This window comes from Microbulbifer maximicatervae (SeqCode) (genome assembly GCF_052467325.1).
Genome location: NZ_CP174310.1, coordinates 3,115,300 through 3,345,985, shown reverse-complemented (window position 1 = coordinate 3,345,985; position 230,686 = coordinate 3,115,300). Strand labels below are relative to the sequence as shown.

183 protein-coding genes and 1 pseudogene (2 of these 184 running past the window's edge) are annotated in these 230,686 nt (G+C 47.8%); 88 read left to right on the top strand and 96 right to left on the bottom strand.

Annotated features, from left to right (window positions below):
* The 3 genes from tfpB to ACJJIE_RS14850 all read left to right on the top strand — a co-directional run.
* Positions 1 to 1,661 carry the 3' portion of a type IV pilus assembly ATPase TfpB gene (gene tfpB, locus ACJJIE_RS14860; protein ID WP_444892200.1) on the top strand. 115 nt of this gene lie to the left of the window's left edge, so 1,661 of the gene's 1,776 nt are visible here — the last part of the coding sequence; its start codon lies beyond the left edge, outside the window; the stop codon is at positions 1,659 to 1,661.
* A 169-nt stretch (positions 1,662 to 1,830) separates the two neighbouring features.
* Positions 1,831 to 4,674, top strand: a complete 2,844-nt coding sequence (gene glnE / locus ACJJIE_RS14855) for a bifunctional [glutamate--ammonia ligase]-adenylyl-L-tyrosine phosphorylase/[glutamate--ammonia-ligase] adenylyltransferase (RefSeq protein ID WP_444892199.1) — start codon at positions 1,831 to 1,833, stop codon at positions 4,672 to 4,674.
* Positions 4,675 to 4,733: 59 nt separating this feature from the next.
* Entirely contained in the window at positions 4,734 to 5,687 is a 954-nt protein-coding gene (locus ACJJIE_RS14850) for a branched-chain amino acid transaminase (protein ID WP_282930997.1), read from the top strand.
* 52 nt (positions 5,688 to 5,739) lie between these two features.
* On the opposite strand, the gene ACJJIE_RS14845 is transcribed toward ACJJIE_RS14850, so the two are convergent.
* Positions 5,740 to 7,083, bottom strand: coding sequence for a UDP-glucose dehydrogenase family protein (locus ACJJIE_RS14845; protein ID WP_282930998.1), 1,344 nt, complete (start codon positions 7,081 to 7,083; stop codon positions 5,740 to 5,742).
* A gap of 24 nt (positions 7,084 to 7,107) precedes the next feature.
* Entirely contained in the window at positions 7,108 to 8,385 is a 1,278-nt protein-coding gene (locus ACJJIE_RS14840) for an O-antigen ligase family protein (protein ID WP_444892198.1), read from the bottom strand.
* 353 nt (positions 8,386 to 8,738) lie between these two features.
* Here ACJJIE_RS14840 and ACJJIE_RS14835 point away from each other — a divergent pair, with 353 nt between their 5' ends.
* On the top strand, positions 8,739 to 9,626 hold the full coding sequence (locus tag ACJJIE_RS14835) for an ELM1/GtrOC1 family putative glycosyltransferase (RefSeq protein WP_444892197.1): 888 nt from the start codon (positions 8,739 to 8,741) through the stop codon (positions 9,624 to 9,626).
* On the opposite strand, the gene ACJJIE_RS14830 is transcribed toward ACJJIE_RS14835, so the two are convergent.
* Together ACJJIE_RS14830 and ACJJIE_RS14825 are read right to left on the bottom strand one after the other, a co-directional pair.
* Positions 9,623 to 10,288 (bottom strand): YrbL family protein, encoded by a 666-nt coding sequence (locus ACJJIE_RS14830; RefSeq protein ID WP_282931001.1) that lies wholly within the window; start codon positions 10,286 to 10,288, stop codon positions 9,623 to 9,625. The two genes, ACJJIE_RS14835 and ACJJIE_RS14830, sit on opposite strands and share 4 nt — an antisense overlap.
* Positions 10,281 to 11,411 carry a glycosyltransferase family 4 protein gene (locus ACJJIE_RS14825; RefSeq protein WP_444892196.1) on the bottom strand — a complete coding sequence of 377 codons (1,131 nt, stop codon included), beginning with the start codon at positions 11,409 to 11,411 and terminating at the stop codon, positions 10,281 to 10,283. The genes ACJJIE_RS14830 and ACJJIE_RS14825 overlap by 8 nt, the downstream gene beginning before the upstream one ends.
* 237 nt (positions 11,412 to 11,648) lie before the next feature.
* On the opposite strand from ACJJIE_RS14825, the gene ACJJIE_RS14820 reads away from it, so the two are divergent.
* Both ACJJIE_RS14820 and waaA read left to right on the top strand, forming a co-directional pair.
* On the top strand, positions 11,649 to 12,569 hold the full coding sequence (locus ACJJIE_RS14820) for a glycosyltransferase (RefSeq protein ID WP_444892195.1): 921 nt from the start codon (positions 11,649 to 11,651) through the stop codon (positions 12,567 to 12,569).
* 104 nt (positions 12,570 to 12,673) lie between these two features.
* Positions 12,674 to 13,999, top strand: a complete 1,326-nt coding sequence (gene waaA / locus ACJJIE_RS14815; RefSeq protein ID WP_282931004.1) for a lipid IV(A) 3-deoxy-D-manno-octulosonic acid transferase — start codon at positions 12,674 to 12,676, stop codon at positions 13,997 to 13,999.
* A gap of 14 nt (positions 14,000 to 14,013) precedes the next feature.
* On the opposite strand, the gene ACJJIE_RS14810 is transcribed toward waaA, so the two are convergent.
* Entirely contained in the window at positions 14,014 to 15,537 is a 1,524-nt protein-coding gene (locus ACJJIE_RS14810; RefSeq protein ID WP_444892194.1) for a TolC family outer membrane protein, read from the bottom strand.
* 351 nt (positions 15,538 to 15,888) lie between these two features.
* Here ACJJIE_RS14810 and ACJJIE_RS14805 point away from each other — a divergent pair, with 351 nt between their 5' ends.
* From ACJJIE_RS14805 to ACJJIE_RS14790, 4 genes are all read left to right on the top strand, one after another.
* Positions 15,889 to 16,542: a paraquat-inducible protein A gene (locus ACJJIE_RS14805; RefSeq protein ID WP_282931007.1), complete on the top strand. Its 654-nt coding sequence runs from the start codon at positions 15,889 to 15,891 to the stop codon at positions 16,540 to 16,542.
* Positions 16,543 to 16,651: 109 nt separating this feature from the next.
* The gene (locus tag ACJJIE_RS14800) at positions 16,652 to 17,215 is read left to right on the top strand and encodes a paraquat-inducible protein A (protein ID WP_444892193.1); all 564 of its coding nucleotides are present in this window, start codon (positions 16,652 to 16,654) and stop codon (positions 17,213 to 17,215) included.
* On the top strand, positions 17,208 to 19,592 hold the full coding sequence (locus tag ACJJIE_RS14795) for a PqiB family protein (protein WP_444892192.1): 2,385 nt from the start codon (positions 17,208 to 17,210) through the stop codon (positions 19,590 to 19,592). The genes ACJJIE_RS14800 and ACJJIE_RS14795 overlap by 8 nt, the downstream gene beginning before the upstream one ends.
* Before the next feature lie 22 nt (positions 19,593 to 19,614).
* Positions 19,615 to 20,166, top strand: a complete 552-nt coding sequence (locus ACJJIE_RS14790) for a DUF4136 domain-containing protein (RefSeq protein WP_413663548.1) — start codon at positions 19,615 to 19,617, stop codon at positions 20,164 to 20,166.
* A gap of 69 nt (positions 20,167 to 20,235) precedes the next feature.
* Here the strand turns inward: ACJJIE_RS14790 and ACJJIE_RS14785 are convergent, their stop codons facing one another.
* Both ACJJIE_RS14785 and ACJJIE_RS14780 read right to left on the bottom strand, forming a co-directional pair.
* Positions 20,236 to 21,288 (bottom strand): glycosyltransferase, encoded by a 1,053-nt coding sequence (locus ACJJIE_RS14785; protein WP_444892191.1) that lies wholly within the window; start codon positions 21,286 to 21,288, stop codon positions 20,236 to 20,238.
* 37 nt (positions 21,289 to 21,325) lie between these two features.
* A complete protein-coding gene (locus tag ACJJIE_RS14780; protein ID WP_444892190.1) occupies positions 21,326 to 22,366 on the bottom strand; it encodes a glycosyltransferase family protein in 1,041 nt (346 codons plus the stop codon).
* Positions 22,367 to 22,512: 146 nt separating this feature from the next.
* On the opposite strand from ACJJIE_RS14780, the gene ACJJIE_RS14775 reads away from it, so the two are divergent.
* From ACJJIE_RS14775 to asnB, 10 genes are all read left to right on the top strand, one after another.
* Positions 22,513 to 22,965 (top strand): NUDIX domain-containing protein, encoded by a 453-nt coding sequence (locus ACJJIE_RS14775; protein ID WP_444892189.1) that lies wholly within the window; start codon positions 22,513 to 22,515, stop codon positions 22,963 to 22,965.
* A 29-nt stretch (positions 22,966 to 22,994) separates the two neighbouring features.
* Positions 22,995 to 23,174, top strand: a complete 180-nt coding sequence (locus ACJJIE_RS14770; RefSeq protein WP_444892188.1) for an NUDIX hydrolase — start codon at positions 22,995 to 22,997, stop codon at positions 23,172 to 23,174.
* Between the two features lie 87 nt (positions 23,175 to 23,261).
* Positions 23,262 to 23,783, top strand: a complete 522-nt coding sequence (locus ACJJIE_RS14765; RefSeq protein ID WP_413663544.1) for a DUF1249 domain-containing protein — start codon at positions 23,262 to 23,264, stop codon at positions 23,781 to 23,783.
* Positions 23,784 to 23,824: 41 nt separating this feature from the next.
* Positions 23,825 to 24,649 carry a 3',5'-cyclic-AMP phosphodiesterase gene (cpdA, locus tag ACJJIE_RS14760; protein ID WP_444892187.1) on the top strand — a complete coding sequence of 275 codons (825 nt, stop codon included), beginning with the start codon at positions 23,825 to 23,827 and terminating at the stop codon, positions 24,647 to 24,649.
* A gap of 344 nt (positions 24,650 to 24,993) precedes the next feature.
* Positions 24,994 to 25,668: a hypothetical protein gene (locus ACJJIE_RS14755; protein ID WP_444892186.1), complete on the top strand. Its 675-nt coding sequence runs from the start codon at positions 24,994 to 24,996 to the stop codon at positions 25,666 to 25,668.
* A 102-nt stretch (positions 25,669 to 25,770) separates the two neighbouring features.
* On the top strand, positions 25,771 to 26,364 hold the full coding sequence (locus ACJJIE_RS14750; RefSeq protein WP_413663541.1) for a YqiA/YcfP family alpha/beta fold hydrolase: 594 nt from the start codon (positions 25,771 to 25,773) through the stop codon (positions 26,362 to 26,364).
* Positions 26,365 to 26,376: 12 nt separating this feature from the next.
* Positions 26,377 to 28,263: a DNA topoisomerase IV subunit B gene (gene parE, locus ACJJIE_RS14745; RefSeq protein WP_282931020.1), complete on the top strand. Its 1,887-nt coding sequence runs from the start codon at positions 26,377 to 26,379 to the stop codon at positions 28,261 to 28,263.
* Between the two features lie 502 nt (positions 28,264 to 28,765).
* Complete coding sequence (locus ACJJIE_RS14740; RefSeq protein WP_444892185.1) at positions 28,766 to 29,269, top strand: hypothetical protein; 504 nt, start codon at positions 28,766 to 28,768, stop codon at positions 29,267 to 29,269.
* Between the two features lie 1,374 nt (positions 29,270 to 30,643).
* Positions 30,644 to 32,299, top strand: coding sequence for a hypothetical protein (locus ACJJIE_RS14735; protein WP_282931022.1), 1,656 nt, complete (start codon positions 30,644 to 30,646; stop codon positions 32,297 to 32,299).
* 436 nt (positions 32,300 to 32,735) lie between these two features.
* The gene (asnB, locus tag ACJJIE_RS14730) at positions 32,736 to 34,670 is read left to right on the top strand and encodes an asparagine synthase (glutamine-hydrolyzing) (protein WP_444892184.1); all 1,935 of its coding nucleotides are present in this window, start codon (positions 32,736 to 32,738) and stop codon (positions 34,668 to 34,670) included.
* 150 nt (positions 34,671 to 34,820) lie between these two features.
* Here the strand turns inward: asnB and ACJJIE_RS14725 are convergent, their stop codons facing one another.
* Positions 34,821 to 35,612 (bottom strand): SDR family NAD(P)-dependent oxidoreductase, encoded by a 792-nt coding sequence (locus ACJJIE_RS14725; protein ID WP_444892183.1) that lies wholly within the window; start codon positions 35,610 to 35,612, stop codon positions 34,821 to 34,823.
* A 111-nt stretch (positions 35,613 to 35,723) separates the two neighbouring features.
* Between ACJJIE_RS14725 and ACJJIE_RS14720 the strand changes: the two genes are divergently transcribed.
* Both ACJJIE_RS14720 and ACJJIE_RS14715 read left to right on the top strand, forming a co-directional pair.
* Positions 35,724 to 36,080 carry a winged helix-turn-helix transcriptional regulator gene (locus ACJJIE_RS14720; RefSeq protein ID WP_444892182.1) on the top strand — a complete coding sequence of 119 codons (357 nt, stop codon included), beginning with the start codon at positions 35,724 to 35,726 and terminating at the stop codon, positions 36,078 to 36,080.
* Positions 36,081 to 36,140: 60 nt separating this feature from the next.
* Positions 36,141 to 36,854, top strand: coding sequence for an NUDIX hydrolase (locus ACJJIE_RS14715; protein WP_444892181.1), 714 nt, complete (start codon positions 36,141 to 36,143; stop codon positions 36,852 to 36,854).
* 20 nt (positions 36,855 to 36,874) lie between these two features.
* Here the strand turns inward: ACJJIE_RS14715 and ACJJIE_RS14710 are convergent, their stop codons facing one another.
* The 3 genes from ACJJIE_RS14710 to ACJJIE_RS14700 all read right to left on the bottom strand — a co-directional run bounded on the left by ACJJIE_RS14710 (position 36,875) and on the right by ACJJIE_RS14700 (position 40,452).
* Entirely contained in the window at positions 36,875 to 37,714 is an 840-nt protein-coding gene (locus tag ACJJIE_RS14710) for an ADP-ribosylglycohydrolase family protein (protein WP_444892180.1), read from the bottom strand.
* Between the two features lie 34 nt (positions 37,715 to 37,748).
* The gene (locus ACJJIE_RS14705; RefSeq protein ID WP_444892179.1) at positions 37,749 to 39,164 is read right to left on the bottom strand and encodes a nicotinate phosphoribosyltransferase; all 1,416 of its coding nucleotides are present in this window, start codon (positions 39,162 to 39,164) and stop codon (positions 37,749 to 37,751) included.
* A 205-nt stretch (positions 39,165 to 39,369) separates the two neighbouring features.
* Positions 39,370 to 40,452: a bifunctional nicotinamide-nucleotide adenylyltransferase/Nudix hydroxylase gene (locus ACJJIE_RS14700; protein ID WP_444894773.1), complete on the bottom strand. Its 1,083-nt coding sequence runs from the start codon at positions 40,450 to 40,452 to the stop codon at positions 39,370 to 39,372.
* Positions 40,453 to 40,621: 169 nt separating this feature from the next.
* Between ACJJIE_RS14700 and ACJJIE_RS14695 the strand changes: the two genes are divergently transcribed.
* Complete coding sequence (locus tag ACJJIE_RS14695) at positions 40,622 to 41,017, top strand: FAD-binding oxidoreductase (protein ID WP_444892178.1); 396 nt, start codon at positions 40,622 to 40,624, stop codon at positions 41,015 to 41,017.
* 57 nt (positions 41,018 to 41,074) lie between these two features.
* Here ACJJIE_RS14695 and ACJJIE_RS14690 read toward each other — a convergent pair whose 3' ends face one another.
* Positions 41,075 to 41,989: a LysR family transcriptional regulator gene (locus ACJJIE_RS14690; RefSeq protein WP_413663530.1), complete on the bottom strand. Its 915-nt coding sequence runs from the start codon at positions 41,987 to 41,989 to the stop codon at positions 41,075 to 41,077.
* Between the two features lie 117 nt (positions 41,990 to 42,106).
* Here ACJJIE_RS14690 and ACJJIE_RS14685 point away from each other — a divergent pair, with 117 nt between their 5' ends.
* Together ACJJIE_RS14685 and ACJJIE_RS14680 are read left to right on the top strand one after the other, a co-directional pair.
* The gene (locus ACJJIE_RS14685) at positions 42,107 to 42,829 is read left to right on the top strand and encodes an SDR family oxidoreductase (RefSeq protein WP_444892177.1); all 723 of its coding nucleotides are present in this window, start codon (positions 42,107 to 42,109) and stop codon (positions 42,827 to 42,829) included.
* 130 nt (positions 42,830 to 42,959) lie between these two features.
* Entirely contained in the window at positions 42,960 to 43,490 is a 531-nt protein-coding gene (locus tag ACJJIE_RS14680) for a hypothetical protein (RefSeq protein WP_444892176.1), read from the top strand.
* A 67-nt stretch (positions 43,491 to 43,557) separates the two neighbouring features.
* Here the strand turns inward: ACJJIE_RS14680 and mmsB are convergent, their stop codons facing one another.
* Positions 43,558 to 44,451 (bottom strand): 3-hydroxyisobutyrate dehydrogenase, encoded by an 894-nt coding sequence (mmsB, locus tag ACJJIE_RS14675; protein WP_444892175.1) that lies wholly within the window; start codon positions 44,449 to 44,451, stop codon positions 43,558 to 43,560.
* A gap of 18 nt (positions 44,452 to 44,469) precedes the next feature.
* Entirely contained in the window at positions 44,470 to 45,981 is a 1,512-nt protein-coding gene (locus ACJJIE_RS14670; RefSeq protein ID WP_444892174.1) for a CoA-acylating methylmalonate-semialdehyde dehydrogenase, read from the bottom strand.
* Positions 45,982 to 46,307: 326 nt separating this feature from the next.
* Between ACJJIE_RS14670 and ACJJIE_RS14665 the strand changes: the two genes are divergently transcribed.
* A complete protein-coding gene (locus tag ACJJIE_RS14665; RefSeq protein ID WP_444892173.1) occupies positions 46,308 to 47,351 on the top strand; it encodes a hypothetical protein in 1,044 nt (347 codons plus the stop codon).
* Between the two features lie 175 nt (positions 47,352 to 47,526).
* On the top strand, positions 47,527 to 47,751 hold the full coding sequence (locus ACJJIE_RS14660) for a DUF7661 family protein (RefSeq protein WP_444892172.1): 225 nt from the start codon (positions 47,527 to 47,529) through the stop codon (positions 47,749 to 47,751).
* 211 nt (positions 47,752 to 47,962) lie between these two features.
* Here the strand turns inward: ACJJIE_RS14660 and ACJJIE_RS14655 are convergent, their stop codons facing one another.
* The gene (locus ACJJIE_RS14655) at positions 47,963 to 48,565 is read right to left on the bottom strand and encodes a GNAT family N-acetyltransferase (RefSeq protein WP_444892171.1); all 603 of its coding nucleotides are present in this window, start codon (positions 48,563 to 48,565) and stop codon (positions 47,963 to 47,965) included.
* 460 nt (positions 48,566 to 49,025) lie between these two features.
* Here ACJJIE_RS14655 and ACJJIE_RS14650 point away from each other — a divergent pair, with 460 nt between their 5' ends.
* The 3 genes from ACJJIE_RS14650 to ACJJIE_RS14640 all read left to right on the top strand — a co-directional run bounded on the left by ACJJIE_RS14650 (position 49,026) and on the right by ACJJIE_RS14640 (position 56,339).
* The gene (locus ACJJIE_RS14650) at positions 49,026 to 50,498 is read left to right on the top strand and encodes a DEAD/DEAH box helicase (RefSeq protein WP_282934631.1); all 1,473 of its coding nucleotides are present in this window, start codon (positions 49,026 to 49,028) and stop codon (positions 50,496 to 50,498) included.
* Positions 50,499 to 50,780: 282 nt separating this feature from the next.
* Entirely contained in the window at positions 50,781 to 53,126 is a 2,346-nt protein-coding gene (locus ACJJIE_RS14645) for an FG-GAP repeat domain-containing protein (protein ID WP_444892170.1), read from the top strand.
* Between the two features lie 303 nt (positions 53,127 to 53,429).
* Positions 53,430 to 56,339 (top strand): PKD domain-containing protein, encoded by a 2,910-nt coding sequence (locus tag ACJJIE_RS14640; protein ID WP_444892169.1) that lies wholly within the window; start codon positions 53,430 to 53,432, stop codon positions 56,337 to 56,339.
* Between the two features lie 40 nt (positions 56,340 to 56,379).
* Here ACJJIE_RS14640 and ACJJIE_RS14635 read toward each other — a convergent pair whose 3' ends face one another.
* Complete coding sequence (locus ACJJIE_RS14635) at positions 56,380 to 57,681, bottom strand: amidohydrolase (RefSeq protein ID WP_444892168.1); 1,302 nt, start codon at positions 57,679 to 57,681, stop codon at positions 56,380 to 56,382.
* Between the two features lie 729 nt (positions 57,682 to 58,410).
* Between ACJJIE_RS14635 and ACJJIE_RS14630 the strand changes: the two genes are divergently transcribed.
* Genes ACJJIE_RS14630 through ACJJIE_RS14620 form a run of 3 tightly spaced genes read left to right on the top strand, consistent with a single transcriptional unit; the run spans position 58,411 to position 62,760 of the window.
* Entirely contained in the window at positions 58,411 to 60,768 is a 2,358-nt protein-coding gene (locus ACJJIE_RS14630; RefSeq protein ID WP_444892167.1) for an efflux RND transporter permease subunit, read from the top strand.
* Positions 60,749 to 61,564: an outer membrane lipoprotein-sorting protein gene (locus ACJJIE_RS14625; protein WP_444892166.1), complete on the top strand. Its 816-nt coding sequence runs from the start codon at positions 60,749 to 60,751 to the stop codon at positions 61,562 to 61,564. Before ACJJIE_RS14630 ends, ACJJIE_RS14625 begins: the two co-directional genes overlap by 20 nt.
* Before the next feature lie 11 nt (positions 61,565 to 61,575).
* Entirely contained in the window at positions 61,576 to 62,760 is a 1,185-nt protein-coding gene (locus tag ACJJIE_RS14620) for a hypothetical protein (RefSeq protein ID WP_444892165.1), read from the top strand.
* Between the two features lie 67 nt (positions 62,761 to 62,827).
* On the opposite strand, the gene ACJJIE_RS14615 is transcribed toward ACJJIE_RS14620, so the two are convergent.
* The gene (locus tag ACJJIE_RS14615; protein ID WP_282931047.1) at positions 62,828 to 63,421 is read right to left on the bottom strand and encodes a TetR/AcrR family transcriptional regulator; all 594 of its coding nucleotides are present in this window, start codon (positions 63,419 to 63,421) and stop codon (positions 62,828 to 62,830) included.
* 341 nt (positions 63,422 to 63,762) lie between these two features.
* On the opposite strand from ACJJIE_RS14615, the gene ACJJIE_RS14610 reads away from it, so the two are divergent.
* The 6 genes from ACJJIE_RS14610 (at position 63,763) to ACJJIE_RS14585 (ending at position 70,900) form a co-directional block, all read left to right on the top strand.
* Positions 63,763 to 64,026: a hypothetical protein gene (locus ACJJIE_RS14610; protein WP_282931048.1), complete on the top strand. Its 264-nt coding sequence runs from the start codon at positions 63,763 to 63,765 to the stop codon at positions 64,024 to 64,026.
* A 92-nt stretch (positions 64,027 to 64,118) separates the two neighbouring features.
* The gene (locus ACJJIE_RS14605) at positions 64,119 to 64,430 is read left to right on the top strand and encodes a cupin domain-containing protein (RefSeq protein ID WP_282931049.1); all 312 of its coding nucleotides are present in this window, start codon (positions 64,119 to 64,121) and stop codon (positions 64,428 to 64,430) included.
* 328 nt (positions 64,431 to 64,758) lie between these two features.
* On the top strand, positions 64,759 to 65,067 hold the full coding sequence (locus ACJJIE_RS14600; RefSeq protein WP_282931050.1) for a DUF1272 domain-containing protein: 309 nt from the start codon (positions 64,759 to 64,761) through the stop codon (positions 65,065 to 65,067).
* A gap of 191 nt (positions 65,068 to 65,258) precedes the next feature.
* Positions 65,259 to 66,221, top strand: coding sequence for a glucokinase (gene glk, locus ACJJIE_RS14595; RefSeq protein ID WP_444892164.1), 963 nt, complete (start codon positions 65,259 to 65,261; stop codon positions 66,219 to 66,221).
* 170 nt (positions 66,222 to 66,391) lie between these two features.
* Positions 66,392 to 69,253 carry a TonB-dependent receptor gene (locus ACJJIE_RS14590; protein ID WP_444892163.1) on the top strand — a complete coding sequence of 954 codons (2,862 nt, stop codon included), beginning with the start codon at positions 66,392 to 66,394 and terminating at the stop codon, positions 69,251 to 69,253.
* Positions 69,254 to 69,388: 135 nt separating this feature from the next.
* Positions 69,389 to 70,900: a tryptophan halogenase family protein gene (locus ACJJIE_RS14585; RefSeq protein ID WP_444892162.1), complete on the top strand. Its 1,512-nt coding sequence runs from the start codon at positions 69,389 to 69,391 to the stop codon at positions 70,898 to 70,900.
* Positions 70,901 to 70,990: 90 nt separating this feature from the next.
* Here the strand turns inward: ACJJIE_RS14585 and ACJJIE_RS14580 are convergent, their stop codons facing one another.
* The 5 genes from ACJJIE_RS14580 to ACJJIE_RS14560 form a co-directional block, all read right to left on the bottom strand.
* Positions 70,991 to 71,290, bottom strand: coding sequence for a hypothetical protein (locus ACJJIE_RS14580; protein ID WP_282931055.1), 300 nt, complete (start codon positions 71,288 to 71,290; stop codon positions 70,991 to 70,993).
* Between the two features lie 31 nt (positions 71,291 to 71,321).
* On the bottom strand, positions 71,322 to 73,238 hold the full coding sequence (locus tag ACJJIE_RS14575) for a VCBS domain-containing protein (protein ID WP_444892161.1): 1,917 nt from the start codon (positions 73,236 to 73,238) through the stop codon (positions 71,322 to 71,324).
* 297 nt (positions 73,239 to 73,535) lie between these two features.
* Entirely contained in the window at positions 73,536 to 75,707 is a 2,172-nt protein-coding gene (locus ACJJIE_RS14570) for a tetratricopeptide repeat protein (RefSeq protein WP_444892160.1), read from the bottom strand.
* Between the two features lie 3 nt (positions 75,708 to 75,710).
* A complete protein-coding gene (locus ACJJIE_RS14565; RefSeq protein WP_444892159.1) occupies positions 75,711 to 77,708 on the bottom strand; it encodes a DUF3857 domain-containing transglutaminase family protein in 1,998 nt (665 codons plus the stop codon).
* A 397-nt stretch (positions 77,709 to 78,105) separates the two neighbouring features.
* Positions 78,106 to 78,954, bottom strand: coding sequence for a DUF3014 domain-containing protein (locus ACJJIE_RS14560; RefSeq protein WP_444892158.1), 849 nt, complete (start codon positions 78,952 to 78,954; stop codon positions 78,106 to 78,108).
* Positions 78,955 to 79,224: 270 nt separating this feature from the next.
* Here ACJJIE_RS14560 and ACJJIE_RS14555 point away from each other — a divergent pair, with 270 nt between their 5' ends.
* Positions 79,225 to 80,871 (top strand): alpha-amylase family glycosyl hydrolase, encoded by a 1,647-nt coding sequence (locus ACJJIE_RS14555; protein ID WP_444892157.1) that lies wholly within the window; start codon positions 79,225 to 79,227, stop codon positions 80,869 to 80,871.
* Positions 80,872 to 80,938: 67 nt separating this feature from the next.
* Here the strand turns inward: ACJJIE_RS14555 and ACJJIE_RS14550 are convergent, their stop codons facing one another.
* The 3 genes from ACJJIE_RS14550 to ACJJIE_RS14540 form a co-directional block, all read right to left on the bottom strand.
* The gene (locus ACJJIE_RS14550; RefSeq protein WP_108734685.1) at positions 80,939 to 81,790 is read right to left on the bottom strand and encodes a universal stress protein; all 852 of its coding nucleotides are present in this window, start codon (positions 81,788 to 81,790) and stop codon (positions 80,939 to 80,941) included.
* 471 nt (positions 81,791 to 82,261) lie between these two features.
* Positions 82,262 to 82,801, bottom strand: a complete 540-nt coding sequence (locus tag ACJJIE_RS14545; protein WP_444892156.1) for a hypothetical protein — start codon at positions 82,799 to 82,801, stop codon at positions 82,262 to 82,264.
* A gap of 485 nt (positions 82,802 to 83,286) precedes the next feature.
* Positions 83,287 to 83,685, bottom strand: coding sequence for a hypothetical protein (locus tag ACJJIE_RS14540; protein ID WP_444892155.1), 399 nt, complete (start codon positions 83,683 to 83,685; stop codon positions 83,287 to 83,289).
* 257 nt (positions 83,686 to 83,942) lie between these two features.
* Here ACJJIE_RS14540 and ACJJIE_RS14535 point away from each other — a divergent pair, with 257 nt between their 5' ends.
* Positions 83,943 to 84,131, top strand: a complete 189-nt coding sequence (locus tag ACJJIE_RS14535; RefSeq protein ID WP_444892154.1) for an ADP-ribosylglycohydrolase family protein — start codon at positions 83,943 to 83,945, stop codon at positions 84,129 to 84,131.
* A gap of 898 nt (positions 84,132 to 85,029) precedes the next feature.
* Positions 85,030 to 87,579 (top strand): alpha amylase C-terminal domain-containing protein, encoded by a 2,550-nt coding sequence (locus ACJJIE_RS14530; RefSeq protein WP_444892153.1) that lies wholly within the window; start codon positions 85,030 to 85,032, stop codon positions 87,577 to 87,579.
* Positions 87,580 to 87,626: 47 nt separating this feature from the next.
* Here the strand turns inward: ACJJIE_RS14530 and ACJJIE_RS14525 are convergent, their stop codons facing one another.
* The 3 genes from ACJJIE_RS14525 to ACJJIE_RS14515 all read right to left on the bottom strand — a co-directional run bounded on the left by ACJJIE_RS14525 (position 87,627) and on the right by ACJJIE_RS14515 (position 92,887).
* The gene (locus tag ACJJIE_RS14525; protein WP_444892152.1) at positions 87,627 to 87,974 is read right to left on the bottom strand and encodes a hypothetical protein; all 348 of its coding nucleotides are present in this window, start codon (positions 87,972 to 87,974) and stop codon (positions 87,627 to 87,629) included.
* A 506-nt stretch (positions 87,975 to 88,480) separates the two neighbouring features.
* The gene (locus ACJJIE_RS14520) at positions 88,481 to 90,394 is read right to left on the bottom strand and encodes an alpha-amylase family glycosyl hydrolase (protein WP_444892151.1); all 1,914 of its coding nucleotides are present in this window, start codon (positions 90,392 to 90,394) and stop codon (positions 88,481 to 88,483) included.
* Positions 90,395 to 90,445: 51 nt separating this feature from the next.
* On the bottom strand, positions 90,446 to 92,887 hold the full coding sequence (locus tag ACJJIE_RS14515; protein WP_444892150.1) for a glycoside hydrolase family 31 protein: 2,442 nt from the start codon (positions 92,885 to 92,887) through the stop codon (positions 90,446 to 90,448).
* 186 nt (positions 92,888 to 93,073) lie between these two features.
* On the opposite strand from ACJJIE_RS14515, the gene ACJJIE_RS14510 reads away from it, so the two are divergent.
* Both ACJJIE_RS14510 and ACJJIE_RS14505 read left to right on the top strand, forming a co-directional pair.
* On the top strand, positions 93,074 to 94,591 hold the full coding sequence (locus tag ACJJIE_RS14510) for an MFS transporter (RefSeq protein WP_444892149.1): 1,518 nt from the start codon (positions 93,074 to 93,076) through the stop codon (positions 94,589 to 94,591).
* 177 nt (positions 94,592 to 94,768) lie between these two features.
* Positions 94,769 to 96,172, top strand: coding sequence for an alanine/glycine:cation symporter family protein (locus ACJJIE_RS14505; protein WP_444892148.1), 1,404 nt, complete (start codon positions 94,769 to 94,771; stop codon positions 96,170 to 96,172).
* Between the two features lie 66 nt (positions 96,173 to 96,238).
* On the opposite strand, the gene ACJJIE_RS14500 is transcribed toward ACJJIE_RS14505, so the two are convergent.
* Both ACJJIE_RS14500 and ACJJIE_RS14495 read right to left on the bottom strand, forming a co-directional pair.
* Positions 96,239 to 96,685 (bottom strand): L,D-transpeptidase family protein, encoded by a 447-nt coding sequence (locus tag ACJJIE_RS14500; RefSeq protein ID WP_238152069.1) that lies wholly within the window; start codon positions 96,683 to 96,685, stop codon positions 96,239 to 96,241.
* Positions 96,643 to 96,966, bottom strand: coding sequence for a hypothetical protein (locus tag ACJJIE_RS14495; protein WP_444892147.1), 324 nt, complete (start codon positions 96,964 to 96,966; stop codon positions 96,643 to 96,645). The genes ACJJIE_RS14500 and ACJJIE_RS14495 overlap by 43 nt, the downstream gene beginning before the upstream one ends.
* An 812-nt stretch (positions 96,967 to 97,778) precedes the next feature.
* Between ACJJIE_RS14495 and ACJJIE_RS14490 the strand changes: the two genes are divergently transcribed.
* Positions 97,779 to 99,248 carry an aryl-sulfate sulfotransferase gene (locus tag ACJJIE_RS14490; RefSeq protein ID WP_444892146.1) on the top strand — a complete coding sequence of 490 codons (1,470 nt, stop codon included), beginning with the start codon at positions 97,779 to 97,781 and terminating at the stop codon, positions 99,246 to 99,248.
* 80 nt (positions 99,249 to 99,328) lie between these two features.
* On the opposite strand, the gene ACJJIE_RS14485 is transcribed toward ACJJIE_RS14490, so the two are convergent.
* The gene (locus ACJJIE_RS14485; protein WP_444892145.1) at positions 99,329 to 99,949 is read right to left on the bottom strand and encodes a hypothetical protein; all 621 of its coding nucleotides are present in this window, start codon (positions 99,947 to 99,949) and stop codon (positions 99,329 to 99,331) included.
* A 736-nt stretch (positions 99,950 to 100,685) separates the two neighbouring features.
* On the opposite strand from ACJJIE_RS14485, the gene ACJJIE_RS14480 reads away from it, so the two are divergent.
* Complete coding sequence (locus ACJJIE_RS14480) at positions 100,686 to 101,000, top strand: cupin domain-containing protein (RefSeq protein ID WP_282931074.1); 315 nt, start codon at positions 100,686 to 100,688, stop codon at positions 100,998 to 101,000.
* Positions 101,001 to 101,888: 888 nt separating this feature from the next.
* Positions 101,889 to 103,694 carry an Ig-like domain-containing protein gene (locus ACJJIE_RS14475; RefSeq protein ID WP_444892144.1) on the top strand — a complete coding sequence of 602 codons (1,806 nt, stop codon included), beginning with the start codon at positions 101,889 to 101,891 and terminating at the stop codon, positions 103,692 to 103,694.
* 91 nt (positions 103,695 to 103,785) lie between these two features.
* Here ACJJIE_RS14475 and ACJJIE_RS14470 read toward each other — a convergent pair whose 3' ends face one another.
* From ACJJIE_RS14470 to ltrA (ACJJIE_RS14400), 15 genes are all read right to left on the bottom strand, one after another.
* On the bottom strand, positions 103,786 to 104,619 hold the full coding sequence (locus tag ACJJIE_RS14470; protein WP_444892143.1) for a polyphosphate kinase 2 family protein: 834 nt from the start codon (positions 104,617 to 104,619) through the stop codon (positions 103,786 to 103,788).
* A 39-nt stretch (positions 104,620 to 104,658) separates the two neighbouring features.
* Positions 104,659 to 107,184 carry a plasma-membrane proton-efflux P-type ATPase gene (locus ACJJIE_RS14465; RefSeq protein ID WP_444892142.1) on the bottom strand — a complete coding sequence of 842 codons (2,526 nt, stop codon included), beginning with the start codon at positions 107,182 to 107,184 and terminating at the stop codon, positions 104,659 to 104,661.
* A 514-nt stretch (positions 107,185 to 107,698) separates the two neighbouring features.
* Positions 107,699 to 108,085 (bottom strand): Imm50 family immunity protein, encoded by a 387-nt coding sequence (locus ACJJIE_RS14460; RefSeq protein ID WP_444892141.1) that lies wholly within the window; start codon positions 108,083 to 108,085, stop codon positions 107,699 to 107,701.
* Between the two features lie 66 nt (positions 108,086 to 108,151).
* Entirely contained in the window at positions 108,152 to 108,589 is a 438-nt protein-coding gene (locus tag ACJJIE_RS14455; RefSeq protein WP_282931079.1) for a DUF8479 domain-containing protein, read from the bottom strand.
* A gap of 49 nt (positions 108,590 to 108,638) precedes the next feature.
* Positions 108,639 to 109,931 (bottom strand): group II intron reverse transcriptase/maturase, encoded by a 1,293-nt coding sequence (gene ltrA / locus ACJJIE_RS14450; protein ID WP_444892140.1) that lies wholly within the window; start codon positions 109,929 to 109,931, stop codon positions 108,639 to 108,641.
* 595 nt (positions 109,932 to 110,526) lie between these two features.
* Positions 110,527 to 111,300, bottom strand: a complete 774-nt coding sequence (locus ACJJIE_RS14445) for a potassium channel family protein (RefSeq protein ID WP_444892139.1) — start codon at positions 111,298 to 111,300, stop codon at positions 110,527 to 110,529.
* An 810-nt stretch (positions 111,301 to 112,110) separates the two neighbouring features.
* On the bottom strand, positions 112,111 to 112,422 hold the full coding sequence (locus ACJJIE_RS14440) for a hypothetical protein (RefSeq protein WP_444892138.1): 312 nt from the start codon (positions 112,420 to 112,422) through the stop codon (positions 112,111 to 112,113).
* A gap of 89 nt (positions 112,423 to 112,511) precedes the next feature.
* The gene (locus tag ACJJIE_RS14435) at positions 112,512 to 112,829 is read right to left on the bottom strand and encodes a hypothetical protein (RefSeq protein WP_282931099.1); all 318 of its coding nucleotides are present in this window, start codon (positions 112,827 to 112,829) and stop codon (positions 112,512 to 112,514) included.
* A gap of 786 nt (positions 112,830 to 113,615) precedes the next feature.
* Positions 113,616 to 114,344 carry an AAA family ATPase gene (locus ACJJIE_RS14430; RefSeq protein WP_282931103.1) on the bottom strand — a complete coding sequence of 243 codons (729 nt, stop codon included), beginning with the start codon at positions 114,342 to 114,344 and terminating at the stop codon, positions 113,616 to 113,618.
* A gap of 90 nt (positions 114,345 to 114,434) precedes the next feature.
* Complete coding sequence (locus ACJJIE_RS14425) at positions 114,435 to 114,944, bottom strand: hypothetical protein (RefSeq protein ID WP_444892137.1); 510 nt, start codon at positions 114,942 to 114,944, stop codon at positions 114,435 to 114,437.
* An 825-nt stretch (positions 114,945 to 115,769) separates the two neighbouring features.
* Positions 115,770 to 116,252: a hypothetical protein gene (locus ACJJIE_RS14420; protein ID WP_444892136.1), complete on the bottom strand. Its 483-nt coding sequence runs from the start codon at positions 116,250 to 116,252 to the stop codon at positions 115,770 to 115,772.
* 75 nt (positions 116,253 to 116,327) lie between these two features.
* The gene (locus ACJJIE_RS14415; RefSeq protein WP_444892135.1) at positions 116,328 to 116,858 is read right to left on the bottom strand and encodes a hypothetical protein; all 531 of its coding nucleotides are present in this window, start codon (positions 116,856 to 116,858) and stop codon (positions 116,328 to 116,330) included.
* Positions 116,859 to 116,958: 100 nt separating this feature from the next.
* Complete coding sequence (locus ACJJIE_RS14410; protein WP_282931086.1) at positions 116,959 to 117,345, bottom strand: recombinase family protein; 387 nt, start codon at positions 117,343 to 117,345, stop codon at positions 116,959 to 116,961.
* Between the two features lie 451 nt (positions 117,346 to 117,796).
* Positions 117,797 to 118,090 carry a hypothetical protein gene (locus ACJJIE_RS14405; protein ID WP_282931087.1) on the bottom strand — a complete coding sequence of 98 codons (294 nt, stop codon included), beginning with the start codon at positions 118,088 to 118,090 and terminating at the stop codon, positions 117,797 to 117,799.
* Positions 118,091 to 119,233: 1,143 nt separating this feature from the next.
* A complete protein-coding gene (gene ltrA / locus ACJJIE_RS14400; RefSeq protein ID WP_282931929.1) occupies positions 119,234 to 120,532 on the bottom strand; it encodes a group II intron reverse transcriptase/maturase in 1,299 nt (432 codons plus the stop codon).
* A gap of 723 nt (positions 120,533 to 121,255) precedes the next feature.
* Here ltrA (ACJJIE_RS14400) and csrA point away from each other — a divergent pair.
* Entirely contained in the window at positions 121,256 to 121,444 is a 189-nt protein-coding gene (gene csrA / locus ACJJIE_RS14395) for a carbon storage regulator CsrA (protein ID WP_444892134.1), read from the top strand.
* 123 nt (positions 121,445 to 121,567) lie between these two features.
* Here the strand turns inward: csrA and ACJJIE_RS14390 are convergent, their stop codons facing one another.
* Positions 121,568 to 122,014 (bottom strand): hypothetical protein, encoded by a 447-nt coding sequence (locus ACJJIE_RS14390; RefSeq protein ID WP_444892133.1) that lies wholly within the window; start codon positions 122,012 to 122,014, stop codon positions 121,568 to 121,570.
* A gap of 868 nt (positions 122,015 to 122,882) precedes the next feature.
* Here ACJJIE_RS14390 and ACJJIE_RS14385 point away from each other — a divergent pair.
* The gene (locus ACJJIE_RS14385) at positions 122,883 to 123,002 is read left to right on the top strand and encodes a hypothetical protein (RefSeq protein ID WP_444892132.1); all 120 of its coding nucleotides are present in this window, start codon (positions 122,883 to 122,885) and stop codon (positions 123,000 to 123,002) included.
* Between the two features lie 189 nt (positions 123,003 to 123,191).
* Here the strand turns inward: ACJJIE_RS14385 and ACJJIE_RS14380 are convergent, their stop codons facing one another.
* Entirely contained in the window at positions 123,192 to 123,587 is a 396-nt protein-coding gene (locus tag ACJJIE_RS14380) for a hypothetical protein (RefSeq protein WP_444892131.1), read from the bottom strand.
* Between the two features lie 454 nt (positions 123,588 to 124,041).
* Here ACJJIE_RS14380 and ACJJIE_RS14375 point away from each other — a divergent pair.
* Positions 124,042 to 125,180 (top strand): annotated as a pseudogene (locus tag ACJJIE_RS14375) (IS3 family transposase).
* Here the strand turns inward: ACJJIE_RS14375 and ACJJIE_RS14370 are convergent.
* The 4 genes from ACJJIE_RS14370 to ACJJIE_RS14355 form a co-directional block, all read right to left on the bottom strand.
* The gene (locus ACJJIE_RS14370) at positions 125,118 to 125,687 is read right to left on the bottom strand and encodes a hypothetical protein (protein ID WP_444892130.1); all 570 of its coding nucleotides are present in this window, start codon (positions 125,685 to 125,687) and stop codon (positions 125,118 to 125,120) included. The pseudogene ACJJIE_RS14375 and the gene ACJJIE_RS14370 overlap by 63 nt on opposite strands.
* Entirely contained in the window at positions 125,687 to 126,145 is a 459-nt protein-coding gene (locus tag ACJJIE_RS14365) for a hypothetical protein (RefSeq protein WP_444892129.1), read from the bottom strand. Before ACJJIE_RS14365 ends, ACJJIE_RS14370 begins: the two co-directional genes overlap by 1 nt.
* A 697-nt stretch (positions 126,146 to 126,842) precedes the next feature.
* Positions 126,843 to 127,712, bottom strand: coding sequence for a hypothetical protein (locus ACJJIE_RS14360; RefSeq protein ID WP_444892128.1), 870 nt, complete (start codon positions 127,710 to 127,712; stop codon positions 126,843 to 126,845).
* An 803-nt stretch (positions 127,713 to 128,515) separates the two neighbouring features.
* On the bottom strand, positions 128,516 to 129,016 hold the full coding sequence (locus tag ACJJIE_RS14355; protein WP_444892127.1) for a hypothetical protein: 501 nt from the start codon (positions 129,014 to 129,016) through the stop codon (positions 128,516 to 128,518).
* Between the two features lie 668 nt (positions 129,017 to 129,684).
* On the opposite strand from ACJJIE_RS14355, the gene ltrA (ACJJIE_RS14350) reads away from it, so the two are divergent.
* Positions 129,685 to 130,956, top strand: a complete 1,272-nt coding sequence (gene ltrA / locus ACJJIE_RS14350) for a group II intron reverse transcriptase/maturase (protein WP_444892126.1) — start codon at positions 129,685 to 129,687, stop codon at positions 130,954 to 130,956.
* 72 nt (positions 130,957 to 131,028) lie between these two features.
* Here the strand turns inward: ltrA (ACJJIE_RS14350) and ACJJIE_RS14345 are convergent, their stop codons facing one another.
* From ACJJIE_RS14345 to malT, 9 genes are all read right to left on the bottom strand, one after another.
* On the bottom strand, positions 131,029 to 131,433 hold the full coding sequence (locus ACJJIE_RS14345) for a hypothetical protein (RefSeq protein WP_444892125.1): 405 nt from the start codon (positions 131,431 to 131,433) through the stop codon (positions 131,029 to 131,031).
* A 105-nt stretch (positions 131,434 to 131,538) separates the two neighbouring features.
* Entirely contained in the window at positions 131,539 to 132,045 is a 507-nt protein-coding gene (locus ACJJIE_RS14340) for a hypothetical protein (protein WP_444892124.1), read from the bottom strand.
* Between the two features lie 70 nt (positions 132,046 to 132,115).
* On the bottom strand, positions 132,116 to 132,526 hold the full coding sequence (locus ACJJIE_RS14335; RefSeq protein WP_444892123.1) for a DUF6896 domain-containing protein: 411 nt from the start codon (positions 132,524 to 132,526) through the stop codon (positions 132,116 to 132,118).
* A gap of 124 nt (positions 132,527 to 132,650) precedes the next feature.
* On the bottom strand, positions 132,651 to 132,857 hold the full coding sequence (locus ACJJIE_RS14330) for a hypothetical protein (protein WP_444892122.1): 207 nt from the start codon (positions 132,855 to 132,857) through the stop codon (positions 132,651 to 132,653).
* A 129-nt stretch (positions 132,858 to 132,986) separates the two neighbouring features.
* Positions 132,987 to 133,517, bottom strand: a complete 531-nt coding sequence (locus ACJJIE_RS14325; RefSeq protein WP_444892121.1) for a CbrC family protein — start codon at positions 133,515 to 133,517, stop codon at positions 132,987 to 132,989.
* A gap of 113 nt (positions 133,518 to 133,630) precedes the next feature.
* Complete coding sequence (locus ACJJIE_RS14320) at positions 133,631 to 133,843, bottom strand: hypothetical protein (RefSeq protein ID WP_444892120.1); 213 nt, start codon at positions 133,841 to 133,843, stop codon at positions 133,631 to 133,633.
* A 143-nt stretch (positions 133,844 to 133,986) separates the two neighbouring features.
* Positions 133,987 to 134,319, bottom strand: coding sequence for a hypothetical protein (locus ACJJIE_RS14315; protein WP_444892119.1), 333 nt, complete (start codon positions 134,317 to 134,319; stop codon positions 133,987 to 133,989).
* A gap of 969 nt (positions 134,320 to 135,288) precedes the next feature.
* Positions 135,289 to 136,932, bottom strand: coding sequence for an alpha-amylase family glycosyl hydrolase (locus ACJJIE_RS14310; RefSeq protein WP_444892118.1), 1,644 nt, complete (start codon positions 136,930 to 136,932; stop codon positions 135,289 to 135,291).
* A 222-nt stretch (positions 136,933 to 137,154) separates the two neighbouring features.
* Positions 137,155 to 139,869 carry an HTH-type transcriptional regulator MalT gene (gene malT, locus ACJJIE_RS14305; protein ID WP_444892117.1) on the bottom strand — a complete coding sequence of 905 codons (2,715 nt, stop codon included), beginning with the start codon at positions 139,867 to 139,869 and terminating at the stop codon, positions 137,155 to 137,157.
* A gap of 434 nt (positions 139,870 to 140,303) precedes the next feature.
* Here malT and ACJJIE_RS14300 point away from each other — a divergent pair, with 434 nt between their 5' ends.
* The 9 genes from ACJJIE_RS14300 to ACJJIE_RS14260 all read left to right on the top strand — a co-directional run bounded on the left by ACJJIE_RS14300 (position 140,304) and on the right by ACJJIE_RS14260 (position 147,037).
* Complete coding sequence (locus ACJJIE_RS14300) at positions 140,304 to 141,197, top strand: hypothetical protein (RefSeq protein WP_444892116.1); 894 nt, start codon at positions 140,304 to 140,306, stop codon at positions 141,195 to 141,197.
* 50 nt (positions 141,198 to 141,247) lie between these two features.
* Entirely contained in the window at positions 141,248 to 141,898 is a 651-nt protein-coding gene (locus ACJJIE_RS14295; RefSeq protein WP_108734664.1) for an MBL fold metallo-hydrolase, read from the top strand.
* Between the two features lie 55 nt (positions 141,899 to 141,953).
* Positions 141,954 to 142,568, top strand: a complete 615-nt coding sequence (locus tag ACJJIE_RS14290; protein ID WP_444892115.1) for a DUF2799 domain-containing protein — start codon at positions 141,954 to 141,956, stop codon at positions 142,566 to 142,568.
* An 83-nt stretch (positions 142,569 to 142,651) separates the two neighbouring features.
* The gene (locus ACJJIE_RS14285; protein WP_444892114.1) at positions 142,652 to 143,080 is read left to right on the top strand and encodes a hotdog fold thioesterase; all 429 of its coding nucleotides are present in this window, start codon (positions 142,652 to 142,654) and stop codon (positions 143,078 to 143,080) included.
* 33 nt (positions 143,081 to 143,113) lie between these two features.
* The gene (locus tag ACJJIE_RS14280) at positions 143,114 to 143,821 is read left to right on the top strand and encodes a M48 family metallopeptidase (RefSeq protein ID WP_413663460.1); all 708 of its coding nucleotides are present in this window, start codon (positions 143,114 to 143,116) and stop codon (positions 143,819 to 143,821) included.
* A 41-nt stretch (positions 143,822 to 143,862) separates the two neighbouring features.
* Positions 143,863 to 145,224, top strand: a complete 1,362-nt coding sequence (gene rlmD / locus ACJJIE_RS14275) for a 23S rRNA (uracil(1939)-C(5))-methyltransferase RlmD (RefSeq protein WP_444892113.1) — start codon at positions 143,863 to 143,865, stop codon at positions 145,222 to 145,224.
* A 61-nt stretch (positions 145,225 to 145,285) separates the two neighbouring features.
* Positions 145,286 to 145,654 (top strand): DUF2750 domain-containing protein, encoded by a 369-nt coding sequence (locus ACJJIE_RS14270; RefSeq protein ID WP_108734659.1) that lies wholly within the window; start codon positions 145,286 to 145,288, stop codon positions 145,652 to 145,654.
* A 55-nt stretch (positions 145,655 to 145,709) separates the two neighbouring features.
* On the top strand, positions 145,710 to 146,084 hold the full coding sequence (locus tag ACJJIE_RS14265) for a VOC family protein (protein WP_444892112.1): 375 nt from the start codon (positions 145,710 to 145,712) through the stop codon (positions 146,082 to 146,084).
* A gap of 23 nt (positions 146,085 to 146,107) precedes the next feature.
* Positions 146,108 to 147,037, top strand: coding sequence for an SDR family oxidoreductase (locus ACJJIE_RS14260; protein WP_282931114.1), 930 nt, complete (start codon positions 146,108 to 146,110; stop codon positions 147,035 to 147,037).
* A gap of 17 nt (positions 147,038 to 147,054) precedes the next feature.
* On the opposite strand, the gene mnmH is transcribed toward ACJJIE_RS14260, so the two are convergent.
* A complete protein-coding gene (gene mnmH / locus ACJJIE_RS14255) occupies positions 147,055 to 148,146 on the bottom strand; it encodes a tRNA 2-selenouridine(34) synthase MnmH (RefSeq protein WP_444892111.1) in 1,092 nt (363 codons plus the stop codon).
* An 809-nt stretch (positions 148,147 to 148,955) separates the two neighbouring features.
* Between mnmH and ACJJIE_RS14250 the strand changes: the two genes are divergently transcribed.
* The 3 genes from ACJJIE_RS14250 to ACJJIE_RS14240 all read left to right on the top strand — a co-directional run bounded on the left by ACJJIE_RS14250 (position 148,956) and on the right by ACJJIE_RS14240 (position 152,912).
* A complete protein-coding gene (locus tag ACJJIE_RS14250) occupies positions 148,956 to 149,546 on the top strand; it encodes a hypothetical protein (RefSeq protein WP_282931117.1) in 591 nt (196 codons plus the stop codon).
* 807 nt (positions 149,547 to 150,353) lie between these two features.
* Positions 150,354 to 150,944: a hypothetical protein gene (locus ACJJIE_RS14245; protein WP_282931118.1), complete on the top strand. Its 591-nt coding sequence runs from the start codon at positions 150,354 to 150,356 to the stop codon at positions 150,942 to 150,944.
* Between the two features lie 126 nt (positions 150,945 to 151,070).
* On the top strand, positions 151,071 to 152,912 hold the full coding sequence (locus ACJJIE_RS14240; protein WP_282931119.1) for an SLC13 family permease: 1,842 nt from the start codon (positions 151,071 to 151,073) through the stop codon (positions 152,910 to 152,912).
* An 11-nt stretch (positions 152,913 to 152,923) separates the two neighbouring features.
* Here ACJJIE_RS14240 and ACJJIE_RS14235 read toward each other — a convergent pair whose 3' ends face one another.
* Positions 152,924 to 153,370 (bottom strand): CBS domain-containing protein, encoded by a 447-nt coding sequence (locus ACJJIE_RS14235; RefSeq protein WP_282931120.1) that lies wholly within the window; start codon positions 153,368 to 153,370, stop codon positions 152,924 to 152,926.
* A 550-nt stretch (positions 153,371 to 153,920) separates the two neighbouring features.
* On the opposite strand from ACJJIE_RS14235, the gene ACJJIE_RS14230 reads away from it, so the two are divergent.
* Together ACJJIE_RS14230 and ACJJIE_RS14225 are read left to right on the top strand one after the other, a co-directional pair.
* Positions 153,921 to 154,397 (top strand): DNA binding protein, encoded by a 477-nt coding sequence (locus ACJJIE_RS14230; RefSeq protein WP_282931121.1) that lies wholly within the window; start codon positions 153,921 to 153,923, stop codon positions 154,395 to 154,397.
* A 169-nt stretch (positions 154,398 to 154,566) separates the two neighbouring features.
* Positions 154,567 to 155,130: a SixA phosphatase family protein gene (locus ACJJIE_RS14225; RefSeq protein ID WP_444892110.1), complete on the top strand. Its 564-nt coding sequence runs from the start codon at positions 154,567 to 154,569 to the stop codon at positions 155,128 to 155,130.
* Here the strand turns inward: ACJJIE_RS14225 and cobB are convergent.
* The 3 genes from cobB to ACJJIE_RS14210 all read right to left on the bottom strand — a co-directional run bounded on the left by cobB (position 155,127) and on the right by ACJJIE_RS14210 (position 159,830).
* Positions 155,127 to 155,837 carry a Sir2 family NAD+-dependent deacetylase gene (gene cobB / locus ACJJIE_RS14220; protein ID WP_444892109.1) on the bottom strand — a complete coding sequence of 237 codons (711 nt, stop codon included), beginning with the start codon at positions 155,835 to 155,837 and terminating at the stop codon, positions 155,127 to 155,129. The two genes, ACJJIE_RS14225 and cobB, sit on opposite strands and share 4 nt — an antisense overlap.
* 195 nt (positions 155,838 to 156,032) lie before the next feature.
* Positions 156,033 to 157,340 (bottom strand): NAD(P)/FAD-dependent oxidoreductase, encoded by a 1,308-nt coding sequence (locus tag ACJJIE_RS14215; RefSeq protein ID WP_444892108.1) that lies wholly within the window; start codon positions 157,338 to 157,340, stop codon positions 156,033 to 156,035.
* A gap of 207 nt (positions 157,341 to 157,547) precedes the next feature.
* On the bottom strand, positions 157,548 to 159,830 hold the full coding sequence (locus ACJJIE_RS14210; RefSeq protein WP_444892107.1) for a slr1591 family oxidoreductase: 2,283 nt from the start codon (positions 159,828 to 159,830) through the stop codon (positions 157,548 to 157,550).
* Positions 159,831 to 160,088: 258 nt separating this feature from the next.
* On the opposite strand from ACJJIE_RS14210, the gene ACJJIE_RS14205 reads away from it, so the two are divergent.
* The 4 genes from ACJJIE_RS14205 to ACJJIE_RS14190 all read left to right on the top strand — a co-directional run bounded on the left by ACJJIE_RS14205 (position 160,089) and on the right by ACJJIE_RS14190 (position 167,243).
* Entirely contained in the window at positions 160,089 to 165,287 is a 5,199-nt protein-coding gene (locus ACJJIE_RS14205; protein WP_444892106.1) for a DUF748 domain-containing protein, read from the top strand.
* 486 nt (positions 165,288 to 165,773) lie between these two features.
* Positions 165,774 to 166,145, top strand: coding sequence for a hypothetical protein (locus ACJJIE_RS14200; protein ID WP_282931127.1), 372 nt, complete (start codon positions 165,774 to 165,776; stop codon positions 166,143 to 166,145).
* Positions 166,146 to 166,237: 92 nt separating this feature from the next.
* Positions 166,238 to 166,645, top strand: a complete 408-nt coding sequence (locus tag ACJJIE_RS14195) for a GFA family protein (protein WP_444892105.1) — start codon at positions 166,238 to 166,240, stop codon at positions 166,643 to 166,645.
* 292 nt (positions 166,646 to 166,937) lie between these two features.
* Complete coding sequence (locus ACJJIE_RS14190) at positions 166,938 to 167,243, top strand: hypothetical protein (RefSeq protein WP_282931129.1); 306 nt, start codon at positions 166,938 to 166,940, stop codon at positions 167,241 to 167,243.
* 71 nt (positions 167,244 to 167,314) lie between these two features.
* Here ACJJIE_RS14190 and ACJJIE_RS14185 read toward each other — a convergent pair whose 3' ends face one another.
* The 3 genes from ACJJIE_RS14185 to ACJJIE_RS14175 form a co-directional block, all read right to left on the bottom strand.
* Complete coding sequence (locus tag ACJJIE_RS14185; RefSeq protein WP_444892104.1) at positions 167,315 to 168,115, bottom strand: ABC transporter permease; 801 nt, start codon at positions 168,113 to 168,115, stop codon at positions 167,315 to 167,317.
* Positions 168,112 to 168,717 (bottom strand): ABC transporter ATP-binding protein, encoded by a 606-nt coding sequence (locus ACJJIE_RS14180; RefSeq protein ID WP_444892103.1) that lies wholly within the window; start codon positions 168,715 to 168,717, stop codon positions 168,112 to 168,114. The genes ACJJIE_RS14185 and ACJJIE_RS14180 overlap by 4 nt, the downstream gene beginning before the upstream one ends.
* Before the next feature lie 707 nt (positions 168,718 to 169,424).
* Entirely contained in the window at positions 169,425 to 169,613 is a 189-nt protein-coding gene (locus tag ACJJIE_RS14175) for an ABC transporter permease (protein WP_444892102.1), read from the bottom strand.
* Between the two features lie 731 nt (positions 169,614 to 170,344).
* Here ACJJIE_RS14175 and ACJJIE_RS14170 point away from each other — a divergent pair.
* The 4 genes from ACJJIE_RS14170 to ACJJIE_RS14155 all read left to right on the top strand — a co-directional run bounded on the left by ACJJIE_RS14170 (position 170,345) and on the right by ACJJIE_RS14155 (position 174,951).
* Positions 170,345 to 170,806 carry a DUF2846 domain-containing protein gene (locus ACJJIE_RS14170; RefSeq protein WP_282931133.1) on the top strand — a complete coding sequence of 154 codons (462 nt, stop codon included), beginning with the start codon at positions 170,345 to 170,347 and terminating at the stop codon, positions 170,804 to 170,806.
* A 236-nt stretch (positions 170,807 to 171,042) separates the two neighbouring features.
* A complete protein-coding gene (gene parC / locus ACJJIE_RS14165) occupies positions 171,043 to 173,292 on the top strand; it encodes a DNA topoisomerase IV subunit A (protein WP_282931134.1) in 2,250 nt (749 codons plus the stop codon).
* 137 nt (positions 173,293 to 173,429) lie between these two features.
* Positions 173,430 to 173,879 carry a MarR family winged helix-turn-helix transcriptional regulator gene (locus tag ACJJIE_RS14160; RefSeq protein ID WP_413663442.1) on the top strand — a complete coding sequence of 150 codons (450 nt, stop codon included), beginning with the start codon at positions 173,430 to 173,432 and terminating at the stop codon, positions 173,877 to 173,879.
* A complete protein-coding gene (locus tag ACJJIE_RS14155; RefSeq protein ID WP_282931136.1) occupies positions 173,872 to 174,951 on the top strand; it encodes an HlyD family secretion protein in 1,080 nt (359 codons plus the stop codon). The genes ACJJIE_RS14160 and ACJJIE_RS14155 overlap by 8 nt, the downstream gene beginning before the upstream one ends.
* Before the next feature lie 63 nt (positions 174,952 to 175,014).
* Here ACJJIE_RS14155 and ACJJIE_RS14150 read toward each other — a convergent pair whose 3' ends face one another.
* The 3 genes from ACJJIE_RS14150 to ACJJIE_RS14140 all read right to left on the bottom strand — a co-directional run bounded on the left by ACJJIE_RS14150 (position 175,015) and on the right by ACJJIE_RS14140 (position 178,629).
* Positions 175,015 to 175,434 carry a DUF2147 domain-containing protein gene (locus ACJJIE_RS14150; RefSeq protein WP_108734638.1) on the bottom strand — a complete coding sequence of 140 codons (420 nt, stop codon included), beginning with the start codon at positions 175,432 to 175,434 and terminating at the stop codon, positions 175,015 to 175,017.
* Between the two features lie 183 nt (positions 175,435 to 175,617).
* Positions 175,618 to 177,084, bottom strand: a complete 1,467-nt coding sequence (locus ACJJIE_RS14145; protein WP_444892101.1) for a protein adenylyltransferase SelO — start codon at positions 177,082 to 177,084, stop codon at positions 175,618 to 175,620.
* A 72-nt stretch (positions 177,085 to 177,156) separates the two neighbouring features.
* A complete protein-coding gene (locus tag ACJJIE_RS14140) occupies positions 177,157 to 178,629 on the bottom strand; it encodes a Ppx/GppA phosphatase family protein (RefSeq protein ID WP_444892100.1) in 1,473 nt (490 codons plus the stop codon).
* A gap of 385 nt (positions 178,630 to 179,014) precedes the next feature.
* On the opposite strand from ACJJIE_RS14140, the gene ppk1 (ACJJIE_RS14135) reads away from it, so the two are divergent.
* Both ppk1 (ACJJIE_RS14135) and ppk1 (ACJJIE_RS14130) read left to right on the top strand, forming a co-directional pair.
* A complete protein-coding gene (gene ppk1, locus ACJJIE_RS14135) occupies positions 179,015 to 181,063 on the top strand; it encodes a polyphosphate kinase 1 (RefSeq protein ID WP_444892099.1) in 2,049 nt (682 codons plus the stop codon).
* Between the two features lie 360 nt (positions 181,064 to 181,423).
* Positions 181,424 to 183,475 (top strand): polyphosphate kinase 1, encoded by a 2,052-nt coding sequence (gene ppk1 / locus ACJJIE_RS14130; RefSeq protein ID WP_282931141.1) that lies wholly within the window; start codon positions 181,424 to 181,426, stop codon positions 183,473 to 183,475.
* A gap of 125 nt (positions 183,476 to 183,600) precedes the next feature.
* On the opposite strand, the gene ACJJIE_RS14125 is transcribed toward ppk1 (ACJJIE_RS14130), so the two are convergent.
* Positions 183,601 to 184,110, bottom strand: coding sequence for a hypothetical protein (locus ACJJIE_RS14125; RefSeq protein WP_282931142.1), 510 nt, complete (start codon positions 184,108 to 184,110; stop codon positions 183,601 to 183,603).
* Positions 184,111 to 184,166: 56 nt separating this feature from the next.
* A complete protein-coding gene (gene aceK, locus ACJJIE_RS14120) occupies positions 184,167 to 185,921 on the bottom strand; it encodes a bifunctional isocitrate dehydrogenase kinase/phosphatase (protein ID WP_282931143.1) in 1,755 nt (584 codons plus the stop codon).
* Between the two features lie 156 nt (positions 185,922 to 186,077).
* On the opposite strand from aceK, the gene ACJJIE_RS14115 reads away from it, so the two are divergent.
* Positions 186,078 to 186,686, top strand: a complete 609-nt coding sequence (locus tag ACJJIE_RS14115; protein ID WP_282931144.1) for a MarC family protein — start codon at positions 186,078 to 186,080, stop codon at positions 186,684 to 186,686.
* A 149-nt stretch (positions 186,687 to 186,835) separates the two neighbouring features.
* Positions 186,836 to 187,570 carry a sulfite exporter TauE/SafE family protein gene (locus ACJJIE_RS14110; RefSeq protein ID WP_444892098.1) on the top strand — a complete coding sequence of 245 codons (735 nt, stop codon included), beginning with the start codon at positions 186,836 to 186,838 and terminating at the stop codon, positions 187,568 to 187,570.
* 395 nt (positions 187,571 to 187,965) lie between these two features.
* Here ACJJIE_RS14110 and ACJJIE_RS14105 read toward each other — a convergent pair whose 3' ends face one another.
* Complete coding sequence (locus ACJJIE_RS14105) at positions 187,966 to 188,325, bottom strand: putative quinol monooxygenase (RefSeq protein WP_444892097.1); 360 nt, start codon at positions 188,323 to 188,325, stop codon at positions 187,966 to 187,968.
* 927 nt (positions 188,326 to 189,252) lie between these two features.
* Here ACJJIE_RS14105 and ACJJIE_RS14100 point away from each other — a divergent pair.
* Positions 189,253 to 191,115 (top strand): sensor domain-containing diguanylate cyclase, encoded by a 1,863-nt coding sequence (locus ACJJIE_RS14100; RefSeq protein ID WP_282931147.1) that lies wholly within the window; start codon positions 189,253 to 189,255, stop codon positions 191,113 to 191,115.
* A 1-nt stretch (position 191,116) separates the two neighbouring features.
* Here the strand turns inward: ACJJIE_RS14100 and pstS are convergent, their stop codons facing one another.
* Both pstS and ACJJIE_RS14090 read right to left on the bottom strand, forming a co-directional pair.
* The gene (gene pstS / locus ACJJIE_RS14095) at positions 191,117 to 192,199 is read right to left on the bottom strand and encodes a phosphate ABC transporter substrate-binding protein PstS (RefSeq protein WP_282931148.1); all 1,083 of its coding nucleotides are present in this window, start codon (positions 192,197 to 192,199) and stop codon (positions 191,117 to 191,119) included.
* Positions 192,200 to 192,310: 111 nt separating this feature from the next.
* Entirely contained in the window at positions 192,311 to 194,233 is a 1,923-nt protein-coding gene (locus tag ACJJIE_RS14090; RefSeq protein ID WP_444892096.1) for a PhoX family protein, read from the bottom strand.
* Between the two features lie 229 nt (positions 194,234 to 194,462).
* Here ACJJIE_RS14090 and ACJJIE_RS14085 point away from each other — a divergent pair, with 229 nt between their 5' ends.
* Together ACJJIE_RS14085 and ACJJIE_RS14080 are read left to right on the top strand one after the other, a co-directional pair.
* Positions 194,463 to 197,066, top strand: a complete 2,604-nt coding sequence (locus ACJJIE_RS14085) for a TonB-dependent receptor (protein WP_444892095.1) — start codon at positions 194,463 to 194,465, stop codon at positions 197,064 to 197,066.
* A gap of 131 nt (positions 197,067 to 197,197) precedes the next feature.
* Positions 197,198 to 199,078 carry a phytase gene (locus ACJJIE_RS14080; protein ID WP_444892094.1) on the top strand — a complete coding sequence of 627 codons (1,881 nt, stop codon included), beginning with the start codon at positions 197,198 to 197,200 and terminating at the stop codon, positions 199,076 to 199,078.
* Here ACJJIE_RS14080 and ACJJIE_RS14075 read toward each other — a convergent pair.
* The 5 genes from ACJJIE_RS14075 to ACJJIE_RS14055 form a co-directional block, all read right to left on the bottom strand.
* Positions 199,056 to 199,493: a VanZ family protein gene (locus ACJJIE_RS14075; protein ID WP_444892093.1), complete on the bottom strand. Its 438-nt coding sequence runs from the start codon at positions 199,491 to 199,493 to the stop codon at positions 199,056 to 199,058. The two genes, ACJJIE_RS14080 and ACJJIE_RS14075, sit on opposite strands and share 23 nt — an antisense overlap.
* A gap of 591 nt (positions 199,494 to 200,084) precedes the next feature.
* Positions 200,085 to 200,795, bottom strand: coding sequence for an outer membrane beta-barrel protein (locus ACJJIE_RS14070; RefSeq protein WP_444892092.1), 711 nt, complete (start codon positions 200,793 to 200,795; stop codon positions 200,085 to 200,087).
* Positions 200,796 to 201,012: 217 nt separating this feature from the next.
* Positions 201,013 to 201,675 carry an outer membrane beta-barrel protein gene (locus ACJJIE_RS14065; RefSeq protein ID WP_444894772.1) on the bottom strand — a complete coding sequence of 221 codons (663 nt, stop codon included), beginning with the start codon at positions 201,673 to 201,675 and terminating at the stop codon, positions 201,013 to 201,015.
* A 189-nt stretch (positions 201,676 to 201,864) separates the two neighbouring features.
* Positions 201,865 to 202,530 (bottom strand): replication protein P, encoded by a 666-nt coding sequence (locus tag ACJJIE_RS14060; protein ID WP_108734620.1) that lies wholly within the window; start codon positions 202,528 to 202,530, stop codon positions 201,865 to 201,867.
* Positions 202,442 to 203,749, bottom strand: coding sequence for a DnaT-like ssDNA-binding domain-containing protein (locus tag ACJJIE_RS14055; protein ID WP_444892091.1), 1,308 nt, complete (start codon positions 203,747 to 203,749; stop codon positions 202,442 to 202,444). Before ACJJIE_RS14055 ends, ACJJIE_RS14060 begins: the two co-directional genes overlap by 89 nt.
* Before the next feature lie 200 nt (positions 203,750 to 203,949).
* Between ACJJIE_RS14055 and ACJJIE_RS14050 the strand changes: the two genes are divergently transcribed.
* From ACJJIE_RS14050 to gbpA, 4 genes are all read left to right on the top strand, one after another.
* Positions 203,950 to 206,193: a heavy metal translocating P-type ATPase gene (locus ACJJIE_RS14050; RefSeq protein ID WP_444892090.1), complete on the top strand. Its 2,244-nt coding sequence runs from the start codon at positions 203,950 to 203,952 to the stop codon at positions 206,191 to 206,193.
* Positions 206,194 to 206,562 (top strand): cupredoxin domain-containing protein, encoded by a 369-nt coding sequence (locus ACJJIE_RS14045; protein ID WP_282931156.1) that lies wholly within the window; start codon positions 206,194 to 206,196, stop codon positions 206,560 to 206,562.
* Positions 206,563 to 206,717: 155 nt separating this feature from the next.
* Positions 206,718 to 207,545 carry a DUF417 family protein gene (locus ACJJIE_RS14040; RefSeq protein ID WP_444892089.1) on the top strand — a complete coding sequence of 276 codons (828 nt, stop codon included), beginning with the start codon at positions 206,718 to 206,720 and terminating at the stop codon, positions 207,543 to 207,545.
* Positions 207,546 to 208,327: 782 nt separating this feature from the next.
* Positions 208,328 to 209,980: an N-acetylglucosamine-binding protein GbpA gene (gene gbpA / locus ACJJIE_RS14035; RefSeq protein ID WP_444892088.1), complete on the top strand. Its 1,653-nt coding sequence runs from the start codon at positions 208,328 to 208,330 to the stop codon at positions 209,978 to 209,980.
* An 89-nt stretch (positions 209,981 to 210,069) separates the two neighbouring features.
* Here gbpA and ACJJIE_RS14030 read toward each other — a convergent pair whose 3' ends face one another.
* The gene (locus ACJJIE_RS14030; RefSeq protein ID WP_444892087.1) at positions 210,070 to 210,681 is read right to left on the bottom strand and encodes a TetR/AcrR family transcriptional regulator; all 612 of its coding nucleotides are present in this window, start codon (positions 210,679 to 210,681) and stop codon (positions 210,070 to 210,072) included.
* Positions 210,682 to 210,815: 134 nt separating this feature from the next.
* On the opposite strand from ACJJIE_RS14030, the gene ACJJIE_RS14025 reads away from it, so the two are divergent.
* Positions 210,816 to 211,892, top strand: a complete 1,077-nt coding sequence (locus tag ACJJIE_RS14025) for an MBL fold metallo-hydrolase (protein WP_444892086.1) — start codon at positions 210,816 to 210,818, stop codon at positions 211,890 to 211,892.
* A 163-nt stretch (positions 211,893 to 212,055) separates the two neighbouring features.
* On the opposite strand, the gene ACJJIE_RS14020 is transcribed toward ACJJIE_RS14025, so the two are convergent.
* The 9 genes from ACJJIE_RS14020 to ACJJIE_RS13980 all read right to left on the bottom strand — a co-directional run bounded on the left by ACJJIE_RS14020 (position 212,056) and on the right by ACJJIE_RS13980 (position 220,110).
* A complete protein-coding gene (locus tag ACJJIE_RS14020; protein WP_444892085.1) occupies positions 212,056 to 213,075 on the bottom strand; it encodes a hypothetical protein in 1,020 nt (339 codons plus the stop codon).
* Positions 213,076 to 213,595: 520 nt separating this feature from the next.
* Positions 213,596 to 213,820, bottom strand: a complete 225-nt coding sequence (locus tag ACJJIE_RS14015) for a hypothetical protein (protein WP_444892084.1) — start codon at positions 213,818 to 213,820, stop codon at positions 213,596 to 213,598.
* Between the two features lie 49 nt (positions 213,821 to 213,869).
* The gene (locus ACJJIE_RS14010) at positions 213,870 to 215,141 is read right to left on the bottom strand and encodes an alpha/beta hydrolase (protein ID WP_444892083.1); all 1,272 of its coding nucleotides are present in this window, start codon (positions 215,139 to 215,141) and stop codon (positions 213,870 to 213,872) included.
* A gap of 146 nt (positions 215,142 to 215,287) precedes the next feature.
* Entirely contained in the window at positions 215,288 to 216,034 is a 747-nt protein-coding gene (locus ACJJIE_RS14005) for a copper resistance protein B (protein WP_444892082.1), read from the bottom strand.
* The gene (locus tag ACJJIE_RS14000) at positions 216,027 to 217,817 is read right to left on the bottom strand and encodes a copper resistance system multicopper oxidase (RefSeq protein ID WP_444892081.1); all 1,791 of its coding nucleotides are present in this window, start codon (positions 217,815 to 217,817) and stop codon (positions 216,027 to 216,029) included. Before ACJJIE_RS14000 ends, ACJJIE_RS14005 begins: the two co-directional genes overlap by 8 nt.
* A gap of 11 nt (positions 217,818 to 217,828) precedes the next feature.
* On the bottom strand, positions 217,829 to 218,317 hold the full coding sequence (locus tag ACJJIE_RS13995; RefSeq protein ID WP_444892080.1) for a DUF411 domain-containing protein: 489 nt from the start codon (positions 218,315 to 218,317) through the stop codon (positions 217,829 to 217,831).
* 108 nt (positions 218,318 to 218,425) lie between these two features.
* A complete protein-coding gene (locus tag ACJJIE_RS13990; RefSeq protein WP_282931166.1) occupies positions 218,426 to 218,773 on the bottom strand; it encodes a hypothetical protein in 348 nt (115 codons plus the stop codon).
* A gap of 82 nt (positions 218,774 to 218,855) precedes the next feature.
* Positions 218,856 to 219,653, bottom strand: a complete 798-nt coding sequence (locus ACJJIE_RS13985) for an oxygen-binding di-iron domain-containing protein (protein WP_282931167.1) — start codon at positions 219,651 to 219,653, stop codon at positions 218,856 to 218,858.
* A gap of 13 nt (positions 219,654 to 219,666) precedes the next feature.
* Positions 219,667 to 220,110, bottom strand: a complete 444-nt coding sequence (locus tag ACJJIE_RS13980; protein ID WP_413663411.1) for a pseudoazurin — start codon at positions 220,108 to 220,110, stop codon at positions 219,667 to 219,669.
* A gap of 261 nt (positions 220,111 to 220,371) precedes the next feature.
* Here ACJJIE_RS13980 and radA point away from each other — a divergent pair, with 261 nt between their 5' ends.
* Positions 220,372 to 221,766, top strand: coding sequence for a DNA repair protein RadA (radA, locus tag ACJJIE_RS13975; protein ID WP_282931169.1), 1,395 nt, complete (start codon positions 220,372 to 220,374; stop codon positions 221,764 to 221,766).
* Between the two features lie 82 nt (positions 221,767 to 221,848).
* On the opposite strand, the gene ACJJIE_RS13970 is transcribed toward radA, so the two are convergent.
* From ACJJIE_RS13970 to ACJJIE_RS13955, 4 genes are all read right to left on the bottom strand, one after another.
* Positions 221,849 to 222,955, bottom strand: coding sequence for a YHYH protein (locus ACJJIE_RS13970; protein ID WP_444892079.1), 1,107 nt, complete (start codon positions 222,953 to 222,955; stop codon positions 221,849 to 221,851).
* 56 nt (positions 222,956 to 223,011) lie between these two features.
* The gene (locus tag ACJJIE_RS13965) at positions 223,012 to 223,269 is read right to left on the bottom strand and encodes a hypothetical protein (RefSeq protein WP_282931171.1); all 258 of its coding nucleotides are present in this window, start codon (positions 223,267 to 223,269) and stop codon (positions 223,012 to 223,014) included.
* A gap of 388 nt (positions 223,270 to 223,657) precedes the next feature.
* The gene (locus ACJJIE_RS13960; RefSeq protein ID WP_444892078.1) at positions 223,658 to 224,716 is read right to left on the bottom strand and encodes an AraC family transcriptional regulator ligand-binding domain-containing protein; all 1,059 of its coding nucleotides are present in this window, start codon (positions 224,714 to 224,716) and stop codon (positions 223,658 to 223,660) included.
* A 737-nt stretch (positions 224,717 to 225,453) separates the two neighbouring features.
* Complete coding sequence (locus tag ACJJIE_RS13955) at positions 225,454 to 227,055, bottom strand: AbgT family transporter (RefSeq protein ID WP_444892077.1); 1,602 nt, start codon at positions 227,053 to 227,055, stop codon at positions 225,454 to 225,456.
* A gap of 316 nt (positions 227,056 to 227,371) precedes the next feature.
* On the opposite strand from ACJJIE_RS13955, the gene ACJJIE_RS13950 reads away from it, so the two are divergent.
* On the top strand, positions 227,372 to 228,073 hold the full coding sequence (locus ACJJIE_RS13950) for a glutamine amidotransferase-related protein (RefSeq protein ID WP_444892076.1): 702 nt from the start codon (positions 227,372 to 227,374) through the stop codon (positions 228,071 to 228,073).
* Between the two features lie 653 nt (positions 228,074 to 228,726).
* On the top strand, positions 228,727 to 230,686 hold the 5' portion of the coding sequence (locus ACJJIE_RS13945; protein ID WP_282931175.1) for a TonB-dependent receptor. It continues 1,055 nt past the right edge of the window; only the first 1,960 of its 3,015 coding nucleotides appear in the window; it begins with the start codon at positions 228,727 to 228,729; its stop codon lies beyond the right edge, outside the window.

Genomic DNA, 230,686 nt, shown 5'->3' with positions numbered 1-230,686 from the left:
GCACTGCTGAGCAGGCCCAGATGCACCCGCTTAGCTATATCGCCAGTTGTGATCTTGCCAATCAAAAGCAGCCCGGCAGGCTTCTGAATAGTGAAACCCTCAGTGCCTGGCTGGCGGATATTTCCTCTCACCCCTTGTATCATATTGATCCGCTGAAGATTAATGTGAGCGCTGTCACTGAGGTGATGAGCTTTCAGTTTGCCAAGCGTCACCAAATCCTTTGTGTCGAGGCGGGCGCTGAGGAGCTGTTGGTGGCAACTGCCCAGCCGTTTACCCATGGTTGGGAAGAGCAGCTGGAGCATACCAGTGGCCGCAGGGTGCGCCGTGTGGTGGCTGATCCGGCTGATATCAAGCGGCATTGTGTTGAGTTTTATTCGCTTTCCAACTCAATCTCCGGTGCCAGCGGCCTTCAGGGAACCTCAGTAGCCAATAATTTCGAGCAGCTACTGGAGCTGGGCGCTTTAAAGGACCCGGAAGCCAACGATCAGCACATCGTCAATATTGTCGATTGGCTTTTGCAGCACGCCTTTGACCAGCGCGCCAGTGATATCCATATTGAACCTCGCAGGGAGGTGGGGCGTATTCGCTTCCGCATTGATGGCGTGTTGCACCCGATCCACGAGCTACCTGACCAGGTGAATGCCGCGATTACCAGTCGCCTGAAAATTCTTGGCCGCATGAACGTGGCGGAGAAACGCAAACCCCAGGATGGACGTATCAAGACCAAAAGACCCGATGGTAGCGAGGTAGAGTTGCGCCTCTCCACGCTACCCACTGCTTTTGGCGAGAAGCTGGTTATGCGGATCTTCGACCCGGAGGTTCTCGCGCGATCTTATTCTGACCTGGGGTTAGGTGGTGACGACTTGGCTCGTTGGAAAGCGATGCTGTCACGGCCGAATGGTATTGTGTTGGTTACGGGCCCTACCGGTTCGGGTAAAACCACAACTTTGTATACTGGTCTTAAGCAGTTGGCCACCAGTGCAGTGAATGTTTCCACGATTGAAGATCCTATCGAAATGGTGGAAGAGAGCTTTAACCAAACCCAGGTTCATCACTCTATCGGCTTTGATTTTGCTGCAGGTATCAGAACCCTGATGCGCCAGGACCCCGATATCATCATGGTTGGTGAAATTCGTGACCTGGAAACCGCTCAGATGGCGGTTCAAGCGGCACTGACAGGCCACCTGGTTATCTCAACCCTGCATACCAATGACGCTCCAACAGCGGTTACCCGCTTATTGGATCTGGGCTTGCCGCATTATTTATTGAAGTCCACCATTCTCGGGGTGATGGCCCAGCGCTTGGTACGGACACTATGTCCCAGTTGCAAACAGGAGGACAAAATTGAAGAGGTCGATTGGCAGTCTCTGGTGAAACCCTGGAGAGCGCCGTTGCCGGACAAAGTCTACCGGCCGGGAGGTTGCCTGGAGTGTCGTAATACGGGTTATCGTGGGCGTCAGGGAATTTATGAAATCCTGCCATTTAGCGAATCGGTACAAGCTATTGTCACCTCCGATTGTGATCTACAGCAACTGCGGCGCCAGGCGATGCGCGAAGGTATGAATAGCCTGAGGCTTTCCGGCGCGAAAAAAGTAGCGGCGGGTTTGACCACTGTGGCAGAGGTATTGAGGGTCGCCCCACCGCCGGATATCGCTTTTTAGCTTGGGTGGCCTCTCTGAGATAACTGTTTGAAGATGTAGAGGCCAGTGAAGTGACGCGAGGGGCGGGCTTGCTCGGCCACTCATCATTATCCGATACCACCGCTAGCTATCGGAATGCCGATAGCTAGGCAGAATTGCCCGCTGATATTCGCACCAAGGATCGACCCTCATGTTTGACAACATTCAGTGCCCAAAACCCATCCGCGCTCAACTTCAGTCACTTTGGCATGACTGGTGTGAACTGGCGGAGGCCGCGCTTGTTGTTGAGGTGGAGAGCTTGCTGGCAGAGCCATTGCTTGCGCAAGGAGTGGCTCGGAGCTTAATTGGTTCAGAATTTTTTTATCAACAGTGCTGTCGCCGCCCAGAGCTTTTACGGGATTTGTTGCTTAAACAAGATCTTGGACTCTCCCTGCCGACCATAGAAAGTGATGAGGGGTTAGACCTTCAATTGCGCTTATTGCGCAACCGGGTAACGACTGAGGTCATATTTCGCGATTTTGCCGGACAGTGGGATATTCCCCAGGCATGTCTGCGCCTCAGTGAATTGGCAGAGCTATCCATTCGTACGGCGATGCAATGGCACCATGAGAAGTTAGTTGAACGCTATGGCGAGCCTCGTAGTAGAGCTGGCGATAGTCAGTCGATGGTGGTGTTGGGAATGGGCAAATTGGGAGCCCGGGAACTCAACCTCTCATCGGATATCGATTTGATTTTTGCCTACCCTGAGCCCGGTTATACCGATGGTGAAAAGAGCATAGAAAATCAGCAATTTTTCCAAAAACTTGGCCAGCGCTTGATTAAATCATTAGATGGAATCAATGCGGATGGTTTTGTCTTCCGTGTAGATATGCGTTTGCGCCCCTATGGTGACAGTGGCCCCTTGGTAAGCCATTTCGCCGCTCTGGAGGACTATTACCAGACTCAAGGGCGTGAGTGGGAGCGCTATGCCATGGTTAAAGCTCGCCCAGTTGCTGGCAGGGAGGAGTTTGCTGAAGAGTTGATGGAGCTATTGCGCCCATTTACTTATCGCCGCTATATCGATTTCAGTGCTATTGACGCTTTGCGCGAAATGAAAGCCCTGATACAGCGGCAGGTACGCGCTCGCGGTTTAACAGACAATATCAAACTTGGGCGGGGTGGCATTCGAGAGTTGGAATTTATTGCCCAGGTATTTCAGTTAATTCGCGGAGGGCGGGAGCCCGCGCTGCGCGAGCGCAGTTTGCTCAAATTACTACCCCTTTTGGAAAGTGATGGCCATGTTGAACCGGGTGTGGCCAGTGAATTGACCAGTTGTTATTTGCTGCTGCGGAGAGTTGAACACGCTCTTCAGGCATGCCGGGATCAACAAACACAGGCGCTCCCAGCGGAGAAGGAAGAAAGGGAAAAATTGGCATTTGCCCTGGGCCGTGACAACTGGGAGCAACTGGAGAGTGAGCTGGTCGCCGTTCGTTCCTTAGTTGAACGGGAGTTTGACACAGTGATCGCTCCACCGGAGGAAATGGCTGCCCCCAGTGTGGCTGAGGAGTGGCAGGGACTCTGGGCAAGTTGCGCCGATGAAACTGCTGATGAAGAGAATTTGCAGATTTTGGAGAGTGCAGGGTTTCTTCCGCCACCGCAGGCGCTCGAGCACTTAAAAGAGCTGTGCCAGTCAACAATGGTTGCAGCACTACCGGCTTCTTCCCGTGCGCGCCTGGACCAATTTATGCCTACCCTACTGGCCGCAGCGGGGTTACAGGCTGACAGCTCGTTAGTGCTAACCCGTGTTTTACCTCTAGTGCGATCAGTACTACGTCGCAGTGCCTATCTCGTCCTGATCAATGAAAATCCCCCCGTGCTCAACCAGCTGGTACGCCTCTGTAGCGCCAGTCCATGGATTGCTGAGCAACTTGCGCGCCATCCAATCCTGCTGGATGAGCTGCTGGATTCGCGCAGGTTATTGGCACCCTCTACGGCGGCAGATATTGCCAATGAGCTGCGTCTCGAATTGTTGCGGATTGATCCCGAAGATCTGGAATTGCAAATGGAGGCGCTGCGATATTTTAAACAGAGTCAAAGCCTGCGCATTGCGGCACAAGAAGTGAATGGTGCCCTGCCTTTGATGAAAGTCAGTGATTCCCTTACCTGGTTGGCTGAGACGATATTGCAGCAGTCATTGCAACTCGCCTGGGCACAGATGGTGGATAAATATGGTGTGCCTGCGGGGGCCTCGGCTGAGGACATGCACTTTGCCATTATCGCCTATGGAAAGCTGGGGGGATTGGAGCTTGGCCACGGTTCTGACTTGGATATTGTTTTTGTGCACGATGCGGATGCGATGCAGGTTACTGACGGTAAAACTAGTATTGATAACTTGAGCTTTTTTACTCGATTGGCACAGCGACTTATCCACATATTACAAACCCGTACATTGAGCGGGCCTCTTTATGAGGTAGATACAAGACTGCGCCCCTCGGGTAATTCAGGACTCTTGGTGACTTCAGTTGCTGCCTTTGAAAAATACCAGAGGGAGAGTGCCTGGACTTGGGAGCATCAGGCTCTGGTGAGAGCCCGATCTGTCGCCGGTAGTCTCCGCCTGAGTGAGTCGTTCCAACAGTTGCGTACGAAATTGCTTTGCCAGTCGCGAAAGAGCGATAAATTGCGTGATGAGGTGGTGGAAATGCGCAATAAAATGCGTGCGCACCTCGATAAGAGCAACGATAAAAAATTTGACCTAAAGCACGGTGAGGGCGGTATTGTCGATATTGAATTTATGGTTCAATATGCTGCTCTGGCCTGGGCAAAAACTTCGCCCTCGATCGTGCGGTATACCGATAATATCCGCATTCTCGAAAGTCTAATTGACGCGGGCCTGATGCCGGCCCAACAAGCCGGACATCTGATCGACGCCTACAAAGCCTACCGATCTGAAGGTCATCGCCTGGCACTACAACAACTGCCAGGGATTGTGAGCGATGACCAATTCACAGCGGAAAGAAAGACCGTTCAAACAAACTGGCAGCAATTACTCGGTTAATACCGGGTTTCCACCTGCTGCCCGATTAAACTGTTTTTCAGGATTTGTAGGAGTTACCCATGTCTTTTGCCGACCGCGACGGCGTTATCTGGTTTGATGGTGAATTGGTTCCCTGGCGCGATGCCCGGGTGCATGTCCTCACTCATACCCTGCACTATGGAATGGGGGTGTTTGAAGGCGTACGGGCTTATGAAACCGACACTGGTACCAGTATCTTTCGTTTGCAGGAGCACACCCGTCGGTTGTTTCGCTCCGCGAAAATAATGAATATCTCGATGCCCTATAGTGCCGATGAGTTGAATGAAGCTCAGCGACTTGTGGTGCGCGAAAATAACTTGCGGCAAGCTTACTTGAGACCAATGGTATTTTACGGGTCAGAGGGAATGGGATTGCGTGCAGAAAACCTGTCAACTCATGTGATTATTGCTTCCTGGGAGTGGCCCAGTTATATGAGCCCCGAGGCCCTGGAGCAGGGTATTAAGGTGAATACCTCCTCATATACCCGACATCATGTGAATATCAGCATGTGTAAGGCGAAGGCCAATGGTAACTATATAAACTCGATGCTGGCGCTACAGGAAGCTGTGCGCAATGGCTGCGAAGAGGCGTTGTTACTGGACCCCGAGGGTTATGTTGCTGAAGGTAGCGGAGAAAATGTCTTCATTGTTCGCGACGGGACGATATATACGCCAGAGCTGACGTCGTGCCTGGATGGAATTACCCGCGACACAGTTATTGAGCTGGCACGGGAGTGCGGCTATAGGGTGGTAGAGAAGCGTATTACCCGAGATGAAGTTTATATCGCTGACGAAGCATTTTTTACCGGTACGGCGGCAGAAGTATTGCCGATTAGTGAATTAGATGGGCGCTCCATCGGCAGCGGTCGCCGTGGCCCTATCACCGGGCGTTTGCAAAATCTTTATTTTGATGTGGTACATGGGCGGAGTGCCGCGCATCGGGGGTGGCTCAGTGATGTGGCGGGTCAGGCTGAAGTGAAAATGCGTATAGCATGAATCAAAATAAAAACCCGGCAGATGCCGGGTTTTTATTTTGAGTAAGGTTTACTTAATAAGAGCTGGTGGTGTCCGGGCGTCCCACGCAGTAATAATCAAAGCCTGCCTCGCGCATTTCCTCTGGCTCGTACTGGTTGCGTCCGTCAAACACAACCGGCGCACTGAGAATGGCGCTAACTTCATCAATATCCAGAGATTTGAACTGTTGCCATTCGGTCGCGACAATCAGGGCATCGGCACCTTGTAAGGCCTCTGTTTTGGAGTCGCATAGAGTCAGGTCTTCGCGATCGCCAAAAATTCGCTGGCACTCCTCCATAGCCTCTGGATCAAATGCCCGTACCTTCGCACCCTGCTCCCATAGTCGAGCTAACAGTACGCGGCTGGGGGCTTCGCGCATATCATCTGTATTGGGTTTAAATGACAGTCCCCAGAGCGCGAAAGTTTTGCCCTGAATATCTCCCTTGAAGTGGCGCAGGATTTTTTCGGCGAGATAGTGTTTTTGACGCTCGTTGCGAGATTCCACGGCAGCGAGAATATCTGCGGCAATGCCCAGTTGTTGGGCTGAGGAAATCAGGGCTTTCACATCTTTCGGGAAGCAGGAGCCACCGTAGCCGATACCGGCGTAGATAAACTGGTAACCAACTCGCGGATCTGAACCTATGCCTGCCCGAACTGCCTCAATATCAGCGCCCACTTTATCGGCAATATTTGCCATTTCATTCATAAAGCTGATCTTGGTTGCCAGCATACAGTTGGCGGCATACTTGGTCAGTTCCGCACTTTTAACGTCCATCACCAGGATCTTTTCGTGATTGCGGTTGAATGGCGCATAGAGGTGGCGAAGCTTCTGTTCTGATTCTGCTTCGGAGGTGCCGATAATAATTCGGTCTGGCCGCATACAGTCATTCAGTGCCGAACCTTCCTTGAGGAATTCAGGGTTGGAAATAACATCGAATGGCATATCGGACTTATCCCGCTCGGCCAATTCTTCCTCAACAGCAGCTCGTACTTTGTCGGCCGTACCCACAGGTACTGTGGATTTGTTGATGATGTATTTCTTGCACTCCATGTGCTTGGCAATGGTTCTTGCAACAGTCAACACATGTCGAAGGTCTGCTGAGCCGTCCTCATCTGGAGGAGTGCCCACGGCTATAAAAATCAGCTCACCGTGTTCTACACCGAAGGCCGCATCAGTTGAAAAAGATAGATTGCCAGTGGTGATACTGTTCTTCACCATAGGCTCCAGGCCTGGCTCATAAATAGGGATAATACCCTGCTTGAGGCGGTTGATCTTGTCCGCGTCTATATCGATACAAACTACTTTATTGCCAGCTTCAGCTAAGACTGCTGCTTGCACCAGGCCCACATAGCCGGTGCCAAATACGGTTACATTCATCAGTGTGACTCTATCTCTCAGCGGTTACTGTTTTTGAGGGTTACTTTCCTGGATAGTTTTATATTGACTCAAACCCCGATCTTCAATGCTGCTTCGTGCCAGCAGGATAGCTAGGGGAATCCAGTAAAAGAACCAAATATAATTGGGCTTTGCCAAAGGTTGCTGGGCGTATGTCAGCATTGCTAGTACGCCGAATAGGAACCAGGTGAAATACAAGCCTGGAATCCAGCTCAAAAGTCTCTCCCTGGATCTCACTGTCCACAGGGTTGTAAGCCCCTGCCAGGCACAGGCTGCCAGCCCCAGTAGTCCGCTAAAACGCGCGATATCCAGAAGGAAGTTGTGAGGATGGGGTACCATCCTGTTTAGCTCAATAAATTTCTTGTGCACTAACCCCTGGCCAAGTAGCGGGGCTTGCAGGAACTCCTCAAAGGCTTTTTGCCAGAGTGTCAGGCGAACAGAGTAGGCACTACCCCGATGTAAAAGGGGCAAGTCACCGTACAAGGCAAAATAGGCCAATGGCAGTACACAGACGATAGCCACAACAACTAATATTTTCAGCAGGCGCGAAAGATTGCCGAATACAACCAAGAAGATTGAGAAGCCCGCCATAACAATCGGGACCTTGGTCTGTGACAAAACTATATAGATGCAGGACGTAAGTAAGCCTGCTCCTGATAACCAGCGCCAAATGCGGGGTTTTTGGTAGAGACCGTAGCAGCAAAAAAGAGCGTGGAAGCCAAACAGCATTCCTGTTTTATCAATATTACCCTCGAGAGATATACCGCCAATCCGGCGCAGATCCTGTAATCCGCCGTCAAGGGAGTAATAAATTAATGAGGCAACACCGGATAGCAATCCAATCACAATAAGTGAGAGCAATAGCTTATGGAGGATGTTGTCACCGTACTGCTCTAACAGGAAGAAAACAGCGCAGTAGAATAGAGCTAGGTATAACACCAATTTCCAGTAGTAATCAGGCTGTCTATAAACATCTGCGGTATCCGGTGAGGCCCACAGCGTTGATAGAGCTAGAATGATTGGCAGGCTACAAAAGGTTAGGAATTGCCAGGAAATTAAGAAACGATAGCTCTTTCTCCATGCCAGCAGTAGAAAGGCTGTGGGTAGTAAAGTTAGATAGAAGCTGGTTTGTACCCCTGATACCTTAGGGGAAACATAGTAGCCACATACCAGCAGAAATAACCCGAGAAAGGCCCATTTGAGGAGACCTGAAATCCACAGTGAGCTTTGCTGGCGATAAACGGGCTGGGAAAGCTTGTTTAGAGTACTTCCAAGTTCAGGCATAGGTGCAACTGTCGGCCATTCAGAAAATATTGTAATGATGTGCGCGGAAATAGGCTGTATGGGTGGGTACTATATAAAAGTCTGTTGTCCATGAGCGCTCAAATTTTGCTTTTTGGTGATAATTGTGGGGCTTTACACAAAGTAATAGCGGATATCTATTTGGCTGAGCGCTTTAACGGGGCCTCCTTAGGTATAGATTCACTAGGGGCACCCTTTGGAGCTCCCTGGAAGGGTATGGTAGGCAGTATACTGGATGTTTTGGGGCTCCCATAGCCTTGTTACAGTAGCTCCACTGGCATGCGCTATGTACACTGCGCTATCTCCTCGATGTTTTAGTAGTTTAGGGTTCAATATTGCAACTTACTGTTTGGCGTTTTCTGGATGGCAACCGGGCTCATGAAAAGCAGAGTGCTGCTCTCATAGAAGGGTTGCGCAGGAGCTTTGCCGGGAAGTTACAGGCCTTCGACATACCGCCTGAGTACAGTGCCAATCGTATTGTTTTTAAACCAGGAAAGTGGCTGGAAAGCCTTCCAACCCCTGATTTTCTGATTGGTACTGGCCGACGCAGTCGTCTTCCCATGTTGTCCGCGCGTTACAGGTTTGGTGGTCGCGCAGTAGCAATTAACCGTCCGTTGTGGCCTTATCGCTGGTTTGATTTTGCCATCGTTCCAGAACACGACCGTCCCCCGCCGCTACCCAATGTCATTGTGAGTCAGGGCGCCCTGACCGAACCTTTACAGGAAGGTGCACTGCAAGCTGGCAAAGGGCTTATTTTATTGGGTGGGCCCAGTAAGCATTACAGCTGGAATTCAGACTCAATCCGGGAGCAGGTTGATAAGTTATTGGCTCAACCCTTGGACTGGTGTATTTCTGACAGTAGGAGAACTCCGGAAGGCACAATGGTGGAGCTGGGGAGGGGGCGCGCGAAGTTGGTTGATTGGCTTTCGTGTCCGGCGGGTTGGCTTCAGGAGCAATTGTCTCAAGCAGAGAGAATCTGGGTTACTGAGGACAGTATCTCCATGCTATTCGAGTCGCTGCAAAGTCGAGCCCAGATAGGTGTGATTCGGGTTCCGAGCCGCAGTCAATCAAATAAAGTACGATCAGCGGTTTTAAGGCTTTTGGACCAAGGATTGGTCAGCGAACGGTTTGAAGTGAAAGAAGGGGCTGGGCGGGATCCCCTTAACCAATATCTGCTTTGTGCCCAAGCATTGCTACGCCGATCAGGATTGCCAAGTCGCTAGCGTTTGAGCCCCTCGGCTTCAAATTTTCGCCAAGGGGTTTCCTTATTGGATATTTCCCACTCGACTCTCAGCCACATACGCGCGATACGACGGTGGATATAGCGTTTTGCGAAGTAGCTGGAAACTTTTGGTAAGGGTAGGAAAGAGGCGCAGCCCAATCCATCAATCAGGTAGGTCTGCAGTTCTCCATTTTCCTTTCGTAGGACCAGATTGTGGGCAATTAGGTTTTTGGTGAGTACTTCATATTCAAGTAGCCACTCGGAAAAGCGCTGTAAAGAGGCACGTACTTCAGTATCAAGGCCATATTCATTCAGGTATTGGCGCAGAGTGGATGCTGGACTGCCATCGCGATCGAGAATCATGTCGGTAACTGCTGCGGGCCCCAAGTTAGTCTCTTGTATCCCATACCACCTTGGCAAATGCTGCCAAAGTCCATCTCGATTACTGGCAAGAGCTCGTTGGCTATAGCCCTCCAGCTCACGAAGATTGTCATCAAAATAAGACTCCCCACGCCAAGTTTTGTACCAGGGCGCCCGTCCCAGTAGCTCAGAGGTTCGCCCTGGTCGCATCACTTTGACGCAGATTTCTGGTCTTTGCGGATGTCGGTAGCAAAAGCGATTGCCTCCACTGGCAAACGGCTCGCTCTGGCTCAAATCAATCACTCGGGCTGGCTCCGGTACGCTCTGTGAGTAGGCTCTTGTAGATTTCAATGGTGTGTTCGGCCTGTCTACCCAAAGTGAATTCGGTAGAAAGGTGAGGCTTCTGTTCAGGGCTGCCGAGCAGCTCTTGAGTACGCGTGAGTAAAGCTTTTGAATCATTGATATCAACTAACCCTTGAGGGAAACAGGCATTCAGCGACTCTGCCGGGCCCCCAATGTTATAACCGATAATAGGAGTGCCAATCGCGGCGGATTCTATAACGGTTCTGCCAAATGGCTCGGGTCGACGTGATAGGTTATACACCAAACTGGACGCACTATACCAGTGACGTATATCACTACGATGACCAACCAAAGTGAGGTGATCCTCAAGCTTCAATGAGCGAATTTTCTGCTCTAATTCATCGGCGTAATGCTGTTTATTCTTTTCTGCTCCACCAAGAATAACACCGTGTATATCTGTTCGGCTTTTGATCAGCTGATGGATGAGGTCGATAAAGTCTTCCTGCCCTTTCCAGCGGGTCAGTCGGCCTGGCAAGAGAAGCCAGCATTTGCCCGCAAGCTCAGGGAATTCCTGGTGTATTTGTTGGTACCAGGTCTCAGGTGGGTAAGTATTGGGTTTGAATTCATCTGTATCTACCCCCCGGTAGACAATCTGCGGAGGGCGTTGCAAGTATTCCGCGTAATTTTCCAGTAAGTAGTTGTTCACACACTCAGAAATGGCAATGACCTGCTCTGTCTGCGCCATGATGGCACTGTAGCGGTTAATTGAGTAGAGGCCGTGAGCCGTGCTGACAAGGCGGGGGCGTTCAACCGGGTCAAGTTTTCTCCAGGCCAAGTAAGTTAGCCATGCTGGAACTCGGGAGCGTACGTGAAGGATATCGGGCTTTTCGCGGGAGATGATTTCCCGGAGTGGCCTGACTTGAAGGAGGCTGAAAAGGGACTTTTTGTGAATTGGTAGCGCAATATGGCTTGAGCCTTCAGCTTTGAGCTGCTCGACCATTGCCCCCCCGCTGGAGATAACGACTGACTGATGCCCTTCTGCTACCAGGAAACGGGCAAGATCAACAGTTCCCCTTTCAACCCCCCCGGAGTTCAGGGCGGGCAAAAGCTGCATAATTTTCATGGGGAGATATACCGGCAGTTAAGGAGGTTGTTTATTAAACTAATTTGACTAGTGAGTTTTGTTTTAGTGGGGAAGGTCGGGCGCAAGCGTATAATGTGGAGCATAGATGCCCTGATAAAGCATTTGGCAAAAGTGGTATTATAGACAGGTCATTGTTAAGGGTATAGGCTGATTCTTTTTTAACCCAATTCAGATGCCTATAACCGACCTGTATTTGGCCGTAATCTGGAGTTTACATTGCACCCCTTGTTAGTGATCTGTATTTGCACCTATCAGCGACCAGAGCGGCTTCGCAACTCCTTGCAAAGCTTGGCCAAACTCCAGCTGCCTTCAGATTTAAATGTGGCTGCACTGATTGTCGATAATGATTCGGATGCTCAGGCGGGTAGGAAAGTTGTAGACGAACTGTCGGAGAGCTTCCCCTTTCCCCTCAATTGTGCCGTGGAAGAGCAGCGAGGTATTCCCTGTGCCCGCAATCGTTGTATCGACGAGCTCAATAATATGGGGGCTGACTACTTGGTTTTCATCGATGATGATGAATGGGTAGAGGCCGATTGGTTAATCCAGCTTTATGATTATTCGCAGAAGCTGGGGGGCAATAGTGTAGTTTGTGGTAGCGTTATTCGACGTTGGCCCGATTCTGTTCCTGCATACTATTCCCATATTTTTTATCGGCAAAAGCGGAAAACTGGTGAAGAGCTCAATTACTGCGCGACCAGTAATGTGCTAATACCGATGAGCAGTATTCGCTCATTAAGTTTGAGATTTAATGAACAAGACCCTCTCGGTGCTGGTACAGATGTGATTTTTTTCACAGAGTACAAAGCAAAGGGGGGAGAGATTCTCTACTGTCTGGAGGCTAAAGTATACGAAGCTGTACCAGAGAGTCGGGCCAATATGCGCTGGTTATCGCGTAGGAAATTCTCAGCTGGTATTACTCTGGCGAAGCATAAACTTGCCAAAGGTCGCAGCCATCCCAGTATCTTTGTATCTGCATTGGGACAGTTATTGATCTCCAGTTTAGGCTGTATTTTAGGAATGGTTATTGGTGGCAAGCGTTTGGGGTCTGGGCCCTGGCTTCGCGCTTGCCGCTCTGCGGGTATGGCCTGTGGTGTTTTTGGAGTGCGTTCAGAGTTTTACCGGGTGGTAGATCACTAATTAGTTTTGGGGCGTCTCTAAGAGGGTGTTTTCCACAGAAGAGATAACCGTCATCATAGCGCCTCCTTTGGTGGCAATATTGATCTTTTGGTGACGCCCGCTCCATGCAAACACTTTATTCCTGGCTCTTCCGTCTGTTTTTACCTGTTGTCCTGCTGCGCCTCTGGTGGAGAGGGCGCAGCCAGCCTGCTTACCGGCAGCGTTTGAGAGAACGATTGGGTCAGGTGCCCAAAAGGCATAGCAGGGCACCGTTGATTTGGGTTCACTCTGTTTCTGTAGGTGAGACCCTGGCCGCTGTACCAGTGATTTCTAAGCTGGCTGCTCGGCACACAGATTGGCAATGGCTGGTAACGACCACAACCCCCACCGGATCTGAGCGCGTTCATGAAGCCCTGAAGCCAATTCTTGGCGGCCGCCTGCTTCACTACTACCTGCCTTACGACCTGCCCGAGTGCCTGGTGCCATTTCTCAATGCGCTAAATCCTAGTGTTCTAGTGATTATAGAAACTGAGCTTTGGCCTAACTTACTCAAGCTCTGCTCAAGTAGGAAGATCCCCACTTTACTGGCTAACGCGCGACTTAGTGAAAAATCTGCGCGGGGCTACGGCCGCTTTCCCTCTTTAACTTGCAGGATGTTGGGTTATCTTGATCGTGTTGTGGCTCAGTATCCTGCCGATATGCAGAGGTTTATCGATCTGGGGTTGCCAAGCGAGCGGGCAGTGGCCAATGGCAATATTAAGTTTGACCTCAGTATTGACTTGGGGTTGGCAAGTGAAGCCCAGGCATTGGCGCACCAGTGGCGGGGGAAGTCAGGCAGGCCTATATGGTTGGCTGCGAGCACTCATGTGGGAGAGGATGAGGTTGTTTTGGAGGCTTTCTCCATCCTAAAGAAAAAATTTAGTGATTTGCTGCTGGTTCTGGTTCCTCGGCACCCTCAGCGATTTGACGGTGTTGCTCGCCTGTGCAAAGAGCGAGGGTTTAGACTCACTCGCAGGAGTGAAGGCACGGCCGTAGAAGCTTCTGATGAGGTTCTCCTGGGAGATACCATGGGGGAATTACTGCGCTTTTATGGAGCCTGTGACATTGCCTTTGTGGGGGGCAGCCTAGTTTCTGTTGGTGGCCATAATATGATTGAACCTGCTGCCTGGGGTGTGCCGGTTATTTCTGGCCCGCATCTGCACAATTTCTCCACCGTATCCAGCTTACTGCAGGAGGCCGGGGCCATGGCTGTAGTTGAGGATGGTGAGTCGATGGCATTACAGGTTCAGGTCTGGCTGGAAGATGTAGGACAGAGAATGGCTGTCGGGCAGAGAGCGAAGGCGGTGGCTTTAGAAAATAGTGGCGCTTTGCAGCGTTTACTGGAGGAAGTGGAGAGCTTAGCAATTCGAGATGGGGGCCAGAGAGAGGATAAAAACCCTGCTCTCTGGTAGTCGCAATTGGGCAGTTACTTCGAGGGAGCTGGAAGGCTAGTGCCGCCAGTTTCCTCGACGCGGGAGACAACGTTTGCGGGATTCAACATCATATCCAGATCTTGAAGATCTTTGGGTGATAGGAGCCCCGCAGCTTGTTTCAAGCTCAATGAGTTCAAGATGTAATCGTACAGTGAGTTGGCGTAATCGGTTTGTGATTCGAATAGGGTCCGCTGTGCCAGAAGCACATCTACAATATTTCGGGTGCCCACTTCATACCCCGCCTGAGTGGCATCCAGGGCACTCTTAGCAGAAACAACAGCCTGCTCTCTGGCTGCGACCCGGGAGACATCAGTGACAACTGCGCGGTGAAGGGTGCGGGTGGTTTGTATAGTATCTCTCTCTGTCAGGATACTCAGGTCTTGGGCCTCGAAGGCTTGGTTTCGAGCTTGCCGACGATTCGCACTGAGGAGACCGCCGGTGAAAAGCGGCATAGTTACGGTAACTGCTGCTGATGATTCCCAAGATTTTGTATCTTGCGGAAATCTATCGAACTGAGTCCCAGATACATCAGTGGTACGGGCCTTTTGTTCTCCAGTAGCGGTGAAATTTGAGTAAGCAAGTGTCCCTGTAACTGTGGGAAGGTGCTCACTGGCTACTGCTCGGGCATTATATCGGGCTGCGTCAGCTCCCAGGCGTGCAGCTTTCAAAACAAAATTATTTGCTAAGGCAAATTCAACCCAGTCGGCGCGATCCGATGGAGTAGGGGGGGTTACCTTAAAGTCGGCAATTAGAGGTGCCACTTCGTCATGATAGCCACCAGTCAAAACAGATAAGGCGTCAAAATTGCTGAGTAAGTCATCCTGAGCGGTGAGGCGGCGGGCGACAGAGCTGTCATAAGCCGCTTGGGAGTCGTAAACGTCAGTAATTGCAGTGAGTCCCACTTCAAAGCGTTGCTGAGTCTGTTCCAGCTGTTTGGCTAGAGCCTGCTCTTCAGCAATCGCAGCTTCTAGAACATCGTAAGCGCGTAACACGTCAAAATACGCAGTGGCAACACGAATCATCATTCCTTGCTGGTTGGCGCTAAATTCTGCCGTTGCCTGTTCCGTAAGTCTCTTGCCCCGCTGGAAATCGAACCAGGCTGGAGCATCAAAAATAGCTTGATTCAGGGTGGCAGCGTAGGTTCTTTCTTGTACGGACTCAGTGACTCTGGGTCTGAAGTTAATCAGTTGAATATCTTCGTCTTCACCCTCTCCACTGACATCCACGAGCTGGAAGTTATTTGCGGCGCTATAGGTATGGCTTCTTTCGGCTATATAGTTGGCTTCCACTTGAGGAAGCAAGAGTGCGCGAAACTGGTACTTAGCCTCGATACCTGCATGGTAAGCAGCGCGATCTGCGGCCAGCTCGGGATCATTCTCCAGGGCCTGTGTATAGATATCCCACAGGGTGTCGGCTTGTGCCTGCATAGCGCCCAGGCCCAGCAGCGTAGCGGCGATTAGTTTTTTCAGCGGACGCAACTTGCGGCCTTGCGGCTCTGTGCGGTTACTTCTTTTCATCTGTTTCGACTTCCTGTGGAGGGTACGGTCTTCAAGCTTTTGCAAGTTATTTGGAGCTGGTGTCATGTAGTGGGGATATAGAGGGCTCCAGCTTGCGGTTATTACTAATATTGCCAGTCTCCCCAATAGCAGTCGCGAGAGTTTACCCGGGGTCAAACCGACCGTCGAGACGGCTTTCGGCTTTTTGCTATATCTTCGTTAAACCGACACCTATGTGCGTTTATCGGTAATTTCTTGGCAATAATACGGGCCCATTGAATAATGGTTGAGGGCCTATATTTCAATAGACGCGCCTCATAAGCATTTGGATGCGGCAAAAATTGTGCAGAATAAGGCAAGGACTGACTGTCCATGAATGAGGAGCACAACGCGGTGCTGACCGATTGGCAGAGAGTCTGTCACGAATGCGATCTACTTTTAACCGGCAGCTTGGCGCCCCCGGGGCAAAAGCTGGTTTGTCCCCGATGTCGCTGTACTTTGCATCGCAATGGCAATCACAGTATTTACTACACCCTGGCTCTCAGCCTCACCGGCCTCTTATTATTTATTCCCTCTGTCAGCTTGCCGCTGCTCGACTTTTCCCTGTTCTCATTTGGTGCAGAAAGCACTTTGCTTAATGGCGTTTACTCTCTTTTCAAGGCGGGATTTATTTGGCTCTCGGTGCTAGTGCTTTTCTGTAGCGTTATAGCTCCGGTAGGTAAATTTGCCCTGTTGTTATTTATTTGTTGGGGCAGCGCATGGGCCTGGCTTGACCGGCCGGTATCTAATGCTATTCGCTTTTACCAGCACATAAAAGAGTGGGGCATGCTCGATGTCTATATGCTCGGAATTTTGGTGGCGCTGATTAAATTACGGGATTTGGGCAAGATGGAGGTAGAACCGGGGCTGTACTGTTTTGGTGCCATGATGCTACTGGCAAATCTCTCTTCCCTGAGTTTTGACCAAACAGCAATTTGGCACCGCTTGGCACAACGTCGTGCGCTTAAAGGACAAGCTTGTGAATAGCGTACCAATTAAAGGTTTAAAGAAAGGCTTAACCAGCTGCCTATGCTGTCATCAATTAATTATTCTTCCCCAAATTGGTCGTTGTCGATGTCCGCGCTGTGGAGCGAGAGTGCATAGCAGAATTGAGGGAAGCTTGATGTTGACCTGGGCTCTGACGATTACTGGCACTTTATTGCTTTTACCTGCCAATGTGTTGCCGATAATGACCGTAGTTTATTTAGGTGCCGGTGATCCCAGCACCATCATTAGCGGGGTTATGCAACTCTATAACTCGGGAATGTGGGGAATAGCTTTAGTTGTCTTTGTTGCCAGTATTGCAGTGCCTGTGATGAAGCTGCTGGGACTGGGGCTGCTCCTGATTCAAATCCAGTTGCGTATGTCCTTCGATCCAATTCAGTCCATGAAAATATTCCGGGTGGTTTCCGGCATTGGCCGTTGGTCACTTTTAGACTTATTTATGATTTCAATTTTGGTATCACTAGTGGATATGGGATTTATTTCCCAGGTAACTGCTGGAGCTGGTGCTACGGCTTTTGCCTCTGTGGTAGTGGTGACCATGTTGGCGGCACGAACCTTCGATCCCCGACTAATTTGGGATGCCTACGATGGAGATCTGTATCAGTCTGCTGTAGAGCCGGAGACGGCCCATAGGAGTGCTGCAGAGAATGGCTGAGGAACTGCCCCCGCAGGACATAAGTGAAGAACCTCGCCTGGATGGTGGTGCCCAGCGGGGAGTGGTGCGTACAAGTAAGGGATTGCCTTTGGTGTGGATTTTGCCCTTGATTGCAGGGCTAATTGCACTTTGGTTACTTTATCAGGATTTTTCTGAGGGGGATGTTAAGGCCACTATTCTATTTCACTCCGGTGATGGCCTAGTAAAGGGCAAAACAGTAGTTAAGTATTCTGGAGTCGATATTGGGGTGGTTCAGGATGTTCGTTTGGTACCTAATGCGAAGGAGTTGAATGGTGCTGATGGAGTTTTAGCTGAGGTTAGTTTAAATCGCAGTGCAGAATATTTACTGGTGGAGGGAACTGAGTTTTGGGTAGTAAAACCAGAGCTTTCCATTACAGGGATTAGTGGTTTAGAAACATTGCTATCAGGGAATTATATTGCGGTTGAATCAGGCAGTGGAAATCGCAAGCGCAATTTTGTCGCCCTGGACCAGCCCCCCGCGTTTATTCGTGGGGATGGTTTACGTGTCGTTTTACAGTCCCGTCGCTTGGGCTCTTTAAGTCGCGGGTCGCCGGTATATTATCGTCAATTGCGAGTCGGGCAGGTAGCGGATTACCGTTTGGATCGAAATGGAAGCGAAGTCAGTATCGAATTATTTATTCGCCGCGAATATGCTTATCTGGTCCACCGGGGTAGTCGCTTTTGGAATAGTTCTGGAATTTCTATTGAAGGTGGCATCAGTGGAATCAGCGTCAACTTGGAATCTCTCGCAGCACTTTTTGCTGGCGGGGTCAGTTTTTACACCCCGGAAAATCAACGCCAATCTCCACTTGCTGTAAATGGTAGTGAATTTAAGTTATACAAAAATTTTTCTGCAGCGGATGCGGGAATTCCAGTGACATTGAATTTTGATCAGGGGGTCAATGTCACTCCTGAAACTACAAAAGTTTATTATCAAGGTATCCAGGTCGGGGAAGTCAGCGCTGCCAAAGCGAATAACCGTTTAAATGGTATGGAAGTAAAAGTCCTTATGGATCCGACTACCGATGAATTACTCACCGAAAATACTCGCTTCTGGTTAGCTCCTCCTACCCTGGATTTTACCGGCGGGCTTAATGATCTAATCCAGGGAAATCGTATAGAAGTGGATCTGCGTAAAGGGCAGCGCTCACAGCGGAATTTTACTGCTCGGACATCTGCACCACCGATGGATCCTCGTGTGCCAGGGCTACACTTACGCTTGACTTCGCGTAACCCAGGATCATTGCAGCGCGGTGCTCCAGTTTATTTTCGCCGTATAGAAGTGGGAAAAGTTCAGGGAATGGAGCTACGAAGGGATGGCGAAGGCGTAGAAGTTTATGTCGTGATAGAGCCCCGCTATGCCCACTTTGTGCAGGAAGGCGTTCGGTTCTGGAATGTGAGCGGATTGCGGGCTACAGCAAGCTTGACCGAGGGGGTGGAAGTGGAGGCAGATTCGCTGATGTCACTTCTGCGTGGCGGTATCGCCTTTGGCATACGCCGGGAAGACCTTGGAAAAGGCGGGCAGGCAAAAAATGGAGACCAGTTCCCTCTTTTCAGCAGTCGGGAAGCGGCTATGGAGGGGGGAATACAAATTCAAGTCAGCCTTGTCAGTGCCGAGGGGCTGAGAGTTGGAGCACCGTTGCGCTACCGCGGGGTACAAGTTGGAGAGATTACTCGCCTGAGACTCGATCGCTCTTTGGGCGAGGTGTGGGCCAGGGCCAAGCTTTATCATCGCGGAGAGCAGTTTGCTCGGGAGGGCACACGTATATGGGTGGTTTCCCCGCAAATTAGTATCGATAAGATTGCCCATCTGGATACCCTGATTACAGGGCGCTACCTGGCGCTTGAGCCTGGCTTAGGAGATCCACAGACAAAGTTTTACGCTTTGGAACAGGCACCGGAAGAGGATCTTGCAGAAACTTTTACTCGCCCTGGACTGGGAATTATCCTGGATGCTGCGAGGCGAGGATCTCTGGTAGCAGGGAGTCCGGTTTATTATCGCCAGGTAAAAGTGGGAGAGGTTACAGGTTTTTCCTTGGGGGAGTATGCTGATCGAGTGTATATCTATGTTCATATCGAACCCCAATACCAGCCCCTGGTGCGAGAGCACACGGTGTTTTGGAATGCCAGTGGCGTCGATGTGAATTTCGGTCTGAAAAGTGGGCTTAATATCAACACAGAATCGGCTCAGGCCCTGTTGCAGGGGGGGATCGCATTTGCCACGCCAGAAGCCCCTTTTATGGGATTTGAAGTGGAGTCGGGCAGCCATTTCCCTCTCTACCCGAAAGCTGAACCCAAGTGGTATACCTGGAGTCCTAAGATAGAACTTTACGGCACGGTCGAACCAGTAAAATAAGTACGGGAATGTAGGAGTTTTTATGCGCTATTTATTAACAGGCTTGCTGAGTATCTTGGTATTGGCGGGTTGCCAGGAGATACAGGTTGAAAAAGCCGCTACCGGGGAGCCACCGGTTGCCTTTGCCACGTATAAATGGGGGGTAGCGCCGTTGAGTGGCTCAGAAGATGCCTCTGCCCAGCTGGTGGAGTTGGATGAAGAAATGCGGGATACCGTTGCCGCAGAGTTACAGCAACGAGGATATCGCCAAGTCTCCCAGGACCAGGATGCGGATATGGTGGTGGATTACCAGGTTGCGGTAGTCGATGAGTTTTTCTCCGGTGATACCCGAGATCCCAGCTGGGACAAACAGTTTGATAGCAATGCGCCACAGGATGTGGTGGAACTACCGCCCCTGACAGATGCCCCCTTGGTGATTATGAGTGTGGGTATTGGGCGCCCGGGCGGGGCTGTGATTTGGGGGGGGAGAGCCAGCGAATTGTTAACACGCCCCGATAGTATTGAGCAGCGTCAACGACTGATCGCCAATGGGGTTAGCGCTCTTTTGCGGGATTTGCCCCCGGCCTATCAATAAGTACGATTTGGCACGAAACGAAAAACAAGATTTAGCAGCCGCCGGGTTAAAGGTGGCTGCTATTCACCGCTAGCGCCCTTTCTTCATCAGGTTTTCGTATAGATCGATATAGGAGTCGACGATAACCTGTTTCGCATAAGTCGTTGCGTACTCCTCGGCCGCATTTTCGATCAGGCTTTGGCGCAATTCCGGCGACTCGATAACGGACTTCATGGCTTTGGCCAGTTCATCGGCATTATCGATAGGGGTAATCAGACCGGTTTTGCCATTGGTAATCACTTCTCCAGGGCCCTGAGAGTCTGTCGCTACTATAGGGCAGCGATGGGCCCAGGACTCCATCACAATAGAGCCCAGGCCCTCATGTCGAGAAGGGCACACGAACATATCCGCAGTGCGCATCAGGGTGGTGACATCATTGCGCCAACCGAGGAAGCGAACCCGCTCTTCCAGGCCGAGTTGATGGCACAGGGATTTCAACTTGCTCTCCTCAGGGCCACTACCTGCAAGCCACAGAGTGGCGTTGGGTACCTGGGTGAGTGAATGCAGGAGGGTGTCGAACCCTTTATTGATATGTAGGCGGCCTGCAGCCAGGATCAGGGGCCGGTCTTCCGGAGTATTGAAGCTATTTCTAGGCAGCGGATTAACAGGTGTCTCATCGGCAAAATTGGGGATATGGAAAATCTTATCCTTGGGGATGCCTCCGTCCCTTAAATGCTGGCAGATACCTTTGCTGATGCCGATCCAATAATCTGCGTGACGGTAATACTTCAGGTTGTAATAGTGCCCTAGGCGGCTTACCAATCGGTATTTTTCAGAGTTGGGGGTGATTGAAGTGGCACGTCCCATCCAAGTCATCACGATATCCGGTTGCCATTGGTTCAGGGCATCCCGATATTTTTTTCGGCCGAGAAAATCCAGCTTGCCACCAAATTTAAAACCTTCGGTTTCAACACTGTTGCTACGCAGTGCCTGTACCCGGTGATCGTGGTTGCGAATAAACGCTTTTTCTGTAATTTCGCTGCGGGGATTTAATCCACTGACGAGACGCACAAAGAAATTCTCAGCACCACCGTGCTCAGCACCGGCGAGTATTTGTGCGACTCGAATTGGGTTATTACTCATAATCTATTGCATCTGATCGAATAGAGTGGGTGCAACACTACCTGAGTGTGCCATCCAGATTGATATCTTGAGCCCAAGCATAGTCGTGGCTAAAAGGCTGTAAGCTTGTGGCTTCGACAATGTACTGAGCGTAGAGCTTCGAGTTCATTTCATTGTGGAAAAACTCCCTGGCCCGTGCGGCCCAGGCGCGTCGCTTGGCATCGTCACCGTTAAATTCGCGGATTTTTTCTAATAGGTCCTGCTCATCGGAGAAATAAACGACGCTCTCAGCAGGCAACAAGTCGTCAAAATGTAATTTATCACTGGTGAACTGCAAAATACCGTTGCCCGCCAACTGCGCCATGCGTGCTGAGGAATACCAGTAATGGGTATCTTGGCGATTGAAATTCAGTCCCATTTTGGTTTGAGATAGAGCGTGGTCGTAGTCGCGGCCCCAAACGGGAGCCTCGCCGAAGCTGCCATAGGTTTTAAAGTTCAGCGAATCCCCCAAGGCATCTTTCAGGTTTTTAACCATTTGCAGACGCTTGGTGAAATTATTGCTGTTACTGCAGAAAAGCAGGTCGATGGCTAAATCTGTGCGTTCAGCGTTATTGAGGTTTTCAATCGAGGGTTCAACTGGGTTCGGCATGTGATAAACACGAGCACCAAAGCCCTCAAATATTTTCAGTTCTCTTCGCCCGGTGGATACAAAAACTGCATCGGCGACTTCCGCGCGGTATTTGATTCGTTCGACATTGCTGGGAACAAAGAGGGGATCATTATTGCAGTGAGCGATAAAGCAATTGGGCAGGCGTTGCTTAATGGCCTTCAAAGTGTCGTTAGTGATCATATCGCAGTGGCCTGCAATGATGAGGTCTGGCTCAAAGGCCTCGACAGTTTCCATCAAGCGTCGGTTCGCCTTTTTTACACCCAGGTCGCGAATACCAAAGGGTGCCTCAAATGCGGCGATATCGCGGTCGCTGAACACTTGGGTGTAGTGGTCATTTTTAATCAGGCCGAAGGTGAGCTTTTGTGCCCAGCTAACCCTTGTCTTGCCATAGCGCCGTAGCTGCTGATAGGCGATATTCAGCACTCTCATGTTGTGTACTCTCGAAATTCAACACGGAAACCCGGATAGCCTCTGCAGTCAGCGGCTGGTACGGTGGGCGCAGAGTATAACAGCTGGTACCCCGGTCTTGTCGCGGAAGCAGCGCGGCAAAACCGAAACCTAGGGAAAGACGAACCATGCCACAAGATAACAGTCGAACTGATTTAAACCCGGAGTTCACCGCTGATTCGGTAGACATAATTTCCAGGGAAACCGTGTTTAAGGGATTTTTCACTATGGTGCGCCTGCGATTGCGCCACCGCTTGTTTCGCGGGGGTTGGAGCAATGAAATAGAGCGGGAACTGTTTCAGCGCGGAGAGGCCGTTGGAGTCTTACTTTACGATCCTGTCAGGGACCTGTTGGCACTTACCGAGCAATTCCGCACTGGTGCCCTGGGGCGCCCAGCAGGGCCTTGGTGTCTTGAAGTGGTAGCCGGTATGGTGGAGAAAGGGGAGAGTCTGGAGGATGTAGCGCGCAGAGAGGTGTTGGAAGAATCTGGATGTACTGTGGACGCCCTGCATTTTATCCACAGTTATATCCCCAGCCCAGGGGCAGCTCGGAGCGGATACATCTGTATTGTGCCCTGGTAGATTTGGAGCAGGCCGAGGGCGTATTCGGCTTGGCTGAGGAAAATGAGGATATCCGTTTGCGGGTATTCCCGAGGCAGAACGTCGTAGATGCGATGCGGGGGAATTACGGCCCGGGAGAAAACCCGATAGACAATGCCACCACACTGATTTCGGTGCAGTGGCTAGAGTTAAATCGGAAGCAGTTTACTCATATGACGCCACCCTCCTGAGCGGTCACAGCTCTTTGCGCTACTTTACCCGCACAAAAGGTAAACTGAGATGTAAGTCACGGCGGCAAATGAATTGGAGTGTTGATAATGGCTCTAGTACGTGAGGTAGGTGCGCGCCAGCGCAGGCAGATGAAAATGTCGCCAAATGGCAACGGTAAAGCAGTATATCGCGTCGATTTACCGTCTTATCATGCCGACTGCGACGCTAACTACCTACGTCTACTGAGGCTGCTACCTGAGCTTTCAGAGAGAGAGCAATGGTGCTATCAAATCCCTGGTGGCAGCTTAAAGCTGAGAGTGGTAGCGAGATCCAGGTACACCACAGAAGTGTCACTGGACGCAGAGGTAAATCTCAGTGAAAGCCACTGGCTGGCATCTCCCAACCTGACCGCTCGTCTCTATCACGATGCGCGGATGGCAGAGGTGATAGCAGTTAATGGCTGTGGACCGGTAGGTGGTAAAGGAGTGGATATCGCTTACCCAAATTCCCGTATGCAGCGCGCAGATGAGAGGCCTCAGGCCAACCGTTTTCTCGGTGAGTGGCTTGAGTACTGTCTTGCAAATGGTCGCGCAGAATTTCAATTAGTGCTGGATGGCCGAAAAATTTAATTCTGCGGTAGAACACATGGATGTGATTACAAGGTGAGCAAGTGATTCGCGAGCACAATGAGCCTAGCAGGTCCGATAAGACCAATTCATATCGTCTGATCCAAATAACAGACCCACACATTGGCAGCCGGCCGGATTATCAATTACTGGGTTTGGATACCGGTCATACTTTGGATGAGGTACTGTCCGCAATCGTTTCCAGACAGCAGGCAGCGCAACTGCTGGTGGCGACAGGAGATATTAGCGCGAATGGGGCCGAGGCCTCTTACCGCCGGTTTCTTCAGAAAATGCGCAGGGTGCAGAAACCTTGGTACTGGCTACCGGGGAATCACGACTTAAGCTCTCGTATGAAACAGCTAGCCCCACAACGCTGTACAGAAGTGGTTGCCCTAGGAAATTGGCGCCTCTTGCTTCTCGATACCAGTGTTGAAAACCAGATATGTGGCGGTCTCAGCGAAGCTCAGCTTGAGCGTTTGCAGCTGCTGCTTTGGGAAACCCGGGAACACCCGGTAATGATCATGATGCACCACCAACCGGTACAGGTGGGTAGTAAGTGGATTGATGGCCATATGTTGCGCGATGGACGTGAGCAACTCTTGCAAATGGTATCCAAAGCGCCCCAAGTCAAAGCGCTCGTGTGGGGCCATGTACATCAGCAGTTTGATAATCATGAGGGTCGGGTCGGCTTACATGCGACACCTTCCACGTCTGTACAATTTACTCCGGGTAGTGGGCCTTTTGCTGTAGACGACGAGATGCCGGGATATCGTTGGTTCGATTTATATGATGACGGTAGCTATAAAACCGGGGTCGAACGGGTTGAGGTTTCAAAATACTCTGTCGATTTTGCGTCTTCCGGCTACTGAGTCACTTCTCCTTGAAATGTGCCTACTTTTTTGAAGTCCCACTTTGTGGGATTTCTATCGTTTTATTTGAGAGTTTCTAGCTCGCCTTTATTTGTAAAGCCTCCCTTTGCGAACTTACCATTATCTTTTTTGTCTTCTGACCGTACAATGAAATTTCCCCAGACTTATGATCATTGATGATATTTGTTTAATGGGGCATACCAGAATCAATAGTAGTATTTGACAGTTGATAAAATACGCTAATAGGTACTGGGGTTTTATTTGTGCTACTGCCCCTCATTTCATGCGTATTTTGCAGCTACTCCGTCAGTTAAGTGGATAACATCGGGAAGTGAGGAATAATAATGAACAGAATATTTGTTTTACCGCTCATTGGCTTGGCGTTATTAGTCGGCGCCTGTGCACAGAACCCCAGTAAGGTGGGAGAGTCAAAGCTGGCAGTGCAGGAGGATAGCCAAGGTTTGGTTCCCAGATCCAGCTCGTTGGATGAAGTTGCTGCGGCCTTTGCTTTTGATATGAGCGGCTCCAAAGTGTTTATTGCCCCTGTGCAAATTGGCTACACCAAGCGCTTTTCTTCGGTGCCGCGCACCCGCTACAGAGAGAAAGATTACGAGCTGGATGATAGGGACCTACAGCAGATGAATGCACTGTTGGTCAAAACGTTTGCCGAGAAGTTTCTCGAACCCCGTAACAGCGTGATAGCAGAGGAGCAGGAAGAGGCAGATTATACATTGTCCTTATCCCTGGAGAAATTTTCGGTAGCTGCGCCACTGGACCCCTCTCCCTGGACCTGGCGCGTCTACACCGAGCAGAGTGCCTATGGTGTACTGGTTGGAACTCTTTATGATCGAGAGGGCAATGCAGTGATGCGCTTCCGGGATCGCCGCGATATCGGTGAGAACTTTGGTGCCTATGGCCCGGGTGGACGCTTGGAGCGCTTTACCAGTGTTACTTTCTGGTCTGATATGCGTGTAGATATGGGGCGGGCCTTTGCCAGTTTGAATCGCACATTGCTGTGATTCCCACACGGTTTGAGGCTTCTGGTTACATAGCGCCCCCGATTGACGATATGGGCGCTATAATCACCGCCTATGCAAACTAATGATCTTCAGGGAAGGCCGGTGCTGATATATCTGCACGGCTTCCTTTCATCACCACAGTCCTTCAAATGCCAGTTGATGCGGGAACGGCTCCAGGCCCAATACCCGCATGTTACCTTCTGTGCACCGCAGATTCCTCCCTATACAGAGGAGGCGCAGAAATCTTTGGTGGCTCTTGTGGAGGATCTCCTTCGGCAGTCCGATAGGGGGCCCATTGGACTGGTAGGGAGTTCTATGGGGGGCTTTTGGTGCACTTACCTTGGTGAGCGCTTCCGATTGCCCGCTGTACTGATAAATCCTGCAGTGCGCCCCGCGCGCTTTATTCCAGCCTATGTGGGGAAGGTTTTAAAACCCTATAGCGGTGAAGAAGAGGAATTCCGTCTTACCCAGGTTGATGTAGATGCCATGCAGCGGGTACAGGCTGAATTGGAGAAGCCATTACAGAGTCGCTACTGGTTACTCGCCCAGCGCGGGGATGAAGTTCTGGATTATCGCGATGCGCAGGATTTCTACCAAGGGCAACGCCAGACCATTGAAGACGGTGGCGATCATAGTTTTCAGGAGTTCGCACGCTATTGCGACCCTATCACCGAATTTCTATTTAACGAGCAGTAATCAATAAGAATTATGGCTAATTATTCCGCCGAAGATATTGAGGTACTCACGGGACTAGATCCGGTGCGTAAGCGCCCCGGGATGTATACCGATACCGCACGCCCAAATCACCTGGCTCAGGAGGTAATCGACAACAGTGTCGACGAAGCCCTGGCCGGACATGCCAAGAAAATTGAAGTGGTGTTACACAAGGACCACTCGCTTTCTGTCAGCGACAACGGCCGCGGTATGCCTGTCGATATCCACCCTGAGCAGGGACGGCCTGGTGTAGAGGTTATCCTCTCCACTCTGCACGCCGGCGGTAAGTTTTCCAATGATAATTACCAATTCTCCGGCGGCCTTCACGGCGTCGGTGTTTCGGTGGTTAATGCCCTCTCAAAAGTGCTGGAGGTTACTATCCAGCGAGATGGCAAGGTTCATCGCATTGGCTTTAAGGATGGTGAAAAGGCCTCCGACCTGGAAGTAGTAGGTGAGTGCGGCAAGCGCACAACAGGCACCAGTGTTCGCTTCTTACCAGATCCCCAATATTTTGATTCCGCTAAATTTTCAGTGGTGCGCCTACGACACCTTCTGCGTGCCAAGGCGGTTCTCTGCCCGGGTCTCACGGTTACGTTTATCAATGAGCAGGATGGCGAGTCCGATGAGTGGTATTACGAAGATGGCCTAAAGGACTATTTGGCCGCTGCAAATCAGGGCTGGGAAGTACTGCCAGCAGAACCATTTGTAGGCAGTTTTGCAGCTACTACTGAGGCGGCAGACTGGGCGGTCCAATGGTTACCAGAGGGCGGAGAGGTCACCGCTGAGTCCTACGTAAACTTGATTCCCACCGCTCAGGGCGGTACCCATGTCAACGGTTTGCGGGCTGGCCTGCTGGAAGCAATGCGCGAATACTGTGAAATTCGCAATCTGCTACCGCGCGGAATTAAATTGGGACCAGAAGATATTTGGAGCCAGTGTTCTTACGTTCTCTCTGCCAAGCTGGCTGACCCTCAATTCTCTGGCCAGACAAAAGAAAGGCTTTCCTCCCGTGAAGCGACTGCATTTATTTCCGGTGTCGCCAAAGATGCATTCAGCTTGTGGCTGAACCAGCATACGGAAGAGGGCGATAAACTGGCGGAACTGTGTATTGGCAACGCACAGAAGCGCATGCGCTCCGCGAAAAAAGTTGCACGTAAAAAAGTTACTCAGGGACCGGCCTTGCCTGGCAAACTGGCAGACTGCTCCAGTGGCGATACCACGCGCTCCGAACTCTTTCTGGTGGAGGGTGATTCGGCCGGTGGCTCCGCCAAGCAGGCGCGAGATCGGGAGTTCCAGGCTATCATGCCTCTGCGCGGTAAAATCCTGAATACCTGGGAAGTTGACTCAGGGGAAATTCTCGCTAGCCAGGAGGTACATGATATTGCTGTAGCCCTCGGTGTGGACCCGGGCAGCGATAACCTGGAAGGCTTGCGTTACAACAAGATCTGTATCCTCGCCGATGCCGACTCAGACGGACTGCATATTGCTACGCTGTTATGCGCGCTTTTCTTACGTCATTTCCGGCCGTTGGTCACTAACGGTCATGTCTATGTGGCCATGCCCCCACTGTTCCGAATTGATATCGGTAAAGACGTTTATTATGCGCTGGATGAATCTGAGAAACAGGGCATTCTCGATCGTATCAGTGCAGAAAAGAAAAAGGGCAAGATTCAGGTAACCCGATTTAAGGGATTGGGAGAAATGAATCCTATGCAATTGCGTGAGACTACGATGGATCCCAATACCCGACGTCTCGTACAGCTTTATATAGATTCAGGAGATGACAGTAATCAACTACTAGATATGCTCCTGGCTAAAAAGCGTGCTGGAGACCGCAAGCAGTGGCTGGAAAGTAAAGGGAATCTGGCTGAAGTGGGTTAAGCCCTTAGCTTTCTAACATAGATATTGGTGTTGCCTTAGTGTACTAAGGCAACAGATCAATGCATATGATTAATATGGAGCGCTCTTCCTTTTGAGGGGCTCTATCTCTCTTTCAGAAGTTGTATCAGTTATTCAACTTAATGGATGCCATTTCAGCTGGATATTATTTAATTCCTTTAGTTTAAATTTCTTGTTTTAGAATTATACTTATTTAAAACAGGCAGCTTCATTGATGCGAAAATATATAGCCTTAGCATCTATGTGATATTTTCGATAAAAAAGAAGTGCACAAATCAATCCATTCTATTTGGTTTTACTATTTTGTCCTTTTCTAATTACCTATAGTCTAAATATTTTTAAAAGATGAAATAAGCACCATGTGACAAGTGCCTATATAATGTCTTGACAGTGAGACTAGCAGTTTCGGGTATTTTCAAAGTCTAAAGCGACAGCATCAAAAGTTATATAATTAATGCCTGCTTGACGAGATTAAGTTTTGAGTATGCTGTGGGATACATTAAGTGCCGTTGGTGAGCTTGTTGGTGCCTTTGCGGTTGTCGCATCTTTAGTCTATCTTGCCGCTTTAATAAGAGTTCAGAATAAAGAATCGAAGATCGCTTCTATGCATGAAATATCCATTGCTCATCGAGAAGCTGTGGCAGCAATTTGTGACGGACCAATGGCAGACATCTTTGCGAAGGCGATGAAGGATTTTGATTCTTTGTCGAGTGCCGATACTTTAAGGATCATTGGTTTTGTATATCGTTTTTTTAAGATCTGGGAAGAAGCTTATTTCCAATACAAGGCAAACAGGTTGGATTTTACTATTTGGGACTCAATGACTCGTCAATATACAGCATACTTATCAATGGCACCTTTTAAAAGGATATGGGAGTTGCGCTCTGAATATGTGGCTCCCGAATTCCGTGATTATGTTAATTCAAGGAAGCCAGTAGAGTTGGTTTTGCCAAATTCAATTAGAAATATGGGTGATTCCAAAGGTTAATCTTAAATCATGCCTTAATAGGGAGTTGATATATCTAGCTGTTGTAATAGGAATGGTCATATTAAATTTAGCTACTGGTAGTATCACTCTCAACAAAATCAATAATAACCTAATTGTGAAAGAGGTATTTTTCTTCCTGAGTACCAGTGGGAGTTTGTATGACCGAAAGTCAACCCAAAATATATAATGAAAATTGTGAGGTCATGGGATTTGATAAATCCTGGATGAAACCGTGGATTCGAAAAATACGTGCAGAGCGAGCTAGAAGAGTAGTTGAGTATCTAATAGCTTGAGTTCCAAATAAGTATTGGAATGCTCATAGATTTTTTGTCATAAGAAATGACTAATACACCTTTTTAAGCTGCTTTCATGCGTAAAAGGTATGAGATGCGATAAAAATAGTGCTCTATTATTTAAGCGGCTAGAAATCCATATTTCTTCTTTTTGATGCACGAAAATTTTTAAGCTGTCATCTCCTCATCGATTTATTTTGTGCAATCATGTGGGGTATCTGGCTTTAAATTTCTAAAAATATATCCGTATTTTTGTTTGCTAAGAAATTTTGAGTCACATTTCTTTATGAACATGTACCCTCAAGTTCGGACAGATGTCTAGCCATTTAAGACTTTTAGTTGGATCTGTAGTTCTAATTCAGGGAGTAAAAATATTTTTTTTAAAAAAAGTTCACTCTGTCATTTGAATCTTGTAGGCTGCTTAAAAGTAGCAGAATATTTAGATGGCAGTTTCATTATGAGTGACTTATAAAGTCTTGGCTGCAATGTGAAGAGTGATAGTTTATAGGTTAAATTAACAAGTTATGTTTATAGGTATTGCTATTGATTTTGTATTGGTCGGTTGCTCCATTTGGTGTGCAGGATAATTGGTGCAAACCCAACAATAAAAGATAAATAGTATAGACATTGATGAGAATTTTCCACTTTGTTTGGCAGTTATTACTGCCGGATGCTGAACAAAGGTATAAGTAATAATGTCTGCTCGTCTGAGTGTTTGCTTTATATGTTTTTTATGCTGGTTATTTCGGCGTTAAAATTCATGTAAGCTATTGTGAGTTCAAGAAGTGAAATTCTAAATCTTAATTGGCAAATTAATAGTGCAGTCTGAGCCCTTAATCCTGCAAGGCTCTAAAAGAGAATAAAGCCTTTATCTATAAAAGAGGCTATTTATTTGCGAATATATGCGAAATTTATTCTAATTTTACTTCTCGCATTAGTTCTTGTTGGAGATATTTTATTGCTAAGGCGATGCGAGAGTAGTCTGTATTGTCTGTATTTATAATGAAAATTATATCTACTCCAGCACCAAGAATAAGAGAGTTTTGAAAAATGACACGATGACCTATAAGGAAAACATACGGTGAGATTTAATATTAACTTGGCAATTTTGATGTTCAGTGCATATCTTTCAGGTTGTAGTGGGTCTTCGAGCGGGGGAGATGATCCAGACACAGGTGGCGAGCTTGCAGCTGCTGCGATGGCGGTCCATTATGAGAAACCTAAAACGCTAACCTTTCGCTGGAGCGATGTTTCTGGGGCAACTTATTATCAGTTATTTGAAAATGCTGATGGGCACTCTGGGTTTGAACCTATTGGAAATCCCATTGCGCCAAAAGAAGAGCGCATTGAATTAGTGGTGCCTTTATTCAAAAAGCTTAATGCCCAATACTTATTGCAAACCTGCGATGATCAGAGATGTATCGATTCTGATGCAGTAGCGATTGATCAGGATGTGATAGGTAGTATCGGTTATTTTAAACCCAGTAATACGGATGCTGACGATCAGTTTGGTTGGAATCTAGCAATTAGCGATGATGGCAACCTGCTTGCAGTAGGTGCTCCTCGCGAAGATAGCGGTGGTGACCAAGAGGATAACCTGACACCTGATTCAGGTGCAGTTTATATTTTTAGTCGGGAAGATGGCGAATGGACACAGCAAGCCTATCTTAAGTCTCCAGATCCTCAAGAAGCTGCAGAGTTTGGAACTGCATTGAGCCTTAGCGATGATGGTTATACGCTTGCAGTAGGGGCATTCAAGGAGAATGGGGAAAATGATAATTTTTCTGCGGGCGCTGTTCATATTTTTTCCCGAAGTAATGAAGGTTGGGTCCATAGCGCCCGACTTCAAGCGGACAATCAAGGAAATAATGACCTATTTGGTTATGCCCTTAGCCTTAGTGGGAATGGTTCTACTTTAGCAGTAACCGCACCCAGTGAAGATGGTGGTCTTGATGGCGATTCTATTGAAGATTCTGGAGCGGTATATGTGTTCCTTAATGAGGAGGGAAGTTGGTCACAGTATGCCTATATTAAGGCTGCTGATAGTTCTGAGGGGTTAGGTTTTGGTTCTTCGATAAGCCTTGATGATGCCGGGGCTTCATTCGCAGTTGGGGCTTATGCTGACAATACAGAGGCAGGTTCCGTTTATCTATACCAGTTGGATGGTGAATCCTGGGTAGAAGATAGCAAGATATCGGCTAGTAATCCTGTCGCTGGTGATTGGTTTGGATTTGCGCTCAATTTAAGTGGTAATGGGCAAACTCTAGCAGTTGGCGCCCCATTACAAAGTGGATCTAACAGTGGCGCTGTCTACATTTTTTCTCGAAAAGAAAACGCTTGGGAGCAAACTGCCTATTTGAAAGCTTCCAATCCTCATGTATCGGCTTACTTTGGAGAGGCGGTAAACCTGAGTGATGATGGCAGTTTTATAGCCGTGGGAGCATGGGGAGAGAAAAGCTATAGCCAAGGATTGTTCGGAGATAGTACAGACGAATCTTCAAATAAAGCAGGAGCAGTTTATACCTATATATTTAATGGCGTAGACTGGTCTAGTGAGGCTTATATTAAGGCGAGCAACACAGACTCGGGAGACAAATTTGGTGGCTCTGTTGCGCTAAGTGGAGATGGAGCTAGTTTAGCAGTAGGGGCGAACGGTGAAGGAAGTGCCGATAGTGGTTTGCTCGCAAGCCCTGAGAACAATGAAGCTTATTCTGCAGGAGCGGTTTATATTTATTGATTGGGCTGTATAATTTGTATTTACGTATAAAGTTAGTTGTTTGAGTTTAAATGGTATTGTTATCATTAATATAGACCGAACGGAATACGTACAATGTAAATTTTAGAGATCTTTATTCTAAGTATAGATTTTAGGCTGCTCAGGTAAATCAAAAGATTTTCCTAGAGCAGCAATATATCTAGAGTTTTAGCTAAAGCTTAGCTGAATAGTGAAAGAAAAGGATATCTTTAATATTTATAACTCTCTTTAAGTCTGAGCTTGTAATCAAGCTCAGCTAGTGAAATGTGAGTTTGGTTCTAAATTTTAATCTCATACTTATATTTAGTTCAATTCTTTAATGCATAAGTATTTGTTCGCTTTTTCTTGAGTAGATGGCGCGAAGTACTTTTTTGCTAATCTGAGGCAGTCCTTCTATCGATATTGGGGAGGCAGCAAAATGTGTGGGCTGCTAGCTGTATTTTCAAATACCGTTGTATACAACCGGGAACAGATTTATCGAGCATTACAGACTCTTTCCCATCGAGGGCCTGATGGTGAAGGGTTCTGGTCATCAGGAGATGGACGGGCCTGGCTGGCTCATAAGCGCCTCAGTATTATTGACTTGGAAGGTGGTCAGCAGCCACTATTGAGTGATGATGGAGAGGTAGCCTGCATTGTTAATGGTGAATTTTATAATTATTTAGAGATAAAAGATGATTTGATAAGGCGGAACTATCGTTTTCTTACACAATCGGATAGTGAAATACTTATCGGCCTATATCAAGAGTTTGGTGTTTATTGCCTGGAATATCTACGAGGAGAATTTTCTTTCGTACTTTACGATAAAAGAAAAAACTTAATATTTTCTGCTCGAGATAGGTTTGGAATAAAACCTCTATTTTATTGTTGGGTAGATGGATGCTTGTGTTTTGCATCAGAAGTTAAGGCCTTCAAAGCGCTTGGCTTGCCGATAGATTGGAATCCACATACTTTTTGGCAAGAAATTAGCTTCTTGCATGCTCCAGCTTCTAGTTTGTTTAAAAATATTCATGAGCTTCCTCCTGGTCATTATGGTTTGGCCTATTTGGATGATCTACAATTTTCGACTCATATTTATTGGAATTTACACTTCCCCACTATTGCGGAACAAGGAAGTAATGTTTTCGATGAGAAAGAGGTTATTAGTGAGGTGCGCAAGCGCTTCTCTGAATCGATTAAGTTAAGGCTCAAAGCTGATGTACCTGTTGCCTGCTATTTGAGTGGTGGCATAGATGCCTCTTCCGTGCTTGGTATAGCGCAAGGTATGGTGGATAAGCCGATCGATGCATTCACCTTATCTTTTGATCATCCGGCCTATGATGAGTCCTCTAACGCAAAATCCATGACTGATTACTTGGGAAGTAATTATCACCCTGTTGAAATTGATAGTGACACACTGATCAGTTGCTTTGAGGATACTGCTTATACCGGCGAAAAAATGTTCTTTAACGGTAACGCTATCACTAAATATGTTCTAAGCCGAGTTGTTCGAGAGCACGGTTATAAAGTGGTTCTTACTGGGGATGGAGCAGATGAAGTATTTGCTGGTTACGGTTGGTTCAGGCAAGATTTTATCGAATATTATTTAGATACAATTCCAAAAAAAGAAAAGCAAGCTATCTTGCAGAAATTGCAGTCTGGTGATCCTGTTTCCGAAGGCGTTTTTATGGCCTCTACAAGACTGCATCAGTCACAGGTGGTGAAGTCAGCCCTTGGCTTCTTTCCAAACTGGATGCAGAGCTTTATGGATATGGGCAAAAAGATATTCCCATTGTTTTGTGAGGATTATGCCAAGTATATACAGCACTTACAGCCTGCAGAAACCCTGTTGGAACACTTGGGAGGTGCCTTTTCGGTTAAGAACAGGTCTATTTTATCAAAAAGTCTATATACCTTTACCAAGTCTATGCTGCCCCACTATGTTCTTACAATGATGGGGGATAGAACAGAAATGGCTCACTCTATCGAAGGGCGCCAACCGTTTCTGGATCATCACCTGGTTGAGTATGTCTCAGTATTGCCGGATAAATACAAGATTCGCGGGTTAACGGAGAAATATATACTCAGAGAAGCCATGAAACCTGTGTTAACAGAGCAAGTATACAAGAAGCAAAAACAGCCTCTTTGGACTCCGCCACTTACGGATAAGAAAAACAGGAAACTTTATGAATATATGAAGGATATTGTTCATAGCCGTGCTACTTTGGATATGCCGTTTTTGGACCATAAGAAGGCAATTAGATTTTTTGAGAAGAGTGATAGCTTATTGAAAGCCGATCAGAATGTTGTTGATGCTGTAAAATACCTTATCGTGAGTGGCATTTTGTTGCACAAGCGATTGGTTATGTCTTAGGATTTAATTTTCTACTTTTGATGGTTTTGATGGTTTACTCCAGATATTAAAATAAAAGGTAAAATAACCATTCTTTAGCAGGAGCTGCAGTGCAGGAGTTTCTCAAAATTGAGCCCGAATAAAATACTTCTATCCGGGCGTTTTGGTATTCTAGTTTCTCCCAGCAATTACCCCGCCATCAGCGTCCCAAATGGCTCCAGTTACCCAACTTGCTTTGTCGCTTAAAAGAAAGTCTACGACATCAGCGATGTCCTTGGGGGTACCAACTCTGCCAATAGGGTGAAAGCTATCGAAGGAGGCAAGTACTTGGTCTATTTCCCCTGGATCGATAAAGGATTCATAAATAGGCGTCTTAACCACCGCAGGGGATACTGCATTAACCCGAATATTGTGATCGGCCAGCTCCATCGCCATATGTTGGGTGAGCGAATGTAAACCGGCTTTGGCCATTGAATAGGCAGAGGAGGGTGTCGCCTTTACCGATTGCTTGGCCCACATGGAGCCAATATTCACTATACTCCCTCCGCCGTTGTCTACCATGTTTCTTGTTACGGCCTGGCTAATAAAGAAGGTGGCACGGTTGAGGTCGAGATAAGTGTCGTAGTCTTCCCGGGTATGTTCAAGAAATGCAGTAGGATTAAAATATCCAGCGGCGTTTACCAGGTATTTAAAATGATGATTGCTGGATTTTATATATTCGATAATATTGCTGATATCAGCCTGTTGATAGAGGTCTGCCTGAAGTGCTTCTGCAGAGCCCATCTGAGTTAATTCGTTGTGGGCTCTTTCAAGTTTGTTGAGATTATTGCCAATAATAACTGTGTGAATTCCCTGTTTCACCAGCAGGTTTGCAATGGCGAGTCCTATACCACTGGAACCACCAACGATTAAGGCAACTTCTTTTTGTTCAGTAGAATCTGGTCTTTTAGTGGAGTCACTCATATTATTTCCTCACTGAGATATGCTCATTACGTGAGTGGAGTTTAGAAAAGAACCGGATAGGTTGAAAAGTAAGCACAAAATGGTGTACTAGTTACTTTTTGGTAAGTATTGATGAAATCAGAGAAAAATATGCTCACGCGAAAGCGCCCGTCCAAGAGAAGTGCCAGAATGGTTGAGACTATCTATGGCTGTAAATGGTCCCTTACTGTCTATCAGCTTCTGGCTAGAGGGGTAAATCGACCGGGGGAAATGGTTCGCAGCGTTGAGGGTTTGACTACCAAAGTCCTGAATGAATGTTTACGTAGAAATATGGAGTTCGGGATACTGGAGCGGATCAGCTATGCAGAGATTCCTCCCCGTGTGGAATATAACGTTACAGAATTTGGACAGAAATTCCTGAGAATTCTGGACGACTTGGAAAAGCTACAAGAAGAAATTGACGGCTCAGATTTATCTGAAAGTAAATAACTTTATCCCACCAATACCTTCGAGTTACACTAAGTGTCTAAATGATACTTGTCGCTCCCTATGAATGAAAAAGACTATATAGCTCGTTATGAGAAGCTTAACTTTGACGCTCCTTTAGTTACTGTGGATGCCGTTCTATTTACCTATCACGAAGGCTTTCTCAAGGTGTTATTGGTTAAGCGCTCTGCTCACCCAGAGAAAGGGAAGTGGGCTTTGCCAGGTGGGTTTGTCTCTGAAACCGAAGATAATAGTCTGGAGGCGACAGCTAACCGAAAGCTAAAAGAAAAGACATCAGTTATACCGCCCTATTTAGAGCAGCTTTATACTTTTGGAGGCCCCAGCAGGGATAAACGGGGGTGGTCGGTAACGGTTGCCTATACTGCCTTGATTGCCCACCAATGCTGTGCAAGTGCAATCAATACTGTGTCAAGTGTGGACTGGTTGCCTTACTCTCAGATATCTCAATTATCTCTGGCTTTTGATCATCAGGAAATTATTCGTCGTGCCCATGAGCGTTTGGTTCAAAAAGCGCTCTATACGATTGTGCCTGCATTTGCATTACCGGAAACTTTTACCTTGCCAGAGTTGCAGCAAGTACATGAGGCAATAATTGGGAAACCAATACAGAAAAAATCATTTCGCAGGCGAATTGAGCAGGCAAATCTGTTAGTAGATACTGGTGAAAAACGTTCAGAAAAAGGCCGGCCTGCAGCGCTCTACCGTTTGAGTGAAAGCTCCGCTGATCATAAATTTATAAGAAATTTAGAGCTTTAACTGAAAAATAGTTTAGATTCTTAAGATAAAAAATTATTAACTAATTTTTTATCTAGCTCAATCAAGTATTGGTATCCATAAGTACTATTTTCCAGGCCAGAGAGTAAACTGAAAGGAAGTTCCGAATCGTACTCTCTGGTAAGTGCTGCAAGCCCGCAGGCAATTGCGGCGACACTATCAGTATCACCACCAAAATCTATACAGGTCTTCAATAGTCCAAGGAAGTCTCGATTACTTTGTAGTGCTGTATTTACCGCAGCCAAGGTTTCTAAGGCATCACAGTTGACCTTGCCAGACCAGCTTCCTATTAATTTTAGATTGAGCTTTTTCTCAATAAGCTTGGGCAACTCAATTAGAGCTGATTTTTGGTAGATTAATAGATGTGCCATTAGGGCAACTGCTTGAGCAGATAAGATCCCCTCTTCGGTATTGTGCGTAACGCTAGCTTGGCATTTAGCCACTGTTAGTAGTTGATCAATATCGGGAATGAGCCCAAGGGGTACTGAGCGCATTGCAGCTCCGTTACGTTTGCTGTGAGGCCTTATCTTGCGAGTTAAATCCTTTCCAGTTTCACAGCTATCGAGAAGGCCTTGAAAGCCTGATGCATATCCAAGGCGAGGATCACGCTTATAAGTGTGGATAAAAGCTTGTGCAAAGTCCGACTCTTGGGGATTCGAATTCTCAAGAAGGAGCTCAGCAATAGCCAAGCTCATCTGAGTATCGTCGGTATAATAACCGGGTTTGATGCCAAGGGGATGAGAGATATACCCGTTAGCATGATTGTTATTGTTAATAATCTCACGGCTACAAAACTCAAATCCGGCTCCGTAGGCATCTCCAACTGCAATTTCGAATAACATCAAAGCCCCCTAAAAGATTACCGATTAGTTAATATTAACTGGCAACAGCCAATATATCTCTACCCTCAACAATAACTGCCCGTTTCCGAATAGTTTCCAGGTCTTGTTCTATAAGTAATTTCCCGTTGCGGTAGACGGTTTCCAGCAGATTATTACGGCTACCAATATCTTGCTCACGAATAGTGTAGGGCGTTCCGTCGGTACGATTTATTAATGCCAAGCGCCCTCTCTTGGAGCGCTTGCCGCTATCGGTGGCGGGGTCTTTGTAAACATCCCGCCATAGGCCATCGACTCGAACCGCACTGGCTTTCATGGCGAACCTCATGGTATCCCGGTTAACTTTTTGTAAAAGCTCACCTCCCATACCGAAGCTAATATTTTCAGCGCTCTGTTTTCTGGCCTTCATTGCGCTGAGGATGCCCTCAATGGTGTGTAGAGAAATCCCGTCACCCTGGATCACCCGAATAAAGTCAGGAAGTACTCGGAAACCTTTACTATTAATGGTCGCTCCGAATATTCTCATCAAGCGCTCAATAGTCTGAGTGACTATATCAACGGGATCGCCGCTATCCGGGCGAATTACCAGGGTGCCGCCATTATTTTCTACCCTCTCTTTTAATTCACCGCCCCAGATATTCTCGATAGCACTCCAAAGATCGTAGCTGTCACTCACTACGGCGACCAGACGATTGTCACCGCTGAATTGCGTCAGCATATTTTCATAGGCTTTGGCTTCCTGCTCGGGTCCCCAACTGGTCATGGTGCTGTGCTCTGCAGCGGGTATTGAAAATCCGGCCATTGGGGCTGCGTAGTAGCGGCGGCCGGCGAGTACGGCGGCAATGGTGTCTGTGCCTTGGAAATTTACCAGGTGGGCCAAGCCCCCAATTGCAGCTGTCTCTTCGCTGCTAGCACCGCGTGCGCCAAAGTCATGTAGCTTGAAGGGCAGTGAGTCGAGACCCTCAGCAGTTTCCAGTAAATATCGTTGAATGACCTTTTTGGCTTCCCGGCTTTGGGTGGCAACTGTGGTGGGGTACCAAATTGCGCGCAGCAGGGCGGTTTCGATATAGCTGGTTAGCCAGAAGCACTGAGGGTCTGTATTGACTATTTGGGCTAAGACATTCCTAGTCGGGATAACGCTGCCCTCGGGAACTGCTTGAATCTCAATGGGCAGGTAACCCTGATGCTCTTGGAGAATGTATTCCCATCCCTCGCGATTAAATGGCAGGCCATGGCCCAGACAGAGCTCCTCTGCCTCTTCGATGTGCTCTGCGTTGATCGGCGTAGTCAGGTACTGCTTGATAAATGCCTGTAGGCCAAAGAAAACAGCCTCTTTGAACTGGCCACCCCGGCTCTCGATATAGCTGCTGACATACTGGGTTCCCTCTGGGTACTGAAGGTAGTGGCTGGTTTTATAGCTGTCGACATTCAGGATTGGGTTGTACTGGTTCATCGCGGAAATCCTCCGTGAGTAGTTGTTAGCACCGGTCTTTCCAGTGCGGGCCTTGCCAATTATTGTCTAAAGGACACTAATAGGGCTAATGGTGTCTTTTAGATACTAAGCTGTCAAGTGTCAGCGTGTCTTTTTGGGGTATTGGTGGAGGTAATGCGAGCTGTTGAATGTGCAAGAGGTGGCAATTGGCCACCTCCTACCAGCTTTAGGCACCGCCAATCAGGGATTGAATGATGTAATAGTGGTCTTCAAATAGCTGCTGAGGGTCCAGATCAGCGAGGGGAACCCAGCGGGCATGGCGAGCGTCGTCACCGCCCTTTACCTTAGGCAGCTGTTGGCTGGGAGCCAGTTCTATGTAATAGGCGTGTGTGATAGTCCTTCCTCGGGCCGAGCGATAGGGTTCATCGAATACATCCTGCCGGCGTATAGATCCTTTCAACACTGGTGTCGGGACTTTAAGGCGTGTTTCCTCTCGCAATTCTCGCAGGCAAGCATCGATCAGTCGCTCACCGGGGTCGACAAAACCACCGGGCAGCGCCCATAAACCCCGCCCGGGAAAAGCTCGTCGCTCTATCAGCAGGATATGGCCAGATTGGACCACTACAGCATCGACAGTAACGTGAGTTGGCGGATAGGGAGCGGTGGCCCAGGAGGATCTGTAGCGCTGGATAAATGCCATTTCTTCGCGCATTTCGCCGTAGGCTGGATTGGTCTCCACAAACTCTCTTAAAGCGCCAATAGTGCCCTCTGGCAATTGCATTTCCTGACCGAGTGAATTCAACAAGCTATCGGCGCTGTCGGTAAATAGTGCCTCCCTAAAGGGGGTTGCACTGATTTCGTTGTGATTCTCCACCCCAAGGGATTCCCACTGGGGGAAGAGGTTGAGGTAAAAACCGCTCTGGTCTTTCTGGTGCCCGATTAATGCAATTTGGGGTGGCTTGTGGGGAATGCTGTGATGAGCAGTCACTATGCCGTTAACTGAGTTTTGTACATTGCGTACCCACAGTTCATCATTGTAAGGCACATCCATTAAAGGTAGGCAGGTCAGGCGCTTGTTGTCACTCTCGCTTAAGCTTTTCCTGATAAATTGTTCCCGCTCGCGATGAGTCCAGGGGTTGCGAGGATTGCGGGGCTGGTTGGCGGAGCCAATCAGGATAATCAGGTGCTGGGCCTGAGCTAATCCGCACTGGACTACTTTTAGATGTCCGGAATGGAATGGCTGGAATCGACCGATAAAAACGGCAAAATCGTAGTGCTGGGCCATAGCAGCAAGCTCCTTGCTGTGAATAAACCCCGGTCTCTCCAGGGCTTGAATAATGGGTCTTGAAATATTATGTGTCTAATAGACACTAATGGCAAGTGGGCTTAAATTCAATTTTTAGTGGTTTATCGAAGAGGTGGGGTTATATTTCAGTGTCCGAGCCGATTTACTTTTTTTGAGTGTATGAGTAGAACTGATGTGCCGCTGGTTGTTGTTCATTTCCTTATTGAGTTTGGAAGCCTTTGCGCAGGAAATAGAGCCATTTACTACTGATGGTTGTAGCGCATTTCCCGATGGAACTTTTGATCAACAGGAGTTGTGGCTCGACTGCTGTATTGCCCATGATTATGCCTACTGGAAAGGGGGCACATACGAAGAACGCGAGCAGGCGGATAAAGATCTGGAGGTCTGTGTAACTGGAACCGGGGAAGAAGAAGTTGCACTAATGATGTTACTGGGAGTTCGGGTTGGCGGTACGCCTTTTTTACCCACCCCATTTCGCTGGGGGTATGGCTGGCCCTATTTGCGTGGCTACAAGGCTTTGTCACCGGTGGAATTACAGGCAATAAAACAATCAGAGGGTGAACTTTGACGGTAATCAGGAAAAGATAGTCACAGAGACAAATTGTTCGCGTTTATTTGAGGTACTTTATTCAATGGGACTAACAGCTAAAGCCTGTAAATAAATATCTGCAAAACCCTCCTTGAGCCACTGCATCAAATTGCGCACCCGTAATAATTGGTGGCGTAGGGGCGGGCATACCATCGAGAGCTCGGTAGACTCAGACCAGCCGGGCAGAATTTCAACCAGGCGTCCACTGGCAATATCTGCCTGGACATAGATATCTGCTAGCCGGGTTATTCCAAGTCCCTCAATTGCAGCGCGATGCATTACCCTTCCGCTAATCAATTTAGTGCTGTTTTCAACTTGCACAACCTGTTGATTCTTACCTCGTGTTAGCAGCCATTGATCCACACTGCCGGAAATTAGCGGTACAGATGCTAAGTCAGCAGGTTTTTCTATAGGTCCATATTCTTGAAGGAACTTTGGGCTGGCTACGTATCGGGTTTTGATAGTGTGAAGTTTACGCACGATTAGAGAGGAGTCCGGCAAACTGCCCATACGAATAACCAAATCGTACTGGTCTTGAATCAAATCTACTCGGGTGCTGGAAAAGTCCAGATGAACTCTAACTCCTGGATTGGCCTGCTGAAACTTGATCACCAGCGGAGCAATTAAGCTCTCTCCGATAACGCCACCGACAGCGTTGATGCGGATGTTTCCCTCCAGTCCTCCCTTTGATTCACTGGCCCACTCGGCGGCTGAATCCAACTGCTGCATCGCTTGTTTGCAACGCAAATAGTAACCCTCACCAATCTCGGTAAGACGCAGTTGTCTTGTCGTGCGGTAGAGAAGCTGTATATCCAGGGTTGTTTCCAGCTCTGTGACCAGTTGGCTCAAATTGGCCTTGGAAAAGCCGCTGTCCCGCGCTGCAGCGGTGAAGCTTCCGGCATCGGCCACCTGAATAAATGCACGAATAGCGCGCCATGAGATATTGTTCATAAAAACCAAACAATGTTTTCCGATTGGTTGGGCTAATCATATTAGTCGGAATTCCTATACTGGGTCTACTTAAACAAAACTATCCGCCGGGATAACTCATTGAAGGAGAGAGAGCCCATGTCCAAACCACTCGTTGTTATTACTGGAGCCAGTTCAGGTATTGGTGCTGCCATTGCCCAACATATGTCTGCTGCCGGGCATCCTTTATTATTGTTGGCAAGGCGTGTGGATAAACTGGAAGCTTTAAATCTGCCAAATACCCTTTGCAGGAAAGTGGATGTGACTGATATGGCAGCCTTGCGCGGGGCAATTCGTGAGGCTGAGACTCAGTTCGGTCCGGTTGACTGTCTGATTAACAATGCCGGCAAAATGTTACTGGGCAATATTGAAACCCAGAACCCCGATGAGTGGCGGCAAATGTTCGATGTGAATGTATTGGCCTTGCTTAACGGTATGCAGGCAGTTTTGGAAGATATGAAAACTCGCCATTCCGGGACCATTATCAATATCAGTTCTATTGCTGGAGTAAAAACATTTATCAATCATGCTGCGTACTGTGGTACCAAATATGCTGTCTCTGCTATTGGTGAAACCGTGCGCGAGGAAGTGGCGCCTACCGGGGTACGTGTAATGACCATATGTCCCGGCGCGGTGGAAACTGAGCTGCTAAGCCACACTACCTCAGCAGAAATTATTGAGGCCTATCAACAATGGAAAGAATCTATTGGTGGCGCAATTAATGCAGAGGATATTGCTCGCACAGCACTGTTCATGTACTCCCAGCCCCAGCATGTGAATATTCGAGAGGTTCAAATTGCAGCAACAGGGCAGGGACAGTAATTCTGATTTTGTACCGCCCAAGCACTAATCGTTTTTCCAAGTAATATTTCTTTTGTTAACATCGCCAGCTTAAGCCAGCTAATCGGAGTGGCTTAGGCTGGAAGGGATAGTAAAAGACATGGAGATACCAGTGCGAAGAACGATTTTAATTGCCGGCCTGATTTTATGTTCCTCTGCGTTTGCACAGCAAAATACAGATGAGCAAGAGAGTGGCGTTGCGGAAGCGGCAAAATCAGTGATGTCTAACATCGTCAGCTTTGGTAAAAACCTGATGGATGGCGCCAGTGAAGGTGTGGTTGATGGGCGTAAATCAGGGCAGAGTACTGATGGTGCTGTTCTTATTAATACGTTGGAAGATCTCAATAAGTATCTGGAAACCGATGTTATCGCAGTGACCGCCCATGCAGAGAGTGGTTGCTGTGTTGAAGTTGGTTTTAAAAATCAAAATGACTTCCCCGTGAGGTTAATCGACCTGGATAGCTCCGAGGCAGTGATCCTTATTGACCAGGATGGCTATGCAACCAACTTGTTTAGGGGCAAAGGAAACCCTGAAGAACTCACGATCCCCAGTAATGCTGGACGCAAACAAAAATTCTACTTTGCTATAGAGTGGGATCAAGTGCGTGAAATCCGAATTCTCGGTAAAGTCATGCAACCATAGCCAGTAACTGGTGCTGGAGAGAAGTGGAGCTGCGGCTGGGGTTGTGGATACCCAGCCTGCTACGCGGTTAATCCACTTCTTGAAATAGCTTTTGAATAGATGAGAAGTCCAAATCACTACCTCCCCGCAAATTAAGAATTCCATAGAGATTACGTGCCATTGAGCCGAGAGGCGTATAGCTCTTACTCTGAGTGGCGGCTTCCTGGGCCAATCCCAGGTCCTTACACATAAGTCTTACCATAAAGCCACCGCTATAGTTTTTACTCGCTGGAACTTCGGGCATTACTCCGGGATAGGGATTGTAATTTTGTAGGGACCAGTTGGCTCCTGAACTCTTTAACATAATGTCGGAGAGCACATTGGGGTCGAGTCCATTATCTACCCCCATTTGTAGGGCTTCAGCGGTACCAATCATATGAATAGCCAGCAGCATATTGTTACAAATCTTTGCTGTTTGGCCAGCACCCGCTGTTCCGGCATAGAAAATATTGCTACCCATTGGCTCTAGAACTTCCCGGGCCCTGTCGACATCACCGGCCTCTCCCCCACACATAAAACTTAGAGTTCCTTTGGTAGCACCCGCCACTCCCCCGGAAACAGGGGCTTCAATGGCTTGTAGGCCTTTGATTCTGGCTTCACGAATAAGGCGCTTAGAACTGTTGGAAGAAATAGTGGAGCAGTCGATAATCAAACAGTCGCAAGAAATACTGTCGAGTAGTTTGTCGGTATCAATATACAGGCACTCAACCGCCGCGCTATTAGGAAGCATGCTTACCACAAAATCTGCTTCCTCAACGGACTCTTGGGGAGAGGAACACTTTTTGATACCGCTTTCTACAGCGGCATCCAGTATTTCAGTGACCGGGTCAAACCCTTTAACTTCAAAGCCCGCCTTGACCAGATTGATGGCCATAGGCAGTCCCATATGGCCCAACCCTAAAAATGCGACTGTTTTAGTCATGCTGCTCTCCGGTTAACATTATTTGAGCTGTATGGTTAAGTTGGTGTGCTCTGCATGCTCTATATCACTGTCAAACCAGCGTGCCGTAACAGTTTTGGTTTCGGTGTAAAACCGTACAGCTTGTTTTCCATAAGCGTGTTGGTCACCATAAAAAGACGCTCGCCAGCCGGTAAAGCTGAAGAAAGGTAATGGCACTGGAATAGGCACGTTAATACCGACTTGCCCCACTAGTATTTCGTGTTGGAACTTACGTGCGGCAGCGCCACTAGCCGTAAATATTGAGGTGCCATTGCCATAGGGGCAGTTATTGATTAATTGGATTGCTTCTTCCAGGGAATCGGCATTTACCAGGCAAAGTACGGGACCAAAAATCTCGTCGGTATAGATCGACATGTCCGAGGTAACATCGGCAAATAGGGTGGGACCAACCCAGTTCCCATTGGGAAACCCTTCGACAGTAATTTCAGAGCCATCTAACACACAGCGGGCGCCTTCCTTTTTGCCCTGGGCGATATACCCAAGTACCCTCTCACGAGCAGCGGGTGATATTAGTGGGCCGAAGCCCGCTTGCGTATCCTTCCAATGACCGGGCTTGATAGCTGACATAGCGTCTTTAATGTCGTCTACCCACTGTTGTGTCTCCCCAACAAGTACAGCGACGGAAATCGCCATGCAGCGTTGCCCGGCAGCTCCGATGGATGATCCAACAATATTATTAATAGCCGCAGCCTTATTGGCATCGGGCATCACGACCATATGATTTTTGGCACCGGCAAAAGCTTGAACTCGCTTTAGGTGCTGGGTACCTGTCTGGTAAATATGCCGCCCCACGGGGACTGAACCAACGAATGAAATGGCCTGAATACCGGGATGTGTTAGAAGAAAATCTACCTGTTCGCTGCCGCCATGTACTACCTGTAAAACACCTGCTGGAGCCCCCGCTTCAGCAAATAATTCGGCCAGTTTGCAAGGCGTGACAGGGTCCTGTTCAGAAGGTTTCAGAATAAAAGTATTCCCACAGGCAATCGCCATTGGAAACATCCACAGTGGAATCATTGCGGGGAAATTAAATGGTGTGATCCCCGCACAAACTCCAATAGGTTGTAGATAGGAGTAACAGTCGATGGTGTTGGCAACATTCTCTATGGTTTCACCCATCATTAGTGAGGCGATATTGGCTGCATGTTCAACAACCTCAATACCGCGCCAGACGTCTCCTTTGGCATCCTCAAAAGTTTTACCTGTTTCCTCGCTGAGGATTTCAGCCAGCAGCTCCTGATTTTCTTTCAGAAGTGCCTGGTACCTCAACATAATCCGTGCTCTTGCGGTAACCGGCGTATTTCGCCATTGGTCAAATGTTTCTTTGGCGGAAATTACTGCATTCTCTAGTTCAGTCTGGGTAGACAATGGCGCCTGTGTAAGAACATCGCCGGTAGCGGGGTTGGTTACATCCAGCCACTCAGTACTTTTAGACTGAATCCACTCACCACCAATCAATATTGGTAACTTGGAAGGAATATTCTTATTCATGTTAATTAAAGCGCCGAGAGGAGGGGATTTTATCCAACAGTTTAGGCGTTTTTTCGCGATTAAAGAGGAATATCACGCTGCTTTTATGACTATCCACTTTTACTGAGTAAAAGGTTGATTGACCAAAAAATTAAAATAAATGTATTTGATTATCTTTGTAGAATAGATCGCAAATAATTAATACCCATAAGAAATGAAAAATAATCTTGCACTGTACGGCTAGTATCTTGTGGCTGGCAATTCGGCATTTGGATTAATGCCTAGCTTAAATGTTGTTGTCGTAATGTAACTAGTGAAGAGTAAAAGAGGATTATTCAATGTGTTTTATGATAAAAAGAATACTAATTGTAATCGGATTAATGATATCTCCCATATTTGTTGTTGCTACCACTCTAAGTGACTTAAGTGCACATGAGCCTAGCTCTGACGAAACCTGGGCCGAGCAATGGTTCTATAACATTGCAATTCCCGATGTGGGATATTTCAAAGTTAGTTTACAAACCTATATTGCACCTGACTTTGCAGTTGCCAAGCCTAAAGCCTATATCCATTTAGCTTTTTCTTCAGAGACCGGAGCTACCACGAAGTATGATCTCTTTTTTGATGAAGTGATCTTGAAGCACCCCGAAGGTATTGATGAGTTCTACTATGAAGTACCGGGAGTAGTTGTGGCCGATGAGCAGGGTGTACAGGTCTTACATCCAGATTTCCTGTTTAATATGGAGTGGGCTGGTGAACACCACCATTACTGGCATGGGTTAAACCCCGGTCAAACCCCTTTTGGATTTATTCCTGAGATACCTGGGGTAGGAGGAAAGTGGTTCCTATATACGGTCGGTACGCCAGTCAATTACAGTTATTTTGATGGTTCTATGTCTCTAGCCGGTGCTGGCTATGCGCAATTGGATAAGGGCTGGTATGACAAAGAATCCAGTGCCGGTATGATCTATTCAATGGGGCTAACAGATGACCTCTACTATATGATTACCGGAGCTAAACTGGGTGACTCAGAGATTGAAATGTGGGCGGGGCGATATGTTTCTGAAGAGTATGACCTGATTTTTTTACCGGCTTTTAATGGTTTCTCTGTTAAGCGGGAAGAAGATGCCTGTTCAGGTTATCTACAAGTTGAGCTTAACAAAATTTCATACAAGTTAGTTGTCGAAGCAAAAGCAGACATTGCCAGCTTTTATCCGCTGGAGTTTCCCTCTGTAATTATTTTTGGTGGTGAGCAGAGTTATATGAAATCCATGCAGGCAGATGTCAACTTCTATCTGTATCAATTTGGACAGTTGAAGGAGCAAATTCAAATGCCTCAGGCCTTGCTCGAATTTAGTGGGCCATTGGCGTGTGATGATTTTTTTGACTAAAGAAGAGTGATATAAAAGAAGAACTTATTGGGTTTGCAGGAGTTAAGTTAACTCCTGCAAATATTTTATTGTATCTGATGGAGAGCGTATTGTATCCATGCAAAGAAAATAGGTTTGTGAAATTTGTGTGAGCAATTGCAAAGCTTTGAGATATTTTAGTTGTACATAGTTCTTTATGAAAAAGCTTAAATTCAATGTTTTTGGTAGAGAAGTCTTGATCGAAAGGCAGTCGAATAGCTGGGCCACATTCTATCAGGGCAATGAAGGTAAGCGTCGCAGTGCCGGGATATCAATACCTTCGGAAATTAGTGAGAAAGATTTAGCCCAATACTTGGCAGATATCTGCCATGAATGGGCAAGTGAGCGGTACCCTGCTGTGGAGCTTATAAATACAAAATAAGTATATGGAAATTTGGCGGACGGTGGTGATCCAACTTTTCTTGAGGTCGTATTATAAAAGACCAATAACTGTAAGTAATTTGAGGTCGCCAAGGCTGTATTAGGAAAACGATGTACAGTTAAGTAGAAAATAGGTGAAGCAAGTACCAAGGGCACCTGCTTCATATAGATAAATAAATATAAATATGGACTTAAATTCTTAAATTACTCACTTACTCCAAATTTATTCGGGAAACTTCCTCTTTGTGACTAAAGCCATTAGTCTTAAGATTAGTTTTCAATTCTAGTGTATAGGTGAGCAGGGTATAGTCTTTGGCATCGGCTTTACAGGTAAAGCCCATGGATTTTGCGAAACTGTCCACTCGTCTATTTTGTGCTGACTCAATCGAATAGATTCGTTCAAGCCCCTGATCCTGAGCGCAGTTGATGAGTCGCTTTAACATTAAGCGTCCCAAACCTAACCCCTGCCAGTCATCGCTCACCACAACGGCACACTCACAAGCGCGTCCGTCAACGTCAAGTGCGTAGTGTGCTATAGCAACAGCTCTTTGTGCTCTGTCACTACTGCAGAGTGCAATAAAAGCTTCATGTACATGGTGGTCGTTATCTGTGAGTAACTCCAATAGCTTTTGGCTGGCTTTACAGCTTCCGCCAATAAAGCGATCGCGGCGAGTTTCTGGAGACAACTGTTCAATTAGTTCTTTCTCAAGCTGGCCATCACTGCGACAGATGGGGCGTATTGAGACTTTGCGTCCATTGCCGAGGGTGATCAGCTCAACTTGGTGTTCAGTATTCACACTGTTGTTGGGTGACATAACGGTTCCTATCCTGGCTGCTTTGAGCAGCTTTGTTTTACAAGTTCGCAACGGGATGGGGTACCTCAAAGATAGACGCTCGCGCTGCGAACGTGAAACTATGTTACGGTCCTGAAGACGACCTCCCCAACAACTGCTCTGTATAAACCTATAAATGAAAGGAGTTTGGCTGGGTGAAACTATACAGTCAGCCTTTGTGTGGTATAGTACCGCCGCTGATTTTTCTCAGCTGCGTCATTTGTAGGCCGGTGATCCGCCGGTAGCCCCTCCGGAACTTTTCAAAAATTCTTCCAGGAAATTTCTACTGAATGCCGCGCGCCGGTTATGAGGACTGGCGATTAGACGGCTGTACACGCTGGGAGCAATACAGGCTCCCGATGTCGACTCCGATTTCTCTCTTCATTCCCTCAGGGGAGTGAGTGTGTTTGATTGCGCCTGCGGCGCAGTTCGAGGTTTTTTTATGTTGTTTGAAGATCTGGGCCTTGCCCAGGAGATTGCCCGTGCCGTTGCAGAGCAGGGATACACTGCGCCTACGCCAATCCAGGCACAAGCTATTCCAGCGGTAATGAAGGGCAGCGATATTATGGCCGCAGCCCAAACTGGTACCGGTAAGACGGCTGGCTTCACTTTGCCGCTGTTGCATCGTCTTAGCCAGGGGGAGCGCGCTAGAAAAGGGCAAGTACGCGCACTGGTACTCACTCCAACCCGTGAATTGGCGGCTCAGGTTTTCGATAATGTGCAGGGGTACAGCCAGTACCTGCCTATGCGCCATGCGGTGGTGTTTGGTGGTGTGAAGATCAACCCCCAGATTTCTCGTCTGCGAGGCGGAGCGGATATTTTGGTAGCTACCCCTGGGCGCTTGCTGGATCTGCACAATCAAGGGGCAATTCGCTTCGATCGCTTAGAAGCCCTGGTACTTGATGAAGCAGACCGCATGCTGGATATGGGCTTCATTCACGATATCAAACGAGTATTGAGGATTTTACCGGCTAAGCGTCAGAACCTTCTATTCTCCGCAACTTTTTCACCAGATATTCGTCAGCTGGCGAAAGGCTTGGTAAAAGACCCGCTGGAAATTGATGTCAGTCCACGCAACTCCACTACTAAAACGGTGCGACAGAAACTCCATCCTGTGGATAAGACTCGAAAAACGAAACTGCTTAGTCATTTGATTAGGGTGAATAACTGGCACCAAGCCTTGGTCTTTAGTCGAACTAAACATGGTGCCAACAGGCTGGTGAAGCAGCTCGAAGGTGACGGCATCCTGGCAGCAGCCATTCATGGTAATAAAAGTCAAAATGCACGAACTCGTGCCCTGGCGGACTTTAAGGCTGGCAAGGTTCAGATTCTTGTGGCGACTGATATCGCGGCCCGAGGCATCGACATTGACCAACTGCCCCAGGTAGTAAATTTTGATTTGCCCAATGTGCCTGAGGACTATGTCCACCGTATTGGCCGCACAGGGCGTGCGGGCGCTCAGGGGCAAGCGGTATCCCTTGTTAGCGCTGATGAGATTAAGCAGCTTCGGGATATTGAGCGCTTGATCGGCAAGCCAATTCCGCGTGAGGAAATTGAAGAGTTTGAGCCGGACCACCAGGTGCCCGCCTCCGGTAATCCAAAGCGGGGTGGGTTGCAAAAGCCCGGCTCCAGCAAGCGCCCTGCGAGTAACTCTCAGAAGAGTGAAGGGCGGCGTGAAGCGCGCGGCAATAGCGAGGAACGTCGGGGCAACCGCGGCAATGGACGCGGTAAGCCTGAGGGGCGTGGAAATTCTAGCGGCCGCAGTGGTAACGCCTCTGCGGGTAAAGGGGCCCCAGCTAAGCGCACGGGCGGGAACGGTAAAGGGCGCGGTGCTGAGGCTGGTCGCAGTGATGGACAGAAACCACAACGAGCTCCGAGACGGCGTCCTAGTAGAGGACGTTCGGAAAGCGCTTAGCGTGTTTAATTAAAAGAAATAAAAAAGCGGCTTAGGCCGCTTTTTTATTTCTTAGAAAAAATCTAGGAGGTCCCTTTTAACTTCATCTATTTGCCTGCCTAATTTACTTAAAGAAATACATTTTTTTGTTTTGAAGGTTAATTTCTAAATTTATTTTTCGGTACTAGTGTCTGCTTTTGTGTCTTTTTCTTGATATTTTATTTCATAATTGATCACACTTCATTTTCACATTTTGTGCTAATTTGCTTCCGCTTTTGAAGCGATTTTACACAAGGAGATGTTGTGAAGCTTAAGTTACTCTCGAAATTCTTTGTTCTACCCTCTATTACCTTTCTATGTGCAAGTGCTGTGAGCGGGGAAGTTCAATTTCAGCCAGCAGAGATTTATTCGACAGGGTCAAGAGCGGAGGCTGTCGCCGTTGCGGACTTGAATAATGATGGTCGTGATGATGTGGTAGTGAGTACCTCCAGTAATTTTGATCCTGAGAATGATTTTAAGCTAAAGATATTTTTACAAGATGAGTATGGACAGTTACAGGAGCCCGTAGATTATTTACTGGATGGAGATGGCACAACTCTACCAAAATCAATTGATGTTGGGGATTTAAATGGTGATGGACTTCTGGATATTGCAGTTGCATTTGATGGTGAGCGAATAGATATTTTCTTTCAGCTTCATGATGGGACACTAGTGTTAAATGAATCTATCAGTTCATCTCGATCTAGCAAAATAGCTGTTGCAGATGTTACGGGGGATGGAGTTGACGATATTGTTGGAATAGGTTCTGAGGAAGTTGGACTTGCCATTTATGCTATGAAGGATGATCCGATAAATAATCGTTTGTCCTATATATATCTTATGGAGCCTGATGATTCAATCAGCTTGGCTCTCAAAGATATGAACAGAGATGGTGTTGAGGATGTTATTGCAGTTGTCAAGCAGTCAGAACGTAGTGCTTTGGCTGTAATGCTTTCCGAGTCAAATGGAAGTTTTGCTCCAATACAATATTATGAAATTGATGAGGCATTTTCAGTAAATAACATTTCAGTTGATGATTTGAATAGTGATGGTCGTGCTGATATATGGCTTTCTGTCGATGGAGAAGATTCTGATACTACTGAAATGGTTTTTTATCAAAAAGATAATGGGATATTAGAAAATACTATCTTTGCTTCAGTTGAGGATGCATATGGAATGTTGCTGGCCTATGACTTAAATAATGATTTAAGTAGCGAATTTATAGCGGTTCCTTTGCAGGGTAATACGATATCTATTCATAGAAAATTAAGTAGTGATAGGATATTGGAGCATTTTTCATATGATATACCAGAAGATTCTTATAATAATTTTCAGGGGATAGATGTAGGAGATATTAATAGCGATGGAATTCCCGATGTTGTTATTGCAAGCCCCTCTACCGGTTTGGTCTTATTGAAGGGAAATACCCAGGGTATTAACTTGGCACCTTTAGCAGATGCAGGAGATGATCAAGAAACCAGAAAAGACCAAATAATACTGTTAGATGGCACCCACTCAGCTGATAGAGATGGAAGTATTGTAGATTATCGCTGGAGACAGGTGTCAGGTTCCCCTGTAACATTAAATGACACGAGTAATGGGTTTGCTACTTTTCTTGCACCTTTATCTAAATATTCGTATTTGGGTATGGATGAATCTTTGGTTTTCGAATTAGAAATTGAAGATAATGAAAATATAGTTTCTGTTGATAAAGCAATCATTACTTTGGATGGAAATATTCCTCCTACAGCAATTACAAATACCTTTCAGGTAGTAGGTGCTGATGAGGTTGTAACCCTAAATGGTAGTTCCTCAAGAGATTTATTCGGAGAGATTATTAGCTATGAGTGGAAACAGGTAGCGGGTGAGCCTGTAGAGCTGGAGCAAGAGTCAGAAACTACTGTCAGTTTTTCTAGTCCAGTATTAATATCTAGCTATCCGTTTATATCTTTTGAGATATTGGAGTTTGAGTTAGTAGTCACTGATAACGAAGGTCTGGAAAGCAGTGTTATTGCTCAAGTTAATGTACAGAAGCTTGCTCCGCCAATGGCAATTCCCGTCGCTGCCCAAACAGTTTATTCTGGGGAAGAGGTTCTTCTGGATGGTAGAATGTCCAGTGATGCTGACGGTGAGATCGTTAGTTATAACTGGCGTTCGCTTTCCGATATTGACGTAGTTAATTATCCTAATGGTACAGCTAGCTTTATCGCACCTATTATTTCTGCTGAATCGAGAGCCCTCCTTACTTTTGAGCTGGAGGTTGAAGATAATGATGGTCTTAAGTCGACTAGTATGATTAACGTGACTGTGGAGCGGAATATGCCTCCAATAGTACCTTCTGATTTAATGAAAATCGTTCAGCCGAACTCTCCCGTTATCCTAGATGCTTCAGGTGCCTTTGATAGGGATGGGGAAATAGTAAGTTATCAATGGCAGCAAGTATCTGGTCCTTCAGTTGCTATAGCTAATTCAAATAGTATTTCCGCTAATTTTACAGCTCCTTCGGAGCAGGTCACGTTAGTTTTTGCTGTAACAGTGACCGATGATGATGGAGAAAGTAGCACTTTTGATACATCAGTTAGAGTTTATGAGTTGATCCCTTCAAATTAATAGATGGAGCCCCAACGGGGCTCTTTTTTACTTTTATTCTGCCTATCTCTATATGCTTATTTGATCTAAGTTTTTTAATAATTTTAAAAAATGGTTTTCCTCCAAGCAGTGTGGTGGTTGCTTGAGGTTTCTATAAAATATATTTCCTCTAACTCATTGTGGGTGTTCATATTTTAGGTCTTGGTAATTATGGTTTGAGACTAGTGTCTGCTTTGCCATCTAATTCTTTGGGTTTTGCTTTTATTTCCATATTTTGTGCTAAATTGCGCCCGCTTTTTAAAGCAAATTACACAAGGAGATGTTGTGAAACTTAAATTACTTGCAAAATATTTTGCTCTTTCCTCAGCTGCTTTTCTGCTTGCAAGCACTGCAATTGGAGAGGTTCAGTTTCAGCCGGTAGAGATTTATTCCACAGGATCAAAAATAGAGGCAGTTTCTGTTGCCGATGTTAATAATGATGGACTTGATGATGTTGTACTAACTACATCGAGTAACTTTGATCCCGAAAATGACTTTAAGCTAAAAGTATTTCTACAGGATGAATTTGGTAGTCTGACAGGGTCTATTGACTACCCGCTTGCAGGTGGAGAGGTAAGTCTGCCTCAGTCAATTGCAGTAGGTGATCTTGATAATGATGATTTGAAAGATGTTATTGTTGGGCTTGATGGCGGCATAATTGAGGTATACCTGCAAGATCCTACTAACGGTTTAGAATATGCGGAATCTTTGGAGAACTCCTATTCTGAGCGAGTCGCAATTGTCGACCTTGGTAATAATGGTGATAAAGGAATTCTCGGGATTAGTTGGGGAGAGAATGGTGCTATTATAACCCATAAAGTAGGGGAGTCATCTACCTATGTGAATAGCGCTAGCGATCTAGCTATTGAAAGTCCGGGGCAGGTGGCACTGGGTGACGTGGATGGAGATGGTATAACAGATATTTCTCTAATTGCTAACGGGTCTCTCCAAAATAGCTTGGTTGTTCTAGCGCCGGATGATTCTTTGAGGTTGAACGAAATTAGCAGTATTGAATTAGATGGAAATACTGATGTTAATGATGATATTAAAATAAAAGGAATCGCAATTGGTGACCTTAATAATGATGGCCGCAATGATCTTTCGTTATCAATAGTGGGTGGAGGGCAGGATAATTTAAGGGTCGCTATATATTACCAGGGAGAAGATAGCTTATTACAGCAACCTGAAATTCACAGCTTTGGAAGTCCTCCTGGAGAGCTTTTAATAAAAGATATTGATAATGATGGCCTTGCTGATTTAGTTGTCTTGCCGGACAGTGGAGAGTTCTTAAGTATTTATCAACAGCAAGATGATGGTACCTTGGCTTTGAGTGAACAAATTGCCATTCCTGGTGCAACTTATACTAGCCCCCAGAGTATGGCTAGTGGAGATATCAACGGGGATGGTATTGCGGATATCGTTGTCGCAAATCCGTTACAGGGATTGGTTATATTAAAAGGTGGTGCTGGGCATATCAACCAGCCACCTACGGCTATCGCCGGTGAAAATCAAACTGTTGAAGGTAATTCGGCGGTACTGCTCAATGGTACTCTGTCTTCAGATTCCGACGGCAGTATTGTGGCTTACCGCTGGACACAGATTTCCGGTACGCCTGTTATCTTAGATGACTCTGGTAATGGTTTCGCTAGCTTTACCGCGCCCTCCGAAATTACTGGAGTTGTACAGGAGCTAATTTTCGAGCTGGAAGTTGAGGATGATAGGGGTCTAAAGAATACTAGCAAAGTGGCGGTTAGCGTTGGAGTTAATTTAGCTCCTGTTTTGATAGTCGATCAGCCAATGTCAGCATTTACTGCCGGCCAAGAGGTTACATTATCCGCAGGCCAGTCTTATGATCCTGATGGAACCATCGTTAGCTATCATTGGCAGCAGGTTTCTAGTGGCCCGCGTATTGAGCTGAAAGAGCTTGATGATGGTTCCGTAACCTTTACTGTTCCAAGGATAGTTGCAGAGCCAGGAGTGTCTTTCTCAGCACTAGTATTTACGATTGAGATTGAAGATAACGGTGGTGCAAAAACTGAACAGAAAAGGTTTTTTTTTGTTAAGGTGTTAACACCTCCTGTGGTCGGAAGCACTTTTCTAATAATAGTAGACCCAGGCGAGGAAGTCTTGCTTAAAGGTTGGGTTGGGGATAGTGACGGCCATATTGTAGATTATCGCTGGCGCTCACTCTCTGATATTGATATCGAATTAACAGTCCACGCCGACGGTAGTGCGAGCTTTTTAGCGCCCCAAGTTCCTTTGGGTACAGAAGTAGAACTGAAGTTTGAACTTGAGGTCGAGGATAACGATGGCCTGACAGCCACGGGTTTATTTACTGTAATTGTTAAGCAGAATATGCCCCCAAATATGGGTATTGGAACTATGAGAGTGGTTCAACCGAATACAAATGTGATTTTAGATGGTTCCTATTCAAATGATCCAGATGGATATATTGTGAGTCAACAATGGGAGCAAGTATCGGGTCCACCCGTTGAATTAGTAGATGCTAATAATTTAATTGCCAATTTTAAAGCTCCAGCAGAGCCAGCTGTATTGTCATTTAAATTGAGTGTCACTGATGACAGAGGGGCGACAAGCCAAATGACCGTCAGCGTAGATGTTGAGTTAGTTCCCCCGAAAGTAATAAGCACTACTCAAGAAGTTGAGCCCGGTGAAAATGTCTTACTGGTTCCTGGCATTTCTTGGGATGTCCCTGGTGCGCATATTGTCGACTATCGCTGGAGTTCCCTCTCCGATAGGGGTATTGAATTGATAACTCACGCTGATGGTAGTGCGAGTTTTATAGCACCACAAAACCCGGGAAGTGAGTTTACTCTGGAGTTTGAGCTGGAGGTTGAAGATAACAATGGCCAAATAGTAACGAGTATATTTACGGTAATCGTAGAAGGTAACATTCCACCGTTTATGGTTATTGCATATGGGGCTGTTGGCGGTGTTAAGATTAATACAATTTCGACCTTGAGCGGTGGGGCTTCAAGAGATCAGGATGGAACTATTGTGAGCCAGAAATGGGAGCAAGTATCTGGCCCTGCAGTTGAATTGATTGATGCGGACAAGCTGACTGCTTATTTTATGACACCAGCAGAGCCCGCCACTTTGTCTTTCAAATTTAGTATTACGGATGATGATGGAGCAACAACTGAAAAAACTATAACCTTAGATGTTGAGGAATAGATAATTGTGAAAGTGAGCCCCAAGAGGGGCTCCTTTACAATTACTGTTTTTTATAGTTTGCCATATAATCCAAAGTTAACAGAGTCAGCGCTTCAGTACCCTTACGCAAAGCGTCCTCATCCACATAGAAAAGCGGTGAGTGATTGCTTGGAGCTTGGCTGGCATCCTGATCCCTAGGAGTTACCCCCAGGAAGTAGAAAAAGCCAGGGACCTCATTGGCGTAGTAGGAGAAATCTTCTGCCCCCGTAATTTTGGGTACTTCTACAACATTCTTGTCGCCGACAGCAGATCTCAGAATAGGCAGGGCCATTTCTGTCAGCTCTGCATTATTTATCGTTACCGGATAGCCTTCCAGAATCTCCACATCTGCGCTTGCACCGGAGCTTTCAGCAATTAACTCCGCAGTGGTTTTTAAGCGTTTGAAAATTTCTGCACGGTTATCCATATCAAAATTACGGATGGTGCCGTTCAGATAGACACTGTCGGGGATGATATTGTTGCGGACACCACCGTCAATACGTCCGAAGGAAACGACTGCGGGCTCTTTGGTGATGTCGATCTGGCGGCTGACAATGGCTTGGGTGCCCATTACGACTTGTGCCGCAGCGACAATAGGGTCCACTCCACCCCAGGGGCGTGAGCCATGGGTTTGGCGGCCATTGATGGTAATACGAAATTCATCGGCAGCGGCCATAAGCGGGCCCGAGCGATAGCCGATGACGCCGGTGGGTAGTGATGAAGTGACATGCTGGCCAAAGGCCACATCCGGCTTGTACTTCTTGAAGATCCCTTCTTTGAGCATCAACTCCGCGCCACCTTCTTCATTGTCCGGTGCGCCTTCTTCTGCGGGCTGGAATATAAACAAGACGTTTCCAGCCAGCTCATCGCGAAGGCCTGCCAGGACCTCGGCAGCGCCCATCAGCATGGCCACATGGGTATCGTGGCCACAGGCATGCATAACGCCAACATCTTTACCTTGGTAAGTGGTTCTCGCTTTGGAAGCGAAGTGCACATCGGTTCTCTCTGTGACTGGAAGAGCGTCCATGTCCGCGCGCAAGGCAACAGTTGGTCCCGGTTTGCCGCCTCTCAAAAAGCCCACAAGGCCGGTATGGGCGATACCTGTTTCTACTTCAAGGCCCAGTGCACGTAAGTGTTTTTCAATATATTTGGCTGTTTCAAATTCGCGATTGCCCAGTTCTGGGTTCTGGTGCAGGTGGCGGCGCCACTCAATCACTTTGGACTCAGTATTTTCCAGCAATTGCTGAGGCTTAGGATCGCTTGCAAAGGCATGGGTAGCCAGCAGCGATGCACCGATTGCGATGGGCAGGAGCAGTTTTTTCACAGCACAATTCCTTCATTCTCATTATCGTCGGCTGATTCTACCCCAGATTTTGCGCGACCGACTCCCTCGAGCTGCTTTGCCTTTATATATTTTGAGTTTCCGCTGTTGACATGATGAACCGAACGGTTCAAGATGTTCTGCATAGATTGTGGAAAGAGCTATAACCACAGAACAATGAGGGCTGCAGGAGGTTCTCAAGGTTTTCACGAGACTGGGTGATACAGAAGGTGATACTGATTGGTCATAGGTTGGAAATAATTAGAGATGTTTAATTTGTCGAGCCCCCTAATTATTTCTTAGAGGATAATTAACGAGTTAATTTATAGTGATAATAATAGGCAGGTTACTAATATATCTGTATATCCCAGGTATATATATAAATAATTATTATATTTATTGTTAGATTTACGACACTGTAAATTAGGTAACGTCTTAACTCGGCGGCTCTCTCGCGGTCGCCCCTGTGTTGGGGAAAGGTAAGCTTTTCCTGATAGTTGGCTACCATTAATTACAAAGAAGTGGTTCTTATAGCGCCAAAAGCGATAACTTTTTATTGATGTCTCGGCCATATTTACGGTTTGGCTGATGGCATTAGTGTGCCTTTTTATCAAATCTTGTAGCTGATCTTATATTGGCTACTACGGGATTCTGTGGTCGTAAGTAAATACCCATTTGCTTAGGTTGTTGATTAATTATTTTTCTATCAAGTTGTTTGAAGGAGCTGATTTCATGTCATCCCCCCAATTACCTTCGAATTGGGTCAGCCGTTATGCGGATTGGCTTATTCGATATCGATGGCTGGTAGCCATTGGCGCACTACTGTTAGCCTTCTTTGCGGTAAGCGGAGCAAGATTCCTGGGTTTCAACAATGATTACCGGGCATTCTTTAGTGAAGCTAATCCTCAACTACAAGCTTATGAGCAAATCCAGCGCACTTACACTAAGAATGACAATATTCTGTTTGCGGTAGTGCCAAAAGATGGCAATGCCTTTTCCAATGATGCCCTGGCAGCCGTAGAGGAGATGACCGAGAAATCCTGGTTGTTACCCTATGCGCTGCGGGTGGATTCAATCACTAACTTCCAGCACACCATTGCTGAAGAAGATGACCTTCTGGTACAGGACTTGGTGGAAAATGCCAGCAGTTTAGATGCAGAAACCTTGGCTTCTATCAAGGCTGTAGCGCTGGCAGATCCCACTTTGAAGGAGCGCCTGGTAAATAGTGATGGCTCCGTTACAGGGATAAATATCACCTTCCAGCTTCCACAAAAATCCATGCATGAAACCCCTGAAGCGGCTGAAGCTGCACAGGCATTGATGGAAGAGATTGAGGCAAAATACGATGTAGAGGTCTATGCGACCGGTATTATTTTACTGAGTAATGCATTTTTTGAAGCCTCTCAGTCAGATATGAGCACCTTAGTTCCGCTCATGTACCTTGTGATTATTGCAGTTGTATTTTTATTGGTGCGGAGCTTCAGTGCGACTTTTGCAGCGCTGTTGGTTATCGTCTTCTCCATGGCCGCAGGCATGGGTTTGGCCGGTTTTATAGGTGTTAAATTGACACCGCCCTCCGCTTCTGCGCCCACCATTATTATGACTCTCGCAGTGGCGGACTCGATACATATATTGGTGAGTCTGTTTGCTGCAATGCGCCGTGGACTCAGCAAGCACGATGCAATTAAAGAGAGCTTGCAGCTCAACATGGGGCCTGTGTTCTTAACTTCGATCACTACCGCCATTGGCTTTTTGTCGATGAACTTTTCCGATGCGCCTCCCTTCCACGATCTGGGTAATATTACTGCTATGGGTGTGATGGTGGCTTTCTTCTTATCGGTTACCTTACTGCCTGCATTGATGGCGATACTGCCAGCCAAGAGTCGCGCCAGTGAATCCAAAATTGGACGCTCCATGGATACTCTGGGAGATTTTGTGATTCGCCGTCAGCGCCCAATATTACTAGCGGGAGTCATTGTCTCGTTGGGATTACTGGCAATGATTCCAAACAATGAGATTAATGATGACTTTGTTGGTTACTTTGATGAATCTGTGGAGTTCCGAACCGATTCAGATTATATCAATGACAACCTCTCTGGTATTTACCAGCTGATTTACTCGATCGAATCCGGTGACAACAATGGTGTTAGCAATCCGGAGTTTCTTGCCAATCTGGAGCGTTTCACTGAGTGGATGCAGGCCCAGCCCGGGGTGCGCCATGTCAATACCATTGGCGATACTTTCAAGCGCTTGAACAAAAATCTGCATGCTGACGATCCGGCCTACTACAGGTTGCCTGAAGAGCAGGAATTGGCAGCCCAGTATTTATTACTGTACGAGCTGTCTCTTCCCTATGGCTTGGATTTAAATAATCAGCTGAATGTGGCTAAGTCGTCGACGCAGATTATTGTGACTCTCGATAATCTCAAGTCGAAAGAACTCAAATCGGTAGCGGATGCCGGCAGTAATTGGCTGGAGAAAAACATTGGTGTAACTGCCTATGGTGTAGGTCCGGCGATCATGTTTGCCAATATTGCCGAGCGCAATATGGAGGGCATGTTGGTGGGCACTCTGGTTGCGCTGGTGTTAATTTCTGCACTGATTGGTATTGCCCTGCGCAGTGTCAAACTCGGTTTCTTAAGCTTAATTCCCAACTTGTTGCCGGCCGGCCTGGCATTTGGCCTCTGGGGTGCACTGGTAGCTGAAGTCAATGTGGCTGTCACTATGGTGACCGGTATGGCACTGGGTATTGTGGTAGATGACACAGTGCACTTCCTCAGTAAATACCTGCGCCAGCGCCGTGCAGGCTATAACGTGGAGGACGGACTGCGTTACGCCTTCTCTTCAGTGGGTGTAGCGATAGTTGTGACCTCAGTCATTCTGATTGCCGGATTTATGGTGTTGGCCCAGTCCTCCTTCGGTATGAATTCCTCCATGGCACTTCTGACCGCAATTTGCATTTTGATGGCCTTGCTGGCGGATTTCCTACTTCTTCCGATTCTCTTGATGAAGCTCGATGCCAAGGCGTACGACCCCGCTATTACCCCTATTGAAAATAAGGAGCAAAACTATGCAACCCAGCCGCTCTAAAAAACAGTTTTTGACACGGGCCCTAGCAGGTGCCCTGGCTCTGGCAGCTTTATCTGTTTCTGCCAGTGAACTGGATCTGGCCGCAAAAAAAGGTCTGGAAATTGCCAAGGAGGCGGACCGCCGCGACTTGGGATTCGGCGATCTCAGCAACAGCCTTACAATGACCCTGCGCAATAAATATGGTGAGGAGAGTGTGCGGGCTATGCGCACCAAAACTCTGGAGCAGGAAAATGACGGAGATAAATCCCTGGTGATTTTTGACAACCCTCGGGATGTAAAGGGCACAGCATTTTTGTCCTTTACTCATAAAGTGGGCTCCGATGACCAGTGGCTCTATTTGCCTGCTTTAAAGCGAGTAAAGCGTATTTCCTCCAGTAACAAGTCTGGACCATTTATGGGTAGTGAATTCTCCTATGAAGATATCGCCTCACAGGAGGTGGAGAAATACACCTATAAATATTTGCGCAACGAGTCTTTCGATGGCCGCGATCACTTTGTTCTGGAGTTGGACCCGGTTGATCCTAAATCCGGTTATTCCATTCAACACCTTTGGGTTGATACAGAGGAGTACCGCGCATGGAGAACCGACTATTATGACCGAAAAGGGGACCTGATGAAGACCCTCACAATTTCCGACTACAACCAGTACGCCGATCAATACTGGCGAGCCAATAAAATGGAAATGGTTAATCACCAGACTGGTAAATCCACAGGGTTGTTGTACGGCGACTGGGTATTTGGCAATGGTTTTACCGATCGCGACTTCACCAAAAACAGTCTCTCCAGGGCGAAATAGGGATTGCGCCCATGGTTAACCGAAAAATACTCACTTTGTTGCCACTATTGGCGGCGTTGAGTCATGTGGCTGGAGCAAATGAGTTGAGCGGTTATGCGGGCCTGGAGGCCCGCGCATTCACCGCAGACCCTTTGGATTCAGCACAAAGTGATGCCGGTCTTTCTGCGTCTTTAAATCTCGAGTACTACCGGGATTTTGACGATGGAAACCAGCGTGTTGTGGCCAGTGTCTTTGGGCGCTGGGACAGTGAGGATAGCGATCGCAATCACGCGGATCTCGGCGAGCTTTACTGGTGGAAAGCTTACGATAGTTTCGAGCTTTACGCCGGGGTGCGCAAAGTATTTTGGGGAGTTACTGAAACCGTGCATTTGGTGGATGTGATTAACCAGGATGATGCGCTGGAAAATATCGATGGTGAAGACAAGCTTGGCCAGCCCATGATTAACCTCCTGATGGAGCGTGATTGGGGAACACTGGAGGTGTACGGTTTACTGGGTTTTCGCGAGCGTCAGTTTGCTGGCCGGGAAGGGCGATTGCGTGCTCCGCTGCCGGTGGATGAGGATGCTGCGGTCTATCAATCTGGCCGGGAAGAGAAGCACATAGATTGGGCCTTGCGTTACAGCCATGTACTTGGGGATTGGGACCTGGGCCTCAGCCATTTTTCCGGCACTAATCGGGATCCATTATTATTGCTTACGGAAGATGGCTTGCTTGCGCCTTACTATGCACAGATCGATCAGACGGGTGTGGACATCCAAACTACCCGTGGAGATTGGTTGTGGAAGTTTGAAGCTATTTCATTTAAACCTCGCGGTGAAGATCGACAGACAGCAGCTGTCGGCGGTTTCGAATATACATTTTATGGTATTGGCGAAACGGTCTCAGATCTTGGGGTATTAATGGAGTATCAATTTGATGATCGTACCGGACCTTGGTCTACGGCCAGTCAAAATGACATTGCGATAGGTGCGCGATACGCCCTAAATAATACCCAGGATACGGAGCTTTTATTTGCCGTAAGTACCGATTTGGATAACGGTAGTCGTTTTTCCAATCTGGAACTGACCCACCGACTAAATGACCGCTGGTTAATGGAAGCAGAGGCGCGTTTTTTCGGTAATGCCGATGAAGAAGACCCTACCTACAATTTGCGCAACGACGACTATTTTCAGTTGGAATTACGTCGCTATTTTTAAAAGTTAATTCTCACAGGAATACCCCCATTCCCACTCCAAAGAGGTAAGAAGTTTTGGAGTGGGCTTTTTAGGGAAGCGTATATAGATCCAGAATATTAGCTAATTGTTGGTAACTACGCTTGCCCGCGATATTATTACCCATGGCTTTGTTAAAGGTAGCAATGCCACGGTTTACTGCCATGATCAATGCCGCCAGACCGGCACAATCAGTTTCTGGTTTCAATTGGCCATCTTCTACTGCCTGGCGCATGCGAGACTCAAGGCGTTCCAGTATTTCATTCAGACCCTTAGCTACTAAGTCTGCTAGGAATCCCTCACTGGCACCAACTTCCATTGCTGCCATGGTAGCGATACAGCCCTCAGGCGTTTCAGAGGATTCCATTCCAGCTTGGAACATCTCTAACAGGTTGCTCATAGCCGTACGAAAGTCGGGGTGGTCCAGAGTTTTCAGGCCGTCACGGGTATACTTTGAGTGAAAATGCTCCAAACAACGACCATATAGCTCTTCTTTACTGTGGAAAGAGTTATAGATACTGGATTTGTTCAGCCCCATGGCCGATTCAAGATCTGACAAGGAAGTAGCTTTGTAGCCTTTCTCCCAGAAAACGAGCATGGCCTTGTCTAGTACTTCTACCTCGTCAAATTGCTTGCGCCCACTCATTTATCGTTACCAAACCTCAAAAAAATGATAGTGACACATCAATCTGGGGTGGGCAAGGCGAGAGGGGGAGAGTCTAGAAAGTATAGGGATAAATGGCTTTTGGAATGAACAATCCAGCGGATTTACCGGTACATGAATAGGTGGTCAGCTTATTTTGTACAAAGGTCTGGTTCTGACTAATGGGCCCCTTTTAACTGGGTACTCAAAGCCTTTGCTATAAGTGACTAGCTCGTCTTAATCTTTGACTGTTGTGTCCCCGAGGTTACCTGATTACGGTTCTTAAAAATAGACAATTATTCTATGATTTCGGCCGCGAATGAATAGAGAAGGAATAGGAAATTATGGGTATTTTTGATAAAGCCAAGGAACTCGGTGAAAGGGTCAATGAGTCCGTAACCGCTTTTAGCAGTGATGAAGTAATAGCCAATACCGTTATCAAAGCGGTTGAGAAGCAGGAGAAGGTGAATGCCATTCTCAAAGCCAGGGGGTGCAATTATCGTGTTGCGGACATCGATCTGGGGATGGGCATTCCACCAACGGTGACTTTTGGGGTGAGGCGAGTTGATGTGCTGGCAGAAAAAAGGCTGATGAAAATGGTGTCATGACTTCACCCGCGTCTGAAGAATCCGCCTTATAGTTACCGACTCTCTAAATGATGGTTCCGGAAATTTTATAAAGCGATATTGGAATAAACATTATGAAAATAGTGCGTAGCAGAGATTTTACCGGTAGTAAGCCCTGGGAATCGCAACTTATCGCAAATATGAACGGGATTACCACTAAACTGCATTGGACTAATAAACCTTATATTTGGCATATCAATGATGGCCAGGAAGTCTTCGCTGTTCTCGATGGTCATGTAGAAATGTTTTACAAAGTGGCAGGTAGAACCGAATCGGAACTTCTTGGACCTGGTGATATATTCCACGCTTCTGAGGGCACGGAACATGTAGCTCATCCTGTTGGTGAGGCTCGCATTCTGGTTGTGGAATCTGAGGAAAGTGTCTAAGTTGGTTTTCCTTTCTTAGAAATTAATTAATGTGGTTATCTTATCAAGAAATAGTCATCAATTTGATGGCTTGGATAAGCATTTTGCAATGTTGATTTTGTAACAGTTGAGCATGTCGGAATTTGTCGATTTACTGTCATTTTAATACCACTATTGGTGAGAGTAATTCGTTAGTATAAAAAGCTATTCAACCTTCCATATATGAAGCTTATACAGATTTTATGTAGTCATTTTCTGTTGGGATAACTTCCTTTGTGTAGGGAGGTTGAGCGAGAAATTAAGAGTAATAAGCTTCAAAAATTATTTAGCGAACAAGGAGGGAGCTGGGATGTTGGAGTTAAGGCCGAACTGTGAGAATTGCGATAAAGATCTACCGCCAAACTCGGAAGAGGCGATGATATGTACTTACGAATGTACTTTCTGCCAGCCCTGTGTCGAGACATTACTCAGTAACGTCTGCCCTAACTGTGGCGGTAATTTTTGCCCCCGCCCCATTCGGCCCCAGGTTGCGCGGCGTAGTGGTGTGGGTATTAGCTATCAACCGGCCTCACAGAAGCGAGTCAATACTCGATTTAGTAAAGATGAAATCTGCTCGTTTACCGATAGCGTGAAAAATATCCCCCCCGCTGATCGCTAAAACAAAGTGACTGAAAGTTGCAGGTTGGTTTTCTGTTGCGAGGTTTATCGAGCTTATCTGGCTCATGCATGGGTTTATGCGGTTTCTTTATAGGGTGAGTTGTCCTCTGTAGTAAGCTTTGGGGCTGGCAATATTTTGTCTGACGCCTTAAGTTATATCGCCTTTTTTAGGGGGAAGTTAGAAGGATAACTATGACGAGTATCGTAGCGGATATCGGTGGGACCAACGCCCGATTTGCCATCGCCAAGCCTGTAGCAGAGGGTTACCAGCTGGAAGAACTCAAAGTCGTTGATTGCCAACGCTTCGAGGGATTTGATGCGGCACTGCAGCACTGGCTCAATGGGTTAAACCAGCCGCGCCCGGAAAAGGCGTGTATTGCAGCAGCCGGTCCGCTGGAGATGACTCCAACTGGTGGAAAGGTTTATATGACCAATCTGGGCTGGACTATTGACGCCGGGGAGCTGGCGCAAGAGTTTAGCTTTCCCCACCTAGAGCTGATTAATGATTTTGCCGCCTTGGCTCAGTCTCTGCCCCGTCTGGCCGAATCAGATTACCAGGTACTGCGCGATACTCCCCGGCAGGCAGGTGCCCCTATGGCGGTGCTCGGTCCCGGAACCGGCCTCGGTGTTGCCGGACTGGCTGAAGCCGATGGCCGATACCATGTGCTGGCGGGAGAGGGCGGGCATGCCAACCTGACAGTCTCCACTGAGCGTGAATTGCAGTTGCTGCAAATCCTGATGAAAACCCAGTTACCCGTTTTCAATGAATGGGTTTTATCGGGCAATGGGCTGGTTAATCTCTATCGCGCAGTTTGCGAGCTGAACGGAGAGATCGCTGAGGACCTGACGCCCCCCGATATTAGCGCCCGTGGCCTTGAAGGTTCAGATCCGCTGTGCCGTGAAGCTCTGATAGATTTCCTCAATTTCCTCGGCAGTGCGGCCGGAGATGCGGCTTTGTATATGGGCGCTCGTGGTGGGGTATTTTTGGGCGGTGGTATACTGCCCAGGATCGCTGAACTGCTACCTGAGAGCGAGTTTGAGCAGCGTTTCCTGACGAAAGGGCGTGTCGCTCAATGGATGGAGGCCGTTCCGGTATACGCGTTGAACGCGGGTTATCAGGCCTTGATTGGCGCTGCAGTACAGCTTGAGGGGTAATTGCCTGGTACTTTTGTTGGGTTATGGCCTGACAAACGTGTATTAAATTACACCTGTGATTGATCTCACACTTTTTCCCGTCTCCTCCCCCCTCGGGGGAGGATGTTATGGATTAGGGGCCGCCCTAGGATGCAGGGTCTCAACATAACGATAAGTCCAGGGAGAAGATGATGAGTCTATCCAATAAAGGTAAAGGGGCGCTCAGACCCACTTTGCTATCTGCTGCCATCGCGGCCTCCGTGTCCACCTCGGTTGGGGCCTATGCGCAGGAGCAGGAAACACTGGAAGAAGTAACAGTTACCGGTATTCGCACCAGCGTTTTGGACTCCGTTGAAGCCAAGCGCGCCGCCGATGTTGTGGCCGATGTGGTAGATGCGGGCGCTCTGTCATCTCTTCCCGACCAATCAATCGCCGATGCCCTGGGCCGTCTGCCCGGCGTAACCACCGTGCGATCCAATGGTCAGTCCTCACAGCTAAATATCCGCGGTATGAACGGCGACTTCCTGCAGACCACCCTGAATGGTCGTGAGCAGGCCTCTACCAGTGGTTATACCGAAAGTACTCGCTGGATATCTTTTGACCAGTACCCAGCTGAGCTGATTAATCAGGCTGCGGTCTACAAGACTCCGAAAGCCTCTCATATCGAAGGTGGTGTAGCGGGCTCTGTAGAGCTGAAAACAGCCAATCCTCTCGACGCCGAGAAAGAACACAACTTTAATGCCAATGTGCGTATGTCGTTTAACGACGCAGCAGACGACGTCGGTGCCGACGAGTTCGGTGAGCGTGTCACCCTGTCGTACATGGGTAAATTTATGGATGACAAGGTGGGCGTCGCCCTGGGTTACTCCCACCTTGAGCAGCCGAATAGCTTCGTAAAGTCCCGCACGGGTGCAGACGCCCAGATTGGCTATGAGCAGGGTGTTGATTACGATGGCGATGGCAGCGCAGATGCTTTGCCGCGCGCATTCCAATGGCAGTCAGGTGATGGTACCGATACCCGCAATGGTTACCTGGCCAGTGTCGTTTTTGAGCCTACCGATGGTTTCAAGGCCCAGTTGGATTACTTTAAATCTGACTTTGAACGTGTGGATACTCGCCACGGCATTACGGTTGGTGGCCTGGCTAATACAGACATGTATACCCTTTCCGATACGGAAGTAAACGGCGGTGTGGTTACCGATGGTACGGTTAGTATTACCGACCCAAAAACAGTTTACGATTCCAGCCCCTGGTTTGAATCCCGCTCTGAGGATCAATCCACCCAGGCGGACAGCGATAGTGTTGGCCTGAACTTGGAGTGGAATTTTGCTGACCGCCATACCCTGGCCGTTGACTACTCCTACAGTAAGGGCACCAAGACGCGCAAGGACCAAATTGTGTCCATGCACGCTTACGACCTGACCTACGATGACGATGGAAATTTAGAGACTTGGGAAGAAGCTGCTGGGCAGAGCTTTGCCTATTCCCTTAATGGTGACGGTATTCCCTCAGGCGTTTTCTCCGGTGTAGATTTCACCGATCTGGACACCATGCGTCTGTCTCGCTACGAAGAATACCCCCACGAGTACACCGATAAAGTTGAAGCCTTCAAACTAGATTACAAGTTCGACCTGGAGTGGCGAGCCATTGCCTCTATTGAGACTGGATTCCGTGTCTCTGAGCGCACTTTTGACTCTGAGCGAGGAGCCTTCCTTTACGGTAGCCGCGATGGCCAATTCAATGACTACTGTGCGGATAACCTGTCCGACATCGACTGTGAGCCGCAACTGCTGGATGGCTATGTCAGTGTTGAATCCACCAATGGGATACCACAATTCGTAGTCAACGATATGGATGCCCTGGCTTCCAGTATTTTTGGTGCCGGTAATTACGAAGGTAAAAAGGTATTTAGCCAGGACTGGACTTTCGTTGAGTCCGGTGCTGTGAAAGAGGAAGTTTTTGCCTACTACCTGATGGCCAACATCGAAACCCAGTTGGGTAGTATTCCAGTAACTGGTAATTTCGGTGTACGGGTTGTTGAAACCGATGTGAAGTCCAGCGGTATCCAAAATGTGGGTGCTGGCAATGGTATCGAAATTACTGATGATGTGGGTGTAACATCAGATAGCTACGACTATGTTGAGTACGGCCCCGAATACACAGACACCCTGCCTTCCCTTAACTTGAACTTTGAGCTGACCGAGCAGGACTACATTCGCTTTGCAGCAGCTAAAGTTATGGGCCGTCCGCCGGTTGGGCAGCTGAAGGGGGGCGCTGGCTCCTGGAACAGTGTTAACAACGATGGCGCTACGGAGTACAACGTTTGGACCAAGGGGTCTCCCTACCTCGATCCTTTCCGTGCAAACCAGTTTGACTTGGCTTATGAGCACTATTTCGAAGATGGCGGCGCGGTAACTGCAGCCATTTTCTGGAAAGATATCGAAAGCCTGGTAGAAAAGCAGTATATCTACCTGGACAGCCAGGCAGATCGAACGGCGTTATTTGATTCCCTGGGTATTGAAATTCCAGTTGGCCTGGAAGCCGGTGCTTTCGAAACTTACGTGAATAACGACAAGGGCGGATATATTCGAGGCATTGAGCTTGCGGGTACTAAAACCTTTGATCAGCTGCCGGGTATTTGGGCTGGCCTGGGTATGACCGCCAGCTATTCATATACTGAGAGTGAAACCGAAGTGAGTGGCGGTAGCCTCTATGGTGAAAACCTGCCGTTGCCGGGCCTCTCTGAAAATGTCTGGAGCACTACAGTATTCTGGGATATCGGTAATTTCAGCTCCCACGTCAATGTTCGCTATCGGGATGAATTTATCCTGAATATGCCGGTACCAGGCAGCTCCACACCTGTGGAAGCGCAAGCCTATACTACTGTCGATGCACAGATATCCTACGCATTTGATAATGGTATCGATGTGATTCTCTCAGCGAACAATCTTACGGATGAGGCTGATGTGAAATCATACGGAGTAGATGGTGTCCTCGGTGAATACACTGAGTTTGGGCGTCAGTTCTACCTCGGCTTGAACTATAGCTACTAAGTATCGCTGATTCTTTCGGTGTAAAACTGAAGGTGTGATAAGAGACCGCCCGCTGAGCTACGCTTGCCGGGCGGTTTTTTTTGAAATATCAAATGGCCCGAAAATAAGTGCGGTGCAGAATTTTTGAGAGTCGCCATGAGCAATCAACGCAAAAAAATAATTATTCTTGGCGGGGGTACCGCTGGCTGGATAACTGCCAATCTGATGGCGACCCACTGGCAGGATAAAGGGTTTGAAATCACCTTGGTGGAATCACCGGATATCGGGATTATCGGTGTTGGGGAGGGATCAACTCCACCGCTAAAAGGTTTTATGGAGACTATAGGAGTTAGCGAATCAGAGTGGATGCCTGCCTGTAACGCTACTTACAAAGTGGGAATTACCTTTAGGGATTGGTCGGTTAAGCCGGGCTTTACTGAGTATGTTCATCCTTTTGTTGGCCAGCCTGACCAATTTACTATCCCGGCATTTTTTCATAATAGTTACTTGCGCAGGAAAGGCGTTGACCTGGAGGGACATCCGGATCATTTCTTTCTGGCTACTGAGATGATACGGCAAAAATTATCTCCAGTCGCGCCGGAAAACTTCCCTTTTGAAATTGCCTATGGCTATCATTTTGATTCTGGTTTATTGGGCCAGTTCCTGCGTCGTGTTGCCGAAAAAAAAGGCGTTCGCTATAAGGTGGCGACAGTGGCTGGCGCCATGCTCGATGCACAGGGGAATATTGATCATCTGAAAACTACTGATGGTGAGGTTCTCAAAGCGGATCTGTATGTGGACAGTTCCGGCTTCCGTGGAAGTCTTATACAACAATCCCTGAAAGTTCCTTTCATTAGTAGCGCTGAGAGTCTGTTTAACGATTCTGCGGTTGTATTTGCTACAGATCAGGATAAAGAGTATGCACCGCATACTATTTCTACTGCGATGAAATATGGCTGGGCCTGGAAAATCCCACTGACTAATCGCAATGGCAATGGCTATGTTTACAGCTCTCGCTTTGTCGACGATGACAAGGCAGAAACGGAATTTCGCGCTCACTTGGGGTTGTTGGACAGTGATGTCGAGGCGCGTAGATTAAAGTTCAAGGTGGGACGGGTTGCCCAACACTGGGCCAAGAACTGCCTGGCGGTGGGGCTCTCCCAAGGCTTTATTGAGCCTTTGGAGGCAACGGCGCTGGATATGGTTCAGGAAACCGTTGTGCGCTTTATTGAGGCCTACAACAATGGTGATCATACAGATAAGTATAGGGATGATTTTAATAATCGTATCAGTGCTCGTTTTGATGCAGTGCGGGACTATATCGTCTGTCACTACCGTATTAGTTCGAGAACTGATACGGATTATTGGATTGCCAATGGGACTAATGAAAAGATATCTCCCTCCCTGCGCTCAATCTTGATGTCCTGGATGGCAGGCAAGAATATTACTGATGAACTACTGAATCAAAAATTGGATGTCTATTTCCCGAATGTATCCTGGAATTGCCTGTTGACTGGCAAGGGGATTTACCCGGGACAGGAACAGTTGCGTCCAGGTAATGAGCTCGCACACAAATATAAACTGGAAGAAATCAGGGATTTTAACCGCCGCTGTGCTCTAAACTTTATGCCGCACATGGATCAGTTAAATCAATTAAGGATGGGGTAGGAGGAAATCTGGAATAGTGCTCGGGTTATCTCTGAGCACTATTCCATTTTAATCAGATAGGGGAATAAATCGTCTTAATTTAACAAATGATTATTCATTGTCCTGAAATTCAATTTTTTCTGACTCTTTAATGCGAAGTGTGCGTTTTTCTCCGCGCTCTCCACGGATTTTCACACGATCTCCCGATTTCATACCTTTGAGCTTGGCCTCATCGGCATCCAGGAAAAAGTAGTGGCCAGTCTGCTCATCTTTCAGGGAAAACTTACGCTTGGATTTTCCTGTTTCAAAATCTTCAGAGATAATTTCTTCCAAGGTGCCAGTTACAATCTCCTCTGCTTGTACAAACAGGGAGAAGCTCAATGCAAACGCTATTAGAATGAACTTTTTCATAGTATTTATCCTACGGTAACGGATTTATAGTCTAATCACTGTAACTGACTAAGATAGTGGCCGACTGTTTGTCTGAGGCCATAGATTGAAACTCAATGGTTAAGCCAATATTTGAGTCGGTAAAGCTATCTCCTGGCTCCTTGAGTTCTGCTACATGGTTAAAGAGTCTATTATCGAGATAATGAACGGATACTGAATTTTCCATATGAGACGATGGGTTCAGTATGTCATGGCCTACATGGTAGTTCACGTAGTAGTAGTCTTCTCCATTCTGACTACCCGCGCTCTCAACTTTCAGCTGCTGGGGCAGATTTCCTGAGAGCTCTCCCGCAGTCAGCTCAATAGCCTCAATCTCCACCTCTTCTGTTCTGCCGGCGGTCTGGGTTACCGTTTGAGTATATTCGGGGAATAAATCATACCAGCCCATATACTCACGGTGACCACTGCCAAACAAGCGAGATCTCCAGGCATTCCCCATAAAGCTCCCGTCTGTTCCATATTCGCTTTCGCCACTATCGAAGGTATCCCCATCATTGTTGTCATCATTGCCAGCATGGCTCAGTCCAATATTGTGTCCAAGCTCGTGGCCCATAATCATCTGATCTGTATAGGCAGTAACGATGCTCCACCTTCCACCAACGGAAGCGACACCAGCCCCTACTAGCCCGGCACTCTTGGCCTCTGGAGGAAAAATGTAGACTCGGTGGCGCCAGTCGCTTAGGTCAATCGGATTGTTGTTGTCATCTACAAAATTGGCCTCAGCCCACTCGGTGGCATTATCCCGCCAAGTATATCCTCCATCGGTATACTCTCCACCCTGACTGGATCGGGCCGATGCATCATCAACACTTAAAGTGCCACCATTCTGGCTATCGGGAATATTGTAGCTGATGCAGTCAATGGAGCTGTCTTCATTACTATCTTCGCCATAACAGTAATGCCCCAGGGAATTGTCACTGATGAGATGACGGAGAAATTTTAGCTGTCCCAATGAATTCTTTAGATAGGTATTATCGAGGGAGTCCTCATCGTTAAATACCATATCTGCAATATCTGAGATGTCAGTAGTATCCGTCGGTGCTGCATCAGAGAAGTTCATAAAAATGAATACGATACTACTTTCGTCAGGCTCGATGGTGACAATAGAAAAAGTAACTGATTGGGTAGAGCCATCACTCAGTTGAAATGAAACGGTATCTTCTGTGGTCTCACCATTATTCAAATTATCTGCTGAGTCATTCAGGCTGTATTCCCAGTCCCCACTGCTGGATAACTCTAAATCACCGTATGAGCCGTTAATAGTTTCCTTGACGAACTCCGGTGTGTTGCCATCGACATCCTCTAAAAGGAATGTACCTGAAGCAAATTCCTTTCCTTCAACAATTAGGGTAGCCAGTGGGCTGGCGGGGTTAAAAGTGTAGGTGTCATCGTATCCAGTGATGGAAATGGATATGGTCGCTTCTGAGTTACTGAAGCCAATGCCAATACTGAACGTGTCGGTAGCTATTTCTGAGCCAGCAATGGGATCGGATAACTCACTGTCCAGAGTGTAGGTCCAGCTGCCATCGCTGGAGATTTCCAGTTCCCCGTAAGTTCCGTGAAAATTTCCAGACTCAAAGGTTTGATTGCTATTTGAGTCATCGATCAGTTGCCCTGAGACCGTGATCTCGTCATCTTCACTGACGCTGCCACTACCTCCGCTTATGCTAGAGGAACTGTCATTGTCAGAGTCGCTATTGCCATTGGAGCCTGAGTTATCACTATCACTATCACTATCACTATCAGAATCAGAGCTGCCATTATCGTTGCCAGAGTTAGATCCAGAATTATTGTCGCTGCCAACAGCAGTGTCTTCAGTACCGCTTTCATCGGAGCTTCCGCCGCCCCCACAAGCAGAAAGAAATACAGCTAAACTGATAGCTGTAAGCAACTTCAATGAATAAGTCATATCGCCTCGATAGATCCGTTATACCAAATATGATTGGTGCGGAGTATAAAGAGATGGTGATCATATTCTGTGATGGCTGGCTTGATTTTGACGTGGGCTTATTGCTGGGATAGGGCAGAACACCATCTGTCATATGATTCGATAAGGCTTATTTATACGGAAGATAAAATAGGGGAAAATTGGCGAATAATTATAGGCGACTTGTATTACTGAATATCAATTTTTTTGAGCCTGTTGGCAAAATTAAGTTGATGGCGGTCAACTATTTGGTGTGAATAGTTGACCGCTCAAGAGTTATCACTCTTTAGATAGCTCACTTAGGAACTGTTTTAGATGTGTAACATTACAATCTTTTTTTCCAGTACAGTTTTCCAGTATTTGCTGTAGCTGTTGATCGTCGCTTTGCTCAGTAGCCAGTTTCAAATAATGTAGCATCTGGTTAATGTTCTGGTCGGCAGGCTCTCCCTGACTATAGGCTTCAGCAATTTTCAGTGATGCCATGCCATGCCCCCTTTTGGAAGCCTCATCGTAGAGTGACAGTGCCCGATCCAGATTGGCCTCTACACCAAGTCCCTGCTCATACATGCGAGCTTGATTAAAAAATCCATACTTTGAATTTTTGTTCGCTGCCTGCTCGAACCAATATAAGGCTTTGGAGTAGTTTTTTATACCGTTATTCTCGGAGTCCAAATATATGAGACCCAGCTTATTCATGGCAGAAGCTAATCCACTCTCTGCTGCTTGAGTATAATAATAAATTGCCTGTTCAAGGTCCTTGTATACTCCATTACCCGTTTCATAGAGTCCTGCCAGCCTTGCACTAGAATTGGCTGATCCCTCCTCAGCAGCAAGCCTATAGAGTTCTGCAGCACGAGCTGGGCTTTTTTCAACTCCATAGCCATGTTCGGCGGAGTAACCCATATTGGTAATGCACTCCAGATTGCCGGCCCTTCCACAGAGTAAATACCAAGCATAGGCAATCTCAGGATTGGCGTCTGCAATAATGTCTTTGGAATTCAGTATTCCCATTTTTAATTGTGCAGGAAGGTGGTTGCGGAATGCCGCTGCTCGGTATTCCCTGATAGATTGACTGATATTAATTGGCTCGCCATGTACTCCGAATTGAGCGATACGGCCCCTTTCATAGAGTGCTGCTGGATTTCCTGCAACTGCGGCCTCATTGAGAAGTGCCATGCCCTCACTGATTTCTCTTTTCTCTTCCAATAGGTAGCTGGCATAAAAAAATTGCGCCGGGGAAAAGCCGCTATTGGAGGATTTTTGGATATGTTGCTCAAATTGATAATAGTTATTTTGCTCGAGATATCCTATGGCTTGGGTGAAGGAAGCCATTGGATAATTTTTGTTGGCGCTAGCCTGCAGGAGTTGTTTAGCACGGTTTTCGTTGATAGAGGCAAATTCTTCTGAAGCAAAGAGGGAATAGAGTTCGTACTCTGCCTGACCTTTTTTCAGGTGTTGTTCGGCACTGGATAGTAGTGAAATCGCGAGTTCTTCATCTTGCTCAATGCCCAGTCCCATATAGGCCATATAAGCGAGAAAAACTTTTGCCTCTTGCAGGCCCAAATCTGCAGCAGCAACAAATAATTGGGCGCACTCGTTGATAGAAAATTTTTCAGTTTTTTCACTGAGGCACAGTCGTCCTAAACTGATGTTGGCAGAAATAGACCCCATAACTATGGCGTCAAGGTAGGCTTGCTCTGCTTGCGAGTACTGTCCCTCAGCATGGAATACAGTGCCTTCGGCGTGCCGAGCTGCGTAATCTGTAGAGGCTAGAACCTGAATTACATCCGTATAGAGCTGATCTGATGTGCCGGCAAACGGGTACCGAATCGCGAGTAGGCGGTGTAGAAAACGGGCATTATCGAAGTAAATTTTGGATACTTGATTACCTCCGATTTCCCTCACGTTATATACGCGATAGATAGTATTGCGACTATTGGCAAACTCTATATAGCTATCGATAATTTCATAGCCGGATATGGTGAGCAGATCTTCTGCGTCTGCCCAGCTCGCTACTTCGAAAGCACTGTAGCCATATTCACCACTGCGTCCGGAAAGGATGCCCGTCGCAATAAATTCAAACAGGTTTTTGTGATAATTGGCGGCCTCCAGTTGCCCCACAGACTCATAGCATTCGGCGGCAGTGAGGTGGGGCATCAGGGACAGGATGTTGTTATTGACCACGGCCTTCCAATCCACTGCGTCACAGGCTTTTTGTCCAGACTCAATCGCAGCCATTTCTGATTGGTAGTGGTCTCTGGCAGCGATGTTATTCACTGGCTGCTGGGATTCCAGATATGCGAACCAGAAGTCCTCATAAGCGACTGTGTCCGGAGCGCTGGCTACCTGGTTGGTTAACAGCCGGATTTGGTTGTCGCCCGATTCGATCGTGGTTTGGCCGGCACAGGAGGCCAGTAAGTACATGATGGGAGCAAAGATTAGTTTTTTCATTATTTACTTCCTGATCAATGACTTAACCAGGTTTTTCATTGCCTTGCTGGTTTCCTGGGTATTGGAGTTGTCGCCTTTTGCCCAAAACTGATATTGAAGGGCTTCATCCAGTTTATCCAGCTGCTCCATATACTCGGCAATATCTGTGTTGCGAACGTGGTCTGTTTTGGATTTAAAGGCGTAGTTCACTGAGATACTGTTACCAGTATGATCAGAGGTTCTTGAGAAGGTAAACCAGGGGTTGTCAATCTGAAGTTCCTGAGATTCTTCTCGCCACAAGACTTCACCGGTAACCTTGGCTATTGCCTTGTGATGGATATCTACTGGATGCGCTAATGCGAGTGGGCTCTGGCGAATGCGCTTCTGAGGACTGGTGATATAGGACGCGATACTGGAGCCATATAGTGAGAAAATTTTGCGGGCAGAATTCAGTTCGGCAAAATTACTGATTTCATAAAGCTCTGAAACCTGAAGTACATTCTCATCCCGATTGTCCCGATGATGAATATTGGATGTTATCTCAATACCGGGGTAGTAGGTTGCCATAAAGTTGGCGTAATTGCTCTTGATATATTCCGAGTCTGCGGACTGGAAAAATTGACGCATTTGTTCTGCCTTAAGAGCGCTATAGGTGGATTCAACAGCCAGCCCCGCAGTATTTGCTCCTGCATTAATCTCAAAGTTCTCAGTGACATCCAGCTGCAGCGTGCCGTTGGAGGGATAAATCGTGGTTACCTCTTTTAATGCTTGGGTTCCCGCGCGAATGGGGAGCGCTAATTCATAGTCAAAAAAGCCTTTGTTCTTGATATTGGAGCCTTGTCCGGAGGCGGTACCATCAACCCAGTAATCCTGCCCGTTGAGTTCAATGACACTGATTACATGGTCAAATGAACTGGGAGAGGGAATGTCATTGGCAAGGTCGCGGCCGCGTCCTGAGGAAACCAGGGCTGGATAAGATTTAACTCCCAGATGAGACAGCATGGCGGTTATTAATATGGCTTTATCTTTACAGTCGCCGTAACGCTTATCCAAAGTCTCCTTGGGGGGGCGGGGTTGATGAGAATTGATGCCAAACTCGATACCAAAGTAACGGATATCTTCCTGAACGTAGGCAACCGCCTTGCTGACAGCTGCCTCAAGTCCCTCCTCTACGCGCCATTGATCCAACTGCCGGGTGAGTTCCTGTGGCAGGGAGAGGTCAATATCGTAGAGTGTCATTGCCCAATCGTTTACTTCAGCCCAGCTGTTATAGCCTGAATATTGGATGTAGTTGAATGGGTCATGCCAGTGAGGGTATTCCCCCTCCTGAAGTATCGGAGATACCTGCTTCAGGTCCAGCGTGTACTGGAATTTACCGTTATTGCGGCTAATGTTTACCGGTACTTTCTCATTGTTAAAACGGTAATTAAGTTTGTTGTCACTGGTGATCCTTACAAAGCGTCTGTCGATGGTATCCGGCCAGGATAAGTAGAAAGTGCCAAAATCTCCGCGCTCAAAAATAGGGTTATTACCTTCAAGCGTATAGGCATAGGAGATTTTGTCTCCGGGCCGGATATCCTCAAGGATATAGAGCGCATTCCACATCTCAGAGTAGAGCTTACTGGATAGTTCCTGCTCAGACTGGAATAACTTGAAGTCTTCTTTTTCCAGCCGATCAATCACTCGATCATCGCGAGTGACAGTAATTTCGTGAACTACCAACTGTTGGAATGCAGGGTAGAAACTGATGTTCAGTTCCGATACCTGTTTAACCCCTTGCTGATTGAGGGGTTCCATCACCAATTGAAAATAGTATTGGTGTTGTTCATTAGCATGGGAGATTTGGGAGTTGCTCAGGTGATACCTAACACTGCCTTCGGGTGCAGTGACACTACTCGAGAGGTCGACGGCATTCACCCAAGTGGGTGTTGGGGCTATGTTAATTTCAGGGGTAGCCTGGGCCAGCGACACAGCAAATAAGAGAGTCACAGCCAGAATTTGGCCGAAGGAACGATATTTCAAAATGAGCCTCGATTGTTATCTACAGCCTATACCGGCGGAGACAGAATAGATCTTGGGTGGGGAGTAAGCAGAAGAGGCACGCAGGGCACCCTACGATTGATTCGCTCCTGTTGAACCCTGGATCTTTCCTATAGGGCAGTGCCTGTTGCCGTTTGGCAGCGGCGCTCCGTTACCGCTTGGTGTTGGGATCGTTAAGTGAACAGCCGGTAATATACCCCAATGACTATGGGCTGAGTATCGAATGGCTATGACCGCTGGTGTTTTGAATAAGTTTTTCGGCGGTTCAAATTGATCAAGGCTGGGTTTATTGTGTCCAGGCGAAAAAATGGTCAAAAAATAACCGAATTTTGAAGATGGGAGGCCACCCAGCTTGTGGGCTGAGTGACCCGAGGCATGCTTATTGGGCCTGCTCCTGAACAGGCATTTCTTCGAGCTTAGCCTTTATCTCTTTCAGCTTTTCCTTAACTCGGGCTGCATTGTCGGGGCCCATGCGGATCATCAGCTTTTGTATTCCAGGGAGTTTTTCCAGTTTTGGATCGGCAAATTTGTAATACACCGATGGGCGTATCAATTGAATAGGGCCTTCAACATCTGGCGCTGCCAGTACATTGTCGATTGCTCCAATCACCACCTGGTGGAATGACTTGTTGCGAATCCCCAGCTCGCCATAGGCCTGAGCTAAACGGGGGTACCAGTACTGATACAAAGTAATGATGGCATCAGTGTTAGCCAGTGCGAACAATCGTACTGGTTGGTCGTAACGGCGATAGTTCTCCGGGGACAGCTGGTAGCCTTCAGCGGATGACCCGGTAACGGTGATGGGGCCGCGAATGGTTTTCAGCGGGCGATGCTTGTGAATCAGCTCACCACGGGATGCTGCGTTGGCAGCGGCCACCCATTTACGTATTACTTCGTCGGGTACCAGCCAGCGGGACAGGGCGCCGTCGGGTGCCAAGGACATTAACTCGTCATATGCGGCCTTGTCGCTCTCGTTCAGGGGGGGAGGCGGCTCTCTGCCGGGCTCCTCTTCAATGACCGGCTCCTCGGGCGGCTGGGCTGGTTCCTGGCTCTCAGGTTGTGCCAGGGCCTCTGGCTCGGGAGCAGTTTGGGGTTCTTCAACAACACCGATGGTGGGAATTTCTTTTTTCTTTTCCTCGCCGGTCCAGAGCCAATAGGCTGCTGCAGCGACAACGACCACCACAATAATGCCGATGATCCACCCTTGCCTAGATTGTTGTTCCGACATTCCCTGCCTCCTTTGACTGCTAACAGAATGTGACGCTTGGACCACGACAAAGCGCTGCGGTTTCTCGCGGTCTGCTGGTTTTACATTACTCTGCAAAAGCGCCGCTCGCAAAATAGTTTTACTATGGGGTAATTGCACAACCTTATTGCCGGTCTTATACCCTGCGCAGCACCTACGCCCCCGCGCGGGAGGATGTTTGATTTACTGGGCCTATTAGAGTGGTCTGGGGAGCTTCTGAATAATTCTGAGCGGCGAATAAAAGAGAGAACAATGGGAAAATTCACCAGCTTATTGATTGGCCTGATGCTGGGTGGTGTACAAGCTGCCTTGGCTGCAGAGCCGGTAGACCCTTTTTGGCGCAATGCGACAGTCTATTTTATGTTGCCGGACCGTTTTAATAACGGCGATAGCAGCAATGATTTCCCCTACGGCCGCAAAGACGATGCAGCATACCTGCGCGGTTTTGAGGGAGGGGATCTGCGCGGTGTTATCGAGAAAATTGAAGCCGGGTATTTTAATGATCTCGGGGTCGATGCTATCTGGATGGCCCCGGTGATTGAGAACATCCATGGCTACAATGAGTCCGATAAACACACCTACGCTTTCCATGGCTACTGGCCTAAGGACTGGACTGCCGTAGATGCCAACTTTGGCACCGAAGCAGAACTGGCAGAATTGATTGAGGTAGCTCACAGCCAGGGGATTCGCGTATTGCTGGATGTAATTCTCAATCACACCGGGCCAGTCACTGAACAGGATTCCAGATGGCCCTCGAGTTGGCTGCGCAATAGCCAGCAATGCGATTGGTCTGACTATGCCGGCAACGTTGAATGTGCAATTCACGCGAATTTGACGGATATCCTCACGGAGAGTGAGAAAGATGTCGAATTGCCGCCGCAACTGGTGGCAAAGTGGAAAAAAGAAGGCCGCCTGCAGCAAGAGCAGCGCGAGCTGGATGCCTTTTTCGAGCGCACTGGCTATCCCCGTGCCCCCAAATATTACCTGATCAAGTGGTTAACCGACTGGGTGCGTGAATACGGTGTCGATGGCTTTCGTGTGGACACCGTTAAACACGTAGAGCCACAAGCCTGGGCAATACTGAAAAAGGAAGCGGACTTAGCCCTGGCGGAGTGGAAGGCTGAGAACCCGAAGAAGAAATTGGATGATCGCAATTTCTTTATGGTGGGTGAAGTTTACCATTTTGGCGTTAACAACTTCGGTCCCAGTGTTGGTCGTTCCTACGATTATAGCGACCGGAAAGTGGACTTTTATCAGTACGGTTTTGACAGCCTGATTAACTTCGACTTTGCCCAGGTTGCGGGCCGGCCAGCGGAGGATATTTTCTCCAGCTATTCTTCCGCCTTGAACAGTGGCGAACTAAAAGGGTTCGGTGTCCTAAATTATCTAGGCTCTCACGATGACCATCACTCATTTGACCGCGAGCGTCAGCACACACTGAATGCCGCAAGTAAACTGATGTTGGCGCCCGGTGCAGTGCAGATATATTACGGTGATGAACTGGCGCGCCCCATGATTGATGATCGCGCATTCGGCGACGCCTCTATGCGCACCAATATGAACTGGGATGACTTGGAAAAGCCGGAAACCCGTGCATTGCTGGCTCATTGGCAGAAGCTTGGGCAGTTTCGTCGATCGCACCCGGCAGTTGGCGCTGGTGTACACCAGAAGCTGGAGGATAAGCCTTATACATTCTCCCGCACCTTATCTGGTGAGCAGCCGGTAGTTGTGGCGATGGAACTGTCCGCGGGTGAAAAGAGCGTATCAGTTAAAGGTGTGTTTGCCGATGGTATCGAACTGACCGATTACTACTCGGGCAAGCGAGCCAAAGTTGAGGATGGCAGGGTGACTTTTGATACCGAGGGAACTGTGCTACTGCTATCTGCTAAATTGCAGTAAATCCAAAAAAGAAAGCCCCGGCAGATAGCACTGCTGGGGCTGTCAGCATCCTTGAAAATGGGATGACTTAATCGTTGTTCATTGTTGTTGTGGTGAACTGGTTACATACCATCACATCAACATCTAACTGGCCAATTACACGCTCGGCAGTATTGCCACGCAGGAATGAACCGGTCTCGCCGTACTGATTCATAGTTCCCATCACGACCAGATCTGCATCGATCTCACGGGCCACCTCCTCAACAACATCACTGGTATAGCCGCGCTTTACGTGAATGCGATGGGTGGGGACACCGGTTTTATCGGCAAGCTTGGCCAAAGCACCGCGATCTGGGTAGAGCATAGAATCCAGGAAGGCGTTTACGAGGTGTAGCTCTGCTCCGTAATGACCTGCGATATAGGTCGCGCGTTCGCTGATCTGGCGATTGAGCTCGCGCTGTTCGAGGGTTTTTGCCTGGTAGTTAACGGTAGCCAATACAACTTTGCGCTCGTCCTTGGCGCCGGGGCGAATCAATACCACTGGGCAGCGCGCTGTTTTCAGGACTCGCCACTTGGACTCGGCGAAGGTAAAGCGACGGCTGTTCTTCGCGTGTACTGGTAGGTAGATCATTTCTGCGTTGCAACGCTTTGATTCCTGCACGATGGCCGCCTGCCAATCACTGGACCAGCAAACAGTGATCTCACAGGAAAGACCAGCTTCTGAGATGGGTTCACGAATTTGTTCACGGAACCACGACTCATCGCGAAATAGGTGGTCGTTTACCGCACGGGTATCCACCGCTTCACCATCAACTGCGACGAATACAGCCAGTCGCGGCTGAGGATTGCGTCCACGTGAAGTAATCAGGGCTCGCTCCAGAGCTACATGCTTCTCATCGTTAGGGTCCACTACAACGAATACGGTGCTTTGCTGCTCCATTTTTTCTCCTCAACTAAGCGTGTTACTGGCCAGTGCGACCTGCAGTTGACCATGAGGTCTAATCTACCATGATGGGGTGGTCAGCCCGAGTACCTGACTGTCCCATTTGTCGAATTTGGCGCCTATCTCATCGAATAATTTTGTTGCGCATAATGGCGAAGTTGGGGGTGGGGGTATTGAGGTAGATCAAGTTTATAGGTAGCACGTGCAAGCCCACTGCAACCAAAATGCGGGTGACCAGAATTCAAAATGTATTCTTGCCTGGTAGCATTATTGAGAGCTGGTTGGAGTATGTTGGGATTGGAATTACTTAGGGAGTGGGGGGGCTAACTACAACACCATAAGTAACTATCGGCTACAGGCTCTTTGAGTTAAGCCGTGATCGGTTCTTTTAGTCTTTCCCAAAGAAACTTACTCGGTGAAGAGGGAGCGCGCACTATACGCGCGTCCCTAGTGCTCAATTCGTAAGGTTTAGACTTCCCGATACTGGTCAATGAGCGCCTTGATATTTTTCTTAAGTACAGCGCCAATATCTCCACCTGCACCGCCCACGGACAGATCACTATCGGCGTGAGCCTTGTATTTAACATCACCGGTTTCGGAGTCCTTAACAGTCAGGACAGAGTCAACGCCTCCCTTTCCTGCGCCAAAGCCAACAGCCCAGCGCAATGCGCGATTTCCGTATTGAACCTTCACATCAAGATCAACGAGCAAAGTCTTGCCTTCAGCTTCATCTAAGGAATTGACGAGTTGATAATCGCTCTCTCTGGCAAATTCCTCGAGTTCACTGCGGGTATGGAGCTCCCAATTTTTCATTTTTTCCTGTAGGGCACTATTGTTTTTGGCTGCACTTTCATTTGAGTACACCCTTACATCTTGTATTAATATATTTTTATAGTCTTCAAAACTTTGCGCTTGAACGTCTGTTTTTACGTGTGCGACACCACATCCGTATAAAGCTGAAAGTGTCACGGCAAGGCAAAACACCTTTATTCCTTTGAAAAATTTCATCCTTTTCCCCTTAATTTGAATATAAAAGCTGAAACTTCACAGTAGGGATCGAGCCCTAGCTGTCTATTTCAGTTACCGGCTGAGCGGTTTTATAGTTAGTGCAGATGAAATGAACTACATATTCACTGCCCGGTAAGTTTACAAGGAAAATACATTACTTTCTCTACTGACAACGGAAGAACGCACTTGAATGAAGCTATAGTACTAAGTTGTAGGGCAACTAGTTTAAGATACGCTCTGTTAAAGACTTGAGCCTATTGCCTGAGGAAATAACCTAGAACTTGACTGCCACATAGGCTTACATAACGTAGCAGGCTTTATATAAAAGGTTGCTAAAGCTGCTGTAGGAGGTAGATAGATAAGCTAAGTGATTTGGGTGTTCAAGCGGCAAATTGAAGTTAGGAAGTTTCTATGTTTTACGCCCGCCCCCCTTGCTAGTGATTTATAGAGAGACCAGCTTTCATAGTGCACGATTATGTCGGGATTTATACACTTTGTCCAAGAGCGTAAATTGGAGCATATAGGGACCACAGTAAGAAAGCAATCTCAACAATTGAAATGATAAAATGTATAAATGAAATGCGAAACATTCCATATTTTACTTTTATCAGTAGCTCAGATTGATGCCAGACAACCATTGGCAAAAAGCTCATAATCGAAAGTAATAGTAAGTAAGGGTGTAGTTCAATAAGAAATATGGTCTGGAATGGCAATTCTACGCCAAAGTTAGCGTACATTTCAGCAAAATAAGGGGTTAACCAATAACCAAGAAAATAGACGGTCGCTGAGATTACTGAGAAGATAGAACTTAGTACCTTTTTCCAAGTCAAGAGCTGGCATTCATTTGTTTCAACAGAATTAGGGGGGGTATATATATTTTCCATATTCTTATTTTCTAATATCGTGATAACCGAGCGGAGCTAAGGGTGGTAAAGTGAGCGAAGCGAACCATGCTGAAATTTATCAACGGTGGCTGCCTTGATTATCTCACGTCTTCAAACTGAATAGTTGCTTTACAATTCATAATTAACTTAACGTTTATATGTTGGTCATCCCGACTACTATTATCCTGATTTTTATCTGGGGGTGCAATATTGAGCTAAACTCGAATAAATAAGGAATTACTACAGCAAAAATAAAGTTGTGGAAACATTCAATTTATAAGAAAACGCTCACAGCTATCGAATTGGCTGAAGAGGCTCATGTTATTTCAGTTTACTGTGCCCTTAAATCTCCAAGCCTCAAAGAAGCGTTGCTGATGGCTGTTAATCACGATGGCGATTTAGATTCTACAGGCTCTATTAGCGGAAACCTGATTGGTGCCAATTAGGGTGTTGGTGCAATTCCTGAAAATTGGCTGGCTCAACTTGAGCTATCTGATTAGACATCAGAAATAGCTCAAGATCTAATGGAGTTTCGAATTTAGCCTGTAAGTGAGTTTGATGAACACTGTGATTATGCTCATGGAATAACTAAGAAATATCTGGGGTATTAATTTCTATCTATCTAGAGTCATTGCTAAGAAGTGCTCACATACCGTCATTATTTCAAGTATTTAAAGCTAGAGTTGTGAGTGATTATGTTTTCCCGTCTGTTTAAATTTTGGTCTTAAAAGCCAAATTATCTTCGCTATTTAGACCTGTAGCACAAATATCTACTACGCCCCCTATAGGGAGGATGTGCTCTCAAGCACTGATTATTAGCCTTCCAAAAGCCCGAATAGTTGTAATTTCGGGCTTGCAGTAGCACAGGAGGTGCATATTACCGCTGCTGTTCGGTATTTGTTCACATACTACCGGTTTATTGATGCCTTTGGTGGTCTGTGGATATCTCAGGATGAGTGATCAATTGGTCGGGTATAGCAATCCAGCGGTTTAGATACTGTGTAGTTGGGATTCCCAAATATCTGGCTTGAATTGCAAAAAATAATAAATGGTCACCTGTGATGATAAGCCTGAACTTTTCTTCGCCGTTTGCGGTGCTTCCCACAAATTCTTTTCTTGAGCGAATGCCTATTGGTTGTGTCGCCTTAGGAGAATATTTCTAGCTCCTACTGTGGGGCGAACGCAATCCAAGTATCTGCAAATGCCTGGGAAAAGGCGTGCTTATAGATTGACCCTACTTATGTAGAAATGGAGAGCCATTAACTATTGGTAGGCAACTGCCTCTGGGGTTCTCCTTATACAAAAAAGATAACGACTACAGATGAGAGAAAAAGGAAAGCTAAAATGAAAAAACAATTTCCACTAAAAGGGCTTCTGGGAGGCGCGAGTATCGTACTCGGAGCCATGTCCAGTACCCATGCCAGCGCAGGCACAGCCTTTGTACACCTGTTTGAATGGAGCTGGAATGATATCGCCAGCGAATGTGAGGAGTTCCTGGGGCCGAAAGGATTTGATGCGGTACAGATTTCACCGCCCCAAGAGCATGTCAGCCATTCTACCTGGTGGGCGCGTTACCAGCCGGTAACTTACTCTAACCTGACCAGTCGCAGCGGTACCGAGGAGGAGCTGCAGAGTATGATCGACCGCTGTAATGCAGCGGGTGTTAAGGTTTATGCAGATGCTGTGATTAACCACACGGCAGCCTGGAATGGCGGTGGTACGGGTTGGGGCGGTACTGAGTGGACACTATTGAATCACCCGGAATTTTCCTCCTGGGATTACCACTCCGAGTGCACGGTCGATAACTACAGTGATGCCGATAATGTCTGGGATTGTCGCTTGGTTGGACTGCCAGACTTGGATACAGCTTCCAGCTATGTACAGCAGACCCTGGCTGATTACCTGAATAAATTGCAGGATATGGGTATTGCCGGTTTCCGCGTAGATGCGGTTAAGCACATGTCTCCCAGTGATATGTACGGCATCATGAGTAAAGCCGGCAATCCGTGGATATTTTCTGAAGTTATCGGTGCAGACGGCGAAGCCTCTGAAATCCAGCCATCGAATTATACATTCCTGGGCCGTGTGACTGAATTCAAGTACGGCACTGATGTGGCAAGTAATTTTAACGGCCAAATTAAAAACCTCGCTAGTATCGGTGAGAGTTGGGGACTTTTATCTTCCAGCGATGCAGTTCACTTTATCGATAACCACGATCGTGAACGAGGCCACGGTGGCGGCGGTAACCTGACCTATCACGATGGCTACAAGTACAACCTGGCCAACGTGTTTATGTTGGCACACCCCTATGGCTATCCGAAGGTAATGTCGGGTTATGACTTTACCGATACGGATATAGGTCCCCCCAGCACTGGACCGGAAAGCTGTGAAAACAATGAATGGGTATGTCAGCACCGATGGGGCAATATTGCCAATATGGTGGGTTTCCGTAACTACACCGATGGCACCAGTATGGAAAATTGGTGGGATAACGGAGATAACCAGATTGCTTTTGGACGTGGTGATAAAGGCTACGTTGTTATCAATAACGAGGGTAACTCTCTCAGCCAGACGCTGTATACAGGGCTTCCTGCAGGGGACTACTGTAATGTCCTGGCGGGAGATGATGAGTGCAGTGGCGATGTTATTTCCGTAGGCAGCAATGGCTATGCCACTTTCAATGTTGCAGCTTATTCCGCTGCTGCCATTCACGGTGGGCAACTATCTGGTCCCTGTGGTGATGAATGTTCTGGGACGGGTTTCCCCAGCCTTTATTTCCGTGGCACTGCAAATAATTGGGAAGCAACAGCTTTTGAATTGGTAGCAGATAATACCTGGCAATTGGTGGTTAATTTTGATGGCCAGGCAGACCAACGCTTTAAGTTGGATATCTACGGTGACTGGACCGAAAATTACGGTGACGATGGTGCTGATGGCACACTGGATCAAACCGGAGCAGATATTTATACCTCAGTAACCGGAAACTATCTCATTGAAGTAAATGATGAGACTCTGGCCTATTCGATCACTGAGGTTTCTTCCCAGCAGGCACCTACTGCAACCGTGACTCCAGTATCCAGCACAGTAGAAGTCAATCAGAGTATCACCCTGGATGCCAGCAGCTCTACTGATAGCGACGGTAGTGTGGTTTCCTATAGCTGGAGCAGTGGTGGTAGTTCTTCCACGAAATCTTTGAGCTTCGCCAGTGCGGGCACTTATACCGAGACGGTCACTGTTACTGACAACGATGGCTTAACCGATAGTGCTACGGCAACCATTACCGTGACTGATCCCAATGCTGGTTATGCTCATAACTTTACGGCATTAAATTTCCGCGGTACGCCCAATAGCTGGGGCACTCAGGCGATGACCCTGGTTGCAGATAATACCTGGCGTGCCACTGTGGCGTTTGATGGCAGCAGTAACCAGCGCTTTAAGTTTGATGTCAGCAGTGACTGGGCTGAAAACTACGGGGATAACAATGCGGACGGCTCTCTGGAGCAGGGTGGGGATGATATCTACACTGATGTATCAGGTACCTATATTGTTGAGGTAAATGATGAAACCCTGAGCTACAGCCTGACCTGTGCAGACTGTGGTAGTTACGCATCCAACTTTTCCTCACTTTATTTCCGTGGCACACCAAATAGTTGGGGTGCTGATGCTATGGAATTAGTTGCCGACAATACCTGGGAAATCCAGGTAAATTTTGATGGCCAATCCCAGCAGCGTTTTAAGTTCGATGTTAATGCTGACTGGAGTGAAAACTATGGCGATAGCGACTCCGATGGTGACTTGGAGCAGGGTGGATCTGATGTCTACACCTCTGTAAGCGGAAGCTACAAGGTGCAGGTGAATGATCAAACTATGACTTATAGTGTGATTGCACTGTAATTGATAAGAGCCTGCAGGCCAGGAAGTTGGACTGCAGGCTTCTTTAGTTATTTATTTTCTTTTTCTTTAGCCTGCAGTGCTTGTTGTAGCGCCTGCAATTTTGCAATCTCTTCTTGATTTAACTCTGGGTTCGATTCACAACGAGGATCGGTTTTTTGCAGCAAGGCGAGTATTTCTTTTGTCAGTGGTATGGGTTCACAGCCGTGTCCGGTTTCGCAAATTAAATCCCATTGCGGTTTGGCCTGGATATGGCAGGCAAAGCAGTTACCTCCAAAACGGTTAACTACATCAACAAAACCTCGCTTACGGATTTTGCTGCCTTCCTCAGAAACATCCAGTTCAAAAAACTCCCAATCTTTAGTGGCGGGGTTAAAGCCTTTTTGGTGTTTGACCATCACTTCCCCGGGGACTAACTGGACCACTGATCCAGGAGGATAAACACCTCCAGTGTTGGAGTTTGCGACCTCTAGAGTCCCATCCAGATCTCCCAGTAAATTATCCACATAAAACCCCCGCACCTTGGTCATATCTCGGATGCAGTTAAAAGTCTCGTCTGTCACCTGGATAGGTGCTTCGCTCTGTTCAGCCTTGTTAGTTTTAGCCATTGTAGGAAGTGCTACTGATGCTAAAAGTGCAGCCAAAATTATGTTTAGTGGTGAAAAATAGTGGCTAGGTTGTCGGTTCATAATCTCCCCTTGCATATCAATTTCGGCTTTTATTTAAATTGTGCACAATATAGTTGCGGGCAATATACATGGGGTAGTGTTTATGTCAAGCGAGTTACCTGATGAGTATGGTTAGGGATTGTCGGGATTATGTTGTGAGAAAGGGGGTAGGGTGGGTATAAATTGCTGTGCTTAAGCGTTCTTGGAGGGGAGTAGTCCCCTCCAGGGCTGAGAGGCTAATTCTGGGGAGCAGTGGATATTGCAAAGATATGGCTTTCGTAGGGTGCCAACTGGATCTTTGTGGAGGCTTGGTCTTTTTCCAAGATAAGGTTTGCCACCTTATTGGATGTCTGGCTTTCAGCCAGGTAGCTGCCCGGTTGTAGTTTCCAGGCCTCTAGAAGTGCTGTAGGCAACTGAAAATTAAACTCCACAGCCCTGTTATCGAAGTTGGCGATTACCAACAATTTTTCATGTTCACTCCAGCGGGCAAAGGAGAATTGTTTTTCCCCATAGCCAGAGTTTTGCTTGCGGTTGTAGCTGTGCAAGTCCAGGTAATCGCCAAGTAAGGCCGGGCTCTGTTTGGAGAAATTAAGCAGGCGCTGGTAGAAGCTGCGCAGCTCTTTTTCTTCTTTTGTCAGCAGTGCAGTGTCAAAAGCGCCCTCATTGTTCCAGCGGCGTACACTGGGTACTGACCAGTAGTCGAAAATGGTGGTGCGGCTGGCTTTGCCGAAGCCGGCATCTTTATTGGCGGGCTCTCCTAACTCCTGGCCAAAGTAAACCAAGGTAGGGGCTGGAGAGAGCGTGGCAGACACCAGCATTGCAGGTTTGCCTGCCTCTGGGTTGCCAGAAAATTGTGGGCTGGCAATACGCTGCTCGTCGTGATTCTCCATAAAGCGCAACATGTGAGAGGAGATATCTATCAGGCTTGCCTGCACCTCTGCGATTTTATCTGCGCTGCCCTTGTTCTCCATGACCGCACGAATAGCGTCGTAAGTACCGACTTTATCGTAGAGATAATCCATTTTGCCCAGATGCAGATAATCCCGATAGCGCTCTGGAGTATAGATTTCGGCAAGTAACAGTGTGTTGGGGTTGCGCATTTTGATGGAGGAATTCAGGTAGCTCCAGAATTCTACCGGCACCATACCGGCCATATCATAGCGGAATCCGTCCACGCCAAAGTCCAGCCAGTAGTGGGCGATATCGCGGAATTTTTCCCAGGTGTCTGGGACTTTCTTGTCTGCCCAAAACTGGGCGTGGGCCCGGTAGTCGCGCTCGGCATATTCCTGGGGTAGCTCAGAAAAGTTCTTGCTGTTATCGGGGCGAACGCCAAAATTAATTTTGACGGTTTCATACCAGTCGTGCATGGCAGGTTGTGCACTGCGCGCGCCATTACCGGTCCATTTAGCTGGACTCTCTACAAACTGCCCATCGACAAGATCATTGGCTTCGCCATTGAGTGGCTGATAACTGTCTTCTGCAACGGGCACGCGGAAGTCTTCGCCCACCACATAGTAGAAATTGTTGTTGCGGGCGTAGGTGACCTGGGTGTTGTCGCCAGCGCCAAAATCCTGCACGCCTTGGGGTTTATCGAGAGAATGATAGGCGCGGGCTACATGGTTAGGCACTATATCGATAATTACTTTCAGGCCGGCCGCGTGGCTGCGTTCCACCAGTGCGCGGAATTCCTGTAATCGCTCTGCTGGGTTATTGGCCAGGTCTGGGTTTACGCTGTAGTAATCCTTGATGGCATAGGGAGAGCCGGCGCGGCCTTTGACCACATCTGGATCATCGTTACTGATACCGTATTCCGTATAGTCGCCAACGAGCGCGTGGTGCAGGGCGCCGGTGTACCAGATATGGGTGGCGCCCAGCGCGTGGATTTTATTCAGTGCTTTTGGGGTAAAGTCGGAGAACTTGCCCACACCATTCTCTTCGAGTGTGCCCCAGGGTTTGTTGGTGAGGTTAGTGTTGCCAAATAAGCGCGGTAGCACTTGGTAGATAACGGCTTTTTTCTCTGCAACTTTTTCAGCGGGCTGTATTTCTTCCGGGCTGCTCTCCTGGCTGCAGCCGGCAGTGCCGAATAGAGCAGCGCCCAGTAGGGAAGCCGAAAGGAGTTTGGCAATAAACAGGGAATGTAACTTCTTCATTGTTTCCTGATGACTTTAAATTTTTTTGTCAGTGAACAGCGGTTTGCTGAATTATTGATTTTTGAGCACTAAATCCAGCGGTTCTTTGTGCCAGTCAAATTTAACCAGCAGTTGCTGCTTGCGCTTGTTGTACCAGGCCCCACGGGGTGCCTGAGCAAAGTCTTTTTCAGTGTCGAAAATAGGCAGGGATTCGCCGGTAACATCGAGCTGCGCAGGCACTTGTTGCCAGTTGTGGATCTTTAAATTGACCTTGCGGGATTCCGGCATACCGGTATAACCGTCTCCTTCGCGTTTAAAGGCAAAGGCTAAACCCTGCTGTTTGTTTTCAGCTGAGAAATGCAGCTTCTCGTATTTGCCTTTTTCAAAAGCCTGCGCGGTAGCGCCATCATCTTCATAAACATAGCGCTCGGACTTTGCTGCTGATGGGTGCGCGTAGTAGTCCAGGATCAGGTTTTTACTGGAGTAATCGCGGCTGCTGTGAATATCGTCAATGGTGGGAATAATGGCGCCGGCCCGCACCAGTACAGGAATCGTTTTCAGGTTCACCTCTACCAGGGCCTGATCGCCAGAATATTGTTCATCAGTCCAGTAATCGAACCAGGTGCCGCCGGGCAGTTTTACCGCGACCTCATCCACATCTTCTTCCACGACCGGGGCAACGAGGAAGTCCTGCCCCCAAAGGTAGGCATCCTTGTAGTCCAGGAGAGATAGGTCACTTTCGTTTTCGAAAAATAGCGGGCGCATCAGCGGCATGCCGGTCTGGCTGTTTTCGAAGGCGAGGGTGTAGTTGTAGGGCAGCAGGCGATAGCGTAGTTTTACATACTCGCGCAGGATATCGCGGGTGCGGCGATCGTGGAAAACCGGTTCGGAAGCAATATGCTCCTGGGCGTGCGGGCGGTAAACCGGTTGGAATACGCCGTACTGTAACCAGCGGATATAGAGTTCGCGGTCAAATTTCTCGCCGCCGGCAAAGCCGCCCAGGTCTGAATGGGTGTAGCCAAAGCCCAGCAAGCCCATACTCAGAGCCAATTCCACCTGGGGCTGTAAGCCACCCCATTCCCGAGCGACGTCGCCGGTCCAGGGGATCATTCCGTAGCGCTGGGAGCCGGCAAAACCGGCGCGCATCATAATAAAGGGGCGGCGCTCAGGGTGCTTTGCCGTTTGGCGTTCGTGCAGTAATTGCGCCCAGGCGTGGCCGAAGGCGTTGTGGATTTCATCGGCCATACCGATTGCGTGAACGGTATCGGAGGGGTGAACTTCCGGTTCACCCAGGTCGCCCCACCAACCGGCTACGCCCTGTTCCAATAACCCGTCGTAAATATTCCAGAACCAGTCGCGGCCATCTTCGGAGAAGACATCGATCAGGCCGGTATTGCCGAAGTAGAAATCAAAACGCTTGGGCTCTCCGGCCTGGTTTTTGGCCAGGGCATTATTCGCCACGGCTTCCTGCCAGCGTTCGGAGGTGGAGAGGACAAAAGGTTCGGTCACCAGGATGGTATTGATGCCGTGCTTTTTAAGGTCGGCCATCATCTTTTCTGGTTCGGGAAAGGCTTCCTTGTCCCAGGCAAGATTGCCCATATGGCCTTTGATATCCGGGCCAAACCAGTAGAGGTCCAACACCAGGGCGTCCAGGGGGAAATCTTCTTCGGCAAACTTATCCACGGTTGCGCGGACTTCAGCTTCGCTGTGATAGCCAAAGCGCGAGGCGAAGTTACCCAGGGCCCAACGAGGTGGCAGGGGCTGTTTGCCAGTTGTGGATACATAATTTTCCAGCAACTGTGGATAAGTCTCACCGGCTACCACGATGTAAGCGGTGCGTCCGGCTACGGCTTCAAATTGCAGGATATCTTCTTCGTTTGCGCCCAGATCCAGGGTGCCGGTGGCAGAGTTGTCGAACAGCAGAATGTATTTGTTGCTGGACAGTACTGCTGGCAGGGAAAAATACATCTGGTTGGATTCGGTGGTGTATCCGTAATGGGCACGGTTATACAGGGGCAGGCGTTGACCGCGACGGTCCATCCCCATAACCCGCTCTCCGCCACCCAGCAGTTTTTCCTCTGGCGACAGTGCGAAACGGAATCCGCGTATCGTCTCGGTGGCAAAGAAACCACGCTCTTCACTCAGGATGTGTTCGCTACCGCGCAAGTACTCGATTCGGAAGGGAGACTTGTGGATGACTGCAGTAAGCGAGCCAGTGCGGTAAACGAGCTTGTCCCCTTTTTGCTCCAGTGTAGCCTCGGGTCGGCCGGCAGAATCGCTGGCCAACGCAAATGAGGGCAACTGCTTCAGGCCTTCGCGGCGATAGTGCACCGATAGCGCTGACGGACCAACCGGGGTGAGGGTGACCTCGCCCTCACTCGTCTGTACAGTTAGTGAGTCTTCGCTCATGGTGTGATCGCGGTAGTTGCGCTGTTCAGCGGCCAGGGATTGAGCGCTCAGGCAGAGTGTAGCTGCGAGGCACACCAGGCGCAGGAGTGGGAGTTTTAGGATCATCGCGCGGGACTTCAGTTGCTTGATTAGGATTCACTGTTTTGTGTTGGCCCGGCGTATACGCATGGGCCTGAGTTTATCCTAAAGCGAAGGATCTGGCCCGCATCCTCCCCTATGGGGGAGGATGGATGCTCCGGGAGTGCGTGTGAGAATGGCAGAATAAGCATAACTAGTGATGCGGTGACCTCTATGACCCAATCAGCAAGCAGCGCCGTTGCGCCGCAAGCCCAGCAACCGCGCTTGCCCTTTTGGCAGGTGTGGAATGTCAGTCTCGGTTTTCTCGGGGTGCAATTTGGCTTTTCTCTGCAAAATGCCAATGCCAGTAGAATCTTGTCTGATCTAGGGGCGGACCTTCACTCCCTGTCTCTATTCTGGATAGTGGCGCCGCTAATGGGACTGATCGTACAGCCGATCGTGGGTTCGGCTTCGGACCGGACCTGGAGTCGCTTCGGTCGCCGCAACCCCTTTATCCTTTTTGGTGCCATCGCCGCAGCCCTGGGGATGGCGTTTATGCCCAATGCTGGGATTGTGGTGGCGATAGTGGCCCCCATTATCTTTGGCGGCGTTATGTTGGCCCTGATGGACGCGGCCTTTAACGTGACCATGCAGCCTTTCCGCGCCCTGGTATCCGACATGGTGCCATCAGAGCAGCGCACCCTGGGTTACTCGATACAGTCTTTGCTGATTAACATTGGCGCCATCTTCGGCTCCATGTTGCCATTCATCCTGACTAATGTGATTGGTCTGGAAAATACTGCCCGTGCGGGAGAGGTGGCGCCCTCCGTTATAGGGGCTTTCTATATCGGCGCCACAGTGCTGCTGGGCAGTGTGTTGTGGACTGTGCTGCGCACCAAGGAGTATCCGCCGGAGCAGTACAATGCCTATAAAGGTCTCGACTCCGCGCAACTTGAGCGGGAGAGACAGCAAAAAACCCCACTGGCAAAGCGCTTGACCGGTTTTTTCCAGCTGCTAATTAAAATGCCGCGCACTATGCGCCAGCTGGCCCTGGTGCAATTCTTCTCCTGGTTTGCCCTGTTTATTATGTGGGTTTACACCACGCCTGCGATCACTCAGCACGTTTGGGGAGTGGAAGCCAAGTGGTTTGATCCCGCCTATCTGGAAAGCGTCAAAGAAATTCCCGCACATATCGCTGCCGCCAAGGGTGCTGCTGGTGACTGGGTAGGAATTATTTTTGCTGCTTACTCCCTGTTCGCAGCGATCTTCTCTATTGTCCTGGCCCGTTTGTCTCAGGTGCTGGGGCGTAAGCTCACTTATTCCCTATCGCTGGCACTGGGCGGTTTGGGATACATCAGCTTCCTGTTCTTCCAGGGGGGTGATCCCACACAGGTGAATCTGTTGATTACAGAAGTTTCCGTACCCAGTGGCGCCCTGGGATTATTGCTACCGATGGTGGGTGTGGGCATTGCCTGGGCCGCTATTCTGGCGATGCCCTATGCGATCCTCTCCGACTCGCTGCCGGCGGATAAGACTGGTGTTTATATGGGGATTTTTAATTTCACTATCGCAGCCCCGCAGATTGTTTCCGCCCTGGTAGCTGGCTTGATATTGAAAACAGTTTTCGAAAACCAGGCAATTTACATCATTGTTTTGGCGGGGGTGTGTATGTTGCTTGGCGCTATATCGGTGGCGCTTGTGAGGGAGAGTTCTGAACCCGAGCCCGCATTAAAGGCAACTACTACAGCTTGATAAAAAGTTGTAAAAGATTGTTAAAAAAGCCCCTGTTAGGGGCTTTTTTATTGCCGGGATTCCAGGTTTTCCCAAAGTTTTCGCATTTATGGGGCTACGGAGTTTTATGGTGGCATTTTGACAGTCTGGTGTGAGCGTACCTAGACTGGGCGGATCTCACCGGAAATGAATTAAATTATGTCGATATTCCCTGCAATTGATCAGGCATTAGAGGCTTTTGCCAGTTTTGTCTGGGGTCCCCCCTTATTAGTGCTACTCGTTGGTGGCGGCCTCGCGCTATTAATCTATTCTCGTGGCCGTCCCTACCGCCATCTTGGGCACAGTATTGGGCTTTTAAGTGGCCGATATGATGATCCCAATGACCCTGGCGAAGTGAATCATAGCCAAGCGCTATCCACAGCGCTGTCGGGAACCCTAGGGTTGGGCAATATTTCCGGGGTTGCCATCGCAATTACGATTGGTGGGCCTGGGGCGATTTTCTGGATGTGGGTAACCGCCCTGGTGGGGGTGGCTACCAAGTTTTATACAGCGACGCTGGCGGTGATGTTTCGCGGTCGCGATGCCTCCGGGGAACTGCAAGGTGGCCCCATGTATGTTATTCGCGAGGGGTTGGGCCGACGCTGGATGCCGCTCGCGGTACTGTTTGCCGTGGCGGGACTCTGCGGTATGTTGCCGGTGTTTCAGTCCAATCAAACCACGCAGCTACTGCGCGAGTCTTTTGCTGAGCCCTTGGGTTGGGTAGCACCCGGAGGTTCACTCACTTTTGATTTTGTTATTGGCTTATTAATTGCTGTTGCATCGGCCTACGTTATTGCCGGTCGTATCCAGCGTATCGGTAAATTCTCCGCAAGAGTAGTGCCGGGCATGGTGCTGTTTTATCTGGGCATGACCCTTGTGGTGATTGCCAGCTTCTGGGAGCAGGTACCGGCAGCATTTGCGTTAATCTTCTCGGATGCTTTCAGCGGTCAAGCTATTGCTGGAGGTACTCTGGGTTCGGTAATCACAGTAGGGGTGAGCCGGGGTGCATTTTCCAATGAGGCGGGTATAGGCACAGAGTCTTTGGCCCATGGTGCAGCGAAAACCCGTGAGCCCGTTCGAGAAGGCGTAGTTGCCATGCTGGGCCCCATTGTAGACACACTGGTTATCTGCACTTGCACCGCCCTGGTGATATTACTGACTGGCGCTTGGCAGCAGGAAGGGGATATTGCAGGCGTTACCCTGACTGCACAGGCATTTTCTCAGGTGTTTGGGCAGTTCGGCCCAATTTTGCTACTGCTAATGGTCCTTCCGCTGGCTTTCAGCACTATCGTTACCTGCTGGTATTACGGCATGAAGTGCTATGTTTTTCTTTTCGGTGGCCGCTGGCAGGGTCTTTATACCGGACTCTACATGGTGCTGATTATATTGGGTGCGGTGGCTTCTTTAAGTGCGGTAAACAGCATCATCATCGGGATGTATGCGGTAATGGCGATTCCAACAATGGTGTCTACTTTATTGCTGGCAAGGCATGTTAATCGAGCGGCTCACGATTATTTTACCCGTATGGATTTAACAAAGAGAAAGGAGGCCGAGGCTTCCTAATTAAAAAAGGCAGACTAAATAGTCCGCCTTTTTTATGGTTGGTAAAATTTACCTGTTACTTCCAATTCAAGGTACCACGGACACCTTGGTACCAACCTTGGCGTGGGCATAAAAAATCTTAGCCATATGCCAGGGGATACGAATACAGCCATGAGAGGCGGGATATCCTGGGACGTGGCCGGCATGCATGGTAACGGGGCCATTGATACGCATCATGTAATCCATAGATGCCCCGCGGAATCGAGAACCCGCAGGTTTGCGGTGGCGGCGCACATCCACATTGCTGCGCATTACATAACCCCGTGGGCTGATGTAGTGACCGTACAGATTTGATCGATGGCTGTATTTCTTCTGTGAAATACGGAAGTTACCGGTAGGTGTGCGGTGTCCGGGTTTGCCGGTAGATACCGGGGACATACCGGCCAGGCGCCCGCCCTTATAGAAGTATGCCATTTGATCACTGAGGTCGATCACAATACGCGGTGTTCCCTGAATATTGGATTTAAACCACATATGGCGGCTATGCCGTGGATTCGCCGCGTATCTGGAATGTGTTCCGTATCTGGAGTGAGCCCGATAATTCCTATTGTATCGGGAATGCGCCCTGTAATTTCTGTTGTATCGGGGGTGTGCTCTGTAGTCCCGGTTGTGCCTTGAGTGCGATCTGTAATTCCTGCTATGCCGTGAATTTGCTCGGTAGTCCCTGCTATACCTGGAGTGTGCTCCGTAGTTTCCATGTCCATGTTGAGCGCTGTATCTCGAGTTATAGCGGGAATTGGAATAATCCACGGCATAGGTCAGTGGGGCAAGAATTGCAGATCCCACAATCACTACGGCAGCGGCGAATGATGATTTTTTGCGTAGAGATCCCTTCTGTTTCGTGGAAATGGATTGATGATTTTGCAGCGAAGATCGGCTATGCATTACACACCTCTCTACTACCAGTGGGCCGTGTAAACAACCGTGGATTTTGAATCCAGCTACAGTTTGTCTTAGGGCAAGTATTTCTGCCCTTCTACAGGGACAAGTCCATAGCTGGTGATTTCCCCAAAGCAGATAACCGTATACTCGGCCTCGGCTGCGGGTTGGTACTGCGGCGGTATGAACCACTACAAGTCCAAGGGATGGTAAGGTGGGTCTTAAGGGCTGGTGACAACAAAAAGGAATATACTGGGCCTCTCTTAGAGGATGTTCTTCTAGTTGTTAGTGATTTTGGGGAATTTTGTCTTAGTTGCTAAGGTTTTATGAGTTATCTACCGTAACTTGCGAGTCAATTTCCAGCATTCTTGAATCACACCAGAATAATAGAAATAGCTTTCAAAAAGTTATTGTTATTTATTTCATCTTAGTAAGTGTCGCGACTATATCGTTATCCAAATTTATTCACACTTCTCATTCTTGTTGTGTTGGCCTTTGCGCATTAGAAAATTTAATAAAGAAATTTACTTTTCGGGATCGTTCAAAATATTTATTTCTGATTTGAAAACCAAGTAAACGAACCCACCCTTTTTGCGTTATGTGATAGCTGATTATTGAAAGTTCCCCTGAAAATGAAATACCAGGGTAGAGGTAGTTATTTTTATTATTTACTTTATAGGATTTGGCTATGAGCGGAAGATCGATGTTGCCCACATTTTTTCTAGTATTTATTGTAATACTTTACAGCAATCCGGGCGTGACTGCTGAGGTAGAGCAAGCGAATGAAGCTCTGATTGTTTTGGATGACGAAGTAGAATTAACCCTTTCGATGCATCCACTAAATAGTTTAATGGTTAATGCGCAAGTATCGACTAGCAGTGAGTCACGAGTGGCGATCAGAATCAATTCGGCGGTAACCGACCGTCGGCGGACAAATTATACCGACTGGGGCACAGAGCATGATATGACCCTAGTAGGTTTAAGGGCCGATACCACTTACCGTTTTACTGCACTGGCAATGCTGGAAAGTGGAGACGTTGTACTGAGCTCGACTATTTCTTTCAAGACTGGTTCGTTACCTGAAGGTGCTCCCCCTGTTGAGGTAACTACGTTTACGGAGCAAAGCGAAGGAGGTGTAACTATTTTTGCACCTTCAGGTGACAGGGATAATACCTTTTGGGGATTCGATGAGGAGGGTGAGGTTGTTTGGTACCTTCACGGAGACGTTCCTCTCACCGGATCTCCGGTAGTGCGCAATTTACAGGATGGCAATTTAATGTTGCTGTTGGATCAGGAAGCAAGAATTATCTCCTTTGCCGGTGAAACGCTGCAATCATTTGAGCTACCAGCCTATCACCACGACGCGATTCTTCTTGAAAATGGAAACCTACTGGTATTAACAAACGCCTATGCAACAATTGGTGGCCAACGGATAAAAGGAGATGCGATTCTCGAAGTGGATGGGCAAGGAAATACTGTATGGGAATGGTCTGCATTCGATCATCTCGATACCCAGCGTTTCCCCGGTGAGTTAGCCAGTCGGGAATCGAGCAATGGTGCGCTGGATTGGACTCACTCTAATTCTTTACACTATATTTCTGAGGATAATTCGATTTTATTGTCAAGTCGATCTCAAAGCTGGGTGGTTAATATTGATCATGATAGTGGCGAAGTGAACTGGATTATGGGTAGGGATTTGGATGCTTCCGAGGAATTTCTTGAGAAATTATTTTCATTGCAAGATGGCACCTGGATGGCTTCTCAGCATGCAGCCATGCTTGCGTCAGACGGAGATATTCTGATTTACGATAATAGGAATGAGTCTGAATACAGTGGTGAAATCTATAATAGCCGCGCAGTGAAATTCTCTTTGGATACAGAGGAAATGGTTGCAGTGCAGACTTGGGAGTACGTTGCACCAAAGTACACCAATTCTTTAGGGGATGTAGATGAACTTTCCGGTGGGAATATTCTACTTTGCGTGGGCGGCCCATCCAGTGCTAGTACCGGCAACAATAGAGATGCACATATTGTTGAAGTCGCCGACGATCAGACTGCAGAGACGGTTTGGGAGATGGTAGTCAATGATACGAGTGTATATCGTGCTGAGCGTTTTTCTTGGAATGATATATCAGCGGTAAGTGATTTATCACTTTAGACCCTCTAAATAGTTGGAAGCCAGTAGCATACTTTGTTGCTGGCGATTTTTATTAAAGGACTTCTAATCAGTTTTGGCAATCAGTGCTCTATAGCATTGATTATTCTCCTAAGCCGGTATTCCCCGAGTAACTGTTGAATATCACTAGATAGGATTTGAAGTGTTTTAATTAAATATGGTTTTAGCGTGATAATGTTAGCCTTTTTCTGTGGAGGTGTATGATTTGATGGAAAAAGTTCTTCACCTCCTTCGAGGAACTCATCATTTATTTTTTTATTTTCCTGTGAATATCGATCTAAAAAATTAGCTCTATCTTCATCAGAGTTCCATAGGTGTGATGATCTTGGTAGTGTTCGCTTGATTATGTTTTGCGTACTGCCAGATTTTATCCATTTTAATAGTTTTATATTTTCAGCTTTTGAGTGTATTTGCTGATTCAATATTTGCTTTAAAACGGCCTCTTCATTGGAGAGACTCTCCCTTATGATCTTGTTAGAATTTGGTAAGCCGGAAACCCCTAGCGAGCGGAAAAAATTAACTGGTAGGTCGCCATTACATAGCTGCTCGTAAATGAGTATTTGTATATTGGGAAAGAACTTTTTGAATACTGCTATATTTTTATAAAAGTTCAGGTTTCTACCTTCTATCTTTGATAGGAACTCCTTGAATGACAGTTTCGCTAGTGGAGATACTCCTTTCATAATATGTTCTTTGTATAGAGACTGGGCAAAATTATTCTTGTCTGCGCAAGGTTAAGATGATTTTGGTTTGCTCTGGGGGTAATGTGTTGGAGAGGTGTTCTAAATAATGGTGCCGAGCCTCAATCCAGGAGCAATCTTTTGTTTTATAAGTATGTCGACAAATAGGCTCTGCACTAATTAATAGATCAAGGTTATTTTTCTGCGACTTTGACTTCCAGTCATATGCTAGCAACTTTCCTCTGGATATAGGCGGGCTTTCAGGATGATCGGAAAATGAGTGTGCAAAAAGATGGTGACCCTTATCTATGCTAATTAAATTGCGATGAATAATGGGATATAAAATACCTTTGCTTCTTAACAGTCTTCTATATTTGTAGGCGTAATATTGTATTGCTGTGGTGCCGGTTTTGTGTAGCCCTGAATGTAAATATATAGTCATTATATGTTCTTTGTATTTTATAGATCGTGATCTGGTATCTATTGTTGTTTAATAGGTGCTCATATTTATTTCGAATGATTTATTTTATGTGTCATGTGAGAGTTGTGTTTTTGGGGCGTCAAAGAGCCAATGTTGATGGTTTAGTAAAAAATATTCTATTTTATAGTCTTGGGCTCATTTTGAATTCGGTTGGCGTATGTTTTTCTATATTAACCCCGATTGTGGAGCCCATTAGTTCTAGTATAGTTGTATTTTTGTAAATTTTCGTTCATGCCGATTTAATGCTAGGGGAGACTTATGGGTAATTTTTTCACTCAACTACCAGGTGATCACTCTAGGGAGCATTTTCAGAGTTTGCTAGAGGGGAAAAGCTGCAGGGTTGAGCGGATTATATCTTACGGGCAGTCCTCGCCGGAAACAGGGTGGTATGATCAAGATGAGCATGAGTGGGTGTTAGTACTTTCCGGTTATGGTGTTATTGAAATGGAAAATGGTGAGAGGCACCACCTGGGGAAGGGGGATAACTTGTTGATTAGGGCAAATCAAAGGCATCGGGTGGTGGAGACAGCTGCAGATGAGGCCACTATATGGTTGGCAGTTTTCTTTCAGTGAAGCAGTTATCTTTTAAGAAATAAATCTTACGAGCTCCTATCGAGAGTTCTATATCTACCAATGTAAATCGGATCTAAAGTCCTCTGACGAGTTAGTATTGTTAGCTTTAAGACTGGAGTGGTTGCTGACTGGCAGGTCAGCCTGTACATATCTCCATATACCGTAGAGGCCTGTTAAAATTTTCGGCGCTTTGCTTAAATTGGACAGCTTTAATTTGGTCTGATCGTTTGATACCAAGTCAAATCCTTTTCGGCCAGGCAGTGTATGCTGCCTGGTTTTTTCTTATAGGGTTATCGTAAGTAATACTATAAAAAAATAATTAATCAAATTTTCAGCTTTCTATAGCTAGGTCAGCGGCTAGGTTATCTGGTGGTTATACCCTGTGTATGTTTACTCTAGAGGTTTTCTTTTCTGAATGAGACATTTGGAAAAGTAAGCTTGTAAAAGCTTCAGTATTCATAAAAAATCTCTGCGCTCTTCTTACTTAGTCCTGGTAAATGCAATTTAAAATATCTTATATGTCGGTGAATTAAACTCTTGATTTGTTATTTGAGGTGATATATCTGTAATAGATGATGTTGTTCCCATTTTAATAGTAGGGAAATCAAGAATCGACAATTTCCTGGATGTGATTGCGTTTAGGTTGAAATTAGTGATCTGCAGTTAATTTTTTCGTGCTAGGAGGAAACTCTTTCATTAAAAGCCAAATATGATTATGGGGCATTAGTACTAATTGGAAGTGTTTACTTAAAGTTGTGCGCCAATTTCCGCCATAAAACGCGTTACTTCTGACAATCGATATAAATTGCTTGTTCTCGTGTCATTTCTTTGTGAGAAATAAATTAGCATGGTCCTGTGTTGATAAGTAAACATTTTCTTGGGGAAGAAATGAAAGTTCAGTTTTTAAAAGCAACTCTTTGCCTTGCTATTGTCTCATCGCTATACGGTTGTAACGGAGGATCAGGTGGAGGAAAATCTCCTGAAGAGACTGGTGATATTACTGCACCCAGTTTGACCCTTATTCCTGCAGGTGGTAGTACTATCGAAGAAGGTGGTAGGGTATTACTGACTTTTGATGAACCAGTAGAGCTAGGTGATATCTCACTGTCTGGTTCTATGCAGGAACTTGGGGAGCTATACCAAGTTAGTGAAGATTCATTAGAGCTGAGACCGAACGATGTTTGGGGGGAAGGGGAAGAGCTATCCCTAGTAATCAATGCTCAGGACGGCGCTGGTAATCAAATGACGGAGATTACCGTCAAGTATCAAGTTGAGAACATTGCCCCTACTGTAAATAGTATATTTCCGCAGAATATTCGCCTGGAAAAGAATGATTCTTTCAAACTGCAATTTTCTGAGACTATGGATACAGATAGTCTTCAATTAAGCGGAATATTACTTGAAGATGACTATAAGGTTGTTTGGTCTGCTACCGCCGTTGAAAATGATACGCTAACCGTTACTCCAAAAGAATACTGGATCGCCGGACAGAAACGCACAATCAACGTTGATGTAATGGATTTAGCAGGAAATCCTATTCCTACAGTAAACAGCAGTTTTACTGTGCCGATGTATTTCGAGAACTTTACTCCGGCGTCAGTGGTGATTGGTCAGGATAATTTTTCAGACATAGATACAGGGCTCAGTGCTAAAAATCTTGGAGGTTTTCCGGTTGGTACTCCTGCCGTTAGTTCTGATGGAAAACTATTTATAACGGATCGAGAAAATCATCGTGTCTTGGTATTTAATGAAATACCTTCCTCGAATGGGACTTCTGCTGATTTTGCTATAGGTGTCGATAGTCTGGATAGCTCCGATTCATCTGATGATAGAAAGACACTACAAACGCCAATTCAGGCCAGTATTAATGACGGTAAGTTAGTTGTTTCTCAGGCGGAGGGGGAAAGACGGATTTCGCTTTATAATCAAGTCCCTATGGATGGGACGGCAGCTCCTGAAGTGGTTTTAGGGCCATGGGGCAAGGGAGACGAAGGATGTGATAGCTTTAGCACACTAGCATCTGCCATTATAGTTGACGGGAAGATTATAGCTGTAGATGAAGTTAACTCTCGCGTGTTGGTTTGGAATAGTATTCCAACAGAAGATAATACAATTGCAAGCTTAGCTATTGGTCAGCCTACACTGGAGAGTTGCGCCGCTAATACCGATTTGGATGGTAATAGTGGGGGGCCAACAGCTCAAAATCTTGCTTACCCTAGTGCAGTCTGGAGTGATGGAGATAAGCTTGCAATTTTAGATTCTGAAAACAATAGAATTTTGCTCTGGAATGAATTTCCCACAGAAAACTATGCTGCGGCAGATGTTGTACTTGGGCAGGAAAATTTTAGAGTTGCTGAGTGGCCGGATAATGCAACGGAAAAGGATTTACTTTATCCCTGGTTAGGGATTTGGTCAAATGGAATTCAGCTATTCGTAACTGATACAGAGAATAACCGAGTGTTAATTTGGGATCAGTGGCCTGAAGAAAATTATGCTGCTGCGGATTCTGTCTTGGGGCAAAGTGATTTTGTAAAATCTGCTTATAATGACTCTAATCAAGACGGAGTTTATGATACCGGTGAACTACCTAGTGCATCCACTTTAGGCCTTCCAACAGGAGTCTTTGGTTATAAAGATAATCTGTTTGTTACTGACTCAATGAATAATAGGATCTTGGTGTTTAAGTCGCAGTAGTGCTTTCTAGATTGACTTGGCTAGATTGAAATTATAGCTAAGAGAGATGGTAAATAAATTTACCATCTCTCTCACTTTTTAGGGATTTAGTTTATTGCAAATTCTTAAGTTGATGATACTTGGTTTTTATCTCTTCCAGGTTGACGGTGGGGGCAGGAAACTGGGGGTTTAACTTCTTTAATGCTTCAGAAATAATTGAGGCTACAGCCAAGTCCCGGAACCATTTGTGGTTTGCGGGGATAACAAACCAGGGTGCGGATTCGGTGCTGCATTGATTTAGCATATCTTCAAAAGCACAGATATACTCATTCCAATATTTTGCCTCAGTATAATCACTTTCGCTGATTTTCCACTGTTTGGCGGGATCATCAATACGTTGCTTGAATCTCTCCAACTGCTCATCCTGGCTGATGTAAAGGAAAAATTTCAGTATTATTGTGTTGCTTTCAGAGAGTAATTTTTCAAAGTTGTTAATTTGTTCATAGCGTTTGCTCCAAATGTCCATCGGAACCAGGCTATGCACTCGCTCAATCAGCACCCCCTCATACTGAGAGCGGTTAAAGATTGATATATGCCCACGAGCAGGGGTTACTTTATGATATCGCCATAAGAAATCATGCTCGCTCTCTTCTTTTGAAGGTTCCTTAAAGGAAATCGCTCTACACATTTGTGGATTTGTTGCGCCCAATACATGCTTGATGGTGCCATCTTTCCCCGAGGCATCTATTCCCTGCAAGCAGATAAGTAGAGATGTTTTACGCTCAGCGTAAAGCTTGTAAGTGAATGAACGTATCTGCTCATCTATACGCTGGGTATCTGGGAGTGCCTCTTCACGACTTTCGTAACAATGTTTGAAGCCCGGATCTATTTCGGAGAGCTTTATCTTGCTGTCAGGCTTTACCCTGAAATCTTCGAAACAATTCATAGTTCGACTGCCTACCTTTGTTAGGCTTTTGTAGGTGGCTCAGATATCACTTAATCTTCGATAAAGAAGTTTCTTGACCAGGTCCAGGAAAAACATCCAGATAATCATGTATAGCCATACCAGACCGATTATAGTCCAGGGTATTGCCGGCACCAGCCAGCCGAATCCACACATCAGTACGGTAAATGCTTGGGTGCCAACAATTGCGATAAACAGAGGGAATGCGGGTAGTGGTTTTGAAAAGAAAGCTGTACGTGAGCGCACAACGAATAACAGTAGATGTCCTCCCGCTACGATCTGTAAAAATACGATAGTTTGAATTTGCTCTTTATTTAATGCAATCCAGGATTGCCAGTGGGTGTTATTGAGCCATTCCATTCCAATAAAGAGAATACCCATTGTTTGAGCAATAGAAAAAAGGCCGATAATGCTAGAGCCCAGTAATAGGTCTCGCATTTGCCAATGCACAGGTTCCTTGGGAAGCAGGGTATTATCGTAGGCAATGGTCATAATGGGGATGTCATCAAGAAGAGCCACTAGTACGATCATAACCGGGGTTAGGGGCGAGAAACCGAACATTATGGTAGCAAAGACAACCACCACCATAATATCCAGGGTCATGGATACCCGAAAAAGTACGTAATTAATAATGCGTTCAAATATTTTTCGGGCTTCATCAATGGCATCGACGATGGTAGATAGCCCGGGAGAGGTCAGGATAATGGCTGCTGCCGCGCGTGCGGCGTCGGTTGCACCGCTAACGGCGATACCGCAATCAGCTTGCTTAAGGGCTGGCGCATCATTCACACCATCGCCAGTCATGGCAACCTGGTGACCCCTGCCTTGCAATGCTTTCACAATGGCATATTTATGTTCGGGAAACACTCGCCCAAATCCATCTGCACGCTCAACGGTATCGACGATAGTAGATGGCAGGTGGTCCATATCCTGGGACTTTGTAAACACACTACTGGCAGCGAAAATATTTGTTCCAATACCGACTTGAGTAGCGATTTCCTTGCCGATAGCCACATCGTCGCCCGTAATCATTTTTACTTGAAGCCCGTGTTCCCGTGCACGCTGAATAGTGTCTTTGGAGTCATCCCGAGGTGGGTCTTCAAGAGACAGAATACCCAGGAATTGCCACGATGAACCGTTTGCCTTCTGCGCAACGCCCAGGGAGCGCAGTCCCCTGGAGGCCTGTTGTTGCACACAAGCAGTGGCTTTGTCGGCCTCCGCACCACTCAAGTTACATAAGTCGACAATAGCCTGGGGGGCCCCTTTGCTGAAATATAGGGTTTGCCCGTCCTGATCCTGTACCTTAACCTCAGTGCGTTTGCTCACCGGATCAAATGGAGTGAATTCCTCAACCTTATATTTCTTCAGTTCTTCCTTATTTTTCAGGCCGGCAAAAATTGCTTGATCAATTGGATCACTGGCGCCTGCTTCAGATGCGATAGCGGCGGCAAGAATTAACTGGTCGTTCTTTTTCGCGCTGAATAAGGTAGGTTCTTCGAGACACAATTGGTTCTTGGTGAGGGTGCCAGTTTTATCTGAGCAGAGGATATCAACACCGGCCAATTCTTCGATGGATTCCAGCCGCGAGACGATCGCTTTTTTACGGGATAGCGCCAGGGCACCGAGAGCATTGGTCACAGTAATGACCGAAGGCATGGCAACGGGAATCGAAGCGATCAGCAATACCAGTACAGTGCGCAGGATATTGATGATATCTGACCAGTGCCATGTTTCCGCAACCACGATATCGCGGTATAACTCTGTACCCACCAGAATAACGGCCAGCACTAAACACAACACGATGAGGAAGTCACCGATATGGGTGATGGCTTTCTGCGAATGTGAGGCACTTTGCCCAGCGCCTGCAACAAGTTGGGCGGTGCGCCCAAAGAATGTATTGTGCCCGGTACCAATGACAACAGCGGTCATCTCCCCCCGTTTAGCGATACTGCTGGAATAGCCGATATCACCGATGCTCTTACTGACGGGTAGAGATTCTCCGGTAAGGGCGGCTTGATCAATACTGATGGATTTCCCTTCGGTAAAGCGCACATCAGCGGGCACGACTTGCCCTAGCTTGATTCGCACTATATCCCCTGGGACCACCATCTCCGCATCAATGGATTGATACTCTCCATCCCTTAATACATTGGCTTTGGGCGCCATGCTGGCCTTCAGTGCTGCCAGCGCGTTGGCAGCTTTGTGTTCCTGCCAAAACCCGGCAATCGCGTTGTACAACAGCAGGGCCATAATGATGGCGAAATCGGGCCAGTGGCCAATTAATGCAGAGAGCAATGCGGCCGCTTCTATCATCCAGGGAATGGGTCCCCAGAAAAATCGCAAGAACTTAGCGAGTGCGCTTTGCTCCCTCTCCTGAATGGCATTGGGACCATATTTTTGCAGGCGGGCGTTGGCTTCATTTTTGGTGAGGCCGGCGGGTGATGTGTTTAGTTCAGCGTAAACTGCGTCAATATCAGCGTTCTGCAAGTCCAGCGATTGCTGATCGCTGTTGTTTTGGTTATTTGGCGATGATTCTTGACCTTGCACTTTGGGTTTCCCAATGACGCAGGTTTACCTGTGGAGTCTGTTCCAGCAATAGATATTTCAATCTAGCAGTTTGCGCCACTCGCTAAGTGGACATTGGTGACGGCGGTAACAGAAATTTAAAGGCATAGAGTCAAAGGCAAAAAAGCCGGTATCCTACTGGCGTGAAAAACCACTACTCCTGTGGGCCATTGAAAGGGGTATATCAGTGACAGCTGATTAAGCTGCTGGATTAGCCTATCTCGATAACGTCTCGGTTTTTCTCCGGGGTTTCGAATAGTAAATCTTTGCTAGTCCTTGTCCAACAGGCTCAAGGTATAGGCTATATGCAGGTGCTTGCCGTATATGCACTCTTATAGTGCACTATCATGATAGGCCGAACCCTAACTATATAGGGTGTCTACTAAGCGTGGGTAAGTCTTAAACTTAACGCCCAGCACACGGGAGGCCGAAATAAAGCGAAGCGTAATGTAGGCCGTCCTGCCCGGCGTCTTTTTTCGGGCATTCGTGCTGCTTGCTATGCATTTTGATATGCCGAAACCTTTGTAAAGAACAAAACATCGCAAATGCAGCTAAAATATGTACCAGAAGAAGATACAAATTTGAACGAATATAGATCACTTTCCTTAATTTTTTTTACCCTAAATTCGCCGATATTCTCTGACGCCCAATCTTTCATGTGAATCTGTGTACAGGCCCCCAGAACAATTGTTACTTGAACTGTATTAAGTTTCTGATCGCTCCATTTTCTTGGAGCGTTTTCTGGCCATTCACGAAGATCAAACTCGATTTTGACATCTCGATCTTCAAATGACATCCGTATAAGCTCTACAACTTCTCCGAATACCTGGTCTTGAAAGATCCTGTCTAGTGCCTCTCTTGAATTAAGATAGTCTAACCACATATGGTCACTCTATGGATTGCATAACGCCGCTAGCAAGGGCAGCCGGAGATTTACTGCCTGGCTTTGTTAACCATTTTTACAATCTGAAGGTTGATGAGAAAGGTTGAGGATTTGCTTGCCGGCTTTTCCAAGGTATCTGAAATTTACGGTAACTCCGTGATCTACAAATTGCTTCATATCCGAAGATGAGCAGTAATTGTTAAGTACTTTTGGAGACAGGTTCTGTTCTAGAGTAGATGCATCAATTTCATCAAATGAGTAATTGGTAAGCGTATAAATATATGTGAATGTGTTATTTAAGCCGACAGTGCTGTCTAGGCGCGTTTCTGAATCTATGATCATCGGCAACAGCTTATTTGTCTCTTCGGCTACTTTCTTTAGGCGATCATTCTGATCTACATTTTCTTTAAATAGATCTTTGACGGCAAAACTCCCTAAGGCAGAACCTATTGCGGTAGCTGCGGTTACTAGGATTATATTCTTTTTGCTTATCTTATTTTCCATTTTATTCTAATTCACTCACTTCTATGGTTAATCGGGATAGGGAGGCACCTCACGATGCCCCTCCTCCCACACCACCAGGCATACGGGTCACGTACCATGGCGGTTCAATTCTATTCCCCTTCCTATCTGCCAATTCCGGCAGCCCCAAGTTCCTAAAGTATCTATTTGGCAATGCTCTGTAAAGGGCAGGACTTTTGCTTAGCCTCCATGGTCCATGCGCTGATTTGGCCGTGTTCCACGCTAAAAAACGATCAACGCCCAGCCTTCTTAATCTGCGGTAACCACTACGTCCCCATTGCTTCCATAAATAACATCGCAACTTCCGCCTTATCCACTTGTCCAGATCTTTCAGAGGGCTCAGTGCTTCACTGATGTCAAAGTACGCTTTCCAACCAAGCAGGGTCTTCTTTAACTCATCTATGATCTGAGTAAACTTGCGGCCTCGTGTTCGGCGGGTGATTATTCTGATCTTTGCCTTCAATTTATTAGTCGATGATTCTGATACCTTTATCCGGGCATCCTTCTTCAGCAATCTAAATCCTAGAAAGCTCCGCTTCCAGAAGTGATCCTCTGCACTCTTCTCAGTATTTACTGTGAGCTTCAGCTTACATTTGATGAAGTGCGTAAGGCTTACTTTTATCCGCTCTGCAGACCGACGACTTCCCACCAGTATTTGAAAATCATCGGCATATCGTACAAAACTGAGTTGCCGCTTGTGCAGCTCCCAGTCCAGTTCATTAAGCACAATATTCGCTAGAAGCGGAGATAACGGCCCACCTTGCGGTACGCCTTTTGTTGTAGCTATTACCTTGCCATCGACTACCGTTGGCGCTTTTAGGTATCGGTTTATCAACCCCAGCACATCAGCCGGTATTCCGCTTTGCTTCAGTGTTAGCATGAGCTTGTCATGATTCACTTCATCAAAGAAGGATTTCAAGTCCATATCGATCGTCCAGCGCTTTCCTTGCCGGACAAAGTTTTGGACCTGTCTAATCGCCTGGTGTGCCGATCGATTTGGTCTAAAACCAAAACTAAGAGCATGAAACTTCGGCTCCCATTGCTCACTGAGTATCTGTGCGATAGCTTGTTGGATCAACCTATCTTGCACAGTGGGTATACCCAATGGACGCAGGCCTCCATTGCCTTTTGGTATAAAGACGCGTTTCACCGGTTGAGGACGATAGCTACTACTTAGCACCTTTTGTCGGGTAGCAATCCAAGTCTGCTTAAGATGTTCCGGCAACTGTTTTACCGTCATACCATCGAGGCCTGGTGCACCCTGGTTACGAGAAACTTGTTGTAATGCTCGAAACAGATTATTCCTATCTAGAATTCGCTGCATTAAAAGAGATGAGAAATTGGACAATGTATGATTAAGTTTCCAGTTTGATGTTCACCCAGAAAAAAAATTTTTTTTCTCTGGCAACTAAGTTACTTGTCAGATGCAGTCATCAAGCTCTGCATTAATAGTACTGTCCAGAATTGTTCAGGCCTTCAGTAGCACGAAATCTACCTACTATGCCCTCTGCTGACTTCTATGGGTCGGTCAAAACCAATCTCTCAGTTTTCAGTCATTCCATTAACAACCCATAGACCTCCCAGGGTAAGACATTTAACTTTCTTCACGTAGATGCTGGATTTATAAAACGCAGGCCAGTTGTGGATGGAGAGCTTTATGGTCACGTGCCCACTGGCTCCACCTGCGTCACACCTCATATCCAGTTCTTGTTCATCACCCCGTGAATTTGCGTTGGGCTTCCTCCAGCCAATACCTCGCGATATTGACCTTGCCCTTTCGCTAACCTTCGGCTCCACGAATACCTGGTAAGAGGACTTCCACCTCTCTAGTTAAATGCCATGCCTGGCACACACGCCCAAAGCAGCGGGCGGCGAAGCCGTCCGACTGCCTTTGCTTGTTAGCTCGCGATCTCTCGATGCTACAGTTTTTTAAATTTTTCGAGAAATAAATCATTATCTCTGTAACCATCTATTACGCTCCAACCAGCCATAATTTCGTAGATGAAGCCTCCGATATACTTGACCTTATCTCCAGAGTAAACATCGAGGTTGTTTAGGCGGTGCGGATGTTGAGAGAATCTTGTTAGAAACCTTAATACCTCATGGTCATTTGCCGAAGTATTATTCAATGCGAATGTTACCTGTTCAGAAAACATATCGATTTCTACCAGTAAATCCTGTAGCAAACCATCGTCAGATTGTAAGGCATTCAGAACTATATACCATTTTTCACTATTATTCTCGCTAAAGTACTCCCTGAACTTAAGCATTTCAGGGAGGTGTAGTTTGAGCTTCCAGTCAGTGTTATAGCCCCCAGCAATTCCACGTAGACAAATCTCAGTCACAGACTCCCTAAAATTCTGATATTGCCAAAGTAGATGCTCTACAACCGCATCATGCCTTTTCTTTTCTTGTAGCTCAGCTCGTCTCTCTGATACCGAATTCAAAAATAGACCAATTGAAACAATGCCAAGCAATGCTTGAGTACCCGTTAGTATTCGGCCAGCGTCAGTTATTGGTGAAATATCCCCATATCCTAATGTTGTGATCGTAACCACGCTAAAATATATACTCTCGACAAGACCGAGTGGAGTTTTCCAAAGTGAATCAGCAAGCCAATATATAATTCCAAATATAGGGACAAGAGATAAGTAAAAGATACCGATGGATTTGGGTGTTAAGTTGATTTTCAATATTTCTCCGTAGGAGTGCTAACGCTGCCAGCACAGGCCGGAGCATGCAGTGCGGAGGTCCAGCCCACGAAGTGGGCGATTGTGCCTGGCCTTGGCACGCCCAGCATGGGCGTGAACTAATGGGGTGAAAGTCCCCTGTAGGAGGATCACCATTTAATGGGTCCATTAAATGCTAACTACTAGCGAATGGCAACTGCAACATCGTGAGGTCTTGTGGGGAGGAAGCCGCTAGCAAAGCTACGAGCTGACGGACAGAAACATCATATAAGGCTTAGCCTGGAGGCGAGGTGGCCAAGAACACCGAAGCCATGTGATCTAACGGGTAAAGTAAATGATGCAGTTGTGTAGTGAAAGTTCACGTTCTTATCTGGGGAGATCTTTTCAACCTGCTGCTGTAAAGCTGTCAGCGTGGCCGCTGACTCATAAATAGGCCCAACTCGCTAGCCACCATCGCGGGGATAGAAAAAAATGGTGGAACACAGCAGCGCTCCGCTCAGTAATGAGTAGGGTGATTAAACAGAAGTCAGCGGACGGCATAGTAGCCAAATGCCAAGATTAGTACCTTGGACAGGGTGAAGGCCTGAACCCAAAATCCACGAGTTAAAAGACAGGGCTAGCCTACTGATATGTTGCCAGCCGGATATAAAATTGACGTAGCGCACTGCCATGATACTCAACTCAAATGAAGATCTGCTCGACACTATCATTGGGTAGAGATTCATTACGGATAGGGAACCGCCCATTGCGGACCCGCACGATGGGTGGTGTGGGGGCCGGTAGCTAGAAACTACCGGCTACCCGATTTAGCAGCTATGTCCAAAGTGCCCACCTGACTTCAATGAGTTTATGAAGCATGCGGTCATCTTCTTCGTATTGCTGTTCATTTAAACCACATTGTTCTTCTATTTCGAGTCTTTTTAACCACCAAGAATAGAGCGCCTCTAGTTCGACTTTAACTTTTTGATGCTTCTCATCGGCATTCCAGTCAGTGTGACCAATAAATAGATTTTCCTTTTCCACGCAGTCTTTCAGCAACTGAAAGCAGGCATGCAATAACACGCAATCTTTGTCTCGCCATCCATCATCTAGGCTTTCAATTCTCAATAGATTACTTGGCTGCATTCGATACTCTTTGTACTGCTAACGCCCCGCAGCACGGGCCGGAGGTCCAGCACACGCAGTGTGCGATTGTGCCTGCGCTTGTATGCATATTACTCGACATTATTTATGCGCTTGATTTGATTGGTTAGATTTTCTATTTCTTCTTCGGTATAAGGCTTAAAAAAATCACTTTCCGTATTCATGTCATCGCAAGATAGCTTTGTCACTGCTGGTTTTTGCATATCTCCGGTGAATTCAGTTTGCACTGATAGCTTACCTTTACATGCTGTTGCAAATTCAAAGCTGTGCTGTTGCAACAATATTGATTGCTCAACTTTAGAATTAATCATTTCATCTTGTCCGCAAGCTGTAACAAACAAGGCGACAAAAGCCCCGAAAAAAAATAATTTTAAATGATGTGACTTCATTAACTTACCTTACTGGTTAATTGCATAACGCGTTTAGCACCTGCGCCGTAGGCGTCGGGTGCCTAAATTTGGTACGCCCAGCATGGGCGTGAACTAGCGGGGTGAAAGTCCCCAGTAGGAGGATCACCATTTAATGGATTCCATTAAATGCTAACTACTAGCGAATGGCAACTGCAATACCGCGAGGTCTTGTGGAGAGGAAGCCGCTAGCAAAACTACGAGCTGACGGACAGAAATATCATATAAGGCTTAGCCTGGAGGCGAGGTGGCCAAGGACACCGAAGCCATGTGATCTAACGGGTAGAGTAAATGATGCAGTTGTGTAGTGAAAGTTCACGTTCTTATCTGGGGAGATCTGTTTATCTTGCCGCTGTGAAGCTGTCAGTGTGGCCGCTAACTCATAAATAGGCCCAACTCGCTAGCCACCATCGCGGGGATAGAAAAAATGATGGAATACAGTAGTGCTCCACTCAATAATGAGTAGGGTGATTAAACAGAAGTCAGCAGGCGGCATAGTAGCCAAATGCTAGGATTAATACCTTGGACAGGGTGAAGGCCTGAACCTAAATCCACGAGTTGAAAGACAGGGCTAGCCTACTGATATGTTTCCAGTCGGTTAAAGTTGATGTAGCGCACTGCCATGACACTCAACTCAAATGAAGATCTGCTCGACACTATCGTTGGGTAGAGATTTATTACGGATAGGAACCGCCCATTGTGGACCCGCACGATGGGCGGTGTGGGGGCCGGTAGCTAGAAACTACCGGTTACCCGATTTACACATTTTCATTCCATCAATATTTTCATCATTTGCTCATGACGATTCAAAAAATCTTTCGTGATGGCATAATGCTCAGTATCTTCGTATTTTACTTCATATATACCTGATTCAGAAAATTGATATATTTTTGAGCGAGGGTAAGCAAGTAATATTGGAGAATGTGTAGCAATAATAAATTGGGAATTTTCTTCTACTAATTGATGAATTGCGGAAATCGCCGCCATTTGACGTGCTGGCGATAATGCAGCCTCAGGTTCATCCATGATATAAAGGCCATTACCTCGAAGTTTATTTACTAATGTGGCCATGAATGATTCCCCATGTGACTGTTTATGGAGAGACTTTCCTCCATAACCCCCTAGGTAACCTGTTTCATCCATTAGAGTTGCCAAATTATAGAAGCTTTCAGCTCTTAAAAAATATCCATCTTTAGGATGTTTGAAACTCTTAATTGACTTTAAATACTGGTGTAATTCAGAATGAGTTCTACTTGTAGAAAAAGTTGATTGTTTCGTACCACCTTCCGGATTGAAACCTTGTGATACAGCGATAGCTTCTATCAGGGTTGATTTACCCGTTCCATTCTCTCCAACGAAGAAAGTTACATCCGCATGAAAGTCGAGGAAATCAAGCTCTTTTACCGCAGGAATACAAAAAGGATATGAGTTAAAGTTTTCAATATCATTCCTTTTTAACTGTATTTCTCTTAAGTAAGGCCTATCTTGGAAGCTCATTCTTTTCCCTAGGTGTAACGCCCACAGCTGCGGCGGCAAAGCCGTAGCGACAAATGAGCGAAGGTTTTGCCGTCCGACAGCCTGTGTTTGTTAGGCGGATTTTGGCACATTGTTTCTTATTACCTCGTTTGGAATTACAAGACGTAAATCAATACGCACAAGTTCACTTGCAGATGTATTTTTTAGTACCGGAGATTCATCATGGGACTGACTTTGTGGAAACACTACCAGAGATAAATAGGGATTCTCTCTAATGGTGGAATACATAAGCATTTCACCTAAGTCGGTACTTTTCCATTGGTTCGGACCTTCTAGGATTTTACCTACAGCATGATAAACAACCCTTATGCTGGTCCCACCTTCATCACTTTCGTATTTATATAGATCGGTAGGATGATCTAGCTCCAACCCAACTCTTGTAAGGTGCCCCCGTAAGTCTTCGGGAAGAATTACCTTTAGACAATGCTTCCAGTTAAAACACCACTCGCAATCACAACCGTATGCTGGCACACCCTTTTGATTTTGAATCTCACGGGTGGCCTCTAGGTGAGTAGCCAATTTCCATCCAGCAATAGGGATTGTGGGACGTTGCTTTTTCATATTTGCCTAACGCCAAGCTAAACGGCACAAAAGGTTGTGGCAGAGTGAAACGAGCCACGGCCTTTTGTGTCCGGTGGAGGCCCAACGGGCCGGAACGTATTTGAGCGCCTTGGTACGCCCAGCATGGGCGTGAACTAATGGGGTGAAAGCCCCCTGTAGGGAGATCACCATTTAATGGGTTCCATTAAATGCTAACTACTAGCGAATGGCAACTGCAATACCGTGAGGTCTTGTGGGGAGGAAGCCGCTAGCAAAATTACGAGCTGACGGACAGAAACATCATATAAGGCTTAGCCTGGAGGCGAGGTGGCCAAGGACACCGAAGCCATGTGATCTAACGGGTAGAGTAAATGATGCAGTTGTGTAGTGAAAGTTCACGTTCTTATCTGGGGAGATCTGTTTAACTTGCCGCTGTGAAGCTGTCAGCGTGGCCGCTGACTTATAAATAGGCCCAGCCCGCTAGCCACCATCGCGGGGATAGAAAAAAATGGTGGAACACAGCAGCGCTCCGCTCAGTAATGAGTAGGGTGATTAAACAGAAGTCAGCAGGCGGCATAGTAGCCAAATGCCAAGATTAATACCTTGGATAGGGTGAAGGCCTGAACCTAAATCCACGAGTTGAAAGACAGGGCTAGCCTACTGATATGTTTCAAGTCGGTTAAAGTTGATGTAGCGCACTGCCATGACACTCAACTCAAATGAAGATCTGCTCGACACTATCGTTGGGTAGAGATTTATTACGGATAGGAACCGCCCATTGCGGACCCGCACGATGGGTGGTGTGGGGGCCGGTAGCTAGAAACTACTGGTTACCTGATTTATGAGCTACCACCGGTTTTGCCACTTACTTTCTACCAAATTGAATTGATGGTTACTGTCGTGCGGTGCAATATTAGCCTTCAAATTAAAGCCCTGACCGCCCACAGCTTGCCAACATTTTGAGAACCACTCAATTAGTTCATTTGTAGCGATATCCCATGGGGCAAGCGACTCATCTTTGCTTGTATACTCTTCTTCTAGCTCATACGGGTATACGTGTTCGATTTTCAAGAAACCTGGATCTACGGGTGAGGGGTATTCTGCTTTTCCATCTACGTAGATAAAGTGCTCTGAATTATCTTTATCCATAAAGAATGCCCGAACTGGGAATCCTGACGAGAACCCATCAACGAAAATCTCAAATACGAGCGTATCAACCTCTTTGGGATAATCGAACTCTATTAATTTTTTGAGAATAGTCCTCAAATCCTCACTCAGGTTTTCTAAGTGCTCTGCGACCTTACCTTTAAATGCTTGCTCGATGTTCATTTCTCTCACTGCTCATAATGCCGCCAACAGAGGCCCGCGCTTGCGCGGGTCCTGTTGCTTGGCCTGGTTAGACGGCTACTTACTCTGCTGGAGTACAATTTTTTGTTCCTTGTCTTGTGCTTTTACCAGATAAGTATTTGTACCCCATCCTCCGGCCTGTAAATAGTCTTGTACTTTAAGATCGAAAGAAACTCTTTCCCCCGTATACGCTTGATCTTCCTTCACGCCTACAACAGGAGTCAAAATAACTTCCCCAGCATTTCCTTTGAAGTTTTCAGGATTACCATGCCAGCGCTCACTAAGGAATACTGATTTTATATAAGGTTTCCACATTGGTTTGTTTTTGATAGTTCCTCTCAATCTGTACTCGATAACAGCCTTGGAATTAAATAAGTACAAGTTGGAGTATATTTCTTTGGTTTCTAATACGTCGATTACTAGGTCGTCTTGGTAGTCCCACCACCCAATTTTATACGTTATGGGTACATCAGATTTTGGTTCAGGTATTTTAGGCTCTAGCGTTTTAATCAGGAACCAGTATGTGGCAGCAAGTAGTGCTGCCACTACGCACGCTATAACGATCGTGATTTTGAGTTTTCTCGACATTCTCAAAGCCTTTTAACGCCGCAAGCAACGGCCGTAATATAGCAGTGAAGCTGCGAAATGGAGGTCCAGCCCACGCAGTGGGCGATGTTGCCTTGCATTGTTAAGCATTTTCCTTGTGCCTAACTTTAGTGAAACCCGCAGCATTTAGAATGCTGAATAACTGAGACAAAATAACCTCATCACGTGAAAGCCTATTTTTGCTAAAGATAACCTCAACAAATGATCTCTTCTTGGTGATCATGACCCTCCACTCACCCAGATTGGATGAGTCGTTTTCGGGAAGCCCGCCAACTCCCAGATAGTAACCACTGCAATCTATTTCCCAACCCCAGTCTTCCTGGTAGATATCAGACACTTCAATACCACTATTTTCGAGGTGAGGTTTTAACCAATTGGCAAAATCTTCACCAAAGCAACCTGGATTAATAAACTGGTCATGCTCTTTTGTGAGATTAAACTGGTCAGTTTCGAAAAATATAGTGCGCATGATCTAGTGCTTAACGCCGCTATCAAGGGCAGCCGAAGCAACGTGTATGCTGTCCAGTCCAGCCCCGAAGGGGTTGGGCGAGCTTGACTAGCCTGGTTATGGCTGGCGCGCTCAGAACTGACTACTAGCACTTTGCCAGCCACAGTTTGGCTGGCCGCTGCCCAATATTTACGAGGAAAGAATACCGCACTTTCCCCAACCAATTCCTATCTTACTGGCACTCCGTGAAATTGCACCGGACGGCCTCTTTTTACAACACTCGAGCGAATACTCTAGGAACGAAACTGCTTGAATAGCAATCAGTAAAATTGCTCAACACCGGATGCTATTTAGTGGCACTAAACCTTCAGTTACCACGAAAAATCAATAAAACCGACCGCCACAATAATGCTTCAAGCTGGGGCGGCCGTTAGGCTGCCCTGGCGCGAAGCGCCCTTGCAGCCTTGACTCGTTATGTGCCCGCACTAGCTTTGGCCTCCTCGAGCTCAAGCAATTTTTCTTGGCGCTCTAAGATCTTTTCCCAGCGGTCCATCAGTCGGGTATTGCGCTCTAGTTGGGCCTTTTGCTGTTTCAGAAGTCCATCGGTAGCTTCAGCTTGCTTTCTCGTAATTTCAAGCTGGCGATCAGACTCCTGAGATTGTTCCCAGAATTTTTCGACTTGGCGATCATACTCTTGATACATATCATCGGCGAAAGAAGACATTGATACTACCGATAATATGAAGGCAAGAATCCATTTATTCATGCTGATGCTCCTGGGCACATTTATATAGTAATCATTCTGACCACTATTATCCTGATTGTTATCTCAGAATCAATTTCTACACCAAAGCCTAAATTTTTATTTAAAACCATAGACTTAAAGTATCCTGATACGCCCGTGCAAACTGGAAAAACGATCACTTTGACTACTATCCCGATTTTAACACTAGACCTTAACCCACTGATTTAACTATTATTTTTTGGTGTATCTCCTTGCTCTCCAATATCACGGTCAATGTGATCGTAAATCCCTGAGCTAGCACTCACCAACTTTTACGGATTGGCACTAGTTGGGGGGAAGGTATCTAGGGTGCCTCTGAATAACTTCGCAATATCTCTACGGATCTTGAAGACTACGGATGTTAGGCGCAGTTCGCCGCGAATGACCGTAGTCCTTTGCAAGCGTTGCGAGACAACAGCTATTGTCTTCAAGGCCCGGTCTGCAGGGCTTTCAGAGTGATTCATACACGCTGTAGCGCCTTCTTTTAAAGTCTAGATATTCCTGCAAAGCTGCGGTCTGACTGCGATTGTCCTGTAAGTAGAAGTATCAGTGGGTTGTTCAGATGCCCCTGAACCTCGCAGTAATATCCTAAAAGTCTGCAGGCTATTTTGGTATATCGAGAGATCTTTTCTGTAGATATGTGGGAGACATTTCAGCAGTATTGATGATCTATTGTTTTCTGAATTCAGGTATGGGAGTGGGTGGGGATATTAATTTTTTTCAGCCATTTTTATGCGCAACCAAAATTTTTAAAGTGTGAACAGCGAAAAATATAGGCACAAAAATAATCTTATTGGATTTTATTCAGTTTGTTTTAGTGTCAAAGCTGCGTAAAATCGGTAGATATTTATCGGTATTTGGGTCGCCATTAAACAGCCTTCTGAAGACCGATGATCAAAGATATTCGAGAGAATCAAGAATTTTCTAAAAACCATTCCCTCAAAGGAGAACGGTAGCGTGACGTAAAAGTAAGTAAAAGGCGCTGACCCAAGGTGCGCTAACACCTAGGGCCAGCTAACCAAGTTGATACTCTAACTATCAAAAGTCGAGTAGACCAAAGGAACTTCCCCTTCGACCTCTCACAGAACCGTACGTGAACCTCTCAATTCATACGGCTCTTCGTATTCAGCACATTTTCAATCTTCCCATTCTCCAGTGTGCAAACAAGCCGCGCATTTGTTGACGAACTTTTCCAATAAAGGCCCAACTTTTGAAACAGCTTCGCTTCAGATGCTTAAACTTCTTCCTGGCCCAACGCATCAGCGTTTGGTCAAGATACTTCTGAAGTCGATAAACACCATATCTCCGCCCAAAGTGACCATAGTAGTTCAGCCAACCCTGTATTGCGGGATTAAGTACTTTTGCCATTTCAGATAGTGATCGATCCACCCAGTTTATTACTCGCCATTGCCTGACCTTATCCTTAATCCTCTTGAAGGCCTTAGGGCTCATTGAAGGACTAAATGCGGTGAAGATCTGTCCTTGGCGATTCCTTGCTTTTCTGGGACCAAATCGAAAGCCCAGAAAGTCAAAGTGGATCACTGGGTGGGAGTCTTTACGATTACTGTTCTTGCAATAGACCTTGCGCGTTTTCTCTGGATGAGCCTCAAGCCCGCAGGTAGTCAAGCGTGCTTTTAGAGCCGCCAGTAAGCGATCCGCCTCTCGAGGATTACGACAATGGTAAACAGCATCATCCGCGTAACGCTCAAAAGGAATATCTCTGTGCGTTCTCACCATCCAGGCGTCCAGCGCGTAGTGCAAAAACAAGTTTGCCAGTAGAGGGCTGATTACACCCCCTTGTGGAGTACCTTGTGTTCGCTCTTCAAGCTGTCCGTCCCGATGTTGTACTGGAGCCGTTAACCAGCGCTGTACATAGAGTCTGACCCACTGATGATTATTATGTTTATCTAATGCCTTCAGCAGGAGTTCGTGATTAATATTGTCAAAGAAACCCTTGATATCTAAATCAACTACCCAGATTCTATCCCAGCATCGTTGTCGAGCTCGGCGCACTGCGTCTATAGCAGATTTGCCTGGCCGATAGCCGTAGGAGTCAGGGTGAAATACCTTCTCCAATTCTGGCTCCAGCAGTTGCTTAGCCACCATTTGCGCAATGCGATCTTCGATTGTGGGGATACCCAGTGGTCGCAGGCTGCCATCGAGTTTCGGAATATCCACTCGTTTGACGGCTGATGGAAAATAGCTGCCAGATGACATCCGATTCCATAGCTTGTACAGGTTTTTGGCGAGATTCGATTCATATTGCTCTATCGTTATCTCATCAATCCCCGCTCCGCCGCCATTGGCCTTGATCTGCTTCCACGCTTCCCAAACCGCTCGCTTGGGAATATTGAATGGCTTTGCGCTAATCGTTAATTCCTCCCCATCTGGGTTGATTACACGGTTAGTCGCCGAATACGACAACCCCTTCGCTCCACGTCCATTACAGCCGCTTCTCCACTACTACGGGTTGTTCCGCCCCTGTGACCAGTCTTGGTACTCAACGTCTTGCAGGGCCTCTACTTGACGCTCTTCCTTAACACCTGGACGACAGGTTCTCCTGTTCCACCCAAAAGCCTGTTGTGTGTTCACGCCACCTCTATGCCGGATGCCACTCGGTCGGTAAACAGGTAACCTCCAAGCTTATCCCCGCACTTAGCCAGTGCACGGGTTTTGACATCATCTTGGTAATACGCTTTCGACACCTCATCAGTGGTTCATTTGCATTCGTCTCTACACAACATACCTGACGTATCTCGTACGCCTTTTCCTCAAGCGCTTCTAACCAAAGCTCTTTACTCCGATCACCTTGAGGGGGTTTGTTATCACTTCCTGCAAAGCGATAACGGAGGGCCGACCTCCATCTCCTGGATAGCACGTATTTTTTTTTTTATTTATTTATAAAAAAAAAATACTCAGGACGCACTGGCTATATGGATCATACGCTAGAAACCCGCTCGTCTTCAATAAAGTGGAGTCCATTCAGCAGCTTGGAGTGTGTCCCCAGGCTCTGGAAGCGTTGTGCCTGCCTTTTCTACTTCTATGCCTACCGTTCTCGCGCCCCACCTCGCTTTCCTTAAAAGTTACTTTCAAATCCTTCCATTAAGGGGGGGCTACGCATGGTTTGAGTATTCATAGGAAGCAATTATGTTGATCTTAAAGCGCCGGACGGGTGAAAACTTACGGATTGGAGCGAACGTTTCAATTACAGTACTGGAAGTTAAGGGTAATCAGGTAAAGATAGGAATACGTGCTCCCAAATCTATACCCGTTCACCGTGAGGAAATCTATAGACGCGTCCAAAAGGAGAGGGTGGCGGGGGATGGAGTTGGTTGAGATTATAGAGCGCCGCTAAGAAGCAGCGTGAGTCCGCCGGGCTATAGGGTTAATGCTCACATAAACGGTGCGCAGCTTTTTTGCGCGCCCAGCGACCAATAAGGAGCGTATTTAGTGTTATTGTTAGGGTTTTGTTTGTAATGTATTTAAATGAGCCCAATAGGTTTTACCATTTAACTCTACGGATGGCTCGTACTCCCAAACTCTATAGCTGATTTGTTTAATCTCGATATTACTTTGATCAATCCATTGGATACTCGGAGGTTGATTAACTTGGCTATTCCAGATCATCCAGTGATTTTGCCACTCACTAGAGTTTTCTAATGTTTGTAACTTTATGTGATAGAAAGGTGCCGTATTGACCCTAGTGTTTGATACGCCACGCTCAAGAACTGCAATCACTGTATTGTCAGAATTCGGATACTCACCAACAACACTCCAATCAAATAAATCTGGTCGAGGCTCAGGCTTACTTGGAAATAAAAAGTTGTAGGCATCAAAGCTCAATACGATTAGCGTTATGCCGCCAACTAGCACTAAGAAATCTCTGAAGTAAACGATCGCTCTCATAAAAACCTAATGCTCATCATAAAGGCGAGGAAGTTGTTGCGAGTTAAGTACCTATTTTCCTCGTATGTTTTGCTGGTGCTTGTATGGTTGTTCTTGTCCAATTCTGATGTTAAAAATTCCTTTCGCTAACGGGTAAATTTAGACCCACCTTCGACAGCTACCGAAGGCCATGTTTTCACAGTTCGTTGCTGCATCGGTTTATAAAGGCTGTTAACAAGCAGGAACGTGACAGACACTCACTAGGCATAACTCGAATAGTCATGTGGGTCTCGAGCCCGAATAGCAAGGCGGAGATAGCTTATCTTAGGAAACTTCAAGAGATCAAGGTCGGTATCGATACCAGTAGTAAACAACTCGATATTTATGTGAGACCTACTGGCCAATTCTTTAGTGTTGCTAATGATAAAAATTACATAAGGGATACTATTAAACAACTACAACCTCTTAAACCTCAAAGAGTATTAATAGAGTCTACAGGAAGACTCGAATTAGAGTTTGTTTGCGCCGCTGACAAAGCAGGATTACCTGTTGTTGTTTGCAACCCGTCTCAAATAAGAAGCTTCGCCAAATCCGCAGGACGTCTCCCCAAGAATATCCGCGCTTAAGCTAGAAAAACTCAGAGGGATTAGTGACCTACTGACTATAAGAAGTCAGTATTTAGAGATGAGCACAATGCAAAAAATCGGCTTCAGAGGATGCCTAAATCAGTGCACAAACCTATACAGATCGTTCTAAACACCATTAAAAAGAGATACAAAGAATCGACAAACAACTGGATAAACTGGTTAACAGTGTGTCTGAGTGGCGGCAAAGGCGCGATCTATTGTTGAGCGCTAAAAGGGTCGGAAATGTATTGGCTTATACGTTGATGAGTGAACTTTCCGAGCTAGGAAAATTGAACCGTAAAGAAATTGCTGCACTTGTCGGTATCGCCCCGATGAACCATGATAGCGGTAGCTTCCAGGGCAATCGATGTATCAGCGGTTAGTCGATGCTGGCAAACCTAAAAAGGTCGCTCTGATTGCCTGTATGAGAAAGCAGATTATGATCCTGAAAAACAATACCTACTGGGATGAAAGTATGGCTTCATAACTTGACGAGTAATTAAAGTCACTTGTTAGGAGTTGCCTGTTTAAAGGCCTGGCCCAGCTTGCTGGGCTGTACTTGTTACAGTTTTTTACAAAGCGTAGATTTGGCACTCAACTATATAAATGGTATTGGTATAAGTAAGTTTGAATGTGGCCACCATAACTATATTTTTATTTATTTCAACACCAACATACTCTTGCAGATTAATTCCAAAGCTGTGCAGTGGAAGCCTGACAATATTGTTTGCGCCATTTGAAAGAACGACCTCACTAAATTCTAGTTCATCATCTGTCAGCTTAGGTAGTTTCAGTTTTAGCACCGAGAAGTCCTTGCCATCTTTTAAGATGGGAATAAAACCTTTGGTGTTTTCTTGCCGGAGATGAATTTCTTGTCGTTTTTGTTCTGTTTCTAGCTGCATTACTGTGCTCGCAAGACATAAATTTGAAAAACAAAGAAGAATTATTAACGTAATTTTTGCAATCATGCTAATGCCTTGTAATGCCGACAAAAAACGCGAGCGTAGCCAGCCGCCATGATTTGTGGCAATCGTTCTGCTGTTTATTATGCATTAGCTTCTCCGCCAGTCTTTAATAGTTGCAATAAGTAGGGCTATGAAAATTACTAGAAGGAAAAAGGCAATACCATAGCCCACAGCACCATCTACTTTTGCTCCTTTGGCCTCGCAATGCCCATAGGTTATAAGCTGGTATAGCTTTACAAAAGATACGAAGCCACCAGTAAATACAGCGAGCAACATATGCCGCAAATTGAAAAGCTTTTTCCCAAAAGCAAGCTCCCCTCATGATGGAGTCTCGATTTTCTATCGATGCCTTTTCGACGTCATCAGCGAACTTTGAGATTAGACCTATGCATAATGTAGTGGTCTAATCCTTCCGGACACTTCGTTAAGATGGTAAAACTACCTAGCGAGGTGAAGTATGACAACAAAAGGTACACGCCGGAAATTCAAGCCGGAGTTCAAGAAAGACGCCGTAGCTCTTGTCTCAGAACAAGGGTATTCGATTTCCAAGGCCGCAGAGGCTGTAGGAACCACTGCTAACAATCTGCGACGCTGGATAAAGGAGCTGGAGCAGGAAGAGAGCGGAGTAAGGTTGGATTCGGGCGAACGAGCTGAACTGGATCAACTGCGACGTGAAGTAAAGCAATTGCGGAGGGAGAAGGAAATCCTAAAAAAGGCCAGCGCCTTCTTTGCGAAAGAAATGAAATAAAGTACGAATTTATTAAAAAGCAGCAAGGTAGCTTTCCAGTTAGAGTGCTCTGCCAAGTAATGCAAGTAAATAAGAGCAGCTATTACGAATGGTGTCGTCGTAGTGATAGCCCAATAGATGGCCAGATTTGGCAACTATGCCATCGATTGAAGGCCTTATTTGCAGAATCTCGTGAGAGTCTCGGAAGCCGTCGGTTAATGAAGCTGTTGCGCAAAGAAGGCTTTGAAATTGGGCGTTATCGAGTCCGCAAACTCATGAAAAAGCTCGGCTTGGTAGTAAAACAGAAGAAGCGATTTACACTAACCACAAATAGCAAGCACCAACTGCCAGTTGCTGAGAATCTTCTAAATAGGGATTTCTCACCGAGTGCTAAAAATCAAGTTTGGACTACGGATATTACCTATATCTGGACTTTGCAGGGTTGGTTATACCTAGCAGTGGTAATTGATCTTTATTCACGCCGGATTGTTGGCTGGCACTTAGACCGCCAGATGGAGACGGCCCTGGCAAGTCGTGCACTGGTTATGGCTATCAATTTGCGCACCCCAACAAAAGGTCTGCTGCATCACTCTGATCGAGGTAGCCAGTATGCCAGCCATAGCTACCAAGCGCTACTAAAGCAGCATGGAATGGTGTGCTCAATGAGCCGCAAGGGAAATTGTTGGGACAATGCACCTACTGAGCGTTTTTTTAGTAGCCTGAAGCGGGAATGGTTAACAGGAAACCTCTATCCGACAAGGGAGGGTGCGATAACAGACGTGAGGGCCTATATTGCGTATTACAATTCACGCAGGATACATACAACACTGGGGGACGTAACCCCTATCGAATTTGAAAAATGTGCTTAGGAAAGTGTCCGGTTGGAGTTGACCACAACAAGTGGCAACATTACGACCATTTACTGATGGCTCATAAATTTCACAATACTCTTTGCTGTAGCCTATGTCAGATATTGTGTAGGAGATTAAGTCTAGTGTTTGCTCGGTTATATTTTGATGGTTCATTATTGAAATGAACTCTTCTGGGTGTTCTACACCCCACGCCACAAATACTGCAAACTTTTCAGAACCAGGCCCTTCGCCATTGTAGGTTTGTAGATAACTAACCACCTCGGTTTGATTTGAATAGTTTTTAAGTAAACTTTTGGTTTCTTTACTAGCTACGCAAATTGAGTCGCATTCACAACCCATGAGTAATAGAAGAATTATGAAAGTTAGAGTTCTCACCGTTACTCCTTTATGCCTTATAACGCCGCCAGAAACTGCCGGAGCAAGATGGCTACTTTTTTGTTTTTTTTGCAAAAAAGAAGACAGCTTGTGGAGGTCAGATTTGCTGGCCTTGTTAGCACTTTGCACTAGAACTCCTTGCTAAATTCAGGGAGGCCCAGTTCTGTTTTTAATAAAAGAAATCTGGCCTCAGAAAATGGGCCTTGAGTGATTTCATCCCAGTTTAAATACTTATCATCTTTGGCTCGGTCTATGTAGAAGTATGAGATAGGACCACCATCTAGCGGCTTTTGTTTTGCCACCACGTATCTATCATTACTTCCGACAGCTATAACTTCTGCTTCTACTCGGCCAATTGATGCATTTTCACTTATCTCGTGATTAAGCGTGCGATTATCACCCGTATCAATCCATATTACCTCATACGGGCTATCACGCCATTCAACGCCAGAGTCACAGGAGCAAAGAATGATGGCGAATAGTAAAAATAATGCTCGATTCATATTGAGTGCTAACGCTTTTATAAACGGCGCGCGTTTTTCAGCGCGTCCAGTGAAGGCCGTTTTTTGGCCGCAACGGTGTTTCATAAACTTGGTACGCCCAGCATGGGCGTGAACTAATGGGGTGAAAGTCCCCTGTAGGAAGATCACCGTTTAATGGGTTCCATTAAATGCTAACTACTAGCGAATGGCAACTGCAATACCGTGAGGTCTGGTGGGGAGGAAGCCGTGAGCAAGACTACGATCTGACGGACAGAAACATCATATAAGGCTTAGCCTGGAGGCGAGGTGGCCAAGAACACCGAAGCCATGTGATCTAACGGGTAGAGTAAATGATGCAGTTGTGTAGTGAAAGTTCACGTTCTTATCTGGGGAGATCTGTTCAACCTGCTGCTGTAAAGCTGTCAGCGTGGCCGCTGACTCATAAATAGGCCCAACTCGCTAGCCACCATCGCGGAGATAGAAAAAAATGGTGGAACACAGCAGCGCTCCGCTCAGTAATGAGTAGGGTGATTAAACAGAAGTCAGCAGACGGCATAGTAGCCAAATGCCAAGATTAATACCTTGGACAGGGTGAAGGCCTGAACCTAAATCCACGAGTTGAAAGACAGGGCTAGCCTACTGATATGTTTCCAGTCGGTTAAAGTTGATGTGGCGCACTGCCATGACACTCAACTCAAATGAAGATCTGCTCGACACTATCGTTGGGTAGAGATTGATTACGGATAGGAACCGCCCATTGCGGACCTGCATGATGGGTGGTGTGGGGGCCGGTAGCTAAAAACTACCGGCTACCCGATTTAAGCCTACCATCTGGTTGCCAGTTTCCCTCTCCGAGAAAGGAACCAACTATTTGTGTGAGTGACAAGCCTAAACATTCTTGAGCTGCCGACTCGCCTGCATCTTCGTAATTTGAATGATTACTGAACTTTGCAAAAGCCGAAAAATCCTGGGATATATTACGGGCAAGAATGTGAGCTAAGTGATAGCTAAGCTCCTGACCTTCATCTATTGCCATAAAGCTCTCTCCTGACCAAAAATCTTGGATAGTATCTTCATTCCAATACCTTTGGTGGCGCTCAACCATTTCTTTATCCAGGAAAAGGCGATTACCTGCAAGTACATCTTCCATCAGAACAGCCATACCTTCATTGAGCCATAATGGTATCGGGAGATGAACCAAGCAAGCATGGGTTAGCTCATGAACTGCAATGGGCTCAGCAAAATTTATATCTTGAGATGGAAACACAAAATGACCATAGCCTTCATTTATGTACATTCCTGAGCTAAGGCCAAACTCACCTTCATTTGGAAAGAACATACCTATATATTCGTAATATTGGTCAATATCTTGAAAGATTAGCGCTACATGCTTTCCAAACCCTTCGTCGGAAGCAATTCCATCAAGAGTGTTTAAAATTCGTTTTAAAGTTCTTTCTAAGAACCCAGAGAAAACGTGAATGTATCGATCGCTTTCATTCGACATTATCGAGAAATTGGGTGATTCTTCGACTCTATAGTCACTGCCAAATTCACTGGCGATTGACTCTAACCATTTTTTGCATTCTTTAGACCATTCAGAATGCAAGTCATCATGACTTAGATCATCTCCAATCCTTTGAGCTATTTCATTCCAATCTGGCTTAATACTCATCGATCTCTCTATTCATTGGGCTTAACGCCGCAAGCAACGGCCGTAATATAGCAGCGAAGCTGTGAAATGGAGGTCCAGCCCATGCAGTGGGCGATGTTGCCTTGCATTGGTACGCCCAGCATGGGCGTGAACTAATGGGGTAAAAGTCCCCTGTAGGAGGATCACGATTTAATGGATTCCATTAAATGCTAACTACTAGCGAATGGCAACTGCAATACCGCGAGGTCTTGTGGGGAGGAAGCCGCTAGCAAAACTACGAGCTGACGAACAGAAACATCATATAAGGCTTAGCCTTGAGGCTAGGTGGCCAAGGACACCGAAGCCATGTGATCTAACGGGTAGAGTAAATGATGCAGTTGTGTAGTGAAAGTTCACGTTCTTATCTGGGGAGATCTGTTTAGCTTGCCGCTGTGAAGCTGTCTGCGCGGCTGCTGACTCATAAATAGGCCCTGCCCGCTAGCCACCATAGCGGAGATTAAAAACAAATGGTGGAACACAGAAGCGCCTCGGTCAGCAATGATCAAGGTGATTAAACAGAAGTCAGCCGAGGGCATGGTAGCCAAATGCTAAGATTAATACCTTGGATACGGTGAAGGCCTGAACCCAAAATCCACGAGTTAAAAGACAGGCTAGCCTACCGATGTGTTGCCAGCCGGATATAAAATTGACGTAGCGCACTGCCATGACACTCAACTCAAATGAAGATCTGCTCGACACTATCGTTGGGTAGAGATTCATTACGGATAGGGAACCGCCCATTGCGGACCCGCACGATGGGTGGTGTGGGGGCCGGTAGCTAGAAACTACCGGCTACCCGATTTAGGAGAGATTGCCTCGATTTTATTCTCTACTCCCTCTATTTTTGAGTCTAGATTTTCAATAGCCTTCGAGTAATTATTAAGGTTGCTGAACTTTTTTATATTTTTAAAAGCTATTGCTAAAGCGGCAAACCAGATAGGCACTGAAAGTGGAGTTAGAATTTTAACTATAGGTACAAAAAGAGGATTCATGGACGAAGCTACCGGACCTAAAATCGGTAGTCCTAACCCCAAACTAAGGAGGAAAAGCAACCAAAAAATATCAGAGTAAACAGCCCTGCTAAGAGCTACGCTAGATTTCTTGACTTTCTCAAGATGCTCTTTTTCCCATTTAAGCATATTTAATCTTTGGTTATGTTTTTTTAACCGTCTCTTGTTCCAGTAGTCTGATATTCGGTTTCTTATTGGTGAAAGTAACGCAACTACAATGACTACAGCCAATGAAGCAGCAAACCCCTGCCAAAAGGATTGATTAAAAAATTCCATGGTATTCCTTTATTAACTCCTACCTCCTACCTCCTAACGCCTGGCGTAACGGCGAAGCACATAGTGCTGAGTCCGGCAGCCGATGGCTGCGTATTGCCGCCGCTTGGTACGCCCAGCATGGGCGTGAACTAATGGGGTGCAAGTCTCCTGTAGGAAGATCACCGTTTAATGGATTCCATTAAATGCTAACTACTAGCGAATGGCAACTGCAACATCGTGAGGTCTTGTGGGGAGGAAGCCGCTAGCAAAACTACGAGCTGACGGACAGAAACATCATATAAGGCTTGGCCTGGAGGCGAGGTGGCCAAGGACACCGAAGCCGTGTGATCTAACGGGTAGAGTAAATGATGCAGTTGTGTAGTGAAAGTTCACGTTCTTATCTGGGGAGATCTGTTTAACTTGCCGCTGTGAAGCTGTCAGCGTGGCCGCTGACTCATAAGTAGGCCCCACCATCGCGGGGGTAAACAAAATTGGTGGAACACAGCGGCGCCTTGGTCAGTAATGATCAAGGTGATTAAACAGAAGTCAGCCGACGGCATAGTAGCCAAATGCCAAGATTAATACCTTGGATACGGTGAAGGCCTCAACCCAAAATCCACGAGTTAAAAGACAGGGCTAGCCTACTGATATGTTGCCAGCCGGATATAAAATTGACGTAGCGCACTGCCATGACACTCAACTCAAATGAAAATCTGCTTGAAGCCATCCTCAGCAAAGAAAATCTTAATGCTGCATGGAAACACGTGCGAAGCAACAAAGGTGCCGCAGGCATTGACGGGATTACTGTCGATAATTTTGTGCAGCACTTCAAGGCAGTTGGCGACGACCTCATCGAGACTATTCGACAGGGGCATTACCAGCCGCTTCCCGTCAGGCGCGTCTACATTCGCAAGCCAGATGGTGGCCAGCGTGGGCTCGGGATACCTACGATCTTTGATCGTGTTATTCAGCAGGCTATCGCCCAAATCATCGGTCCCAGTTTCGATAAAACCTTTTCGGAGTTCAGTTATGGATTCCGCCCAAAGCGATCACAGCATCATGCGGTGAAAAAGCTGCGAAAGTATATCGAGGGAGGGAAACGAATAGCACTGGATGTCGATTTATCTAAATTCTTCGATCGGGTAAATCATGATTTCCTCATGAGTTTACTTGGCCAAAGAATCAGCGATAAGCGCTTACTCAAACTGATCGCAAGCTACTTGCGTGCAGGAAGAGTAGAAGATGGATGCTGGAAAGCCTGTCATGAGGGGGTGCCACAAGGTGGCCCTTTATCGCCGCTGCTGTCTAATATTGTACTCGACCTGCTCGACAAAGAGCTGGAAAAACGCCAACACAATTTCGTCCGCTATGCGGACGATTTCGTAATTGTCGTTTCCTCTAAACGCTCAGGTGAGCGGGTTATGACGAGCATTAAACGCTTTGTTGAGCTCAAACTTAAGCTCAAAGTTAACGATGCTAAAAGCCAAGTAGTCCCCGTTAGTCGTTGTAAGTTTCTGGGTTTTTCTTTCCGTGGAGCAAAGCTTGTCTGGCATGATAAGTCACTGCGCCAATTTAAATACCACGTCCGTCAGCTTACAGGACGATCCCGTGGTATCTCTATGGAAAAGAAACTGAAAGAACTTACCGTATTTCTGCGTGGCTGGATTAACTATTTTGGGATAGCGCAAGGCTATCAAAAATGTATTGATCTTGACTGCTGGATACGGCGGCGATTAAGAATGAGCTATTGGAAGAATTGGCGCAGAGTGAGAACGAAAGTTCGAAATTTACTGCGTATGGGTGTGAGTGAATCGCTGGCAGTTACCTGCGGCTCGTCCGGTAAAAGTTACTGGCGAAGCGCAAAAACTGAGGGTATTCATATTGCGCTCAATAATGAGTTCTTCGAAGAGATGGGTTTGATTTCATTGCGGGATCGTTGGGTAGAGATTCATTACGGATAGGGAACCGCCCATTGCGGACCCGCACGATGGGTGGTGTGGGGGCCGGTAGCTAGAAACTATCGGCTACCCGATTTAGGCATAGGCAGCCTCGTACTCTTTTTCAGATAGCTCAATGAGCTGCCAATTAAACTTTGTTGTGACTATTGTGAGTGACATACTACCGTATAGATGCACTATCCAAACTGGATCTTCATCGCTTAATCCATCCATTCTATGCTGAACTGCTGGCGTTACTTTACCTTTGATTGTTTCGTTAACGCTTGCTTCCAAAACCATAAACAGATCACTATTTGATGAGTCGTCATCAAACTCGGCATCCATGTGTACCACTTGGCCACACTCAAATACTACCTTCCAGAATTTATCGTTTACGGTGCCTTGGACCAATATATCCAGAGTAACTTTCGGATAAGCACCAAAGTCAATGCTCATATCAGCATTGTCTAAAAGAGATTCACAGACTTCTTGTAGCTCCATACTCTAGATGCCTAACGCCGGCCGCAGCGGCTGGCAAAGCTGGCGATTTTTGTGCAGCGAAGGGCACAAAAAGTGACAGGTTTGAAAGTCCGTTGCCGGCCTTTGTTAGGCACTGCGAAACACTGGAAATTTAATGCTATTGTCCAATGCTTGGCACGCCTTAATAATTTCATTTTTACGTTGGTCTCTAGTCCAACCGTTAATGTGCTCACAATACCACTCATCTTCTAGTTCGGTAAAATGATTCAAGTATTCTGGATAATCTAAATCAACGTTCGCACTATATAGTTTAGATGCTGCTATCTCAGGCTTTATCTTACCTTCGACACATTCCTGAGCGATTACTTTGGCATACCCCATTAACGAATCATCGTCAGGTGGTCGAGCAATAGCTAGCTCTTTTAATACACGACCAAAATAGTCGTCGATTTCAAATTCATTAAATGGTGGCTGGAAAGTAGCGAGCTCTGCCAAAGATTCAGTGTCAGCTCCACTCTCTAGTAATGTCATTGCCCAAGCCACTTTATATTCCGCTCCAGCTGGATGCATCGCTGCCAGCCCAAGGACTCTATATGTTTCGAATAATTGTGACTTAGAGAGCATAGCTTCCAATGTGCCTAACGCCGCAAGCAAAGGCGCGCGTTAGCGCGTCCAGCCCGCAGGGCGATTTTGCCTTGCTTTGTTATGTGTTTTGCACGAGATAGTACAAATTGCCATATTCTCTCGGATCCGCTTTCTTTATTTCTTTGGCTTCAATAGCCTCCTGAAACCATTGTTTAATATCACTTTCTTTTACATTGGGATATTGCTTGCTACGAGTACGAACGAAGCCACATAGTCTCCACTCATCGAAACCATCAATACGACCATTGACTCCATAGTCGAAGTCAACAATATCTTTTTTACTGATATGAACTTTACAGCCAATACCGTGGAAAAAGTACTTATGCTTCCCTCCAAGCATGCCAACCTGCTCAATAGGCGGCCCCCAATTATGAGGTTCATCAATCTTAAGATACCTCTTTAGTAGCTCATTGGCCTCTTCAACTTTTTCTTTGAAGTCGGAGATGATTTTTCGAAGTTCAGCATTCATGATTTACACATAACGCCCAGCACACGGGCGGCCGAAACAGAGCGAAGCGGCGTGTAGGCCGTCCAGCCTGGCGCTTTTTGCCGGGCGTTCGTGCTGCTGCTTGTTAGAGTTTGTGGCACTCATGTTAATTTTTAAATGACAATATTTTGAGACCAAGACAAACCAGCGCTCCAACTAACACGCCTTGCCCAGCAGCTATGATCGGAACTAATGGTACGGCTAAAAGCATATTACCAGGGGCGTCAGGTTGTACCAAAGCAGCAATTAAGAACAGCGGCGTAAAGATAACGGAAACACCCGTAGTCCAACCTTTCCATATTTGTGTGAACATTAATTACACTCGGTTTTATTGGTAGCTCTAACGCCGTGCTCACCGGTTTAGTGAAGTTGGCGGCTTTTTTGTTCACAAAAAAGGTGACAGCTTTACCAAATCCGCGTGCAGCACCTTGTTAACCCTTTACTACGAACAGTCCCACCCTAGAAGAACCAATTTACAGTGACGACACTTGAACTTGTAAAATGCATTGTCACCTTTTGGGTAGTACCCTTCAGTCACAGTGTTCCAAAATTTCTCATCACCCTCGTAGTCAAGTATCCATTGTTTTTTTGTTTCTTCGGATGCATATTTTACATCTTCCTCTGATGCGTCTCCATGAAACTCACAAGCATCATTGCAGTGGGACAACCAGCATTCTTGCTGCCAAGATACATACCCAGGATTTCTCTGAGTTACTTCTTCTGTAATTTCTTTGGATATACCACTGCTCAGCAGAGGATGTGAATCTGAAAACTCAGCATCATATTTCTTTGCTGCATCACCATTAGCAATACACCAAGGACAAATAGAATCATCTAGATCAGCAATCGCGTAGACCGGGCCAGTGTAAATGTAACCGCTCTTTTCGCCACAGCATACGCACGTAATATCACTTTCCTCTATTACGTCGTTGCCTTCTGGATCTATATGATATTTGAACTTTGGTAATTCCATGACTCTCCTTGAGGGTTAACGACTACAACAGGGGCGGCTGGAGCGTAGCGTAGGCCGTCCCGCGAAGGGCCAAAGGCCCGCAGCAACCTGCTTGTATTTGTTATGTTTTGCACTTAGTTAAACTTTTGGGTAAGGCCAACAACAATCATAATGGATAACAAACCAAAGCCAATTAGCCTGAGAGAAGTTTTGACACCGCTATTAGCCATAGCCTCCATTGTATCATCGGCTTTATATATTCGATCAACTCCACTGATTTTTTCATAGACCATCTCAAGACCTACAGCCAGCATGATAATTAGGATAACGTATAAAAATGTAATCAATTAGGCCCCCGAAATACAAGTAAGTTAAGAGCGTGAATTTAGAAACTTTCTTAATCATAACGCCTGGCGCAACGGCGAAGCACACAGTGCTGAGTCCGGCAGCCAAAGGCTGCGTATTGCCGCCACTTGTTAGGCGGTAAAATTCAGTCAAGGTACACATTTAATTTACTATGATGTTCATTTGCCTTATTTAAAACACAAATAAACCGTTCAATGCTTGGTTTTACTGGTTCAAACAAAGTGTCTTCATCCATTAAAGCTCTTAGCTCAAGGATAAACCGCTCTGTACTTCCTGGATCTATATCTAGACACTGATCGTCTTCAATAAGAGCTATAGCAACAAGGTGGCTATATTTAGCTTCATTCGAAACACACAAATTTATTAACTGTTCATGAAGAACATCATCAAGATGAATAGCGGCTCCACGTATGTCTGTGCCTTTAAGAGCTGAATCATAGTAAATCTCAATCGCCATTCTTATCGCCTAACAGTTAATTCAAAAGAAGCGTCTTTATATCACCCTTCTATATAATTCTGGTGCAGTCATCCAAGATTACCCAAAAAACATAGCAATATCAGTAGGTTAGAGGCTTTGGCGTAATCCTCAACAGGTAGATATATAACAGCGGCTATATATCTACCTGCTTTTCTTGCTCGTGACAATAGTGTCACCTCCTTTAAAGTCAATGACTTAGCTCGCTCTCTCCAGAAATAGGAGAAGCTTCTCTTGAATTCTGATATTGAAAGTAGAACAAGATATGAAATGCTGTATATAAGACAGTTTGAGTAGCAATGTTATGGAAGATATTCGCGGTTGAGTACCAAGTAAGACTGAATGTTTCACGGGAGTCTCCTGGTAGCATATTTGAAGTTAAGTACGGTTGTTTTAGGAAGGAGAGGTAAACTTATACTCACTGGGAGAAGCAATTCATCTATTTTGTTAAGGAAAATAGCCTCACTGATAGGGTGGGGAGGTTGTGAGAAGCCTCTCTCACCTTGTACTTCAAGGAAGGACTGTCCCATTTCTGAATAGCTAAAATATAAGTCCTATTATCGGTTTTATATAAACGTTCAGAATTTTTCAATTTTTTATTTGAAAAATCATATGACGTGACCCTCCAATGGTAGTGCTTTAAATTGAGATTGAAGGATTCTTAACTCGATGGGTTGGTATTTTCCATTAGTTGATGATTTTGGCTTTGCATTTGGTTATTTCCAATAGCGAAGACTTACCTTGAGAGGGAGCCACACCGGATATCTTTATCTGGTTTTTTGTATTGCAGGCTATAGATGATGAGTTATTGGAGTTAAGGAGAAAAAAGCCGGCATTGTGCCGGCGGGAAAGCAGACGTCGAAAGGAAGAGACGTTGCAGAGAGACTGTAATTCTTACTCGATGCCCAGGCTCGACTATGAGCTGGGCATCTTTTAAATATTGCTAATCAATCAGGCTTTTTTACGCAGTAACACACAGGCATCTGCGGCAGCGAGCTCTAAGCTATTTCCTTCCGCATTGCCAGCAAATAATGCCGGGGTAATATTGTGCGCACCGGAGAACTCGGCAGGTAATTCCAGGGTGCCACTGTTTTGCCCCAGGTTGAGAACAACCAGCATTTCTTCGCTGTCGCTACGCCTTACAAAAGCAAACAAATCACTGCCGGTGTCGATCACTTCCTGCTCTGCTGTCGCCAACGATTGGGGTAGCTCCCGGTGCCAATCGATCAATGCGCGGAAACGGTTGAGCATGGAGCGCTGGGCGTCCTGCTGAATCTCTACCGCCCGTTGTTGGTGCTCCCCAGAAACAGGTAGCCAGGGTTTTCCTGTGGAAAAGCCTGCGTTGTCGTCGCTGGTATTGGTCCAGGGCATCGGTGTGCGGCAGCCATCGCGGCCTTTGAATTCCGGCCACAGATTAATGCCGTAGGGGTCTACCAGGTCTTCATAGGCAATTTCCGCTTCCGGCAGGCCCAGTTCTTCCCCTTGATAGAGGCAGACACTGCCGCGCAGTGCCAATTGCATCAGCAGGAACAGCGGGGCTCTGGCATCGGCTTGATCGTCGTTAAAGCCTTTGTTCCAGCGGGTTATTGAGCGGGGTACATCGTGATTGCTGATCGACCAGCAGGGCCAGCCCTTCTCGATTACGTCGCGGTTTTTTTCCAGGGTTTCGCGCAGGAAACCCGCACTGCAATCCTCGGTCAATAGATCGAAGGAATAGGCCATGTGCAGGCGCTTTTCCGTGGTGTACTCGGCCATGATTTTATGGGTATTGTCGTCGCCAACTTCACCCACAGTCACAGTACCGGGATATTGATCCATTAACTGTCGTACCCGCTGGAGAAACACCAGGTTTTCCGGCTGGGATTTATCATTCTGGTGCCACTGGTAGTCGTAGTGATTGACTGGCGGCAGGCCTTTCTCGTCGAGCTTGAGCGGGCGCGCCGCGTTATTGCCCAGGGCCTGCTGATGGAAAATAAAGTTGACCGCATCCAGTCGGAAACCATCTACACCCCGATCGAGCCAGAACTTCATATCGGCGAGCAACTGCTCCTGGACTTCCGGGTTGTGCACATTCAGGTCCGGCTGCTCTTTGAGGAAGTTGGCCAAATAGTACTGGCGGCGGCGGGTACACCAGCGCCAGGAGCCTCCTCCGAATACGGAGACCCAATTGTTGGGAGGGGTGCCATCTTCTTGGGGATCAACCCAGACATACCAGTCCGCTTTGGGATTGTCGCGGTTGGCGCGGCTCTCCTGGAACCAGGGGTGCTGGTCCGAGGTGTGGCTGAGGATTTGGTCGATAATCACTTTCAGGCCGCGCTCGTGGGCCGCTTCGATCATCCGGTCGAAATCTTCCAGGTTGCCAAAAATAGGGTCTACATCGCGGTAGTCGGCAACGTCATAGCCAAAATCCACCATCGGCGATTTAAAAAAGGGTGAGATCCAGATGGCGTCTACGCCGAGGGATTTTACATAATCCAGTTTTTGCGTAATTCCGGGAATATCACCGATGCCATCTCCGTTGGCGTCGCAGAAGCTGCGTGGGTAAATCTGATAAATAACGCTGTTGCGCCACCACTCATAGCTGTAGCCGCTCATGGATTACTGCCTTGTTTCATTATTTGAAAGGGGGAGATAGTCCACCTTTAAAGGATAGGGTGAGTATGGAGCAGTCATTGGCGGGCTTCCTCCTCCCCGGCGAGGGGGGAGAGGGGCGTAAAGGGTGACCGGTCTGGGGTGGTTTGGTATTGGCGGGCGGGCGGGCGGGCGGGGGATGAGGAGCATAGCGGGCACGTCCCTGTGCCGCTGGAGCGGGACTGTTTAAGGCTTGTCCTGGACTGAGCGAAGCATTTGCTCGGCCAGGGCGATGGCCTCCTGGCGATCCTTGACGTCCAGCTTTTGGTAGAGGCTGCGAATATGGGTCTTGATGGTGCTCGGTGCCACCTTAAAGTGACGGGCGATTTTCTCGTTCGACAGCCCCGAGTGAATCGCATTGAGTACCTGCCATTCCCTTGGGGTGAGTGGGGAGTGGCGCAGGAAGTCTGGCACGGCATCGCTGGCCAGTATCTCGCGGATAATGGTGTCATCCAGTTCGATGCGAATACCACCGTCCAGCTCTGGCTGCTGCTGTGCCGCTTTGATCAGTTGTTGGGCTTTGCTGGACTCCGCATCTCCCAGGCCATTTTCCAGGGCGGCTTTCAGGATAACGATTAAAGGTTTGCCGATCTGCAGGAAGCTGGCGCGAAAATCCCGTTCGTGGGAGAGAAGCAGGGCTTCACTAATAGCCTCTACAGATTGGGGGTATTGCTCCCTCAGCCACAGCAGGTGGGATTCCAGCACCCGGTTGCGCAGGCGATCTGTTTCCAGGCAGCACTCGTTGGCGACTTGTTTCAGGCGGCTCAACAGGCGATTGGCATCGGACCAGTGGTGCAGCTCAATCATCGCGCGCACATGGTTGCGCCCGTGGCACTGCTCAAAGTGATTGCTGGGCCTGTCGGCGACGGGAGTAGCCTGTTCCAACCAGCTTGCGATGGCCTGCTGATTGCCCAGGGCGCGCCAGGTGCGGATGCGGGTGGCATCGGCGTTGGCGATCCAGTCCCGGTGGTAGCGCCCGTCTGTGAGCAGGCGCTCGATACGCTCAAGCCATTCCAGGGACTCCTCTTTCTCCCCTCGGGCCTGGGCGATTTTTAACAGCAGGGTGTACTCCGGCAGCAACCAGTGCTCGCCGACCCGGCGGTTGATTTGCATACCTCGGCGAGCGGATTGCTCGGCACCTTCCAGATCGCCGGACTCCCATTGCAGCTGGCCGCGCAGCCGGCACACAAATTCCGAGATGGGCAGTGTGGACAGGTGATTTTTCTGCACCAGGGTCTGCACCTTTTCCTGCAGCGTGGACGCTTTCTTCAGCAGGCCCTGGGCAAAGGCGATCTCTGTCTGTTGACAGATGGCCCAGGCGGCGCTGGGGATATCCCGCTCGGCGATCGCCAGGGCTTCAACTTCCTGCATATAGCGGTTGGCCTCTTGCAGGGCACCCAGGCAGAAGCTGGTTTCACCGGTGACCAGCAGAGCGGAGATTCTCTCGCCCAGCTGGTCTGCGCGGAGTAGGGCCAGGGCTTCTTCAGCATACTCCTTGGCTTGCAGTGTCTGTCCTCGGGCAATGGCCACCTGGGCGCGCATGGTGGCAAAGGCGCCTTCAAAGTCGCGCCACTGTGCCGGGTCCTCCCGCTGCAGCCAGCTTTCCGAGGCCGCCAGGTTTTTCTCGCACAGGTCGTATTCAAAATTCTCCCGTGCCATTTTGGCGGACAGGAGAGTAAAGCGGGCGCTGTGTTGCAGGGCTTCGTCACCGAGCCAGTCGAGGCAGTCCCGCAGCAGGCGCGATTGCCCCGCGCGCAGAAGCTGTTCCCCCCGGTCGTTGAGCAGTTGCTTTAACCGCTCGCGGTCGCCCCCGGCCAGAGCGTGGCGCAGGGCCTCCACTGGCTGGTCTAATTCTTGCCAGGTATCACAGGCAGTGCTGTGCAGTTGCAGCAAGTGTTCGCGGTCATTGATTTGCCGCTGCAGGAAGCGGGCGAAGACCGGGTGGAAGCGGAACCACTGGCGACTTGAATCCTGCGCCTGCAGGAATAACCCCCGGCGCGCGGCTTCTTCCAGCAACTGCTGACCATCTTGCCGACAGGTAAGGCGCTCTGCCAGTTGGGCATTCACCCGGGTGAGGATCGATGTGCAGGAAAGGAGCTGGCGCAGTTGGGGTTCCAGCCGCTCCAGTACTTCCTCAGCCAGGTAATCGAGAATATGACTGTGGCCCTGCTCCAGCTCTGCCAGATAGCGATCCACTTCGTTGCTGTCGCGCACCGATAAAGTGAATAGCTGTACGGCGGGGGGCCAGCCCTCACTGAGATGATGCAGCTGGGCTGCGCGGTCGCCGTCGAGATTAAACGGCAGGCGCTGCTTGAGCAGGGTGGCAATTTCTTCAATGTTGAGGGCCAGCTCATTACTGCCCAATTCCAGTAATCGCCCTTGAACTCGCAGGGTGGCCAGGCCCAGGGGCGGTTGGCTGCGACTGGTGAGAACAATACCGACACCGGCGGGGGCGTGGCGCAACAAAAAGCGGGTAGTGTCGTGCACCTGCTGGTTGTCGATCTGGTGGTAGTCATCCAGCACGATGCGCAGTTCGTTGGGCAGGCCTCGCAGTTCCGACAGAAGGTGGCTCACCAGAGTCGAGGGGTCTGGGCGCTGGGGCGCGGACAATAACTGGTGAGTCTGGGGGACACCATTGCCGGTCGCCCTGTGCACACTTTCCACCAGGTAGCGGCAGAATTGGCTCGGTTCATTATCGCTGGCATCCAGCGTATACCAGGCGACCGGGTTGTCCTGCTGTGAGGCCCAGGAGGTAACCAGCGTGGTCTTGCCGTATCCCGCAGGAGCCGTCACCAACAGCAGTTGATCGCTGTGGCATTGGTTCAGAACCGACAGCAGGCGCGGGCGCGATAGGGCGTGCTCGGGGCAATCCGGCAGGCTGTATTTGGAAGTTAAAAGCATCGCTGCGGGAGGGATTGTTATAAATGTTTGATTTTTGTACAGCCACTATTATGCACCAGGACCCGGGTATTGTTACAGCACTGTAATAGGCCAGCTTTCTGGTGATTCCGCCTCTTGGGTGGCAAATTGGAGTGGCGCCGGTTTAGCTTTGGGCAGTATATTACTATTCGGGTTAAATCGGTCATCTCAACCCGTCGCAATGCAGTTTCTGCGGCTCATTAGTGGGTACGTTAGTTCATATTTACTGTGATGTATCCACACTGGCTCGTAAAGGGATGCATGACTGTGCAGCTTCCCCTCGCGCCACTTTCAGTATTTTTTCGATTTTTTTTTGGCAGTGAGAATGCCCCTTGTGCGGGTTTTCATCAATGTTCATTCATTTAAAAAAGCCGAGCGCTGCGAAGGCGCCGATAGAATAATAAGAAGAGGAAGCCATGGCGGATATCGTAATCCTTGCTGCTGCGGGTATGGGGGCTGTGGATAACACGTTTGCAAAGCCACTGTTTGCGGCATTGGAAGCCGAATTTGGGGAGGAGTGGTCGCGTCTCTACTGCGCTGAATTACCCGGCCTGGAGCACTTCCAGAGTAATATCGAACGCACCTTTGAGAGTATGCAGAAGGGCGAGCTGGACTTCCTGCGTGCACGAAAATATTTACTCCTGGGGATGTCGCAGACAGCGGCGCAGTCCGGCACTGTGGATCGCCGGGATAGCAACTACGAAAAGACCCAGCGCGAGATCTATGCGGCGCTGGCCAAGGCCGCTGATCAGGTTGATGAGCGGGCCCCGGTGATATTGGTCAGCCACTCGGTGGGTTGTATTAACCTATCTAATTACCTATGGGATGCCCAGCGCCCCAATGTCAGTTGCGGTGTTTGGCGTGACGGTGGTCCGGCGGGGGTTCACAAAGGGTCGGCGCGTGAGAGGTTTTTGCGCCTCAAGACCCTGAGCCATTGGTACACCCTGGGGTCGACCATGCCCCTGTGGTGTTCCGATCGACCCAGGGAGCAAATTCAGGCGGTCACCTCCAATTCCCGGGGATACAATTTTCGCTGGAAGAATTTTTATCACCCCAATGACCTGTTTGGCTGGCCCCTTAAACCCCTGAGCCCCTCCTATAACCAGGCGGTGTGCCGTGACTATGAGACTTGTTCGCTGAGCGATCACGGCGCTTTGGGTTCAGTGGCTTTTCCCTCGCCCCCTGAGGATTACTGGCGGAACCCGATAGTTGTTGAGCAGCTGATAGAGGATGTGCGCTCCCTGCTCAAGACGGTGAATAAGCCCGCTCATCGGCATCCACAACCCTCTCAGCAGGCTCTCGCGGTATAATCCCCAATTACCTCAATAGTCTCCTGTAAAAGATGAAGGGCCGCTTTCTTATGTCGCTGCAATATCACCTGGTTCCTGTTACTCCTTTCCAGCAAAACTGCTCCTTGCTGTGGTGTGAAGACAGTAAGCGCGCGGCTGTTGTCGATCCCGGTGGCGATCTCGATAAGATTCTGGCGGCGGTGGAGGAGCGCGGTCTCAAGCTGGAGAAAATCCTGCTGACCCACGGCCACCTGGACCATGTAGGCGGCACTGCGGCGTTGTCCAAGCAGCTCCAGCTGCCGATAGAGGGGCCGCATAAAGGCGATGATTTCTGGATTCAGCAGTTGCCCATGCAGGCGCAGATGTTTGGTTTCCCCGCTGTCGAAGTATTTACTCCAGACCGCTGGTTGGAGCAGGGAGATACGGTTACTGTAGGGGATCAGGAACTGGAGGTGCACCACTGCCCGGGCCATACCCCCGGCCATGTGATTTTCTTCCACCGCCCCAGCCAGTTGGCTCTGGTGGGAGATGTTTTGTTTGCCGGTTCGATCGGGCGCACTGACTTCCCCCAGGGAGATCACGATACCCTGATTCGCTCTATCAAAGAGCGCCTATGGCCGCTGGGTGATGAGGTTCAATTTGTACCGGGACATGGCCCCATGTCCACTTTTGGCCAGGAGCGCCAAACCAATCCTTTTGTCGCCGACAAGCGCTTTGGTTAAGTGATACCTGGATTCCAATAACAGGCGGGAAGTACAGCGCCGGGAGTCCCATTTTATGTTTGCAGGAAAAATACGTCTTTTTCTCGCCTTGCTGGTGCTGGGGTTAAGCGGCTGCGCAGTAATTTCCGAAGAGGAGTGCCGCGCGGGGCTCTGGTATGAGCGGGGCCTGCAAGACGGCGCTCGCGGTCGCTCACAGTCGCTGGTGTACGATATTGCCCGGGAATGTGATAGCTACGACATGCATGTGGATAGCGATGCATGGTTGCAGGGCCATGAAGAGGGTGTAGAGACTTACTGCACTGCAGAAAATGGCTATCACCAGGGGCGTAGGGGACGGAATTACCAAGGGGTTTGCACTGGCCCTACTGCTGATTTGTTTCTACAGAATTACGAGCGCGGTCTCGCCGAATACCGTATAGAGCAGCATTACCAGCGCCTTTTGTGGCGCCGGGATAATTTAGAACGCGAGTTGCTCTCCCTGCATTACGCCTATCGGAACACTGATAGTGAAGCCCAGGCCCAGGCATTGTACTTGCAGCGCAGCCGCCTTCGCTGGGAGCTGCGGATGTTGGATATGGAGTTGTTTCGTTATGGCTTGTTTGGCCCCACGCATTTAACGCCCGGCTATTATCCCCCCGGATTTTTTTCTGCCAGATTATTTTATTGGTAAGTAAAAAAAATTGTTGGCCCTGAATATATGTAAAGAAGTCCGGGTTAATGCTCCGGTATTACACGCACAAGAGATTTATTGTAATGGCAATTTGGCATTTAGATCCTTCACTGGAAGAACTGAACCAGGGAATATCCCAATGCATGCCCGGCTACCTGGGAATGGAAATTACGGAAATTGGCGATGATTACCTGGAAGGGACCTTGCCCGTAGACCATCGCACTCGCCAGCCCTTCGGTATTTTGCATGGTGGTGCCAATGTCGTATTGTCGGAGACACTGGGTTCCATAGGTGCCAACCTATTAGTGGATACCGATAAATTTTATTGTGTCGGTCAGGAAGTTAACGCCAATCATCTGCGCCCTGTCCCCGAGGGAGAGGTTCGAGGTCGTGCAAAACCCGTGCATATTGGGCGCAGCAGCCAGGTGTGGGAAATTCTGATCTATGCACCCAATGGGAAACTCAGTTGTATTTCTCGCATTACCATGGCTGTTGTAGCTCATGGTGCCTAGTATTAGCTCCTGGGTTGCGAGTGGAGATCCCGCTTGAAACAGGCCCAGGACTTTATTTTTGAAGATATTCCCTATCGCTTGGTGCGTTCGAGCCGGCGCAAGCGTCTGGGGCTGGTACTGTCTTCCGGTGGTGTGGAAGTGCGAATTCCACAGCGTTGCGCAGCCCGCTACGGGCATGAATTCCTGCAGGAAAATATCCAGTGGGTGAGAGCGCAGTTACTCGCAGCCGACCGGCGCGCTGCGCAGGTGCCGCAATATCGGTACGCTTTTGGTGAGAGTTTTCCCTGGCTGGGACAGCAGCTTCCCTTACAGCGTGCGACAAGCAGTAAAAGTGCCGGTATTGGCGATGGTGCTATCGGGCTTTATACCCGCTATCGCGAGCCTGATGACACGCAGCTGCAAACTGCTTTACAACGCCTTTACCAGCGGGAAGCATTGGCATTGTTAACGCAAAAATCCCATGTGTTGGCCGAGCAGCTGGGGTTAAGTATTTCATCAGTAAAAGTCCGTCGTACCAAAAGCAAGTGGGGTCACTGTAGTATTCGCGGTGAGCTGCAGTTTAACTGGCTTGTTTGTCTCGCTCCTGAACCTATAGTGGATTACCTGGTGGCTCACGAAGTCTGCCATTTGCAACACCATAACCACAGCCGCGCTTTCTGGGATTTGGTCCAAAGTGTGTGCCCCAGATTTAAAGAGTTGCGCCGCTGGTTGCGGGATAACGGTCACCGTTTGACCCTGTAATTTTTCTATTCTTTAGTTGTACTGAATTCTCCCAATTAATTATGAGTAAGAAGCCCCGTTTTATTACTGGCCGCAAGCCGGTTAAAAAAAACTTGCCGAGCCGCGCTGAAGCGACAATAGAAAAATTTAGTCACGATATGCGTGGTATTGCCCGGGTAGGTGGCAAAACGGTGTTTATTGATAGTGCCTTACCGGGAGAGCAGGTTAAATTCCGCTATACCGCACGGCGCGGCCGTTTTGATGAGGGAATTGTTGAGGACGTCATATCGGCTTCAGCGGATCGGTGCGCGCCGCAGTGTGCCTATGTAGATTCATGTGGAGGCTGTTCGGTTCAACACCTGCAGCCATCGGCACAAATTATTGAAAAGCAAAAAGTTCTTTTGGATCAGTTGTTGCGTTTTGGCGGTATTGAACCCGAAGAAATACTGCCGCCGTTAACTGCTGATGCCTATGGTTATCGGCGCAAGGCCCGTATCGGCATTCGCAAATTAAAAAAGTCCCAGGGTGGCGAGCTGCTTTTTGGTTTTCGAAAAAAGCACAGCAATGATTTGGTAGATGTTGATGAGTGCCCGGTACTACATACAAAAATTGCCGAACATTTAGGGTCGCTAAAAAAACTTGTTGGCGAAAGTGAAGGCCGGGCAAACTTTTCTCATCTGGAAGTGGCGGTTGGAGATGATGTGACAGCTCTGGTGCTCCGCCATTTAAAGCCCCTGTCAGATAAGGACTTGGCGCTCTGGTTAGCATTTGCTAAAAGCACTGGTATACACCTGTATATACAAGGTGGCAGTGATGCTTCCCTGGAGAGAATCTGGCCGACAGAAGGAGCCGCTTATCTAAGTTATCAGTTGCCGGAATTTGACCTGACGCTGAGATTTAAACCGCAGGATTTTGTGCAGGTTAATTTTGCGATGAATCGGCAGATGGTGAGTCGAGCCGTTGAGTTACTCGATCCGCAACCCTCCGAGCGCGTATTGGATTTATTTTGTGGATTGGGGAATTTTACCCTGCCATTGGCGCGTCGTGCAGCGGAAGTGATCGGAGTCGAAGGTGTCGGCGCTTTAACTCAACGGGGTGAGGACAATGCCGCTTTGAACCAATTACAAAATGTGCACTTCTATTCTGCCGACCTGAACGAAAAAATGGCAGGTGCGCCTTGGGCTGAAGCAGGTTTCGATAAAATCTTGTTGGACCCGCCGAGGGATGGCGCTCTGGAGGCTGTGCGCGGATTGGCGCGATTTTCTGCCAGTAGGATCGTCTACGTCTCCTGTAACCCGGCCACCCTGGCCCGGGATGCCGGTGAATTGGTGAAGTTGGGGTACCGGTTGAGTAAGGCGGGTGTCATGGATATGTTTCCCCATACCGATCATGTTGAGTCGATGGCGGTATTCGACAGAATTTAGGGCCTATTGAGGCCGGGAAAACTAACGTAAACTGCGGTAAAACCGTTTAAGCGAAGTTGTTATGCAAAGCGAAACCCTAACCGATAATTTTGAAGATAATTGCGCGCGCTTTTTGCCTGAAGCTGTAGGCCAGGGCTGCGTCTGGGCCCTGCAGGGTGAGGAGGGCTTTGCACTTTGTGAGTCTGAAAAGCGGGCCGATACCGAGGTTATGCCCTTTTGGTCGCAAAGAGAATTTGCACAAGACCACTGCGAAGGAGACTGGGCTGACTATGAGGCAGTGGCAATTGACCTGGAAGAATTTATGGATGACTGGCTCACCGGCATGCATGAAGATGTCTTATTGGTGGGGATAAACTGGAACGCCGAACTGGAAGGGGTTGAGGTGGAGCCCTTGGACCTACTGGAGCAGTTGGAGCAAGAGCTGCAATAAACTGCGCCATAGTGCCTCACCCAGTGGATAAAAATTACTCAACGGGGTGTCTCAAATGGGGCAGATTCTTGGCTTGCGCAAAACAGTCTATGGAGTTGCCAACATTACCGAGGCTGTGGCCTGGTATACGCAGGTACTCGAACAGAAACCCAGCTATGAAAGCGATAGCTATGCGGCGTTTAGTATTGGTGATTGCGAGCTTGGATTAAATGCCGATGCGCGCAGCGCGATTAGCCGGGCCGATGGTGTAGTTGCTTACTGGCAGGTTTTGGATTTGGCCTCGCAGATTGAGCGACTCGGCACTATGGGGGTGCGGCAGCACACGGATATAGAGGAAGTTTCTGGACGTGTGCTGATGGCGAGCTTTCTCGACCCCTATGGCAATGTTTTCGGATTGATCGAGTACCTGCAAACGCCCATTGAGAGATAGGACCATTAAACGGAGCAGTTCCTGTGGATAAGCCGCCCATTTCCAGATTTCGTTCCCCCAATCGAAGTTTTGCTGCGGAAAGCCTTGCGCAAATTGGGCGGGGTTATGTGGTTCCGGATCGAGTGGCTTTAATTACCGGCTGCTCAAGCGGTATTGGGCGGGAGCTGGCTTTGGCGCTACATCGCCGGGGAACCATAGTGATTGCCACGGCGCGCCGCCCGGAAAGTTTACAAGAGCTGGCGGACCTGGGAATTGCCACTGAGGCCTTGGATGTGAATTCCCAGGCGGATATCAATCGAGTGGTTCACGCAGTAAAAGCGGCATACGGGCGGCTCGATATTTTGGTCAATAACGCCGGTTACGGTCAGATGGGGCCGTTGCTGGAACTGGACACGCGAGCACTGGAAAAGCAGTTCCGAACCAATGTATTTGCCCCTCTCGCTCTGATTAGGGCCTGTGTACCTTTAATGCGTTCGGAGCAGGGCGGAATTGTGTGTAATATCGGCTCGGTTTCCGGGGTAATGCCCACACCTTTCTCCGGTGCCTATTGTGCTTCTAAAGCGGCCCTACACTCCATTTCTGATGTTTTGCGACTTGAACTAAAACCTTTTGGCATTCGGGTAATGACGGTGCAACCCGGTGCGATCGCATCGGAATTTGGTCGCCACGCTGAGACATCCCTGCGCGGTCTTTTGCCGCCGGACTCCCTGTATAAACGGCAGGAAGAGGCGGTTAGGGCCCGTGCCCAGGAGTCCCAACAGAATGCTACATTGGCAAGCACACTGGCCAAAAAGCTGGTGCGTGAGCTGCTGCGAAAACGCGCTCGTCCTTTGGTGCGTATTGGTAATCGCAGCAGCCTGTTGCCCTGGATGGCCCGCTGGCTGCCGCGCAGTTTTAGGGACTGGTTTTTAATGCGGCGTTTCAAGTTGAATCGTCTGGCACCTAAAACCTGATGGCCTAATTGCCTCTTTTAGTTTACTTGGCAGGAGTCCATTAGCCACTGCTGTACTTCACTATAGGTACCACGGAATAGGATCTCCTGTTTAGATTTCTCCATAAGGTGGTTGTAGCTGCCATCGTAGTAATTCTGCAGTAGCGAGACTACTACTGGGATGTAGGCCTCGCTATTACCATGATGTTCCAGTTCGCGATTAGCTGAAATCAATGCCTCATCTAGCTGCTTATAGCACTGACCACCTAAGCGTTTTTGAATTTTATTGAGATTGAAACGCAGCTCTTCCCCTAAGCATTGTACAGGGGGCTTTTCAATGGCCGCAAAACGCTTGAGTCCTTCATTGATATAATCGCGCACAATACGTTTTGCCCGCTCTTCCAAGGGCACTTCAACAAGTACTCGAGGAGCCGCTTTCATCGCGGTTTGCAGTGTGGGGGGGAGGGCACAGCATCCGATTAACCGGCTTTCATCCTCGATCGCAACATTGCCCGGCTGTTGGGAGAGTTTTAATAAATCAATACTGATTCTATTTTCAAAATTGATTTGTGAAGGCTGCTCGCTGTCAGTGCGGCCAAAACTGGAACCCCGATGTTTAGCGATGCCCTCAAGGTCTATAGATCGTTGAGCCCAATTGATCAGCTCTGTTTTTCCACTTCCCGTATATCCCGAAATTACGACCAGGGGTAGGCTTTTACATTGTTTCTCCAATTCTGACAGAAGGTAATTGCGCATCGCTTTATAGCCCCCTTTTATCATTGGATAGTCAATCCCTTCTGCACGAAGCAGCTTTTGCGATATGCGGGAGCGTAGTCCTCCCCTAAAACAATAGAGATAGCCATTGGGAGAGTGATTGATGAACCTTTTCCAGTAAGCGAGGCGGGCAGTGATTACTTCTTCTGTAGCCAGCTCCCAGCCCAAATCAATGGCTGCCTGCGGTCCACTATGTTTGTATGCGGTACCAATTAGTTCACGCTGGTGATTATCCAATAGTGGATAATTATCTGCTGAGGGAAATGCGCCCCGGGAAAACTCTATAGGTGCACGTACATCTAAGAGGGGAGTATCCTCTAAAAACAGTTTTTTAAAATTTGCAGTATCTGTCCGCAAAGTAATATTCCCATTAAACTTATAGTGATTTTAGCCCCTATTGTATCGCCATTCTATATGGAGGCCTACTGGGAGTGTCGTGTTTTATGTGCTTATAGATGGGCGGGCGATAGTAATTTGTTTTAATATATTATCTGCCCATGCTTAATTGCTGATGCTGTAATGAAATTGGATGTCTATTTCACTTTTAATGTGCATTATACGTATGTGGTTAAAGCTATTTAATATGGTTTTAAATTAGCCCCTAATTTGTTCCTGTCATTTTTATTGTTGAGTATTTGATTGGTCTAAAATTTAGGCTTCATCAAAGTGTTTAATATTTTAGTTTGTTTGTTTTCCCTTCAATTAGTGCTTCTGTTTTGCGTAATTATATCAATGGCCACTACACTTTTGTCATTCGATGAAGTGTGAGAGGTTTTTGTTGAAGTGTCAGGGGTTTTGTGAGTGCAATATTTTTGCAGTTGGCAAGGTGTTTGCGAGTTTCAGCGGACAGAAGTCCTAATTATCAAAATAATGTGCAGGAAATAAGATTGTACTGCTGTTTCTTGTTGGTTTGTGAAGGGTGTTTGATGTGAGATAATTTTCCTTGCCATTTTTCTGTTAACGGATTTATTTTTCCTTCTTGAGGTTGTTAATGAAAGGTTTCTCGCTTTTTTGAGATATTTATTGCGGCTCTCATTTTAAAGTTTTTGAGGGGTGACTCGTAGGTGTGGTTTAGTCAGGTTGTTTTTCAATTTGATGGCCATATTTTTATCTATGTATAGCCTGTCATCACTGCTACAAAACCCGATATAAAAAAGTAAGTAAAAATGGCAAAAAAATATATCTATATACCCATAAATAGTGAGGAAATGCAGGAGTTCGCTAAGGATCTTGCGACTGCTTGGAGCATCCCTGTAAATCAGATATTGTCGAATAAAGCAACCTCTGGGCGTGGCAAAGCCATATATCGCTGGGTGGATCAATGTCTGAGTAAGCTCACTCCAGCAGATACACTTTACATCGTTACTCATGGTACTGGAGCTGCTGATGGTAAAGTGATTGGTGCAGAGCGATCGGTTGGCAGTAATAAGCAGAAGAAAGTCGTTAACAGGGGGGCTGTTACCTGGCAAGGCGGAGAGTGGAAAACATATACTCCAGAGCAGCTGGCTACTACCCTTTCAAAAGAAGGCCTACCAGCCAACTTTGTAAACCTACATGTTTGTGCTTGTGGTTCAGGCTATGATGGAAAAAAGCTGAGGCCCTGGGCTCAGCGCCTTCGCCAACAAATGGTGGGTACCTATAAAGACATTCAAGTTACGGGCTACTTGGGTTGGTTCTCATGTAGTGCAAATAAGGTATGTATTAAAGTGGGGCATGAGTTTTTCCCAATGGAGGATCGTGCAGTTACTTTTTCTTAAGAGTGACATAACACGGAATATTTCTAATGTCTAACTAAGTTTGCTCTTCAGGGATGAGGGCAAACAGAAAGTTGGTGCATGTTAGTTCATTTACCAGTAAATGATACTCACATATATAACTCCACAAATAAGTTGTTCAAGTATAAGCCAAATATCTGTATCAATATTTAGCTTGTACTTTACCATACTCTCCCTTTGCCTATAAAAAGGGCCGGGCATCTAAAGCACTTGGCGACTTATTTAAACACTCCGTTCCGTATTTCCAACTGTGCACTTTATGTGTCACCAAATACCGATTAGTCCTGGCCTGTGTATATTGGTCATTTCTTGGCTAAAATTTAAGTTCGTTTGTACATTGATAGTTATTCAGTAGTGAAATTCTTCTATGGAAAGATAAGTTTCGTTGGCCAGTCATGAGCAAAGCAGGATTCATAAAACTGATCTTGAAAATTACAGTATCTGCTCGCCAGTAAGTCCCCTATTCCTCCAGATTTAATGCCCTGATGTTTTGTAGAGAGTTCCGTGAATAATAAATAGGCATGTTGTCTAAAGTCTAATTGTTAGTGTTTGCCGTTAGGTGACAGATTGATATTTCTGACAAATATTGACAGTCAATATGAGAGAATGAATTTTAATTTGTTGCCCCTGAAATCAGATTTTGAGTTCACTTTTTGAACCTGATACTGACGACGGTCACGAGGAGTAACATTCGAACTCCAAAAAATAGTGCGGCTTATTAAATATAGTTTTGGAAGTGCATAGATTTTACAAGAGCGAATTGCTCTGGAATCTAGAAAGGATAGAAAAATGGCAAAAGAATATATCTATATCCCTATTGGCAGTGGAGAAATGCAGGAGTACGCTGAAAATTTAGCTAAGGCCTGGAAAATACCTGTAAATCAAATTCTGGCCAATAAGGTTACATCGGGCGTTGGTAAAGCCATGTATCGATGGGTGAACCAGTGCCTGAGTAAGCTGAATCCGGCAGACACGCTCTATATTGTAACTCATGGCACAGGGGCAGCAGACGGAAAATATATTGGTGCTGAACGTTCCACCAGCGACAATAAACAGAAAAAAATTTATGTAAATGGTCGGGAAGAGTGGCAAGGGGGAGAGTGGAAAACCTATACGCCTCAGCAACTGGCAACTACTCTGGTCAAAGAAGGGCTTCCCGCTAATTTTGTAAATTTACATGTGTGTGCCTGTGGTTCTGGGTACGATGGAGAAAAGTTAAGACCTTGGGCTCAACGTTTGCGCCAAGCAATGGGCGGCACTCATAAAAATATTCAGGTGACTGGGTATAGAGGTTGGTTCTCCTGTAGTCCTGGTAAGGTTTGTATTAAAGTAGGCACGCAATTTTATCCATTGGAAGAGCGCGCGGTTACTTTTTCTTAAGTTTGGTACCTCTAATATGGGGGCTTCTGGCGTAGAAGTGCGCTCCATGTAGTTTCCCGGGTATACCCTGAATAGATAGCTGAACAGAAATCTGATCAGCTTTAATATTCAGGGATATCTTTCTCTATGACTGTTGACCAGTTACTAATCCTGATTATTTTAAGCATCACTATAACCCTGTTTATATGGGGGCGGTGGCGCCACGATATGGTTGCTTTAGCAGCCTTATTGACTTGTGTCTTTACGGGGTTAATTCCCCCGGAAAATGCTTTTATTGGTTTTGGGCATCCAGCGGTTGTGACTGTAGCTTGTGTGTTAATCCTGAGTCGCGGTTTACAAAATACCGGTGCAATGGATGCACTTGCACAACGAGTTGTTCGCAAAAGCGGGAGTATCTCAGTATCCATATTGTTACTCATTGGGCTCGGTGCGTTTTTATCGAGCTTTATGAATAATGTCGGCGCGTTGGCCTTATTAATGCCCGTGGCTGTGGATATGGCTGAGAAACAGAAAGTGGCATTGGGGAGGGTTTTGATGCCCCTGTCTTTCGCAACGATTCTGGGAGGGATGACCACACTGATAGGTACACCGCCAAACTTGGTCGTTTCCGGTTTTCGGGCGGATTCTGGCGCCGGTAGCTATGGTATGTTTGATTTCACCCCGGTGGGGCTGGCAGTTGCGATAGCTGGAGTTTTGTTTATTGCATTTGTTGGGTGGCGCTTGGTGCCTGTCCGCAACCGAACGGGGGCCTCCTCCTTTGAAACTGGCACATATTTAACAGAAGCACTTGTTGAGGAAAAAAGTGTAGCTGCCGGTAAGAATCTACGTGAAATTTCCAAGATGCTGGGAACAGAAGATGCCCAAGTTGTGGGTGTCGTACACAATGATGCCAGGGTCTCTCCCGCGACTCCCTGGCATAAAGTAAATAGTGGTGACATTTTGGTCATTGAGGCGGAGCCGGAGAGCCTTGCCACCTGCTTGTCCAATCTCAGTTTGAAAACAGTGGGAGCCCTTGGGGCAGATTCATCGGGTAAGGCTCGACAATCGGGCAGCAATAATACCGAGAGTGATTCTCAGAATAAGCCCCCAATAAAAGCACTTGCGGATCGTACCGAAATGCAGCTGCGGGAGTTGGTTGTTATGCCAGACTCCCCTTTAGTGGGACGCCCTATGAGGTTTTCACGCCTTGCAGCGAGATACCAGATTCACTTGCTAGCACTCTCGCGCCAGGGGCGCCGCTCGGTGCGCCGGTTGCGTTCGACACCATTACTGGCCGGTGATGCTCTGTTAATGATGGGGGCCGATGAAAACCTAAACAGCTTTGCTAGGGAAAAGGGCTGTGTGCCTCTGGCCTCAAGGGATATTAGCATTCCCAACAAGGAGAAGGCGGCCATTGCCCTATTGGCTATGGTGCTTGGTGTCGCTGGTGCAGCGTTCGGCCTATTGCCGGCAGCAATCTCGTTCGCCACTTGTGTATTGGCTTTTATGGCGTTGAAGATAGTGCCGCTGCGAAATGTTTATGACTCTATCGACGGGTCCGTAGTCGTGCTATTGGGGACTTTGATTGCTGTTGCTGATGTGATGGAGTCAACGGGAGCTGCAGACTTGGTCGCTCAGGTTCTGTTGGATGTCCTGGCTCAGGGCAGCGCTGTTTTGGCCCTGGGGCTGATCCTGGTAGTTACCATGACGCTGTCTGATTTCATGAATAATGTCGCCACTGCGGCTGTGATGTGTTCAATTGCCATGAGTACTGCAGAACAACTGGCGGTGAATCCAGATAGCTTCCTGATGGCTGTCGCAATTGGAGCCTCTTGCGCATTTCTAACACCGGTTGGGCACCAAAATAACACCCTAATTCTGGGGCCGGGAGGGTTTGAATTTGGTGATTACTGGAAAATGGGGCTGCCACTAGAATTGTTGGTACTCGTTGTGAGTATCCCCATGTTGCTTTGGGTTTGGCCCCTGTAATCGCAGTGAGTTCAAGCAATAGAATCGTCTACCGGCTGGGCCAACTCCGCCATAAACTTGCTACAAAAGCGCAAAATATCAGTCACAGTTACAATTCCAACCAGCTCGCCTTCCCGCATAACCAGTACCGAACCAATACTGGTATCTGCCATAGCTAAGAGAATTTTATCTAACGGGTCGTGGATATCTGCAATAAAGGGACGTCTGGCACATAGGTCATGTACATAAAGTTGCTGCTCTTCTAAACGGTGTCCCGGTGCATTGGCTCTTTCGATATCCCCTCGGGAAATGACCGTCTCCAAGTCGCCTGCACGTGTTACCGGCAGGTGGCGTACTTTGTGCTCCTCCATCATTGCCAGAGCATCCTCTACCGTGGCATTGATATCGATATGGTAGGGAAATGGCGTCATCAGAGCGGCCAAAGTCGGTATATGGTGGATATTATTGTGAGTGGACATAGTATGATCTGGGTATCCAATTGTATTTGGCAATATGCTCGATTACCGTTACACAGCGACTAATTTGCAATTGACGACTGCAGCTACAATATAGCTAATTGCGCTCCCTAGGGATATCCTTTTAAGATTGCAGATATGGCCGCCTTTGTTACACTTTTTAGCCCTTATTTTGAATTATTCCTATTATATTCAAAGGTAGGGACACAAATGGTTGATATTTGCCGGTGAAAGATTATTATTCGCGACCTCAGTCGAAAAATATAATCAGTGATTCGGAGTGTTTGCCGAACCGAGCTGAAATCGGCTAGTTTTTAATAATGTATTTGCCGAATATACCTAACACCAGAACTACACGATGTGTAGTGGTATCTACTCATGTATATCGGGCAATTCATAATATGCCGGACTAAACATCACTAAATTGCTTGCCATTGGCCAGCCATGGTGTTTGTTGATTTTTTACACGGTATATCCGAAATAACAATCTGTGTCGCCCAGCGCCACAGATATATCTCTGTGTTTTTTAATAACCGTCGTTGAGGTTTATTGAATGTTTCAGGAATACGAACAACTTGAACAACAAATCGCCGAACATCAGGCAAGAATCGAAGAGTTACAAGAGCAAATGGCTCAGGCTGAACGCAAGAAAGATGGCGTAATTGCCTATGATAAAGCACTGGTAAACCTTGCTGCTGAATACCACATGGATGAAGAGGAGTTCTTCGTTGCCCGTGGCCAGCAAATCGTTGAATGGCTGGTAGCACAGCTGGGTGATGAAGATCCAGCAGACTACGTACAAACCCTGAAGGCTCGCGTTGCCCGTCACCTCAAGAAGGAAGGTGACAGCCCCCGTCGCGGCCGTCGAGCAGCACCGGCAGCAAAGGCAGCAGAGCCCAAGCTGGAAACTGGTCACTATCGCAACCCGTATACCGGCGCTACTGTTGAAAAGAAAAAGCGTAATCCTAAGGCCCTGAGCCAGTGGATTGATGAGTACGGTCTGGACACCGTAAAAGAGTGGAAAATCTAATTCTGGATGACCACTAATTTGATGCCGGATATCCGGCATCAAATATTTTTTCAAAAATCGTTCGATTTTAATTCATCGCATTATTTGGCATTTTCACCGCATCCTCTCTTTACTTACCTTATTATATTCAGCATATGTCTGCCCCGTTATTTACCTGGGAGTTTATACTGTGCTTTCAAGACTTAAGCTGTTTATTTTCTGTACACTTTTTGTTCTGGTTGGGGCTTCAAATTGGGTTTTAGCCGACTCTTCTCAGTCTCAGGTTATTTACTTAATACGCCATGCAGAAAAAGAGAAAGGGCCCGGGGTGGGTCGCGACCCTCATTTGACTGAGGTGGGCCAGCAGCGTGCACGGCAACTCGCCTATATTCTTGGGGGAGTGGGTATAGATGCTATCTATAGCACTGACTACAACCGCACCCGGGAAACGGTTGAGCCTCTGTCAAAAGAGCTGGGGCTTGAAGTGGAAATTTATAACCCCAGAGATTTAAAAGAATTTGCTAACTCTTTGCAGCAGGCGGGAAATCGAATTTTAGTGGTTGGGCACAGCAATACCACTCCAAAACTGGCGGAATTGCTCGGCGGTGAAAAAGGGCGACCCATTCGAGAGGCCAGTGAGTTTGACCGACTCTATATCCTTGTGCGTGATAATGAGGGAGTAACCACTTTGATACAGCGCTATGGCCCGATGAAATCCTCGCAGGCAGAAAATGCAGTTTCAGAGTCATCTTAATTAATAATTTCTTTTATAAAAGTATCGACTACCTGTGACGCCAGTCCGTGGCGGTGTTCCTTGAAGGCATCGCCGACACTACTGCGCTCCAGGTTCAACTCTATGGTGTGAGCTCCAGCCTGATTGGCACATTCAACAAATCCCGCTGCTGGATAGACGTTTCCAGATGTGCCAATGCTGATAAATAGGTCGCAATCGGACAACGCCTGATAGATAGTTTCCATTTCCAGAGGCATTTCTCCAAACCAGACCACATGGGGGCGAAGGTTTCCCGCCTGCTGACAGCAACTACAGGTATCAGCTATCGAAAGATCCGAATTGAGGGGATATAGTTTTCCGCTCCTACGGCATCGCGCTTTTAGTAGCTCTCCGTGCATATGAATTAGCTGCTCACTGCCCGCGCGCTCATGCAGGTTGTCAATATTTTGAGAAACCAGTAAGTAATCCCCTTGGAATTTCTGTTCCAGTTCGGCCAAGGCGAGATGGGCGGGGTTGGGATGGATATCTGCAGATAGCAGCTGCTGGCGGCGTTCATTGTAAAATCTATGTACCAGTGCCGGATTGCGATCAAATGCCTCTGGCGTTGCGACATCTTCCAGGCGATGGTTTTCCCACAGGCTATCGGCACCGCGAAAAGTACCTATGCCAGATTCAGCTGAAATTCCTGCGCCGGTAAGTACAACGATTTTTTGATACTGTTTTTTCATTTTATATTTTCACGCTAGGGCTTTGCCTGGATCTACAGAGGAGCTCGCATCCAGCTCAGAGGTCTTAATTGATGGGCTGGTGTGACTCATAATGTTACCGCCCTGGCACTTCCATGTGCAGGGTTTATTGGTAGCGCTATTAGTTAATTTTGCACTAACTTTCTAATTTTCCCTTAGCTCCATGGAATTGATCCTTTAGTGCATCTTGAGCTTCGGCTTCACAAACCGGTTCGCCTGTCCGATTAGGTAGAGCAGCATAGCTCTCGGCCAGCCGTGAATTGCCGCCAAGTGCATACGGTAGAGCGAGCGATAGGCAAGGCCAGCAAGGCGCCCTTCTACGGTAAGACTGCCTTTAACCAGCGCCCCCATCAGGTTGCCAACGGCAGTGTACTGACTGAGGGATACCAGAGAACCTCGATCGCGATAATAAAAATGATGCAAAGGTCTATCTTCAAATAGGGCAATAATATTGTCGCCAACCAGGGTAGCCATTTGCTGTGCTGCCTGGGCGCGCGGAGGCACTCGCTGGTGATTGCCATCGATGCAACTGGCGCAGTCCCCCATGGCAAATATCTTTGCGTCAGTTTGGGTCTGCAAAGTAGTTTCCACTTCGATTTGATTGAGTCGGTTGGTACTGAGGCCATCCAGCTGGGTGAGGAATCCCGGAGCTTTGACGCCGGCAGCCCACACTCGGATTGCGGCTGGGAGTTCCCTGCCACAGGAGGTGGTAAGTCCACGTTCGTTTGCTGAAGCAATATGGTGGCCCGTAAGGATATTAACCCCCATCTTGGCCAGTTCGCGTTCAGCATTATTTCCAATTCGTTTTGGTAGTGCTGGGAGTAGGTGCTCACCCCCTTCTATCAAGGTGATTTCCATCGCATTGGGACGAATGCGTCCATAGTTGCCGACTTGTTTTACGGCATCCACCAATTCAGCAGAGAGTTCTACACCGGTTGCACCGCCGCCAACAATTGCCACTTTTAACTTATCATCAACATGTGTCTCCAGCCGCAGGAAACGATTGAGAAGGTTTTGGTGAAATTTTTGTGCTTCGTTGCTGCTATCCAGGAAAAAGCAGTTTTCCCTGACGCCGGGGATATGAAAGTCGTTACTGTGCCCGCCGATACACAGCACTAAATAATCGTATTCCAATTCCCGTGCGGGTACTAACTCGCTACCGTCCTCATCATTAACAGGTCCGAGCCCGACTACCTGTCGTTCACGATCCAGGGACTGCAGGCTACCCAACTGAAATTCATAGCCGTGAATGCGGGCATGCACCTGATAATTCAGTGCATCCATATTGGCATCCAATGCGCCGGAGGCAACCTGGTGTAGCAGTGGTTTCCACAGGTGGGTGCGATTTCGATCAACCAGAGTAACTTGTGCAGCGGGGGACTTGCGGCGGCGCTTAAAGAAAGGGGTAAAAGAAAAATATTGACCGAGCCGTGTAGCCAAATGCAGGCCGCTGGCACCGCCGCCAATAATGACGATCTTTTTCATAGGGGTCTTCCTGTCGATTGCTAAAAGCCGACTCCCCAATCTGTGAAGACCTTTTTTGGTATCGGGAAATATGTCACCGATGTTTTTTCTAACGCCAGTATGTCGCGCTGAAAGACAGATGACAAGTTAATAAAGTCGGTGAAGGCCTCTCTCAATAGAAATCATACAAAGCTCATAACCGGCTGTTGTTTCGGTTTCGCAAAATCCTTAAACCTGGCCTGGTACTGTCTCGTTGTCCTGTGAAATTAGCGCTCGCCAGTCTGCAGACTTGCGCAAGTGTACGCTCACTTCTGGATTCTGTGAGTCCGTTACTACACCGATTATTGACGCCTGGGTGTAACCGCGTTCTAGCAGTGCGCCCACGCAGGCTTCGGCTTGGTCAATAGGAACAGCAGCGAGGAGCCCCCCGCAAGTCTGTGGATCGGTAATCAGCGACCACTGGGGTAACCGCTGCCACTCCTGGGGGTTTTCCACAAAGGCGTAGGCATTGGCATTTTGCGGTTGCAGGCTGGATAGCCATCCGCGCTCGATACAAGTGGCGGCGCCGGAGATTAGCGGTAGATTCTCAGCGATCAGTGTCGCGCTTAATCCTTCAGGGCCGAGCATTTCCAATAGGTGGCCCAGCAGGCCAAAGCCCGTGACATCTGTCAGCGCATTGGCGTTATGGCGGGCAAATATCTCTGCGGCGTCGGCATTACTATGCAACATGGTTTCCAGCGCCTGCTGCAACCATAGGCCTTTAGCCTCTCCCGCGCCCTCTGCTGCCAGGATAGTACCTACTCCCAATGGCTTGCTCAGGATCAAGCTGTCTCCCCCGCGGGCCCCCGTTTTTTCCAGGAGTTGCTCCCGCTCGGAAAATCCATTGACGGTTAGGCCCATTAGCATTTCAGAACCTTCGGCGGTATGCCCTCCAGATAGGGCACAGTGGTGCCGGTTCAGCTCGTGGATGGCGCCTGCGAGCAACTGCTGTAGGTCTCGCCGGGTAATTTCCTCTGCAGCCGTAGGCAGGGTTGCAAGGATTTGTGCAGTGGCGGGTCGAGCATTCATAGCAAATAGGTCGGATAGGGCGTGCAGAGCCGCCAGGCGACCAAATATCCACGGATCATCTACAGGTGCACGCAGTTGGTCGGAGCTCTGCACTAATAAATGATTAGCCGGCAGGTCCATAACTGCGGCATCATCACCGACGCCCTTTAACAGGTATTCCGAATGCTGATCCGGAAGGGTCGCCAGCGTGCGGCGCAGGATGTCGGCTCCAACTTTTGCGCCACAGCCATTACAGCGCATAGGAGATAGAGAAGAGCCTGAGCGCTGGTCGACGATGTCTTTGGTTTTGGCAGTGTGATTAGCCATGTCCATTGGCAGCTCACTGAAGCGTCGCATAAATGTGCGGTCGATAGAGTCTTTCCATCGCCACATCAGACCGCTTGCAGCGGCGAAGCCATTTCGAACTGCCACAGCCCGCTTGCCACCACAGGAGAGCAGGCTGAGAAAATCTTTTTGTGGCCGGTATTGTTTTAAGCGGCGTCCGGTCAGGGAGGCGCGCAGATTGTGAAATAGAACTGGCCCCTGGCGAACGGCGTAAACCCCGGCCTTGGGTAGAGGCTCTGGGGCGAAACTGGCCACATCACCAGCTGCAAAAACGTCTTCCCGCCCCTGGGCGCGAAGTGTTTGATCCACCACCACAAAGCCTTTGTCATCGAGGGACAGGCCCGAGTTGGCCAGCCAGGGGGGAGCACAGGCATTGGTGGTGAGTATTACCTGATCGAGGGGCAGGCAGTCACCGCTCCCATTAACGACACCCTGTTCGGTAATTTCATTAACGGTCCAGTTATGGTGTAACTGAACCCCTAGCTCTTGCATCTCCTTTGAGACTAATTTGCGCGCTCTGACCGGATAGCCCTGGGGAATCGCTGCGGCACCATGAATCAGGTGAACCTCTACCTGCTTTTTCTTAACGGCACCTTGTAAAGCGTGAGCCATTGACATCGACAGCTCGCAGCCTCCGGCACCGCCGCCGACAACTCCCAAGCGGAAGGGCGAGGTGTTTTCACCAACCTGTTTTTGCAGCTTTTGCCAGAAACGGTAGAAATGCCCGATAGGCTTTACCGGGATTGCCAATTCGGAGCCCGGTAACTCGCGGGCGGGAGTCGCACCGACATCCAAAGAGAGCAGGTCGTACTCTACGGGAGGCCTGCCCAATAGGGATACGGTGCGATTATCGATGTCAATTTCGTGTGCACAGGCTTGAATAAAGCGGGCACCAGCGGCCCGGCAGAGCCTGGCCAGATCTATATGAGTGTCTTCTAAGGAGTAATGGCCCGCAACCATTCCGGGCAACATGCCGGAGTAGGCGGTTTGCACCTGGGGAGAGACCAGGGTCAGACGCGCGCCTGGCAGAGGGTTCATGGCCCACATTTGCAGCACAATAGCATGGCTATGGCCGCCGCCGACCAAAAGGATGTCCTGGTAGTTTGGATGCTCCTGCATGTCTACTCACTGGCTGGGTAACAGAAAAAATGAGAGGCGGTAAGGATACTGGCTTCCCAAACTTCCGCGCCGCGCAAATACACCCCTGGATAAATAGTAGACAGTTCGCATTTGACTGCGAGCGAATGGACGACGCAGCTGGTTATTATCGCGAATAGCAGCGCCAAGGCAAAAAAATCCCCAGGTGCTGGTCTTTACTGTATGGGCCTAATTGCAGTTGCAATCTGCGTAAAATTCATTTTCTGGCGCTTAATTCTAATGCCCCCAGAGCCCGCTTCTCAGAGTGCCTTTTTTCGTCGCTTAATCTGGTGGCTACTAGCTGGGCTATTGCTGGTGGAAGTTCTTCACTGGTGGGCAGCAAATTGGGTGCGGGTAAAAGCTGGCGACTGGATGGAGGAGCGAGGCCTTGAATTCCGCGTGGATCACCTACGCGTATCGCTGCTGGATCTAAGTGTTATAGCGGTTGATGTAAAAGCTGAGAATCGCGAAGGGCGGGGGTTCTCTGCTCATGAGGTAATGCTCGATTACAGCTGGTGGCAACTGATATGGGGGCGAGCTCATTTGCCCAAGGCATCGGTGAGCGGTGCCTATATGGACCTGCAATCTTACCCGGGTGAACTGTACCGGGAGTGGGAGGTGGGTGGCTGGAATCTTGGAGGTGGAGCGCGGCAGGATCGCGATTTCAGGCTGCTTATCGGTCGCGCCCAGATACGGGATAGTGAACTTTGCTACCTGCACAAGCCTATTTGGAACCAAGCTACCTGCGCAGCCATCGGCAAACTCCAAACCGATAAATTTACGCTGGCATTATGGCGCAAAGGTGATGTTCCCCTGAATGTAGATATTGCTATTGGGGATGTACAGGTCAGTGATTTATTGGCCTGGGAGGGAGGTAAATCACGATACAACACGGTGATAGGCAGTTTGGAAGGAACTCAGGTCAATTTTTCCTGGCCGAGCCTCAATACAGATCTTAACAAGTTTACTGCGGAATACTTTATAGGATGCCCGCCACAGCGTTGGGCCGATGCAATAGCAGGGCTGCAAAGCCTGATTGGACATTGCGCCTCCGCCCGTCGGCTTGCCGCAGAAGGTGATATGAAATTCGGGTTTGGCCGCAAAGCTCGTGCCCAGTGGCGGCAGCTCAATGGTGAGAGTGTTGTACTGAGGCACAGTGATCGCCTTTGGCAGGATTGGCGGGCCGGGGTTATTAGCATCAGTGAGTTTAATTTTGAGCGCCCGAAAAAGCGCTTGGGATGGAGGCGAGGCTTTGCCCAGGCATTTGATTGGTGTCCACGACATCTGCGTAACGCCAATTCCCACCTGTGCCTGCGAGCGGCTAATTTAGACCTGTCGGAAAAAACGGTTTTCGACTGGAACGATCGCTTAAAAATAAATACAGGGGCCAGTTCAATTAATCGGGGCTACCTCTTGGATATGGCTCGATCTACCAGCCATCCCATCAGGGCTAATAATGGCGTATTTGGTCCTCTTCAGTTTTATGCCAAAACGCGAATATTATCTTTTGCCCACCTCGCGATTGAAACAGCCAATGGGTGTGTACCGGGCGGTCTGTGGCAGAAGCCCGATCACTGTGTCTCTATGGTTGGTCTCAAAAGTACAGAGGAATTTGCCTTTCAGTTCGGCTCTGCTGAACACAATATTGATTGGGGGCTTTCCAGCGGTCCTCTGCAATTGGCTCAATTTTCAATAGGTGCCAGAGGCCGTCCCAGAGCTAAGCTACAGGACCTACGCTGGCAGGCCATTGATACAATAGGTCGTAACGGCCCGCTATCTGCTCAGGACTTTTTTATCCAGTCACTATCAGGGTGTTTGCCGCAGGACTTTCTCCCCTCGGATTGGCAGCCTTTGTGCGCACGTTTAAACAGCTTTTCAGGGCGGGGACATTTTGCCTGGCAGGGAGGTGAAGATGGCTATGCCATTTTGGGAAAACTGCACCTTCACCGATTACTTCTAAATGATTCCGCGGGTGCAGGAAATGGCTTACTGATACAGCAGTTTGAAAGTGGCGATAGCTTATTTAAAAGAAAGGTTACAAATAATCCTTGGGCGGCGACCAGTCAGTTGCCGGGTATTCCTCAAGGAGTTGGTGATGATAATTACGGCACCGAAAAAGGAAGACTGGATCAACAAAATATTGATGCGGATAAAAATCCTGACGATTTAGGGCTGGCCAGCATAGAAAACCCAAACCTGGAAATTAAAAACCTTGTTTTGAAGAAACTGGCTGGCTGTCTCACTGAAGGTTGGAAAAGGTTATTTTATCGCGCCAACAAAGGCCACGAAAATCTGCCAGTTTGCTTTGATATCCGCTCATTAGAGCAAAGGGAGCCACTCTTTATATCTTGGCAGCAGGGGATAGATCTTTCTGTAAAAAAAATATCCGTGGTTAGTGCTGAAGCAAAGACAAAAGGGGGCAGAAAATTATTTGACTTAAAAATGATAGAGCTACCCCTTGCCAGGCTAAGGCATAGACGTACACCAGACTCTGAATCTTATGTCGCTTTGCCCGGTGCAAATGCTGAGCAGTTGAGTGGCTGCTTTCCCGGCGGTAGGCAAGTGAGTTCACTAAATATTCACTGTGTAGATGTTGAGCGCCTTTCACTGGGAGATTACTCCTTCGTTTATTTCAGCCAACGCAATCTAATTGCCAATATGGATGACTCAGCAATTCAATCCGTGCAGCTGAAAAACCTGTCTGGCGCGAATGTTTTTGACATTGGAGGTGTACTTATACCAAAGCTAGAGTTGCTATGGTCCCGGGAAAAACCTACCCAGTCAAAAATTGCATTGCAGGATGTTGCTGCTGACAGAGTAACCTTGTGTCTTCCCTGGCTAGCAGAGAAGTATAAATCGATACCGACCTGTGTATTTGGGCAAGACATCCATTCGGTAGGGCATAGCGGTTGGTCGATCGAGGAAGTGGAATTTAAGGAGGACTTCGAAACTGTACCCATGTTGCAACTGGGGCGAGTATTCACTAAGAGAATGTCTTTTTCCTCCAATACTCTCGATTTTTATGGGCTCAATATCGATGATGTTCTGCTTTGTGGGTTGAGGTCTTATTCTTCTGAAAATAATGAAGATATGGGGCTTGCCGATTGCATTGAGACCCCACAAATAAGCTTTGGTGATTCCTGGGTAAAATTGGGTATAGATTCAGGCGCCCCCCGGTTGGATTTAGGACCGTTAAAGAGTAAGCCTATCGCGTTTTGGCAAAAGGGTAGCGGCTATTTAGAAGCTGGTGTGCAGAGCTTGGGTTGGAGTCGATTTATCTGGGATAGCGGTGCAGAGTTCTCGGTGTCGAATCTAAGCTTGCAGAATATCCGGGTGTGTACGCAGGATACGGGGCTTGCAGTAACTGTGGATAAGCTGAGTCGGGCCAGGGCAGGTGACTCCCACCATTGTTTTGGGGTTGATAAATTATCCATGCCGGGATTACAGAAAATCAAATTGTCACACCCCTGGTCAGTTCAAGGTTCTGTAGAAATGGTTGGGTTATCAATACCCAGGAAAAATCTGGGGCCACTGAAAATACCAAAATTTGAAATTGATAATATCTCCTTGCAAGGGGAATCTTTGGCGAAAGCCTCTGGTGCGAGGGGATGTATGCCAGGGGGACTATTAAAAGATGAAAAGATTGCGCCCTGTTATGAATTTGGGGCCTTTAGTATTGGCAAGGCAGAAGGTATTAATGGCACTGGCGGTAGGCAGCTTATCCTTTCTGGGATAAAAATAAGTAATGTACAGTTGCATGAGCAAAATTTTCCACAGGAATTGCCACTTAAACTTTTATCTGTATTCGGTATGGGGGCCGGGCACTTAAATATCAGCCGGCAGGGAGTTGACTTCAAGGATTTACAGTTTAAGGAAATTGCAGGATGTTTTCCCAGTGGTTATCTGGATCAGGGAGATCATTGCTTCAGCTTCTCGAGTTTAATGCTGGAGGGAAACTACCGCCGTGGTCAGGGGGCAGAACTTGCTGTTGTGAGGGTCAATGGCATCACTTTGCTTTCACCTTCTGGGGAAGAGTTAGTGCACGGTGAAAGCATAACCTTGTCGCATTTGCTCTTTACCGATACCGAGTGGCGCTTTGCCAGTGGTGAGGCAATTCACTTTCATTTTTTTGAGAGAAACCCGGATAGTTTGGATTTTGATCGCCATAGATGGATGGCTGATTTTAAGTCCCTGTGGGTTGAAGGTTTGAGCTACTACCGCCCTAAGAAAACACTCACTGTTGGTTTTATCGACTTTCTGCGCCCTCGATTTATTCTCTTAAGGGATTTATCGGGGAAGTTTCCGGTAGCCCGAAAAATTAATGAGTTGCGAGGCTTTGGTGGCATTGACACGTTTGCTTTCAGGGAGGAGGGCAGCCCGCCGCTACTTTATCATCTCGGTGACCTCTACCTAAAACATGGCACTTTTAGTTGGGTAGACTATCAAGATGAATTCAGGGCCCGCTTACCGGTCCGGGATATCAACTTTAATCTCAGTGATTTAAGTAACTTGGCCGAACACCCCCCTGCGGTGATTGTTGTTAATGGAAGACCTGGTGGATTTGGTGAGGTTCAGATAGGAGGAACTGTAGATTACTTGGGAGATAAAAAGTGGAATGCTGATCTTACCGGATATCTCACCAGCGTAAATTTGATACCTGCTACGCCTTATATGGCCAAGTTGTTAGGTTACAAAATCCTTCAGGGGCAGGGAGATGCGGTAGTTAATATTCGGGTATTTGAAAATGAACTCGATGGCTTTGCCGATATACGACTGGAAAAACTAAAAGTTCGCCGGGTGCGGAAAGATGATCAGCTACCGGTGAAGTCCACGCTGATTCCCTTGAATATTGCTCTATGGTTACTGAAAGACGGGCGGGGGGATATCAAGTTTGGCATGCCTGTTAGCGGCAATATTCGCGACCCCAAGTTCTCCTTTAGTTTTGTATTTAGTGAGTTGCTACAAAAGGCAATTATAGATGCCTTGATAAGCTATTTAACTCCCTATGGCGTTTATTTGTTAGCACGTTATGCCTGGGGGCGTTTCAGGGCGAAATCATTTGCGTCTATTGACTTTGAGCCTGGAAGTGCAAAATTAACTAATTTAGCACTGACACAACTACAGCGTATGGTCATTGTTTTACATAAAAACCCTGACGCACGGCCAGGAGTATGCGGCATCTCTAATGCCCGGGACTGGCAAGCTCTGTACCCCTATTCCATGGCAGGTATGAGTAGAAGCGGAAGAGCCCAGGTTGCTTTTTACCGAAACCCGTCTCTGGAACTTCGTGAAGAGCTTGAAAATTTGGCAATGGAGCGCAGTCGAAATGTCGAAAAGTATTTGATTGATGCGGGAATAGAAGCTTCAGAATTGATCCCTTGCGCACCTGACTATATTGGTAAGGATTTTGGTGACCCAAGGGTGGAATTTTCGAATTAAGTAAGTATGTAACCTTAATATCTATATTAATAATGGTGCAGGTTTTCGTAGTGCACTTCTGTCTTGCTGCCTGTGATGGCTTCTTACTGCTATATATTTTGTAATTTTTCAGGAGTGTCAAGGTCGTATTGCGGGAAGAGTTAATTGTTTATCCTGCTGTAACTTGTACTTATAAGACTATTCGCTTTCTTTTCGTGAAATAATTCATCAGTCTTAAATATGTCTCAGTTTTTTAGTGTTTTTAAGATTTGTTATTTGTAGGGTGAGAGTTGGGACATTCTTACAGGTTGTTGTGGAGTTAGAAAGTCCCTAGACTTGCCTTTAGATTAATGTAGTTTTCAAATTAATTTGAATTGCGGCTTGTAATTTGCTTCCTTGATGCGGTCGTAGAATTCCGGCATAGTGAGTCTGACGTTCAACATATCAAAAATTTTTCTCCTAACATTGTGTGTATTTTTAAGTTCTGAATACTCATTAGGGCTGTATATGAAAAAAATACTAATTATGCTTGTTTTTTTATTCGCCCCTCTTCTCTCCGCAGAGCAGGCGAAGGTAGAGCGGCAACCCCTAAAGACCATGTCCACTTGTTTGATTATGAATGGTTGGAGTGCTTGGGGAATATGGCAGTATGATGTTTATGCACTTGCCCGAGATAAGGTCCTTATTGGGAGTAAAGAAAATCACTTTTTAATTTCTTCTGTGGATGCTGGGTATTCTCATGTTATCAATGGGAAAACTGTGGCTTATTATCCCGAGGCTAAATCTCTAAATGAGTTAGGCGAAGCTTGCCAGGAAAATTGCCCGGTTAATTATGAGAAGCGGGTCAGCTGGTTTCAGCGACGCTGCAAGGAATATTAATAAAAGTTAGTTTGTAGTTTTATTTGTGAAAGGTTTCACAAATATTTGATTCTATTCGTTTCCTGATGTAAGTAATAGCAAGGTAAAACAATATGACTCAAGTGCACGGAAGTTGCCTCTGTGGTTCAGTGACAATTAGCGCATCTTTGCCCTCTTCAAATCTGGGGGTTTGCCACTGCGGTATGTGCAAAAAATGGGGCGGTGGTCCTCTGTTGGCAGTGGATTGTCAAACCAGTGTTGAGATTACCGGTGAGGAACATGTCAGTGTATTTGATTCATCAATTTGGGCTAAACGGGGTTTTTGTTCAAAGTGCGGTTCGCACCTCTTTTATCGCTTAAAGGAAACTTCCCAGTACTCAGTACCTGCGGGGATCTTTGATCTTCCGGCCGAGACAACAATGACCCATCAAATCTTTATCGATGAAAAGCCGGATTACTACGAATTTGCCAACGATACCCAGAACATCACGGGGCTGGAGATAGTTACTGAGTACTCATGATAGTGAGTGCTCGCTATCTCTATGGGTATCTTTTAGTCAAGAGTGGATATGCGTCTGGGATTCACTTTAGGGTTACTATAGCGTCCTAGGGCTGTATCGCCGCTCCCCTCAATGGTGATTTCAGCTTAGAAGGGTACCAATAGGGCCGTCTGCATGGGTTTCGCTCACTGCGGCGGCTCTTTTAGCATCTTTGCATTGGTATCCGGATGTCTCGTTCTGGAAGCACCTAATCTTTTAAGGTGCCGAGAGCATTAAGATGTAATCGGAAGGTAATACGGACTGGCTAAATTCCATGACTGAAACCCAAATTGTAGAAATTTTCCTGGCCAACCAATGGTGGTCGATCCTGGCGTTGGTGGTAATTGTAATTGGCGTAACTTTATGCTGGTTTGGTGGCCTGATGGCTGCGTTGACAGCCTTGGGTAACAAGCGCTGGGTTTGGGGGATTGTTACGATCGTCCTCGGGCCGATTACCGGCATTCCCTATGCATTGCGTTACAAAGAGGCGGAATATGCCCGATCGTTGATGCTGCGAGGTGTATGGGCCCTGTTGGTAGGCCTGATTATCGCCGGGGCTATCTTATTCTTTGGCCGTTAAAGGTTAATAGAGCGCTGGTTCTCAGGAGTCCAGCGCTCCCTCCTTCGATCGAATCACCTCTCCACAGACTTTTAGACATTTTTGATCAGGCGATCAGTACGCAGGCGCTCCCGCTTATCAAAGAGCTGCCTTGAGGCCAGGGCAACGGCGAGAAAAGTGCCGAAACCGGTGCCTGATGCAATCGCAAAAAGAATCAGAATTTGATATTTGACGGCAATTGTGGGGGAGGTACCTGAGAGAATCTGCCCTGTCATCATTCCCGGCAAAAATACTATCCCAGCGGCAGCCATGGAATTAATTGTCGGCATCAATCCTGCACGCATCGCATCCCGTCGAAACTCCAAGCTGGCTTGTTGCCAGGTATGCCCCAGCATCAAGCGGTTCTCAATAATATCCTTGGAGCGGTGCATACTTTCGGTTAGACGGTCCAGGCTTAGGGCAACACCAGTCATTGTATTACCCAGCAACATACCTAAAAGAGGAATGGAATACTGTGGTTGGTACCAGGGAGTAGGGCCAATCAGTACGGCCAAACTTAATATGGTGATACTGAAAGCGGACACCAGCATCGATAAGGTGCCCACGGCAAAGCTCCAACCACCGAGCAGGCGATACTTTTGTCGGGCTGCCACTTGCTGCCCGGCAAATAGCAGCATTGCCAAGGCCAGAAGTCCCATCCAAAGTAGGGTGCCAACCGTAAAAAGGGTTTCCAGTACCAGTCCTACCAAGGTGAGCTGAATAGCCGTGCGTAGAGCGGCAACAATTAACGATCTACTTAGTTGTAGTCGCGCTACATGAGTGCATACGGCTAGAGCCAATACCAGCCCCGCAGCCAAAGACAACTGCCACCAGGACAGGTCGATTACACTCATCGATGGATCTCCTGTTCTTTCAGTTGATTATCAACAATGGCCAAGTGGCGATGAGCTACCCTTCGAATCTGCTCCTGGCTATGAGCTACCCAAATCGTAGGCAGCTTGTGCTCCTCAATGAGCCCTGTCAGCCATTGCTCTACCTCCTGCGCAGATCTGGCGTCTAGGTTAGCCGTAGGCTCATCTAGGAGAAGCGCTTGGGGTTTGTAGGATATTGCGCGAATAAGAGCCAGGCGCTGCTTTTCTCCCGAAGAGAGTCGATTTACTTGCCACTTTACCACGTCCTCAGGAAAGCCGAGAAGTTTAAGTGCATCATTCATGGGTGTTGCGAAGTGATCGCCGACAGTTTCTTCCCACCAGGCAGTCTGCGCGGGAACCAACATCACATGCTTTCTCCACTGGTGTGCTGGATATGTACTCTGGGATTTATTCTTAAAGCATATGTCGCCTGTGTAGGGTTCAAGGTCAGCTATGGCTCTGAGTAAGCGGCTTTTCCCTGAGCCAGATGGACCAGATAAGCAAATAATTTGGCCAGATGCCATGGTTAAATTTATATTTTGAAGACAACCTACAAAAATATTTTTTAGCACCAGAGTCGACATGAGCTTCGTGGAGATTAGTGTTTACTAGAAATTATCAGCAAATGATCATTTGTGTAAAGTAAGTTTTATCTTTTAATTTATTATTCTTTGTATATGAATTTTTGGTCTTTCTTGGATTGGGGAACGTCTTGATGCTCTGGGGTTATGGATTAAATCTATAACCTGTAAAAATTGTAGTATCTGTTAAGGGCGGTGACAATGAAAATCTGGTGATATAATTTTTTCGGTATTGTTGTGGTTATTGTTTTGTAATTTTATCTAAAAGTCAGTGGAAGAGAAAATTTTAGTCGTATCGATATTTTAATCTATATGCCGGAAGCTATTATTTTGAAGGGCTTGATTTTTAATAAGTGCAGTCGGTAAAGGGTGGGTCAGTTGATGGAGTTGGTTCTTATCCTGATCATGAGGAAGGCACTAATGAGATAATTATAGTTGAGTGAGATCGGTTTCAAATTTACAACCTAAGAAAATTGGTACTTTCAGAAAGTAGTAGAAAATCTGTTGGAAAGACACCCCTTGTCGATCAGGTAAGAATTGCGATGTAGTACTGGTTTGCGCGGATGCTGACAAGGACAGGTACAGAAAGTGACTGCTGGTGAGTAGCAACAAATAGACATCACAATTCGGAAAGAAATAGGTTCCCAGTATAGGGAAGTTACATAAAGAGACATACGGTTGAATCGTTGCAATATGAGATGATCTATTAACTAATTTATTTTCAGCCCAAATGGTGGAGCCTTATACAAGGTACCAATAGCGATAAGGACTTCCAGTATGACCTCGACAAGAGGCAATTGAACCGCTGTGCGTACTGCCGCGACAATCAGTGGCTTGCTGCGCTGAGATCGTGTGATATTGGAGCAAGTTGCCAGGACGACTACCAACGTCGCAGCCAACGATAATTGCTACCATCAAAGATGATCACACTAATTGTGACTTAATAAGCTACTCCCATTAATTTCAAAATACCTGCTCTACACTCGTTGGATCTGCCCTTTCTTATGGACCGTCCAGGTGGCGGGGTATTGGTGATTGCTGATTTCATCCATAAATCATGCTTCTATTTTACTGGTAGTATCTGTCTCCAGATTGACACTGGGCCCATCCTGTAAAAAAGCTTGTGCGGTGTAGGAAAGCGCGAGAATAAGTGCAAAGCATTATTTCTCAATGAAGGATAGCCGACTTATCTGCCGGTCTGTTGTATTCTCGGGAAATCCTAAAGTGTTTAATGTTTGCCCCATTGGTTGATTAAAGTGTTCGCCTATTGTTTCGTCCCACCAGGCATTTTGCATTGGTACCAACATAACTTGCTGCCGCCACTTGTGACTTGCCATTTCCTTCTGGCTTTCGTCATCATTAGTTGTACTTTTTTAAGTGGGCCAATGCTCAGTGATTCCAGCTTTAGCTCAGGTATAATCGTGTCTATTTATTTCAATTTCCTTCACCTTAAAAGTCGGTGGAATACTTAAGCTTCGTGGATATGGCTGAAGAGTCGAGTTTTTTCTCCCTGATCAATTTGATTAAAGGTTCTAGTTGGTAGTCAAGCTGATATGATGCGCGTCTGTTAACACAGAAGCTGTACAAAAAACAGTCGTTAGCAGGTGTTAAATTATATTGGGGATAAAACATGTACAAAAAATTAGCGGTGCTTTCTATAGCTACATCTCTTTTTGCGGGTTGCGCGTCGGTTCCTATGGAGAGTGATGAGTTATCTAATAAAGCTAAAGAGTTCAATTCACCTACTGAGGGGAATGCTGGTCTCTACATCTATAGAGCTTCTGGTCCCGGTACTACTCTGAAGAAAGATATCTGGGTTAATGATGAATGTGTTGGTCAATCTGCACCCAACGTCTTTTTCTACCAGGAGGTTATTGGGGATAAAGAACATAAGGTCTCAACCGAGTCGGAGTTCTCCCCGAATGACCTACTGGTTGATGTAAAAGCAGGTGAAAATTACTTTATCGAACAATACATTAAGATGGGTGTGTTCGTTGGTGGTGCAGACTTGAAACTTGTTGAGTCTGAAGAAGGTAAAGCTGATATTACAAAATTAAAGCTTGCTAAAGCTGGCGAGTGCAGCCAGAAATAAAGTTGGCTCTGAGAGAGGCGCACTCAGTAGGTGTGCTTCTCGAAATTTTACCTGGGAGTCCTATTTCCTTAAGAATGCATTAGGCTGGTTCGATACCCACCGGACTTTTTGGGTAAGCTTTAGAGATTGTATTGAACTTACAATGAGCTTCTCCCCTTCCTTTTTCAGCTTCCCTTTGAACCTCCCGCTCCAGTCCGCCATAATCCGCTCCTTCCGAATCGAATAACGAGAGCTGTATGACCGACACCTCTGTTTATGAGGCCACAGAGCGCCTGCCGTTAAAGGAGTACACCGAAAAGGCGTACCTGGATTACTCCATGTATGTGATCCTAGACCGCGCCCTGCCGAATATCGGTGATGGCCTTAAGCCTGTACAGCGGCGTATCGTTTACGCCATGAGCGAGCTGGGCCTGAAGAATACTGCCAAGTATAAGAAGTCCGCGCGCACCGTTGGTGATGTGATCGGTAAGTACCACCCCCACGGTGATAGTGCCGTGTACGAGGCGATGGTATTGATGGCACAGCCGTTTAGTTATCGCTACCCCCTGATTGATGGCCAGGGCAACTGGGGCTCGCCGGATGATCCCAAGTCCTTTGCCGCGATGCGTTACACCGAGTCGCGCATGGGTAAATATTCGGAAGTGCTGCTGTCGGAGCTGGGTCAGGGCACTGTGGACTGGCAGCCTAACTTTGACGGGACCATGGATGAGCCCTGCGTACTGCCTGCGCGGGTGCCCAATATTCTATTGAACGGTACCACCGGTATTGCCGTGGGTATGGCTACGGATATTCCCCCGCATAACTTGCGCGAAGTGGTCAACGCGACTGTAGAGCTGCTGGAAAATCCCAAGGCCACAGTAGAAGAGCTGTGTGAGCATATTCTCGGCCCGGATATGCCCACTGAGGCAGAGATTATTACGCCGCGGGATGATATCCGTAAGATTTACACCTCCGGTCGCGGTTCTATCAAGATGCGCGCCCTGTGGAGTAAGGAAGACGGCGATATTGTCATTACTGCGCTGCCCCATCAGGTGAGCGGTGCCAAGGTGTTGGAGCAGATTGCCCAGCAGATGCAGGCGAAGAAGCTGCCCATGGTGAGCGACCTGCGTGATGAGTCGGATCACGAAAACCCGACGCGCTTGGTAATTGTGCCGAAATCCAATCGGGTGGATATGGAATCGGTGATGAATCACCTGTTTGCCACTACCGATCTTGAGCGCAACTACCGCGTCAATATGAATATGATCGGTATCGACGGGCGCCCGCAGGTGAAGTCCCTCGATAAAATCCTGCGGGAGTGGCTGACTTTCCGCGCCACTACCACCCGCCGTCGTCTGCAGTTCCGTCTGGATAAAGTTGAGAAGCGCCTGCACCTGTTGGCAGGTTTGCTGGTTGCCTTCCTCAATATTGATGAAGTGATCGAAATTATCCGTACCTGTGACGAGCCCAAGCAGGAGCTGATGGATCGCTTTGAGCTCACGGATATCCAAGCGGACTACATTCTCGATACCAAGCTGCGCCAGTTGGCACGCCTCGAAGAGATGAAGATTCGCGGCGAGCAGGCGGAGCTGGAAAAAGAGCGAGATACCCTCACCAAGACCCTGAATAGCGAGCGCCGCCTCAAGACCCTGATCAAGAAAGAGCTTCTGGCCGCAGCCAAAGAGTTTGGCGACGATCGCCGTTCCCCGATTGTGGCTCGTGAAGAGGCCAAGGCGTTTAGTGAATCCGAGCTGCTGTCTTCAGATCCCATCACCGTTATCGTTTCTGAAAAAGGTTGGATTCGCGCGGCCAAGGGCCATGAAATTGATGCGGCAGCACTCAGTTATAAGGCGGGGGACAGTCTCGGTTTTGCCGCGCGGGGCAAGAGTAACCAGCCCGCGTTATTACTCGATAGCACCGGTCGCAGTTACTCCATTGCTTCCCACACATTGCCTTCGGCACGAGGGCAGGGCGAACCCCTCAGTGGGCGTATCAATCCCCCCTCCGGTGCCACCTTTGAGGGCTTGTTGATGGGCCCTGATGAGCAGCGAGTGTTACTGGCTTCCGATGCGGGTTATGGCTTTATCGCCAAGCTCTCTGATTTGCAGTCGCGCAATAAGGCGGGTAAAGCCATGCTGACCCTGCCCAAGGGGGCCCAGGTACTTTCCCCTCAATTGCTGGAGAGTCTCGATGACGTTCTGCTGGCAGCGGTGACCACCGAGGGGCGCATGTTGGTATTCCCTGTGACTGAGTTGCCGGAATTGTCCAAAGGCAAGGGCAATAAGATTATCAATATCACTTCGGCCCGAGCTGCGGCCCGCGAAGAGGTGGTCATTGGTGTTGCTGTATTGAAGGGCAGGGACCAACTGGTCGTTCACGCCGGTAAGCGCCATACCAAGATCAAGATCTCGGAGATGGATCACTATCGCGGCGAGCGTGGCCGGCGCGGCAACAAGCTGCCCCGGGGCTTCCAGAAGGTCGATAAGATCGAGGTTCTGGAGAAATAGGCCCATCCCGGATGCAGGTCGAAAGGGCGGTCCTAGTGACCGCCTTTTTTGATGGGGTTTTGGGATATTGATAACTCGCACATTGATGAAATAATAAGCAGGCTTATAATGAGCGGCCTTAGACAGGGAGAGCAGATATGTCCAGGGAAGATGCCGTTACTGAAATGAGTTTTGAACTACACAGTGCAGCACGGCTGCTGCGGCGAAACTTTGACCGCAGAGCCAAGGACCACGGGCTGAGTGGATCCCGCTGGCAGGTGCTTTGGCATCTATTGCGTGAGGAGGGCCTCAAGCAGGCAGAGTTGGCCGAGCGCCTGGACCTAGCGCCGATCAGTCTGGCGCGCCAGCTGGATAACCTCCAGCAGGAGGGGCTGGTGGAGCGGAGGCCCGATCCCGAGGACCGGCGCTGTTTCCGTATTTATCTGACGGGGCAGGCAATGCCGGCCCTCGAGTTGCTGGGCGGCGTAGCCCAGCAGACCCGCAGTGAGGCACTTGCGGGCTTTTCCGCCGCAGAGGTGGATCAATTGCAGTCGCTGCTATTGCGGTTGCGCAAGAATTTGACACGTGAAGAGATTGAATGTGACTGAAAAGCTGTCCATTAAGCTAGACCGCGCTGGGCAACGAGAGTTCGCACTCTCCTTTTTCCTGGTACTGGCCGTCCTGATAGGGGGATGGAACCTGTTGCGCGGCAGCGACATTGTCGAGACAGAGAACGCTTACGTGAAAGCGGACAAGATCTCCCTGGCGCCCGAGGTTAGTGGTGTTGTCACTCAGGTGCTGGTGAGTGCCAACCAGGTAGTGGAGAAAGGGCAATTATTGATTCAGATCGACCGCACGGCCTTCGAACTGGCGGTGACTGAGGCGGAGGCGCGCCTGGCCCAGGTGCGCAACGAATTGCTCGCTCGCCGTTCGGAATATGCTGAAGCAGATGCTGCGTTGCAGCAGGCACGGAAAGATGCGGACTTTTACCGCCGCCAATTGGAGCGCAATGAAAAACTGAGCAAGGTGGCGTTTTCCGAGGCGGAGCTGGACAGCGCCCGCCAGCAGCTAGAGCGGGCTCGTGCACAGATCACGATTAATGCTGAGAAGCTCTCCAGCTTGCGCGCTGAATTGGGGGGCGACCCGAGCATTGCCCTGGAAGAGCAGGCAGATTTAAAAGTGGCTCAAGCGCAACTGGATACCGCCCGCTACCAATTGTCGCGCACGCGCATTATTGCTCCCGTGGATGGCACTATCGCCAATACCGTACCCAAGGTGGGGGAGATGGCCACTCTGGGCATTAACCTGCTGCAAATGATTGGCTCCACTGGCCTTTGGGTGGAGGCCAACCTGAAAGAGACCGAGCTGGGTCGCGTGCGCACGGGCCAACAGGCGGAAGTGACCCTGGATGCCTACCCGGATTTTGAGTGGCAGGCTCAGGTGGACAGCATGAGCCCCGCCAGTGGCAGTGAGTTTGCTTCCACACCGCCGCAGAATGCCAGTGGCAAGTGGGAGAAAGTCGTGCAGCGGGTGCCGGTGCGATTGCGTCTATACCCCCTCAAGGATTCTCCGCCTCTGCGCGCAGGTATGAGCGCCAAGGTACGAATTGATACCAGTGAAGACGATAAAGTGGTGTCGGCCCGTGCAACGAGCGGTGAAAGCGGCAGGGTGGTGCTTTAACTGGGTTTGAGAGAGAGGTTTCTGGGCCCGATAGAACTCGGGCCGAGAGCTGCACCTAGTTGCTTATTGAACTCGGTGCCAAGTTTGGGTGCGGTAGAGGAAGCCCAGGTAGCCGCGCAGCTTAAGGGTGTTGTCATCCTCCAGCCAGACTTTCAGGTCGTAAACCTTGCCTTTTACCGGGTCGAGAATTTCCCCGTCCTCGTATTTTTTCCCTTTCTTTTCCAGCCCGCTGATGACATCCATGCCGACAATGGGCTTACCTTTCAGGTCGCCTGGGCACTTGTCGCAAACGGTGTCGTTAGGCTTCATCAGAAGATCCACTACCTTGCCGTAATACTTCCCATCCTTTTCATAGATGTTGACGATGGACTTTGTCTCTCCGGTCTCGTCATCGATAGTGCGCCAGTTGCCCAGGATATCTGCAGCACTGGCCTGCAGGGCGAACAGCAGGCCAAAGGTGGCCAGAAGCAGGTTTCTAATCATCACTTATTTTCCTATGTAAAGTAGGGTGACCCGGATATTACATCAAGTCACCTGCGAGGGCAGTGGGCTAGTCGTCATCAGGTAAAATCTAACAGTCAAAAAGTAGCATTTGGCCACATATCCCTGCCTTTTCTCTCTATTTGTCCCAATTTCGGGACCTTTGTGAGTTACCCAAAGGCACCTTTAAGAGGAACAGCTCAAGGGGATACGCTTGCCGGATTCTGGCGGTGCACTGGCCCAGACTTCTCGCTCCGGGTGCTCGGCGAAAGGGGATTGCAGTAACTGGCGCAGAGTCCGTAAAGGATGATAGTCGCCATCTTCAGCAGCCTCGATGACCTTCTGTGCCAAATAGTTGCGCAGAATGTATTTCGGGTTGACTGACAGCATGGCCAAATTGCGCTCCCGGGAGTTATTTGTCTCCCGGGTGAGGCGGCGATCGTAGTGCTCCAGCCATTGATCCAGGGCGCTGTGGTGAGTGGGTTTGAGTAACTCGTGCAAAGCGCTGGCCGGACGCTCCCCCCGGTAGTGGGCCAGGGCGCGGAAAAACAGGCTGTAGTCGGCCTGGCCGTGTTGAAGCAACTTCAGCAGTTCCGAGCAGAGGGCCTGGTCGCCATCCTCTTCTTTTTCCAGGCCCAGTTTGGCCCGCATACGTTGCGCATAGGCCTCGCTTACCACCGGCTGGAATTGCTCCAGGCATTCGCGTAGGGCGTCTACACCGACAAAGGCCGACAGTGCATGGGCGAGAGCATTCAGGTTCCACAGTACGACTCCAGGCTGTTGCTCAAAGGCGTAACGGCCGGTGTGGTCGGAGTGATTGCAGATAAAAGTGGGGTCGTAGTCGTCCAGGAAGGCGTAGGGCCCGTAGTCAAAGGTGTCGCCAATAATCGACATGTTATCGGTGTTGAGCACGCCGTGGGCAAAGCCTACGGACTGCCAGGCTGCAACTAGCTCTGCACTGCGCCGGGTGGTAAAGCGCAGAAGTGCTTCAGCTTGGTCTCCCACTGCCATACCCTCTGTACCCGGTATAAAGCGTCGACAAGTAACCCCGATCAACTCCTGCAGGGCCTCCAGTTGTTTGGTGTAAAACAGGTATTCAAAGTGACCGAAACGCACGTGGCTCTCCGCCACTCGGATCAGCATGGCCCCGGTTTCGATTTTCTCACGGGTGACAGGTTCGTCGCTTCCGACAATGCACAGTGCCCGGGTGCTGGGTATACCGAGGCCGTAGAGTGCTTCACTGGCAAGGTACTCCCGTATGGTGGAGCGCAATACTGCGCGGCCATCACCAAAGCGGGAGTAGGGCGTTTTTCCTGCACCCTTTAAATGCAATTCCCAGCGCCGGCCTTCATTCTCGATTTCACCCAACAGCAGCGCTCGCCCATCCCCCAGGTCCGGGTTGTAGACCCCGAACTGGTGACCGGTGTATTTCATGGCAAATGGGCGGCTTCCCTTAAACAGGCGGGCGCCGCAGCCCAGCTCGGCCCAGGCGGGGTCAGATTTCTCGTTGGGATCTATTCCCAATAGTTGCAGCACTGAAGGGTTGGTATCGATTACCTTGGGGTGGCGGAAAGGAGTGGGTGCTATGGGGGTGCCAAAGGCTTCCCCCATATCCGCATAGTGGTGTTCGAGAGTGACTTCGCTCAGTTTCATAGCTTTTGATTGTAGGGTGAATATTCGCGTAAAACGCCAGTGTCCAGAGTGGCTCACAAGGGCCCCTGGCTCTTATATCGCCGTTATCTGTAGGGGCCGATTTTGTGAGCGCCAGTGTTGCTCTTCCTGCTCCAACAATTCTGCAATTGCCGGGCTATCCTCCAGCCACTGTTGATCGGCTTCCAGGTGATAGGCGTCTCCCTGGTCATATAGCTTTAAGCCGTCCAGGCTGCGTTCGGTGCGGTCCCGGTGAATAATACATCCGAGGCGCAGGCATAACAGAAGGTCTGGGCTGGGGTGGAAGCCATAGTGCTCCCGTGGCGGTTTGATTCTTCCCCGTTGGTTGTGCACCAGATAGGCCAGGTGCTCCTGTTCACTTTTGGCAAATCCGGCCATATCGGCGTGTTTAACCATATAGGCCCCCAGCTTGCGGAAGCTACTGTGGGTTAGGGCCAGGCCGGTTTCGTGCAACTGGATAGCCCAGTGCAGTCGCACCTTGCCTTCTGGTGGGTACTGGGGGCGCAACTGCTGCAGGAGCTTGAGTGAGGTGGAACTGACACGTTTAGCCTGGTTGGTATCTACCTGCCAGCGCTTTACCATGGCGGCAATCGTATCTGCACGTCGATCCCCGCCGTGCAAGCGCCCGGCCAAGTCGTGCACTATGCCCTCGCGGATTGCATAGGGGGAGACTTCCATACGCATAATGTCGAGTTCACAGAATATTGCATGCAGTATCGCCAGGCCGGCAGCGAAGACTGGGCGACGCTCTTCATCCAGGTAGGGTAAATCCAGGTCCGCGATATGTTTGGCGGAGGAAACCCGGTGCGCAAGCTGATCGATATCCCCGCGCTTGATCGCCTTTACTTCGCCATCATTGCAAATCCTGGCAACCGCTTTGATAGTCCCGGAGCAACCGGTAACTTCCGCGCCTTCGGCAATATGCTGTAGCTCCTGCAATTCGGCCCGCGCCGCTCGCCGCGCGCGTTGGAAGTGGTTTACGGTATTGCGGCTGATCAGGCCATCAGCAAAGAAACGTTTACTGTAGGAAACACAGCCTATATCCAGGCTTTCCAGTTGCTGTGGAGTATCACCACCGCGAACCAGCTCCGTAGAGCCACCGCCAATATCAATAATGCAGCGCAAGCGAGGGGGGCCATTGGCGGCGGCGAGAACCCCGGTGAAGATCAGGCGGGCCTCCTCGATACCGCTGATAATTTCCACCGGCACTCCGAGTATTGATTCCACTTCTTCCAAAAAGCCATCGGCATTGGCCGCAGCCATACGCAGAGTATTTGTACCCACAACACGTACATGGTCGAGGGGCAGTTTATCCATCACTGGTTGAAAGCGTTGCAGAGCAGCCAGGGCCCGTTCGGTTACCGTTGGGTCCAAGTGGTGGTTAATATCCAGCCCCTCGGCCAGGCGCACCATGGCTCTGTCTGTGTGCAGGCGTACCATGCGCTGATCGCGAAATTCCGCCAGGAGCAGATGGAAACTGTTTGAGCCCAAATCTAGGGCGGCATAGCGTTCGTTTGGAGCTTGCATCAATATCCCGTTGAAAGCGCTAATGTATGGAGTCGGACGCTCTATTATTCATTTTGCCACTTTTCAGTCCAATAGTGGGTGCAGTCAATTTACAGCGCACCAAAAAGGCGCCACCTATAAAAGTGTTACAAAATTATTAAATATCTTTTATAAATAAAAGATATTTTTTATTTATTTGTGCCAATTTATGGACTGAAACAGTGTGGCAGAAAACTGTGAAGCCATACTAGATCGTTATATTGCTATAGGCGCTTGCTCACAGCCACATTTCAGTGGCATATTTCTTTACTTAATCTTGACCCTCAGCCCCGTGTTAAGGCTGCTTCCAGAATAATCTGGATTTTTAAACTGCCGTCAGATACTGGGTGCGTTTTATGGTTTTGCAATGTCTAACGATGTGCCTCTATTTCCCAAAGAGTTGAGCTGGCTTTCATTTAACGAGCGTGTTTTACAGGAGGTGGAAGATGAAAGTGTGCCTGTTATTGAGCGCGTACATTTTTTGGGAATCTTCTCTAATAACCTGGATGAGTTTTTCCGTGTGCATGTTGCAGCGGTACGTCGTTTAGCAGCCTTTTCCGTTGGCGGAGAAAAGAAGGAATACTACAGTAATCTATTGCAATCGATTAATAATCGAGTATTGAGGTTACAGTTGCGCTATGCGAAGGCCTATAACAAAGCTTTAAAGGATCTGGCAAAGCATGATATTCATGTGGTTAGGGAGACTTCGCTTAGCGATAACCAGCGCCAGTTTGTAGAAAGTTACTTTCACCGGGAAGTGCTGCCGGAATTGGAGCCATTCTTTATCGACGGGCGCAAGCCCATGCCTTTGATTAATGAAACCAGTATCTATTTTGCGATAGCACTGGAATTGGATGATGGTACCGAGCGCTATGTGGCAATGGAGATTCCTACGGATACACTTTCCCGCTTTGTGGAGATTCCTCCACGGGAGGGGAGGCGGGAGAAAGTCTACATCGTTCTCGATAATATTATCCGGGGATGCCTTAAAGAAATATTTCGCCATGTGGTGCCTATCGCTAAAGCCAGCGCCTATACCTTTAAGATCAGTCGCGATGCTGAGTTGGAGTTAAGTGAAGAGGTAACCCAGAATATTCTCGATCGAATGGAGCGCTCGCTAAAAAAGAGAAAGCGCGCAGATCCGGTGCGTATGGCCTACGATGGCGATATGCCTGAGGCTCTACTGGAGTTGGTGAAGAAGAAACTGAAAATGGGTCGTTATGATACCTATACCCCCGGTGGGCGTTATCACAACTCCAAAGATCTGATGAAATTCCCGGGAGAATCCGCCCGACTTCGCTATAAGCGCCTCACACCTCTGCCAGCCTTACCGAAAAATGAAAGTGTATTTTCACAGCTGTGCACAGGGGATCGGCTTTATTATTATCCCTATTATGACTTCCATGCGATTGTCAATTTCCTGGCATCTGCCGCACTAGACCCTCAGGTAAAAGAAATTCGGATTAATCTCTACCGGGTAGCAAAGAACTCCCGTGTAGTTGCGGCTCTGGTAAATGCGGTTCGCAATAACAAAAAAGTGACTGCGGTGGTGGAGTTGCGGGCGCGCTTTGATGAAAAGGCCAATATCCATTGGTCCCATGAGTTGAGCGATGCCGGGGTGAATGTAGTGTACGGCATGCCCAATCTCAAAGTACATTGCAAGTTAATTTCTGTGCTTCGCCGCGAGGATGGCAAAGACCGTTTCTACAGCCATCTAGGCACTGGTAACTTTAATGAGAATACAGCGAAGGTCTATTGTGATTTTAGTTTATTGACCAATAACCAGGAGCTGGGTAGGGACGTGTACAATGTATTTGAGTTTATGCAGGCACCGCGTAAGCGCCCTTCTTTTAAACGTATTATCACTTCACCATTTTTCTATCGGGATGCGATTACTGCAGCGATAGATCGTGAAATTGATGCCGCCCAGGCAGGGAAGGAAGCGGCACTATTTTTCAAGTGTAATAACCTTGTGGATAGTCAGATTATTGAGCAGCTGTATCGTGCCAGTGCCGCAGGTGTAAAAATTCGTATTATCGTTCGTGGGATGTGTGCATTGGTTTGTGAAACTACGGGCGTATCAGACAATATTCGTATTATCAGTTTGGTAGATAAGTACCTGGAGCATGCCAGAGTCTATATTTTTCACAATGGTGGTGATGAGCTGATGTGGTTGTCTTCGGCGGACCTGATGAAACGAAACCTGGATCAGCGAGTTGAAGTCACTTTCCCGCTTATGAATCCGGAGCACCAGGCTACAGTTCGCAAAATTATGGAATTGCAGTGGAGTGATAATCAGAAGGCGCGGCTGATTGATGCCAAGCAAACAAATTCCAAGTTGGCTAATGGGGGACGAAAAGGTTGTCGATCCCAGGATGCCATCTATCGCTTTTTAAAGCAGCGTGAGGCGGAGTAGTATAGATCGCCAATAATGGGCTGCAGACCTTCCTTAGATTAAATGGTGACCCTTCAGTTTGTCTGTGGGGTCACAAATACCATTTGCACTGCTAACATCATTATTCTACCCAGTTTAGGCTATCACTCTTGATAGAGTGCATCTTTCCTTTATTTATTGATCCCGCTACCAAGATAGAAACTCTACTGTTGGTTTTATAGCCGATATCACAAGGAGTGAATCCAAAAATACGCTGTCACCTTGTTCTATTATTTTATAGTTAGCCAGATTTTAAGCTCTGTACCAGTAGGGCGGATTTAGGGAGGCTGGTATTTGGATTTTGGTGATCAATAGTAGAAGCGTTGGTGAAGTGCTCTATCTATGCTAAATGATATTCCTCTATTTCCCAGCGAATTAAGCTGGCTATCTTTTAATGAGCGAGTACTACAGGAAGCCGAGGATGAAACAGTCCCGGCTATCGAACGGGTACACTTTCTCGGAATTTTCTCCCAGAATATGGATGAATTTTTCCGCATTAAGGTTGCTGGTGTACGGAGGTTGGCGAGTATTGATTCTGGTGTGGGGCAGAGGGAGCACTTTTCCCAGCTATTGAAAACTATTAATGATCGTATTTTGACGCTTGAAAAGCGCTATGCCGAAGCTTATGTCAAAGTGTTATCGGGATTGAAAAAGCATAGTATTTATCTTGTTCGAGAAGATAGTTTAAATAGCCATCAGTTGGGATTTGTAAAAAATTATTTCCATAGTCTGGTTTTACCGGAGTTAGAGCCTTTTTTTATCGATGGCAGATCAGCAATGCCATTGCTGAGTGACAACAATATCTATTTCGCTATCACTTTGAATTTAAAAGGGGAGCCAAGCAGATATGCAGTTATGGAGATTCCTACTGCTATTCTTCCCCGGTTCCTGGAAATTCCATCGCGACAAGGCAGGAAAGAGAAAGTTTACATCGTTCTGGATAATATTATTCGAGTGTGCTTGGAAGAAGTCTTCCGCAATGTCCTGCCTATTCTTTCTGCCAAGGCATATATGTTCAAGATAAGTCGAGATGCAGATATTGAGCTGGGGGAGTATGTCAACCGGGATATTCTCGAACGTGTTGAACGGTCGCTCAAACAGCGTAAGCGTGCAGAGCCGGTACGTCTTGCTTACGACATGGAAATGCCTAATACGCTGTTGGAGCTGATTAAGAAAAAGCTGAAGATGGGATCCAGGGATAGTTATACCCCTGGTGGGCGTTATCACAACTCCAAAGATCTTATGGGCTTTGCCCCGGATTCCAAAAGTTGTCGGTATAGAAGGCCGGCACCGCTCTTGGCTTTATCCACCAGTGAAAATATTTTTGACCAATTGCAAGACGATGATGGATTGTTCTGTTATCCGTACCATGATTTTTGGGCAATAACAAATTTCCTTGCTTCGGCCTCTATTGACCCGCAGGTAAAAGAGATACGTATTACCTTGTATCGAATGGCGAAAAACTCAAGGGTAATCGCGGCGTTAATTAATGCGGCTAGAAATAATAAAAAAGTAATTGCGGTTGTTGAATTGCGGGCGAGTTTTGATGAAAAAGCCAATATTTATTGGTCCCGTAAATTAATAGAAGCGGGAGTGTTGGTTGTTTACGGCGTTCCTGAAATGGAGGTTCATGCGAAGTTAATTTCTGTAGTTCGCCGTGAGCAGGGAAAGAATCGTTTTTATACCCAGTTGGGAACAGGGAATTTTAACGAGAGTACTGCTCGTGTCTACTGTGATTTCAGTGTGTTGACTAATGATCAGGGAGTGGGTCGCGACATCTATAACTTGTTTGAATTTATGCGATTCCCCAATATAAAACAGGTTTTCAAGCATATTATTGTCTCTCCTTTCTCATTGAGAAGGTCTTTTGAGCAGGCCATAGACCGGGAAATAGAGGCAGCCCTCGCTGGGTGTAAGGCTGGCATATTCTTTAAGTGCAACAGCCTGATAGACAGCAAACTGATTGCCCACCTTTATCGGGCGAGCGCTGCGGGAGTAGAGATTCGATTACTCGTTCGCGGTGAGTGCTCTTTGGTATGCGACACCCCTGGATTATCCGACAATATTAAGGTGATCAGTTTGGTGGATAAGTTTCTGGAGCATGCAAGGATTTATGTGTTTCATAATGGTGGCGATGAACTGATGTGGATGTCCTCTGCAAACCTGAAAAACCGCTGTCTGGATCAACGTATCGAAGTCACTTATCCGGTGACCAATTCTCGACACCTCCGAACCATTAAGAAAATCATGGAACTACAGTGGCATGATAATCAGAAGGCCCGCTTAATTGATGCCGGTCAAACTAATACCCGATTGGCTAATGAAGGAAGTAGGGGCTGTCGGGCTCAGGACGCTATTTACCGCTATTTAAAGAAGCATTCCCAGAGGTACTAAAAAAGGCAGAAGAGAAATTGTACGGTGCCCAAGAGTATATGGGCATAGATGCTTTACAGGCCTAACCGGGTGTCTTCACAGTATGTCTCAAATACTGTCTATCACACTAGTGGCAACTCTTTTCTTTAGTTGGGGCTAAATCCTACCAGTTGTCCATCACTAAATGAAAAGCGATACCCCTGGCCGACCTTCAGTCGCTGGCCGCAGGGGGATTGAATTGTAATACGGGGATATTGCGGGGTGGAAATCCAAGTTGCAAAGTCGCCTCTGGGTCCGCGTCCCAGCAGCTGGTAATAGTCTCCATAGTTACAGAAGGCCGCTGGTGTACACCTCTCACTGCCCCATACATAGCCGATTACATCGAACTGTTGGGGAAGGCCATATGACTCTACGAAGGGTTGGCGTGGGTTTTCAGTAAAAGTAAAGACCTCATCAAAGGACAGGGTTGGAAACCCCCGGGCGGGGGTTGCACAGCTGACCACATGGGGTTTACCTGTGATTCGTGCGTAAGGTGGTGGGCGTTTTGCTGGAGGGAGCTTGCCGGGGATGGACATCTCGCTGGGGAAATAGCCGCAACCGCTGGTCGTCAGCAGGGTATAAGTTGCGGCAACTAGAGCCCAGCGAAAAATATGCACGGATTATCCGCTCCCTTGGAAAAGTCCTCCTACCAATATAGTCATAGATTGGTCGTCTACTTTTGTTGTGCACGGTTATGGGAGCGGCGCGGGAAACGCCACTTGCGTCGATAGGGGAAAGCACTCTCCACATGTCCGGCGCGAATACGATCTTGTAAGAGTTTCCAGAAGCGATAGTTGTATAAATCGCCGTGCAGCTTTTCGAATGCCGCGCGCGCGGTGGGATTGCCAGAGAAGAACAGGCGGAATTCTTCTGGGAAGACGTCGGCTTCTGCGACGGTATACCAGGGCTTGTCGGCCAGCTCCTGCTCAGAGGTATGAGCTTCGGGAATCTTGCGGAAGTTACATTCCGTCAATGGGCAGAGTTCATCGTAATCGTAGAAGACTACCCGCCCGTGACGGGTAACCCCAAAGTTTTTCAGCAACATGTCACCTGGGAAGATATTTGCGGCTGCCAGCTGTTTGATGGCATTGCCATACTCTTCCATGGCCTCCTTGGTTTGCTCTTCATTGGCATGTTGCAGGTAGAGGTTAAGCGGTTCCATACGCCGCTCTACATACAGGTGTTTGATGATGACCCGCTTCTCATCAATGATCAGTTTTGATGGTGCCACTTCCTGCAGTTCTTTGATCAGCTCTTCACTGAAGCGATTGCGGTAGAAAATAAAGTAAGAATACTCCTGGGTGTCAGCCATACGGCCGACCCGGTCAGAGCGGGATACGAACTTGTATTTTTCTTTTACGATCTTTTCGGTGACAGTTTTCGGCTGGTCGAACTCGTCTTTAATGACTTTAAATACCACCGGGTAGGAGGGCAATGTGAATACACTCATCACCATCCCTTTAATGCCCGGTGCAATAACAAACTTGTCGTTACTGACCTTCATATGGGCGAGGATATGGCGGTAGAACTCGGTCTTACCGTGTTTGTGGAAGCCGATAGAGTTGTATAGCTCAGACTTCTCCTTGAGCGGCATAATGGTGGACAGGAAGCGCACAAAGCGGGAGGGGATTGGCGCATCCACCATAAAGTAGGAACGGGTAAAGCTGAAAATGATACTGGCGGAGTCGTTATTGTAGATAAGGGTGTCCACAAAAATACCGCCGCGCCCGTTGTTTAGGCAGGGCAGGATCATGGGGATAACTTCGCCGTTCAGGATTATGCGCCCCACCAGATAGGCCGCTTTGTTACGGTAGAAAACCGACTCCAGCATATCCACCCGCAAGTGTTTCTCGTTGTCCACATTGGCCAGGGGGGCGCTGCGCAGGGATTCGCAGATATGGGCAATGTCGCGCTCCATATTTTCCCAGGGCGTGGAGAAGCTGAAATCCTTGAGAATATCTTCGACCATACACTCGAGGCCGTGGCGGCCGCTGTAACTTATATAGATGCTGTAATCCCGTAGCGGTTTGTCTTCCGGTGCTCGGGACGGCTTGACGAAGATATTGCTGTCGTGAATGTTGGTGTGGTGAAACTGGCTGCAAAACACCGAGTTAAAAAAGGTCTCGGCAATCTCATAATTGCTGTGATTGGCAATCAGCTGTGCATAAGTGGCGCGGGCATCACGCCACAGCTCCAGCTGGCTGGTGTCCTTGCTGGTTACCGAATGGACCAGGTCCACCACTTGGGTGACCTTGGTTTTGTAAAGATCGATCCGGGCTTTATTGGCCTCATGTGCCGCTTGCCAGGAGGCGGTTTCAAAACGGGCCTTGGCGCCCAAAGTGATGTTCTGATAGTCTGCGAAATAGGCGTCAAAACCATTGAGGATGGTTTTAGCGATGCGTCGGGCGGTCGGTGAGTGATTCGTCATGCACTAGACTTTTTTTCTAAGTTACAAGTTACGCTTGCGCCAGCAGTTACCGTAGATAACGGCGTTGGACCCCCTAAGCACACCTCGCTCCGGTCCTGCCCATACTGCCTGGGGCTCTAATTAAGCGGATAGTAGCACGGCACGTCGGAGTCCCAATTGAACGATTGGATCAGTAGCTTTGTCTTTTTCTTTGCTGTGATTGACCCGGTGGGTACTCTGCCAGTGTTTATCGCAGTCACTTCACGACATGCAGAGTGGCAAAAGCGCAGGATAGCCTGGCTGGCAGTACTCGTTGCCACCGGGATCTTGTTGTTCTTTTTGGTCGCAGGGCAATTCTTCCTCGAGGCGATTGGCGTGCCCCTTTCTGCATTTCAGGTAGCTGGAGGCGTCGTCCTGTTCCTGTTTGCCTTAACCATGATATTTGGTGAGAGCAAGCCAGAGCAGGAGATAGAAATCATCCGTGAGGGGCATGAGACAGCGATTTTCCCTCTTGCGGTGCCCTCCATTGCCTCACCCGGAGCCATGCTCGCGGCTGTGGTACTCACAGATAACCATCGATTTGATGTGGTTCATCAGCTGAGTACAGCATCTGCCATGATAGCTGTATTGGCGATAGTGATATTGCTGCTGCTAACTGCCAACTGGATATATCGATTTATTGGTGATGCCGGGGCCAGTATCGTAAGTCGCGTTATGGGGCTGATCCTGGCCTCCGTAGCAACAACCAATGTACTTGTCGGGATTCAGCAGTTCTTTTCAATTTAACTACTGGCATTTGGTTTTGTACTGGTTGAGCTAAGGCTGCGTTTCTTCTAGTGAAGAGAGTATTGGATTGCCGGTTAGTGTTGGAATTGCGCCCAAGCCTGAATTTCTACTTTATTCATTGTGATTTTGGTGACTTCTGAAGCGGTAAAATGATAGAGCTATTGCTGCTGATTTTTGGCGTCTTGATTTGGTATATCAGCACGCTTGCGGCCGGGGGCGGGGCACTGCTCCTTGTTCCAGTGATTAGCTTTATCGTTGGCCCACACCTGGTTGCACCAACGGTAACCATTGCCAAGTGCCTGGCTTCACCCTACCGGGCCCTGATTTTTTGGTCCTATATTGATTGGCGGGTAGTACGCTGGCTTACCCCGGGAAGCTTAGTCGGGGCATTGCTAGGTGCATATTCCTATACACAGATGTCCCCAGAGTGGATACAAATAGTGGTTGGGCTTTTTTTAATGTCCACGATACTTCAGTATCGCTTTGGCCATAGGGAAAGATCTTTTCCCATGTCACTTCCCTATTTTTTACCTTTGGGATTGGTGACCGCTTTTGCTTCCGGTCTTATTGGGGCAATGGGTCCGCTTAAGAACCCTTTCTTGCTGAATTATGGCCTCGAGAAAGAATCCCTGATAGCCACTAAGGCCTTTAATGGGCTGTTAATGCAGCTTGTAAAGCTGGGAACTTATATTACATTCTCGGCGGTATCCCTAGAGTTGGCATTCTATGGTGTGGCGGCTGGGCTTGGGGGGATTATTGGTGTAACCCTCGCGAAAAGGAGATTGAATCAGGTCAGCTTTAAAAAGTTTAGGAAATACACTCTATTGGTAATGTTCTTGTGTGGCTTGGTACTAGTGATAAAAGCGCTTTATGACATGGCTTAGATTTATAGGGATAGTATTTATAATTTATTGCTAAAACTAACCGTTTGGAAAGCAAAGAATTAAAATTCGGTCCCCTAATTACAATACTATCATCATAAGAATTAGGGAGCCTCTGAATAACTCCGTGATACCTCTGGCATGCAGAGCGGTTCTCAATCAAGGCGCGGCTTCGCAGGAATGTCTAGACCTTTCAAGAAGTCGCAATGCGGAGTGTGAATCGCTCTGCAAGCCCCGAAGGGCGGGCCTTGAGGGCCACAGCTGCTGCGTTGCCGCTCTTGCAAAGGGCTTACGGCCATTCACGGCGAGTTGCGCCTAACACCTGCAGCCTTCAAGACCCGAAGAGGCATTACGGAGTTATTCAGAGGCTCCTTAGTACAATTTTTATATTCAGTTTATTAATGGCTGCGCTCGAATCCTGCATAGGTGTGATACTGCTGGGGGGTTAGGCCTGAATGGCGTGCCTGAAGATCTTTGGGAAGATCGCCTAAATAGATGACGCGAGTGGGTTCTGCCGTCTTGAGCCAGCGCTCTGAATAATTCTCCCAGGTATCCACATGTTTATGCGCGGCACTTACATCTTTGAAATGCTCGTATACAATAATTTCTCCACTATCAGAAATATAGTACTGATAATTCAGTGTCCCCGTTTCTTGCTGCGAGATTATCTCTACCATTTCATCAACAATTGACTTAAAGGCCTGCTCCTGTCCGCTCTTTATTTTCGCCTCCACAATCCAGCCAACATTATTAAACATAAGTATCTCCAATACGGTTTAACAGGCTTTGACATAAGTAGTAGAGCAACAACTTTTAGACCCTGGGAGCATGCTGACTGATAAGCAACCCACCGCTAAATACCTGAGGAGGAATAACTGCTCTACTCAGGAAGAAGATCAAGAGGTGGTCCTAGATATTGTAGACGACATCGTGGCGTCTAGTTTGGTAAGGCTAGCTTTTGATAGCCCTCCAGTTGCACTGAACTTCACCGGGCTCCTTACATCAGGAACCTGCTTCAGGAGTGACTAATGGTTCATTGTTTGGTCTAAGGGAGGGTTCAATGCTTGTGTTGTGAGATAAGCCCAATTGTATTCAGCTGCTCTTTAGAGGCTCCTTAATATCTAAGAGTGGCATATTTTCCGTATGTACTGATTGGTAAACAACGATGAGATCCCCGGATCAGCAACAATTTCTAAATTTAGCGTTCTAGGGACAATATTTAAATTCGATGTGGGTAGTCAAATGTAGTCGTTAACAGGAATTTTTTCTTTGGCGTATTTAAGATTTTGTATTCTTTGTCTCTCCTAATTAATACTTGATTTTAAGGATTAGTCCCAAGGTGTAAGACGGCGTAACAGCCTGTGTACCCTTATTTCAAGCTAAAAGGCATAAAACACATTACTTAAGCGCTTGATAAATGAAGAGTGAAACTGCCAAATAGGGGGAGTAGAAAAAAGTTGTACCTGATAATTTAAAGTCCCCACTAGCGTATTTTTTGTACAGGCGCGGACTTGTAGAGTTCATACATAGCTATTTTATGTAAGTATGAATTGATGACTTTCTTGTATGGAAGCTATTTCTCTGAAATACAACAAGCATCATCAATTCACTTTGGAAGTCAGTATCCATTATGACTGATTTGGTCTTTATGAAGACGGAAATTGTTGCGCATCTACATAGTAAGAATGAAAAAAACAATTGGTGAATTTGAACTGTGGACTCAAAAGGGTGGTCCTAAATGGCACTACCGTTTGGTTTGCTGTGCAGTGCTGATGTTTGCCATACTTCTTTCTATGCCCAGCTACCCCCATACGGTTGTGGATGTCACCTCGTTGGAGGGAGGAAGTAAACCGAGTGGCTTAAATGCAATTTGGCATGATCCATCGGGGTTTGGAAACATTGTTGAAGCTGAAAAATCTTACAAAAATAAACTTTTTCTTCCCCTGGGAACTGCTGGATCTACCGGACTTAAATCTGGAGCCTTCTGGTCTCACTTCATATTAAAAAACTCCAGTAGTGAAACAGTTTATGTCTCAATTGAATATGTGGATAACCAGCTCGATGGGCTGACGGCCTTTTCTAGGATTCAGGGCGGCAGTCAACCTTATACGGAGCTGGCAAGTCTGTCTGCGAATCAGCCTTTTTCCAGTCGAAAAATCAGGCATCATCGCTTTGCTTTTCCATTGGAAATCCGCCCCTTCGCATCAAAGGAAATGATGGTTAAATTTGATGTTGGAGTTTTAGGTGTTGCCTTTCCCAGTATGCGTATTTGGCGACCTGAACAACTTGAAGAGAGGAGTAAGGCTGAGGCCATTTTAACGTCATTTCTTTTTGGTGGTTATTTTTTGATGGCCATTCTTGCGCTGATTGGTGCTATTACTGCGCGTAAGAATATCCTGTATCTATACTCGTTATATTCCGTAACGAAAATTTGGGTGTGGGGATCTTTACTGGGATATACCCACCAATATTTGCTTCAAGAGCAATTTGATTGGCGCTATCAATCGATTAGTAGTGCTGTGGCGATCCTAACCGGAATTCTTTTTGCCCGATACTTTCTTGAAACGGCAAAGTATACCCCAAGACTGGATTACTTTTTAAAATTAATTCTACTCAACGGTTTATTCCTGGTTATTTGCGTTGTACTGCAGTGGGAGGCTCTGGGGCACATTTCCATGATGCTCGCTCTGTTTTTCTATCCTGGCGTTGTTGTTGTCGCATTGGTACGTTGGCGACAGGGGGATACTTCTGCGGCCGTTTTTGCTTTAGCCTGGGGCGTTTTGGTGTTGGGGCTTTTGGTACAGGCGATGAGGGATCTCGGTTATGTGGTGCACAATCCAATTAATTATTATTGGCCCCCGGTTGCCTCTTTTGTTGAGATGTTGGCAATAATGATAGCTATTGGATTACTGGTAAAACGTTTACGGCAACAAAAAGAGACTGCAGAAAAGAAGTATCTACTACACCTGGAAGCCTCGAGAACCGAGCTGGAGCAACAGGTAAAACTTCGCACACAGGAATTGGAGTACGCTAAAGCCAAGGCTGAAGAGGAGGCGCGCACAGACCCGCTAACAGGTATTTTTAATCGCCGCTGCTTTTTTGAAGAGGCCAGTAATCTAGTGGCTGTGGCAATTAATAACCAAATGCCATTGTGTGTATTAATGCTGGATATCGACAATTTTAAATCTGTTAATGATATTCATGGCCACTTAATCGGCGATCAGGCACTCTGTGCGACTGCCCGAGTAATTTCCCAACACGTACGGGATGTGGATATCTTCGGGCGTATTGGTGGGGAGGAATTCGCGCTAGTACTCAGCTCCAATGTCGAAGGAGCTATGAAGGTTGCCAATCGTATACACCGGGATATCGCTAAAATCGTGATTAAAAGTGCCGTTGGGCAAGCTCAGTTTACCGCAAGTATTGGCATCGCCCGTCTGCAGGGGCGAGAAGATATCCTGGAGCTAATGCGACGAGCAGACTCTGCGTTGTATCAGGCCAAACGCGCTGGACGTAATCGTATTGTGGAGTGCGCTGAAGCTACGTAAATTAACGTACGTAGGTAACTGCATTGAGTACTTTTTGACGTATATTCTCCGGAAGGGGCACCAGGCCCAAGCTTCCGGCCTGGCTTTGGGATGCGTTGCTCAACATAAAGACGAGCATTTGCCGCAGTGCTTGTGCTTTTTGATCATCCTGGTCTGCGTAGAGTAACAGCCAGGAAAAGCTGGTAATGGGATAGGCGGTTTCTCCTTTGGGGTCCCAGATCCAGGCGATTAGGTTGGGAGCTCCACTAATTGGTAATGATGCTTTTGGAAATTCAATCTCTGAAAGAGCCTCTGCTCCGCTCTTGGGGCCTGCGGCAATATAATTTCCCGCGTGGTTTTCCAGTAAAGCCACAGGCAGGTTTACCAGTTGGGCAAACCCGTGTTCGACATAGCCAATGGCCCCGACTTTCTTGCGAACCTTAGCGGCTACGCCTTGATTGCCCGGTGCTCTTTTAAATCTGGGCAACTTTGGCCAACTGGGTGTTCTGTCCAAACCAATTTTTTCGCGGAAATCCTGGCTCACGCTACTCATATGTCCAGAAAAGATATACGAGGTCCCCGAACTTTCAGAGCGGGTGACAACGGTAATCTCATCTCTGGGCAACTTGATATCGGGGTTTGCGGCTGCGATCTTGGGGTCATCCCAGTGGGTTATTTCTCCCAGGAAAATCCCCACATAAGCTTCCCTGGACAGTTTTAGCTTGTCGATCCCGGGAAGGTTAAATACCAGTACCACTTCCCCAGCAGTAACCGGCAGTACCACGCCACCACCTTTCAGGTTGCGTAACTCATCGATCTCAATAGCAGCATCTGAGGCGGCAAAATCGACTGTGTGACCGAGAAAGTCTCTGATGCCATCACCGCTACTGCTCATCTCGTAGAAAATAAATATGTTGTTTTCCCGATGGGTGAACTGCCGAAACCACTCTACATAGATTGGGTAGGGGAAACTGGCGCCACTGCCTCGGAGATTTACAGGATTTTCTGGTACCTGGGCAGTTCCCGGTGTGGCGGCAAGGATAAAACTGGCGGTTGCCAGCACAGCGGTAAGGCGGCGTAAAAGGGTTGCACACCTCGATATCATAGGGACCTCGGCTTATAGGCCTCTGGCAACCTGCCTATAGGCGGGATGAGAGGCCGAAAACTGCTTTAGATTAAAATTTTAGCAGGGTCCCTGGTTCGTCATATCAATTGCCTAGCTACCGACTATTTGGTCGTCCTCGCGGTAGATGGCCAGTACCGACGGCCGAGGTGGTAACTGGGGATTATTATCTGGCCACCGGTGCAGGGGATTGTCATAAGTTGAGTTGCGTGAATCGGCGGGGTGCTGCACAGCAATAAATAGTGTTTTTCCGTCGGGGGTAAATTCCGGCCCGCATACTTCAGCCCCTTGGGGGCAGCCAAAAAAATGCTTGGGTGCCGCTCGCAAAGGCCCTTCAGTAGCCATTGCCCAAAGTCCATCGTGGAACCCAAAGCGCTCACAGCCATCAGTAGCAATCCACATATTGCCCCTGGGGTCGAAAGCAACGTTATCGGGATTGGCAAACCAGCCGTGCTCAGAGATATCGTAAGGGGACTGCTGTCCATAGGCGCCCCTTTCAGCGGGGTTTTCAGCATTGGGATTTCCGCCAAGTAGAAATTGCTGCCACTGAAATTGTGCGCTTGTGTGGTCGCGGTTTCCCTTCTTCCCGGGGGGCGCTATTTCCAATACATGGCCGGCAGTATTGCGGGCGCGGGGGTTGGCGGCATCGGTATCGCTGCGCTTCTTGTTTTTGGTCAGCATTACATAGGTGCAATCATTGTGGGGGTTAGTCTCTACGTCCTCCGGCCGATCCATTGGCGTGGCTCCCAGTAGCGCGGCTGCGCGGCGCGCATCAATCATTACATCTGCTTGATTGCGAAAACCATTCTCTGCGGTCAGTGGGCCCTGGCCATATATCAGCGGCAGCCATTCGCCACTGCCATCGTCGGCAAATCGTGCGGCATAGAGCGAGCCATTAACGAGTAGCTTTCGGTTTGTATCGGGATCTTCGGGCTGATAGTTATCTTGGGATACATAGCGATAGACAAATTGATGTTCATCATCATCGCCGCCGTAAGCAACGATCGGTTGTCCCGGTTTACAGACCAGGGTAAAGCCTTCGTGCTCAAAACGCCCAAAATTGGTCAGTTTGCGCGGTTTTGATTGGGGGTTATAGGGGTCAAACTCCACCATCCAGCCGAATCGGTTGGGCTCTTTGGGTTCTACCTGAATATCAAATCGGCGGTCGTGGTCACCCCAGTTGCGATTTTCCGGTTTTATACCAAAAAGTTGATGGTTTTCGATCTCCAGGGAATCTTCGAGCTTTTTTGGGTCTCCCTGAAAAGCGCCACCAAACCCCTCTTCAGCAATTAATACGGTTCCCCATGGGGTTTTTCCTCCTGCACAGTTACCTATGGTACCGAGGACCTGGGTTCCGCTGGGATCTTGGTGGGTCTTCAAACGTTCGTCGCCTGCGGCCGGGCCAGTGATTTCCATTGGCGTCGTAGAAGTTATCCGCCGGTTATAGGGACTGTCAGCCACTACTTTCCAGCCCCGTTTAGTTCTTTGAATTTCCACGATGGAGTGTCCGCAGGCAGCCTGTTCAATGGCCACATGCTCGGCACTCACTCCCCGGGTGGCACTGTATTCGTCGTTATAACCGGGGAACATTAGATGGGGCTGGGTGTATTCGTGATTGACACATAAAAGCCCGCGATCACTATTTTTACTTTGTATATGCAGGTACCCCTGGGTGGAACTCGCCCCCTTTGCCAAGGGCATAAAAGCAATAAAATCGTTGTTGTAACCGAAGCGTTGTTCCTGGCCACTGGCGCTAAGTTCTTCAGGCTGAAAAGATGTTTCCTCTTTATGTAGAGGGTCTCCCCACCTTAGCAGAACCGTGGATTTATAACCCTCTGGTAGATGGTGTTGGTAATCCAGGCCATGGGGAATTTCTTTAAAGGTGAGGGAGTTGTGTGTGGGCTTTTCACTCCCACTACAGCCGGGTAGTAAGCTGCTTACAGCACCGGTGGCGGTTACACCACCCAGGACTTTAAATAGAGATCTGCGTGCTGGGTTTGTGGGGCTTTCGTTCATGACTGCTCCATATTTGGCTTCAGTATATGACGCTTTTTACTGTTAATTGCCTTGATGGTTCTTTTTAAGGCGATTGATATCTATGTAAATAGCAGGGCTTACATCTATCGTCGCAGTACTAATTGACTATGTGATGACAAGCTTAAAAAAAATGTCACGTAAAGTTCATAGCGGCCTTCTAGTCTGCGTCCAATTCAATAAGCCACCGGCAAAGTGGGAGTGGGACGCAATGAAATACAGAACTTCAGGCTTGCGGTTACTGGGAATGCCATTGGCGGCTCTGGCGACTGCCATCATTAGCGCGAATACTGTCGCAGAGAATGACCAGGCTATGGAAACTGTGACAGTTACTGCTCAGGCGAGTAATGCGCGCAGCGATTTGGATCGGCAGCGCGATGCCAATAAAGTCGTAGCGGTGCAAACATCTGATGCGATCGGTGAACTCCCCGATGCCAATGTCACGGAAGCGTTACAGAGGATGCCGGGGGTATTTATTGCAAGGGATCAGGGCGAAGGTCGTTTTGTCGGGGTTCGGGGTATAGACCCAAATTTGAATGCGGCGACAATTAACGGAGTGAGCCTGCCGGCACCGGAAACAAACACTCGGGCGGTAGCCCTGGACGTTATTCCATCGGACTTATTGGCGAGTTTGGAGGTGTTTAAAACGCTTACGCCAGATATGAGCGCAGACTCTATTGGCGGTGCCATAGAGATCAAAAGCCTGAATGCCCTGGATTATGACAGCAATCGCTACAAGTTCAGCGTAGAGAATAGTTACAGTGAGCTGCAGGAAGAGTACAGCCCCAAAGTGGCTGCGACAATGACAAATATTTTTGAACTTGCTGGCGAGCGCCGTCTTGGGGTGGCCCTGGCATTAAGTCATCAGGAGCGGGATTTTGGCTCAGATAATATTGAGACTGACGGTAGCTGGGAAGAGCTGACGGCTGAAGATGGCTCTGTCGCTAAGGGCGCGACCGAAATAGAGCATCGCGATTACAGTATTACCCGGGAGCGCACAGGCGTTGCTGCCAACTTCGACCTGGACCTGGGCAGTGACTCCAGTATCTATCTCCACAGCTTGTACTCCGATTTTTCTGATCAGGAAATTCGCCAGCGCAATTCCTGGAAACTCGATGATGAGCGCGATGAGCCGGAGACTATTTCAGCCAACTCGGCAGAATGGGAAGAGGCCGCGTTGGAGAAGTCCCTGAAGGACCGCCTGGAAGAACAGGAAATTATTTCTGCGGTATTTGGTGGCGAGCATGATTTTGAGCAATGGGGATTGTCCTATGCCTTGGGATATTCCCATGCAGAGGAATCTGAACCCAATCGACGCGATACCGATTTTGTCTTGGACTCCTTGCGTTTGGGGTATGTTGAAGCTGGTGATACTCCCCGTATGGCGGTGGGAAGTGAGGATGTTGAAGCAGTATTGGACCCGGCCAGTTATCAACTCGATGAGTTGGTCATTGAAGATAACTTTACTGAAGATGAAGAAATCAGCTTCCGTATTGATATCAGTAGAGAAATTGATTGGGCTGGCAATCCTTCAGTAGTTAAATTCGGATTACATGAGCGTCAGCGAGAAAAGGCTGGTGACTTAAATGCGACTGTATATGAAGGGTTTGGTGGGGATTACACTCTGGCGGACTTTTCTCGCAATAGTATCGATTATGGTTTGGATGCATTTGGACCTGGCGTCAATGTTGGAAGCCTGAATAGTTTTATCAATGCTAACCTCAGTGATTTTGACATAGATGAGACGGAGACCGCTTTGGCATCCGCCCGTGACTACGCAATGAATGAAGACATCACGGCCTTGTATGTGATGAATTCTATTGAGTTGGATCGCTCCCAGCTGGTTTTTGGGGTTCGCTATGAGCGCACCGAATTTACTGCTGAAGGAGTGAATGTGGCAGAGTCGGAAGAGCCCCTGCCGGGTGCCGATTTAATTTCAGAAGGGGTTTATGCCACTGAGGTTAACTACGAGCGGGACTACGACAATTTCTTCCCCAGTATTAATTACAAGTTTGATTACAACGATAATGTTGTTCTCCGTGCAGCTTATTCGGAGTCCTTATCGCGTCCATCATTTGGCTATTTGAACCCCTCTCCGGCCAAAATTGAATACGATGATGGGGAACTGGAGGTTGAAGCTGGAAATCCAGAATTAGACCCCTATGAATCCCGCAATATCGACCTATCTGCCGAATACTATGCGGACGACCTGGGTATGTTCTCTGTGGGACTTTTCCATAAGAGTATCGATAACTTTATTGTTATGTCTGAGGTTTCCAGTAATACCGATTTTACCCGTTTTGTAGGGAATTTAGCGGTTGATGATGCTGAAGTATGGCAACCGATTAACGGAGACAACGCCCGTATCAGCGGTGCCGAACTGGCCTGGACCCAAGGTTTTGAAAATGGGTTCTTACTCAGGGCTAATGCAACATTAACCGATTCAGAAGCTGATCTGGGTCTCAATAGCAGTGATCGCAGTGACAAAATATCTATGCCTTCCCAGGCGGATTTTGTCGGCAACTTTATTGTAGGCTATGAACGCGATGCCTTTAGTATGCGCCTGTCAGCAGCTTTCCGCAGTGAACGCCTGCTGGAAGTAGACCTTGAAAATGAGGTCAATGACCGCTACGAAGAAGACCATTTGCAATTGGATTTGTCGGCCCGCTACCGCTTTGATAATGGCCTTCAACTTACTTTTACTGGGGTTAACCTCACGGATGAGCCTTACTATGTTCACACGTCTGGGTTTAATGGTCAGTACGAAGAATACGGTCCGACTTATGCGATTGGGCTGAGCTATAGCACTTTCTAGAATTTTTACTGGAATTTTTGGATTAGTGTAAATTCTTATCCTGATAAAGCCCCTGCAATATTGTGGGGCTTTGTTTTTTATAAAAATAATATTTTCTGTCAGTTACCGGTAAATCCTAAGCAGGTTTTATTATGCGTTTTTCAATAGTGGGTGTTTTGTCCTGCCTTATATTACTCGGATGTGATCTTGAAAAGGATAGTCAAAGATTATCTTCGCAAAATATCATTTCTTTAAAGGGTGTGATAGCTGAACAGATTCAGTTGGTCGGTTTCCCTGAGCAGCAATACTTGTTGCTATCTAGTAAATATAAGGGGCTGGTGCTTGTAGATGAGTCCGCAAAAATACAAGTTCAAAATGATGCCAGAGTAGAGGCACTTGCAATTCAGCCAAAGGAAGATGGTAGCTACCTGGTGGCGGCTTACGAAGAGCAGGAAGCGCAATTACATCTATATCAATTATTTACTGATCTAAACGATGATTTGCGGCTTCAACTTTTAGGAAAGCTTGAGAATGCCAAGCCTGTGAGCGCACTCTGTTTTTCACTACAAGCAGGAAGAGATCACCTGGTTGCCATTGGAGAGGACGGACTGGGGTTTGAGTACCTGCTTTCTCCCAGCGGTGGGCACTGGGACTTTACCGAGATCCGCCCAATATATTTGGGGGAGGAGGTTAATAGTTGTAGCGTGGATAACCGTCGGGGGCGATTACTGGTATCACAGCCGCCTGTAGGGATATTGGCATTGAATGCCGATGCAGAGCGAGATGAGGAGCGTGAGCTTTTAATCTCGGCGAAACGGCTCGGTGATGATTTCGGCAGCTTGCGATTGGGTTATCAGCAGGACCAAATCTGGATTGCTGTGGAACAGGGAGTACAGGCTTTCGACTTGTCAGGAAGTGGTATGCCCGACCACTCTTGGACATTGCCTGCAGAAAGTCCTGCCTCTATAGCAGTTTTTGGTGATAGGTTGGCCGTGTTAAATGATAAGCAGAGTGAAATAACCTATTTCCCGATAAATACCAAACTGACCAGAGTTACAGATAATCCGCTTGAGATTATTCCCACTATTGCCGCCAGGGGACAAACTGACCCCGTTCACTCTTATGGGGATGCTGCCGATGATCCCGCCATTTGGGTGAACCCTCATTCGCCGGCAAACAGCCTGATTTTTGCTACAGATAAAAAAAAGGGGCTCAATATCTATCATCTATCAGGCGGCTTAAAACAGCACTTTCCGGTAGGCAGGGTTAATAATGTTGATATCCGTAAAATTTCCCACCCCGATATCGATGCGATTGCCGTTGCCTCTAATCGTACTAATCCCGGTTTGGATCTATTTTCTATCAGTATAACGGGCGAGGTGGGGTATCTTGGATACCGGGGTATAGGGCTTCATGATCCCTATGGCTTGTGCCTGCAACAGGACGATAGTGGGCTTTATGCCTGGGTTTCTGACAAGGAGGCCAGCTTGCATCAGCTCAAAATCAATGTCTCTGAGTCCTCCAATGAGTTTGAGATTGAGCAGGGTATCCAGTTTGATGACTATGGACAGGTTGAAGGCTGTGTTGTGGATGACCAGTTCGGAACCCTGTTTTTTGCTGAGGAGGACCGGGGGATTTGGCGGCTGGACCTAAAGTCCTTATCAGAGGCCTCTCCAGAGTTGGTGGCAGAAGTGGATGGTGAAAAGCTGGTGGCAGATATAGAGGGATTGGCACTTTATCAGGATGGCGACAAGGGCTATCTAGTGATATCCAGTCAAGGTAATGATAGCTATGCACTATTCAGCCGTAGTGGGAATGAATTTATTACCCATTTTCGGGTTGGTATGAACCCCCAGTTAGGTGTGGATGGCAGTTCGGAGACCGATGGTTTGGCCGTTACCAGTTCAGCTTTGGGTGCGGAATATCCTCAAGGTTTGTTAGTTGTTCAGGATGGGCGCAACCGAATGCCCAGCGCAGCCCAGAATTTTAAATTGGTTGATTGGAGGGATATCAATCGTCTGTTGTCTCACTAGCGGTATCGGGGTTTTCCGGCTGGCTTAAATTGTTAATATTGCGGGCTCTCTGAACCAGGTAAACCAGAGAGCTTGCAAGTATCACTCCAACGATATCGGCGGCCAGATCAAGTAAGTCAAAAGTCCTTGAGCGAACAAATGCCTGGCTTATTTCTTCAATCAGGGCAAAGCCAAGCACTGCGATAGCACCATAGTAAACTCTAATAAAGCCGAGCTTAAAATAAGTGGCGCGGGTGGCAGGTATCAGGATAAGGCCAAAAGTACCAAACAAGGCGATATGGCCTAGTTTATCGCCATAGGGCATAGCACGGACAAGGTCAAAAAATATACTATTCGATCCGGTATTGGCTAGATAGATAATCCAAAGAATAAAGAGAAAAAATAGTAAGGCTGAAGCCTTGAGAAATCTTGACATAATACTTATTGATACAGTTTTGTCTAATCTTGTGAAGCTTGGCTATTGATTTTATAGATATCTGATTGGATCGGAAAGATAGGCCGTTTGGCTATGTGAATTATCCAGAATGTGATGGCTCAGTATCAATTATTTTCGACTTACAGTCCCTACATAGGTAGGCGATACCATTAACATCTAGTGATTTACTTCTAGATCGAAACTCATAGGGCTCCATATTTTTCTTACAGTCGGTGCAAATAGGTGGGTTTTCAAGTTTTTCTTGCTCTAGTTGTTTTTTTGTTCCGAATATTAACAGCACAAACACTATAAGAATGGTCCATTGAAAATTGTCTGGCTGCCTAGAGCTTCTCGAAACGAAGATTGAGTAAATTAATAGTATAGAAACTATTGTAATGTATATAATTGAATGAGTTTTTTTGGTTTCTTTTAGCGTGTTTTCATAATCTATTTTCGCTCGATAGTCTTCTTGGTATTCCTCCAGATCTTTTTCATTCAGTATTTTATTCTTTTTGTTGTTCATTTTAGAATGTATTAGTTAATGGCTGCTTATAGAGAGGAGTTCTATCAGTATTTAACAGGGGTTTATCATTAAAAATGCATACTCCACCCCATAGTGATAGCTTCACTATCTATTTCATCCAGAAACGTATCGCCCCCAATTTTTGAAAACTGTTCCCACTCTATCCGTAGGCTCCACTTACCCCTATAGCTATAGTTAATACCAGCACCATAAGCCCAGTGGAATCCATTGCTGCTATCGGTTAATTCACCTCTGACTGGAGTTAATTGTTCTATTAAACTTCCATCTTCAAGCTGGTATAGGATAAAAACTTCACCCTTCTGAATCTCATTGGTTTCCGCGTACCAGATGCCGGTGCCAAGTTTCCCAAATAAGCTAAATGACTCTCCCAGGGGAAGATACGCCAGGGAAAATATATTGAAAAGCTGGCTATCAAAATCAGAGAAATAGTTTAAATATTCACCATCCCCATATGAGATATGGGTATTCAGCTGGTACTTATTGAAATTTTGATAGCTGGCTTCAATTGCCAGGTAAGGTGTCCATCGAATTCCTGCAAATAGTTTCCAGGCGTTATTTTTATCATCACACCGACTGAGATCCACTTGATCTAAGCTGGCGCTAATTTGTTGAACTCGCTTTTCTGCTTCGCTACACAAGTTATTGGCATGCTGGTTACCGAAAGAAATACCAGCATATTTGTGTGAGTAGAAATCGGCGCAAGCAAGGGCTGGTAAGGAAAGTAGAAAAATAATGAATAGGGGGCTAAAGCGGTTCATGGCTTGACCTTGTTTAGCTTATATGGGGGACCGCTGAAGCTGATTTTAGAGTGAAATTTTATTAAGGCAACCACCAAAATAATAACGTCTTTTAGATTGGTCGAAGGTAGGACCTACTCTATTAACTGGATTTGTCGCCTAAAGGTAGAGTTCCCAGTAATAGTTTGCGGGAACTCTATCTAATTAGTTTAAAGTTATAGGTGTCAATTAACAAAATTCAAAAAAGCCGCCCTAAACCCAGTGATAGTGTTTCTGCATTGAAGTCTACTCCAGTGGGCTCCAGTTTCTCCCACTCCAGTCTCCAAATCCAGTGATTCCTATAGACATAATTCATACCGACCCCAACTCCCCAGTGAGGGCCTTTGTGGTTTTGGGACTTGTCTTTATCGAACGTCTGAAGTTGTGCCGTGAATTGTCCATTGGATAATTGCTGGGGGAGATAAAATTGAGCGGATTGTTGCTCTGATAATTTCCCTCTCCAAGCTCCAGTCCCGACTCTGGCAAACATATTTATATTGGAGTTAACAGGATAAAAACCCAATAAAAAGGCGGTCAATAAATGTGTTTCAACCTGGTATGCAGCCTTTGCATACTCTCCATTTTCATTATTGGTATAAAAGCTGCTTTGCGCAGCTGAAGGTTTTAGATAGCTGATTTCAAGGGCGAGGTATCTGTTCCAGCGCAAGCCGCCATAAAACTTAATCGTACTGCCGCTACTATTGCAATGAAAGCGTCCGTCTGTGGATCCTTGAGGAATCTGTGATTTTATCCGGGGGTTTGCAGATGAGCAAAATTGAGGATAAGAGGTTTCACCGAGGGTAGCCCCAATATATTTCCTGTTGGCAAAGTCAGCGCTGGTATTTGTAGCGAAAGTGAATATAAGGCTGGAAAAAAGCTTATTTTTAAGGTGGTCTTAAAATTATTCATGATCTGTCCTGTGCTTTGTTTATTTTTATTTAAAGCACAGTAAAGCTAGATCAGGGCTTTTACTTAACAAGTCATTGGCGTGAGGGCCTTTAGGTATCAGGCCCTGTATTCAAAGTCAGAGTAAGCAGTTGGCTGTTAATTTCTAAATGCCAAGCTTTGCCCGCATCTCCGAGAGTCTTTTCGAATTTTCTTCCTTGGAAAGTGGTGAGCCGGGGTTTTCCTCCAGCTTTAATTGCTCTGGAGCGGTTAGCTTTTCTCCCCCCAGGACTCGTTCACATATTTTTCGATAGTGCTCGGCAAAGACCGGGTAGGCGATAGACTCGGGGTTATTGGCAAGAAAAAACCAGTTGGATTCCCTCCCCGCGTGGTAGATCGCTAAGTGGCTCCAGTTGTAATTGGTTTTGGGGCTGGGGGCATTGCAGGCCTCGCGATAGGCGGCGCGAGCTTCCGGTAAACCATTCTCCCCAGCGGCGCACAGCTGCAGCATTTTATGTACGGTGGGCAGGTACTCGCTTTGCAGGATCGCTCGCTTGGCACCCTGCATAATATCCTGGGGAGCGAAAGCAAGCAGGGCCTCCAGCCAGAGGCGCTTAGCGTGGTGAAGGGTTTCAGTGTCTGGAAACGCTGCGCTGAACTGGTTGTGATAATTCAGTTTAAACAGCGCAAATACTTCATTGATTGCGCGCTTCTTTTCGTTCAGCAGTTCCTGGCCCTGTTCACTACCAGTTTGTGTCTGTGAGTATGTCGCCGATTGACCGGTCGCGGGTGCGCTGGTTGGTGTTGTTGTGGGAGTCTTGTGGATTGCCATAAGAGTTTCCTATTGCCAGTTTGTTGCGCTCCGCCCACTGGTGGCGCGCGTGACGCACAAATACGGCGTCCCAGCTTTTACGTGCGGCATTTTGACCGCGCCAGTAAATAATAAATTCCGGAACCAGGGATAGAGCAAAGTCGCGATCTATCTCGCATTGGTTCATCAAATGACTCAGGCAGTCACCACTGGGCTGCCAGTTGCGGGAGATAGGTTTGGCCACCGGGTTTTTCTCAATACCCTGGCAGTAATAGGCCCACTCTTCCCGCGCATACTCGATAAACAGTTCACCCCAGCGGGCACTGTGGCCACCGCGCTCGGTCCATTTATAAATAAATTCCGGTAGCAATTCGGCGGCAAAGCGCGGATTGATGGCCAGGCGCTGCAACTGCTCCCAGGTGTGCTCGCTGGGCTGCCAGTCGCGGGACATAGCAGTGGGCTTGCGTTTTTCGATAAATGGCGTGTCCTGCTTCTCCCAGTCTTCCATGATCCAGTCATTGAATTCCAAATCCCAGGAAATGGACTGCTTGCCACTGGAGCGGTGGTAATCGAGAAAGCGCTGTAGGCCGCGGCCGACAAAAGTGCTGGGGACTCCCTCGTCCGCCAGCTTGCGCAGGGTCTCATCGCTGGGTTGCCAGCCGTTGGGCAGTGGCTGCTTGCGCTGAGCCGTTGCGCGAAAAGCCTCCCACTTGCTTTTAACCTGGCGCAGGAACAGGGAGCCAAAGGAGTGGCGGGGCTCGGCGCGCTCGCGCCAGTAAGTGACAAACTCCGGCAGTTGCTCCCTTACAAAGTGCTCGGGAATACCCAGCTGGGCGATACGCGCCATGGTTTCACTATCCGGCTGCCAACTGGGGGCAATGGTGTTGGCATTGCGGTTGGATGGGGTAGGGGGTGTTGCCATCGGGCGCTTGTATTCACCGGGCAGGGCGAACTTCAGAATCTCGCTACTGCCGAATGGTGCCGCCCCCAGCAGAAGGGCACCCTGGTTGCGCAAGCTGGTGGCTACCCGTTGGATATCCGCTGCCTGCCAGAAGGGCAGCAGCAGATATAGCTGCTCCCCCTCGGCGGTATACCAATCCCGGCCTCCGTAGGGCTCCAGGGGAAGGAATGGAGCCAGGTCGCCAAGTGCAGTGAGCAGCACAGCTTCCTCCAGGCCGACAGTGGCAGCCAGAGAAGGAGAGATACTCAGGGGTCTTTCGGGGAGCAGGGGATGTGTCATGGCGCGATAATAACATTCCGTCGCATCGCATGCGCGATCATTGGCGAATCCTCAGCCTTTTCCTGCCCCTGGTGCCAACCACTAAGCTGAAGGATGAATTGACTGCGAAATTTCGGCAGACGGTGCGCTGCCAACTGTTGCCTTCCCCTAGCGGTAAGGTTGTAACTTTGTCGCTGTAATTGGTGTTGCGGGAGAGCAAGATGACGAAGGAGCAACAATCTGCGCCAACGGTGTTCCGTTTGAGTGGAGTCAATTGTGCCGGTTGTATCAACAAAATTGAGACTGCGGTTAAGGCCGTAGCCGGGGTGACTGATGCCCGGGTAAACCTGTCCGATAAAATCCTGTCGGTATACGGCCCGGCGGAGGCTGAATCCTGTATCGAAGCCGTCCGAGGCGCGGGCTACGGCGCTGAACTCCTGCGAAGTAGTGAACGAGAGCAGCGCGCGGAACAGCGGGAGCAGACACAGCGGCACTACCGCCAGCAGTTGTGGCGCTCGGCATTTGCTCTGGGCGTGGGCGTGCCAATGATGGCTTGGGGGCTGATCACTGACAAGGTATCGGTGAATACCCCTGCGGAGCAGCTGGCCTGGGGTGCTATGGGGCTGATTACCCTGGCAGTGCTGGTCTTCTGTGGCGGTAACTTCTTCAGCGGTGCCTGGAAGGCACTGCGCCACCACAATGCCACTATGGATACGCTGGTGGCCCTGGGCACGGGAACGGCCTGGCTCTTCTCCATGCTTGTAGTATTGGTCCCCCATCTCTTACCGGAAGCGGCACGACATGTGTATTTTGAGGCCAGTGCCATGATTATTGGCCTGATCAGCCTCGGCCAGGCACTGGAAATTCGGGCTCGCGGGCGCACCAGTGCCGCAGTGGAGAAGCTGTTGGAGCTCCAGGATACATCCGCGCGGGTATTGAGAGACGGCCGAGAGGTGGATCTGCCTATCGAGCAGGTGCAGCAGGGAGACCAGCTGCGCGTCCGCCCCGGCGAGAAAATTCCGGTGGATGGCACTGTGCTTGAAGGGCGCAGCCTGGTAGATGAATCCATGCTCACCGGGGAACCAGTGCCGGTGAAAAAGGCGGAGGGTGACAGCCTCGCCGCCGGCACCCTGAATAAAAATGGCAGCCTGTTGTTTCGCGCAGATAAAGTGGGTTCCGACACCCGCCTCGCGCAGATTATCGAGATGGTAAAGAATGCCCAGAGCTCCCGGGTACCTATCGCGCGCTTGGCGGACAAGATTTCCGGCATCTTTGTGCCAGTGGTGATGATTATTTCCCTGGTGGCCGCACTGGTTTGGTTCAACTTGGGCCCCGATCCTCGGGTTGCCCATATGTTAGTAGTACTGACTTCGGTGCTGATTATCGCCTGTCCTTGTGCCTTGGGTTTGGCTACTCCCATGTCGGTTATGGTGGGGGTCGGCAAAGGTGCCGAGTACGGTGTATTGGTGCGCAACGGCAAGGCCCTGCAACAATCCTGCACTCTGGATGTCCTGGTTGTGGATAAAACCGGGACTCTCACCGAGGGTTCTCCGCGTCTGACAGATATCGATAGTGATGGCGACAGTGATGAACTGCTGCGTTTAGTGGCGAGCCTGGAGCAGGGCTCAGAGCACCCCTTGGCTGAAGCCATAGTGACGGCAGCTCACGATAAAAACCTTGAATTGCAGTCTCCAGCCAACTTTGAAGCCATCACAGCTCACGGTGTGAGTGGTGATATCGGTGGCAGTCACGTGCTGTTGGGGAATACCAAGTTAATGCAAAAGGAAGCCATTTCCCTGGATGTCTGGAATGAGCGGGCAGCCACGTTGGCTGCGGCGGGGCGCACGGTGATGTACGCCGCCGTGGACGGCAAGTTGCGGGGGATTATTGCCGTAGCCGATCCGATTCGCGCTGATGCGCAAGCTGCAATCGAGCGACTGAGCAAACTGGGTTTACGCATTGAAATGCTTACCGGGGACAATCACGGCAGTGCTGAAGCGGTTGCCCGGCAACTGGGCATCGATCGAGTTCACGCAGAACTATTGCCGGAAGATAAAGAGGGGATCGTCGCTGAATTGCAAAAAAAAGGCGAGCGAGTGGGTATGGTGGGTGACGGGATTAACGATGCCCCGGCCCTGGCGCGGGCCGATGTGGGCTTTGCGATAGGTGCCGGTACCGATGTTGCTATTGAGAGCGCCGATGTCACCCTGATGCGTTCCTCCCTGCACGGGGTCGCCAATGCCGTGGAGTTGTCCCGGGCCACTTTGCACAACATCAAGCAAAACTTGTTTGGAGCTTTTATTTATAACACTCTGGGTATTCCCATCGCCGCCGGTGTCCTCTACCCGATTACGGGTATGTTACTGAGCCCCATTGTTGCCGGTGGTGCTATGGCGCTTTCCTCCCTGACGGTGGTCAGTAATGCCAACCGCCTGCGCTTCTTTAAACCATCGGAGGCTCGCTAAATGGCTGAAGTTCTCGTAAATATCGTCGGTGTGCTGATGATTCTGGCTGTTATCTGGTGGTTTTGGTTGGGGCCAAAAAGAAGTGCCAGTAAGGCGACGCCGAGCACGGATAATTTACAGATTCTGGTTAAGGATGGAGTTTACGAACCGGATCTTATCCGCCTGCCCGCCGGTCGCACAGCGACTTTGCATTTTCACCGGGAGGACCCAAGTCCCTGCTCCGAGTGGGTATTGTTTCCAGACTTGGAAGTCAGCGCTCAGCTTGCCCTGAACCAGGACACCTTGGTGGAAATACCAAAAGCCGAGCCGGGTGAATACCCGTTCAACTGCCAGATGCAAATGTATCGGGGCACATTGATACTGGAGTAACAGTAAATGTGATTCTCTATGGGTGTGTAATAATTCCCCGGGCCAAGACGACATAGATTTAACCAATACCCCAGAGCCGCCTTTCACCTGTATGGAGAGAGGGGCTCTGGTCAGGCTGGTGACTAAGCTCTAATTTGTTAAGAGGTCGTCAACAAATGTCATTCTTTCTTCGAAAACTTCCCTTCGCCCTGGTGGCCATCGCCTTTGCGCTTATTGCGGTGGCGCTTTTTTCCGGCCAATGGGGTGGTATCAAGCGCGTATTTGAATTCTACGGTGTCACTAATGAGGAGGTGCTTTCCTCTATACGTTTACTGACCGCTATTATTTTTTCAGTCGCCGCTATTTTGGGGGCACTCGCCCTTCGCTTTGAGCGGGTTGTTAAGCCCCTGGCAATCCTTCTGATTTTAATATCGCTAGTGCCCCTACTGAGTCTTCTTGGCAGCGGCCATTGGATCGACTCCCTGGGCGGCTTTCCTGCAATTGGCTCAGGACAGGGGATAATTAAGTACTTTGCCCTGTTAACCTTGGGTATTACCTGGTTGTATCGGGATTCGTTGAGTCCACTAAAGTTGATATGGCTCAATTATTTCCCTGTCGGCTTGGTATTACTCTGGATTGGTGGGATGAAATTCACAGCGCTTGAGGCTGAGGGGATTGAAGGCCTGGTAAGCACTTCGCCACTGATGTCGTGGTTATACAGTGTATTTAGCGTGCAGATGGCCTCAAATCTTATCGGTATATATGACTTGATTGCGCTGGCTATCCTCGCCTTGGGTATTTATATCCGGCAGCTGTTTTGGCCGGGACTATTGCTTTGTGCCGCAGTATTTATAACAACACAGACCTTCCTCTACTCCTACCCAGGCAGTTGGGTAGCTCCCTGGCAACTTAGCTCCAGCGGTATTTTTATTATTAAAGACCTGTGGTTTATCGCAAATCTGATATTAATCTTGGGCTTTAGAAACTCCATGATTAAATCTTAAAGCTGATGGGGTCAAAGAGTTGTTCTGAGGCCCCAAAATATCGGTTTTGATTCATTGGGGATACTATTTGTTAGATATCGAAAGGTGGCATTTTCTGTGGGCTCAGGGATATCTGGCCGGTATGAATTCAGTGAGGTGAAAGCTTTAAAAAACTAATATTTTTAATTTTCATTGGAAAACCCTCTGCCCGATTAGTTATAGAAGAAGTATTGGTCGTTGTTTTCTAGGTTTTTTCTGTTTCTATTTTGTCGTGGGTGCACCGTGTTTTTTTGCCGGTAAGCGATAGGTGGAGTTAGTTAGGGTTTCATATTGATTTCCGGGAGGATTTAAGTGTGAAATTCATAGTTCTTCCATATTTTGTTTTTATATTTTCATAAACGTTATTTTCGGGTTTGTACCTGATTACTTTTGCTGGAATAAAGTTCCATCAAAGGTGCTGCATATTGATATTTTGTTGTAGTAAAGTTCCGATAATGTGGTCTTTCTTTGTTTTAGATTGTCATTTTTATATTTTGCAAGAAGTTGTTTTGTCATTATTTGTATTTTTATTTTGGTGTGTATATGGAACTTTTAATGGGATGGTATTTATTAAAAGTTGGACTTATCTTTCGGTGACACGCTAAAGGTTGTTTGTCTGAATTATAAAAATAATAGGAACCGTGCCAGTTAGTGGCGGTCCATAACTCTGTCGCTAGCGTTGCAGGATTTACATCCTCTAAAAGTAAAAGTTTGTGTTTAGCTGGGGAAGGAAGTTGAACGCAAAGTAATAAATGGGCAGAGATATGATTCTACGTAAGAAAAAATTAGCATCCGTATTTAAACAACCGATAGTCAATCGCACATTAATGGCAGTGGTATTAGCCGGTGCCAGTTCTAATGCTTTCAGTCATGGTTATGTTGAGGCTGCTGACGGTGGTGTAGCTTCTGCGCGCGGTACTTTGTGTAAATACGCATTAGATACCGGTGAAATGAACTTGAATTGCGGTGCAGTTCAGTGGGAACCTCAGAGTATTGAAGGTCCTGAAGGCTTTCCCGATAGCGGCCCTGCCGATGGGCAGATTGCCAGTGGAGGAAGCAGTGCCTGGTCTGAGCTTAATGAACAGACATCAGATCGCTGGGTAAAAAATTATATTAGCTCCGGTTGGCAAACCTTTAAATGGTACTTCACCGCCAATCATGTAACTCGTGATTGGAAATACTATATTACTAAAGAAGATTGGAATCCGAATTCAGTCTTGACTCGTGATCAATTTGATCTCGATCCATTCTGTGAGATAGATGGCAATTATGAACAGCCAGATGTAAATACAACTCATGAGTGTCAGGTGCCGGATCGCGAGGGCTATCATGTAATTCTGGCTGTTTGGGATGTGGGTGATACGGTTAACGCTTTCTACAATGTTATCGATGTAGAGTTCGATGGCGATAATGTCACTAATACCGAGTGGAGCGCTGCGGGTACCATCAATCCGACGCAGGACTTGAACGTTGGCGATAAAGTATATACCCGCGTATTTGATGGCTCAGGTGAAAACTCATCTTACAGCACTGTTTTGGAAATTGCCTCCGAAGAGCAGGGCATCGCTGAAAACTGGTCACACGATTTGGCTGAGTTGATTAATGCAGAGCAGACCGATATCCGCGCCGGTGATTTTGATGGTGATAATAGTTTTGAACCTCTGTACGGTATCAACCGAATTTATCTGAAAGATGGCAGTGGCCTGGAAAATGTCGAGATCGGTTACGAGTTGAGCGAAGAAGAACCCAGCTATGAAGTAACGGTAAGTGGCCTTGAAAGTGAATACACAATTACCGGTGGTGCTATTTCTCTAGACTTGGCTCTCAGTGCAACGGGAGATGTCAGCGTTGAGGTTACAGTGGTGAATCATGGCGGTGATACTTTAGCAAGCTATAGCAATAACATTGATGATGGTGATACTGCCAGTACTAGCTTGACCCTTTCAGAGACTGTAGCAGGGCACCATATGGTTGTAGTGGTGGTAAAAGACCGCGATGGCAACATGGTTGATCAAAACACTCTGAACTTCTACCTGGTTGAAGATACCTCTGGTGATGATGACTCCTCGAATGGGGATGACGATACTTCCAATGGGGATGACGATAGCTCCAACGGCGATGACGACACCTCCAATGGAGACGACGATACTTCGAACGGGGACGACGATACTTCGAACGGAGATGATGATAGCTCCAATGACGATGATCAATCTTCGAGTGATCAGGATTACGATTATGTCTTCCCTAGAGGTCATAGAAACTATGCTGCGGGCACCAAAGTTCTGGGCCGTGACGGTAATGTCTACGAATGTAAGGACTCTGCTTACTCCCACTATTGTAAGGAAGTAAAAAGAGGTGCAGTACAGTTCGAGCCAGGTGTTGGTGGGAACTGGGAGATACTCTGGGAAAGACTGTAATTTATTCCCGATAAAATAAAAAAGGCCCCTTTGGGGGCCTTTTTTATAGGTAAACTAGTTGGTAATAGATGGCCTTTTAGGGAAGCGATTTAAGCTTGGTAATAACTTAAAAACATCGCTGCGGTGCGCTCGGCCAGTGTCTCTTGCTCGGCGGAACTCGGTGGGCCGGAGAGTTGGAGTAACTGAGGCCAGTAGCAACCACCCTTAATCAGGTTGTGAATCTGCCCACTGGCGACCTCTATGTCGAGAGACTTTAGTCGCCCATCAGCTACGGCAGATTTAATCCAGCGCTGCACCCCGGTTTCATGGGCCTTATATTTTTCCATTTCCTTCTGTAGTGCTTCTGGCTGGTGGAAGAAGTAGTCGAAGGCCATGCGGTTAAGCTCAATATACTGCGGGTTGCAGATCGTTTTTATTTCCTGCTCTAACAGTGTACGGAGTTGTGACTGCATATCACTATCTGGGTTGTAGTCACAACCGGAGGGCTGGGTGGCTTGCTGCCAGAGTTCACCGATCAAATACATCACCAGGGCTTCTTTACTGGAGAAGTGGTTGTACACGGTGCGTTTTGATACCTGAGCTCGGGCTGCCAGCTCGTCCATACTCGTGCCCTGCACCCCCAGCTCCTGAAAAGCCTGCTTGGCGGCATCAATAATAGCTTGGCGTTTCAGCTCACTTCTGGTTGGTTTTTTTTCAGTCATGGGTATCTCTGTGAAATCTGGGCCGGGGGATTCCATTGCCGGCGAGTTACTTCTTACGCAAATTTTACACTATATAGTTTACTTTTATATAGTTAGTTTGTACACTGCACTGTATAGTTTACATGGTAAGTGAAATGAAGAAGCGCTGGTGGATTCTGGCAGGAGTGATTGTTATGTCGGTAAGTCTCTTTGGTAGCTGTACAAATCAACCCGAGAAGTTCCGCAACAGTGATACGGACTACAAAGTCAGTAGTGGCGGTATAGTTGAGATGATTGGCGCCTACATTAAGGCGGATCGTACAGCCCCCGCACCGGTGAAGCCAATTCCATTGCGGCAGATTCCCGCCGCAGAGCTGGCAGCCCCTGTCGCTGAGAGTGCCGTATATCGCCTTGGGCACTCCACAGTACTGATTCGAATGGATGATCAGTATGTTTTGACAGATCCGGTATTTAGCAAGCGGGCATCCCCGGTTCAGTGGCTGGGCCCAAAGCGCTTTCATCCATTGCCCATAGATATTCGAGACTTGCCTTCGATTAAAGCGGTCGTTATCAGCCATGATCACTACGATCATTTAGACAAAAATAGTATTCGCGGACTGAAGGATAAAGTAGAGCAATTTGTCGTTCCTACCGGGGTGGGGAGTCGTTTGCGTAATTGGGGAATTCCGGCCGAAAAAATTGAGGAGTTGGCCTGGTGGGAATCGTTTGCCCTGGGCAGTTTGCACTTTACCGCGACTCCGGCTCAACATTTTTCCGGGCGTGGACTAACGGATAAAGACTCAACACTGTGGGCCAGCTGGGTAATTGAAGGGCGCGAGGGCCGTATATTCTTTAGCGGTGACAGTGGCTATTTTAGTGGCTTTCGTGAAATTGGTGAGCGATTTGGTCCGTTCGACCTGACACTGATGGAAACGGGTGCTTACAACAAGCTTTGGAGCTCGGTTCATATGTTGCCCGAAGAGAGTGTACAGGCACATCTCGATCTTGGAGGGCGAGCAATGTTACCTATCCACAACAGTACTTTTGATCTTGCCCTACACGATTGGTATGAACCCCTGGAGCGCGCACAGGCGGCAGCCAAAGACCAGGGTGTCACTTTGGTAACGCCTATCATTGGAGAGGTTGTTCGTCTGCGATCTCCCACCACAACAAAGGCCTGGTGGAAAGATGAGGTGAGGGCAGCTGATAATTTAAACCTAGTGACTAAATAGCTCGGATTTGAAGTTTATATTCGAAGGAGTGGGCAAATGTATTGTGGTTTGTGGCTCAGGTTGGGTGTAATTTAAATTGCTAAGCATAGGGTTACCAGAGTTAAGCTCCGGTAACCCCAATTTTTTATTCAGAAGTAGACGTCCTGGAAAATATTATTTCCTTTTAGTCTCTAAACATTGCAACTGCTTTTCCAAGAATCTCATACTGTGATCTTACAAGTGGCAGAGTTTTTACACCAAAATAACTGTACTTATCATGTTCATTATTCCCAGCTGTGCGCCAGACAAAGGGAAAGATTGTTACAATTTTTTCATTACTTGCAGCAAAATCATAAGCATCCCAAGCACGGAGAACTAACTCCTCTTCCGTCATGACACTATAGCTTGGGCTGTCGGTTTTAAATGCGCGGGGTACTATGTGGTATTTTACATCCATGTCTTGTGTTGCATACATAAGGTCGTTAACAACATCGGACTGAAAATTTTTATGCTTGTAGTAATCCGCGCCAAATAAATCATAATTATTTGGGGGGGCTGGTAATCTGGAGCAGATTCTAACGCATTCTCCCTCGTATTTACTCTTCATTTCTCCGACGGTGTCTTTTGTAAAAGTTATACCTCTACGTGCATTGGGGAAATCCGCCTTGAGTAGAAGCCCTATTTCCTCCAGGTACTCCTTTAAGTCATCATTGTCCATATCTGAGCGATGATATGGCTCGTCAAGAGGATCAAACGCATAGATCATGTCTTCGTAAGGTTTTAGCTTTTCCTTGGCTTCTAACCAACGTTCATAATAATCACTGTTCTTTTTATAGCCGTCATCATAACCACTAAAGAAAATTGATTGAAGTGATATCCAGACTTTGGTACCACTGCTTTTAGCAATATCCATATATGTATCAACCTTTCCATAGTCAATATTGACAAAAGTTGACAATGTTGCAGCATCAGGAATGTCGTCTTTTTCCCATCCTGACTGGTAGAAGCCAAATGCTTCTAGATGATCAGGAACAACATTTCCTGGGTCAGCATAGAGGGGGATAGATACAGGCCCATGGATTATCACCATTGGCGGTTCTTTTAAATCCATTGCCGGGGTGGGTTCTACTTCTTCTGCCACTAGAGAACTTGAGATTGCAGTCAAAAAACAAGTACAAATAGATAAAATTTGAAAGTGTTTCATCGATAAACTCCTTTTATTGCTCAATATGATGCTCTATCTAAGTTTTATTTGGGGTTTGCTTTTTGTGTGAATAGCTAGGTTAGAATGTCGTTTGATACTATATGTTGATATGTAAACTATAGTAGCTTGGCAGTCTATAGTCTTTATTAAACTAGCTTTATTTTATTGATCTTTCAAAAGGTTTTCCCTTTCAGTAATATATTCAATATTGGTACGATTTAACCAGTCAGCTTGATTTGCTTGACTGGGTATGCATTTTTTATGCGTTATTACAACACTAAACATGTTAACATATGAGGGTTGGTTGTTCTTGTCCTTTTGTGTGGCAACCTGTAAAGAGGTACCTGGGAAAATCAGATAACTGCTAAAATTAGTGTTTTATCACAATCTGCATTATTTTTTCCTTTTGTTCTCTAAAACAACATTTCCTGGATTGATAGTTGCCCGGAATCCCCGTCCGTAAATTGAAAATTAATTATTCTCTCAAGATCACATAACGTTGTTTTTCGAGAGAAGTTGATTAGCCAGGAATCGTAGGTGTCTCAATTGTGTTGTCTGAATAAAACAGCTCCTGTGTTTCGGTAATATGGCTGATAAACAGGCTGTCGACCACCGCAGTATGATTGAGTATACGGATAAAGAAGCTCGCACCTTCCTTGGGTAGAAGATGAAGTTGCTTTTCTCCAGCTGATAATAGCTCTAAGTTGGCCCATTTTTTATATTGAAAAGCACTGGTGAAATCCATATATATTTATCTCCTTTTATTTTTAGTAAATACGATTTTTAATCGTATGCTAATTGAGCTTGAGTTCATCTAGTTGCCGATTTATCGCCGCCGTTTTACTTTTATCCTGGTTGCGAGAAATTTCTAGTGCTTTCTTCAAAATATAAGAAGCCTCTGAGATTTCGCCATTCTGTTGTAACGCCTGGGCCAAACTTTGGTGGGCGTCAATAGAATTTGGCCGATATTCCACCCATCGCCTTGCGACATTGATGGCTTCTTGGATGCGACCATCCTTTAGTAACAAATTGGTGATATAGCTCAATTTGTTAACATTTCTCCAACGTGTAGCCCTGGGTAAAATAGGAAAACCGTATTTCTGTGAGAGTGATTCATAGAAGTGATCGATATTTTGCAAGGCGTCACCAGATTGGGATATCAATTCTCGATAATTTGCGGACCACTCGTCGTGGGGGTAGTTAAGCTCAATGGCCGATAGCGCGGCTTTTATAAAGGCACCGTAATGGTTTTCATTGTTAATAATTTCTATTTTTAATTTTAGATCCTCTTTTACGTAAGGCGATAGTTTGGTGTTAATTTGACTTAAGATTTTTTCATGGCGCTTATCTTTACGCATATCACTGTCGGCCATGGCGAAATAAAAAGCACTGATCTTATTTGATGAGGTCTGCATATTTGTGGTTATTTCATCAATAAAAGTACTCTCTGAAGTGGGCCCCATACCAAATATATCGGCTGCAGATAAAAAGAAGTAAGACTGAAACAATCCAGGTTTGTTAGTTAGGGCGTAGAGAGGAAAGATGCTGCTAGTTGAAACACCAATAATCATTCGATTGTTGAGTGCGCGGTAATTACTTTCTAAATATGGGAATAGTTCTTCAGTTAGAAATTTACTATAGGCCTCAGGGTCTCCCAGGGCGCTAAATTTCTCCTCTGCGGTATGTGTCCACATTCCATGTAGGTAGGTTTCCGGTTCATCACCACCATCATTAAGGCTGATTACAATACTTTCCGGCATACGTTCTACGCTACTTAGATGCTTTACTACCCCGGTTAAGGCGTGGAAAAATTCTTTGCCGTGAGTGCCATTAATAAAGATAACCGGGTATCTATGCTGCTCTGATGCTTGGTGGAACGTTTGCGGTAAATATATGTTGATTGGTATTTCACGACTCAAGATTCTGGATGAGAAAAGAATTTCATCGCCATAACTCAGGTGTTTGGTCGTGTTAACAGAAGAGTGGCTCTGTGGGCTTTCAGGTTCTGCTGATAGTCCCACACACAGTAAAGAAACTGCGATTAACAGTATTCGGGGAAAAATCATATCACCGGCATCCTTGCTGAATTTAAATTTTCTTAAAAAGGCGATTAAGATCTATTAGATGCTATGACAGATTGAGGGGGTGGTAAAGTTGGTTACAGATGATGCGAAGTGGTACAACTTGTATAGATATAAAAAGTTGGATTTTTTCAAAACCAAGCTCTAAACCCCAGTACCCATACGGTTGAGTCCACATCCTCGCCTTCTTCACGGGCGAAATCAGCGGCATTTCCCACTTCCCGTTCATAGTGGACGCCGATATAGGGTGAGAACTTCCTGGTGACTTCATACATGAGCCGAAAGCCGACTTCCGCTTCCGATAAGCCGGAGCCGCTACCTCGGGCCTCATCGTTCTGCCCAAAAAAGTTCAGCTCGATACGTGGTACCAGGTTCCAGTCTTGTGCCAACTTTATTTCATACTCGCCTTCCAGGCGAAATGCAGTACTGCCATGTTCTCCATAGAAAAATACCGCATCCATTTCGAATTTGTAGGGAGACTCTCCAGTAATACCCACAGCAGCCCAATTCCGGCTGGTAGTCTCCAGATGGAAATCGTGGCGAATTCCAATTAGGAAATTCCAATTTGCCGAAATTGCCCGGCTATAGAGCGCCCAGAGTTCATTTTTTTCAGTCTCCCCACTGCTTCGCTCATAGTCGACTTCGGCAACAAACTTATTTTGCTCTCCGCCATAACTGAAGTCTCCCTCGATTTCCCCGCCGTTATCACCTCGCAGTTCCACATAGTCGAGGCTGACTTCAGCCATGGGTTCTTCTTCGTTATCCTCGCTAGAGGACTGGTAGCTATGGTGTTGATGCTGAGGTTCTGCCTGCCCGTAGCTGGCCTGGGTAGCAAGTATCCATAGTGTTGCTGTTATCCCTGCAACATTCTTAAACAATGCGCACCTCCCGATACATACCGGGCCTCTGGTAAAGCATTTGACTGTGTAGAGCCCAGCGGCCATAGGTGTCGGCGCTGACCAAGTAACTGATGCTTGATCCGGGCTGCGTGATCACCGTGTGCTTGCTAGGTAAATACTCTCCGTCGCCGGTTTCCAGCTCACTCCAAAAACCATGTAAGTGCATAGGTTGGGGAAGCGTAGTGTCATTGACCAGGGTAATGCGCAGGCGCTCCTGGTGCCGAAATAATAATGGGCTGGCATCGCGAAACTTTTCACCATTTATTGACCAGAGATAGCGCTCATAATTGCCGGTCAGGTGTAACTGTAATTCCCGCTGTGGCTCCCGTTCATCCTGGGTGGGTTCACTGCTGCGCAAGTCGCTGTAAGTCAGTACACGGCGGTTATAACGATGTTTATGATTTCTGAGTCCGACACCGGGGTCAGAGATGCCGTTTGCTGGCGTCAGCGCGCGGTGATCCACCCTGAATCCGGATTCACTTGGCTGGTGAATAATAGGGCTATTACTACCGAGCCCCGCTGCAGCGAGGTTTCCGTAAAACCATCCCCCCTCAGTTGCATCGGGCAAATCGGAATGTTTTTCGGTGTGAGTAGTCTGGGTTGTTTTAAAGTGTGTGTCTGTCTCTTCGGTTTTTCTCGCCAGCCCCAGATCTTGCAGAGTGAGCACTGGGCGGTGATCCATCGCGGGAATCTCTGCACTCACACGTATATCACTTGTCAGTGTGCCTCGCGCATATCCACTGCGGTCCATGGACTGCGCAAATATACTGTAGGCCTGTTCACTCTCTGGCTCGACAATTACGTCATAGGTTTCGCCGCTGCCAATACGAATTTCATCGACGCTAACGGGCTCGACATTTTGTCCATCGGCCGCCACCACCTTCATTTTCAGGCCGGGGATACGCAGGTCGAATAAGGTCATCGAAGCTGCGTTAATTAATCGCAGGCGAACCCTCTCACCAGGTTTAAATAATGCAGTCCAATTGGTATCGGGTGTATGCCCGTTAATCAGGTAGGTGTAAGTCTCGCCTGTGACCTGGGAGATACTGCGGTCGGAAAGCTGTTTCCAGTTCCATTGATGCCGGTCCCGCCAGGTTTGTGCGACACCTTTTGTGCGCACCTCACGCCATAAATCTGTAGCCGTGCGCTGTTGCCGGTTGTAGTAGTCCGGGTCTTTTTTTAGATGGGTATAAATAGTTTGGGGAGATTCATCGCTCCAATCGGATAGGACAACAACATAATCCCGCTCGTAAGAAAATGGTTCTGGAGATATCGGATCAATGACTATTGCCCCAATTAGCCCCCGCTGTTGTTGAAACCCGGATTGGCTGTGATACCAATAAGTGCCACTTTGGCGCACAGGGAATCGGTAGCGAAATGTTTGCCCAGGTTGAATGCCGCTAAAGCTCAACCCCGGTTCGCCGTCCATATCGCTGGGTACCCTAACACCGTGCCAGTGTAGGGAGGATTTGTCGGGTAATTGGTTATGGACATTCAGGGTGACAGTTTTCCCTTCCCGCCAGCGCAAAATGGGGCCCGGTAGACTGCCATTAATGGTCAGGGCTTGTCGTTCGCGCCCGGTAAGATTTATCTGGCGGTAACCGATGGATAAATCAAAGTGGTTACCGCGCAGGGTTGTTGTCGAAGCTGTTGGCGAGTTTGGGCGCGAACTGTGGGGTAACCCCAGCAGCAGGGCTCCCGCTCCGAGACCTGTGACGAAAGTACGCCTTGATACGGCGTCGGTGCGGAAGCTCTCTGCCATCGATGTCCCTTTTAAAACTGCTCCTGTGCCGTATTGATTTCGGCGTAAATTTCGCTGCTGCCATCTTTGTTAAGCAGCATTACCTGATAGGGCGTAAAACGGTCGCCCACTTCCATACCGGGGCTGCCCAGGGGCATACCTGGCACTGCGAGACCAATGGCATTTTGCGGTGGATTCTGCAAGAAACGCTGTATCAGCTTTGCCGGTACATGCCCTTCAAAAACATAGCCCTGTTCTGACACTGTGGTGTGGCAGGATTGGTAGCGCGGAGAGATATGGTGCTGCTTTTTCACGCCGTTAAGGTCTTCGACATCCTTTGCTACGACGTTAAAGCCACTTTGTTGGGCATGCTCAACCCAAATTTTGCAGCAGCCGCAGGTGGCGGATTTGTAAGTGGTCAGGCTCACAGATTCCTTTTTGGGGTCTGGAGATTCGGCACAGGCACTTAATGCCAGGGTAGTGAGTAGCGCAGCAATAGCGATCAAAATTGAACGGTTCATATGAACTCCGATGATGAGATTAAGGGCGCACACAGGCGCGCGAGTATTTATAAAAAATATTTGGAGTAAAACTGGGGAGTGCGCGTATGCCTAGGCATACGGGGCCCGTTAAGTGCGGAATATGGGTGGGCGTAGTGCCATTTCCGGATCTGGAGAGGAATTAAATTCCCGGTAGGCAGTGACAAGTAGATTGCGGTTGTATACAAGAATTTTATATTGAGCGTTTACCGCAGAGCTGGTGCCTGGCCCTGCACAGCAGCTGCATTCAGCAGTGCAACTGGAGGGATGGCTGTCGCTGCAGTTCTCAAGGGTTGCCTCGTCGCAGTGGGTTTTTTCTTCTGCAGCGATGGATGCCGCTGGGGATTCGTGTGTTTCCGCACAGGATGACGCAACTGCCTGGCCGCCGAAGGCCAGTAGTAGTATGAGCAAAAATAGGCGGAAGATCCCGGAGTGCATGGCGGTATTCAGAAAACAAGCCAGCCCGCAGTGTATGGGCTGGCCTCTGCCGGTGCAACTTTCCCGCTTGCGGGATGGCGGGTTAAGAGCGGCTCAGGGGTAGGCGGAAGTCCTGGTGTCGCAACAGGTCCGGCCCACATTCGAGGCGCTCGAGCCAGCCCAGGAAGCGCTCTTTGACATCGCCTGAGGCAAAGTAACCGCCGTGCTGGGGCACAATCATTGCGGGGTTGAGCTCCCGAATCATCTTGGCCCAGAGACGACAGGTCCAGTTCCCGCCCATATAGCGGCGGTGGAACCCTTCCATCGACGGCAGGTGCTCGTCGAAATCTTTGACTTCGCCCTCCTCACCACCGAGTGAGGCACCGATATCGCCGGAAAATAATATGCGGCTGACCGGGTCATAAAAACTGAAGTTGCCACAGGAGTGCATAAAGTGCGCTGGCAGCGCCCATATCTCACTGTCGCTGAAGGGGATAATTTCTCCCTTGTCGTCCAGAGGCATGATGCGTTCCTGCCAGCGCTCGGCACCGGCACGCGAGGCGACAAAGCCGGAAACCAGGTGTGGCAAAAACCGCGACCACAGTTTAGATACTGCCACTTTGCAGCGCGAATGGAGCATCCAGCGCGGCAGCGAGGCGATAATATCCGGATCCTGGTGCGAGGCCAGGATCAGGTCCAGTTCGCTCAGGTTCAAATGGCGGCTGAGCTCAATGGTGAGGTGTGTGTAAGTCAGATCGCCGCCGGGATCGATAAGCGCCCCTTTGGTGCCGCGGCGAATAACAAATTGATTGGCCTGTACCCCATCGCTGCCATTCTGCTCTTTAACCAAATCGCCGAACCGCGCAACCAGGTGGTGACCTTTTTCAAATAGGATGTCCACGCCGCGACTCCTCTTATTGGACTTGGCCGAGGTATTGAGTGAGCCTCTCCTTATTCATAGCAATACCGGCATTCATGCCTTCGGCATGCTTCTTGGCTTCTTCCAAGTTGGTTGCCTTACCTACCTGAATTACCCCAACCATACCCAGCGGCAGATGTGGGTCGCACTGGTATACGTAGACACCTTCCTGGTTCAAAGTGACAGTCACCTTTTCTCCCATGCTGCCATTCCAGGTAGCGCCCTCGGCAGGGGACAAAACTGAGTGAGTGTTGTGGGCCGCATCAGTGGGCAGGAAGGTGACAGAATCGCCCGGCGCTACCGCGAGAAATGCCGGTTCAAAAGTCATCATGCCGTCCTTGCCCTGGTTCAGCATCTTAACTTCGTGATCCGCAGCCAGGGCGGAGGTCGAGGCCATGGCGAGCGCCAGAATCGCGCCGCGAAGAGTAATAGACGACATACTTACTTCCTGTTCGATGGTTAGTCAGTGTTGTTCAGCGCCTCCCCATTAGTGGGTAGAGGCAGCGGCGGATGTTATCTCGGAGGGGGCTGGGTGAATTGATCTAGATCAATCGCGTAGATAGACCAATTAGAAGGAGAAGATGCCAATAGAAGGGATCCGTGTAGGAGAGTCATTTTTGACCGCTGAGCACCACCCGCCTCGGCCGGATAAGGGGTAAACTGTGCGCCGATCAATTCTGTGACTTTTCGGGAGAGTGCTTTGGCCACAAAACGTAAAACTGCCTACGTGTGTAATGAATGCGGCGCTGACTACACCAAATGGGCAGGGCAGTGTAGTGCTTGTGGCACTTGGAATAGCCTATCGGAAGTACGCCTGGGACCGGATCACAAAGACAGTCGCGCCGCGAATTTTACCGATGCACAAAGTGGTTACGCCGGTTCCGCTGGTGCTGGCAAAGTACAAAAACTATCGGAAATCGACCTCAGTGAATTGCCGCGTATTCCCACTACGGCCTCGGAACTGGATCGGGTACTGGGCGGCGGGCTGGTGCCGGGCTCCGTTGTATTGATCGGCGGCCACCCCGGTGCGGGGAAATCCACTGTTTTACTCCAGACCTTATGCCATCTCGCCACATCAATGCCGGCGCTTTATATCACCGGCGAGGAATCTCTCCAGCAGGTTGCTATGCGCGCTAAGCGCTTGGGGCTGCCCACGGACTCCCTGCAATTGCTCAGCGAAACCGATGTGGAGCGTATTTGCCTGGCGGCCAAGGAAGTGAATCCTCGGGTTATGGTAGTGGACTCGATCCAGGTGATGCACATGAGCGATGTGCAATCGGCACCCGGTTCTGTGGCACAGGTGCGCGAGAGTGCGGCCTACCTGACCCGCTTTGCCAAGCAGACCGGCACGGCGCTCATTCTGGTGGGGCATGTCACCAAAGATGGCAGCCTCGCAGGCCCCAAGGTGCTGGAACATATTATCGACTGCTCCATTCTCCTCGAAGGCACCCACGACTCCCGCTTCCGCACATTGCGTGCCCATAAAAATCGCTTTGGGGCCGTCAATGAACTCGGCGTGTTTGCCATGACAGAGCAGGGCTTGAAAGAGGTATCCAATCCCTCAGCCATTTTCCTGCAAAGGGCTGAGGAGATCGCAGCCGGTTCTGTGGTGACCTCGGTGTGGGAGGGCACCCGGCCGCTGTTAGTGGAGTTGCAGGCCCTGGTGGACGATAGCAGTCTTGGCAACCCCCGCCGGGTAGCGGTGGGCCTCGACCAGAACCGCTTGAACATGCTGCTCGCTGTGTTGCATCGCCACGGTGGTGTCTTGGTGGGGGACCAGGATGTCTTTATCAATGTGGTCGGCGGGGTAAAGGTGATGGAAACCAGCGCCGACCTGACACTGTTATTGGCGGTAGTCTCCAGTTTCCGCAACCGTGTCCTGCCCCGGGATCTGGTGGTATTCGGGGAAGTGGGGCTGTCAGGCGAGATTCGCCCAGTGCCTTCGGGCCAGGAGCGTTTGCGCGAGGCCGCCAAACACGGTTTCCGCAAAGCCATTGTGCCTGCAGCCAACCGTCTTAGGAACGATATCGAGGGAATGGAAATGCACTCAGTCAAAACCCTGGCGGAAGCGCTGGCGGTAATTGATATGAGCTGACACTCCAGTTGGGGACAGCTGTTTTGACAGGGGAATACCTTGCGTATTCCCCTGGAGAAGTGAGTTTTCAGAGCCTCCTGCGCTAGGGGCGCCTAGTTGCTCCCTTGCGCTGGTTGTTACCGGGGCCCCGACGAAAATCCTCTGACGGAGTGCCCTTGTAACAGCGCGGGATAATGGGCCAGTCCTCTGTTAGAAAATAGGCATAGGTGCCCTTGGGGAATTCCGGGGTGCGAACCATTCTGCCGTTGCACTCATCCAATGTGCCGGAGCCAGCCACATAGTGGTAATCATCCACAAAGGTACCATCGTAGTAGCCTCCAGGTTCTTTACTGCCCTTGGGGCGTTTCCCGGATTTCACCTGATAACTTGAAGTCATTGCCGCAATCCCGGATTTAGGTTCCCAACCATCGGCATAGGCGTACAGGGCATAAATGGGGAATCCATCGGCAGCCCAGCCAATCAGCGGCGAATGCCTTTCCTTAGATACCCCCAGGCGCTGTAATAAACCGGTGGGAATTCCGTGATAGTGATAGGCACCATTGGGCTGAACATGGGCGTAGTTATCGTCTACACCCAGCTGAATCGCGCCGGATAGGGCTTCGTAGCGCCAGCGTCCGCGATTGCCCAGGTACCATTCCGCAGCACTGGGGTCGAAAGGCACTCCGTTCAGTCCGATACCAAAATTCTGCAACGGAACCGGTGTAGATTGAGCGGCAATTTGGGGGATAGCCGGAACTCGGAAACGGTAGCGCTGCACCTCGATTTCATGGGGATTGCCGCGATTGGGGAAGGTACCAGTCTTGTGCTCGGAAATACCGTTGGCCTCAATAACGCGCCAGGGCCCTTGAATACTGATACTCACTTCACTAAAGGTGATGGGCGCCTCGGTAGCAGGGACTGTGTGCTGCAGGCCGTCGGATTGTACCACTGTATGTTTACGGGCGGCGGGGGGCCCACCAGCGGCGCCACCCCCTGTAGCGCGAGCAGCCGATTTACGCTCGGGAACACAAGCTAGCCCGTGTGATTGGGGGAGGTTGCGGCAGCGACCAGTGACTAGTCCGCTGGGCAGCTCTATAGTGCAGCTGGCGCCACTGGATAGCTTCTTGCAAGCCTGTAGGGCGCTGTCAGGAACGTGAGCCAGTGCGAGCGGTGCAATACTGCAAAGCCCCGCAAATAACCACTTCTTCATAATCACATCTCAAGATTTACAGTACCGCTGGCCGGCCTCGATCGATTTATTAGGATTTATTGCGCTTCATCTTCCATTGGGCGAGGGCCACCTTTGCCCTTACCGCCGGCAGGTACACAGACCAACTGCTCAACCTCTGGGGGCATACGGCAGGTGCCTTCCAGAGTGCCTCGCGGGGTCTCGACAGTGCAGGCGTCTCCTTCTGCCAGACTGCTGCAGGCATCAATCGCTTCCTGCGGCGGCTGGCGGGGCTGTGCGGACACATTAGTGGCCAGTAAAAGGGCTGCTACTGGAATAAATATTCTTTTCATCATGATCTCCTGTCGTAGGCACTTTGGGGGAGTCCCACAAGCTGTGATTTTGCTCTTTGGGTTTTGACAATAGTTATTGGTGTCGCCCAAAACTAAAACTATAGGCTCTGGTAGTGGCGATTACCGCTCAACAGAAAGTTGGCTTCTCGGTACCGCCCTGGGACTTCAATCGAAAATAGTTGAGGAATGAGTAAGTAATGTGGACAGCTTGTAAAGAAGTGTGGTGCAGGGGAGATGGAACTATGACCTTCTAGTCCGGGTACCGGCCAATTCCATGAAGAAAAGCTAGTATGGTCGGCGTAATTGGAGGGCTAGAAGGTAAGGCCTTAGATAAGACCATCGGGACACATACCTAGAGTAGGTTTGTGTCCCGATTTATTACTTGTGAGGTTTAACTCTCAGCTTCCAGTGCGGCTTTTGCTGCGGCTTCACTTAGCAGCTTACGCCGGACTTTCATCGGGGTAATACCAAACCAGCGATCGCAAGCCCGGTTGAATGAGCTTTGCTCTCGGTATCCCAGCATGTTGGAAATCTGAGCCATCGGTGGCAACTTCCGACTGAGATAATGTTCCGCGCGTTCTCGGCGAATTCGATCCAGAATATCCTCAAACACCAATTCTTGGTCTCGCAACCTGCGCTGTAGAGTGCGCTTGTGCATACCTAGCTGGTTGGCAACTTCTTGCAGACTGCAACGCTTCAGAGGCATCAGACAGTAGATCAGCTGCTCTACCTGATGAATCAAATTTGATTCGCCTTCGCTCAGTACTTTATCGATATAGGATTTCAGTAGGGGTCTTAATACCGGGTTGCACTTCTCTGTAGGTTGGGCCAGCTGGCCGCTATTGAGAATTAAGGTATCGCTATTTTTCGAAAAAAGTACTTCCGTGCCAAAAAAGTTTTCGTATTGGTCGTGTAGCGGACGCTTGGATTTTAAGTGAACTGCCTCCAGGTTGAATTTTTCCCCACAGAGTATTTGTAGGGCGACAACGGACACCCCGAGTAAAAATTCCCTGAATAGTTCTAGCGGCAATGAAGAGTCCGAGGGTATATAACTTTCCAGGTCATTTAAGCAATGAAAAGTTATATATGTTTGCAGCCCCTTAACCTCCAATTCAACTCGGAGGTTATAAGGGGGAGCAGCAAATTGTTTTACGGCAGCATTGAGGAACTCTCCCAGGGTAAGCGACTGCAATACTGCTGCCCCCAGAGAGCTCAGGGCTGCAGCCCCCTGGCTTTTTGCTAGTCTCAGTCCAAAGTCTGCACAGTTGAGTTGCCGCGCAGCCTTTTCTACAAGGTCTGTCACTTTACTCAAAGGGAGGTACCCCTCGAGTTTTTCAACTTGCTCGGGGTTTATACCGGCGCTATTAAGCAGAGTTTCCGGACAGCCGTTTAGCTGGGATACTTGGTCATAAAAGCCGGTTAACAGCTTAGCTCTTATTTGTTGGGTCAATTTCTTCCAAATCCTTCCAAGAACCCAGCCTGATTTAAATTATTAGGCGTGCCGGGTCGCAACTTCAATTTGAGCGGAAATCTTCAACTGATAGGGGCACCCGATAATTTTGGGAGTCTGCAATTAAATCAGATTCCAGAATTATGCTTTCCTGGGCTTTGTCTGACAGGTTTATGAAACCGTCATATTGGCGAATGCCTGTTTTATTTCGATTTCCTGATATGTAATGTGCGCGATGAATAATTGTTACTGCACTAACTACCACAAAGTGCACACGGCTCATCCTGAGAGAGTAATATTTGAGATTAAAACAGGGCAGGCGAAACTGGCGCAATCCGCCTATCAGTCTCCGCTAAGTATTATTTCAAGGTCTATATTACTTGTTTTTTTTTCCGGATTCGAAGGGCTTCTGGATTTTACCCATAAACAAACTGTCACCTAATGAAAAAAAATACCAGTTAAACCTGATATATTGAAACTTTATTCCCGTATGACAGCAATAAAATCTTTTTGTTTTATGGTGACTTCATATCTGGGAATAATAATTTTTTCATACTTTATCCACTTTTTTTTCTGCTCGCTAAAGCTAGCTTGAATGACTGGTGATTTCAGGAACGCTTTAACACTTTTAGGGTAGTTACAGCCGGATATAAATGACTCGGTCAAAAGAGTAGTCATTCTGCGCAGACAAAAAAGCCCGCAAAAGCGGGCTTGTGGATCACTGTTTGGAGAAAAGCTTAGCCACCGTAGTAGGTAGCGGCACCTGGGCCTACCGGCAGTCCCAAGGCAAATACCCAGATAAAGAACAGCGCTGTCCAACCGATGAAGAAGAAGATGGAGTAGGGGATCATAGTAGCGATCAAAGTACCCATCCCTAGATCTTTCTTGTAGCGTGCGGCAAATGTAATGATTAGACCGAAGTAACTCATCATCGGCGTGATTACGTTAGTCACAGAGTCACCGATACGGTAGGCAGCCTGGATCACTTCCGGAGCGTAACCGAGCAACATCAGCATTGGCACAAATATGGGGGCTGTCACTGCCCACTGAGCTGAGGCACTGCCTAGCATCAGGTTCACAAAGCCACACATTATGATAAAGAACAGGAATAGCAGTGGCCCAGTAAGACCGATGCTCTGCAGCGTATCTGCGCCCAGGACGGCGAAGATGGTACCCAAATTGGTGATTTTAAAGAAGGCAACAAATTGTGCAGCAAAGAATACCAGCACAATGTACATACCCATGCTGTTCATACTCTTGGCCATGGCATCAATGACATCTCGGTCATTTTTCATTGTGCCAACAACTTTGCCGTATACAAAACCAGGAATTGCAAAAAATACCAGAATCAATGAGACGATCCCTTTAAGGAAGGGGGAGCCCGCGACCAGGCCTGTCTCAGGGTTACGTAAAACACCCCACTCAGGTACTACTGTCAAGGCAAGCACAGCAGATACACCTAAAACTGCCAAGCCCGCGTACTTGAGGCCGCGTTTCTCAGCCTCGGTCAGAGTGCCGACCTTGTCTTGAGTCAGGTCGACAGATGCTTCGCTGGGATCATATTTCCCCAACTTTGGCTCAACGATCTTCATGGTCACCCAGCTGCCAACAGCGGTAATCAGGAAGGTGCTGACAATCATAAAGAACCAGTTTACTTCCGGGCCCACTGAATAGTTCGGGTCGATCATATGGGCCGCAGATTCAGTGATTCCAGACAACAAAGGGTCCACAGTTCCTAACAGTAAGTTGGCACTATAGCCTCCAGAGACACCGGCAAATGCAGCGGCCAAGCCAGCGATGGGGTGTCGACCGAGGGAGTGAAAGATCATCGCGGCGAGGGGAATTAGCACCACATAGCCCAGCTCTGAGGCTGTGTTGGAAATGATGCCGGCAAAAACCACAATAACCGTAACGGTGCGCTTAGAAGCCTGGAGTACCAAGCCACGCACAGCGGCACTCAGCAGGCCCGAGTGCTCGGCAATCGCGACTCCCAAAAGAGCTACCAAAACTGTGCCCAAGGGCGCAAATCCGGTGAAATTCTTTACCAGGCTGGTAACGATCATCCTGAGCCCATCACCGCTCATGAGATTAAAGACTTCAATAACGCCATCTGGCGCGCGGCCAGCGGCGCCAACTGGGCGAGGATCAGGGACAGATAGGCCAAAGTAAGAGGCGACACCGCTAATGACTATCACACCAACGGCAAATAGTGCGAATAGTGTTATTGGATGGGGAAGAAGGTTGCCGAGCCATTCCACGGCGTCTAAGAAGCGGATAAAGGCGGTCTTGCGCCCAGGTGGGCTGTCCTGCCGATCACTCGGGGAGGTTGTTGTGGTCATTGTTTGTCCTCAATCGTAACTGCAAGCGGCCCTAATTGCCTCTGGGCCGCCCTGTAGCCGAAGGGTTGGCTGAAAAATGTGCTAAAGCCGAGATCATACACAAAACTACTTCAGCTAAGAATGCCTTGGAAGAAATGTTGCTCCTAGATGTCAGGCTTAAACGCTATAGAGAAGCCTAGATAGAATAGAGATCTATGATGGGTGGTGTGCTGGCGGTAGTGTATGGCCTCGAGTGTCAAATACCCTAGATGACGCTCTCTGATGCATAGGTATGCCATAATCTCAACACCAAGCAGTCAATTCAGCGGTGAAAATAATGAAGATTGGAATATTAAAGACCGATGATGTGCGCAAAGAGCTCGTCGACGAATTTGGGGAGTACCCGGAGATGTTTGTCAACTTGCTGCACGACCAGGACTCCGGGCTGGAGTTTATCACCTTTGAAGTCCAACACGGTCAGTATCCAGAGCAGATAGATGAAGTAGACGCATACCTTATTACAGGTAGCAAGACCGGCGTCTATGACGATAAGCCATGGATTGCCCCTTTAATGGAATTCGTTCGCAAATTACATGAGAAGCAAAAGCCGACTATTGGCATTTGCTTTGGTCATCAGATAATAGCTCAGGCTCTGGGAGGTCGGGCGCGTAAATCGGATAAAGGATGGGGGTTGGGGGTACACACTTATGAGATGCAAGAGACGCCAAGCTGGATGTCTGAGCCAACGCTTAATTTCAGCCTTTTAGTAACACATCAGGATCAGGTGGATCAGCTGCCCCCGGGGGGGCGAGTATTGGCATCCAGTGAGTTCTGTCCTATGGCAATGGTGCAAGTGGACGACCATATGCTCAGTTTCCAGGCGCACCCGGAATTTACCAAGATTTATTCAAATAGCTTGATGGAGCTCCGCCGAGAGGCGTTTGGTGAAGCTGTTGTTGATAAAGGACAGGAGTCGCTGAAGAACGATATCCATGAGAATACGGTTGCCAAGTGGATGTTGGAGTTTTTACGCAAGTAAATTCCTGTAAGGAAGTGAATGGCCTCACTTCCTTACAATTCACCCATTCCTGACTTTACTTATCCTGACTCACTCTATTTCTTGAAATTGAGAATATATTCTGGCTTACCCTGCATTTTTTGTATGTTAATTATTATTCTGAATGGCGTAGTAAATTAGTGTGACAAAAAGCAATTATAATTTAGATATGCTTGAGCATAGATTGTAATTTATTTTATTTGGCTCTAACTGTCTTCTGTTGAAGTTGCCTTCGCATTTTGACAGGGATCTGAACGTGGAACAAATTTGTTAGTTCGGCTTTAAATAGTTTCTATTTGCTAATTGTGTCCGGTTTTGGCGGTATTTCTGTCTTTTTTATTTGATGTATATTAAAGAGCGGTAGAAAATATTTTTATTGGTTGTTTTAAAAAAGGATGATTGCTTAATATGTGGGGTGCCAAGAGGGGCTAATTTAAGTAATTGAAATGATTGTCCCAATTTTAACTTTTCTAGATCTGTCAATATTGAAGGTTGGATAATTTTTTGAAGCGCTTTTTCATACTTTTTTATAGTTGTTTGGTGGAATAAATAACTTGATGGGGGTGAGTAGGCAATAGAAGGTTGGTTTAATTAACATAATTAATAAACATTTTAATAATCAAAAGGATGGGTTTATGAATCTGTTTAAAAGGACACTTTTAGCGACGTCGATAGGGTTGTCGTTTGTTGGTAGCCAAGTGTATGCGACAGGTAATTCAAGTTCCAACATCGTTGGGGTTATCGAAGCTTCTGAGCAAAAAGCGGAAGAAGAGTACATCGTCACTGTTAATAATTTGAGTACGGGCCTGACGCGATCGATTGAGACATTGCCGGGAGAGAACTTCAGATTTACCAAGCTGCCTATTGGCATGTATCAAGTCGTGGTCACGCAAGACGGGGAGCAAGTCGGTGAGCGCACAGTAAGGGTCGCTCTTGGAGCAAATGCTAGTGCCAATTTTGACATTGATAATGTCACTTACGAAGAGGTTGTTGTTGAAGGCAGGCTTCTGACCTCTGTTGACACCTATACGATGGATTCTGGTTTGGTTATGGGAGAGGCTGAGCTTGATGCGATGCCAATCGCAAGAAACCTGACAGCAGTGTCATTGTTGGCGCCAGGAGTTATTGCCGGGGATACAGGCTTTGGTACTGGTAATGGTTTTGGTGCCGCTTCTTTCGGTGGCGCATCAATTGCGGAAAACTCCTGCTACATCAATGGGCTTGAAGTCACAAATACCCGGCAAGGGATAGGCTGTAGTTCTGTTCCTTTTGAATTCTACCAAGAGTTTCAGGTGAAGACCGGCGGTTATTCAGCAGAATTTGGTCGCACAACTGGCGGTGTTGTTAATGCAGTTACTAAAAGTGGTGGGAATACCTGGGAGTTCGGCAGTACGGTCTATTGGGATCCAGATTTCTTCCGCTCAGAAGGGTCTGTTTCGAGGGGCAATGGTGGAACTGGAGATGTTTTCCGCAATGAATCCCAAAATGAATATGATGAAATCTCTTACACATTTTCTGCTTCGGGTCCAATTGTTCAGGATAAGCTTTTTTTCTATGGCTTGATAAACCCTAGGGATAAAACTGATAAGTTTGCTTATCGATCTGGGTTCGACCAGGGAAATCCAGATACTCAGTTTCGTACTCGCGAATCATCTGGTACTGACAATCTATTTTGGGGGGCCAAAATAGATTGGGATATTACTGATAGTCATAGGTTGAGTTATTTCGGTTTTTCCGATCGGAATGAAACGGAGGAGCTCATCTTTGAATTTGATGCGAATACCGGGTCAATTGGGCCAAATATTGGCGCTGCAGCGGGGGTTGTTACGGGTAATACCCGAATAAGGGGATCTGAAGCTCATTCCTTTAATTATACCGGATATATAACCGACGATTTAAGTATATCCGCTATGGCTGGCCAAATTGAAACTGAGTATACCACTGAGCCCTTAGCTCTAGAATGTCCAGCAATTGCAGATGAAGCTGGGCTTGGGGTGAGCACCTGTGGTGGTGGAACTATTGGGTCAAATTTCGATGAAAATACTCAATATCGTTTTGATATCAATTACTCACTGGGGGATCATAGCCTTAAAGCGGGAGTTGATATTCAGGAGCGTTCATCAACTCGTACTACAGCTCCAGTTGCTGGTCATAGTTGGACTTATGAAACTATTGGCATTGGCGGTAGTGTACAGGGTGATCAGGGAGCTTTATTTACAAATGAAACTGGAGAACCGCTGCAAGTCGTTAGCGATAGAATCTTCGAAGGTGGAGGCGGTTTTAGTTCAGATTTAACTGCTTTCTATATTGAAGATCAGTGGCAGATAATGGATGACTTGATGATAAGTATCGGTCTTCGGAAGGATATTTATGAGGGAGATGGTACTACTGGGAAACAGCTGTTCGAGTTCGATACGGATATTGCCCCTCGATTAGGATTTTCCTGGGACCCCTTTGGTGATGGTGAGACAAAGGTTTACGGTACTTGGGGACGGTATTATCTACCTATTGCGAATAATACTATCTATAGAGCCGCATCCGGCGTTAGCGATGTAACAACCTATTATACTTATACTGGCATTGATCCTGTAACTA

Excerpts from the sequence above, each read along its gene's own strand:
- glnE (WP_444892199.1), top strand. The coding sequence starts at position 1,831 with ATGTTTGACAACATTCAGTGCCCAAAACCCATCCGCGCTCAACTTCAG.
- ACJJIE_RS14850 (WP_282930997.1), top strand. The coding sequence starts at position 4,734 with ATGTCTTTTGCCGACCGCGACGGCGTTATCTGGTTTGATGGTGAATTG.
- ACJJIE_RS14845 (WP_282930998.1), bottom strand. The coding sequence starts at position 7,083 with ATGAATGTAACCGTATTTGGCACCGGCTATGTGGGCCTGGTGCAAGCA.
- ACJJIE_RS14840 (WP_444892198.1), bottom strand. The coding sequence starts at position 8,385 with ATGCCTGAACTTGGAAGTACTCTAAACAAGCTTTCCCAGCCCGTTTAT.
- ACJJIE_RS14825 (WP_444892196.1), bottom strand. The coding sequence starts at position 11,411 with ATGAAAATTATGCAGCTTTTGCCCGCCCTGAACTCCGGGGGGGTTGAA.
- waaA (WP_282931004.1), top strand. The coding sequence starts at position 12,674 with ATGCAAACACTTTATTCCTGGCTCTTCCGTCTGTTTTTACCTGTTGTC.
- ACJJIE_RS14810 (WP_444892194.1), bottom strand. The coding sequence starts at position 15,537 with ATGAAAAGAAGTAACCGCACAGAGCCGCAAGGCCGCAAGTTGCGTCCG.
- ACJJIE_RS14805 (WP_282931007.1), top strand. The coding sequence starts at position 15,889 with ATGAATGAGGAGCACAACGCGGTGCTGACCGATTGGCAGAGAGTCTGT.
- ACJJIE_RS14795 (WP_444892192.1), top strand. The coding sequence starts at position 17,208 with ATGGCTGAGGAACTGCCCCCGCAGGACATAAGTGAAGAACCTCGCCTG.
- ACJJIE_RS14790 (WP_413663548.1), top strand. The coding sequence starts at position 19,615 with ATGCGCTATTTATTAACAGGCTTGCTGAGTATCTTGGTATTGGCGGGT.
- ACJJIE_RS14785 (WP_444892191.1), bottom strand. The coding sequence starts at position 21,288 with ATGAGTAATAACCCAATTCGAGTCGCACAAATACTCGCCGGTGCTGAG.
- ACJJIE_RS14780 (WP_444892190.1), bottom strand. The coding sequence starts at position 22,366 with ATGAGAGTGCTGAATATCGCCTATCAGCAGCTACGGCGCTATGGCAAG.
- ACJJIE_RS14775 (WP_444892189.1), top strand. The coding sequence starts at position 22,513 with ATGCCACAAGATAACAGTCGAACTGATTTAAACCCGGAGTTCACCGCT.
- ACJJIE_RS14765 (WP_413663544.1), top strand. The coding sequence starts at position 23,262 with ATGGCTCTAGTACGTGAGGTAGGTGCGCGCCAGCGCAGGCAGATGAAA.
- ACJJIE_RS14755 (WP_444892186.1), top strand. The coding sequence starts at position 24,994 with ATGAACAGAATATTTGTTTTACCGCTCATTGGCTTGGCGTTATTAGTC.
- parE (WP_282931020.1), top strand. The coding sequence starts at position 26,377 with ATGGCTAATTATTCCGCCGAAGATATTGAGGTACTCACGGGACTAGAT.
- ACJJIE_RS14740 (WP_444892185.1), top strand. The coding sequence starts at position 28,766 with ATGCTGTGGGATACATTAAGTGCCGTTGGTGAGCTTGTTGGTGCCTTT.
- asnB (WP_444892184.1), top strand. The coding sequence starts at position 32,736 with ATGTGTGGGCTGCTAGCTGTATTTTCAAATACCGTTGTATACAACCGG.
- ACJJIE_RS14725 (WP_444892183.1), bottom strand. The coding sequence starts at position 35,612 with ATGAGTGACTCCACTAAAAGACCAGATTCTACTGAACAAAAAGAAGTT.
- ACJJIE_RS14720 (WP_444892182.1), top strand. The coding sequence starts at position 35,724 with ATGAAATCAGAGAAAAATATGCTCACGCGAAAGCGCCCGTCCAAGAGA.
- ACJJIE_RS14715 (WP_444892181.1), top strand. The coding sequence starts at position 36,141 with ATGAATGAAAAAGACTATATAGCTCGTTATGAGAAGCTTAACTTTGAC.
- ACJJIE_RS14710 (WP_444892180.1), bottom strand. The coding sequence starts at position 37,714 with ATGTTATTCGAAATTGCAGTTGGAGATGCCTACGGAGCCGGATTTGAG.
- ACJJIE_RS14705 (WP_444892179.1), bottom strand. The coding sequence starts at position 39,164 with ATGAACCAGTACAACCCAATCCTGAATGTCGACAGCTATAAAACCAGC.
- ACJJIE_RS14695 (WP_444892178.1), top strand. The coding sequence starts at position 40,622 with ATGTGCCGCTGGTTGTTGTTCATTTCCTTATTGAGTTTGGAAGCCTTT.
- ACJJIE_RS14690 (WP_413663530.1), bottom strand. The coding sequence starts at position 41,989 with ATGAACAATATCTCATGGCGCGCTATTCGTGCATTTATTCAGGTGGCC.
- ACJJIE_RS14685 (WP_444892177.1), top strand. The coding sequence starts at position 42,107 with ATGTCCAAACCACTCGTTGTTATTACTGGAGCCAGTTCAGGTATTGGT.
- mmsB (WP_444892175.1), bottom strand. The coding sequence starts at position 44,451 with ATGACTAAAACAGTCGCATTTTTAGGGTTGGGCCATATGGGACTGCCT.
- ACJJIE_RS14670 (WP_444892174.1), bottom strand. The coding sequence starts at position 45,981 with ATGAATAAGAATATTCCTTCCAAGTTACCAATATTGATTGGTGGTGAG.
- ACJJIE_RS14665 (WP_444892173.1), top strand. The coding sequence starts at position 46,308 with ATGATAAAAAGAATACTAATTGTAATCGGATTAATGATATCTCCCATA.
- ACJJIE_RS14660 (WP_444892172.1), top strand. The coding sequence starts at position 47,527 with ATGAAAAAGCTTAAATTCAATGTTTTTGGTAGAGAAGTCTTGATCGAA.
- ACJJIE_RS14655 (WP_444892171.1), bottom strand. The coding sequence starts at position 48,565 with ATGTCACCCAACAACAGTGTGAATACTGAACACCAAGTTGAGCTGATC.
- ACJJIE_RS14650 (WP_282934631.1), top strand. The coding sequence starts at position 49,026 with ATGTTGTTTGAAGATCTGGGCCTTGCCCAGGAGATTGCCCGTGCCGTT.
- ACJJIE_RS14630 (WP_444892167.1), top strand. The coding sequence starts at position 58,411 with ATGTCATCCCCCCAATTACCTTCGAATTGGGTCAGCCGTTATGCGGAT.
- ACJJIE_RS14625 (WP_444892166.1), top strand. The coding sequence starts at position 60,749 with ATGCAACCCAGCCGCTCTAAAAAACAGTTTTTGACACGGGCCCTAGCA.
- ACJJIE_RS14620 (WP_444892165.1), top strand. The coding sequence starts at position 61,576 with ATGGTTAACCGAAAAATACTCACTTTGTTGCCACTATTGGCGGCGTTG.
- ACJJIE_RS14615 (WP_282931047.1), bottom strand. The coding sequence starts at position 63,421 with ATGAGTGGGCGCAAGCAATTTGACGAGGTAGAAGTACTAGACAAGGCC.
- ACJJIE_RS14610 (WP_282931048.1), top strand. The coding sequence starts at position 63,763 with ATGGGTATTTTTGATAAAGCCAAGGAACTCGGTGAAAGGGTCAATGAG.
- ACJJIE_RS14605 (WP_282931049.1), top strand. The coding sequence starts at position 64,119 with ATGAAAATAGTGCGTAGCAGAGATTTTACCGGTAGTAAGCCCTGGGAA.
- ACJJIE_RS14600 (WP_282931050.1), top strand. The coding sequence starts at position 64,759 with ATGTTGGAGTTAAGGCCGAACTGTGAGAATTGCGATAAAGATCTACCG.
- glk (WP_444892164.1), top strand. The coding sequence starts at position 65,259 with ATGACGAGTATCGTAGCGGATATCGGTGGGACCAACGCCCGATTTGCC.
- ACJJIE_RS14590 (WP_444892163.1), top strand. The coding sequence starts at position 66,392 with ATGAGTCTATCCAATAAAGGTAAAGGGGCGCTCAGACCCACTTTGCTA.
- ACJJIE_RS14585 (WP_444892162.1), top strand. The coding sequence starts at position 69,389 with ATGAGCAATCAACGCAAAAAAATAATTATTCTTGGCGGGGGTACCGCT.
- ACJJIE_RS14580 (WP_282931055.1), bottom strand. The coding sequence starts at position 71,290 with ATGAAAAAGTTCATTCTAATAGCGTTTGCATTGAGCTTCTCCCTGTTT.
- ACJJIE_RS14575 (WP_444892161.1), bottom strand. The coding sequence starts at position 73,238 with ATGACTTATTCATTGAAGTTGCTTACAGCTATCAGTTTAGCTGTATTT.
- ACJJIE_RS14570 (WP_444892160.1), bottom strand. The coding sequence starts at position 75,707 with ATGAAAAAACTAATCTTTGCTCCCATCATGTACTTACTGGCCTCCTGT.
- ACJJIE_RS14560 (WP_444892158.1), bottom strand. The coding sequence starts at position 78,954 with ATGTCGGAACAACAATCTAGGCAAGGGTGGATCATCGGCATTATTGTG.
- ACJJIE_RS14555 (WP_444892157.1), top strand. The coding sequence starts at position 79,225 with ATGGGAAAATTCACCAGCTTATTGATTGGCCTGATGCTGGGTGGTGTA.
- ACJJIE_RS14550 (WP_108734685.1), bottom strand. The coding sequence starts at position 81,790 with ATGGAGCAGCAAAGCACCGTATTCGTTGTAGTGGACCCTAACGATGAG.
- ACJJIE_RS14545 (WP_444892156.1), bottom strand. The coding sequence starts at position 82,801 with ATGAAATTTTTCAAAGGAATAAAGGTGTTTTGCCTTGCCGTGACACTT.
- ACJJIE_RS14540 (WP_444892155.1), bottom strand. The coding sequence starts at position 83,685 with ATGGAAAATATATATACCCCCCCTAATTCTGTTGAAACAAATGAATGC.
- ACJJIE_RS14530 (WP_444892153.1), top strand. The coding sequence starts at position 85,030 with ATGAAAAAACAATTTCCACTAAAAGGGCTTCTGGGAGGCGCGAGTATC.
- ACJJIE_RS14525 (WP_444892152.1), bottom strand. The coding sequence starts at position 87,974 with ATGGTCAAACACCAAAAAGGCTTTAACCCCGCCACTAAAGATTGGGAG.
- ACJJIE_RS14520 (WP_444892151.1), bottom strand. The coding sequence starts at position 90,394 with ATGAAGAAGTTACATTCCCTGTTTATTGCCAAACTCCTTTCGGCTTCC.
- ACJJIE_RS14515 (WP_444892150.1), bottom strand. The coding sequence starts at position 92,887 with ATGATCCTAAAACTCCCACTCCTGCGCCTGGTGTGCCTCGCAGCTACA.
- ACJJIE_RS14510 (WP_444892149.1), top strand. The coding sequence starts at position 93,074 with ATGACCCAATCAGCAAGCAGCGCCGTTGCGCCGCAAGCCCAGCAACCG.
- ACJJIE_RS14505 (WP_444892148.1), top strand. The coding sequence starts at position 94,769 with ATGTCGATATTCCCTGCAATTGATCAGGCATTAGAGGCTTTTGCCAGT.
- ACJJIE_RS14500 (WP_238152069.1), bottom strand. The coding sequence starts at position 96,685 with ATGTGGTTTAAATCCAATATTCAGGGAACACCGCGTATTGTGATCGAC.
- ACJJIE_RS14495 (WP_444892147.1), bottom strand. The coding sequence starts at position 96,966 with ATGCCGTGGATTATTCCAATTCCCGCTATAACTCGAGATACAGCGCTC.
- ACJJIE_RS14490 (WP_444892146.1), top strand. The coding sequence starts at position 97,779 with ATGAGCGGAAGATCGATGTTGCCCACATTTTTTCTAGTATTTATTGTA.
- ACJJIE_RS14485 (WP_444892145.1), bottom strand. The coding sequence starts at position 99,949 with ATGAAAGGAGTATCTCCACTAGCGAAACTGTCATTCAAGGAGTTCCTA.
- ACJJIE_RS14480 (WP_282931074.1), top strand. The coding sequence starts at position 100,686 with ATGGGTAATTTTTTCACTCAACTACCAGGTGATCACTCTAGGGAGCAT.
- ACJJIE_RS14475 (WP_444892144.1), top strand. The coding sequence starts at position 101,889 with ATGAAAGTTCAGTTTTTAAAAGCAACTCTTTGCCTTGCTATTGTCTCA.
- ACJJIE_RS14470 (WP_444892143.1), bottom strand. The coding sequence starts at position 104,619 with ATGAATTGTTTCGAAGATTTCAGGGTAAAGCCTGACAGCAAGATAAAG.
- ACJJIE_RS14460 (WP_444892141.1), bottom strand. The coding sequence starts at position 108,085 with ATGTGGTTAGACTATCTTAATTCAAGAGAGGCACTAGACAGGATCTTT.
- ACJJIE_RS14455 (WP_282931079.1), bottom strand. The coding sequence starts at position 108,589 with ATGGAAAATAAGATAAGCAAAAAGAATATAATCCTAGTAACCGCAGCT.
- ltrA (WP_444892140.1), bottom strand. The coding sequence starts at position 109,931 with ATGCAGCGAATTCTAGATAGGAATAATCTGTTTCGAGCATTACAACAA.
- ACJJIE_RS14440 (WP_444892138.1), bottom strand. The coding sequence starts at position 112,422 with ATGCAGCCAAGTAATCTATTGAGAATTGAAAGCCTAGATGATGGATGG.
- ACJJIE_RS14435 (WP_282931099.1), bottom strand. The coding sequence starts at position 112,829 with ATGAAGTCACATCATTTAAAATTATTTTTTTTCGGGGCTTTTGTCGCC.
- ACJJIE_RS14430 (WP_282931103.1), bottom strand. The coding sequence starts at position 114,344 with ATGAGCTTCCAAGATAGGCCTTACTTAAGAGAAATACAGTTAAAAAGG.
- ACJJIE_RS14425 (WP_444892137.1), bottom strand. The coding sequence starts at position 114,944 with ATGAAAAAGCAACGTCCCACAATCCCTATTGCTGGATGGAAATTGGCT.
- ACJJIE_RS14420 (WP_444892136.1), bottom strand. The coding sequence starts at position 116,252 with ATGAACATCGAGCAAGCATTTAAAGGTAAGGTCGCAGAGCACTTAGAA.
- ACJJIE_RS14415 (WP_444892135.1), bottom strand. The coding sequence starts at position 116,858 with ATGTCGAGAAAACTCAAAATCACGATCGTTATAGCGTGCGTAGTGGCA.
- ACJJIE_RS14410 (WP_282931086.1), bottom strand. The coding sequence starts at position 117,345 with ATGCGCACTATATTTTTCGAAACTGACCAGTTTAATCTCACAAAAGAG.
- ACJJIE_RS14405 (WP_282931087.1), bottom strand. The coding sequence starts at position 118,090 with ATGAATAAATGGATTCTTGCCTTCATATTATCGGTAGTATCAATGTCT.
- csrA (WP_444892134.1), top strand. The coding sequence starts at position 121,256 with ATGTTGATCTTAAAGCGCCGGACGGGTGAAAACTTACGGATTGGAGCG.
- ACJJIE_RS14390 (WP_444892133.1), bottom strand. The coding sequence starts at position 122,014 with ATGAGAGCGATCGTTTACTTCAGAGATTTCTTAGTGCTAGTTGGCGGC.
- ACJJIE_RS14385 (WP_444892132.1), top strand. The coding sequence starts at position 122,883 with ATGAGTGAACTTTCCGAGCTAGGAAAATTGAACCGTAAAGAAATTGCT.
- ACJJIE_RS14380 (WP_444892131.1), bottom strand. The coding sequence starts at position 123,587 with ATGATTGCAAAAATTACGTTAATAATTCTTCTTTGTTTTTCAAATTTA.
- ACJJIE_RS14365 (WP_444892129.1), bottom strand. The coding sequence starts at position 126,145 with ATGAAACACCGTTGCGGCCAAAAAACGGCCTTCACTGGACGCGCTGAA.
- ACJJIE_RS14360 (WP_444892128.1), bottom strand. The coding sequence starts at position 127,712 with ATGAGTATTAAGCCAGATTGGAATGAAATAGCTCAAAGGATTGGAGAT.
- ACJJIE_RS14355 (WP_444892127.1), bottom strand. The coding sequence starts at position 129,016 with ATGGAATTTTTTAATCAATCCTTTTGGCAGGGGTTTGCTGCTTCATTG.
- ltrA (WP_444892126.1), top strand. The coding sequence starts at position 129,685 with ATGACACTCAACTCAAATGAAAATCTGCTTGAAGCCATCCTCAGCAAA.
- ACJJIE_RS14345 (WP_444892125.1), bottom strand. The coding sequence starts at position 131,433 with ATGGAGCTACAAGAAGTCTGTGAATCTCTTTTAGACAATGCTGATATG.
- ACJJIE_RS14335 (WP_444892123.1), bottom strand. The coding sequence starts at position 132,526 with ATGAATGCTGAACTTCGAAAAATCATCTCCGACTTCAAAGAAAAAGTT.
- ACJJIE_RS14330 (WP_444892122.1), bottom strand. The coding sequence starts at position 132,857 with ATGTTCACACAAATATGGAAAGGTTGGACTACGGGTGTTTCCGTTATC.
- ACJJIE_RS14325 (WP_444892121.1), bottom strand. The coding sequence starts at position 133,517 with ATGGAATTACCAAAGTTCAAATATCATATAGATCCAGAAGGCAACGAC.
- ACJJIE_RS14315 (WP_444892119.1), bottom strand. The coding sequence starts at position 134,319 with ATGGCGATTGAGATTTACTATGATTCAGCTCTTAAAGGCACAGACATA.
- ACJJIE_RS14310 (WP_444892118.1), bottom strand. The coding sequence starts at position 136,932 with ATGAGCGGCTACAGCTATGAGTGGTGGCGCAACAGCGTTATTTATCAG.
- malT (WP_444892117.1), bottom strand. The coding sequence starts at position 139,869 with ATGCTTTTAACTTCCAAATACAGCCTGCCGGATTGCCCCGAGCACGCC.
- ACJJIE_RS14300 (WP_444892116.1), top strand. The coding sequence starts at position 140,304 with ATGGCGGATATCGTAATCCTTGCTGCTGCGGGTATGGGGGCTGTGGAT.
- ACJJIE_RS14295 (WP_108734664.1), top strand. The coding sequence starts at position 141,248 with ATGTCGCTGCAATATCACCTGGTTCCTGTTACTCCTTTCCAGCAAAAC.
- ACJJIE_RS14290 (WP_444892115.1), top strand. The coding sequence starts at position 141,954 with ATGTTTGCAGGAAAAATACGTCTTTTTCTCGCCTTGCTGGTGCTGGGG.
- ACJJIE_RS14285 (WP_444892114.1), top strand. The coding sequence starts at position 142,652 with ATGGCAATTTGGCATTTAGATCCTTCACTGGAAGAACTGAACCAGGGA.
- rlmD (WP_444892113.1), top strand. The coding sequence starts at position 143,863 with ATGAGTAAGAAGCCCCGTTTTATTACTGGCCGCAAGCCGGTTAAAAAA.
- ACJJIE_RS14270 (WP_108734659.1), top strand. The coding sequence starts at position 145,286 with ATGCAAAGCGAAACCCTAACCGATAATTTTGAAGATAATTGCGCGCGC.
- ACJJIE_RS14265 (WP_444892112.1), top strand. The coding sequence starts at position 145,710 with ATGGGGCAGATTCTTGGCTTGCGCAAAACAGTCTATGGAGTTGCCAAC.
- ACJJIE_RS14250 (WP_282931117.1), top strand. The coding sequence starts at position 148,956 with ATGGCAAAAAAATATATCTATATACCCATAAATAGTGAGGAAATGCAG.
- ACJJIE_RS14245 (WP_282931118.1), top strand. The coding sequence starts at position 150,354 with ATGGCAAAAGAATATATCTATATCCCTATTGGCAGTGGAGAAATGCAG.
- ACJJIE_RS14240 (WP_282931119.1), top strand. The coding sequence starts at position 151,071 with ATGACTGTTGACCAGTTACTAATCCTGATTATTTTAAGCATCACTATA.
- ACJJIE_RS14235 (WP_282931120.1), bottom strand. The coding sequence starts at position 153,370 with ATGTCCACTCACAATAATATCCACCATATACCGACTTTGGCCGCTCTG.
- ACJJIE_RS14230 (WP_282931121.1), top strand. The coding sequence starts at position 153,921 with ATGTTTCAGGAATACGAACAACTTGAACAACAAATCGCCGAACATCAG.
- cobB (WP_444892109.1), bottom strand. The coding sequence starts at position 155,837 with ATGAAAAAACAGTATCAAAAAATCGTTGTACTTACCGGCGCAGGAATT.
- ACJJIE_RS14215 (WP_444892108.1), bottom strand. The coding sequence starts at position 157,340 with ATGAAAAAGATCGTCATTATTGGCGGCGGTGCCAGCGGCCTGCATTTG.
- ACJJIE_RS14210 (WP_444892107.1), bottom strand. The coding sequence starts at position 159,830 with ATGCAGGAGCATCCAAACTACCAGGACATCCTTTTGGTCGGCGGCGGC.
- ACJJIE_RS14205 (WP_444892106.1), top strand. The coding sequence starts at position 160,089 with ATGCCCCCAGAGCCCGCTTCTCAGAGTGCCTTTTTTCGTCGCTTAATC.
- ACJJIE_RS14200 (WP_282931127.1), top strand. The coding sequence starts at position 165,774 with ATGAAAAAAATACTAATTATGCTTGTTTTTTTATTCGCCCCTCTTCTC.
- ACJJIE_RS14195 (WP_444892105.1), top strand. The coding sequence starts at position 166,238 with ATGACTCAAGTGCACGGAAGTTGCCTCTGTGGTTCAGTGACAATTAGC.
- ACJJIE_RS14190 (WP_282931129.1), top strand. The coding sequence starts at position 166,938 with ATGACTGAAACCCAAATTGTAGAAATTTTCCTGGCCAACCAATGGTGG.
- ACJJIE_RS14185 (WP_444892104.1), bottom strand. The coding sequence starts at position 168,115 with ATGAGTGTAATCGACCTGTCCTGGTGGCAGTTGTCTTTGGCTGCGGGG.
- ACJJIE_RS14180 (WP_444892103.1), bottom strand. The coding sequence starts at position 168,717 with ATGTCGACTCTGGTGCTAAAAAATATTTTTGTAGGTTGTCTTCAAAAT.
- ACJJIE_RS14170 (WP_282931133.1), top strand. The coding sequence starts at position 170,345 with ATGTACAAAAAATTAGCGGTGCTTTCTATAGCTACATCTCTTTTTGCG.
- parC (WP_282931134.1), top strand. The coding sequence starts at position 171,043 with ATGACCGACACCTCTGTTTATGAGGCCACAGAGCGCCTGCCGTTAAAG.
- ACJJIE_RS14160 (WP_413663442.1), top strand. The coding sequence starts at position 173,430 with ATGTCCAGGGAAGATGCCGTTACTGAAATGAGTTTTGAACTACACAGT.
- ACJJIE_RS14150 (WP_108734638.1), bottom strand. The coding sequence starts at position 175,434 with ATGATTAGAAACCTGCTTCTGGCCACCTTTGGCCTGCTGTTCGCCCTG.
- ACJJIE_RS14145 (WP_444892101.1), bottom strand. The coding sequence starts at position 177,084 with ATGAAACTGAGCGAAGTCACTCTCGAACACCACTATGCGGATATGGGG.
- ACJJIE_RS14140 (WP_444892100.1), bottom strand. The coding sequence starts at position 178,629 with ATGCAAGCTCCAAACGAACGCTATGCCGCCCTAGATTTGGGCTCAAAC.
- ppk1 (WP_444892099.1), top strand. The coding sequence starts at position 179,015 with ATGTCTAACGATGTGCCTCTATTTCCCAAAGAGTTGAGCTGGCTTTCA.
- ppk1 (WP_282931141.1), top strand. The coding sequence starts at position 181,424 with ATGCTAAATGATATTCCTCTATTTCCCAGCGAATTAAGCTGGCTATCT.
- aceK (WP_282931143.1), bottom strand. The coding sequence starts at position 185,921 with ATGACGAATCACTCACCGACCGCCCGACGCATCGCTAAAACCATCCTC.
- ACJJIE_RS14110 (WP_444892098.1), top strand. The coding sequence starts at position 186,836 with ATGATAGAGCTATTGCTGCTGATTTTTGGCGTCTTGATTTGGTATATC.
- ACJJIE_RS14105 (WP_444892097.1), bottom strand. The coding sequence starts at position 188,325 with ATGTTTAATAATGTTGGCTGGATTGTGGAGGCGAAAATAAAGAGCGGA.
- ACJJIE_RS14100 (WP_282931147.1), top strand. The coding sequence starts at position 189,253 with ATGAAAAAAACAATTGGTGAATTTGAACTGTGGACTCAAAAGGGTGGT.
- pstS (WP_282931148.1), bottom strand. The coding sequence starts at position 192,199 with ATGATATCGAGGTGTGCAACCCTTTTACGCCGCCTTACCGCTGTGCTG.
- ACJJIE_RS14090 (WP_444892096.1), bottom strand. The coding sequence starts at position 194,233 with ATGAACGAAAGCCCCACAAACCCAGCACGCAGATCTCTATTTAAAGTC.
- ACJJIE_RS14085 (WP_444892095.1), top strand. The coding sequence starts at position 194,463 with ATGAAATACAGAACTTCAGGCTTGCGGTTACTGGGAATGCCATTGGCG.
- ACJJIE_RS14080 (WP_444892094.1), top strand. The coding sequence starts at position 197,198 with ATGCGTTTTTCAATAGTGGGTGTTTTGTCCTGCCTTATATTACTCGGA.
- ACJJIE_RS14075 (WP_444892093.1), bottom strand. The coding sequence starts at position 199,493 with ATGTCAAGATTTCTCAAGGCTTCAGCCTTACTATTTTTTCTCTTTATT.
- ACJJIE_RS14070 (WP_444892092.1), bottom strand. The coding sequence starts at position 200,795 with ATGAACCGCTTTAGCCCCCTATTCATTATTTTTCTACTTTCCTTACCA.
- ACJJIE_RS14060 (WP_108734620.1), bottom strand. The coding sequence starts at position 202,530 with ATGGCAATCCACAAGACTCCCACAACAACACCAACCAGCGCACCCGCG.
- ACJJIE_RS14055 (WP_444892091.1), bottom strand. The coding sequence starts at position 203,749 with ATGACACATCCCCTGCTCCCCGAAAGACCCCTGAGTATCTCTCCTTCT.
- ACJJIE_RS14050 (WP_444892090.1), top strand. The coding sequence starts at position 203,950 with ATGACGAAGGAGCAACAATCTGCGCCAACGGTGTTCCGTTTGAGTGGA.
- ACJJIE_RS14045 (WP_282931156.1), top strand. The coding sequence starts at position 206,194 with ATGGCTGAAGTTCTCGTAAATATCGTCGGTGTGCTGATGATTCTGGCT.
- ACJJIE_RS14040 (WP_444892089.1), top strand. The coding sequence starts at position 206,718 with ATGTCATTCTTTCTTCGAAAACTTCCCTTCGCCCTGGTGGCCATCGCC.
- gbpA (WP_444892088.1), top strand. The coding sequence starts at position 208,328 with ATGATTCTACGTAAGAAAAAATTAGCATCCGTATTTAAACAACCGATA.
- ACJJIE_RS14030 (WP_444892087.1), bottom strand. The coding sequence starts at position 210,681 with ATGACTGAAAAAAAACCAACCAGAAGTGAGCTGAAACGCCAAGCTATT.
- ACJJIE_RS14025 (WP_444892086.1), top strand. The coding sequence starts at position 210,816 with ATGAAGAAGCGCTGGTGGATTCTGGCAGGAGTGATTGTTATGTCGGTA.
- ACJJIE_RS14020 (WP_444892085.1), bottom strand. The coding sequence starts at position 213,075 with ATGAAACACTTTCAAATTTTATCTATTTGTACTTGTTTTTTGACTGCA.
- ACJJIE_RS14015 (WP_444892084.1), bottom strand. The coding sequence starts at position 213,820 with ATGGATTTCACCAGTGCTTTTCAATATAAAAAATGGGCCAACTTAGAG.
- ACJJIE_RS14010 (WP_444892083.1), bottom strand. The coding sequence starts at position 215,141 with ATGATTTTTCCCCGAATACTGTTAATCGCAGTTTCTTTACTGTGTGTG.
- ACJJIE_RS14000 (WP_444892081.1), bottom strand. The coding sequence starts at position 217,817 with ATGGCAGAGAGCTTCCGCACCGACGCCGTATCAAGGCGTACTTTCGTC.
- ACJJIE_RS13995 (WP_444892080.1), bottom strand. The coding sequence starts at position 218,317 with ATGAACCGTTCAATTTTGATCGCTATTGCTGCGCTACTCACTACCCTG.
- ACJJIE_RS13990 (WP_282931166.1), bottom strand. The coding sequence starts at position 218,773 with ATGCACTCCGGGATCTTCCGCCTATTTTTGCTCATACTACTACTGGCC.
- ACJJIE_RS13980 (WP_413663411.1), bottom strand. The coding sequence starts at position 220,110 with ATGTCGTCTATTACTCTTCGCGGCGCGATTCTGGCGCTCGCCATGGCC.
- ACJJIE_RS13970 (WP_444892079.1), bottom strand. The coding sequence starts at position 222,955 with ATGAAGAAGTGGTTATTTGCGGGGCTTTGCAGTATTGCACCGCTCGCA.
- ACJJIE_RS13965 (WP_282931171.1), bottom strand. The coding sequence starts at position 223,269 with ATGATGAAAAGAATATTTATTCCAGTAGCAGCCCTTTTACTGGCCACT.
- ACJJIE_RS13955 (WP_444892077.1), bottom strand. The coding sequence starts at position 227,055 with ATGACCACAACAACCTCCCCGAGTGATCGGCAGGACAGCCCACCTGGG.
- ACJJIE_RS13950 (WP_444892076.1), top strand. The coding sequence starts at position 227,372 with ATGAAGATTGGAATATTAAAGACCGATGATGTGCGCAAAGAGCTCGTC.